Raw genomic sequence first — 230,686 nt, forward strand, 5'->3', positions numbered from 1 at the left:
ACCGCCGCGATACGATTGGAGTGGGGACCTCGTTCCCCCCTTGGGGGGAAACGCCGCTCGCGTTTTCGGCGAAATCCGCGGTCGCGCTGTGCTCCAGCGTAGATGCGATCAAGGCGGTGGACGCCGATCCGCGCGACGTCGCCGCCACGCTCGCGCGGCGTGCCGTGTTCGACCACCGCGCGGTGCTGCTCGGCGACGAGCTGATCACCGGACGGGCGCGGCCGGGGCGCGTTGTGTTCGTGTTCCCCGGCCAGGGGGCGCAGTGGGCGGGGATGGCGACGGACCTGATGGCCGTGCCCGCGTTCGCCCGCCGGCTGACCGAGTGCGCCGAGGCGCTGAAGCCCTACGTCGAACTCGACCTGACCGAGATCCTCCGCGTCGACGTCGTCCAGCCGGCGCTGTGGGCGGTCATGGTGTCGCTCGCCGAGCTGTGGCGGTCGTGCGGCGTCGAGCCGGACGCCGTGATCGGCCACTCCCAGGGTGAGATCGCCGCAGCGGTGGTGGCGGGCGCGCTGTCGCTCGAAGACGGCGCCAGGATCGTGGCGTTGCGCAGCCGTGCGCTCACGAAGATCAGCGGCAAGGGTGGCATGATCGCCGTTCAGCGCGTGCCGGACGGCCTGCCCGGCACGGTGTCCGTCGCCGCCGTCAACGGCCCCGGCTCGTTCGTTCTCTCCGGCGAGGTCGAGGACCTCGACGGCAAGCTGATCCCCGTCGACTACGCCTCGCACTCCGCGCAGGTCGAGCCGCTGCGCGACGAACTGCTGGACCTCCTCATGGTCACTCCGGCCGCGTCACGCGTGCCGATGTACTCCACGGTCGAAAACCGCTGGCTCGACACGGCCCGGCTCGACGCCGACTACTGGTACCGCAACCTGCGGCACACCGTGCGGTTCGCGGACGCGGTCCGCGCCGTCCACGAACAGGGCCACGGCGTCTTCCTCGAGATCAGCCCGCATCCGGTGCTCACCTACGGCGTCGAGGAGACCGCACCCGACGCGGCCGTCCTGCACACGCTCCACCGCGATCACGGCGCCCCATCTGACTTCCTGCGCGCGTTGGCGCGGGCACACGTCGGTGGCGCGCGCGTCGACTGGTCGCGGTTCGTCACCGGCGGCCGGTTGGTCGACCTGCCCACGTATCCCTTCGAGCGGGCACGGTTCTGGGTCGACGCACCGCCGAGCGCGGGCGACCCGGCCGCGCTCGGACTCGGCGCCACCGGGCACGCCCTGCTGCCGGTGTCCGCCGAACTCCCGGACGGCCTGCTGTGCACCGGCAGCCTCTCCGGCCGGACCCATCCGTGGTTGATGGACCACGAGATCAACGGCACCGTGCTCGTCCCCGGCACCGCGATGCTCGAGCTCGCCGCCGAAGCCGGTCGCCGGGTCGGCTGCGGACGGGTCGAGGAGCTCGTCCTGCACACACCGCTGGCGGTCGAGGGCACGGTGCCGATCCAGGTCGTCGTCAGTGCGGCGGACGAACACGGGCGCCGTCCGGTGACCGTCCGTTCCTGCACCACGGAGTGGATCACGAACGCGAGCGGTGTTCTTGCGGCGCCTCTCCCGGAACCGGACGCCGACATCCCGCCGCACGGTGAACCGGTCGACGTCGACGACCTGTACGCGCGGCTCGACTTCGCCGGATACCGCTACGGCCCGGCGTTCCGCGGGCTGCGCGCGGCCTGGCGCACCGCCACCGGCGTCATCGCCGACGTGCGCCTGCCGGAGGGGTTCGGCAGCGACGGCTTCGGCGTGCATCCGGCGTTGCTGGACGCCGCACTGCACGCGGTGCTGCCGGCATCGGGGCAGGGGCGGATGCCGTTCGCCTGGTCCGGTGTGCAGATCCATGCCCCCGGTGCCGCGGAGCTGCGGGTTGTGCTGGTGCAGCGGGAAACCGACGAGGTTTCGCTGGTCGCGACGGATCCGTCCGGCAGGCTCGTGCTGGTCGTCGACAAGCTCGTGACCCGTCCCGCCGGCCGCGATCTCCACCACGTCAGCTGGCACCCGGTCAACGGCGACGGACTCACCGACTACGACGTCGACTACGACGTTGTGTGGTGCGACGACACCGATGTCCGTGCCGCTCTGTCCACTGTGCTCACCGCACTGCGCGACGAGCGCGAACGCCCGCTCGTCGTCGTGACCCGCGGTGCCGTCGCCACGACCGGCGGCGAGGACGTGCCGAACCTGGCCGGCGCGGCGGTGTGGGGACTGGTGCGGTCCGCCCAGACCGAACATCCCGGCAGGTACGTGCTCGTCGACGCCGATTCCGGCTCCGGCGAGATCGGCCCGCTTCCCGCGGACGAACCACAGCTCGCCTTGCGCGGCAACGGATTCCTGGTGCCGCGCTTGACACGTGTACCGCCACTGCCGTCTTCGTGGCGGATGGGCGTGACCACGCCTGGCACGCTCGACAACGTCACCGTGGTCGCGGCCCCGCGTGCGCCGCTGGCACCGCACGAGGTGCGGATCGCGGTGCGGGCGGCGGGCGTGAACTTCCGCGACGTGCTGATCGCACTCGGCATGTACCCGGAGCCGACCACCACGCTCGGCAGCGAAGGCGCCGGTGTCGTCGTCGAGCTCGGGTCCGAAGTGGACGATCTGACGATCGGTGACCGCGTGCTGGGACTCCTGCCTGGCGCGTTCGGACCGTTCGCCGTGACCGAACGACGCTGGCTGGCGCGGATGCCGGAAGGGTGGACGTTCGAGCAGGCGGCCGCCGTGCCGACCGCGTTCCTCACCGCCGCCTACGCGCTGCGAGACCTCGCGGAGGTACGTGCGGGCGAGTCGGTGCTCGTGCACGCCGCGGCGGGTGGCGTCGGCATGGCGGCCGTGCAGCTCGCCCGGCACTGGGGCGCCCGTGTTCTCGCCACGGCGTCGCCGGAGAAGTGGGAAGTCGTGCGCGGGCTGGGCGTCGAGGACGTCGCCTCGTCGCGCACGCTCGAGTTCGCCGACCTCTTTCCGCGGGTCGACGTGGTGCTCAACGCGCTGGCCGGTGAGTTCGTGGACGCCTCGCTGCGGTTGGTGCGGCCTGGTGGCCGCTTCGTCGAGCTGGGCAGGCGGGACCTGCGCGAGGTGTCCGATGTGGACTATCACGCCTTCGAGCTCACCGACGCCGGTGACCGGCTGACGGCGCTCCTGACGGAAGTGCTCGGCCTCTTCGAACGCGGTGTGCTGCGACCGTTGCCGATCACGACCTGGGATGTGCGCGACGCGCGGCAGGCGTTGCGGCACATGAGTCAGGCCAAGCATGTCGGCAAGATCGTGCTCACGGTGCCGGACGACCCGGACCGCGACGGCACCGTGCTCGTCACCGGCGGCACCGGTGTGCTGGGACGAGCCATCGCGCGGCATCTGGTGGGGCGCGGTTTCACTGACGTGCTGCTGCTTGGCCGCACCGAGACGAGCGAGAACTTCGGACCTGGCATCCGGACGGCCGTGTGCGACGTGGCCGATCGTGCGGCGCTGGCCGACGTGGTCGCGCGCCACCACGTCACCGGTGTCATACACGCGGCCGGTGTGCTGGACGACGCGACGGTCGACGCGCTCACCGGGGACCAGCTCGACGCGGTGCTGCGGCCGAAGGTGGACGGCGCGCGGAACCTGCACGAGCTGTGCGGTGATGCTGAAATGTTCGTGCTGTTCTCCTCGGCGGCGGGAGTCCTCGGCGCTCCCGGCCAGGCGAACTACGCCGCGGCCAACGCCTATCTCGACGGACTCGCGCACCACCGCCGGGCCCAGGGCCTGCCCGCCGTGTCGCTCGCTTGGGGGCTGTGGGAGCGCCGCAGCGCGATGACCGGCGCTCTGGACGACGCCGACCTCACCAGGATGGCCCGCCACGGCGTGGCACCACTGTCCGAGGACGAGTGCCTGGCTTTGTTCGACGAGGCGTTGACCGCGTCCGCGCCGGTCCTCGTGCCCGCGCGCCTGACCGGGTCCGGTGACGCGGCCGTGCTGCGGCCGCTCACGTCGCGACCCGTCCCGCGATCGTCCGATGTGGACACGCTCGAGCTGGTGCGCGCCGAAGCTGCGGTCGTCATCGGCCATGCGTCCGGCGCCGCGATCGATCCCCGCGCCACCTTCCGCTCGCTCGGGTTCGACTCGCTCACGGCGGTCGAACTGCGCAACCGGCTGAGCGCCGCGACCGGGCTCAGGCTGCCGCCCACGCTGGTGTTCGACCACCCGACACCGCTGGCGTTGAGCGACTTCCTGCGTGCCGCGCCGACGCGCGCTGAGGTGGCGCGGCCGGTGCCGACCGGCGACCCGGTGGTGATCGTCGGCATGAGCTGCCGTTATCCCGGCGACGTGACCTCGCCGGACGACCTGTGGCGGCTCCTCGTGGAAGCGCGCGAGGTGGCGCCCGCACCGGTCACCGGCCGCGGCTGGACGCAACAGCCACTGGGCCGGTTCCTGGACCGGGCAGGGGAGTTCGACGCCGCCTTCTTCGGCATCTCACCGCACGAGGCGACCGCCATGGACCCGCAGCAGAGGCTGCTGCTGGAGCTGTCCTGGGAGGCGCTGGAACGCGCCGGAATCGACCCGCACTCGTTGCGCGGCACACCCACCGGCGTGTTCGTGGGTTTGGCCGACCAGCATTACGTGCCGGCTCGGGTGGACGAACCGGCCGAGCTCGAGGGGTTCCTGCTCACCGGCAACACCAGCAGCGTCGCCTCCGGTCGCGTCGCCTACGCGTTCGGGTTCGAGGGGCCGGTCCTGACGGTGGACACGGCGTGTTCGTCGTCGTTGGTGGCGTTGCACCTGGCGGTGTCGGCGTTGCGGTCGGGGGAGTGCTCGCTGGCTCTGGCGGGCGGGGTGTCGGTGATGCCGACACCGCACCTCTTCGGAGAGTTCGCCCGCCAAGGGGTGCTCGCGTCCGACGGCCGGTGCAAGGCGTTCTCGGCCTCCGCGGACGGTGCGGGTTTCGCCGAAGGTGCCGGCGTGCTCGTGGTCGAACGCCTGTCCGACGCTCGCCGGCTCGGGCACGAGGTGCTGGCCGTCGTGCGGGGGTCGGCGGTCAACTCGGATGGTGCGTCGAACGGGCTGACCGCGCCGAACGGGCCGTCCCAGCAACGGGTGATCCGGGCGGCTTTGTCGGCGGCCGGTGTATCGACTTCGGACGTTGACGTGGTGGAGGCGCACGGCACGGGGACCCGGCTGGGTGATCCGATCGAGGCGTCGGCGCTGCTGGCGACCTACGGTCAGGACCGGCCGGACGCTCTGCTGCTTGGCTCGATCAAGTCGAACATCGGTCACACGCAGGCGGCCGCGGGTGTGGCCGGTGTGATCAAGATGGTGCTGGCGATGCGGCATGGTGTGGTACCCGCGTCGTTGCATGTCTCCGAGCCGTCGCCGCATGTGGAGTGGTCGGCGGGTGCGGTCGAGCTGGTGACGTCGGCGCGTTCCTGGCCTTCGAAGGGGCGGCCGCGTCGTGCGGCGGTGTCGTCGTTCGGCATCTCGGGCACGAACGCGCATGTGATCTTGGAATCCTCCGGCACGGGGATCCCCCCGTTTTCCAGCGTATCGAGTTCTGACAAGGATTCCGGTGCTGCTGGGGAAGCTGTGGACAACTCTGCGCCTGTGGACAACTCGCCTGTTGTTGATCTTCGCGGCGTGGAATTGTCGGTCTCCCGTGCGACGATTGGAGTGGGGACCTCGCTCCCCCCTTGGGGGGAAACGCCGTTTGTCGTTTCGGCGAAGTCCGAGTTCGCGCTGCGCGCGCAAGCCCGCCGGCTGCTCCAGGTCGAAGCGCGACCGCTCGACCTCGGCTATTCGCTGGCCACGACCCGAGCGGCGCTCGACCACCGCGCGGTCGTGCTGGGGCGCGACCGCGACGAGCTGACCGCGGGGCTGCGTGACCTCGCTGAGGGCACCCCGTCGGCCGCGGTGGTCACCGGCACGGCCGCGTTGCGGCGCACGGCGTTCGTCTTTCCGGGCCAGGGCGCGCAATGGGCGGGCATGGCCGAGGATCTGATGACGTTTCCCGCGTTCGCCGACTGCCTGCGCGAGTGCGAGGAGGCGCTGAGGCCACACGTTGAGCTCGACCTGCGCGACACGCACCGCGTCGAGGTCGCACAGCCCGCGCTGTGGGCGGTGATGGTGTCACTCGCGCGACTGTGGCGGTCGTTCGGCGTCGAGCCGGAGGCCGTGGTCGGCCACTCGCAGGGGGAGATCGCGGCGGCGGTGGTCTCGGGTGCGTTGTCGCTGGACGACGGCGCGAAGATCGTCGCGTTGCGCAGCCGGATGCTCGCCCGGCTCGCCGGCCGGGGAGCCATGCTGACGGTGGTGCTGCCGCCCGGCGACGTCGAGCCCTTGCTCGGTGCGGACCTCGCGATCGCCGCGGTCAACGGGCCCTCCACCGTCGTGGTGTCCGGTGATGTGGACGCGTTGAACCGCCTGCAGAAGATGCTGGGCGATCGTGGCGTGACCTGGTGGATGGTGCCCGGCAGCGTCGCGTCCCATTCCGCCCAGATCGACGACCTGCGCGACGAGCTGCTGACCGCGTTGCGCGACATCACGCCGCGCCGCGCGGACATCCCGTTCTGCTCCGGGCTGACCGGCGACTTCGTCGACAAACTGGACGCGCGGTACTGGTTCGACAGCCTGCGCGGAACCGTCCGGTTCGCCGACGCCACGACAGCACTGCGCCGCCGCGGGTTCGACGCGTTCGTCGAGGTGAGCCCGCATCCGGTGTTGATCGGGCCGCTGCACGACTCCGGCGCGGTCGTCGTGGAGACCCTGCGGCGCGAAGACAGCGGCCCGTCGCGAATGCTGAAGTCGCTCGCGCAGGCACACGTGCACGGCCTGCCGGTCGACTTCGCGCAGGTGCTGACGGGTGGCCGGCGCGTCGAGTTGCCCACGTACCCCTTCGAGCGAACGCACTACTGGATCCGCGGCGCGGACCCAGGCGCCTTCGACGACGCGGGCATCACCCGGCTCGCCGAACGGCTGGGGGTCGAGCGCGAACGGATCGTCGCCGCGCTGCGACAGGAGTCCGTTGTGGACGGATGGCGGCACGTGCTCACCTGGGTGCCGGTCAGTCCGGCGTCGCGTGCTCGCGGACGGTGGGTTGTGGTCGCGCCGGCCGGGCATCGGTTGTCGGCTGCCGTCGTCGCGGCGTTGCGTGACGCCGGGGCGCAGGTGCGGCTGGTGGAAGCCGGCACCGGCCGGCCCGAGTTCACCGCGATCGCCGAAGCGGACGCGGTGGTGTCACTGCTGTCCACAATGGAGGAACGGGTCGGGGCAGTTCCGCTGGGGCTGGCCATGACCCTGGATCTGCTCCAAGCCGTGGCCGGGATCCCGATCTGGTCCATCACCGAGGAAGGACGGACCGAGCAGGCTCCGGTGTGGGCACTGGGGTCGGTCGTGCGCAGAGAACACCCCCATCGATGGGGCGGCATGGTCGAACTGGCGCCCGACGCGGACATCTCCCTCCTGCCGTCCGTACTCGGCGGCGACGAGGACGAGGTCGCGATCCGCGGCACGGCCGTGTTCGCACGGCGCCTGCGCCGCGCCCCGCTGGCCGGACGCCCACCTTCGCGAGAGTGGCGGCCGACCGGAACGGTGCTGGTCACCGGCGGTACGGGTGCCCTCGGATCGCACGTGGCGCGGTGGCTCGCGGCTCGGGGCGCCGACGAGATCGTGCTGCTCAGCAGGCGCGGCGAGGCCGATCCCGCGCTGCTCGCCGAGCTCGGGGACCGGGCCGTGGTCGTCGCGTGCGACGTGTCTGACCGCGACGGGCTCGCCGAGGCGCTGAGCGGGCGACCGATCACGGCCGTCTTCCACACCGCGGCGGTGCTCGACGACGCGGTGCTCGACGACCTGACCGTCGAGCAGCTCGACCGCGCGCTCGCCGTCAAGGCGGTCGCCGCGCGCAACCTGCACGACCTGACGCGCCACCTCGACCTCAGCGCGTTCGTGCTGTTCTCGTCCCTCACCGCGGTGCTCGCCGACATCGGCCAGGGCGGATACGGCCCCGGCAACGCCTACCTCGATGCCCTCGCCCGCGAACGCCGCGCCCTCGGGCTGCCCGCCACATCGATCGGCTGGGGTCACTGGGACGGCGGCGGCATCGGCGACGGGCTCGTCGAGCAGCGGCTGCGCCGGTACGGGCTCGGCTCGATGCGTCCCGACGACGCGATCGAGGCGTTGCAGCAGGCGCTCGACCACGACGAGACCCACGTGCTCGTCGTCGACGCCGACTGGACGCGCTTCGACGACAACGGCTCGTTGTTGCGCGATCTCGTCCCGGCGCGGGCCGAGGACGACCCGGCGGATGCGTTGCGCCGCAGGCTGGACGGCGCCGACGCCGACAGTGCCCGTCGCGTGCTGCTCGACCTCGTGTGCGACCACCTCGCGGTCATCCTCGGGCACGCGTCCGGCAGGGAGATCGACGAGACACGCGCGTTCCGCGAGCTCGGCCTCGACTCGGTGACGGCAGTGGAACTCCGCAACCGGCTGTGCGCGGCGACCGGTCTGCGGCTGCCCGCCACGGTGATCTTCACCCACCCCAGTGCGCACGATCTCGCGGCGATGCTGTTCGACGAACTCGCGCCCGCCGTCGAGCCCGTCGACGAGCTGGACGTCGCCAGTCTGGTCCGCGCGGTGCGCGAGGACCTCGGTTCGCATGGAGGCCAGTCATGACCGACGTCCAGCTGGCCGAAGTGGCGCAGGCTCTGCGCGACTCCTACCGCGAGGTCAAGCGACTGCGCGAGGTGATCGCCTCGGCCGAGGAGCCGATCGCGATCGTCTCGATGAGCTGTCGTTTCCCAGGTGGAGTCACGACACCCGACGAGCTGTGGGCGTTGCTCGAAACCGGCGGCGACGCCGTGTCGACGGTCCCCGCCGACCGCGGGTGGGAGGTGACCGGCCATGGCGGGTTCCTCGACACCGCGGCCGACTTCGACCCCGACTTCTTCGGGATCTCACCGCGCGAGGCCCTTGCCATGGACCCGCAGCAGCGCCTGCTGCTCGAACTCGCCTGGGAGGCGCTGGAACGCGCCGGCGTCGAGGCGACATCGCTGCGCGGCAGCCGCACCGGCGTGTTCGTCGGCACCAACGGCCAGGACTACGCCGTGCTCGCCGAGCGGTCACCTGCCGCCGAGGGCTTCCTGGCGGTGGGCAACGCGGCCGCGGTGTTCAGCGGACGGATCGCGTACGCGTTCGGGCTGGAAGGGCCCGCGGTCACGATCGACACCGCGTGCTCGTCCTCGCTGGTCGCCCTGCATTCGGCGGTACGGGCACTGCGGGCGGGGGAGTGCTCGTCGGCGCTCGTCGGCGGCGTGACCGTGATGGCGACACCGCGCGCGTTCAGCGAGTTCCGGCGGCAGAACGGCCTCGCGTCCGACGGCCGCTGCAAGTCGTTCTCCGCCGCGGCGGACGGCGTGGGGCTCGCCGAAGGAGCCGGGATGCTCCTCGTCGAACGCCTTTCCGACGCTCGCCGGCTGGGCCACCCCGTGCTCGCCGTCCTGCGCGGGTCGGCGGTGAACTCCGACGGCGCCTCCAACGGCCTCACCGCGCCGAACGGGCTGGCGCAGGAGAAGGTGATCCGCGCCGCGCTCGCCGCCGCCCAGCTGTCCACTTCGGACGTTGACGTGGTGGAGGCGCACGGCACCGGCACGACCCTCGGTGACCCGATCGAGGCTGCGGCGTTGCTCGCCACCTACGGGCAGGACCGTTCGACGCCGGTGTTGCTGGGGTCGGTGAAGTCGAACATCGGTCACACGCAGGCGGCTGCGGGTGTGGCGGGTGTGATCAAGATGGTGCTGGCGATGCGGCATGGTGTGGTGCCCGCTTCGTTGCACGTCTCCGAGCCGTCGCCGCATGTCGATTGGTCGGCGGGTGCGGTCGAGTTGGCGACCTCGACCCAGGATTGGCCTTCGGCGGGTCGGCTGCGTCGTGCGGCGGTGTCGTCGTTCGGCATCAGTGGCACGAACGCGCACGTGATTCTTGAAGAGTGCCCTGTGGATAACTCCATTTCGGGCCCGGAACTGTCAGATCCTCGTGAGACGCTTAAGAAGGGGGCTTCGCGTCCCCTGGCGGGGGGCCAGGCGGAATCGATTCCGTGGTTGGTGTCGGCGAAGTCCGAGTTCGCGCTGCGCGAATACGTGGAGCTGATCAAGCGAGTCGACGGCGATCCGCGGGACATCGCGCACACGCTGGCCCGGCGCACCGCCTTCGACCACCGCGCCGTAGTCGTCGACGGCGAGGTCGTGAGCACGGGCCGTGCCGTCCGTGGACCGCTCGGCTTCCTGTTCGCGGGTCAGGGAACGCAACGCGCGGATATGGCCCGTGCGCTGTACGACGCGTTCCCGGCTTTCGCCCGCGCCTACGACGAAGTCCGTCGTCACGTCGACATCCCGGACCTCGACCCCGCCCAGACCGGTTACGCGCAGCCTGCGCTGTTCGCGTTGGAGGTCGCGCAGTTCCGGCTGCTCGAGTCCTGGGGCGTCCGGCCCGCCTACCTGATCGGGCACTCGCTCGGCGAGCTCGCCGCCGCACACTGCGCGGGAGTCTGGACCCTGTCCGACGCGGCGAAGATCGTCGCCGCACGCGCGGCGTTGATGCAGGCCTTGCCGCCGGGCGGCGCGATGGTCGCGGTGCGCGCGACGGAAACCGAGATCGAGCTCGTCGACGGAGTGTCGATCGCCGCCGTCAACGGACCCGGCTCGGTTGTGCTGTCCGGCGACGAGGACGCCGTGCTCGCCCTCGCGTCACGCTGGCAACACCGGCGCCTGAAGACCAGCCACGCCTTCCACTCCGCGCACATGGACCCGATTCTCGACCGGTTCCGCCAGGTCGTCGCCGAGGCCGAGTTCCACGAACCACGCATCCCCATCGTCGGCGCGGACCCGGCGAACCCCGAGTACTGGGTGCGGCAACTGCGCGACACGGTGCGGTTCGCCGACGCCGTCCGCTGGACCGCCGGCCACGGTGTGCGGACGTTCGTCGAGCTCGGCCCGGACGCGACGCTCTCCGCGCTGGCCCAGGAGTGCGGCGACGTCGCGACCGTGCCGATGCGGGACGACGCGATGGCGCGGCTGCCGGTCGACTGGCCCGCGCTCACCTCCGCGGGCCGCCTCGCCGACCTGCCGACCTACCCGTTCCAACGGCAGCGGTACTGGCTCGAGCCCACCGACACCGGTGACGTCCGCTGGGCCGGTCTGGACGCCATGAGCCATTCGCTGCTCTCCGCTTCGCTCGAGCTCGCCGAGGGCATCGTCATGACCGGGCGGCTCTCGGTGCGGACGCATCCCTGGCTCGCCGACCACGGCGTCTTCGGCACGATCGTCGTGCCGGGCACCGCGTTGCTCGAACTCGCACTGCGCGCCGCCGGTCAGATCGGCTGCGACACCGTCGACGAGCTGGTGCTGCACACCCCGCTCACACTGTCCGAAGAGGACGGTGTGGTCGTGAGGGTGACCCTGTCCGGGCACCGGATCTCGATCGACACGAGGCAGGACGGCCGGTGGACCCGCAACGCCGACGGCCTGGTGTCCACTTCCGCCGGCGAACCGGTCTCGTTCACCTGGCCGGACGACGCCGAGCCACTGCCCCTGGACGGCCTCTACGAACGCATGGCGGACAACGGCTTCCGCTACGGACCGGCCTTCCGCATGCTCCGCACGGCGGCTTGCTCGGGCGACGCGGTGTTCGCCGAGGCAGGACCTGTCGAGCCGGACGGAAGCGCGGTACACCCGGCCCTGCTCGACTGCGCCCTGCACCCGCTCGCCGTGGCCGGCCTGGTCACCCGAGGCAGCATGCCGTTCGAGTGGCGCGGCGTCACCGTGCACACCCCGCACGCCTCCGCGCTTCGCGTGCGGATCACCTCGATCGCCGACGACGCGGTCTCGCTCGTCGCGACCGACCAGCACGGGCGGCCGGTCGTCACCGTCCAATCCCTCACGCTGCGACCAGCGCAGGCTCCACGGATCCGCACGTCCGACGCGTTGTTCCGCCTGGACTGGCAAGCCGCGTCAGAACCGTTCACCGAACCACGACACGTCCTGCGCACGGACGACGTCCACGACGTCCTGTCCGCGTTGCGGGCGCACCTCGCCGAAGACACTCCGCTGGCAGTCGTCAGCTCGAACCCCTCCGTCCACGGCCTGATGCGCTCAGCGCAGTCCGAACACCCCGGCCGCTTCCAGCTCGTCGACACCGACGGACCGGTCCTCGTGCCCGCCGGAGAACCGGAGGCACGGGTCCGCGACGGCCACGTCACGGTGCCGCGACTGGTCCGCGCCACCGGGATCGACGGCGAACGACCCGTGCTCGACGGCACGGTCCTGATCACGGGCGGCACCGGCACTCTGGGCCGGCTCGTCGCGCATCACCTCGTCGCCGAGTACGGCGTGCCCCGGCTCGTGCTGCTCAGCCGCTCCGGCGGTGAGGCGCCCGACCTCGACGCGGACGTGCGGGTGGTTGCGTGCGACGCGGCCGACCGCGACGCGCTCGCCGCCGTGCTGGAGGACATCCCCGACCTCGTCGGAGTCGTGCACGCCGCTGGTGTGCTCGCCGACGCTACGATCGAGTCGCTGACCGCGGAGCAGTTGGACGAGGTCGCGCGCCCCAAGATCGACGCGGTACGCAACCTGCACGACCTCACGGCCGGGTTGCGGATGTTCGTGCTGTTCTCCTCCGCGGCCGGCGTCGTCGGCGCACCGGGGCAAGGCGCTTATGCCGCGGCGAACGCGTTCCTGGACGAGTTCGCGCGCGAGCGTCGCGCGCAGGGACTCCCGGCCATCTCGCTGTCGTGGGGCTGGTGGGCTCGGCGCAGCGGCATGACCGGTGGTCTCGGCGACACCGATCTCGCCCGTCTGCGCCGCACCGGCGCCGTGCCCATGTCGGACGAGGACGCGCTGGCGCTGTTCGACGCCGCCTTGCGCGCCGGCGAACCGCACCTCGTGCCCATGCGGCTCGACCTCGCGGCGCTGCGCACCCGGCCCGTACCACCGCTGCTGCGCGCGCTCGTGCGTCCTGGCCGGCAACCGGAAGCCCCGCCGGAGAACACCCTCGATCTCGTCCTCACCGAAGTCGCGACCGTTCTCGGGCACACCCGCGCGGTGGACGCCGACCGCACGTTCGCCGACCTCGGCTTCGACTCGCTCACCTCCGTCGAACTGCGCAACCGGCTGGGCGAGGCGACCGGAACCCGGCTCGCCGCTACCATCGTCTTCGACCACCCCACTCCTCGCTCCCTCGCGGAGTTCCTCGCCGGAGCGACACCGGAACGGTTCACAGTCGAGTCCGAAGTGGACGATCCGATCGCGATCGTCGGCATGGCGTGCCGCTACCCCGGCGGGGTGCGGTCGCCCGAGGACCTCTGGCGACTGGTGACGTCCGGGACCGACGCGGTGGGGGGCACCCCCACCGACCGGGGATGGGACGCCACCGCCCCGTACCAGGGCGGGTTCCTGCACGACGCCGCCGAGTTCGACCCCGCGTTCTTCGGTATCTCACCCCGCGAAGCCGTGGCGATGGATCCGCAGCAGCGGCTGCTGCTGGAGACGTCGTGGGAAGCGTTCGAACGCGCGGGAATCGTGCCCGCGTCGGTACGCGGCAGCCGCACCGGTGTGTTCGTGGGCCTGATGTATCACGACTACTTCTCGCGGCTTGACGAGATCCCGGACGAACTGGTCGGGCAGTGGGGCAACGGCAACGCGGGCAGCATCGCCTCCGGCCGCATCGCCTACACCTTCGGCCTGGAGGGGCCTGCCGTCACGCTCGACACGGCGTGCTCGTCCTCGCTCGTCGCGTTGCACTGGGCGGTGCGCGCACTGCGTTCCGGCGAGTGCACGATGGCCCTCGCCGGTGGCGTCGCGGTGATGGCCACGCCTTCCGCGTTCGAGGAGTTCGATCGCCAGGGCGGTCTCGCCGCGGACGGACGCTGCAAGTCGTTCGCCGCCGAGGCGGACGGCACCACGTGGTCCGAGGGCGTCGGCGTGCTGCTCGTCGAACGTCTCACCGACGCCGTCCGCAACGGGCATCCCGTCCTCGCGGTCGTGCGGGGCACCGCCATCAACTCCGACGGCGCGTCGAACGGCCTCACCGCACCCAACGGATCGGCGCAGCAGCGGGTGATCCAGGACGCGCTCGCCGCCGCCGGACTGTCCACATCGGACGTCGACGTGGTCGAGGCGCACGGCACGGGAACAACACTCGGTGACCCCATCGAGGCCTCCGCGCTGCTCGCCACCTACGGCCAGGACCGCGTCACACCACTGCTGCTGGGCTCGATCAAGTCCAACATCGGCCACACCCAGGCCGCGTCGGGTATCGCCGGTGTGATCAAGATGGTCGAGGCGATGCGGCACGGCGTCGTGCCCGCCTCGCTGCACATCGACGCGCCCTCCCCGCACGTCGAGTGGGATTCCGGTGCCGTCGAGCTCGTGCGCGACCAGGTCGGCTGGCCCGTCGTCGCGCGGCCGCGTCGCGCCGCTGTCTCGTCGTTCGGGGTGAGCGGCACGAACGCCCACGTGATCCTCGAACAGGCCCCGGACATCGCGCGCGAGGCCGCAGCCGCGACGGTGACTCCGCTGCCGTTCTTGCTGTCGGCGGCGAATGACGCGGCACTGCGCGACCAGGCCGCACAGCTGCTGTCTGTTGTGGACGATCATCCACTGACGGGCCTGTCGGCGGCGCTGGCGTACAACCGGGCGTCGCTCACCCACCGCGCCGCCGTGGTGGCCGAGACACGCGAGGACCTCGTCCGGGGGCTCACGGAGATCGCCGATGGCCACGGACTCGTCGGCACAGTGCGCGGTGGACCGGTGGCGTTCCTGTTCACCGGTCAGGGATCACGGCGGGACGGCATGGGACGCGAGCTGTACGAGGTGTTTCCCGTGTTCGCCGCCGCCCACGACGAGGTCGCCGCGGCGCTCGACGACGTCGAGCACACGCAGACCGCGCTGTTCGCGTTCCAGGTGGCGTTGTACCGGCTGGTCGAGTCGTGGGGTGTCGCACCGGACTTCCTGCTCGGGCACTCGATCGGCGAGGTCGCGGCCGCCCACGTCGCCGGACTGTGGTCGCTGGAGGACGCCGCACGGATCGTCTCGGCGCGGTCGCGGCTGATGGAGGCGATTGAGCTGCGCGGCGCGATGGTCGCGGTGCGCGCGACCGAAGCCGAGGTTCGCGCGGTCCTGCCGGACGGCGTGTCCGTGGCCGCGGTGAACGGACCGGAATCCGTGGTGATCTCCGGTGACCGCGACGCGGTGCTGGAGCTCGCGTCCCGCTGGGAGAACCGGCGACTCGACGTGTCCCACGCGTTCCACTCCCATCACATGGACGAGATCCTCGACGAGTTCGCCGCCGTTCTCGCCACGGTCGAGTTCCGCGAGCCCGTGCGTGACTTCGTGCCCGCCGCCAGTGGAGATCCGGCCACCCCGGAGTACTGGGTGCGGCAGGTGCGTGACACGGTCCGGTTCGCCGACGGCGTTCGCCACATCGCAGACCGCGGAGCGACCGTCTACCTGGAGATCGGCCCCTCCGCGGTGTTGACGGTGCTGGCACAGGACAGCGCGGGTGACGCCGAGCTCGTTCCGGCGCTGCGCCGGGACCGCCCCGAGGTGACGTCGGTGATCACGGCCCTGGCGAGGCTGCACCTCGCCGGCGTGGCGGTCGACTGGACTTCACTGGTGCGCGGCCGTCCGCATCTCGACTTGCCCACCTACCCGTTCCAACGGCAGCGGTACTGGGTCGACGCCGCCGGATGGCGCACGACCCCTGCTGGAAATGCGTCGGCACCGGGTGCACGGTCGGCGCTCGACCTCGTGCGCGGTGAGGTGGCCTCGGTCCTCGGTCACTCCACTGTGGACGAAGTTGATGTGACGACGGCGTTCCGCGACCTCGGGTTCGACTCGCTCACCGCGGTCGAGCTGCGCAACCGCCTGAACCGCGCCACGGGCCGCACGCTGCCGACCACGGTCGTGTTCGACCACCCCAACCCGCGTGCGCTCGCCGAGTTCCTGACTGACGGTGCGCACGTCGACGGCGCGACGGTCGCGGCGTCGGACGACGTGATCGCCATTGTCGGCATGGCGTGCCGTCTGCCCGGCGGCGTCGCCTCACCTGACGACCTGTGGCGCCTGGTGATCGAGGGCCGTGACGCCGTGTCGGCGTTCCCGGCAGATCGCGGCTGGTATGACTTGTACGACCCTGATCCCGCGAGTGTCGGCACCACCTACGTCACCGAGGGCGGGTTCCTCGCGGACGCGGCCGGATTCGACCCGGAGTTCTTCGGCATCTCGCCGCGCGAGGCGGTGGCGATGGACCCGCAGCAGCGCTTGCTGCTGGAAGTCGCATGGGAGGCGTTCGAGCACGCGGGCATCGACCCGGAGTCGTTGCGCGGCAGCAGGACCGGAGTGTTCGCGGGGGTGAGCGGCCAGGACTACGCGACCCTGACGCCGTCCGCGCCCGCCGACGCGCAGGGCTATCTCACCACCGGGAACGCGCTGAGCGTCCTCGCCGGGCGGGTCGCGTACGTCTTCGGCCTGGAAGGCCCGGCGGTCACCGTCGACACGGCCTGCTCCTCGTCGCTCGTCGCGTTGCACTGGGCGATTCAGGCTCTGCGCAACGGCGACTGCACCCTCGCGCTGGCCGGCGGCGTCACCGTCCTGTCCACCCCGGCCGCGTTCGTCGAGTTCTCCCGGCAACGCGCACTCGCCCCGGACGGCCGCTCGAAACCGTTCGCCGCCGCGGCCGACGGCGCCGGGTTCGCCGAGGGCATCGGCGTGCTGCTCGTCGAACGACTGTCCGACGCCGTCGCGGCCGGACATCCCGTGCTCGCGGTGGTCCGCGGATCCGCGGTGAACTCCGACGGCGCGTCGAACGGCCTGACCGCACCGTCCGGCACGTCGCAGCAGCGGGTGATCCGGACGGCGCTCGCGTCGGCCGGCCTGTCGGGTGCGGACGTCGACGTCGTCGAGGCGCACGGCACGGGCACTCGGCTCGGTGATCCGATCGAGGCGTCGGCACTGCTGGCGACCTACGGTCAGGATCGCGCGGAGCCGTTGCTGCTGGGCTCGATCAAATCGAACATCGGCCACACGCAGGCCGCCGCCGGTGTCGCGGGTGTGATCAAGATGGTGCAGGCGATGCGGCACGGTGTCGTGCCGGCGTCGTTGCACGTCGACGAGCCGACGCCGCACGTGGACTGGTCGACGGGATCGGTGTCGCTGCTCACCTCGGAGCGAGAGTGGCCGACGGTGGACCGACCGCGCCGCGCCGCCGTGTCGGCGTTCGGGATGAGCGGCACGAACGCGCACGTGATCTTGGAGGCGCCTGGCACGGGGATCCCCCCGTTTTCCAGCGTATCGAGTTCTGACACGGATTCCGGTGCTGCTGGGGAATCTGTGGACAACTCGGCGCCTGTGGACAACTCGCGCGTTGTTGATCTTCCCGGCCTGGAAGTGTCGGCCTCGCGTGCGACGATTGGAGTGGGGACCTCGGTCCCCCCATGGGGGGCCCAGTCGGAATCGATTCCGCCGTTGGTCGTTTCGGCGAAGTCCGAGCTTGCGCTGCGCGCGTACGTGGACGCGATCAAGACGGTGGACGCCGACCCGGCCGACGCCGGCTGGTCGCTGTTGCGGCGGACGAGCATGCCGCATCGCGCGGTCCTGCTGGGTGACACCCTCATCGAAGGCGTCGCCACCAGCCGACGGGCGGTGTTCGTCTTCCCAGGGCAGGGCTCGCAGTGGCCGGGCATGGCCGAGGAACTGCTGTCGCACCCGGTGTTCGCGGCTCGCATGGCCGAATGCGCGGAAGCCCTCGAGCCGTACGTGGAGCTCGACCTGCGCGAGACCGACCGTGTCGAGGTCGTGCAGCCGACGCTCTGGGCCGTCATGGTCTCGCTCGCCGCGCTGTGGCGGTCGTTCGGCGTCGAGCCCGAGGCGGTCGTCGGCCACTCGCAGGGCGAGATCGCCGCCGCCGTAGTCGCGGGAGCGTTGACGCTCCACGACGGCGCCAAGATCGTCGCGCTGCGCAGCCGGGTCCTCGCGCGCCTCGCCGGGCGTGGCGCGATGCTGTCGGTGTCGTTGCCCGCCGACGAAGTCCGTCCGCTGCTGGACGACCGCCTGGCGATCGCCGCGATCAACGGACCCGGAGCCGTCGTCGTCTCCGGTGACCTGGACGCCCTGCGCGAGTTCCAGGCGGACCTGGCCCGCCGCGGCGTCATGCGCTGGCCCCTCCCCGGAAGTGTGGCCTCGCACTCGACGCAGATCGACGAGCTGCGCGACGAACTCCTGGCGGCACTCGACGGCATCACGCCGCGCGCCGCGGACGTCCCGTTCTGCTCCACCCTCACCGGCGAGGTCATCGACACCACCGGGCTGGACGCGTCGTACTGGTTCGACAGCCTCCGCGGCACGGTCCGCTTCGACACCGCGACCCGAGCCCTGCTCAGCGCGGGGTTCGACACGTTCGTCGAGGTGAGCGCGCACCCCGTGCTGACCATGTGGATCGAGCAGACCGCCGACGACACCGGCGACGACGTCCTGACCCTCGGCACCGTTCGCCGCGACGACGGCGGACTGCCGCGGTTCGTCCGGTCACTCGCCGAAGCCCACGTGCGTGGTCTGACCGTCGACTGGTCGCCACTGTTCAACAACGCCAAGCGCATTCCGCTGCCGACCTACCCGTTCCAGCACCAGCACTACTGGCTCGACGCCGTCCCGGCAGCGGATCCGGCGGCGATGGGACTCACCGCGGCCCAGCATCCGTTGCTCGGCGCCGAGATGGAGCTCACCGACGGCACGACAGTCCACACAGGACGTATCGCGGCCCGTGGCTGGCTCGCGGAGCACACTTTGTTCGACCAGGTCCTGTTGCCCGGCAGCGCGATGCTCGACCTCGCACTGCACGCCGCCGGAGGCAGCCTCGACGAGCTGACGCTGCACGCCCCGTTGCCGCTGGGCAGCACGGCCATCCCGGTTCGCGTGACGACGACCGCCGACGGCGACGTGCGGTTCCACAGCCGATCCGGCGACTGGATCGCCCACGCCACCGGCACTCGCGGCACACCAGCGCCCACCGCTGATGCCCTGCGGACCTGGCCGCCCGACGCCGACGAGATCGATATCGACGGCCTCTACGACACGCTGGCCGAAGGCGGCTTCGGCTACGGCCCGGTGTTCCGGGGACTGCGCAGGCTGTGGCGCCGGGGCGACGACGTGTTCGCCGACGTCGAGCTCCCCGCGTCCGAACACGAGACCGCCGGACGGTTCGGTCTGCACCCCGCGCTGCTCGACGCCGCGCAACACGCCATCGCGGTCGGCGGCCTGACCGGCACGGATCGCGCTCTGGTGCCCTTCGCGTGGACGGGCGTCACCCTGCACGCCGTGGGCGCGACGGCTCTGCGGGTGCGGTGGAGCAAGATCGGTCCCGACTCGGTGTCGCTGCTCGCCACCGACGGGACCGGCGCACCCGTTCTCACCGCTTCCTCGTTCGTCATGCGGCCCGCCGCCAATGAACAGTCGCGCGACGACGCGACGCTGCACCGCGTCGAGTGGGTCGACGTTCCCGTTCCCGCGCAACCAGCGACGGACTGGGTGCTCGTCGACGACCTCGACGCACTGACCGTGGTTCCCGGCACCGTGGTCCTGCGCTGCCCGGACGTGCACGCGGCGCTGACCGCCGTGCGGCGGTGGCTGGGCGACAGCCGGTTCGCCGCGGCACGGCTCGCCTTCCTCACCGGCCCGGCGGGCGACCCGGACGCGGCGGCGACCTGGGGTCTGGTGCGGTCCGCGCAACTCGAGAACCCGGACACTTTCCTGCTGCTGCACGCGGTCCCCGAGCGGATCGGCATCGCGCTCGCGACCGGTGAACCGCAGGTGTCCGCGACCGCGGACGGCGTCGTGGTGCCGCGCATCGTGCGTGCGCCCGCGCCATTGGCGCCGCCCGACGCCGAAGCGTGGTGCCTGGACATCCCCGAGATGGGGACGTTCGACAACCTCGCGCTCGTGCCGTGCCCGTCGGCACTCGGCCCTCTCGGCCCGGAGGAGGTGCGGGTCGCGGTGCACGCCACCGGCGTGAACTTCCGCGACGTCGTCGTCACCCTCGGTGCGATTCCCGGCCAGACGGGGCTGGGCAGTGAAGCCGCGGGCATCGTCGTCGAGGCCGGCGCAGCGGTGACCGGACTGGCTCCCGGCGACCGGGTCATGGGCCTGTTCACGGGAGCGTTCGGGCCGGTGGCGGTGACCGACCACCGCGTGCTCACCCGCATCCCTGACGACTGGTCGTTCACACAGGCCGCGTCGGTTCCGATGGTGTTCCTCACCGCCTACTACGGCCTCGTCGAGATCGCCCGGCTGAGCGCGGGGCAGAAGATCCTCGTGCACGCCGCGGCGGGCGGCGTCGGCATGGCGGCCGTGCAGATCGCTCGATACGTGGGCGCAGAGGTGTTCGCCACCGCGAGTCCGGCGAAGCGAGAAGTCGTCCGCCAGTCCGGAGTGGACGAATCGCGCCTGGCGTCGTCACGCGATCACGAGTTCTCCCAACGGTTCCGTGACCTCGACGTCGTACTCAACTCGCTCGCGGGCGACTTCGTCGACAGCTCCATCTCCGTACTGCGCGACGGCGGCCTGTTCCTGGAGATGGGCAAGACGGACATCCGCGACGCCACCGACCATCCGAGGGTGGTCTACCGGCCGTTCGACGTCACCACCGCCGAACCCGCCCTCATCCAGCGGATGCTCACCGAGCTGGCCGACCTGTTCGAACGCGGCGTGCTGCGGCCGTTGCCCAGGCGCATGTGGGACGTGCGGCGCGCGGTCGAGGCGTTGCGGTTCGTGGGGCAGGCCCGGCACGTGGGCAAAGTGGTGCTCACGATCCCGCGACCGATCGACGGAACGGTTCTGGTCACGGGCGGCACGGGAACGCTGGGCGGCCTGATAGCGCGGCATCTGGTGGCCGCGCACGGTGTCCGCAAGCTGGTTTTGCTGGGACGCAAGCAGATTTCTGCGGACCTCGACGCGGACGTGCGCGTCGTGTCGTGTGACGTCACGGACCGCGAGGCGCTGGCTGCGGTGATCGAGGACATCCCCGACCTGGCCGGTGTCGTACACGCCGCGGGTGCGGTGGACGACGGCCTGGTCGAGTCGCTGACCGCCGAACGGCTCGACGCGGTACTCGCGCCCAAGGCCGGAGCGGCATGGCACCTGCACGAACTGACCCGAGACCGTGAGCTCGCGTTCTTCGTACTGCTCTCCTCGGTCGCGGGCGTGTTCGGGGGCGCCGGACAAGCCGGGTATGCGGCGGCGAACGCCTACCTCGACGGTCTCGCCCTGCACCGGCGAGCGCTCGGTCTGCCGGCGCAGTCGATCGCCTTCAGCCTGTGGGACACGCGCAGCGGTATGTCGGCGCACGTCGGCGAGGTCGACGTCGCCCGCATGCGCCGCAGCGGCATGGCCGCGCTGTCGGTGGAGAACGGCCTGGCGTTCTTCGACGCCGCGCTACGCGGCGACGAGCCGGCGTCCGTAGCGATGAAGCTGGACCTGGCCGCCGTCCGTGCCGGGGGCAACGCGCCGACGTTGCTGCACGGCCTCGTCCGCGCCCCGGCCCGACGTGCCGTGTCGGCAGCCGCCGACCTCGACCACGACACGCTGATCGAGCTCGTACGCACAGAAGCGGCAGCTGTCCTCGGCCACGGCTCGCAGGCGCGGATCGACGCGGACCGGGCGTTCAAGGAACTCGGCTTCGACTCGCTCACCTCGGTCGAGCTGCGCAACCGGCTCAACACCGCCACCGGCCTGCGGCTACCCGCGACCGTGGTGTTCGACCACCCCACCCCGGCCGCGCTCGCCGCGTTCGCCGCCGGTGTGGCCCGGCCCGCCGCCGAGCCCGTAACGGCACCGTCGGGGGAGGCGATCGCCGTGGTCGGGATCGCCTGCCGGTTCCCCGGAGGTGTACGAACGCCGGAAGATCTGTGGGACCTGCTGGTGTCCGAAAAGGACACGGTCTCGGGCGTGCCCGGCGACCGCGGCTGGGACATCACCGGTCGCGGTCACTTCCTCGCCGGCGCAGCGGACTTCGACGCCGAGTTCTTCGGCATCTCACCGCGTGAGGCGCTGGCGATGGATCCGCAGCAGCGCCTGCTGCTGGAGACGGCGTGGGAGGTCTTCGAACGCTCGGGCATCGCGCCGGAGTCCGTCCGCGGCAGTCAGACGGGTGTGTTCGCGGGCGTCAGTGGGCAGGACTACTCGGTCATGCTCGGACCTGACGCAGAGGGGCATCTGCTGACCGGCAACGCGGGCAGCGTCGCGTCGGGCCGGGTCGCCTACGCGTTCGGGCTGGAAGGTCCCGCGGTAACGGTCGACACGGCGTGCTCGTCGTCGCTCGTCGCGGTGCACCTGGCCGTGCAGGCCCTGCGGACGGGGGAGTGCTCGCTGGCTCTCGCCGGCGGCGTGACCGTGCTGTCGTCACCGGGGTTGTTCACCGAGTTCTCCAAGCAGGGCGGCCTCGCGCCCGACGGGCGGTGCAAGGCGTTCTCGGCCTCGGCGGACGGGATGGGGCCCGCCGAGGGCATCGGTCTCCTGCTGCTGGAGCGGTTGTCGGACGCGCGTCGGCTCGGGCACCCGGTACTCGCCGTCGTGCGGGGTTCGGCGGTGAACTCCGATGGTGCGTCGAACGGGTTGACCGCACCCAATGGGCCGTCCCAGCAACGGGTGATCCGCCGCGCACTCGCGACCGCTGGACTGTCCACTTCGGACGTAGACGTGGTGGAGGCGCACGGGACAGGTACGGCGCTGGGCGATCCGATCGAGGCTTCGGCGTTGCTGGAGACCTACGGCCAGGGCCGTTCGACTCCGGTGCTGCTGGGATCGGTGAAGTCGAACATCGGCCACACCCAGGCGGCGGCAGGTGTCGCCGGCCTGATCAAGATGGTGCTGGCGATGCGGCACGGTGTGGTCCCCGCGTCGTTGCACGTGGACTCGCCGTCACCCCACGTCGACTGGTCGGTGGGCGCGGTCGAGTTGGTGACATCGGCGCGGGATTGGCCTTCGATGGATCGGCCGCGTCGTGCGGCGGTGTCGTCGTTCGGGATCAGTGGCACGAACGCGCACGTGATTCTTGAACAGTCGCCTGTGGATAACTCCATTTCGGACCCGGAATTGTCAGACCCGCGTGAGACGATTGGAGTGGGGACCTCGCTCCCCCCTTGGGGGGAAACGCCGCTTGTCGTTTCGGCGAAGTCCGAGTTCGCGCTGCGCGAATACGTGGACGCGATCAAGGCCGTCGAGGCGGATCCGGTCGATGTGGCGCACACGCTGGCCCGACGCACGACGTTCGATCATCGCGCCGTGCTTCTCGGCGGTGCCGAGATCGCGCGGGGCCGGGCGGAAGCGGGCAAGCTGGCGTTCCTGTTCACCGGCCAGGGCTCGCAACGCCCCGGCATGGGGGACCGGCTCCGGGAGGCCTTCCCGGTGTTCGCCCAGGCCCACGACGAGGTGCTCGCCCACCTCGACCTCCGCGACGGCGCGCAGCCGGCGTTGTTCGCCCTGGAAGTGGCGCTGTTCCGGCTGGCGGAGTCGTGGGGAATCAAGCCCGACTTCCTGCTCGGGCACTCCCTCGGCCAGCTCGCCGCGGCGCATTGCGCGGGCGTGTGGTCGCTCGCCGACGCCGCGCGCGTCGTCACCGCCCGCGCCCGTCTGATGGCGTCGCTCCCGCCGGGCGTGATGGTGGCCGTCCAGGCGGCCGAAGACGAGATCGACGGCGTCGACATCGCGGCTGTCAACGGGCCGCGTTCCCTGGTGCTCTCCGGTGACGAGGCGGCCGTGATGGCCATCGCCCAGCGCTTCGAGCACCGCCGTCTCAACACCGGTCAGGCGTTCCACTCCGCACACCTGGACTCGATCCTGACGGAGTTCGCCGCGGTTCTCGACGGCGTCGAACACCGTCAGCCGCGGATCCCGATCCTCGCCGAAGTCCAGGACCCCGCGTACTGGGTGCGGCACGCCCGCGACACCGTGCGGTTCGCCGACGATGTCGAACGGCTCACGGCCGCGGGTGTCACGAGGTTCCTGGAACTCGGTCCCGACGCCGTTCTCACCTCGTTCGTGGACGGCGCGGTGCCGCTGCTGCGCCGGGACCTCGACGAGGCCACGAGCGCGGTCACCGCCGCCGCACGCCTGCACGTCGACGGCGTCGAGGTCGACTGGAAGTCCTTGGTGCCCAACGGCAAGCCCGTTGCTCTGCCCACGTATCCGTTCCAACGCGAACGCTTCTGGCCGACACCCGCTCCGGCGCTGCCGTCGTGCTACCGCGTGACGTGGGAGCCGATCACCCTGCCGGAAGCCGTGGGAGGAACGCTGCTCGTCGTCACCGACCGCGACGACGACCTCGCCGCGCGGCTCAGCCCGCACGTGATCCGCCTCGGTGACCCGCTTCCGGATCTGCCGGACCTCACCGCCGTGGTGGCGTTGGTCGGTCGCGGTGCCGACCTGCTCGAGCTGCGCGACCTGCCCGTCCCCGTGTGGTGCGTGACCCGCAACGCCGAAACGGATCCCGACCAGGCCCAGATCTGGGGAGCGGTGCGGGCCGCCGCGCTGGAGCACCCGGACCGGTGGGGTGGCGTCATCGACGTGACCGAACCGGTGGACTCCGCGGCCTTGCGTTCGGTGCTGGCGAGCAAGGAGGACCAGATCGCCATCCGGCCCGGCGGTGTGTTCGCCCGGCGCCTCGAACCCGTTGAACCGCAACACTCCGAGTGGCGGCCGCGGGGCACGGTGCTCGTCACCGGCGGCACGGGAGGACTCGGACAGCAGGTGACGAGGTGGCTACTTGCGTCGGGTGCCGACCGTGTCGTCCAGGTCAGCCGCACCGGCGCACCGCCGGACGACCCGGCGATCATCTCCGTTGCGTGCGACGTGACGGACCGCGACGCACTCGCCGCCGTGGTGTGCGAGTACGCGCCGACCGCGGTCGTGCACGCGGCGGGTGTCGAGCACGCGAAACCGTTCGCTCACATGACCGCCGCCGAGTTCGACGAGGTGCTCGCGGCCAAGGTGCGGGGCGCGCTCAACCTCGACGCGGTCACCGGAGAACTGGACGCCTTCGTGTTGTTCTCCTCGATCGCGGGCGTGTGGGGGAGCGCGGGACAAGCGGCATACGGCGCCGCCAACGCCGCACTCGACGCCATCGCCGCACGACGGCAGGACGCGATCTCCATCGCGTGGGGGCCGTGGGCCGGCGACGGCATGGCGGCTCGCGGCGACGCCGCGGTCCAGCTGGAAGCGCGAGGGCTGCGGCTGTTGCGGCCGAGTGACGCGCTGCACGCGTTGGGCCGCATCGTCGGTGCGGGGCGGAGCGGTGTGGTCGTCGCCGATGTCGACTGGAACCGGTTCGTCCCGGTGTTCACCTCCACCCGCCATAGCCCGTTGCTGGAACGCCTCGTCCCGCCGGCGGATCCTGAGCCCGTGGTGCCGTCACGGCCCGAGCCCGAGCTGCGCGAGGTCGTGCGGCAAGCCGTCGCCGGCGTCCTCGGACACTCCTCGCCCGACGCCATCGACATGACACGTGCGTTCCGCGACAGCGGCTTCGACTCGCTCACCGCGGTCGACCTGCGCGACCGGCTCCGCCGTGAGCTCGGTGTGCGCCTGCCCGCGACGATCACGTTCGATCACCCGACGCCGGACGCGCTCGTCGCGTTCCTGCACGGCCGCGGCACTGAACAGGTTGTCGTTGCGGAACGTACCGACGAGCCGGTCGCCATCGTCGCGATGGCGTGCCGTTTTCCCGGCGGTGTCAGCTCGCCGGAGGACTTGTGGACGCTGCTGCATGACGGCGAGGACGCGATCACGACGTTTCCCGTCGACCGCGGCTGGGACGACGACCAGCTGCGCACGGCCACGCGGCACGGCGGTTTCCTCCGCGACGCCACCCGGTTCGACGCCGAGTTCTTCGGCATCTCACCGCGTGAGGCCACCGCGATGGACCCGCAGCAGCGGCTGCTGCTGGAGACCACGTGGGAGGTGTTCGAACGCGCGGGCATCGACCCGGAGTCGTTGCGCGGCAGCCGGACCGGCGTGTTCATGGGCACGAACGGTCAGGACTACCTCATGCTCGCGCCTCGGGCCGGGGAGCAGACCGCGGGCTACCTCATGACCGGCAACGCGGGCAGTGTCGTGTCCGGCAGGCTCGCCTACGTCTTCGGCTTCGAGGGCACGGCGATGAGCGTCGACACGGCCTGCTCGTCATCGCTCGTGGCACTGCACCTCGCGGTGCAGGCGGTACGCGGCGGTGAGTGCTCCCTCGCCGTCGCCGGTGGCGCGACGGTGATGGCGACGCCCGCCGCGTTCGTCGAGTTCACCCGGCAGGGTGGCCTCGCGCCGGACGGGCGATGCAAGGCGTTCTCGTCGGCCGCCGACGGCACCGCCTGGAGCGAGGGAGCCGGAGTGCTGCTCGTGGAGCGGTTGTCGGACGCGGTCGCCAACGGCCATCCCGTGCTCGCCGTCGTGCGCGGAAGCGCCGTCAACTCCGACGGCGCCTCCAACGGCCTCACCGCGCCCAACGGCCCTTCCCAGCAACGCGTCATCCACACCGCGCTCGCCGCGGCGGGTCTGTCCACTTCGGACGTCGATGTCGTCGAGGCACATGGGACCGGTACGACGCTCGGTGACCCGATCGAGGCGCAGGCGCTGCTGGCGACCTACGGCCAGAACCGGTCCACGCCGGTGCTCGTCGGTTCGGTGAAGTCGAACATCGGCCACACGCAGGCGGCGGCCGGGGTCGCCGGCGTGATCAAGGTGGTGGAGGCGATGCGCCGCGGCATCGTGCCCGCGTCCTTGCACATCGATGAGCCGACCCCGCACGTGGACTGGTCGACCGGCGCGGTGGAACTCGTCGCCGACCGGGTCGCGTGGCCCGACCGTCCCGGTCCCCGCCGGGCGGCGGTGTCGTCGTTCGGGATCAGCGGCACGAACGCGCACGTGATCTTGGAGGCGCCCGGCACGGGGATCCCCCCATTTTCCAGCGTATCGAGTTTCGACGTGGATTCCGGTGCTGCTGGGGAATCTGTGGACAACTCGGCGCCTGTGGACAGCTCGCCTGTTGTTGATCTTCGCGGAGCGATGTTGTCGGATCGGCGTGGGACGATTGGAGTGGGGACCTCGCTCCCCCCTTGGGGGGAAACGCCGTTTGTCGTTTCGGCGAAGTCCGAGCTTGCGCTGCGCGAATACGTGGAGCTGATCAAGCTAGTCGACGGCGATCCGCGCGACATCGCGCACACGCTGGCCCGCCGCACGGCGTTCGACCACCGCGCCGTCATCCTCGGAGACGAGCTGATCACCGGGCACGCCCAGCCGGGCACGCTCGCCGTCGTCTTCTCCGGCCAGGGGTTCCACGACCTCGGCCAGGTGGAGCTGTTCGACCTCCAGGTGCGGCAGTACGAACAGCTGCGATCACTCGGCGTCCACCCGGACTTCCTCATCGGGCACTCCCTCGGCGAGCTCGTCGTCGCCCACCTCACCGGCGAACTCCCCAACGCACGCGAGCTCGTCGTCATCCGCGAGGAGCTCATGCGCCCACTGACCGGCGGCGCGATGTTCGCGGTCGAAGCGTCCGAGGAAGAGGTCCGGCCTCATCTCGGCGACCAGGTCGCGCTCGCCGCGGTGAACGGCCCGAAATCCGTTGTCTTGTCGGGTGACACGGAGGCGGTGCGAGATCTCGCGACACGCTGGAAGCACCGCAGGCTCACCACCCGCCACGCGTTCCACTCCCACCACATGGATCCGATGCTGGACGCGTTCCGCCAGGCGGGGGCGCCGGAGAAGTGGGTGCGGCACGTCCGCGACACCGTCCGGTTCCACGACCGGATGAGCCAGGCCGACCCTGCCCACGTCATCGAGATCGGCTCCGGCAAACCGCTCCTGGACCAGGTCGCCAAGGCATGGGTGCACGGCGCCCGCGTCGACTGGACCCTGCCCGGCAAGCGCGTCGACCTGCCCACGTACCCGTTCCAGCGCAACCGGTACTGGCTGGAACGCGACGAGCCGCTGCTCGGCGACCCGGTCGTACTGGCCGACCGGGACGAGGTCCTGTTCACGGGCTGCCTCGGCACACACAGTCAGCCGTGGCTGAAAGACCACGTTGTACACGGCGAGGTCGTCGCCCCCGGCACCGCGATCCTCGAGATGGCCCTCACGGCCGCACGCGGACGCGCCATCGACGAATTGACCCTCCACGCACCACTCGCCGTGTCCGGCTCCGTCGCCGTCCAAGTGGCGGTGAGCGGAGATCGCCTCACGATTCACTCCGAAGTGGACGGTGCGTGGCAACGCAACGCGGACGGCGTGATCACGACGCGCACCGCGGAACCCGTGAGCTGGACGCCGCGCGGCGAGCCGGTGGCGTTGACCGGCCTGTACGACCGCCTAGCGGATCTGGGTTTCGCCTACGGACCGGCGTTCCGCGGCCTTACCTCCGTGCGTCGCGACGGCGACACCGTCTACGCCGAAGTCACCCAGTACGCCGGATTCGCGGCGCTGCTGGACGCCGCGCTTCACGCCATCGGCGTGACAGGTCTCGGCAACGGCGTGCCGTTCGCATGGCGGGACGTCACACTCCACCGCAACGACGCGACGGCGTTGCGCGTCCGCCTGACGAGCACCGGCCAGGGCGTGGCGATCGACGCGACGGACGACATCGGCAGGCCCGTGCTCACGGTCGGCGAACTCGTCCTCCGGCCGCTCGCGGGCCGGCGCACCGACCTGTTCAAGGTCGAGTGGCTGGAGGACGACGCCACACCCGTCACCGGGACCGTCCTCGACGTCGACGACGACAACCCGCACACCGCCGCCGCGCACGTGCTCGCCTGGCTCCAGCACCACCTCGAGAGCGACGAGAACCTGGTCGTGATCACTCGCGACACCCCCGCGGGCGCGGCCGTGCGTGGTCTCGTCCGGGCCGCGCAGGCCGAGCATCCGGACCGGATCGTGCTCGCTCGCGACGGCAAGGCGCTCGTACCACGCGTCGTACCCGCCGAACCCGCACCCGCCACAATCGACCCGGACCACACCGTGCTGATCACGGGCGGCACGGGCGCCCTCGGCAGTGCGCTGGCGCGGCATCTGATGGAACGGCACGGCGTCCGCAAGGTCGTCCTGGCGAGCCGTAGCGGTACACCGTCACCACACCCGTCGATCATCTCGGTCGTGTGCGACGTCGCGGACCGTGACGCCGTCGCCGCCGTGCTGGCCGAGCACCGCCCGGAGGTCGTGATCCACGCGGCCGGGGTGCTCGACGACGGTCTCCTCGGATCCCTTACCCCCCAACGGCTCGCCGACGTGCTGCGACCCAAGATCGACGGCGCACGGCATCTTGACGAACTGTCCGAGGCGGGCACGTTCATCCTGTTCTCGTCCGCCTCGGCGACGCTCGGCAACGTCGGCCAGGCGAGCTACGCCGCCGCGAACGGCTTCCTCGACGGCCTCGCCCGTGCCCGCCGCGAACGCGGCCGGCACGCGTTGTCGCTGGCCTGGGGTCTGTGGGACACCGACGGCATGGGCGCGCACGTGCGCGACGTGCCGAAACTGTCCGTTGAGGACGGTCTGGCGCTGTTCGACGCGGCGCTGGGCTCGCCGGAAGCCCTGTTGCTGCCGATGAAACCGGCCCGTGTCAAGCACGAGCGCACCGATCGAGTCCCGGAGCAGGACCTGAAGCAACGTCTCGCGGCGCTCACCGGCGCCGAACGCGACCGGGCGCTGCTCGATCTGGTCAAGGCCGAGGTCGCCGCGGTGCTCGGGCAGCCCTCCGCCGCCGCGGTGCCCGCGGACCGCCGGTTCACCGATCTCGGGTTCGACTCACTGGCCTCCGTGGAGCTCCGCACGAGGCTCGGCGCGGGCACCGGGCTGAGGCTGCCCGCCACCCTCACGTTCGACCACCCGACCCCGCGCGACCTGGCCGCGCACCTGCGAGCGGAACTGGCCGTGCCCGACGAGGCCGACGCGCTGCTCGCCGCACTCGACCGGCTCGATGACACCGCACGCGAACGCGTCCGGCGGCTCGTGTCGAGCTGGACGGCCGCTCCCGGCACCGACGATCTCGACCACGCCACCGACGACGAGGTGTTCGACCTCATCAGCCGCGAGTTCGGCATCTCCTAGAAGGAACGACATGGACGGCGAAGAGAAGCTCCGGTACTTCCTCAAGCGCGTCACCGCCGATCTCCGCGACACCAGGCGGCGCCTGGAGGAGGTCGAGAACGGCGACCGGGAGCCCATCGCGATCATCGGGATGAGCTGCCGCTATCCCGGCGGCGTGCGGTCACCCGAAGACCTGTGGCGGCTCGTGGCCGAGGGACGTGACGCCATCGGCGCGTTTCCGGCCGACCGCGGCTGGGACGTCGACTTCAGCGACGACCTCGACGCGATCGGCACCTCCTACACCCGCGAAGGCGGATTCCTTTACGACGCCGCGGAGTTCGACCCCGGCCTGTTCGGCATGTCGCCCCGTGAGGCCACCGCGACCGACCCGCAGCACCGGTTGCTGCTGGAGACCGCCTGGGAGGCGTTCGAACGCGCGGGCATCGACCCGACCTCGGTGGGCGGCAGCCGCACCGGTGTGTTCGCCGGCCTGATGTACCACGACTACGCCGCCCGGCTGCACCGCGTGCCCGACGGTTACGAGGGCCAGCTGGGCAACGGCAACGCGGGCAGCATCGCCTCCGGCCGCATCTCCTACACCTTCGGCCTGGAAGGTCCCGCGGTCACCGTCGACACGGCCTGCTCGTCGTCGCTGGTCACGCTGCACCTCGCCGTTCAGGCGCTGCGGGCGGGGGAGTGCGACATGGCGCTCGCCGGCGGCGTCACCGTGATGGCCACGCCCGGCACGTTCATCGAGTTCTCCCGGCAACGCGGCCTCGCCGCGGACGGCCGGTGCAAGTCGTTCTCCGACAACGCCGACGGCACGGGCTGGTCGGAAGGCGCCGGAATGCTGCTGGTGGAACGACTTTCCGACGCGCGACGTCTCGGCCACCCCGTCCTCGCCGTGGTCCGCGGCACTGCCGTGAACCAGGACGGCGCCTCGAACGGTCTCACCGCACCCAACGGGCCGTCGCAGCAACGTGTGATCCGTGCCGCGCTCGACAGCAGTGGACTGTCCACTTCAGACGTTGATCTCGTCGAGGCGCACGGTACGGGAACGCGTCTGGGCGACCCGATCGAGGCGCAGGCCCTGCTCGCCACCTATGGCCAGGATCGCCCCCTCCGGGAGGGATCGAATCCGGAACCGCTGCGGCTCGGGTCGATCAAGTCGAACATCGGCCACACCCAGGCCGCCGCCGGTGCCGCCGGGGTGATCAAGGCCGTCATGGCGATGCGCGCGGGCGTCATGCCGAAGTCGCTGCACCTCACCGAGCCCAGCAGCCAGGTCGACTGGACGGTGGGCGAGGTCGCTCTGCTGCGTGAACCGGAACCGTGGCCCGACCTCGGCCGGCCTCGTCGCGCCGCGGTGTCGTCATTCGGTGTCAGTGGTACGAACGCGCACGTCGTCCTGGAACAGGTCACCGACGAGGAGGAGACGACACCGCGCACGACCGGCCCGCTGCCGTACGCCGTGTCGGGCAAGACCGCGGACGCGTTGCGGGCACAAGCGGAGCAGCTCGCCGGCGTCACGCACTGCGTCCGCACGGCGGCGACCCTGTCGCGACGTGCCCAGCTCGACCACCGTGCCGTCGTGGTCGCCGCGGACACCGACGAACTGCGTGCGGGGTTGCGTGCCATCGCTGGAGGAGCGGGTGCGCCGAACGTCGTCTCCGCGGCGCGCACCACCGTCGAACCGCGCCAGGTCGCGTTCGTGTTCCCCGGCCAGGGTGCGCAGTGGCCCGGTATGGGCACCGAGTTGCTGTCCGAACCGGTGTTCGCGGCACGGATGCGCGAATGTGACGACGCCCTTGGGTCCTTTGCGGACTTCTCCGTGCTCGATGTGCTGTCCGACGCGACCGCGTTGAACCGCGTCGACGTCGTGCAACCCGTGCTGTTCGCGATCATGGTGTCGGTCGCCGAGCTGTGGCGGGCACACGGTGTCGAACCGGCCGCCGTGATCGGTCACTCGCAGGGGGAGATCGCGGCGGCGGTGGTCGCGGGCGCGTTGTCGCTGGAAGATGGCGCGAAGATCGTCGCCTTGCGCAGCAAGGTACTCGCCGGACTCTCCGGTGAGGGAGCGATGTTGTCGGTGTCGTTGCCGCTCGCCGAGGTCGAACCGCTCATGCCCGGCGGCGTGTCGATCGCCGCCGTGAACGGTCCGCGGACCGTTGTCGTGTCCGGCGAGCCGGAGGCGTTGACCGAGCTGCAGGCCGAGCTCGCCCGGCGCGGCGTGCGGCGGTGGATGCTGCCGGGGGACGTCGCCTCGCACTCCGAGCAGGTGGACGCGCTGCGCGCCGAACTGCTCGACGCGCTCGCCGGCGTCGTACCGCGTCCGGCGCGCATCCCGTTCTGCTCGACCCTCACGGGAGGTCTGTTCGACACCGCCGGGCTCGACGCGGAGTACTGGTTCCGATCGCTGCGCGAGGCCGTGCGGTTCGACCTCGCCTCCGCCGCGTTGCTCGCGGACGGTTTCGACGCGTTCATCGAAGTCAGCGCGCATCCGGTACTGACGATGTGGGTCCAGGAGACCATCGACGACACCGAGGCCGACGCCGTCGCGTTCGGCACTTTGCGCCGCGAGGACGGCGGCCTTCGGCGGTTCCTTCAGTCCGTGGCGCACGCGCACGTCAACGGCGTGGGCGTGACGTGGCCGGAGCTCGACGCCGCCGGTACCGCAGACCTGCCGACCTACCCGTTCCAGCGACAGCGCTTCTGGCTCGACGTCCCGCCGGCACCGGGTGATGTCGCCGCGGCCGGGCTCACCGCCGCGGACCACCCACTGCTCGGTGCGGCCGTCACGCTCGCGAACGACGACAGCGTCCTGTTCACCGGGCGGATCTCCGCGCAGACGCACCCGTGGCTCCTCGACCACACCCTGCTCGGCTCGATCCTGCTGCCCGGAACGGCGCTGCTGGACCTGGCGTTGCGGGCCGGACGGCACGTCGGCCGCGAGCACGTCGACGACCTCGTGCTCGAAGCCCCGATCGTCCTGCCCGACGACGGCGACGTGCGCATCCAGGTCGCCGTCGGCCGGGGAACGCTGGCGGTTCACTCCACTGTGGACGGTGAGTCGTGGACGCGCAACGCCACCGGAACGCTGTCCGACACGGCGCTGCCGCCGACGCGTCTCGGCCAGTGGCCGCCCAGCGCCGAAGAAGTCGGCATCGACGGCCTCTACGACGCGCTCGCCGACGCCGGGTTCGGCTACGGCCCGGTGTTCCAAGGGCTGCGGCGGGTGTGGCGGCGTGACGGCGAGGTGTTCGCCGAGGTCGTGGTGCCCAACGCGGGCGGCTTCGCGCTGCACCCGGCGCTGCTGGACGCGGCACTGCACGCGATCGGCGCCGGCGGTCTGCTGCCCGACGACCAGCGCCGGGTCCCGTTCTCGTGGAGCGGTGTGCGCCTGCACGCGAGCGGTGCGTCGTCGTTGCGCGTGCGGATCGCCCGCGGCGACGGCGACGCCGTGTCGCTCACGGCGACCGACGACGCGGGCACGCCGGTGCTGTCCGTGGACGCTCTGGTGCTGCGGCCCGTGACGGCGGTGCCGATGCAGAACGTCCGGGACTCGCTGTTCCGCGTCGATTGGCTGCCGGGCTCGGGCGATCCCGTTACGGCACCGGAGATTCACTCCGCCGCGGACCTCACGGCGTTGACCGATGTGCCCGGCCATGTGGTCGTCGACGGTACCGGAAAAGAGGTGCGTCCGACGGTCCTCCGCGTGCTCCAAGTGCTGCGGACGTGGCTCGCAGACCCGCGTTTCGCCGCCTCCACGCTGATCGTGCGCACGGATGGCGCGGTCGCGGTGCACGCCGGTGAGGACGTCGACCTCGCCGGCGCGGCCGTGTGGGGTCTCGTACGCTCTGCGCAGTCCGAGCATCCGGACCGGTTCGTCCTCGCCGACGGCGGTCCGGTCGTCGGCGCGAGCCAGGTGGCGGTGCGCGGCGACGAGGTGTTCGTGCCCCGGCTCGTGCGCGCCACACCGCGCCTCACACCGCCGGAAGGCGCCTGGCGGCTGGACGTCCCGGAGTTCGGGCGACTGGACAACCTCGCGATGGTGCCGTGCCCGGACGTCGTCCAGCCGCTCACCGGAGACCAGGTGCGGGTCGGCATCCGAGCCGCGGGAGTGAACTTCCGCGACGTCGTGGTGTCGCTCGGCCTGCTCCCGGCGCAGCGCGTTCTCGGCAGTGAGGCCGCGGGTGTGGTGCTCGAGGTCGGTCCGGACGTCACCGACCTCGCGCCCGGCGACCGCGTGATGGGCGTGTTCAACGGCGCGTTCGGCCCGATCGGAGCGACGGGACGGGGGATGCTCGCCCGCATCCCGGACGGCTGGTCGTTCGCCGAAGCGGCCGCGGTGCCGTTGGTGTTCCTGACGGCGTACTACGGCCTGGTCGACCTCGCCCGGCTGCGTCGTGGCGAGAAGGTGCTCGTGCACGCGGCCGCCGGCGGCGTGGGCATGGCGGCGGTGCAGCTGGCTCGCCACCTGGGTGCGGAGGTGTACGCGACCGCCTCTCCCGGCAAGTGGTCCGTCCTGCGCGACATGGGCTTCGACGACGAGCACATCTCGTCGTCGCGTGACCACGACTTCGCGGACCGGTTCCGCGACCTCGACGTCGTGCTGAACTCGCTGGCGGGCGACTTCGTCGACGCCTCCATGCGGACGTTGCGCGACGGCGGCCGGTTCGTCGAGATGGGCAAGACCGACATCCGCGACGCCGCGGACTTCCCGCGCGTCGGCTACCAGGCGTACGACCTGTTCCCCAGCGCGGGCGTCGAGCGCGTCGCGGAGATGTTCGCCGAGATCATGGCGCTGTTCGAACGCGGCGTACTGCAGCGGTTGCCGGTGTCGTGCTGGGACGTTCGCGACGCCGTCGACGCCTTCCGCTTCGTCAGCCAAGCCCGGCACGTCGGCAAGGTCGTGCTCACGATGCCACGCCAGGTCGGGGGAACCGTCCTCGTCACCGGTGGCACCGGCGCCATCGGTTCCCAGGTAGCACGGCACCTCGTGCGTCACCACGGAATCTCCGACGTGCTCCTGCTCAGCCGTACCGGCCCGGACGCCGCGTCGTTCGCCGATCTGCGAGACGAACTGGGATCAGCCGTGCGTGCCGTGGCGTGCGACGTGTCCGATCGCGCGGCGCTGGCCTCGGCACTGTCCGGGGAACGGCTCGGCGCGGTGATCCACACAGCTGGTCTTCTGTCTGACGCGACCGTGGAAACGCTGACACCGCACCAGATCGACGCCGTGATGCGGCCGAAGGCCGACGCCGCGGTCCACTTGCACGAACTCGTCGGTGACGACGTCCCGCTCGTGCTGTTCTCGTCGGCGGCGGGTGTGATCGGAGCTCCTGGCCAGGCGAACTACGCCGCGGCGAACGCCGCTCTCGACGCGCTCGCCCAGCGCCGCAAGGCGCGCGGTGCGCCCGCGCTCTCGCTGGCCTGGGGCCTGTGGGCGCAGGACAGTGGCATGACCGGCCACCTGGGTGGCCGTCCACGCGGCACCGCTCTGTCCACAGAGGATGGTCTGGCGCTGCTCGACCTCGCGCTCACCGGCGGCGACGCGGTGGTCGTGCCGATGCGGCTCGACCGGGCCATGCCCGTGGTGCCCGAGTTGTTCCGCGAGCTCGTGCGTGCACCACGTGCGCCCATGAAGGTGGTCGCGGATCTCGATGGGCTGCTCGGCCTCGTGCGCACCGAGGCCGCCGCGGTGCTCGGCCACAGCTCGCCGGACGCCGTCGAGGTCGCGCGGGCGTTCCGCGAGCTGGGCTTCGACTCCCTCACCGCGGTCGAGCTGCGCAACCGGCTCGGCGCCCTGACCGGTCTTCGCCTGCCCACGACCCTGGTCTTCGACCATCCGACGCCGTCCGCGCTCGCCGCCCACCTGCTCGACACCCTGCGCGGCAGCGCGTCCGTCAGCGATGTCGAGCCGGCCCGTCCGGCGGACGAGCCGGTCGCGATCATCGGCATGGCGTGCCGGTTCCCCGGCGGAGTGTCCACACCGGACGAACTGTGGGAGCTGCTGCTCGCGGAGCGCGAGGCGATCACCGAGTTCCCCGCCGACCGCGGCTGGGACACCGGTGGCCTCGGTGGGTTCCTGACCGGTGCCGGTGACTTCGACGCCGCCTTCTTCGGCATCTCACCCCGTGAGGCGCTGGCGATGGACCCGCAGCAGCGCCTGCTGCTGGAAACCGCGTGGGAGGCGTTCGAACGGGCGGGCGTCGACCCGGCCTCGTTGCGCGGCACCGATACCGGTGTGTTCGTCGGCGGCGGCGCCCAGGACTATGTTCCGGACGACGTGCCCGCCGACCTGGAGGGATACCTGCTCACCGGCAACGCGGGCAGCGTCGCGTCCGGGCGGCTCGCCTACGTCTTCGGACTGGAGGGGCCGGCCGTCACCATCGACACCGCCTGCTCGTCCTCGCTGGTCGCGCTCCACCTCGCGGCATCGTCCCTGCGGTCGGGGGAGTGCTCGCTGGCCTTGGCGGGCGGCGTCACGGTCATGCCGACACCGCGCATGTTCGCCGAGTTCTCCCGGCAGGGCGGCCTCGCGTCCGATGGGCGATGCAAGGCGTTCTCGGCTGCCGCCGACGGCACCGTGTTCGCCGAGGGCGTCGGCGTGCTCGTGGTAGCGCGTCTCTCCGACGCACACCGTCTGGGACACCCCGTGCTCGCCGTCGTGCGTGGGTCGGCGGTCAACTCCGACGGCGCCTCCAACGGCCTCGCCGCCCCGAACGGCCCGTCCCAGCAGCGCGTGATCCGCCGGGCACTCGCCGCCGCCGGACTGTCCACTTCGGACGTCGATGTGGTGGAGGCGCACGGGACGGGTACGGCGTTGGGTGATCCGATCGAGGCGTCGGCGTTGCTCGCCACCTATGGGCAGGATCGTTCGACGCCGGTGTTGCTCGGGTCGGTGAAGTCGAACATCGGTCACACGCAGGCGGCGGCGGGTGTGGCCGGTGTGATCAAGATGGTGCTGGCGATGCGGCATGGTGTGGTGCCCGCGTCGTTGCACGTATCCGAGCCGTCGCCACACGTCGACTGGCAGGCGGGTGCATTGTCGCTCGCCACCGAAACCATCTCATGGCCTTCGACGGGGCGGCCGCGTCGTGCGGCGGTGTCGTCGTTCGGCATCTCCGGCACGAACGCGCACGTGATCTTGGAGGCGCCTGGCGCGGGGATCCCCCCGTTTTCCAGCGTATCGAGTTTCGACGTGGATTCCGGTGCTGCTGGGGAATCTGTGGACAACTCGGCGCCTGTGGACAACTCGCCGGTTGTTGATCTTCGCGGCGCGGAGTTGTCGGTCTCCCGTGCGACGATTGGAGTGGGGACCTCGCTCCCCCCTTGGGGGGAAACGCCGTTTGTCGTTTCGGCGAAGTCCGAGCTTGCGCTGCGCGAATACGTGGAGCTGATCAAGCGAGTCGACGGCGATCGGCGCGACATCGCGCACACGCTGGCCCGCCGCACGGTGTTCGACCACCGCGCCGTCATCCTCGCCGGAAAGGTGATCACCGGCCGACGCCACGACGGCACGCTGGCGGTGATCTTCTCCGGCCAGGGTGTGCACGACCTCACCCAGCTGGAACTCTTCGAGCTGCAGGTCGCCGAGTTCCAGCAGCTCGAACGGCTCGGCGTGCGGGCCGACCACCTCATCGGCCACTCGCTCGGCGAACTGGTTCTCGCCCACGTGTCCGGAGAGTGGACCGAGGAGCAGGCCCGCACGATCGTCAAGGCGCGCGAGCGCCTGATGGAGCCGCTCGCCGGCGGCGTGATGGTCGTGGTCGAGGCGTCGGAAGACGAGATCGAGCTCGTCGATGGCGTGTCGATCGCGGCGGTCAACGGCCCGAACACGGTCGTGTTGTCCGGTGACGAGGCCGCGGTGCTGGAGACCGCCCAGCGGTGGCGGCACAAGCGGCTGAACACGCGGCACGCGTTCCACTCGCATCACATGGAGCCGATGCTCGCCGAGTTTCGGCAAGTCCTGGAACGGGCGGGCGTGCCGAGGCCGGAGCACTGGGTGCGGCACGTACGCGACACGGTCCGATTCCACGATCGCCTCAGCGCGGCGAATCCGGATCACGTGATCGAGATCGGTTCGGGCAAGCCGTTGCTGGAGCAGGTGGCGAAGGCGTGGGTCAACGGCGCGCAAGTCGGCTGGCACCTGCCCGGCCGGCTCGTCGAGCTCCCCACCTACCCGTTCGAACGGGAGCGCTACTGGCTCCGGCACAGTGCCACCGCCCCTGCCGAGTACGAGATCACCTGGCAGCGCGTTGCCGAACGGCCGGCCGCCCGCCACCCGGACGTCGTGCTCGCCGAAGCACGCGACGGCGCCGAAGCACTCTCGATCATCCAGCGGCACACCGCTGCCGAACCGCTGTGGTTCGTCACGCGAGGAGCCGTTTCCGTCGACGGGGAACGCCTCGCCAGCCCAGAACAGGCCCAGGTCTGGGCGGTCGCCCGCGTCGCCGCCCTCGAACACCCCAGCCGCGTCGGCGGTGTCATCGACGCACTCGACGACCGCCACCTCGACGACGGACACCTCGGCACCGCGCTGGCGCTCGGCGAGGACCAGATCGCCATCCGCGACAACGGCCTCCACGTCCGCCGTCTGATCACGGCCTCACCATCGACCGACCGTTGGCGGCCACGCGGCACCGTCCTCGTCACGGGCGCCACCGGCGGACTCGGCCGCCACGTCACCCACTGGCTGCTCGACAACGGCGCGGACACCGTTCTCGCGCTGAGCCGCGGCGGCGGCGCCGACGGCCCACGTGTGATCGACATCCGGTGCGACGTCACCGACCGCGACGCACTCGCCGCCGTGCTCACCGCGCATCCGATCACCGCCGTGGTGCACGCGGCCGGTGCTGAACAAGCCACCGCGCTCGACACCATGACGACAGAGGAGTTCCACGACGTCCTGTCCGCGAAGGTGATCGGCGCCCAGAACCTGCACGAACTCACCGACCGCCTCGACGCGTTCGTCCTGTTCTCCTCGATCTCCGGCATCTGGGGCAGCGCGGGCCAGGCCGCGTACGCCGCCGCCAACGCCCACCTCGACGCCCTGGCCGAACAACGCCGGGCGGACGGACTGCCGGCCACGTCGCTCGCCTGGGGACCGTGGGCAGGCGGCGGAATGGGGTCAGCGCCCGGAGTCGCGGCACAGCTGACCCGTCGTGGCCTGCGTCTGCTCGCACCCGATGCCGCCGTGCGGGCACTGCGCACCACCGGCCGGAACGTCGTCGTCGCGGACGTCGACTGGGATCGCTTCACCACGATCTTCACCGCCGCGCGCCCCAGCCCGTTGCTCGAACACCTCGCGACCACCGTGGACGACGAACGCGGTAACACACCCGTGCGGGAAGTTCTGCGTGCCGCGATCGCGGACGTGCTCGGACATGCGTCCCCGGAAGCGGTCGACATGACGCTGGCGTTCCGCGACGCCGGTTTCGACTCCATCTCCGCGGTCGACCTGCGCACCCGCCTGTCCCGCGCGACCGGTCTGCGCCTGTCCGCCACCGTCGTGTTCGACCACGAGACACCCGAGGCGCTGGCAGCGCACCTCGAAAAGTCACACCAGGACAAGCCACACCGGCCGGGCGGCGTGTTCCACGACGCCTGTGCGCAAGGCAAGGTCGAGGAGTTCTTCGACGCCGCCCACGCGCTCGCACGGCTGCGACCCGAGTTCATCGACACCGGCGAGCCGGTGCGGGTGGACGCGTTGAGCGACGGCGACCTCGGTCTCGTCGGATTCCCCGCCTACTTCGGCCCCGCCGGAGCACACCAGTACGAGCGGTTCGCCGCGACCCTTGACGGTGTCGCCGTCTGTTCCCTGCCCGGTCGCGCCGACGGCGAACGCCTGCCCGCCACGGTCGAGGCGCTCTTCGGGACACTCGCCGCCGCGACCGCGGCGAAGTCCGTCCTCTTCGGACATTCCAGCGGAGGCTTCCTCGCTCATGGCGTCGCATCCGCGCTGGAACGTGCCGGCAGGGCGCCACGGGCCGTCGTTCTCATCGACCCCACGTGGCCCGGCGGTGACGTGTCGGCGTTCGCGGACGGCTGGCGCGCCGAGCTGCTCGACCGCATGGACCGCCTCGGCGTCGTAGACGAGTCGTGGGACGACCCGTGGATCACCGCGCTCGGGCGCTACCACCGCCTCCTCACCGCGTGGACCCCGCAGCCGATCGGCACGCCCACCCTGGTGCTGCGCGCGGCCGACCCGGTCACCGGTTCCGCACCGACCCCGGTGCTGTGGCGGTTGCCGCACACCGAGATCGAGGTGCGCGGCAACCACTTCACCGTGCTGGAGGACCACGCCGAGGAAACCGCGAAGGTGGTGCGTGACTGGCTGCTCAGCCTGTGACGAGCAGCGGCAACCGCTGCACCAGGATCATCCCGCGCGGATCGGTCAGCTCCACGTCGTCGCGCGCTACCGTCCACTTCGGATAGCGGTCCATCAGGAGGTTCAACGCGATCCTGCCTTCCAACCGGGCGAGCGGCGCACCCAGGCAGAAGTGGATCCCGTGCCCGAACGCCAGGTGACGGTTCTCCCGTCCCAGCACGAACCTGTCCGGCTCCGGGAACACGGAGCCGTCCCGGTTCGCCGACGCGATCCACGTCATCAGGATCTGCCCGGCCGGGATCGTCGCCCCACCCAGTTCGACCTCGCGCGTCGTGCGCCGCCCCACCTTGGAAATCGGTGGGAACAACCGCAGCGACTCCTCGATCACCGCGGGCACCAACGACCGATCGGCGCGCACGAGCGCCAGCACGTCCGGGTTGTCCTCGAGGCACAGCACCGTGCTGCCGATCAGAGCGGTGGTCGTGATGTGGCCGGCGATCAGCAACAACGCCACGAACCCGAAGAGCTCGTCGTCCGACAACCCCCGCCCGTCCACGGTCGTGGTGACGAGCTTGCTGATCAGATCGCCGCCCGGCGCGGCACGGCGGGCGCGCACGTGCCCCAGCAGATACTCGTTCATCTCCTTGAGCATCGGCACCAGCGCCGCCAGCTCTTCCTGCGTCGGCAACCGGTCGCGCCCGACGGTGTCGAGCAAACCGTCGGCCCAGGCCTGGAAGGCGTCGCGATCTTCGGCGGGGATGCCGAGCAGCTCGCAGATCACGATGATGGGCAAGGGATGACTGAGGCCGGCCACGAGGTCGATCCGCCCGGCACCGTCGACCTCGTCGAGCAATGCCGTCACGAGCTCGGTGATCCGCGGTTCCAGCTCGGCGACCAGCCGCGGCGTGAACACCTTGTTGACGAGCCCGCGCAACTGCCCGTGCCGGGGCGGGTCGATGCCGACGAAGTTGCCCTCCCGCAACATGTCGATCTCCGGCGGACCCGGCACCAGTGAGCTGAGATCACTCGAGAACCGCTCCGGATCAGCGAACATCTCGCTGATCTCCGCGTACCCGAACACCTCCCAGAATCCACCGTCTTTGTGGTGGCTCACGGGTTCGGTGGCACGCATGTGCGCCAGCCGATCGAAGAACTCCTGTGTGCTCGTCACACCGACCCAGCGTAGGCGGCCGGACGCCGAACATGTCCACGTGAGACAACTGAATCCACGCACCAGGCGTCATCACTATTATGTCAGTGTAGACTGAAATAAGCTGACAGTCATTGGGTGGCTGCGCTGACTGGGGCCGAGAAGCCGGATCGGGTGTTCTGGTGTTCGGTAGCTTTCGGTCTGCGACAACGATCACTCTTCCAGCAGGGCCCGTCGCGTCAATGAACACCTTGAGTCGACAAGAAGGCGAGAACCGTCATGGCGAGTCCACTGGCCGTCAGCGAGCGTTCGGACGGCTACTGGCGGGTCACGTTCGACAATCCGCCGCTCAACCTGATGAGTCCGGAGACCATGATCGGCCTGCGTGAGGTGATCGACCGCCTGGAGGCCGACCCGGCGGTCAAGGTCGTGGTGTTCGACAGTGCAGACGAGGAGTTCTTCCTGGCGCACTTCGACATCGTCCGGGGCGGTGAGGTGCCGGGTGAGCCAGGCCCGACCGGTCTGCCCTACTGGGCGGACATCGTCACCCGGCTGACCGGGGCGCCGTTCGTGAGCATCGCCGAGATCCGCGGCCGGGCCCGTGGCATCGGCAGCGAGTTCGCGCTGGCGTGCGACCTGCGGTTCGCCAGCCGGGAACGCGCCGTCTTCTGCCAGCCGGAGGTGGGAATCGGGCTCATCCCGGGCGGTGGCGCTCTCGAGGTGCTGCCCAGGATGATCGGCCGGTCCCGCGCGCTGGAGATCGCCCTGGGCGCCGAGGACTTCGACGCCGAGCTGGCCGAACGCTACGGCTGGATCAACCGGGCGCTACCGGACGCGGAGCTCGCGACGTTCGTCGACCGCTTCGCCCGCCGCGTCGCGAGCTTCGAACAGGCCGCTCTCGTCGCGACGAAGGCGCTGGTCGACAAGCGGGCCGGCGTGCCGTCGCACGACGAACGACGGGAGACCTCGACGCTCTTCCGCGAGTCCGGCACCTGGCCTGGGACGCGCAAGCGGATCGGCGAAGCCGTCGCGCGGGGTCTGCAGCAGCGCGGCGACTTCGAGCTCAACCTGGGCGCCCGGCTCGGCCCCGCCGAATGAGCATCGGCGGCAGCTCGCACATCGGTGTCTGATCCAGGTGCGTCCGGATGGAGTTCCGAGGTCCTCCCGCATGACATGCAGGGCGGAGTGCCTCTCGTAGGCTGGATGAGCTACCTCGCGGATCCCGGGCCCGTCAACGCGGTCGCAAAGGATGAGGCGATAGTCCGACCAGGCGTAACGGAAGATCGATCATGGTGTCGGACGCCAGACCGCGTCGGTTCCGCAGATCAGCTGGATTAGGACGATCACCAGCTCTTCGCACGCGCCCCCATCAAGGGCGGCTACGTGATGGCGGGCCGCGAGGAGCTCGCGACCGGCACGCTCACGGGTCATGAACTCGATGAAGTGGCGGCGACGCCGAGTTCCGCCGTGGACAACCGAGGAGGGTGACGGATGTTTGACCCTGACGCCGGAGGGTACGGCTGACGTATGACCCGAACTCGCTGCAGCGCTGAAGGTGCCGAAGTGACGCTGCGGTCCAAGACGATGGTCCTGGACTTCACCGGGGACTGCGACGGTGCGGCGGCCATCCGGTTGGTCGCCGAGCTGCCGGATGCGGGTGGAGCCGAGGACGGCGGGACCGTCGTGCTGGAGCAGGATGCCGCGACCGTCACCCAGCCAGGTGGTGAGATCCGCCTGACCGCACGGGAACCGCTGCGCTGGAACGGCGAACCGGTAGATGTCGAGTTCGTGCTGCCGGAGAGTCCTGACTCGACGGTGCTCGCCGTGCGCGGACTCGTCGTGCGGCTGGAGCCTGTCGCCGATTGAGACCCGGATGGCAGCTCATCGGACTTGCCGGGTGGATCGCCGCACCTCGAACGGGTACGCGTTGCCGTTGTGAGGCCGCAGAACGCGACCAACGGCCTTGAGCACGTTCGGGTCCACGAGATCGCCCTGCAGGTGGAACACCGAGCTCTGCTCCACGGCGGCAGCTCGAGGTGGAACGGCAGGTGCCGTAGTCGGTGGGGGGCACGAGCAGCATTCCCTGGCCTCGGGCTCGGCCTCGAACAGCTCACGTACCTCGTCCGCCGACCGGCAAACGCGGGTGAACACGTCACGTGAGCAGCTGGCCGCCGGTGACGCCGAGGACCTCGCCCGTGACGTAGCCGGACTCCTGCGATGCGAAGAAGACGAAGACAGGTGCCAGCTCAGCGGGTTGCGCGGCACGGCCCATCGGCGTCTGCGCACCGAAGTCGTCGACCTTCCCCGCGGGCATCGTCGCCGGGATCAGCGGTGTCCACACCGGACCGGGCGCGACGGAGTTGACCCTGATCCCCTTGCCGATGAGGTCGGCCGACAGCGCCTTGGTGAAGTTCACGATGGCGGCTTTGGTGGCCGCGTAGTCCATGAGCGGGGGAGAGGGCATGAACGCCTGGATCGACGAGGTGTTGATGATCGTGGAGCCGGGACGCATGAGCGGCACCGCCGCCTTGCACAGCCAGAACATCGCATAGATGTTGGTCTTGAACACCCGGTCGAACTGCTCGCTGCTGATGCCGAGCAGACCGTCGCTCTGCGCCATCTGGTAGGCCGCGTTGTTCACGAGCACGTCGATCCGCCCGAACTCCTCCTCGGCGCGCTTGACCAGCTCGCGGCACGCGTCCTCGGTGCGCAGATCGCCGGGCACCAGCACGGCCTGCCGACCGGCGTCGCGCACGAGCTCGGCGGTGCGCTCGGCATCGGCCTGTTCTTCTTCAAGGTACGAGAGCAGCACGTCCGCGCCTTCGCGGGCGAACGACAGTGCCACGGCGCGGCCGATGCCCGAGTCACCGCCGGTGATCACCGCCTTCGCGTCGGGCAGCCGGTCGCTGCCCCGGTAGGTGTGCTCACCGTGGTCGGGCTCAGGGCTCATCCGGCGGTCGGTGCCGGGATGCGGCTGTTCCTGGCCCTCCTGGTGACCGGGCCGCGGGTACTGCTCGCGCGGATCCTGCCGGGTGTACTGGTCTGCGGACATCTGAGGTCACCTCAAGACGAGTGAAACTTCGGAACCGCAGGTGTTCCCCTGCGGGTGATGTTCAACCGCGACCCCGTTGACCGTCATGCCCGCACGAGTACTCGGGTGTCGCGGACGGCGGCGAGGGAGAGCGTCTTGTAGCCGACGTCGTCGAACAGCACCATCAACCGGTCCGCCTCGTGGCGCACGACCGTGCCCCGGCCCCATTGTTCATGCCGCACAACGGAATTCGGCGGGTACGCGCCGGTCTCCGAGCCGTCGTCCGGCACGCCCTCGTCGCAGTTGTCGCAGTTGCCGCAAGGGTGGTCGAGCTCCTGACCGAAGTAGCCGAGGAGAAGTCGCCTGCGACAGTCACGTGTCTCGGCGTACTGGTGCATGACCTCCACACGCGAGCGGTCTCGTTTCTCCTGTCTCCCGGCCTCCTTGGCCGCGGCCGCGACGGCTTTCGCCGGTGGGGGAGCGTTTTCCTCGTACCGCACCCGGTCGTCGCTGGTGTGCACGACCTCCGCGCTCTCCAGCAGGTTCACCACAGTGGTGACCTTCCTGCGGGAGCGGTCCAGCCGTCGCGCCAGATCGGTGATCGTGATGCCGGATCGCCGGCGGCGCACGGCTGCGGCGACGTCACGCACGCACTCGCGGTCCAGCGTTCGGGTGGTCAGGAACCGTTGCAGGCCTTGGTCTTCCGGGCGGTGGAAGAGCACCACCTCCGCGGGCTCGCCATCGCGGCCGGCCCGGCCGATCTCCTGGTAGTACGCGTCCAGCGAGCCTGGCGTGGCGGCGTGCGCCACAAATCGCACGTCCGGTTTGTCGATGCCCATTCCGAACGCGGACGTGGCCGCGACGACGCCGAGGTCACCCCGCATGAAGCCGTCCTGCACCCGTCTTCGGTCCGCGGCCTTCATCCCGGCGTGGAAAGCCGCTGCGATCACGCCCCGCGCGGCCAGGTCCGCGGCGTACCTCTCGGCGTCCTTGCGGGTGGGCACGTACAGCAGGCCGGGCCCGGCGCGGTCCGCCACCCAGTCGACGACCGCCCGTCTGCGCTCGCCGTCGTCGGTGCAGAATCGCGCGGCGAGGTGCAGGTTGGGCCGGTCGAACCCGGCGACGATGACCACCGCGTCGCGCAGGCCGAGGTGCTCGACGATGTCGGCTCGGACCGGACCGCTCGCCGTGGCGGTGAGAGCCAGCACGGGTGGATGTCCCAGTCGCTCGATCACGTGCCGCAGTCGCAGGTAGTCGGGCCGGAAGTCGTGACCCCACGCCGAGACGCAGTGGGCCTCGTCCACCACGAACAACGAAGGCCTCGCCTGGTGCAGGCGGCGGAGCGTGTCGGCGTTCGCGAGTTGTTCGGGGGAGAGGAAGAGGTACTCGGTCCTTGTCTCGGTGAACGCCTGCCAGGCTTCCTCGTTGCACTTGGACGACTGCGCCGAGTTGATCGCGGCGGCCGCCGGCGCGTCGGCGGCGCGCAGGGACGTGACCTGGTCGCGTTGCAACGCGATCAGCGGAGACACGATCACGGTCGGGCCGTCGAGCAGGATCGCCGGCACCTGGTAGATGGCGGACTTCCCGGCGCCGGTCGGCATGACGACCACAACGTCGCGGCCGTCGAGGAGGTGCCGCATGCCGAGCAGCTGCTCCTGACGCAGTTCCGTCCAGCCGAAGACCTGTTCGGCTGTCCGGAGAAGTCGCTCGTCAGCCGGCATCGCGCAGGTCGAACCTTTCGGCGGCCCACCTCGCCAGGCGCGGCCGCAGCGCGAGGTACGCGTCCGGGTCGAGCCCCATACCGGTGTGCGTACAGTGCACCTCCACGCACTCGGCGGACGGGTCGAGGCACAGCTGCCACGGCACGATGCCGTCCGACTTGGAGTACACCGACACCGCGGACATTTCCAGCGGCGTGGTGGCCGCCGCGACGTTGTCCTCGAAGCAGGTGCCCGACAAGCAGTCGCTGTCCATCAGACCGGGCACGCCGATCGCCGACAGCCCCGCCAGCACCCTCGCGGCGAGCAGCACGTGCAGATGGGCGCCCATCGGATCGAGCACCGGGCTGCCCAGCATCACCAGCCCGCACACCAGGTCCGGACGGCGAGCGGCGGCCAGCCGGGCCAGTCCGCCGCCGCGGCTCTGTCCCAGCAGCACCACCGGCCCGCCGGTGGTCTCGGCGTGCTCCTCCAGGCGTTGTTCGATGCGGTCGACCAGCTCGGAGGTGCAGCCCACGTTGAAGCCGACGCCGGCACCGGTCGGCACGTAACCGCGGGCGCGCAGCCAGGTGGTGGCGAAGGTGAGGCTGAAGTCGCTCGTCCCGAAGCCGGGCACCAGGACCACGCCGAGGCCGGCGCCCTCGTGAGGGTCCGCGTCGCGCCAGACCGGATGGCGCAGCAGGCGAGGGATCGTGAGGGCGGCGACGGCGACGTGTTCGCGTGCCAGCGATCGCAGTTGTCCAACACCACTCATCGTCATCTCTCCGCTCCGTCCATCCAACCGCAGGGGAATTAGCCCGGCAGGGCGCGGGCAAACACGGAGCAGAGTCACGTTTGGCGTGCCGTCGCCGGGGTGAGCCGGAAACCGCTGCGCGGGCGCGCCGGAATCCTGCTCAGTGAGATCGTGAGGTCCTGGCCGGGCACCTCGTAATCCAGGTTCGCCAGGCGGGTGCACAGCTCGGCGAGCAGCGCGACGGTGAACGGTTCGCCGGGGCAGCGATGCCCGGTGTGCGGATCGCCGGCGCCCTGGGGCACGAGGTCCCAGGCACCGATCTCCCGGTCGAGGAACCGCTGTGGGTCGAACCGGTACGGATCCGTCCACAAGCGACCGTCGTGGTTCTGACCGTACAGGTCCAGCAGGACAAGGGAACCCTCTGGTACGTGCTCGCCCTGCCACGTCAGATCCCGGGCGGCGCGGCCACCGAGGAACGGCGCGAACGGGTAGAACCGGCGCAGCTCGTGCGCGAACGCGACAGCGAAGTCACCGCCGGCGCGAAGTGGTTCCCGGTGCTGCGGCCGGCGGTGCAGCGCGTGTCCGGCGTAGGCGACGAACCAGCACACCGCCACCGTCGGCCGGATCACGTTCAGCAGCTCCACCGCCGCGGTGTGCGGGTCGAGCAGCTCGCCGTCCGCGTCACGGTGCCGGGCGACGACCTCGAGGGCTGATCCCTGTGGTGCGTCGAACTCCTTGTCGCGCACCTGCTGCACGAGGGCTCCGAGCCACGCCTCACGGCGCTTGCGGGCTTTGCGGGCGCGCCAGTGCCGGGGGCCGGCCGTGGCGAACCCGTCGACCATGGCCACCAGATCGGCCGCCAGTTCGGCCACCTCGTGGGTCTGCACGGGTATGCCCGCCCAGCGGCGCACTCCCGCCGTCAGCGCCCGGCTCGCCTCGTCGAACAGCACGACCTCGCGGCCCGCGCGCCACCCGACGACGGTGTCCTCCCACGCGGCCGCCACGCAGGCGACCAGTGAGGCGACTGATTCCGGTGTCACCAATGACAGAAAGAAGCTCTTGCGTTGCCGGTGGGCGTCACCGTCCAGTGTGTGCACCGCGCCATGACCGAACAGCGTGCTCAGCACGGGGCTGGGGATCGCGCCGTGCCGCTGCACGTGCTTCTCGTCGTAGAAGAACTGCGCGGCTTCGGGTCCGCACAACCCGAGGGCGGGCCGGCCCATGACACGTGTCCGCACCACATCGCTACCGGTGCCGCGCCGGAGGCCGGGCAGCCACGCGTAGCCCTCGAGCAGGAGCCGCAGTGACTGGTCCCCACGGTGATCTCGCATTCCCATACGAAGCCTGTGCCCACTTCATTGAGCTTCAAACGCGAGTCGTGTGCGGGCACGCGTGCACTCGCTCGTTTGGCTGTTCGGCGCGCGGGTAAACCGCCCACGTCGGCGGCGCGTGGTGTGGAGGATCGTGCTCGAGTTCCTGGCTGATGCGAGCGGAAACCTGTATCCGGCGCGGATGCAGATGGCGCTGTCACTGGGCTGGCACATCGTGTTCGCCTGCTTCGGTATCGCGTTCCCGGCGATCGTGGTGTTCACCGAGTGGCGCGGCCACCGGCGCGGTGACGAAGTGCTGATCGCCTTGGCGCACAAGTGGGCCAAGGCGATGGGTGTGCTGTTCGCGGCCGGCGCGGTGTCGGGCACGTTGTTGTCGTTCGAGATGGGCATCCTCTGGCCGGGGCTGATGGGCCGGTTCGGTGAGGTGTTCGGGTTTCCGTTCGTGCTGGAGGGGTTCGCGTTCTTCGTCGAGGCGATCTTCGTCGGCGTGTACCTGTTCGGCTGGAACCGGTTGTCGCCGCGGGCGCACATGCTCAGTGCGCTGCCGATGGTGGCCGCGGGCATCGTGGGCGCGTTCTGCGTGGTGTCCGCCAACGCCTGGATGAACAACCCCACCGGGTTCCGCCTGGACGCGCAGGGCAACGTGGTCGACGCGCGGCCGTGGGCCGCCATGTTCGGCCCGTCGGCGTGGGCGCAGTTCGTGCACATGTGGCTGGCGGCGTTCATGGTGACGGGGTTCCTGATCGCCTCGGTCTACGCGGTGGGCATGTTGCGCGGCCACCGTGACCGCTACCACCGGGCCGGGCTGCTCATCCCGTTGACCGTCGCGGCGATCGCCACGCCCGTGCAGATCGGCGTCGGGGACTGGATCGCGAACGTGGTCGCGGACAACCAGCCCGCGAAGCTCGCCGCGATGGAGGGCCAGTACGAGACGACCGCCGGTGCCGGATTGTCGATCGGTGGCATCTACCGCGGCAACGAACTGCACTACGCCGTGGAGATCCCGTACGGGCTGTCGCTGCTGATCCACCACGATCCGGACGGTGTGGTGCCGGGCCTGGAGGAAGTGCCGGCCGACGAACGACCACCGGTCAATGTCGTGCACCTCGCCTACAACGCCATGGTCGGTATCGGAGTCGTACTGCTGTTGCTCATCGCTTGGTACGGCTTGGTGTGGTGGCGAAGGCGGCGTCTGCCGGACACGGCGTGGTTCCTGCGGGCTGTCGCGGTGTCGGGCGTCGCGGCGGTGATCGCGATGGAAGCGGGGTGGATCACCACCGAGGTCGGCAGGCAGCCGTGGATCGTCTACGGCATCCTGCGCACCGCCGCGGCCGTGAGTCCGGCGCCGGGACTCGGCTGGGGCCTGGTGGCGGTGGTGGCCGTCTACACCGCGCTCACCGTCTTCACCGTGGTCGTGCTGCGCAGGCTGGCGCGGGACCAGGACACACCGGCGCCGCAGGAGCAGCGGTGACCCTCGCGGAGTTGGTACTGGGAGCTGCGTTCGCGGGCCTGCTCGCCTACGCGTTGTTCGGCGGTGCGGACTTCGGCGGCGGGGTGTGGGACCTGCTGGCGGGCGGCACCGAACGCGGGCGCCGGATGCGGGACCGGATCGAGCGCTCGATCGGCCCGGTCTGGGAGGCCAACCACGTCTGGCTGATCTTCGTGCTGGTGGTGCTGTGGACCGGCTTCTCCCGTGCGTTCGCCGCGGCGGTGAGCACCCTGTACATCCCGCTCACGCTGGCCGGCTTCGGCATGATCGCCCGAGGAGCCGCGTTCGCCTACCGCAAGAGCGTCAGCACGCCGGGAATGCGCCGCTTCTTCGGCGCGGCCTTCGCGTTGTCCTCGTTGCTGACACCATTCTTCCTCGGCGGCGTGGTCGGTGGAGTGGCCTCCGGCCGGGTGCCGCCCGGCATCGCCGAGGGCGACGTGCTGAGCAGCTGGGTCAACCCCACCTCGCTGCTGGGCGGCACGCTCGCCGTGCTGGTCTGCGCCTACCTGGCGGCGGTGTTCCTGTGCGGCGACGCGAGGCGCGATGGGGAACACGACCTGGCCGACGCGTTCCGCTCGCGCGCCTTGGTGACCGCGTCCGTGACGGGGGCGGTCGGCCTGGCCGGGATCGCGGTGCTGCACGCCGACGCGCCGGTGCTGTTCAACGGCCTGATCGGACGCGGCCTGCCGATCGTGGTGTCGTCCGTCGCCGCCGGGCTCGGCGCGCTCGGCCTGCTGCTGACCCGTCGCTACATCGTCGCGAGGATCGCCTCCGCGCTCGCGGTCACCGCGATCCTGATCGGCTGGGCGGTCGGGCAGTACCCGTGCGTGCTGGTGCCATACCTGACCGTCGACCAGGCCGCGACGGGCCGCTCCACCCTCGTCGCCCTGCTCATCGCGCTCGGCGCGGGCACACTGATCCTGGTTCCTTCGCTGACATATCTCTATGCGCTGTTCCAGCGTCCCGTGGAGATCACCGGCCGACGCGAGCGCTGACCACTCGACGGGCTTTGCGTAACGGATGTTCTTGCGCCGCAATACCAATCCGCGCGTCAGGAGCCCCGGAGAGGCCATTCGCTTCTTCCTTTGTGGACAACCCGATTACATGCGGTCACGCCCGTTCGATGGTTGCCTTGTGCAACCTTCCGCTCAGTCTTATGGTGAGAACAGCAGCACAACCTCACAGTCCGTCGAGTTGAGCCACCAGCTCGGTGACCTCTATCCGAGGAGCCACCGACATGCAGGAACAGCTCAGCGGCTGCTCAGTCCGCACAGTGCACTGCGACGGGGTTCCCGTCGTCTCGGTGGCGGGTGAGGTGGACATCGGCACTGTCCGGCCGCTCGTCGCCGAACTCACGGCACAGTTGAACCGATCCCCGGCCGCATTGGTCGTGGACTTGCGCGCCGTGTCGTTCTTCGACTCGTCGGGCGTCAACGGCCTGCTGACCTCACACCACCTGGCGGTCGACCGTCGTGTTGAGCTGCACGTGGTGGTGGTCCGGCCGATCGTGCGACGAACGCTCCAAATCACCGGTCTGGACGAGCTGTTCCGGCTCCACGCGACTGTTCCGGAAGCGCTCCGGGCGATCAGGCCGCTGCCGGTGCCCGGTCTCACGCGACCGCAGCGGACTGGACGCGTTCGTTGAGAATGGCGATGGTGTCCGGGAATGCCGGCCCGCTGAACGAACGTAGTGAACAAGGCGAGCACGTCGCGGCGTTGTCCGGCGCGTTGTGCGGGCATGGCGTGCGGTGTTCCGGTCGTGACCACCGCAGTCGGAGCGTTGAACGACATCGTGGTGCATGGGGTGACCGGCTGGCACGTGCCGCCGAGCGAGTCGCGCGTGACCCGCTGTCGGTAGGGCCTCGCGCATCGACGAAGCGCCATTGGGTGAGCAGGACCGAGTACCCGCGAAGCGCCTGCGGGAAACCCGGCATCGGCGAATGTCTTCAGGTGGGCCTCCACCCGGTTTCGTGATCAGTCCGGCGCGGGTACGCAAGCACCGGTTGAGCCGGAAGCCATGGTGGAGGGACCGTGAGCGCGATCGACGACAGCACCTTCCGTGGACTCGCCGGCACGCTGAGCGGAGTCGCTCGCACGTTGCAGGCCGAACCGGACCTCGACACGACCCTCATGGCGATCGTCAAGGCGGCGGTCGACTACATCCCCGGTGCCGAGCACGCCGGGATCTCTCTTGTCGAGCGCGGCAAGGTCCGCACCGTCGCACCGACGTGCGACATCGTCGAGACCATCGATCAGTTGCAGTACGACATGCGCGAAGGACCCTGTGTCGACGCGATTGCCGAGCACCAGACCTACCGCAGCGGCGACATCGGCAAGGAAACGCGATGGCCTGTTTTCGGCCCGGCCGCCGCCGGGCACGGCATCCACTCGATGCTGTCCTACCGGCTGTTCGTGACCGATACGACCCTCGGCGCGCTGAACCTCTACTCCAGCCGTTTCGACGCCTTCGAGCCGCGAACCGAACCGGACGGCCGGCTGTTCGCCGACCACGCCGCGATCGCGCTGATCGGTGCGCAGAGGCACGCGCAGATGACCATCGCGGTCGAGCACCGCGACACCATCGCCACCGCCAAAGGCATCCTCATGGAACGTCACGATGTCGACGCCGCCCGTGCGTTCAGGATGCTGGTCGAGGCCTCTCAGAAGGCCAACATGAAACTGCACCAGGTCGCGGCGTGGCTGGCCGAAAATCGCCGGGAGGCCTTGGGAGTTCCTCCAGCGAACCGGCGGTGAGCAGCTGGATGGCGTTTCCAAACCCGCGGCGGACGACCGTGTGGGTTGAGAGGTCGTGCGGCGGGTATGCCCTGGACCACAACGCCAGCCGATGGACCTGAGGGGGGTGTGGTGGCGGTGACTTCTGATGTGTCGCTGACCCAGGAGCTGGCAACCGTGTTCGCCCGCATGTCCGGTCTGCTGCTGTCCTCCGAGACGGTGAACACGGCGTTGAAACTCATCACGTCGGTGGCCGCCCAGACGTTCCCCGGCACGGTGGGCGCGGGGATCACGTTGCTGGACGACCGCGGCGAGCGGATCACCGCCGCGGCCACCGACGCCATGGTGGACCGGGTCGACCGGCTGCAGTACCGACTCGGCGGGGGCCCTTGCCTGACGGCCTGGGAAGACCGCGTCGTGGTGCGCGTGCACGACCTCACCCAGGACACCCGTTGGCCGGACTGGGCGCGGCACGCGTGCGAGGCGGGGCTGCGGTCCTCCCTCAGCGCACCGCTCGTCGCGGGAGCGACGGCGCTGGGCGCGATGAAGGTCTACGCGGCCCAGCCGAACGCCTACGCGGAGCGGGAGGAACACCTGTTGATCTTGTTCGCGGCCCAGGCGGCGATGCTGCTGGCCAACACGCGCACCACGCAGGACGCTGAGAGAGTCGCCGAGCAGCTCAAGGACAACCTGCGCGGCCGGGAAGTGCTCGCGGTGGCGAAAGGCATCCTCATGGCCCGGAACGGCGTCGACGAGCGTGCGGCGTTCCTGACGCTGACCGACACCGCTCAACGACAGGGAACGACGCTGCGCCAGACCGCCGAGCAGATCGCCCGGTCCACTGTCCGACGTCGCCGCTGATCATGAATGACGACGCGACCGACCAGCAGCGCCGCAGCCTCGCGCTCGCTCTGCAGCACGCCGGACTGAGCGCCGGTCAGCTGTGGCTGCGCTACTTCGCGCTCGGCGGTGATGCCGGGCCCATCGAGGTAGACGCTTACGTGCACGGACTCAGCTCGCTGGATCCGCTGCAACGGGACATCCTGGCGCACGCGGTGAACGAACGCCTCGACGAGCTGACCTGGACCCATCGCGCGTCGTACACGCGTCCGTTCCGGGCGAGCGAACCCCGCAGCGAGCCGCTGGCGGCCCTGGTGACACTGCTGGACGGTGCCGAACTGGCCCCGCCGGACCGGCTGCCGGTCATCGCGGAGGCGGCCGGTCAAGCGCTCGGCCTGACGGTCGGCATCCACCTGATCGACTACGCGCAGCGCTGCCTGTATCCCCTGCCCGCGACACGGCTCCACACGGGTAACGGCAAGGCGCTGGACGTGGACACGACTCTCGCCGGACGCGCCTTCCGGCAGGTGCAGATGCTGCCCGCCGATGTCCCCGGCTCACCACGTCTTTGGGTGCCGCTGGTCGACGGTGCCGAACGGCTCGGCGTGCTCGAGGTCGGCGTCGCGAGCACGGACGATCTCTACGACCCAGGACTGCGCACGCAGTGCCGTTGGCTGGCCAGCCTGCTGGGACACGTCGTCACCGCGCAGAGCCAGTACGGGGACGGCATCGACCGCGTGCGCATTCGCGACCGGCGGACGGTGAACGGCGAGCTGGTCTGGTCGCTGCTGCCACCGCAGACCGCGGGCGTGGACAACTTCGTGGTGACCGCCCTGCTGGAACCCGGCCAGAACGTCAATGGGGACGCGTTCGATTACGCGCTGTCCGAGACCACCGCCGACCTCATCGTCGTCGACGCGGTCGGACACGACCTGCACAGCGGCCTGATCGCCGCGACCGCGCTGGCCGCCTACCGCAGCGCCCGGCACAGCGGACACCGCCTCTACGAACAGGCCAGGACGATCGACGAGGCCATCAACCAGCAGTTCGGCGGCACCGCGTTCGCCTCCGCGGTGCTCGTCGAACTCGACCTGGCCACCGGGCGTCTGCGCTACGTCAACGCCGGCCATCCGCATCCCCTGATCATGCGGTCGGGAAAGATCGTGCGGCCGCTGGCCGGCGGGCGCAGGCAGCCACTCGGCCTCGGCTGGACCGACCTGGTCATCGGCGAGGAGTCGCTGCAACCGGACGACTGGCTGGTGCTGCACACCGACGGCATCACCGAAGCCCGCGACGACACCGGCGACTTCTTCGGCGACGCCCGGCTGGCAGACTTCCTGCGCCGCGAGGCGGCCGCCGGACATCCGCCGCCCGAGACCGCGCGACGGCTCGTCCGGGCGGTCCTGACCCACCAGCACGGCGTCCTGCAGGACGACGCCACCGTCCTGCTCGCCCGCTGGACCACTCCGTCACAGATCGTCCCGTGATCCCTCGCGGTCGGCTGCGGCTGAACACCGATCTTCCCGGATTCCATCGCTTTTTCGGCGGACGAGGAGAATCGTGGACACCATGACCCCGCCCTTCCACGGCCGGTCGGACGACGCCACTGCCGCGCGTCGGATGCTCGACTCGGTGACGAGCCGGGCAGCGCTGCACGAAGCGGCCGGTGCGGTCCTCGCCTGGGGAGGCGGTGACCCGGCGCAGGCGCTGGAGATGCTGTGCGACCGGCACAGCGAAGCCGAGGTCGCGCGGGTGACAGCGCGCGTCGACGCCGAGGCGGACCGGCGCTCGGATCCGGACTGGGGCGACTAGCGCGAGTCCGCCGCCTGGAGAGCAGTTGGGTCGACGCTGCCGTCGGTGAGCCCGCGGGCGACGTCGCGGATGGAAATCCTCCGGATGCCCGCGTAGTCGAAGATCAGGCCGCGCGCCTCGTCCGTGCCGGTGCCGAGCGCACCGGCGACGATGCCGATGGCGTGCGCGATCACCACGCGGTCGTTCAGCGCGGTCAGCGTCTGCTCGGCCAACCGATGCAACCGCATCGGGTCGTGCTGCTGGGACAGACCGAGCGTCGCGAGATCGGCCAGCACGCGGCCCAGCCTGGCCTCCCAGTCATCCCACCGGACGACTTCGGCGTACAGCACGTTCAGGCCACCCACCGCCCGGCCGTCCAGCCGGAGCGGAACGGCGTGGATCGACCGGAAACCCGCGTCGAGCGCCGCCTGACCGAACATCGGCCAGCGATCTCGCTCGGCCGCGATGTCCGGACAGCCGACCTCTGTGTCCTCGCGGACGCAGTCCACACACGGGCCCTCGTCGATCTGGCTCTGCAGCAGTTCCACGAACCGCGCCTGCTCATCGGAGGCCGACACGACGCTGATGCCGCCCCGCGGATCGACCAGCATCACCCCGGTGGCCGTTGCGCCGAGAACCCTGCTGCACGCGGCTGTCACCAGGCGCAGTACCGAGTCCGCGTCGTGACGATCGACCAACGTCGCGGTCAGCTCGCTCAACGCGGTGGCGATCTGGTCCTGGACACCGGGCACCCGGCCAGCATAGGACTCGGCTTCGTACGGTGCCGCATGGGAGATCAGTCCGCCAGCTGATCGAGTGGGATGCGTCGCGCCAGGACGTCTCGGGCTACCTCCAGAACCGATCGGCCCGCGGAGAACGCGTGCGCGCGCAACCGCAGGAACGCGTCCTCGAGGCTGATCCGCAGCTGCGCGGCCAGCATTCCGGTCGCCATGTTCACGTCCTGGTACGACACTTCCACCCGCAGCCGTTCCTCCGCCCCGGTCTGCTCGTTCTGCGCGAGCAACGCGTGGGTGATGAGGTCGGCCAGCACAGCGGCATCAGCGATGGCGTCGGCGGACAGACCGCCGGGGCGGCGGCGGTACAGGTCGAGCGTGCCGAGCCGTATCCCACCGACCTGCAGCGGGAACGCGAACATGGCGGCCAAACCCTCCTTCTCGCTCGCCATCGCGAATCCCGGCCAGCGCACCTCGTCAGCGGTCAGATCCGCGACCAGCACGGGCCCGCCGGTGTCGAACGCCTCGACACCCGGTCCTTCCCCCAGCGTGTACTGGAGTTCCTCGATCGCGGCCGCCCACGCGTCGCCGGCACCGACCACCTCCAGGGCCCGCGCGTTGCCGCGCAAGGTCAACGCCGCGGCGTCGACACCCGGCAGGACGCGCACGCACACGTCACACAGCGCCTGCCCCAGTCCCGCACGGCCGGACGCGGTGCTGCACTCGATCACCATGCGCGTGAGCCGGTCCCGACGTTGCCCGTCCAACATCCGTCCTCAATGCCACTGGTCGTGCAGCCGCGGTTCGCCAGCCCACTCAACCCGTTGTCGTGCCAGCGTACGAACTACGACCGGTCATCCGCACGTCGGCAGGATGCGGAGCGCTCGGGTGAGCCGGTCAGCTCACCGCCGCAGGCCCGCGACGAACCGGTCCGCGATCCATGATCGCCCCCTTCGCCTGGTCGATCACCGCCCGCGACTCCAAAGCGGTACGAAGCTGCTCGGCCGGCCGGCGCGCGTGCAGGTAGCGGGCGTGGCTGCGGAGCACCGGCTGTTCGTCTCAGATTGGCATTGCCCATGGGGCCGCGCGACCAGCGGACACGGTGCTCATTCGGGTCGGCCACCCCTGTGTTCTCCGGACGAACCGGTCCGCGCCGCCGCCTCGGCGATGATCGAGGCCGTCACGCCCCCGTGCTGGTAGGGGAAGGTGTGCGCGCCCGGCGCCGTCGTGGACCGTCCCTTCGGCGCGGCATCGGTAAGCCGGTCGACCCACCACTGCGGAGCGAAGGCATCGTGCTCCCCGCGGGCGAGCAGCACGGGACACGCGATCTCGGTGATCAACTTCTCCGGCTGGTCCCGTTGCGCTGAGCGGATGAAGCGCAGCAGTTCTCCGGGCCCGCCACGCAGGTAGTACGGAACGATCGCGGGTTGCAGCCCCAGCGGCTCGTGCCGGGAATTGCGCACGTATGCGCGGAGCAGGGCCGGCATCCGCCGCTGCTCGGGCGGAAACGTCGGTCCCAGCAGAGCCAGCGCCCCGACCAGGTCCGGTCGAGCCGCAGCCACCCGCAACGCGGCCTGTGCACCCGTCGAATGTCCCACCAGCACAACAGGTTCCCGCGCGATCTCGTCGATCCACGCCGACACGACGTCCGCCACGGCCGGTACCTCGGCCGGGCACGGCCGAGGCTCCGGTGGCCGAAGCCGGGCACGTCCAGCAGGTACGACCTCGCCCAGCCGCCGCACCCGGCCAGCGCGTCAAGGAGGTACCCCAGTGCGCCGAGGCCTGGGATCATCACGACGGGCGGACCCATCAGGTGTTCGCCGCCCGCCTCGAGACTCCGCACGCGCCTGCCCGCCACCATGTCCCACCGGATCCGGCGCCGATGCCACTCCTGCTCCCGCACAGCCGTGATCCTTTCGTCGCTGCCCGTGGATTGCCGGTCGGGCATCGGCGAAACACCCACGTGCGGCCGCGCACGTCGTCTGCGCCGTCGCGGTTGGCCGACGGTGACGTGGGTATGCGATCCGCATGCGTCTTGGCGTGCTGGACATCTGGTCGAACTCCGCCCGGTTGCAGATCGTCGACGTGCGTCCTGGAGCGGACACCAGCGTCGCGCTACCGCTGCGGCCATTGGTGCGCATGGCGGAACAACTCGACACCGCGGTGACACAGCTGCGCAGCTTCTCGGATCAGGAGGTGCCGTGATGCGATCGACGGATGGCCGGGCGTTGGCTCGGGCGCACGGCGTGTTCAACATCCTGGGTGGACTGTGGCCCTTGGTTAGCGCCCGCACCTTCGAGGCGGTGTTCGGCCGGAAGACCGATCGATGGCTGCAACAGACCACCGCCGGCCTGCTGATCTCGGTGGGATGGACACAGACCCGTGCCGCGACGAACGCGCAGTGGACCCACGCACGCAGGATCGGAATGGCCACGGCGATCACGCTGTTCGTGATCGACCTCGTCTATGTCCCGAAAGGACGGATCAGCAAGACCTATCTGCTCGACGCGGCCATGGAGGCCGGGTGGCTCGCGGCCTGGGCGCGATCGTTCGACGCATCCTCTCGGCGTCGTTCGTCGGCCCATGCGGCCAAGCGCGGCTCGAGGGTCGCGTAGACGTCGGGATCACCAGCGGGCAGCGTCTCCGGTGTCGTCGGCGTGTTGGTCGAGGCGTCGCACGACTCGGTCCACGAGTGCGGTGGCGCACCCGACGTTCAGTCCTATGTGGGCACTCACAGGACGAGATCGGCGATCCCGTTCACCCGGCACCCCGCAGATCACCTTACGCCGCCCGGAACGCGAGAATGTGCCGATGAGAAACCCGCTCGGTCGCCCAGATCTGCGTCCCTACTCGCGTTACCAGGAGCGAGCCGTGCCCGACGCTGAAGTGACGGCGCGGTTCCTCGGCACCAGTTCGGTGTTGCTGCGCGACGAGGACACCGCGCTGCTCGTCGACGGCTTCGTCACCCGGCCGGGTCTGCTGCGGGTCGCGCTGGGGAAGATCGCACCCGACCCGAGGTCGGTCCGCGGTGCGATGGAGCGCCTGGGTACTCCACCGATCGCGGCGGTGATCTGTGCGCATTCCCACTACGACCACGCCCTCGACGCACCCGTGTGGGCGGCGCTGACGCGCGCGGAGCTGGTGGGTTCGGAGTCGACGGCGAACATCGGGCGCGGTCTGGGCGTGCCCTCGGAGAGGCTGCGGGTCGTCGGTGACGGCGATGTCACCGCGTTCGGCGCGTTCGAGGTGACGTTCGTCGAGACGGTGCACAGCCCGGACGACCGCTACCCCGGTGTCGTGGACCGCCCGCTCGTCCCGCCGGCGCGCAGCCGGGCGTGGCGGACGGGCAAGGTGTACTCGATCTTCGTGACGCACCCGCGTGGCACGGTGCTGGTGCACGCCAGCGCGAACTTCCGGTCCGGCGCGCTACGGGGTCGCACGGCAGACGTCGTGTACCTGGGCATCGGCACAGTGGGGAAGCAGCCGTCCGAGTTCATCGAGACCTACTGGGACGAGGTGGTCCGGGCGACCGGAGCGCGCCGGGTGGTCCTGATCCACTGGGACGACTTCTTCGTCGGCCTCGACCGGCCGTTGCGTCCGCTGCCACGGCTCGCCGACGATCTCGACCGGACGATGAGCCACATCCTGCCGATGGCGGCCCGCGACGGTGTCGAGGTCGCGTTGCCGGTGGCGTGGCAGCAAACCGATCCGTTCAGCCGGTGAGGGAGTGCGGAGGGGTCACCGGACCGACTTGATCGGCACGATGGCGAGGCCGCCGAGCAACGCGAACACGATGCCGACGGGGAACAACCCGGCATACCCGACGCCGGTGACGATCACCCCGGCCACCGCGGGTGCGATCACCTGGGGCAGCGTGCCCGCGATGTTCATGACGCCCAGGTCCCTGGCGAAGTCTCCCGTGGCCGGCAACACCTCCGAGATGAGGGCGGTGTCGACGGCCACGTAGAACCCGAACGCCACACCGGTCAACATCGCGTACGCCACCATGCCCGCTTTCGTCGGCGCCACAAGGGGCATCAGCAGGGCGGCCGCGAGCAGCACCGAACCGGCGAACACGAAGATCCGCCTGCGTCCGAGCCGGTCCGACAGCGGTCCGGAGAGGACAGTGGTCAGGATCGTGCCGCCCGCCGTCGCGATCCCCAGTGACGGCAGGAACCCGACCGCTTCGTCACCGAGCCCGACGTGGTCCTGGAGGATGTAGAGCTGGTAGCTGCCGACCGTGAAGTGCCCGGACAACAGGAACAGCCGCCCGAGAAACGCCCAGCCGAGGTCGGGATTCCTGCGCGGGTCGAACCAGAAACACGCCAGCACCGCACGCGCCGAGAGCGCGCCGCGCGGCCGCTTCCGGTTGTCGCGCTCGGGGTTGAACACGACGAACGACGTGAGCGCGACCACCGTGATCCCGCCGATCGTGAGATAGCCACCGGGCAGGTCACCGGCGAACCGCGTCGCCAGGATCTGCCCGCCGATCGCCCCGACCATGACCCCCGCGCCCGCGATCGAGGAGAACACACCCCTCCTCGCCGCGGGCACCCGATCGGGCAGGACCGCGGCGAAAGCGCCCTGCGCGGTGCTGTACGCGATCTGCACGCAGACCCACCAGGCGGCGATCTGCAGGGTCGTGCCGGCCGTCCCGAGCCCGATCAGCGCAAGCCCTTCGGCGAACGCTCCTCCGACGATCCATGGTCCCCGCGCACCGAACCGTGAACGTGTCCGGTCGCAGATCGCGCCGGCCACCGGCTGGGTGAGCATCGCGGCCACCGCGCCGAAGGCGGTGACGAGAGCGAGGTTCACCGCCTTCGTCCCGTCGTGGACCGCGGCGACCTGCAACGGCAGCAGGACCCCGGACAGCCCGACAACCTGCACGGACATGCCCAGGTTCGCGGGAAACGCCCAGATCAGCAGCCGCCGCAGCGGCCTGACGGCGAGCTCATCCGCCACCAACGTCGTCATGCGGTCCGTCCGCCCTCGCAGGTAAGGGGTTTCCCGGACCTTAGCGAAATCTTTCGTGGCCAAAAGTGGTCGAGCGAACGCGGCGGCTCTAGGAGGCGTCTCCGGTTCTCTGCCGGAGACCTCGTTCGCGTGGTCGGCACTTGCTTCTACGACCGGAACCAGCGTCGCGCGCTTGTCATCGGACGTCCATTTCCGGACGCCTGTGGTTTCCCGGTGTGTCCGCATGGCGGTGGATCTGTCGGTACGCCGACATGATGCCCCAAGGCGATGCCTGCGCTTGCTGGTGTCCAGGCGTGCCACCGGCCGCGCATTCTCCAACACCGCCTCGCGGGGTCGGCGGGCTCGTGAGCAGGTACTACCGCGGCCTCAGCCAGCGGTCGCAGGCGGCATGGTCTATGCCCGTCCGACGGCGGAGGCAGGGGCACGATGGTCTCTCTGCCGCCTTTGCCGTGCGCGAGCAGTGCGCGGCGCACGGTGGCGGGTTTCCCGCGATCGTGCGGGACCGTCGGCCGGTCACACCTGGCGTGCGCCGGTCACCCACGCGGCGATGTGCGCCCTGCTGCGCAGGTCGAGCTTGGTCCGGATGCTCTCCAGGTGACTGGCCACCGTGCGGGCCGAAACGCCGAGCCTGACGGCGATCGCCCGGTTGGTCAGCCCGTCGGCGACCAGGTTCGCGACCTCCTGCTCGCGTGCGCTGAGCACGGGGGAGTCGTGGTCGTCGAGCGCGTAGGCGATGGTTTGGTCGAGCGTCATCTTCGCGCCCTCGCTGAAGAAGGCGTCCGCGGTCGCCGGATCGAAGGCCGACCGCGCCACTGACAGGGCGGTGGCGCAAAGGGTGTTCCACCACGGAGAGCCGATGTCTCCGCCATCCCGTTGCGCGTTCTTCGCGGCACCGAACAGGCGTAGCGCGACGTCCGGTCTACCTCGGTGGGCCGCGACGGCAGCGGTGCTCTTCAACCCCACGACGATCCCGTGGGAGTCATCGAGCGAAAGCGCCACGCTGAACCATGCCGCCGCGCGGTCGTAGTCCTGCCGCTGCAAAGCGATGCTCCCGGCGGTGTTGACCAGATCGCACATGATGACGGTATCCGTGGACTGCGTGGCGATGGCGGCAAGTCCTTCGTCGATCGCGTCCTGCGCCTCGTCCAGCCGGCCGTGTTGTGCGTACTCCAACGCGATCAGCGAATGGGTCGCCGCGAGAAGGCGAGGCTCGTTCTGCGCACGCGCGTTCGCGAGTAACTCCGGGAGCAGTCGCGTCATCGCGTCTCTGTCACGAAGTCGTTCGAGGGTGATCGCCAGTGCGTGTAACGCGCGGTATTCCAGCCACCGGTTCCCGGCCTTCCTGGCATCAGCGACCGCGCGGCCGCCGGCTTCACGCGCGAGATCGTAGTCTCCGCTGCAGATCAGTTCGTTGCACAGTTCGATGTGGAGGATGGCGGTGCCCAGGATCGAACGTTGCCGAGCCAGTGCGTCCTCGATCAAGCGACGGCTGCCGTTGCGGGACAAGGTCAGCCTCCGCGCCGACACGAGTGCCGCGACGAGGTTCGCGTACCGTTCGTCGTCGGCCGGGGTGGCCAGTGTGATCGCGTACTCGAGGTTGTGCCGGTGGCCGCGGCGTTTGGTCCGTTGCTCCGGACGCGTCATACCTTCCGGCTTCGGTATCCCCGCGGACAGCTGAGCGAGCAGGTCGGCGAAGCGGCTCGCGGTGGCGTCCCATTCGCCGCGGCGTCGTGACTCGGCGCGGCCGAAGAGGCGCAACGACTCCAGAACGCGCAGCCGCTCGTTGTCCGCGACCACCAACGACTTCGCCACGAGAGCGGTGAGCCCGGTCCACAGTTCGGCGGCGCTCAGCCCGAGATCCGAGCACACCACGGCCGCGTCACTCCGGCCGAAACCGTCGGCGAACACGGAGATCCTGCGGAAGACGGCCTGCTCGGTCTCCGTTGCCAGGTCGTAGCTCCACTCGATCGTCGCGGCCAGACTCCGGTGCCGCTCCGGCGCGGTCCGGGGCCCTCCCGACAGCAGCGTCAGCCGTTCGTCGAGGCACGCGACGAGCTCGGCCGGAGGCAGCACGGCGACCTGCCGCGCCGCGAGTTCGATCGCCAGGGGCAGCCCGTCGAGCCGCCGGCACAGATCCGCGACCACGACCTCGAGCTCACCGGTCAGCTGGAAGTCCGGAGCGGCGCCGCGCGCACGGTCGGCGAACAGCGCCAACGCGGGATCACGAGGCAGCGAGGCGAGTGGGAGGACCTGCTCCCCGGCTGTGTTCATCCGTTCCCTGCTGGTCGCCAGGATCGCCAGCTCGCCGCCCGCCGCCCCGAGCCGGGTGACGAGCCGGCCGCACGCGTCGACGACGTGCTCACAGTTGTCGAGCACGAGCAGCAGGCGCCCGGATCCGCGCATGTCCGAGAGGACGTCGACCGGGTCCGTCCCGATAACGGCCGCCACGGCCTCGTCGACACCGGCGCCGGTGTCCAGCGCCGCCAGTTCGACCCACCACACCCGGCCGAACGCCGGGGCGCACTGCTGGACGTACTCCGCGGCGAGCCGGGTCTTGCCGATTCCGCCCGGACCGGTCACCGTGACGAGTTTCCGGTGGGGCAGGAGGCGCCGAAGCTCGGCGAGCTCACGCCGGCGACCGACGAACTGGTCGGGCACCTGCACCGGCAGAACGGTCGCATGGGACTGCTGGGTCGCGGGCGACCGCGGTTGCCGGCCGGAGGCGAACTGGTCGTGCAGCGTGGCGGTGGCGATGCGGAGCGCGGACGAGAGGGTCCGCCACGAGACGCCGCTCTCGCGTGCCCCGGACACCGCATCCCGGAGAGCCCCGGCGGTGGCGCGCTGCAACTCGGCCAGCGCCGCCGCACGCTCGGTCTCGTCCGCCGCTTCCGCCACCCGCGTGACCAATGCTCTGAGTGTGGCGACGTGATCGTTCGACATGTCTGCTCCCTCGAATGCGCAGAATCTGCCACGGATTCGTGACGCACTCCAAAATTGCGTCTCGTTAGGAAACCGGCGCTACCAGTGCAATTCGTAGTGACCGGGAAAGACCGACAGCTAATCGAGAGGTTGCCACTCGTCGTTCGGTTTTCGAACATGGTGTGCGGTCTCACTTGGCCGTAGGGCTGACCTGCATAAAGTGTGGACAATGCGCCTGTTGCACACCTTGCCGATGTCGTGGGAGCGTGTCCGTGGTCTTGTTGCCGACGAATTATGGACGTCATTCCAGTGGGGGTGTTGATGACGCACGCGAGCAGTCCGCCTGTCATGCCGGAGGCGAATGGGGACCGCAATGCCATGCTCGACTGGTTTCGCACGATGCGGGAGCGGTGGCCGATCAACTGGTTGCCCGAGCGTCGGCTGTGCCACCTGTTCCGCTATTCCGACATTCTCTCGGTGCTCGCGGATCCGGCTACCTTCTCGTCCAACCTGCGCATGGCGCCGGACCAGGACATCTTCCGGCCGTTCGCGAAGGGCAACTTCCTTTTCATGGACGCGCCGCGGCATCGTGAGCTGCGTGGCCTGGTGAACCAGGCGTTCACGGCACGGGCCATCGCGGACAAACGACCGCGAATCGCGGCGGCGGCGAACGATCTGCTCGACACGCTGCACGAGCAACCCGCGGACCTGGCCACCGGGTTCGCCTATCCGCTGCCGACGGCCATCATCTCCGACGTTCTCGGGATCCCGGCCGGCGAGCGCGCCCAGTTCCACCGGTGGACCGACACGTTCCTGACCGCCTCGCGGGACGCCGAGATCGACAACATGTTCGCGGACGCCTTCGTCGAGGCCGTCCGCGACTCCGTGGCCGAGATGAACGCGTACCTGAGCGACCAGGTCCGGCAGCGGCGCGCCGCCCAGCGAGAAGACCTGCTCGGGGCACTGGTGGCCGCGGAGGTCGACGGCATGCGGCTGGACGACGAGGAGATCGTCGGCGTCGTGGCGTTGTTGATGCAGGCCGGGCACTCGACCACCGCGATGCTGATCTGCAACACCCTGCTGGCGCTGGACGACAACCCGGACGCCTTCGCCGAGGTGCGCGCGAGGCCGGAGCGGCTGGCGGCGGTGGTCGACGAGGCGATGCGGTTCAGCGTGCCCACACCGGAGACGATGCGGATCACCACGCGTGAGGTGGAGCTCGGTGGTAACACCCTCCCCGCGGGCACCGTGGTGGTCCTCTGGCTGGCGTCGGCCAACCGCGACGAGACGGTGTTCACCGAACCCGACCGGTTCGACCCCCGCCGCACGCCGAACCCGCACATCGGCTTCGGGCAAGGAGTGCATTTCTGCCTCGGTTCGTCCCTGGCGCTGCAGGAGGCCACCGTCGCGCTGGAGACGCTGTTGTCGCGGTACTCGGAGATCGTCGTCGACCGCGACGCGGTGGAGGTCTACCAGACCGACTCGCTGCTGGCCGTCCGGAGGCTGCCGGTCTTCCTGCGACCCTGACGGCACGGGGGAGGACTGTCCAATGTGGTCGTGCGACGGTGGCCGGCGTTGAGCGCGGGGTGTGCGGAGTGCGACCGGATCCGGCGCGAGAACGCGGGCCGGCCGGTCCGGTACTGCTCGAACGCGTGCCGCCAGCGAGCGTATCGGCAGCGGACGAAGACTCCGGGGGCCGATGGATCCGCCGCGGTGGGCATGATCGCGCTGACGAGCTTCGTCGGGCGGGCCATCGAGCTGGGCGAGGTGGAGCGCCTGCTGCGGTCCAACCGCCTGGTCACCGTGGTCGGGCCCTTCGGTGTCGGCAAGACCCGGCTGGCGGCCGAGGTCGCGGGGCGGGCCTGCCGGGCCGGGCGGGCGGAGGTGGCCGTCGTGGAACTCGCCTCGGCGACGGGCCCCGATGGGCTGGCTCGCGCCATGGCCGCCACCTGGGGACTGCTGGAACCGCCGGGTGTGTCGGTGGTCGAGGCACTCGTCGCCAAGCTGAGCGGGCGGCAGGTCCAGCTCGTGCTGGATAACTGCGAGCACCTGCTCGGCGAATGCGCCTCGCTGCTGAGCGAGCTGCTTCCCCGGCTTGCGGGGCTCACCGTGCTGGCGACCAGCCGGGAGCCGCTGCGCCTTCCCGGCGAGGTGGTGTTCTCCCTCGCCGGGCTGCCGAGTCCGGCCGTCATCGGCGGTCTGTCGTTCGCCGACTCGCTCGGGTTCGACGCCGTACGTCTCTTCGTCGACCGCGCGCGGGCGGTGCGGCCGGAGCTCGGCTTCACCGACGCCGACGCCGAGAGCATCGTCACCGTGTGCGTGCGGCTCGACGGGGTTCCGCTGGCGATCGAGCTGGCCGCGCGGCTGATGCGGACGTACCGGCTCGTCGAGATCAGGGACCGCCTCGACGACCGGCTGAAGCTGTTCACCGGCGGCTGGCGGACGTCCGATCGACGGCACCACAGCCTCCGTGGCGCGATCCGGTGGAGTTACGACCTGCTCTCCCCGGACGAGCAGGCGTTGTTCCGCAGGTTGTCCTTCCTGCCGGGCCGGTTCGACGCCGAGGCCGCCGAGCTCGTCGCGGATTCCGTGTCCGGGCGGTCTTCGGCCCTGGAGACGCTGAGTTCACTCGAGGCCAAGTCACTGATCCGGGCCCGGCCCGACATCGGAGGGTTCGACATGCTCGAGTCGATCCGCTGCTTCGGGCGGGAGCGGCTCGCGGAACACGGGGAAGAAGACCAAGCGGCAGAGAGGTTGCTCGGCTGGCTGGTCAAGCTGGTGAGCCCGCTGATGGACAACGTCTCGGCGCCGGTCGGCCTGCTCACCCGCCTGCAGCAGCACCACGAGAATCTCGCGCACGTGTTCAGGTGGCTCGGCGACGGCGAGGACGAACGCCGGCTGCTCGTGGCCGTCGCGATGGTCGTGAGCCGGCTGAGCCTCGGCTATTCGGGGCTGCGTGGGCAGCAGCTGATCGACGCGATCGGCCGGGTCACACCGTCGTCGCGATACCGCAGTCTCGCGATCGGAAGCGCCGCGTGGCTGGCGCTCTGCGAGGGCGACAACGACCTGGCACCTCAGCTCATCCGGGTGGCGGTCGAGACCGAGCGGGCGGGCGAATGCCGCCCGGCGGTCCTCGGACGGTTGTTGCTGCAGCAGAGCCACATCGCGAGGCGCTCGGGCGATGCGGACACCACGGTCATCGCGCTGCGCGACGCCGCCGACTGCTGCCGCGAGATCGGCGACCGGCTGGGCCTCGCGTTGTGCGCCAACGACCTGGCGTGGGAGCTGCTGGACCGGGCCGACGTCGATCGGGCCAAAGCATTGTCCGACATGGCGCGTGCCTACATCGAGACCACCGAAGTGGCACCGGCGGACCTTCGCTCCGCGGTGTTCCATACCGCCGGGGTGATCGCGCTCGAGCTCGGCGACCTCAGCGGCGCCGAGGCGAGGTTCTCCACGGCCCTGCGCGCCGCGGTGACCGGGTTGGAGCACGCCGACGCGATCGAGGGGATCGCCATCGTCGCACTGCGCACCGGGAGGTTCGAGCGCGGGCTCCTGCTCGCCGGCGCCGTCACAGTGTTCACGGACCGGACTTCCTGGCGCGACACGTGGTGCGCCAAGCGGCTGACGCGGGCACTCGAGCTCGCGCGCGACGCGCTCCCCGAGCGGCGGCGGACCGCGCTCGTCGCGGAGGGCGCCCGTCTCGATCCCCGCAAAGCGGTGGACCACGCGCTGGAGTCCCAGAGCTCCCACCCGGCCGAGGAGCCCCAGGTGACCGCGCTCAACACCAGGGAGTGGGCGGTCGTCGACCTGGTCGCCAGAGGGCTGAACAACCACCAGATAGCGGGAAAGCTGCATCTGTCCGTGAGCACTGTGGAAAAACATGTCCGCAAGATCCGTGGCACCTTCGGGTTGCGGTCGCGCGCGCAGATCGCCGCGTGGGCGGTGCGGCACCGGCGGTTCGCCGATCACACCTGACCGTTCGCGTGGCCAGTGAAACCTCAGGCACCGTCCCAATTGGAACGGTGCCTGTTCGCGTCTACCAGGGAAATCGACTTCGATCCCTTGCGGCACAGTGAAAGAACCTCCGTAACGCTGGTGTTCCTCATTGCCGGTGACGGACTGATCCGGCGATTCTTGAGTGTGAAGAACACGCCGGCGACACACGGTCCATTGTGGAGCTGAGTCGTACTTTCCCGAACTCGGAGGTGTACCCATGACGAACAAGCCGCGCCGGATTTCCTTCTTCGACGCCACCTTGCGCGACGGCGAGCAGGCGCCGGGCAACGCGATGTCGCCCGAGCAGAAGGTGGACATCGCGCTGAAGATGGAAGCGCTCGGCGTCGACGTCATCGAGGCCGGGTTCCCCGGTTCTTCACCCGCGGACTTCAAGGCGACGCGGCTGATCGCCGAGACACTGACGAGGATACGGTTCGCCACGTTCAACCGGGCCAGCGTCCACGACGTCCGGCTGTCCATGGAGGCCGTCGGTGTGCGGCCGAACCACCAGATCCAGATCTGCGGCACCGGCAGCGACGTGCACCTGGTCCACAAGCGTGGGATCACGAGGGCCGAGGCGATCGCCGAGGTGGACGAGTCGTTGCGGCTGGCCGCGGAGCTCGGTGCCGAGGACATCTCGTTCGGTGTCGAGGACGCGAGCCGCGGTGAGTACGACTTCATCCACGCGCTCGTCGACACGGCACTGGAGGCCGGGGCGCGCACGATCATCCTCGCCGACACCACCGGATGCGCGACGCCGCAGGAGTACGGCGACCTGTGCGCCGCCGTGCGGTCGTGGATCCCGGACGACGTGGTGTTGTCCACGCACTGCCACGACGATCTCGGCCTGGCGCTGGCGAACGCGATCGCGGGTATCCAGGCCGGTGCCGACGAGGTTCAGGTGACGCTGGGCGGCATCGGTGAGCGCGCGGGCAACACCCCGCTGGAGGAGCTGGCCGCCGTGCTGTCGTACAAGAGCGACTGGCTCGGTGCCACCACCAGCCTGCGCACCGAGGGCCTGTACGACGCTTACCGGCTGCTGTCCGACTGCATCTCGCTGCCCGAGATCCGCAACAAGGCGATCGTCGGGCGCAACTCGTTCGCCACGGAGGCGGGCATCCATCAGGCCGGCATGCTGCGCAACCCGGTGACCTACGAGTACATCGAGCCCGAGCGGTTCGGCCGCGAGCGCGAGCTCGTCGTCGGCAGGCACTCCGGACGCGCGATCCTGCGTCACGTGCTCGGCGGGGACGCCGACGAGGTGCTCGTGAACCGCTTGTACGAGGAGCACATCGCCAACCGCGAGCACGGCGGCTTCGAGTCGCTCGAGATGCTTCGCGACCGGGTCCGCGGTGCGGTGACGGCGCAGTGAGCGGTCCCGTGACGCTGGTGGACAAGGTGTGGACCTCCCACGTGGTCCGCTCCGCGCAGGGCGAGCCCGACCTGCTGTACGTCGACATGCACCTGGTCCACGAGGCCACGTCGGCGCAGGCGTTCGACGGACTCGGCCAGCGGGGCCGCAAGGTGCGGCGCCCGGACCTGACGCTGGCCGTCGAGGACCACAACGTGCCGACCGACACCCTGCTGATCCGGGATCCGGTGAGCGCGCTGCAGGTGTCGACGTTGCGCCGCAACTGCGCCGACCACGGGATCCTCCTGTTCGAGCACGGACATCGCCGGCAGGGCATCGTGCACGTCGTCGGGCCGGAGCTGGGCCTGGTGCAGCCCGGCATGACGGTCGTGTGCGGGGACAGCCACACCTCGACGCACGGCGCGTTCGGCGCGCTGGCGTTCGGGGTCGGCACCAGCGACGTCGAGCACGTCCTGGCGACGCAGACCGTTGCGGTGCAACGACCTTCGACGATGGCGGTCGAGTTCACCGGCATGCCGGCCGCGTCGGTCACCGCCAAGGACCTGATGCTCGCGCTGATCGCGCGGATCGGCACCAACGGCGCGCGCGGGCACGTCATCGAGTACCGCGGCGAGGTCGTCTCCCGGCTCTCCATGGAGAGCCGGATGACCCTGTGCAACCTGAGCATCGAGGCGGGCGCCCGCGCGGGCCTGATCGCGCCGGACGACACCACCTTCGCCTACCTGGCCGGACGACCCGGCGCACCCGAGGCATGGGACGACGCCGTCGCACACTGGCGGGGTCTGCGCAGCGACCCCGGCGCGGTGTTCGACCGCACGGTCACGCTGGACTGTTCGGAGCTGAGCCCGTACGTGACCTGGGGCACGAACCCCGGCCAGGCGGTGCCGCTGTCCGGGCGGGTGCCGGAGCCCGAGTCCTTTGTGGACCCCGCGTCGGCGCGGCGCGCCCTGGAGTACATGTGTCTGCGTCCCGGAACGAGGATGCGGGACATCGAGATCGACATCGTGTTCATCGGTTCGTGCACCAACGGCCGCCTCGAGGACTTGCGCGCGGCGGCCGACGTGCTGCGCGGACGGCGTGTCACCACCAGGACCCTGGTGGTGCCCGGCTCGATGGCGGTGCGCGCCGCGGCCGAGGCGGAGGGACTGCACGAGGTCTTCCGCGCCGCGGGCGCCGAATGGCGGCTCCCCGGCTGCTCGATGTGCCTCGGGATGAACACCGACCGGGTGCGCGGCGCGCTGCGCACCGCGTCGACGTCGAACCGGAACTTCGAGGGCAGACAGGGGACGCGGGCGCGGACGCACCTGGTGTCGCCCGCCGTCGCCGCGGCCACCGCGGTCGCCGGCCGCCTCGCCCTGCCCGATGACATCTCATGAGGACGACTGTGCAGCCACTCATCGAACACACCGGCACCACGATGGTGCTCGCACGCAGCGACGTCGACACCGACCAGATCATCCCGGCGGACTACTGCCGCAAGGTGACCAGGACGGGCTACGCTGACGCGTTGTTCGCCCGCTGGCGCGCCGATCCCGGCTTCGTGCTGAACGACCCCGAACGCGCGGGCGCGACGGTGCTGGTGGCAGGACGGGACTTCGGTACCGGGAGCTCGCGGGAGCACGCCGTGTGGGCGTTGCGGGACTGGGGTTTCGTCGCGGTCATCGCTTCGAGCTTCGGTGACATCTTCCGCGGCAACGCGCCGAAGAACGGTCTGGTCCCGGTGATGCTGCCCGAGGACGCGGTGGGCGTGCTGGCCGCGGCGAGCACTGCGAACCCGCGGCTGCGGATCACCATCGACCTGGAGCGCATGGAGGTCCGAGGCCCGTCCCGCTGGCCGTTCGAACTGGAGCCGCGAGCGCGTGAGCTGCTGCTCAACGGGTTCGACGACGTCGACCTCACGCTGAGCCACGAGGCCGGGATCAGCGCCTACGAGGGCGACCGGCCTCGCCGGCTGCCGGCGATCGGCCCCGCGTTCCTGGAAGCGGACGCGTGAGCCGGACCTCGGCGCGGGCCGGGCTGCTGGGCGGAAGCGGACTGGTCGAGCTGCTGCGCCGGTCCGCCGGAATGGACGCCGTCGACCTCGCGCTCGGCGTGCCCGGCGTGCCCGCCCCGCCCGCGGGGCTGGTCGCCGCGGCCGGGTTCGCGTTGCTGCGCGGCGACCACCACCAGTACGCGGACCCGGCCGGGCATCCCTTGTTACGCCAACGCATCGCGGACTCGCTGGGCACCGAGGAGGACGAGATCACCGTCACCGTGGGGAGCACCGAGGGGCTCGCCGTCGCGCTGCTGTCCCTTGTGGACCCCGGCGACGAGGTCATCATGCTCGAGCCGTACTACGAGAACTTCGTCAACGCCGTTCTGCTGGCGGGTGGGGTGCCCCGGTTCGTCCGGCTGCACCGGCCGGGCTGGTGCTTCGACTCGGCGGAGCTCGCCGCCGCGTTCGGGCCACGCACCCGCGCGATGATCGTCAACTCGCCCGGCAACCCGACCGGCCGGGTGTTCTCCGGGGCGGAACTGGACGAGATCGCCGCGCTGTGCGAGAAGTGGGATGTCACGGTCGTGTCCGACGAGGTCTACTCGTCGTACGTGTTCGAGGGCGTGCACACCTCCGCCGCCGACGTACCCGCATTGCGGGACCGGTACGTGATCGTCGACTCGCTGTCCAAGAGTCACGCGGTGAGCGGCTGGCGGCTCGGCTACCTGCGCGCCCCGAAATCGTTGACGACCGTGCTGCGCCGGGTGCACGAGGCGACGACCGCGGGCGCCGCCGCGCCGCTGCAGCTGGCCGCCGCCCGTGCACTGCCGCGGGAGTGGTTCCCCGCGGAGGAGATGCGCCGCCGCCGGGACACGGTGGCCCGCCTCTTCGCCGAGTGCGGTCTGGCGGTGGATCCGGGGCAGGGCGGTGTCTTCCTCACGGCGGGCCTCGGGGGCGCGGACAGCCGTTCGTTCGCGCGGCAGCTGCTCGAACGGACGGGCGTGCTGGTCGCGCCGGGAAGCCTCTTCGTGTCGGAGGATCACCGGGGCGACTTCGTGCGCGTCGCGTTCAACCGCACGCGGGAAGTGCTCGACACGGCTGCGACACGGCTGCGGAAGGTGGCCGCGTGTCCCGGGTAGCGGTGATTCCGGGCGACGGCATCGGACCCGAGGTGACCGAGCAGGCGCTGGGCACGGTGGCGTCGCTGGGGCTCGACATCGAGTTCGACGTGCTCGACCACGTCAACGCCAGCACGTTCCTGCGCACCGGCAGCGCATTGTCCGATGCGGACTTCCGGCGCGTCGCGCGCGGTGACTCGGCGCTGCTCGGTGCCGTCGGCGATCCTCGGGTGACTTCCCCCGAGTACGCGCGCGGCGTCCTGCTGCGCCTGCGGTCCGGGCTCGACCTGTACGTGAACCAGCGCCCGGCGCGGCTGCCGCACGACGACCTGAGCCCGTTGCGGGATCCGGCGAAGCGCGGGATCGACTGCATCGTGGTGCGCGAGAACACCGAAGGGCTCTACAGCGGAGTCGGGGGCGCGCTGCACGTGGCGTCCGGCCACGAGGTCGCGATCGACACCGAGATCAGCACGGCCCGTGGCGTGAGCCGGATCATCGACCACGCGTTCGGCATCGCCCGCCGTTCGGTGTGCATGGTCGACAAGTCCAATGCCGTGCCGTCCGGTGGCGCCTTGTGGCAACGCACATGGCGTTCGATCGCCGACCGGCATCCGGATGTCGTCTCATGGCACCTGTACGCCGACGTCGCCGCGATGCGGCTGGTGAGCGACCCCGGCGAGTTCGACGTGATCGTCACGAACAACTCGTTCGGCGATGTGCTGAGCGATCTCGCCGCAGAGGTGGCCGGCGGGCTCGGCACGGCGGCGTCGATCAACCTCAACCCGGGGAGCGGATTCGCGCTGTGCGAACCGGTTCACGGCAGCGCGCCCGCCATCGTGGGTACCGGGACCGCCAACCCGATCGGCGCGATCCTCAGCGCCGCCCTGCTCGTCGGGCACCTCGGGCACCCGGCGGAGGCGGAGGCGATCCGGGCGGCGGTGGATCGGGCGATCGCCGCGGGCCGCAGAACACCGGACCTCGGTGGCTCGCTCTCGACCCAGCAGGCGGGCGACGCGGTGCGCGCCGAACTGTGACCCCTTTCGTGACAAGGACTTCAAGGGTGGAAGCAATGCAGGACGTCCGGTTGCCGCTCACGGCCGCGCAGGCGGGATTCTGGTTCGCGCAGCAGCTCGATCCCGGCAACCCGATCTATCGGGCGCAGGAGAGCGTCGAGATCCTCGGTCCGGTCGACGCGGGCCTGCTGGTGCGGGCGCTGCGGGCGGCGATCGCCGACGCGGAGCCCTATCAGGTGCGGATCGGGCACGATGGCGACCGGGTGTGGCAGCGCGTCGAGGAGTCGGCCGACTGGCCGCTGCCCGTGGTGGACGTCAGCGGCGCGCCGGATCCGTGGGCGGCCGCGGAGAAGTGGGTTCGCGACCGGCTCGACCGGCCGGTCGAGCTCGACGGCTTCCCACTGTTCGATCTCGCCGTGCTGGTGCTCGGAGCGCAGCGGCACCTGGTTCACTTCGCCGGCCATCACATCATCGGTGACGGTGTCTCCAGCTCGATGGTGCTGAACCGGGCCGCCGAGGTGTACACCGAACTGGCGGCGGGCCGGCCGTGGACGCCGAGCCCCATGGGGTCGTTGCGCGACGTTCTCGCCGACGAGGCGAATTACCGCGAGAGCGAGCAGTACACCGCCGACCGGGAGTACTGGCGACGCCTGCTCGCCGACCGGCCCGTCGCCGTGGGACTCGCCGGACGTCCCGGCCTGACCTCACATGCCTTCGTGCGGCGCAGTCACGTCGTGCCCGCGCCCGTCGCCGCGGAGCTGCGCACCCTCGCGCGTGCGTGCCGGGCCAGCCTGCCGTCGCTGATGATCGCCGCACTCGCCGTGTACGTGGAGCGGATGTGCGGGACCGGTGACGTGATGATCGGCATGCCGGTGACCGGGCGCCGGTCCGCAATCACGCGACAGACTCCGGTCACGCTCGCCAGTGAGGTACCCCTGCGGTTGCGGGTGGAGCGGGGGACGACGGTCGCCGGGCTGGTCCGGCAGGCCGCCGAGAGCGCCCGGCTCGCCTTGCGGCACCAGCGGTTCCCGCACGAGGAGATCGCCCGTGACGCGGGTGCGGTGGGTACCGGCGAACCGTTGTACGGTCCCTGTCTCAACTTCATGGCCGCCGAGCCGCCGCTCTCGTTCGCCGGCAACCCGACCGTGGCGCACAACTTCTCCAACGGACCGGTCGACGACCTGAACGTCAACGTGTACGACCGCGCGGGCGACGGCACCATCCAGGTCGACTTCAACACCAACGCCGCGCGATACACGCCCGAGGAGACCGAGCTGCATCTGCGCCGGTTCGTCGCGCTGCTGGAGACTTTCGCCGCACCGGACCAGCCGCTCGCCACGTTCGACGTGGTGCTGCCGGAGGAACGCGAGTGGCACGACACCACGCGCGAGGTGCCCCGGCACACCGTCGTGGACGTGTTCGCGGCGCAGGCTCGCCGGACCCCGGACGCGGTCGCGCTCGTGTGTGCGGACCGGCGGCTGTCGTTCCGCGAGCTCGACGAGCGGGCGAACCGGCTGGCGCACTCGCTGATCGCGCGGGGCGCGGGCCCGGAAACCGTGGTGGCGCTCAGGTTGCCGAGGTCGGCGGACTTCGTGGTGGCGCTGCTCGCGGTGCTCAAGTCCGGCGCGGCCTATCTGCCGATCGACCCCGGCGACCCGCGCGGGTCGTACGTCATCGAGGACGCGAACCCTGTCGTGGTCCTGGACGAGATCGGTGATCCGGACGGTTGTCCGGCGACCGATCCCGGTGTCGTGATCGACCCGGCGCACGCGGCGTACGTGATCTACACCTCGGGTTCGACCGGCCGGCCCAAGGGGGTCGTGACCGAGCACCGCGGCCTGACGAACCTCTTCCACGACCACAATGCCCGGCTGATCGAGCCCAGCGGCGCCGGGGCCGCCGCGCTGACCGCGGCGTTCACGTTCGACACGTCGTGGGAAGGGCTGCTGTGGCTGATCGCGGGCCACGAACTGCACGTGATCACCGACGACGTGCGGCGTGACCCGTTCGCACTCGTCGAGTACGTCCGCGAGCACCGGATCGACATGCTCGACCTCACCCCGGCGCACGCTGCCCAGCTCGTGGACGCGGGCCTGCTGGACGCCCGCCCGCGGGTCCTGTTGCTCGGCGGTGAGGCCGTGGACGAACGGCTGTGGCGGGTCCTGCGCGCGCGAGCGGCGATGAGGGTCGTCAACTACTACGGCCCGACCGAGGCCACAGTGGACACTCTGGTGGCGGACCTGGCCCGGCACGAGCGACCCGTCATCGGCACCCCGATGTGGAACACGGGCGCGCACGTGCTCGACGCCGGGCTGCGACTGGTGCCACCGGGCGTGACCGGTGAGCTCTACCTGACCGGTGTGCAGCTCGCCCGCGGGTACCTGGGCCGGCCGGGTCTCACCGCGACGCGGTTCGTCGCGAACCCGTTCGGTCCCGGCCGCATGTACCGCACGGGAGACCTGGTCCGCCGGGACGCGACCGGGACCCTGGAGTTCGTCGGCCGCGCCGACGACCAGCTCAAGATCCGCGGCTTCCGGATCGAGCCCGCCGAGGTCGAGGAGGTGCTGCGGCGCTGGGCGGACCAGGCCGTGGTCGTGGTCCGCGAGGACGCGCCGGGTGACCGCAGGCTCGTCGGGTACGTCACCGGCGCCACCGATCCGGCCGTCCTGCGGGTGCGGGCCGCCGAGTTCCTGCCGCCGTACATGGTGCCGTCCGCGATCGTGGCTCTCGACGCGTTTCCGTTGACCGGCAACGGGAAGATCGACCGCGCCGCCCTGCCCGCGCCGACCGCGGCACTGCCCGTCACCGACGGTCCGCGCAGCCCGGCGGAGCTCGTGCTGTGCGGGTTGTTCGCCGAGCTGCTGGGAGTCGGCGCGGTCGGTGTCGACACCGGCTTCTTCGACCTGGGCGGCGACAGCATCCTCGCGATGCAGCTGGTGAGCAGAGCCCGTCGTGCCGGGATGGTGCTGTCCACCCGGGATGTGTTCACGCACCGGACGGTCGCCGCGCTGGCTGCCGTAGCGGGTACGACAGTGTCGGGAACGAAGGTGGCCGCCCCCGTCCGGGTGACCGGTGCCGGCACGGTCGGTCCGACCCCCATCACCGAATGGCTCCGGGAGCTCGGCGGGCCGTTCGCGCGGTACAGCCAGTCGCTGGTACTGCGCGTGCCCGCCGGCCTCGGGCTCGATCGGTTGACCCGGTCGGCGCGGGCGCTCGTGGATCACCACGACGCGTTCCGGATGCGCCTGGAACCGGGACACTGGTCCTTCGTCGTCGCCGAGCCCCGCACCGTGGATGCGGATCTCGTGGAACGCGTCGACGCGGCGGACGCCGATCTCGACGCGATGGTCGCGGCGTACACCCCGGCCGTGCGGGCGAAGCTCGACCCCGTGTCGGGCGCGGTCCTGCGGCTCGTGTGGTTCGACGCGGGACCCGGCCGCGAGGGAAGGCTGCTGATCGTCGCGCACCACCTCGTGATCGACGGCGTGTCGTGGCGGGTGGTCGTGCCCGACCTGATCGCTGCCTGGCGGGGGGAAGCTCTCGAACCGGTCGGCACGTCGCTGCGCGAGTGGGCCGGGATACTCGCCCTGCAGTCCACCGAGGACGAGCGCGTGGCCGAACTCCCGTGGTGGCGCAAGGTCCTGGAGGCCGGCGACCCGCCACTGACCGAGCGGTCGCTCGAACCGGAGACGGACGTGGTCGCAACGGCACGCACCCTGCGTGTCGACGTCCCGGCGGCGGAGCTGCTGACGACCGTGCCGGCCAGATTCCGGTGTGGTGTCGACGAAGTCCTGCTGACCGCGCTCGCCCTCGCGGTGGCGCGGTGGCGCGGCACCGGTGAGACGGCGGTGCTCGTCGACCTGGAAGGGCACGGCCGCGAGCACGGCACCGCCGACCTCTCCCGGACGGTCGGCTGGTTCACCAGCGTGTTCCCGGTGCGGCTGGACCCCGGCCAGGACGTCGGACGTGCGCTCCAGCGGGTCAAGGAGCAGCTGCGGGCGTTGCCGGACAAGGGGATCGGGTTCGGTCTGCTGCGCTACCTGAACCGCGACACCGCGCCCGAGCTGTCCGGACGGACGCCGCAGATCGCCTTCAACTATCTCGGCCGCTTCGACACCGGGGAGTGGGCGGTCGCGGGTTCGCCGCTGGACGGTGCGGGTGCGGACGACCGCATGCCGCTGGCCTACCCGCTGGAGGTCGACGCGGTCGCGGACGGCGACCGGCTGACCGTCTCGTGGACGTGGCCGTCGGCGCTGTTCACCGAAGACCGGATCCGCGAACTGAGCGAGGGGTTCGTCGCGGCACTGCGTCAGGTGATCCGTCACGCGGTCCCCGGCCTGACCCCGTCGGACGTGCGGCTCGCGCGGCTGGACCAGCAGCAGATCGATCGGCTGGAGGCGGCCCGTCCCGGAGTCACGGACATCTGGCCGCTGTCACGGCTGCAGGAGGGCATGCTTTTCCACGCCCGCTACGAAGCAGAGGACCCGTACACCCCGCAGCTGTGCGTCGACTTCGAGGCCGATCTCGACCCGGGGCGGCTACGGGCCGCGGCGACAGCGTTGCTGCACCGGCACCCGACGCTACGGGCGGGCTTCTGGGACACCGAGCTGGATCATCCGGTGCAGTTCATCGCCGGCGATGTGGAACCGAGCTGGCGGGAGATCGACCTCTCCGGCGCCGGTGACCGGTCCGCGGCGCTGGCCGGCGTCCTGGCCGAGGACCGGGAGCGGCGGTTCGACCTCTCCCGGCCACCCCTGCTGCGCTTCGCGCTGATCTCACTGGGCGGCAACACCTATCGCCTCCTGCTGACCCATCACCACATCCTGCTGGACGGGTGGTCGACGCCGACTCTGATCCGTGAGCTGTTCCAGCTGTACGCGGGCATGGCACTCCCGCCGGTCGCGTCCTATCGCGACTACCTGGCGTGGCTCGCCGGCCAGGACCGCGCGGCCGCCGAACGAGCCTGGGGTGCCGCCCTCCACGGTGTCACCGGCTCGACGTCGCTGGCGCCCGTCGACGGCCCGCGGACCGCCGCGCGGCCCGAGCAGATCACCGTGCCCCTCGATCGCGCCCTCTACCGCGCCCTCTCGGGCCGGGCACGGGCGCACGGTCTCACGCTCAACACCGTCTTCCAGGGCGCATGGGCGATTCTGCTGAGCCACCTCACCGGCCGCGACGACGTCGTGTTCGGGGCGACGGCCGCGGGACGCCCACCGGAGCTCGCGGGCGTGGAGCGGATGGTGGGCCTGTTCATCAACACGCTGCCGCTGCGGGCGCATGTCGACCCGGCGCGGCCGGTCACCGACCTCCTGCGCGGGGTGCAGGACCACCAGGCAGGCCTCTCCGCGTTCGTGCACGTGAACCTGGCGGACGTCAGGCAACTGGCCGGGGCGGGCGAGCTGTTCGACACGATCATGGTGTTCGAGAACTACCCGTTCGACGACGAGGAGATGCGCGAGCCCGTGCCGGGCGTCCGGCTCACGAGCATCGAGGCGCACGACGCCACGCACTACGCGCTGAGTGTGGCGGTCATTCCCGGCCCCGAGCCGTACATGCACCTCGGCTACCAGCCGGACCTGTTCACCCGCGACGCTGTCGCGGCTGTCGGCGAGCAGTTCCTGCAGGTGCTCCACGAGGTGGCGCGTGACCCCTCGATGCGGGCCGGGCAGGTCGGTGTCCTGCCCGCCGGGCAACGCGCCGATGTGCTCACCCGGTGGCAGGGGACGACCACCTCCCTGCCCGAGATCGCGTTGCCGCGCGCGTTCCGCGCCGTCGTGGAGGCGACTCCGGACGCGGTCGCGCTGGTGTGCGGTGACGTGGAACTGACCTACCGCGAGCTCGACGCGAGGGCGAACCGGCTGGCACACCGCCTGATCCGCGACGGGGTGCGGCCCGAGGACCGGGTCGCGGTGCTGGTGCCGCGTTCGCCGGAGTTGTCGGTGGCGGTGCTCGCGGTGGTCAAGGCGGGTGCGGCGTACGTGCCGCTGGACGACGACGTGCGCGCCGAGCGGCTGATCGAGTTGAGCGGCGCGCGGCTTGTGCTGCGGGACGTGGACGTCTCCGCGGACCTGCCGGACACGGATCCGGGTGTGCCCGTGCACCCGGACCAACTGGCGTACGTCATGTTCACGTCCGGATCGACGGGCACGCCCAAGGCGGTCGGTGTACGGCATCGCGACGTCGTGGCACTCGCACACGACCGGAGGCTGCGCGGCCCGAACCACGAACGCGTGCTCGTGCACTCCACGCCGGCGTTCGACGCGAGCACCTACGAGCTGTGGGTGCCGTTGCTGCGCGGCGGCCGGCTCGTCTTCGCGCCGCCCGGCCGGCTCGACCCGGCGACGCTCGCGCGGCTGGTGCGGACGCACGGCGTGACCGGCGCCTGGGTCGCGGCCGGGCTGTTCCGGGTGATCGCCGAGGAGGCGCCCGAGAGCTTCGCGGGCATGCGCGAGGTCTGGGCGGGCGGGGACGTCGTGCCCGCCGAGGCGGTGCGCCGCATGCTGCGGGCCTGCCCAGGGCTGGTCGTCGTCGACGGCTACGGACCGACCGAGGCGACCTCGGTCGCGACGCACTTCGTCATGTCCGATCCGGACGCGGTACCCGGCGTCGTGCCGATCGGCAGGCCCATCGACAACCGCCGCGCCTACGTCCTCGACCGAGACCTGCGTCCTGTCGCGCCAGGCAGGCTCGGTGAGCTGTACCTCGCCGGTGCGGGCGTCGGCCGTGGCTACCTCGGTCAGCCGGGCCTGACCGCACAGCGGTTCGTCGCCGATCCGTTCGGGACCGGCCGCATGTACCGCACCGGGGATCTCGCGCGGTGGACGGCATCCGGTGAGCTGCTGTTCGGCGGACGTGCCGACGACCAGGTGAAGGTGCGCGGATTCCGGGTCGAGCTCGGGGAGGTCGAGGCGGTTCTCGCCGGGCATCCCGAGGTCGCGCAGGCCGCCGTGGTGGCCCGCGACGATCGTCTGGTCGCCTACGTCGTCTCCGGCGCGCGGGACCTTCCCCAGTTCGTGGCGGGCCTGCTGCCCGAGTACCTCGTACCGTCGGTGTTCGTCGAGCTGGACACGCTTCCGCTGACCCCCAACGGAAAGGTGGACCGGGCCGCCTTGCCGGATCCCGGGGGGAGCCGGGAGCCCGCGGTGACGGGCTCGCGAACGCCGCGAGAGAAACGGCTCTGCGGGTTGTTCGCCGAGGTGCTCTCCCTGCCGGACGTGGGCGCCGGGGACAACTTCTTCCAGCTCGGCGGCCATTCCCTGCTCGCGACCAGGCTGGTCAGCCGGATCAGGTCGACGTTCGGTGCCGAGCTGCCGATCCGGGCCGTGTTCGAGTCACCCAGCCCACGGGACCTGCTCGGCAGGATCGACGAGGCGGTGGAGGCACGCAGCCGGGTACGGCCCTTCGAGCGGCCCGCGCGGATGCCGTTGTCCCACACCCAGCGCAGGCTGTGGTTCCTGAACCGGCTCGAGGACGCGGGTGCCGCCTACAACATCACCTTCGGTCTGCGCATGACGGGGACGCTGGACCGGGCCGCGTTGCGCGCGGCACTCGCGGACGTGGTCGCCAGGCACGAGATCCTGCGCACCATCTTCCCGGAGGCCGGCGGCGAACCGTCCCAGGTGGTGCTCTCCCGCGCGGAGGTCGACCTGGTCTCGGATGAGGAACCGGAGGCGTTCGCCGCCCTCGGGTTCGACCTCACCACCGAGCCGCCGGTCCGGGCGTTGTTGCGCGAGGTCACTCCGGACGAGCACCTCCTCGTGTTGTCCCTGCACCACATCGCCGCGGACGGAGCGTCAGGCCGGCCACTCGCACGCGACCTGTCCACCGCCTATGCGGCCCGCTGTGCCGGTGACGCTCCACAATGGACCCCGCTGGAGGTGCAGTACGCGGACTTCACGCTGTGGCAGCGGGAGGTGCTCGGCGACGAGGACGACCCGGAGTCGGAGATCGCCAGGCAGATCGCGTTCTGGACCGAGGCCCTCGCCGGACTGCCGCTCGAGATCGCACTGCCGTCGAGCCGCCCACGGCCGGCGGTCGCCGGCCACCGTGGCGGCAGCGTGTCGTTCCGCATCGGCCGCGACGTGCACGAACGCCTGCTCGGGCTGGCCAGGAGCGACGACGCGAGCCTGTTCATGACACTGCAGGCGGGCGTGGCCGTGCTGCTCACCGCATTGGGCGGGGGCACCGACATCCCGCTCGGCGCACCGGTCGCCGGTCGCACCGACGACGCGCTCGACGACCTGGTCGGGTTCTTCGTCAACACCCTGGTACTGCGCACCGACACCTCCGGCCGGCCGACCTTCCGCGAGCTGCTGGCCAGGGTGCGCGACCGTGGCCTGGCGGCGTTCGCGCACCAGGACCTGCCGTTCGAGCGACTGGTGGAGATCGTCAACCCGGAGCGGTCGCGCGGCAGGCACCCGCTGTTCCAGACGATGATCACGCTGCAGAACACCGATCGGACCGAGATCGACCTGCCGGGGCTTGTCGTCGGGCTCGAAGAGGTCGCGACGCACCGCACGAAGTTCGACCTCTCGTTCGAGTTCGCGGAGACCGAGGACGGCATCACCGGTCAGCTCGACTACAGCCGCGACCTGTTCGACCACGCCGATGCCGAGGCGATCGCGGCCCGGCTGGTCCGGGTGCTGGCGCGGCTCGCCGCCGAACCGGACCGTTCCATCGGCGAGGTCGACGTCCTGACGCCGGGGGAGCACGGCGCGCTCGCCGCCTGGAACGACACGGACCGGCCGGTGCCGGACGTGACGCTGCCCGAACTGTTCGCGGCGCAGGTCGCTCGCACGCCGACCGCGACCGCACTCGTATTCGGGAACACGCGACTGTCCTATGTGGACCTCGATGCCAGGGTGAATCACCTGGCGGCGTGGCTGGTCGAACGGGGTGCGGGGCCGGAGCGGATCGTCGCCGTCGCCCTCCCGCGCTCGATCGAGCTGGTCGTGGCGCTGCTGGCGGTGCTCAGGTCCGGGGCCGCCTACCTGCCGATCGATCCGGAGCTCCCCGCCGAGCGGATCGCGTTCATGCGCGACGACGCCCGGCCTCTCCTCGTCCTCGACGACGTCGCATCGGCTCCGTTCGCCGAGGAACCCCGGCACAGGGTCGAGGGGACGCGATGCGGGAGCCGGCATCCGGCTTACGTGATCTACACGTCGGGCTCGACGGGCCGGCCCAAGGGGGTGGTGGTGCCGCACGAGGGCATCGTGAACCGGTTGGCGTGGATGCAGGACCGGTTCGGACTCACGACGGTCGACCGGGTGCTGCAGAAGACGCCCGCCGCCTTCGACGTGTCGGTGTGGGAGTTCTTCTGGCCACTGATCACCGGTGCCACCCTGGTCGTCGCGCCACCCGGAGCGCACCGCGATCCGGTGCGGCTGGTCCGGCTGATCGACCGGCATCGCATCACGACCGTCCACTTCGTTCCCTCGATGCTGCGGGCCTTCCTCGCCGAGCCGGTGCTGCCGACGTGCCTGCGCCGCGTGATCGCGAGCGGGGAGGCGTTGACGCCCGCGATCGCCGCCAGGTTCCGCGAACGCCTCGGCGCCGGGTTGTACAACCTCTACGGTCCAACGGAGGCCTCCGTCGACGTCACGTGTTCGGAGTCGACCACCATCGGCCGCCCGATCTGGAACACCCGCACGTACGTGCTGGACCACGAACTCCGGCCCGTTCCTCCGGGTGTGCCGGGAGACCTCTACCTGGCGGGTGTCCAGCTGGCCCGCGGTTATCTGAACCGGCCGGGCCTCACGGCCGAACGGTTCGTGGCCAACCCGTTCGGTCCGGGCCGTCTCTACCGCACCGGGGACTGTGCCAGGTGGACACGCGACGGTGAGCTCGACTTCCTCGGCCGCACCGACGACCAGGTCAAGATCCGGGGTGTGCGCATCGAGCTCGGCGAGATCGAGGCCGCGCTGACGAAACACCCGGACGTCGTCCAGGCGGCGGTGGTCGCCAGGGACGACCGGCTCGTCGCCTACCTGGCACCCCGGGTCGACGCGGCACGGGTCCGGGAGCACCTCGCCACGGTGCTTCCCCAGTACATGGTGCCGGGCGTGTTCGTGGTCCTCGACGAGCTTCCGTTGAGCCACAGCGGAAAACTCGACCGCAAGGCGTTGCCGGATCCGGTCGTGGAGGCGTCCGCGGCGGAAGGGCGGACACCTCACGAGAAGATCCTGTGCGCGATCTTCGGCGAGCTCCTCGAGGTGGACGGCGTCGGCCCGGATCACGGCTTCTTCGAGCTCGGCGGGCATTCGCTGCTGGTGACCGGTCTGATCAGCCGGATCCAGACGGTGTTCGGCGTGCGACTGGAGATCGGCGCGGTGTTCGACGCGCCGACGCCCGCCGGGCTCGCGAAGCTGGTGGACGGCGGGGTGCGGGCGGACGTCGAGCTGCGCCGCATGCCGCGGCCGGAGCGGCTGCCGCTGTCCTACGCCCAGCGGCGGCTGTGGTTCCTCAACCGGCTCGAAGGTCCGACCGCCACCTACAACGTCGCGTTGCCGCTGCGGTTGTCCGGTGATCTCGACCCCAGCGCGCTCCAGGCCGCGATCGACGACGTGGTCGGCAGGCACGAGATCCTGCGGACGGTGTACCAGGAGGCGGACGGCACGCCGTACCAGGTGATCATCGAGAACGCCGGTGTCGACATGTCCGTTGTGGACACTACCGAGGAGGAACTGCAGTCCGCGCTGAGGAGTGCGGGCCGGTACGGGTTCGACCTGGCCACCGAGGTACCACTGCGTGCGACGCTGTTCGTGCTCGGACAGGGCGAGCACGTCCTGCTGTTGCTGCTGCACGAGATCGCGGCCGACGGCTCGGCGCTGGCGGCACTCGCGGGCGACCTGTCGGCCGCCTACGCCGCCCGCGTAGCCGGTCGCGAGCCGGACTGGGCACCGCTGCCCCTGCAGTACGCCGACTTCACGCTCTGGCAGCGGGAAGCGCTCGGCGAGGAGGACGACGCCACCAGCCGGATTGCGCGGCAGGCCGCGTACTGGTCCGAGGCGCTGGCCGGTCTGCCCGACGAGCTGCGCCTGCCGGTCGACCGGCCGCGTCCCGCACAGCCGAGCAACCGGGGCGAGCGGTTCGGCGTCGCCATCGGGGCGGGCCTGCACACCAGGCTCGCCGAACTGGCCGACCGGACGAGCACCACGTTGTTCATGGTGCTGCACGCCGGGCTCGCCGCCGTGCTGAGCCGGCTCGGCGCGGGCCCGGACATCCCGATCGGCGCGCCGATCGCCGGCCGGTCCGACGAGGCGTTGCGCGACCAGCTGGGCTTCTTCGTGAACAGCCTGGTACTCCGTACGGACGTCTCCGGCGACCCGTCGTTCCGCGAGCTGCTGGCCAGGGTCCGCAGGACCGACCTGGCCGCGTATGAGAACTCCGACCTGCCGTTCGAGCGGCTGGTGGAGATCGTCAACCCGGACCGCGTGCCGTCACGGCACCCGTTGTTCCAGACCGTGCTGAGCCTCGGCACCAACGTGGACACCACGGTCGCACTGGCGGATCTCGTGATCAGCCCCGAGCCGACCGGCCTCGGCGTCGCGAAGTTCGACCTCGTGCTCAACCTCGTCGAGACCCGCGACGGGCGGACCTGCCGGGGCGTCGACGGCATCCTGGAGTACAGCACCGACCTGTTCGACCACGTCACCGCGGCGGCGATCTTCGACCGGCTGGTCCGGCTGCTCGAGAACGTCACCGCGGATCCGGACCTGCCGATCGGCCGGATCGAGCTGCTGTCGCCCGCGGAGCGGTACCAGCTCGCGGCCTGGAACAAGACGGCGCGACCGGTGGCGCCACGGACGCTCGCCGAGCTGTTCGAGGCGCAGGTGCTGCGAACGCCGGACGCCATCGCCCTCGTGGGCGACCGTGAACTGTCCTATGTGGAGCTCGACGGCATGGCGAACCGGCTCGCACTGACGTTGTGCGAACGGGGAGCCGGGCCGGAGACCGTGGTGGCGCTGGTCCTGCCGCGCTCGGTGCATGCCGTCGTCGCGATGCTCGCGGTGGCGAAGGCGGGTGCCGCCTTCCTGCCGATCGACCCCGGCTACCCGGCGGAGCGGATCGCGTTCCTGCTCGGCGACGCCGGGCCGGCGTTGGTCCTCACCGGCGCCGACCTCGAGGAGCTGGACCTCGCGCCGTGCGCGGGCACGGACCGGCCGGTCGACGTGCGCAACCCGGCGTACCTGATCTACACCTCCGGTTCCACCGGCGTGCCCAAGGGCGTGGTGGTCACGCACGAGGGGCTGGCGAGCATGGTGGCGGCACTGGGGTTCGGGCCGGGCGACCGGGTGCTCCAGTTCGCGTCGCCGAGCTTCGACGCGGCGGTGCTGGAGACGTGCGGCGCACTGCTGACGGGCGCCACGCTGGTCCTCGCGCCCGCCGAGGGCCTGCTGTCCGGTGCCGCGCTCGCGTCGTTCGTCGACCGGCACTCCGTGACGCATGCGTTGATCCCGCCCGCCGTGCTCGCCGTCATGCCGGAGGAGCACACGTTGCCGACGCTCACCACGTTGCTGGTGGGTGGTGACGCGTGTCCGCCCGAGGTGGCGCTCCGGTGGTCGCGGGACCGGCGGATGATCAACGCCTACGGGCCGACCGAGGCGACGGTGTTCGGCACGCTCAGCGATCCGCTGTCCGGCAGCGAGACACCGATCGGCCGGCCGATCGTCAACACCCGGGTGCACGTGCTCGACGCGGGACTGCGCCCGGTGCCGGTCGGCGTGGCGGGGGAGCTGTACCTCGCGGGTCCGGGCGTCGCCCGCGGGTATCTCGGCCGGCCGGCGCTGACGGCCACGCGGTTCGTCGCCTCGCCGCGGGGTCGGATGTACCGCACCGGTGACCTCGCGAGGTGGGACTCGGCTGGACAACTGCATTTCATCGGCCGCGCGGACGACCAGATCAAGCTGCGCGGGTTCCGGATCGAACCCGGCGAGATCGAGGCGGTGCTCGGCGCCTGTCCGGGTGTCACACGGGCGATCGTCGTCGTGCGCGACGAGCGGCTGATCGCCTACGTCGTCGGAACGGCGACCGATCCGGAGGTGGTCCGCGCCCACGCGGCGACCATGCTGCCCGAGTACATGGTGCCGTCCGCGGTGGTGCCGCTCGACGAACTGCCGGTGACCGCGCACGGGAAGGTCGATCGCAAGGCGTTGCCGGATGTCGAGGCGGTGTCGGCCGGGGAACCCGCGTCCGAACCGGTGCGGCGGATCTGCCGCCTGTTCGCCGAGGTACTCGGCAAGCAGGCCGGACCGGACGACAACTTCTTCCGGCTCGGCGGGCACTCACTGCTCGCGCCGCGGTTGATCGACCGGATCAAGGCGGAGTTCGCGGTGGAACTGCCGGTGCGCAGCGTATTCGAAGCCCCGACCCCGGCCGGCCTCGCTTTGATCCTGACCACCGGGGCGTCCTCCGGGTTCGAGGTGCTGCACCCGTTGCGGGCGGAAGGGGACCGGCCGCCGTTGTTCGCCGTGGCCCCGATGCTCGGCCTGAGCTGGTGCTACCACGGTCTGCTCGCACACCTGCACCCCGACCGGCCGCTGTACGGCCTGCAGTCACCCGCCCTGACCGGACCGCTATCCACAATGGACTCGATGGTGGACTCCTTGGTGCGGCGGATCCGTTCGGTGCAGCCGCACGGCCCCTACCACCTGCTCGGCTGGTCGTTCGGCGGCAACGTCGCACACGCGCTCGCGGTGCGGCTGCGCGCGTCGGGGGAGGAGGTGGCGCTGCTCGCGATCATGGACGCTTACCCCCTGCGGTATTCCGTCGATACCGCGGCGGTGCCCGGCGAGGAGGAGCTGCTGGGCCTGATCGACCAGATGGGCATCACTCCCGACGAGCGGATGATCACCGCCGTCCGCCGGGCGTACGCCGCACACATCGAGGTGATGCGCTCGGCGACCGAGGGCGTCTTCGACGGCTCGATGCTGCATTTCCTCGCCACACAAGGACGTCCAGCCGGCGCACCGGACGGCACGGCGTGGTCGCCGCACGTGACGGGTGGGATCGAGCGGCACCACGTGGACACCACGCACAACGCCATGACATCGGCTCTGGCGGAGATCGCCGGGGTGGTCGAAGGGAACGCATCGTGACTCGGGCCTACCCGTTCGGACCGCAGCACCGCCTGGACGTCGATCCACTGTTCGCCGAGTTGCGTTCGTCCGAGCCGGTGACGCGGGTCCGCATGCCGCACGGCGGCGACGCCTGGCTGGTCACCACGTACGCGGAGGCGAAAGCGGTCTTCGGAGACGACCGCCGCTTCGGCCGGGCGATGACCGTCGGCGCGGACGTGCCGCGGGCGCGGCCCGTCATCCAGGCCAGCCGGTCGATCCACACCATGGACCCGCCCGAGCACACCTCGTTGCGCCGCATGGTGTCCAAGGCGTTCACCGTGCGCCGGGTGGCGGAGCTCGAATCGCGGACGCAGCGGATCGTCGACGACCTGCTGGACCGGATGACCACGCCCGCGGACCTGGTGAAGGAGCTGGCCGAGCCGTTGCCCATCACGGTGATCTGCGAGCTGCTCGGCGTGCCCTACGCGGACCGGGAGGAGTTCCACGCCTGGTCGGACGCCGCGGTCGCGTTGACCGCCTATACCCCCGACCAGGTGCTGGATGCCCGCATCAACCTGGTGACCTACCTCTGCCGGCTGACCGAGCAACGGCGTGAACACCCCTCGGACGACCTGCTCACCGGGCTCGTACAGGCGGGTGGGCACCTGTCCGAGTTCGAGATCGCGAGCTTCGGGGTGGCGCTGCTCGTCGCGGGACACGCCACGACGGTGAACCAGATCGGCAACTTCACCTGCGTGCTGCTCGAACACCCCGGCGAGCTCGCCCGCCTGCGAGCCGATCCGTCGTTGCTACCCACGGCGATCGAAGAGCTGCTGCGCTTCACCCCGCTCGCCGCAGTCGCCGAATTCCCCCAGATGGCCTTGGCGGACCTCGAACTCGGCGGCGTGCACATCAAGGCCGGCGACACCGTGCTCGTCGAGCTCGCCTCGGTCAACCGCGACCCGAAGGTCTTCACCGACCCGGACGTGCTCGACCTCGGCCGCACCCCGAACCCGCACCTCGCGTTCGCGCACGGCGCCCACCACTGTCTCGGCGCTCAGCTCGCCCGGATGGAGCTGCGGGTGGCGATCGGCTCACTGGTCCGGCGGTTCCCCGCCCTGCGCCTCGCGGTGCCGCCGGACCAGCTCGAGTTCATCGACGGGCAACTGATCCGCGGACTGAGGTCGTTACCTGTCAGCTGGTGACGATCGCGCGCCGGCCGCCGGTACCGGGTGGCCGAGGAGGATGCCGGTGCGCGAGAGGCGGAGCACGATCTCGCCGAGGGTGCCGGCCGGCTTCTCGGCGATCACCAGCAATGCCTCGACGCGGGCGGAGAGACGTGCGTCGCTCAGACGGCTGACCAACCAGCCGAGAGACGTCGCGCAAGGCGTGAAAGCGGCGAGATCGCTTTTTCGAGTCAGGTCGTAATAGGCGTGCAGATCCTGTTGCGGCGCGGAGGTCTCCCGCAGATCGAGCCACGCGAGGTAGGTGCCCTGCGGCGCGATGAACCGGACATCGGGCGCCCAGCTCGCGAGCCAGTGCCGCAGCAACCGCAGATTGCCGGGCGGATGGCGGGGCAGGAACCTCAGCCAGCCTGCTTCGGAACGGATGCCGAGCAGGGCCTGGGCGACGGCGAGGGTAAGTGCGGTAGAAGGGTGTTCAGGTCGGTCGTCACAAACTGATCTTGAACACCCTTCGTCTGTCTCCAGACACCGCCCGGACTCAGGGCTTACTCGTCCAGGTGGCCGGCTACCCGCGTCGCGGCTGAACCCACTGCTCGATGAGTTCCGCTGGCACGCCGGTGTTCCGCGACGTCGCGTGGACTCGTTCGGGTTCGGTGTCACCCGCCGCGTGGCGTAGCTGGTTCAGGACGAAGTTGGGGAGCACGGCCGGATAGGTCGTGGCGTCGTGCGGGTCGATCCGGTGACCGCCGCGGTTGAGGTGGTCGAGCAGGGTGATGCCGGTGTGGCCGCGCGACCACGTGTTGATCGCGTTCGCGGTGTCCTGGGCCGTCACCCGGAGGTTGCGCACGTCGGTCACGTGTACGACGCGGTGGCCGTTGGGTCCTGTGTGGACGTTCAACACCCGGTACCGCGCGTCGGGGTCGAGCACGGCGTGGCCGGGCCTCGGTGTCCGCGCGTTGTGCGGATCGATGACGAACTCCACGGTGTGCCGCCCGGTCGGCGCCGGCGGGGCTGGGAGGACGTCCAGGCCGGTGGGGAGGCCGGTGACGGCGCCGGGGGTATAGGTGGCGAGCGCGCTCGGTGGGAGGTTCGCGGTGCTGTAGAGCCGGCCGCGGTGCAGGGTGTGGCCGGCGCCCGAGGAGACGGTGGGGTCCCGGCGGATCGGCTCCTCGGTCCGGTTGACGAGCTGGTCGTGGGTCGTGATGGGGACGGCGGCGTGTGAATTGATCACCTGCTGCAGCTGCCAGGCGTAGCGCGGCACGAATCGGGCGCCCTTGCTGTGCATGCCCTGGCTCATCAGCGCGTTGTCGAGCACGGCGCGGCCGTGGCCGGCCTTGCGGCCGAAATCGTTGCGCGGTGTGGCCAACGGCTTCGGGCGCAGGAAGACCGGCCCGGCCGGGTCCGGCTCGACGTACTCGTCGAACAGGCCGATGCGGTGCCCGACGAGCTCGTGCGCCCACGTGACCGCGGGGGACAGCACACCGATGTTCTCGACGTTCGCGCGGGCGTCGCCGCGATGGAGGGTGACCGGCGCGTGGTGGGCGTCGGCCGGATCGTCGACGAACTCCAGCTTGACCCGTAGCACGCCGCCGTCCGGCAGACGGAAACCCGTGTTGTAGAAGCGTTCGACCGAGTCGGTCGCGAACCGCTTGGTCGCCTCGTACTTGGCGGCCCTCATCCAGTCCGGCTTCGGCATGTGCTGGCGGACCGTGACGTGGTGGATCTTCTGGCCGTGCGCGTCGAACACGGCGCGGTAGTCGAAGCCGATGTCGGAGCTGTACGTCGTGACGTCGAGGTGCGGCGGACCGTCGGGCCGCGGGCTGATCGTGCTGCTGCCCGCGAGCTGCACGTCGGCCGACCGGACGGTGGTCACGTGGGCGTTGCCGATGTACTGGTCGATCTCGGTGAAGTCGATCGGTGGGCCGGTGTGGGTGAACTCGGGCGTCGGCCGGTGGCTGGGGTCGCCGGGTTCGCTGGAGGCGTGCCGCCGCGCCTCGTCGTCCATGATCGCCCGGTGAGCGGGTGTGAGCTTGTCGAGTACCTGCTCGCTGACCGGGTCGAGATCCCCGGGTGCGTAGCGGACGACGGGGCCGAGCGTCCAGTCGACGTCGATGGTGATCTCGGTGCGTTGACCGGTGGTGATCTTGAACGTGGGTGGCTGCGCGCCGCGGCCGCGGGTCGTCTGCTCCAGGTGCTCGCGGACCGCCGCGGCCTGCTGCTCGAAGCCTTCCGGCACGGCGATGTGCACGGTGGGCGGCTGGTAGCTCCGCTGGGCGCGCATGAGGGCGGTGTCGGCCAGGCGGTTCGCCAACCGGGTCAGGGTCCCTTTGTGGGTGGGGGACAGCGCCGTCGTGCCGGGAACCACAGGCAGCGACTCCTCGGGCCGCAGGTTGTGCCAGACCCGCTGGTCGAACGCGCTGGCGGGCGGTGCCGGTGGGAACGGGCCACGCGGCTGGGTGGTCGTCGCGATGGTGACCTGGCCGGGCCTGGCGCCTGCCTCGGTCGTCACGCGCAGGTCGATCAGCGCGTCGAGGCTCTGCCGCGAGCGGGCGGGGAGGTCGCGCTGCAGGTCGGCGAGATGGCTGCGCACCAGCGCGTCCAGCGCCGCCTCGACGGCCGCGGCCCGGTTCCCGGCGAGTGCGCCCTCGCCGGACACCCGCACGTCCACGACCGGCTTGGTGCGTCCCGCCCGGTGTTCCAGCAGCGCGGTCGCGGCGATCCGGGAGGCCGCGTCGCCGAGTGCCTGAAGGTCCTTTGTGGACATGGTGTCCTCGTCGCCGGTGAACTCGGCCACCGGACGAGGCCCGGTCGGGCTCGCGTCGGTCGTGCGCAGCTCGATGTCGACCTCGGCAACGTCCCCGCTGCCTTCGGTGGCGTCTCCGACGAGGTCGAGCACATCGTCCACGGTGGCCCGCTGGTTGACGGGAACGTCTTGCTGCAGCTGGGAAAGGTGATGCTCGACCTGCGCGTACAGCTCGTCGGCCACAACCATGAACCGGCCGGCGGCGGCCGTGCGGCCCGCCGCACTGCGCGCGTCGACGGCGAGCTCCAGCTTCGGCGCGCCCGCGAGGTGGTTGTCGAGCGCCCGCTCGGCGATCTTCTCGGCGAGTGCGTCCAGACCCTGCCGCTGCCGGTCGGTGAGCTCGGTGTCCTCGTCGAGCTCCATCGTGACGGCGAGCAGCGGCGGTGCCATCAGGTCGAGATCGAACCGGCCGGGCGTGCCGTTCTCGTCGACGTCCCAGCCGAACGGCGTCACGTCGTTGACGGTGACCCGCTGCTCGACCGGCACGTCGGGCTGCAGGGCGGCGAGGTGGTGTTCGATCCGGTCCTTGAGCTCGGCGTCGACCAGCTCCGCCTGATCCAGTGCGGACCGCGAGCCGACCTCGGTGTGCACGGTGATGGCGAGCTTCGGTCCGTCCTGTCCGGTGTGGACGTTGGTCAGCGTCTGTTCGGCGATCTTCGCGGCGAGTCCGTCGAGCTTGTCCAGCTGCGGCGGGGTGAGCGCATTCGCGTCGTTCAGGAACCACAGGTGCTGACCGGCTTTGGCGTTCGGCGGCGACCCGTCGCCGTACTCCTCGCTGTCGTGGTCGTCGGATTCGGGGGTGTAGTCCGGCATCTGGCCGCGCCGGACGGGGGGTTCCGTGCCGTTGACCAACTGGTCGTAGCCGGTCTGCGGGGTGGCGGCGTGCGACATCAGCAGGTGCTTGAGGTGCCAGGCGTTGCGCGGGGTCAGGCGGGCGCCGGGCACCAGCATGCCGTCGCTCATCAGGCCGAGGTCGAAGACGGCCCGGCCCTGACCGCCCTTCGCGCCGGTGGGGTTCTGCTCGGTGGTCAGTGGCGGGTACTTGAGGAACACCGGCCTGCCGTCGGCATCGCGTTCGGTGTACTCGTCGAACAGGCCGAGCGGGTGGCCTGCCAGCTCGTGCGCCAGCACCACGGACGGCTTGTCGACCGCGAGGTTCCGCGCGTTCGCGCGGGCATCGCCCGCCGGGTGGATGGCGACCGGCGGATGGTGGGCGTCGGCGGGGTCGTCGACGATCTCGAGGTCGACGTATATCCGCTTGCCGTCGGGTGTGCCGTAACCGTTGAAGTGGTCGCGGACGGCCTGCCTGGCGTTGGCGACGAACTGCTCGCGCTGGTCCCGAGTGATCGAGGGGTCGAAGTCGAGGTACTGCTTGATCAGGAAGTAGTCGACCGCCGTGTGGTTCTCGTCGACCAGCGAGTAGTGGTCGAACCCGATGGTGCCCCGGATCGGGTCCATGTCGCTCAGCGTCGCGGTCTGGGTTGGCTCGGCGTACTCGCCCACGACGGTGGTGACGTGCGCGTTGTCCAGGTTCTGTGTCAGGGCGTCGATGTCGACCTGTGGTCCGGTGCGCTCGAACCAGGGCGAGTCCTTGTACGTGGGATCGTCCGGGTCGTCGGAGGCGTGCCGGTACGACTCGTCGTCGAGGATCCGGCGGGCCTCGGCGGTGAGGACGTCCCGCGGCGGACCGACCTGGTCGGGGCCGCCCGGCGAGGACGGCGTGAAGTCCGGGCCGTGCGCGACGGACCAGTCGACGTCGATGCGGACCGTGCGCAGGCGGCTGGGACCCGTGCCCACGGTGACCGTCGGGAGGGTCGCCGGGGCCAGGTCGCTGAGCTCGTCGCGGAGGGCGGCCTTGAGGTGGTCGAGGACGATGTCGCGCTGCGCGACGGTGCCCGGCAGCGAGCTGACCGTGACCTTGGGCGGCAGGTGGCCGAGCTCCGCGTGCCGGCGGACGGCCTCGGCGATGTCGAAGACGAGGGCGTCGAGCGTATCAACCTGCTCCTCGGACAGATCCTGCCGGCCGGGAGCGAACGTCAGGAACTCCTCCGGCCGCAACCCTTTCAGGATGGCGCTGTCGACGTAAGGCAGCTTCACCGACGCAGCCGGCGAGGCGGTGTCGCGCACCGGCATCGTGATGTCGACCTGACCCGACACGCCGCCGTTGACACCGCGGTACTTCACGTCGGCCACCTTGGCGAACTTCGCGCGGAACCGCGGTGGGACGTTCTGCTGCAGCCCGTCGAGGTGCGCGTCGAACCGCGCCCGCAGCGCCGTCTCGATCGCCTGCGCTCTCGGCCGCCCCTGCGGGGTGTCGAAGCCCTGCAGGACCACGAGCAACTCCGGCTTGGACCGCCCGGCGCGGAACTCCAGCAATGCCTTCTTCGCGGCCGCGGCCACACCGCGGTCGAGCTCCGCTGCCTGCTCCTCGCTGAGCACAGTGGACTCCGGCGCGAACTGGAACGACGCCACCGCGGGCAGCCCGGCGTGCACCGGAGAGGGCGACCGCCGCACGTCGCTCTCGCTCGACGTGCTGTCCTCGGTCGTCTCGACGAGCTCCAGGTCGACGTCGCCGGGCGTACCGGTCCCGGCGACCTCGGTGCGGGTGGTGACCACGTCGGTCACCGTGAGGACGCGGTCCGGCGCGACATCCGGCTGCAGGTCGTCGAGATGCGCCTCGATCAGGGCTTTCACGGTGGCCTCGACGCGCCACGCCCGGTCCTCGGCGAGGTCCGCGTCCTGGCCGCCGGGTGCGGTGACGACGAGCTCCGCCCGGTAGGCGCCGGGCTCGTACTTTTCCAGCGTCCGCTTGGCGATCCGCGCGGCGGCGGTGTCCAGCACCCGGATCTGGTCGTCGGTCAGCGTCGTCGCGTCGCCGGTGAACCGCACGGTCGTCGGGCCGAGCGGCTCGGCGCCCTTCGCGTTCGGCGCCTGCTCGCTGGTGACCGCGTCCGAGTCGTCGCTGTCGGAGTCGCTGTCGGAGTTGGAGTCGGACTCGGACTCGGTATCGCTGTCCTCGGTGAAGTCGGGCATCGTGCCGCGTTGGACGGGCGGTTGCGTGCCGTTGACCAACTGGTCGAACGTGGTGAGCGGGGTGGCCGCGGACGCGTTGAGAATGTGCTTGAGCTGCCACGCGTTGCGCGGGGTGAAGCGCGCTCCCGCACGGGCCGCGCCCTGGCTCATCAGGCCCTCGTCGAACACCACGTGGCCCCGTCCGCCCTTGACGCCGTCCGGGTCGGTGTCGGTCGTCATCGGTGGGAACTGGTTGAAGACCGGCCTGTTGTCCGCGTCCTGTTCGGCGTACTCGTCGTGCAGACCCAGCGGATGACCGGCGAGCTCGTGCGCGAGTACGACGGGTTCGCTGTCCAGCGGGATGTTCCGCACGTTCGCCCGGCCGCTCCCCGGCGGGAGCAGCTCGACCGGCGGGTGGTGTGCGTCGGCCGGGTCGTCGACGAACTCGATGTCGACGTAGGTCTTCCTGCCGTCGGGGGTGCCGTAGCCGTTGAAGTGGTCGCGCACCGCCTGCCGGGCGTCTGACTTGAACTCCTCCACCTGCTCGGGACGCAGCGAGGGATCCACGAGGAGGTGGTGCTTCACCACGTAGTAGTCGACCGCGGTGCCGTTCTGGTCCACGACGGCGTAGTGATCGAACCCGATCTGCTTGTGGATGGTGTCGAGGACCATCGGTGCGCGCTCACCCTCGCGCTTGAAGATCTTGGATGCCTGGCTCGGCATCTCCGACTCGCCGGAAACCGTGGTGACGTGGGCGTTGTGCAGGTATGGCCGGATCGCGTCGATGTCGACAGGTCGGCCGGAGCGCTCGAACCACGGCGTCGCACCCTCGTCCCTGGCGTGCTGCCACGTCCGGTCGTCGAGGATCTCCCGAGCCTGCTTGGTGAGCGTGTCCCCGGCCGGACCGGGCTCGCGGGAGGAACCGGGGTCCGGCGGCTGGTAGTCCGCCGTGCGCTCGAGGTCCCAGTCCACATCCAGGCGGACGTAGCCGGGCTCGCTCACCACGTTGCCCGCGACCACCGTCGGCACCGCCGACTCGGGCAGGTCGAAGAGTCGCCCGTGGAGGTGCAGGTTGAGGTACTCGAGCACGGCGGTGCGCCGGTCCGTGTCACCGTCCAGCGCGCTGACCGTGATCTTCGGCGGCCGGTGGTGGCGGTCGATGCGTTGCCTGGCTTCCTGCTCGACCGTGGTGATGAGCTCGTCGAGCTCGTCCAGCTGGTCGTCGGACAGTGCCCTCGCACCGTCCTCGAAGTGGATGAACTCCTCCGGCTTGAGGCCATTGAGCACGTACTCGTCGATCTCGGGCGCAGCAGGCGGATCGGTGTCGACGTTCAGGTCCACAGAGGACTGAAGTCCGATCGTGACGTCGCCCGTCGCGCCGGTCGAGCGCACCTCGACGGCGATCACGTCGCCGACCGGTGCCCGGAACGACTCGGGGATGTTGCGCTGCAGCGCGTCCAGCTTCTCGGTGAACTTCTCGACGACCGCGTGCACGGTCGCGTTGTAGCGAACACCGTGCGGCTTGTCGCCCACGGCGATGAGCAACCGCGGCGCGGGCTTGCCCGCGCGGTAGTCCCTGAGCGCCTGCTTCGCCGCCGCGGCCACTCCGGCGTCGAGCCTCGCCTGCTGGTCGCCGGTCAGCACGGTGGAGTCCGGCTCGTACTCGAAGGTGGCCACATCCAGAAGACCGGTGGTGCCCGGGAGGTCCGCACTCCTGGCGTTCGGCGGTCGAGTGGCACCACCCGGCAGGTACGTGCCGTAGCCGCGGCGCATCGGCTGCTCGGTGCGGTGCACGAGCTGGTCGTAGCTGGTTACCGGGGTGGCGGCGGACGAGTTGACGGTGTGCTGAAGCCGCCACAGGTAACGGGCCGCCAGCCCCGCTCCCTGCTCGTACATGCCCTCGCTCATCAGTGCGTCGTCCTTGACGACCCGGCCGCGGCCCGCCTTGCGGCCGAAGTCGTTCTCCGGCGTGGAGAGGGGCAGCGGGCGAAGGAAGACCGGTCCGCCCTCGGCGCTCTCCGTGTACTCGTCGGTGAGCCCGAGTGGATGGCCTGCGAGCTCGTGCGCCAGCGTGACCGGTGGCGTGTGCACGCTGATGTTCCCGGTGTTGGCGCGGACGTCGTCGCGGTGCAAGGTGATCGTCTTGTGGTGCGCGTCGGCCGCGCGATCCGTGAACTCGACCTTCACCCGCAGCAGACTGCCGTCGGGGAACCGGTAACCCGCGTTGAAGTAGGAGTCGACCGCGTCGGTCGCGTTCTGCTTGACCGTCTCGTACTCGTCGACTCCCATCCATCCCGGCTTCGGCATGTGATGTTTGATCACGAAGTACTGGATCTTGCGGCCTTCGGCGTCGGACACCACGTGGTGATCGAACGCGATGTCGCCGCCGTAGGTGTTGAGCTTGAGGTGGGCCTGTTCGCCGGGCCTGGGGGTGATCGTGCTCTTGCCCGCGAGCTGCATCTCGGTGGACCGCACGGTGGTCTTGTGGGCGTTGCCGATGTTCGCGTCGACCTGGGCGTAGTCGATCTGCTCGCCGGTCGGTGCGAACCCGTCCCACGGCTGCTTGTAGGTGGGGTCATCGGGGTTGGCCGAGGCGTGGCGATAGTCCTCGTCGTCGAGAATCGCCCGGACGTCCGAGGTGAGCACGTCGCTCGGCGGGCCGATCTCGTCGGGCCTGCCCGGCGACGACGGCACGTGTGCCTGCGTGTGTGCCAGGGACCAGTCGACGTCGATACCGACTCGGTCGGCGGTGTGCGCCGTGGCAATGGCGAGGTCGAACACCGGCATCGCGGACCGCGACAGCCGATTGCCGCGATCGGCCAGCACCTGCGTCATCATCTGCTCGACGGCGGCCTTGGCGGCCAGTGCCTGTCCTTCGGACGCCGCGGTGATCTTCACCTTGGGCGGGAAGTAGTTCCGCGCGACGCGCGTGAGCGCGGTTTCGGTGAGGTGGACCGCCAACGGGAGCAGTGCGGCCTGCTCGGTCGCGGTGATGGCCGTGGTGCCGGACGCGAACCGCACCTCGTGCTCCGGCCGGGAGTTTTTCCACACCGCTTCCTGCTCGGGCGTGACCGACGGCGCAGGCCTCGGCGTGGCCACGGGCGCCGGGTCCTGGACCCGCAGCGACACGTCTACCCGCCCGGCACTGCCCGCGGTGTCGACGAGCCGGTTGATCTCGACGAGATCCGACGCCTCCTGCTGGTGATCGTCCGGCAGGTTCTGCTGCAGTTCGATCAGTGCGGCGTCGACCTCCGCCAGCAGCGCCTCCTCGACGGCCTCCCGCTGTGCGGAGCCGGCCTCCGAGCCGTTGTCACCGAAGACCGTGATGTCCAGCACCGGCTTCGCGTGCCCGGCCCGGTTCTCCAGCAACACCTTCTTCGCGATCATCGACGCGACGTCGTTCAGCACCGAGGCCTGGTCCGCGGCCAGACCGGCCGACCCGTGTTCGAAATGGACGGTTGCCGTGGTGCCGGAACCGGTCGTGCGGACCGGCGGGGCGGTGACGGGTGCCGAGCCCGCGGCGTTGGACGGCGTGACGGGGCCGGTGTGCTGTACCCAGTCGCGCACGACCGTGGGCGGCAGGCCGAGGTTGGTCGCGGTGGCGATGATGTCGTTGATCTGGTCGCCACTGGTACGCGAGGCGTAGTCGCGCAGCGCGATGTCGCGCAGTGCGGGCGGGAACGTCGCGGGGTTGTTCGCGTCGATCCCGCCGCCGTGCCGGTTGAGGTGATCGACCAGCGGCATACCGGTGTGGCCCTCGCCCCAGGTGTGGACGAGCCTGGCGAAGTCGGCTTCGGTGAATCCGATCGTGCGGGTGTCGGCGAGGTGGACGACGCGGCGTCCCCACTCGTCGGTGTGCACGTTCTCGACCCGGTAGACCGCGTCGGGGTCGAGGATGGCCGGGTCGTCCGGCAGCAGACCGGCCAGCGAGCGGGCGTCGGCCGCGTCGATGACGAACAGCACGTTGTCGTCCACGTAGGGCGAAGTTCCCTGTTGGTAACCGAGGAGGTCGACCGGCAGAGTCTCGATGAACGCGCCAGGGACGAACGCCGCCACGTCCCCGGCGTCGAGGCTCGTCGCGCCGAAGAGACGTCCGGACAGCGGCGGCAGCACCTTCGCGCCCGTGACGAACTCGGTGCGGTACAACAGGTGCGCCGGGTCCTCGAGCAGGTCGATCACGTGCTTCTCGCCGTGGGCGACCGCGAGCATGGTGCGCAGCCCCGCCTGGGCGGCGTTGTGGCTCATCGTGCTCGCGACCTGCGCGGAGTTTACCGCGAGGAACCGCGCCGCCTGGTCGCCGTACGCGTGCCATGTCTCGCTGCCCGGCCCGGTGATCCGGCTGCGCAGGAACTCCGCGGACACCGCTTCGGGGCGCTGCGGCCGGGGCCGGGCGGCCGGGTCGCCCAGTTCGAACAGCACGGCTCCGTCGGGGCCGGGCGTTGCGGCGACGCGGAACTCGGTGCCGACCTTGGGCATGAGCTCGCCGGGGGTGCGGCCGGGAAGCATGGACACGTCGTGTCCGGTGAGGGTGCCGGAGAACAGCGCGTTGGTGTTCGGCGGTGGGGTGACGGTGTGGTTGTGCATGGTCAGGCCGGGCAGGCGGACCGGTCCGGTCGAGACCATGAGGCCGCTGATCGCCTCCGGCGGCAGCGCGACGGCGGCCGTGGCCGGCCCGGTGTAGCGGGGCAGGCGGTCCAGGCCGCCGTTGACCGCGTCCACGATCGTGGCGGCCTCGGGGTCGTCGAGTCGTTGCCGCAGCGCGGGTTCGCCGAGGACGGCCATGACCGCGGCGATCTGGTCGCGCACGACGAGCGGTGCCTCGCCCTGCCGCACCAGCGCGGGGTTGGCGTTGAGGAAGTCCTCCGCGCCCGACTGGTACTGCTGCCACGCCGGTTCGCCGAGCACGTCGGAGGGCACCAGCGTCTCCGTTGATCCCGAGCTCGTGTCGCTCGGGCTGGATCCGCTCGTGGTGCTGCCACCCACGGGCAGCTCGGACTCGACACGGATGTCCAGTCCGTGCCTGCTGGCGGGCGTCGGCGGATCGATGATCACCAGCGGCAGGGTGATGTCGGCGCCACCGCCCAGCGCGGTCACGTGGTGGTCGATCCGCGCGGTGAGCAGCGTGTGCGTGGCCGCCGCGGACTTGACCTCGGTGGCGTGGAAGCCGTCGATCGTGACGAGCGGTGGTTCGACGCCGAGCTGGTGGCTCGTGATCGTGTCGCGGGCGATGGTCTCGGCCAGCGCGTCGACGAGGTCCTGCTGGCCCTCGGTGATCATGTCCTGGCCGGGCTGGAAGTCGAGCGAGAGCACGGGCTGTGGGCGCGGGACGGCCGGCGTGACCGGGCTGCCGACGTTGGTCGGCACGACGAAGTTCGGCACCGGGCCGTTCTTCTCGAACGTCCAGAGCGTGCGCGGGAGGATCTGGGTGGTCGGCACATCCGCGTTGGTGCCCATCATGGTCGGGTCGTCCGGCTCGTGTACCAGACCTTTGCCGACGACCTCGGTCGATCCGTCGATGTGTTTGATCGTCCGGCCTTCGCTCTGCTGCAGAACGCGAGGCTGGTCCTTCTCACCCTCGAAGTACTCGTCCAGCAGCCCGCCGTGGTGTCCGGCGATCTCGTGCGCGAAGTGGACCGGCATCCCGTCGATCGGGATCGAGTGCATGGTCGGATGCTTACCCGGCGGGGCGATCTCGATCGCCGAGGTCGCCTCGGCGCGGTCACGGGTGAACTTGATCTTGTGGTTGAGCTGGATCCCGCTCGGCAGCGCGAAACCACGGTTCAGGTACTGGTCGAGACCGATCTCCGCGTTCTCCTCGAACTCGGCGAGCTGCTCGGCGGTGAACTGGTCGGCGTTGGTGAGGTACAGCACGTAGGTGCGGTCCTCGACGATCGTGCTCGGCTGCCCGTTCTGGCCGGGGAACTCGATGAGCCTGCTCTGGTAGCCGCCGTCGCCGTGCGCGGCGTGCTTGAACGGCATCGGGGTGCCCGCGCTGTTGCGCACCTCGCCATCGGGGTTGAGCGGCATGTTGATCTCGTTGGTCACCACGCGGAACGGCACGAGGTCACGCACCGCGTCGATGTCAGACGTGCTCGCCGGGTTCGGGTGAGTGGCCCATGCCGCGTCGGGGTGGTCGAAGTTCTTGGTGCTGTGCCGCCACTGCTCGTTGTCCAGCACCGGGTGCGGGCCCTGTGGGCGGGGTGAGGTGATGAGCGTGTGCATGGCCTGCTGCGTGCGGCCGGGGTCACTCGGCGAATGTGTGACGGTGTGCTTCAACGTCCAGTCGACCCGCACATCGAGCCCATCACGTCCGGCCACAACGGATGGTTGGACAGTGATCGAGGGACGGGCGTTCTCGGCGAGCCGGACTCCGGCGGACGCGAGGTGCTGGCCGATCCGCTGGTCGAGGAACTGTCCGACCACGTTCGCCCAGCCGGTCGCCTGGTCGGCGTGCCCGCTGATGGTGATCTTCGGCGGGTGGTTCTTCGACACGCGTCGCGCCGCGGTCTCCGCGAGGTCGCGGGCGAGCGCGTCCAGTTCGGTTGCCTGCTGTTCGGTGAGGTGCGGCTGACCGTACGCGAACTCCAGCGCCAGTTCCGGCTTCGTCGCGGGAATCGGTGGCACGGTGACCTGTGGCGTCCCGGTCGACGTGCGACGCACGTGGTACGGGTCGATGCCGCGACGGTGCTGCCTGCCGCCGCGCGACGAGCTCTCGCTGGCCGGGAAGCCGAACGTGGTGTCGAGGTGGCTCACGTCCACGACGGGCGGGTTGTTCGACAGTGCGATGAAGGTGTGGTTGAGCCGCCACGCGTTGCGGGGCGTCAGCTCGGAGCCGGGGAGCAGCCCGTGGTTCGCCATCAGGCCGTGGTCGTTCACCACGCGGCCACGGCGTGCCTTGCGGCCGAAGTCGTTCGCCGGTGTCGGCAGCGGCGGCTCCGAGAGGAACACACCGCCGTCGGGATCATGTTCGTCGTACTCGTCGGGCAGGCCGAGCGGGTGGCCGACGAGCTCGTGGGCGAGCACCACGTCCGCGGCGTCGATCGGGACGTTCAGCGAGTTGGCCCGCATTCCGGTGTTCGCCGGGTGCAGGGTGACCGGAGGAACGGTGGCCGCGTAAGGGTTGTCGACGAACTCGACCCGGACGGCGAGCTGCTGACCGTTGGGGAGGCGGTTGCCCTGGTTGAAGATGTGGTCGACCGACCGCGTGACCCGGTCGAGGAACGCCTCGTAGTCCGCGGCGCTGATGTTCGCCGGGCGGGGGATGTGGTGTTTGACGGTGGCGAGCGCGACTTCCTGACCGGACGCCGTCTTCAGCACCGTCAGGTCGTAGCCGATGTTCGAACCGACCGAACTCATGGCGACGAACGGCGGCTGGCCGGGCCGCGGCGCGACCGTGCTCGCTCCGCGCGGCTGTACCTCCTCCGAGCTGACCCAGGTGGCGGGCAGCGGGCCGGGGAGCCGCGCGAGCAGTGCCTTGACGTCGACCGGGTTCTGGGGCGCGAACCACGGCGCGGGACGGTAACCGGGCAGGTCCGGGTCGTTGGGGACCGAGGCCCAGGTGGGGTCGTCGAGGATCGGGTGCTTGACGACGTCCTGGTCCAGGTTGACCGGCACGTTGTGGATGGCCGGCTGGACGGCCGGTCCGGACGGCCAGTCGTAGTCCACCGGCCGCTGCAGCGACCAGTCGACGACCACACCCGCCTGGACACCCGCGGTGCCAGGCGTCGTCGTGACGATCGGCATCTGCCACTCGGGCAATGCCGTGTGGTTCACCGCTGTCACGTGTCCGACTGCCTGTGCCAGATAGGCCGCGACGGCGTCTGCTTCGCGTTGTGCGGCCGGGTCGTAGCCCGTGATCGTCACTCCCGGCGGCAGGAAGTCCCGGTGCGAACGCATGATCGTGGTCTCTGCCAGGTCGTGCGCGAGCCGGTTCAGGCCGGCGAGGTTCTCCGCCGTGAAGGGGTTCACGCCGGGCGTGAGCGCGAGCGTCGCCTCGGGGTTGGCGCCCGTCCACACGGCCGTGGTGTGGGCGGACGGCGGCGGTGCGCTGGGCGTCGCCGGTGGCGCCGGGTCCGGTCGCCGCAAGGCGACGTCCAGCTGTCCGGGGGCGCCGGTGCCCTGCGGGTTGACCGTGAGACCGACGATGTCCGCGCCGAACCGGTAGCCGGCGGGTTGCATGGCCTGCAGCCGGTCGAGCTCGGTCTGGACGTGGCCGTTGAGCACCGAGGCGACGTCGTGGACCCGCTGTTGCGAGTTGCCCGAGCCGTCATCGGTGATGGTGATCTCGATGAGCGGCGCCGGCCTACCGGCGCGTTTGTCGCGCAGCGCCGTCCTGGCCATGTCCTCGGCCAGCGGGCGTAGCGACTCCACCTGGGCGGGGGTGAGCAGCGTGCTGTCTTGTCCGAAGTGGACAGACGAGACGAACTGTTCGCTCAGCTCGATGTCGATCGAGTTGGCGACGCCGCCGGGGTTGTTGCCGAACGCGAGGTCGACGACATCCTGGCCGCGCAGTCCGTGCGCCCGCGGTCCGAGCTGACCGAGGTGATGGTCGATGCGCTGGAACAGCAGCGTCGCGCCGAGCCGCACCTGCTGACCGGCGACGGTCACGTCCGGCACGTTGCTGGTGACGGTCAGCTTCGGCTTCGGGCGGCCATCGCGCCGGGCGGCGATCGCCTTCTCCACGACGGAGAACGCCAACCGGTCGACGTCACGCTGAGCCGCCGGCCGCAGCGAGCCGTCGGCCTCGAAACGGAACGTTCCCTTTGTGAGCGCCGGAGGAGCCTGCGAGGACTCCGAGGAGACGTCGTCGCTGAGCGAGTCGTCGGAGTCGCCCCGGCCCCACGGCGTCAGAGGGGTGGCAGGGGTTGTCGGCTTGTGGTCGGACAGGACCAGTGCGGGCGGCCGGCCGGGGTTGAACCGGATGAGCGGTTCCTGGTCGCCGTGGCGTTCGACGATGTCGTCGAAGATCTTCTGCTGGAAGCCACCGACTGGCGTCCAGTACATGTGCGCACCGTGCTGGACCCCGACGTTGCGGTGGACGAGCAGGTCCACCACGGAGTCGTAGTCGTCGAGGGCGAGGTAGCCGCCGTCGTCGATGCCACGGATGTGGAACACGTCGTGGTCGCCGGTGACGGGCACGTAGTCGCCGGTCGGCGACTTGCCCACGACGATGCCGTCGCGCACCTGGAAGCGACCTTGCTGGGCCAGTGCCGCCATCTCCCCGGCCAGCTCGGTGTGCTCGGTGACGCGGTCGTTGAACCGCTTGGTCACCTGGGCTCGCGTCGCGTCGTCGAGGTCGGCGAGGTTCGCGGGCATGGTGGGGACGAAGTAGCCGACCAGTCCGATCGATCCGCGATCGGCACCGAGCAGCACGTCGATCTCGCTGATCGTCTTGGCCTTGATGTCCTTCGGCTTGGGCAGCGCACCCCGCTCGAGCCACGTGACCGAGGCGGGGTTGGTCGGCCGGACGTCGAGCACCACGTTGAAGCGGTCGGCCAGTTTCTGGAACCGCTGCTGGTTGATCTCGGGAATGCCGAACTCGGTCACCAGCCGCTGCGGGGTCAGCGGCCGGTCGTCCCGCGGACGTGGCGAGTCCCAGTCCCGCTCGCGCAGTTCCATCGGCCGGGGTGCGGTGTCCACAGTGGAGTCGAGCGTGTCGAAGAGGTCCTCGGTGAACGGCTTGCCCAGGTCGGGCCGGTCCAGCCTCGGCGCGTCGAGTGCGTCGAACACGTTGTCGGTGAACGACTTTCCGAAGTCGAGGTCGTCCAGCTGGGGGCCGAACTCCGTGACGGTGCCGTCCTCGCCGATGACGAACCCGCCGCCGGGAGGCTTCGGTGGCAGCGTTGCGGTCACGTCCGCGCCGCGCGGGGCCCACGGGCCGTCACCGGCGAACGCTTCGTCGCGCATCCACATGCGGAGTGTGCGGATCTGGCTCGAGTGCATGTTGTGGTGCGCTGCGACGAACTCGTCGCTGTGACCGTCGAGCACCAGGTCGCTCAGCTCGCCGATGGTGGTCGTGTGGTCGGTCAGCCCCATCCACCGGGCCAGTTCCTCGAGCATGCCGTCGTCGGGCCGATGCAGCCCGGTGGGCGGGACGGGATGCTCGACCGGCAGGGTCAGCTGGAACCAGTGCTGCACGACTCCGACGGGGAGGCCGACCTTCCCCGCGATGTCCTCGATGCGGGGGCCCGGTGCGCCACGGGAGCCGTTGACCTTGTCGACGACGAAGTGGCGGACCAGGTCGGGATAGCTGTCGGGGTCGTCCGCGGTGATCCGGTGACCGCCGTCGTTGAGCACCTCGACCAGGTCCGCGCGGCCGGTGTGGAGCCAGGAGTTGAACTGCTCCAAGGTTTCCGCCGGGCTCGGGCCGTCGAGTCGTTGCCTGGTCGCCGGTGTGTCCGGGCTGTGCTCCCGCGGGCGCTTGAGACCGGAAGGCTCCACCTCCATCCGCGAGCCGCGTGGGTCCGGGGTGGGCGGTGTGTACGGGGTGACGTCCGTCTGCGGTGCGAGCGCGTTGATGATGTGGTTGAGCTGCCACGCGTTGCGCGGGGCGAACTCGGCGCCCGGCAGGTTCATGCCCGAGCTCATGAGGCCCTTGTCGAACACGACCCGCCCGACCGGCCGCTGCCCTGGATCGTCGATGTCGTCGTTCTTCGTCAGCGGTGGGTAGTTCAGGAAGATCTGCCGATGCCCACTGTCCTCTGTGTACTCGTCGAACAGTCCCAGGAGATGCCCGGCCAGCTCGTGAGCGATGGTCGCGCTGGGAATGTCGTCGAGGTAGAGGTTGCCGGTGTCCGCGCGGCCAAGGCCCTGATGAATGGTGACCGGGGTGTTGTGGGCTTGCGCGGGCGTGTCGACGAGCTCGATCTCGACGACGAGCCTGCGGCCGTTGGGCAGGCGGTCACCCCGGTTGAATTGTTCGGACATCGCGCCCGGCAACGTTTCCCCGGTGAACGTCTCGTAGTCCTCGTCCGACATCCAGTCGGGCTGCGGGATGTACTGCTTGACGGTGAGGTGTTCGATCTCGTTGCCATGCTCGTCGGTGAGGATGCGGTGATCGAATCCGACGGGGCTGTTGTACCGGATGAGCTTGACGTGCGGTCCGCGGCCGTCCGAGCGGGGGTTGATCGTGCTCGCGGAACTGACGTCCACGCCTTCGGTGTGGACGTGCGTGACGTGCGCCGTCGGGATCAGGTGCCGCAGGGCCGCCATGTCGACCGGACCATCGGCGGACTTGAACCAGGGCGCCGGTCGGTAGCTCGGGTCGTCCGGGTCGATCGACGCGTGAGCCCAGCTGGGGTCGTCGAGAATCGGGTGCTTGACGGTCTTCTGCTCGAGCGCCGTGGTGTCGACGACGGTGGGGTCCGGTCGCGGCCCGTAGCCGTTCTTCGGCTGCCAGCCTGCTGGGCGCTGGAGGTCCCAGTCGACGTCGACGTGGAAGCTGTTCTCGTCGACGTCGGAGACCTCCGTCGTCACCACCGGAAGGGCCGTCGCCGGGAGCTGGATGCCGCGCTCGCCGAGCCGCTGGGTGATGCCGTCGAGGACGAGATCGCGGATGACGGCCGCCCGCGCCTGGTCGCCGGATGGCGTCAGCACCGTGATGCCCGGCGGCCGGTAGTCAAGGCCGTGCCGGGTGATCACGGCTTCGGTGAGCGCGTCGACCGTCGCGTCGAGCATCTGGGCGTAGCCGTCGGCGACCGTGGTCGTGCCCAGGTCGAAGTAGCCGCTGGTCTCCACGAGCGCGTTGTCCCAGATCGCCTTCTGGTCGTCCGTCGCCAGCGGCGCGGGGGACGGCTTCGGCCTGGTCGGCCCGCCATCCACCCGTTCCCGCAAGGTGATGTCGAGCTTGCCTGGAAGGCCATCCGTATCGGTGCGCACGACCGTCTTCATCAACTTCGCGAGCCTTGGCCGGTACTCGGCAGGCACGTTGCGCTGCAGGTCGGCGAGGTGCTTCCTGATCTCCCCCCGCAGCACGCCGGTGAGAGGCGCGAGCCGGACGAAGCCGTCCGCATTCTCGTCGTCGAGCGTGAGCGTGATCTCGGCCTCGACCTTGCCCTGGCCTTCGCGGTGGTTCAGCAACGCCCGTTCGGCGATCCGGCGGGCGATGTCGCTGATGTCCTGCCGCTGTCGCGGCGTGAGCTCGTCGCTGTCCAGGTCCGTCCGCACCGTCGCGGCGATACCGGTGGGCCTGGTCTGCGGCCTGCCGTCGTCGATCTTGAGGGTGATGGTGCCGAGGTCGCCGTCGGTCTCGGGGACGACCTCGAACTCGACCACGGAGTCGACGTCCACCTCGTACGGGTATCGGTACAGATGGGACTCGATCTGCGCGGTGAGCTTGCTCCGGACGGCTTCGGCCTGGCTGTCGGTGAGCTCGGAGTCGACGAACCCAGGGTCCGTGATGATCTTGACCTGGACCGGGCCGAGCTTGTTCAGGTCGTTGGTGTAGGCCTTCGCGGCCACGTCGGCCGCGACCGCGTCGAGCTGTTCGACCTGTTCGGCGGACAGCTCGTCGTCATCGAGCTCGAACTCGATGGAGGTGTCGCTGTCGAGTGACGCCGGCTGGTGCGGCCGCGGCGCGTTCGCCACGCCGCCGGGCGTCCCGGTGTCGTCGGCGAACGGCATCCGGCCACGCCGGACCGGTTGCTCGATGCGGTCGATCAGCTGGTCGTGGCTGGTGACGGGGACGGAGGCGAGCGAGTGGACCAGGCGTTGCAGCTGCCACGCGTAGCGGGGCGCGAACCGCGCGCCCGGCTGGTAGGTGCCGTCGCTCATGATGGCCTCGTCGAACACCGCCCTGCCCTGTCCGGCCTTGCGCCCGAAGTCGTTCTCCGGCGTGGTCAACGGCTTGGGCTTGAGCAGCACACCTCCGGTGGGGCCCGGTTCGACGTACTCGTCGAACAGCCCGAGGCGGTGGCCGACGAGCTCGTGGGCCCACGTGACCGCGGGTGCGTCCACACCGAGGTTCTCGGTGTTGGCCCGGTCGTCGCCGGGGTGCAGGGTGACCGGCGGGTGGTGCGCGTCCGCCTGGTTGTCCACGAGCTCCAGCACGACGTGCAGCTGGCCGCCGTCCGGGAATCGGTAGCCCTGGTTGTAGAACTGCTCGACCGCGGCCACCGCCTTCGCGCGGGCCGTCTCGTACTCGGTGTCCGTCATCCAGTCCGGCTGGGGCATGAGGTGCTTGACGGTGAAGTGGTGGACCTTGCGGCCGTCCTCGGTGAACAGCGCGCGGTAGTCGAACCCGATGCCGCTGCCGTAGGGGCCGAACCTCAGGTGGGCGGGTGCGTCCTCCCGGCCGCTGATGGTGCTGTCCGCCGACAGCTGGACGTCCTCGGACTCGACGGTCACGGTGTGGGCGTTGTCGAGGTGCGGCGTCATCGCGGCGACGTCGACCGGCTCGTCGACGGGCTCGAACCAGGGAGACTCTTTGTAGGACTCGTCATCCGGGTCGTCCGAGGCGTGGCGGTACGACTCGTCGTCGATGATCGCGAGGGCCTCCTGGGTCAGCACGTCGAGCGGTGCGTGCACCAGGTCGGGTTCGATCTGCGGCGCGACGCGCGGGGCGATCGGCGTGAGCGTCCAGTCGACGCCGATGTCGACCCGGTCGTCGATCTCCTGGTCGACGTGCACGATCTGGAAGCTCGGCATGGCCGGCCGCGGGACCATGGTGCCTAGGCGGTGCTCCAGATGGGCCTGGATGAGCCGGGCGTTGCCGTCCAGGGCGGGCACCGAGGTCAGTGTGACGACCGGCGGCTGGTAGCCCTGGCCCTGCCGGGCGCGGGTGGCGTCGGCGAGCCGGTCGGCCAACCGGTCCAGTGCTGCCCGCTGTCCCTCGTCGAGGTGCTGCTGGCCGGGGTCGAAGCCCAGCATCTCCTCGGAGAGGCGGTTCTCCCAGATGTTCTGCTGGAAGTCGGTGACCGGCGGGGCGACCGGGTGCTGCGGGCGCGGGTGCGTGAGCAGTGCGACGTCGACGTGGCCGTCGGTGCCGCCGGGATCCGTCAGAACGGTGAGCCCGATGACCTCTCTGAGGTCGGGCCGTCCATGGGGCGGCACGTTCTGCTGCAGGTCGTCCAGCCTGTCGTTGATCATGGGCAGTAGTGCCCAGGTGACCGCGTCGAGCCGGCGCTGAGCCAGGTCACCGGTGCCGTGGACCACGATCTCGACCACCGGGACGTCCTGGCCCGCGCGGCGCTCCAACAGTGCCGTCCTGGCGATGCGCGACGCCTCGGCTTCGAGGTAGGCGAGCTGTTCCCCGGTCAGGGTGTCCGAGTCCTCCGCGAACTCGAACGAGGGCTCGAACTCCTCGTCGGAGGGGACCTCGCTCGGCGTCGAGTCCACGTCGTCGTCGAGGGGAGGCAGCTGCGGGGCGCTGGTCCGCGGCAACCGGATCCCGTCCGGATGGGTGTCCACATCGGACTCGGCGTCCTGGGGGAACGAGACGGTGACCTCACCGTCTGTCCCGGCTCTGTTCGTACCCCACGTCGGATCGACGAGGTCGAACAACGGCGCGGTGATGCCCAGCCGCGCGAAGTGCGACCCGAGCTGTTGCAGCAGCAGGTTGGTCACGGTTTCGGAGCGGACGGCGGCGAGATCCGCGTTGGCGGTCGCGCCGTGGCTGATGATCTCGACCTCGAGCGGGGGCAGGCCCTGCTGGTGACGCTGGGCGACGTCGGCGATCTTCGCCGCGAGGATGTCCAGCTTGTCGATCTCGTCCGGGGTCAGCATGCCGGCACCCGGTTCGAAGTGGATGGCCGAGCTCCCCGAGGAGGATGCGATCGGGGCGACCTCGACCGGTCCGAGGACGTTCAGGTTCGGCCCGCGCTTCTCCAGGTTCCACAGGTCGCGCGGCATCACCTGGGGATTCGGCCCGTGGACGCCCTGCCCCATCAGACCGGGGTCACCGGGGCGCGCCAGCATGCCGGTGCCGACGATCTCCAGCGTGCCGTCCGTGTGCCTGACCGTCGTGCCGGGGGAGTTCTGGAACACGAGACCGGCGGCCGGGTACTGGTCCTCCAGCCCGGCGGAGTGACCGAACTCGTGGGCCGCGGCCACGGCCTTCGTGTTGATGGGAAAGACGAACTGGTTCGTCCGCGCGCCTTCCGGCGCGATCTCCAGCCGCTGCGTGGCCTTCTTCGGGTCGGTGGTGAACTCGACGTTGAAGTTCACCAGGTCACCGGAAGGCAGGGCGCTGCCGTTGTTCCAGTACTGCGCCACGCCTCCGCTGACGGTGGACTTGAACTCCTCGACCTGCGCGGGGGTGTATTCCTCCGTGTTCTCCAGAAACACGCGGAACGTGTAGTCCATGACCACGGTGCCGTTGGGGAACTTCATGCGCCTGGCCTCGTAGCCGATCTGGCCACGTGCCCCGAGCTGGAAATCGATCGTCGGACGGCCGGCGCCGTCCTTGACGATCCGGCTCGCGGTGCTGAGCGTGCTGTACTCCCCCCGGTGGACGAGCGGCGTGACCAGATCGCGGACGGCGGCGATCTCCTCGGCGCTGACCGGGTTGGGGTGCTTCGACCACGAGGCGTCGGGGTGGTCCGAGGTCTTGTCGCTGTGCCGCCACGCCTCGTTGTCGAGCACGGGGTGCGGCACGGTGACCTGGTGGACGACGGGGGCCTTGCCGGGGACGTGGCCGCTGTTCGTCGCGGGTGTGATGTCCCAGTCGACCGTCACGGCAGCGGTGTTCGAGTCCACAGTGGATCCGGTGCCCACCCGGATGTCGCGGAAGTCGGTGACGGTGAGCTGGCTCCCGGTGGGCACGCCCCGCTGCGCACGGGACAGCTCGAGGCCGAGCCGGTCGAGCAGCAGCTTCTTGACCGCCCCGGCCGACACCGCACCGCCCGTGATGGTGACGGGGAGTGCGCCGGAGCGCCGCACGGCCGCGGCGGCGAGGTCCCTCGCCAGGCTTACGATCTTGCTGCGCTCGTAGGCGTTCGCCTTGCCCGCCGGGGAGAACTCGACGGTCGTGTCCGGGCCCTGCCGGCCGTGCGGCCGGAGGAGCCCGCCGTCGACGACGAGCTCGACGCGACCCGGCCTGCCGTTCGGGTCGAGGGTCAGTGTCAGTGCGAGGTCGTCGACGGAGACCGCGGTGTCACCGCGCAGGGCGGTGAGCTGCTGCTCGACCAACCCGAGCAGCGTGTTCGCGACCTGCGGTACCTGCGCTCCGGCCGCGTCGTCGATGCTGCCGCGTGCCGCGATCTCCAGCGAGGGCAACGGCTTTCCGGCACGGGTGCGGTCGATCATCGTCTGGGCCAACTGGCCGGCGAGCTCGTCGAGCGTCGCGGTGTGGCCGGCGGTGAGCTCCACGGAGTCGCCGGTGAATTGCACGACACCGCCGAGCTCGACCCCGGAGAAGTCGAGCGTCGTGAGCGCGCTGCCGGTCGTCGCAGGTGCGGATGGGCGTGGGGAGTCCTGGTCGGTCCCTGGCGCGGGCAGGCCGCGGCGCAGCGGTTCCTCGGTACGGTGGACCAGCTGGTCGAAGCTGGTCGGCGGCACGGTGGACTGGGCGTTGAGCAGGTGCTGCAGCTGCCACGCGTACCGGGGCGCGAGCGTCGCACCGGGTTCCAGCACGCCGTCGGTCATCAGTGAGTCGTCGTGCACGACCCGGCCTTGGCCCGCCTTGCGGCCGAAGTCGTTCGCCGGCGTGGGCAGCGGCTTGTCCGCGAGCCACAGGCCGGCCTGCTCGTCGGTGTCGGTGTACTCGTCGAAGAAGCCCAGCCGGTGCCCGACGAGCTCGTGCACGTAGATCAGCGGGTGGGACTCGACCCCGATGTTGGTGGCATCGGCGCGGTTGTCACCCGGCCACAGCGTCACGGTCGGGTGGTGCGCGTCCGCGGCGTTGTCGACGAACTCGAGCTCGACGTGCAGCTGACCACCGTCCGGCAGGCGGTAGCCGGGATTGACGAAGTCGTCGACCGCGTTGAGGATCTTGTTCTTCAGCGTCTTGTACGCCGCGAGCGTCATGCCCTCCGGTTTGGGCATGTGGTGCCGGATGGTGAGGTGGTGGACCTTGCGGCCGTCCGCGGTGACCAGGACGCGGTGGTCGAAGCCGATCCCCGACCGGAAGGACTCGAGCCGCACCTCGCCGGGCGCGATCTCGCTGTCCTTGGCCACCTGGACCTCTTCGGACCAGATCTCGCCGACGTGGGCGTTGCCGAGGAACGGCGCGAGGTCGTCGACGTCGACCGGATCCTCGGTGGGCTCGAACCACGGCGCCGGCCGGTAGGACGGGTCGGTGGGGTCGCTGGAGGCGTGCCGGTAGGACGGGTCGTCCATGATCTCGCGCGCCTGCTGGGTCAGCGTGTCGACGGGGGTGGTGCTCACCTCGTCGGGGGTGCCGGGCGACGAGGGCACGTGGCCGCCGGACCGGACGAGGTCCCAGTCCGTCTCGACGTGTACCGCGTCGGACTCGTGGCGCGGGTCGAGCTCGAACTCCACCACGGGCATGGCGTCCTCGGTCAGGTGGACGCCGCGGCCCGCCAGGTTGTCCGTGATCGCCTGCTGGATGCCGTGCCACGCGGCGCGTGCCTGATCGATGGCGCCGGGCGCGACGCCGAGGGTCACCTTCGGCGGCAGGTATCCGCGTTCGGCGCGCATGATCGAGGTGTCGACGAGCTCGTTCGCCAGGAACGTGAGGCCGGTGGTCGTCTCGTCGATCGGTGTGGTGCCGGCATCGCCGGGCGAAACGGTGGCCGGCCGGTCCGATGCCGTGCGGTCGTTGGGCGGGGCTTGCGGGGTGCGCGGAGCGTTCTTGAGCTGCTGTGCCAGCTCGAACGCCTCCGCCATCGAGCTGCCTGCCCCGTTGTTCGTCCACTGTGGAGCGCCCATCCGCGCGATCTCGGTCAGCACGGTGCTCTGCGACTGGTCCGGCACGCTGTCGTGGTCGGAGTCGCTGCTCTCCTCGGAGATGACGTCCGTGACGATGCCGGCCTTCGGCGCGGGCGGGCGCTCCCGTGCGGTGAGGGACTCGAACGTCATCCCGTCCTCGGTGACGATCTCGGAGCTGGTGACCTCGATGGACGCGCCGGGCAGGAAGACGATCTCCTGTTCGGTCGGCATCGTGGTGAGCGCGCTGATGTCGACGGCGTGGCTGCCGTTGAGCTCGATCGTGGTGAACACCTTGTGGCCGAGCCCGTCGTCGGGAGCCGACTCGAGGAAGCCCTTCGCCCACTCGGGATCGAGGCTGGCGCTGCTGAAGTCGTTGAAGGTGATGGACTGCTCGCCGTAGGTCGACGAGAACTTCGACAGCACACTCGCCGGACCGGTGAGCGTGCCGAGCTTCCAGTCACCGCGGTAGACGGTGTGGCCGCTGAGCTTCGGCAGCCGGTGCATCGCGTCGATGAGCATGTCGGCGTGCAGCCGCATCTCCGCGACGATCTGGGGCGTCAGTGCGGCCAGGCGCTGGTAGGCCTCCTCGCGCACCGCGGCGATCGCGGGGTCGATCACCTCGATGGCGTTCACGACCTCCTTGAGCTCCTCGGTGAGCTCTGCCTTGCGCTGCTGGATCTCGGCGGTCTTCGCGGCGTCCTTCTCGTGCACGATGAGCTCGACGTCGGCCTCCGCCAGCAGCAGCTCGATGCCGGTCTTGCGGTCGCGGTTGTACTTCAGCTCCTTCGCGAAGGACCGGTGCTCCTGCACGATCTTGGCCAGCACGGGGTCCGAGTCGGCCGCGGGGAGGCTGAGCTTGCCCGCTTTGAGCACCCGGTCCAGCTTGTCCTTCAGCTTGACGAAGAACAGCTGATGGGTGGCGAGCGAGGCGAAGCCCGAGCGGGTCTGCATGGCGAGGTTGATCAGGTCGTGCTCGGTGCTCGTGGCGTAGGTGTTGATCGCCACGAGATGCGCTACGCCGAGCTTTGTCAGCACGTCGGCCGGCGTGAGATCGTTGCGCGCCATCCACTCGCGCAGGTTGTTCACGATCCTGGCCAGCCGGGTCGACGGTGGCTTGTAGTCCGGGTCGTCCCGCATGGCTGTGATCAACTTGTGCAGGTTCCTGGCGAACAGGACCTTGTTCATCGGCGGGTGGAGGAACCCGCCATCCTCGAAGTCCTTGTGCACCAGCTCCAGGTAGAGCTCCTCGTGCGGCGGCACCACCGGGGCGGCCGGATGCGTGCGCAGCCCGTCGAGCAGACCGGGGTCGAGGTCGTCGATGCTCTTGTACATCTCGACCGCATTGTTCAGCGACATCTCGTTGCCACTGCGCGGCGCGGGCGAAGACGCCATCTGGCCGCCGCGGACGATCTCGTAGAACGAGTGGTCCTCGTGCAACATCCAGGCGAGGTTGGCCTTGAAGAAGTCCACCTCGTGCACGTGGGGCACGTTGAGCCACTTGAATGCGGTCTGCATGCGGATCGTCGTGCCGGACACGCCTGCGATCAGCGGCATGCCCTGCACAGCGTTCTTCGCCCGGTACCACGAGGCGTTCTCGTCGAGCTTGAACGTCGCCTTGCCCGACTCCCATGGCAGCGGCACCTCCGGACCCTTGACCGGCTCGTGGCCCGGTGGCACGACGGGCAGGTCGGTGTGCCGGATGTTCTCGATGCGGCCGGGGCCGCTGCTGATCTTGATGATCTTCGAGAACGGCAGCACGCTGTCGATGGGCCGAGTCCGCAGGTCGGCGCTGCCCGGCGTACCCGGCGCGTGGTCGATCACCGCGGGCGTGACGACGGCGGACACCGCGTCGCCGTTGTCGCCGAACACCAGGTTCTCGACCTTGTTGCCCTCCTTGTCGAGCACGACGAGCTCGAGCAGGTCCGGGTCCTCCTCGCGCAGCGCCGGCTTGCCGTTGTCGTCGAACTCGATGTCTTCGCTCGTCAGCTCCGTCTCGTGCAGCGCGCCCGGCACCTCCAGGTACGGCTGCGGCAGCTCGGGGCCCTTCGGCATGACCCCCTCGATCGGCTCCAGGTCGCCCGCCCGGATATCGGTGACGAACACCGGTCCCGTCGTGTACTTGACCGCCTTCGACACCGGCAGCGCCTGCTCGACCGGCTTGGTGACCGGACCGTCCGGGGTGAACACGGTGACCTCGCTGAAGCCCCACAGCTCCCGGTGCACCTGGTCGATCGGGTGGCCTTCCGCGTCGAACGCGACGACCGAGAGCAGACCGTCCTCTTCGGACCGCAGCGTCGGCTTGCCGTCGTCGTCGAACGTGACGTCGTCCGGCGAGATCTCCTTCTCCACCATGCCGGTGAGTTCCAGCGTGTTCGTGGTGAGCTGGTACTCGGGCCTGTCGAGCCACATGCCCTCGCGGGCGAGCTCCAGCAGGCCGCGCTTGTGCTCGCTGATCTTGCGGGCCTCGTCGATGCGCGGCGCGCGGTTGGACTGGCTGGTCGCGATCTCGATCGCGTCGTTGCCCTGCGCCGCCAGGTTTCCCAGCGCGAAGGGATCGTCACTGAACAGGTAGGCCTTCTCCGGGTAGAGGGTGCCGAGCACGAGCTCGGCCCAGTACCGGGCCTTGCCGTTCATGAACGCCTTGTGCTTGTCCAGCGTCTTCGTGTCGAGGCCGAGCTCCTTTGCCTGCTTCTTCGAGAGCTTGCCGTGGGTGTAGTCGTGCACGATCCGCTTGAGCGAGACCTCGCCGTTGTTGAAGTACAGCGCGTTGTAGAGCGTCGTCATCAGCACCCGGACGTTGCCGTGGGCGATGACGTTGTCGAGCACCTCCAGCGACGCGATGTTGCCGATCTGGCCCGCGCTGGTCACCTTGATGCCGCCGAACGCGGCCGCGACCTTCTCCGGCTGGTTCGGATACCGCGCGAGCAGCACGTCGCGGAGCTTGATCAGCGACTGCTGCGCGGCGTGCCGCACCTCGGGCGCCGCGAACAGGTAGTTGCGCAGCGTCTTCTCGAAGTTCTCCGCTTTCGCCGCCCAGCCCTGGTCCCGCACGAGCACGTCGTACCCGAACGGCGACTCGGTCTCCGGGCTGAAGGGGATCTTGACGCCGGGCATGACCTCGAAGCCGCCGGCCGATGGCGTGTCCGATGTGGACACCTGTGGGCCGGCGATCTCCAGCTTCTCGTTCACCTGAATCGGTGCCATGGTGCGCGTGTCCGGTCCGCGCTTCTCCGCGAGCCACAGGTCGCGCGGCGTCAGCGCGGCGTGCCCGCTCGTCGCCAGGGGGCCCATGATGCTCAGGTCCTCGGCGAGCCTGCCGGTGCCGACGGTCTCCAGCGAACCGTCGGTGTGCTTGACCACCTTGCCCTTGGAGTGCTGGAAGATGCTCGGGTTCTCGTCTCGGCCCTCGAAGTAGGTGTCGTCGAGTCCCGCCCAGTGCATGATCTCGTGCCCGAACACCTCGGGGCCGGCGTCGATCGGGATCGACAGCTGGTTCGGCCGCGAGCCCGCCGGGCCGATCCAGATCCGCCCCGTCGCCGCGGCGGGATCGTCGGTGAGCCGCACCGACTGGCTGAACTGGTCGCCCGTGGGCAGCGCCAGGCCCTTGTTGAGCGCGTTCACGCCGCTGGTGAGGTTCTGCTCGAACCGCGCGACCTGGTCTTCGGAGTACTTCGAGAGGTTCTCGACGTACAGCACGTACTCGCGGTGCTGCACGACGGTGCCCGGCCTGCCGTCCGTGCCGGGGAACTGGACGCGCTGGTAGTGGTAGCCGATCGGGCTGCGCCACGCGGTGAGCCCGAAAGAGGGCTTCCGCTTGCCCTTCTGCCGGACGATCTTGCTGTTGTCGGTGAGGCCGCCGGTCTCGCTGACGTAGCGCCGGAAGGGCACCTTGCCGGTGACCGCGGCGATGTCCTGCTGGCTCACCGGGTTCGGGTGCTTGGCCCACGCCGAGTCGGGGTGGCCGAAGTCCTTGGTGCTGTGCCGCCATCCCTCGTCGTCGAGGATCGGGTGCTTCGCCTGTGCCGCGGGGGAGGTGATGACCTGCCCGGCAGGTGCCGGGAGCGGTGGTGCGGTCGTGGTCATCGGGCTCGGCGGCGGCGTCTTGCGCAGCTGGTAGTCGACCTTGACGGAACCGCTGCGAGACCGCTTGTGCCCCGGCTTGACCTCGGAGCTCTCTCCGAGTGAGACCGTCGGCCGGTGGGCCGTGTTGCCCGGCTTCGTCTCGTTGAGGTGGAAGTCGATGCGCTCGTCGAGGTACGCCCGCACCGCCTCGGCTTGTGGCCGGACGTCGCTGCTGAAGTTCGTGATGGACACCGACAGCGGCAGATAGGCCATGCCCTCGCGCCGGTTGGCGGTGTCGGCCAGCTCCCTGGCCAGCTGGTCGAGCTCGGTCTCGAGCTGAACGGACAGCTTGGACTCGCCCGGCTGGAGGTTGAGCTCGTGCTCGGTGGGGGTGCTCGACAGCACGGAGTCGGTGTCGGACGCCGAGTTGTCCGAGGTGTCCTCGGACAGCTGGTCGACATGAACCTCGGTGAGTCCCGGCGTGCCCGGTGCGATCGCGATGTCGACGTCGACGCCGTCGTAGGCGCCGGGCCGGTCGCCGAGCTGCTTCAGCACGGTCGTCCACACCTCGAGCGAATGGGCCTCGGCGAGCGTCGGGTCCGTACCCCGGCTGATGATCTTGATGATCGGCGCGGCCTCGCCGTTCGCCTTGGCCCGGACCGCGGCGGCGACCGCTTCGTCCGTGATGCGGCCCAGCCGGGCGACCTCGTCCGGCGACAGGGTCAGCGAGTCACTGTCGAACCGGATGAGGTTCTCGTTGAGCGCCGGGTCCCGCGACAGCTCCCACAGCAGCGCGTTCACCTGCTGGTAGCTGTCGACGAGGGCGTTGGTGTCCGGATTCGTGGCGTGGTCGTCGAGCGCGGTCGCGTACGTGTTGATCGCGGGCTGCCACCGGGCGATGTAGTCGGCGCGGCGGGCGAGCGCGTCCCGGTCGCCGGTGCGGGCGAGGTCGTCCATCGCCTGCCGGAACACGCGGTCCTCGGCGATGTCCGTCGACACTCCGGTGACGGGAGCCTGCGGACGGGTGGCGGTTCCCGGCGCGGCGCCGGTGAGCTGTGGTCCGTGGTGACGGGGCGGGACGACGGGCGCGCCCGAGGGCGGGTTCAGCTGGCCGTGGTCGCTCTCCTGGAGATGGGCCAGACCGCGAACGTGGTTCTCGATCCGCCACAGGTGCCGCGGCTTGACGGTGGCATCGGTGGTGATCTGGTTGGACATGATGCCCGTGTCGGTGCCCGGCATGAGGTAACCGCGCCCCTGCTTCTGCTGGAAGACGTTGCCGCTCGAGTCCTGGTACTCGTCGACCAGTCCCACGTTGTGCAGCAGCTCGTGCACGGCGAGCTCGGGGGTGATGTCGGTCGGCCACTGCCCGGTGTCCGCGCGCTGGCCGGCGGTCGTGATGCCGACCGTGCTGTGGGCGTCTTCCGGACGTGCGACGCGGACCAGGTTGACGCTCAGCTGGGCGCCGCTGGGCAGGCCGAACCCCTGGTCGTTGACGATCCGGTCCATCCCCTGCTGTGCCCTGGCCCAGATCTTGTCGACGGTCGAGTCCTTGCGGCCCTTCGGGTCCAGATAGACCTTGTGCGTGACCTCGAGAACCCACCGGGAGGGTTCGACTTCCATCAGTGCGACGTCGAAGTTCGACGACGTGTCGAGCGGGTCGATCTCGATCTTCGGCCGGCCCGCGCCGAGGGTGATCTTGGAGGTGGCGAGCGCCTGTGCGTCGGTCGTCCGCACGGTGGTCGTGTGCGCGAGGGGGCGGGCGGCGGCGATGCGGTCGCGGCCGATCGGGTTCGGGACCCGTGACCACGGCGCGGGCCTGCTGTCCGGCGCGGTGGCCCAGGTGCGGTCGTCGAGGACGGTCTTGACAGGCTGGTGGACCGGGCCGTCCAGAGTGATCTCCGCCGACTCGGGCGCGGTGTACTCGGTGGTCTCGCTCAGGTCCCAGTTGACGTGGATGTCGGTGGTGTTCGCCGCGCCACGCGGGTTGGTGGCCGTGACGATCGGCAGATCGTCGAGCGTGAGGGCGCCGTTGAGATGGTGGGCGATGCGGTCGAACAGGTCGCGGCGGGCGACCGCCGCCTGCTTCGCGGACGTGGTGGGGTTGACGCCGTTGCCGGTCACGGTGATCGTCGGCATGCGGTAGCCGCGCTGGGCCCTGGTGATCGCGCTCTCGGCGATCTGGGTGGCCAGGTCGTCGATGTTCTGCTGGTTCTCCGGGCCGAGCACGACGTCCTCCGGGTCGAACTCGACGACGATCTCGTGCGAGCCCAGTGCCGGGGCGGTCGGTTCGACGGACTGCATCGAGTCCGGGGAACCGGGGCCTGCGGTGTCCCAGTCGACGACGACCCGTGCTCCCGTGCCCCCGATGTCGCTGCCCAGCGTGAAGTCGATGTCACCGCTGAGCAACTGTTCACTGTGGACGGTGCCCTGCTGCAGCTGGGCGAGATGGTGCGAGACCCGGTTGAAGATGAGGTGCTGGAAGACGGAGTGGGCCCGGTTGTTCGCAAGGTCCGCGGCGTTCGGCTCGGTGGCCGCCGCGAACCCGGTGATTGTGATCTTCGGCAGCTCGGCGCCGGACCGGTGCGCGGTGACCGCTTCCCCGGCGATCTTCCGCGCGAGGTCGTCGAGCCGCTGCTGGTCGTCGGGACCGAGCGCGTCGGAGCCCTGGTCGAACGCGACGTCGGTGTCGGGCCCGGCGGGCGGCAGCGCCCGCATCGCCGGCTCGAGGATGTCCGGGCTGACCCCGACGATCTTGTGCAGGCCGTGTTCGGTGATGACCAGTCCGGTGCGCGGGTCGATCGTGCCGATCAGTTGCCGCGCGACGGTCACCAGCTGGATGAGTGCCTCCGGGAGGTACTTTCCCTTGGTGTCGTAGAGCTCCTGTCCCTGGTTGAGCAGGTGCTGCCGCAGTGTGGCCTTGTCCGCCGCGGTCCACCCCTGGTAGGTGAAGGCGGCGGCCGGAGCCGGTGCCGTGAACGGGTTCGACCGTTCCGCCAGCCACGGCTTGAGGGTCTTGGAGCTGATGCCGAGCGCGGAGTGCACGTCGTCGATCGTGTGGCTGCCCGAGGTGATCAGCTTGGTGGCCTCGGTGGTGAACAGCGTGATCGCTTGGTCGTTGTACTTGCCGTTCGTGTAGAGCTCGACGCCCAGCGTGTTGATCAGGTAGTTGCGGAAGGTGATCGGGCCCGGTCGCCAGTCGGTCTCCGGTCCGCGCACCCGCTTCGTGTCCCCGGTCTCCGGGCTGGGGTCGCGCGGCCGCTTGGCACCCGCGCTGTGGCGGTTCTCGTGCCACTCCTGGACGAACGCCGGGGTGAGTCCCGTCGCTTGTACCAGTTGCGGGCCGTTGAAACCGCGGTTGGTCAGCTCCGCCAGTACTTCGTGCAGCACCGGCGTCAGCTCGGGGCCCTGGTGCGTGCCGAGTGCGTCTTCGAGGGTGCGGCCGCCGGGGTTCTGCAACCAGGTCCGGGCGATGTCGCGCGGTGCCGGGTTGGCTGCTCGTTCGAACTCCTGCTTCCAGGAGTAGAAGAAGCTGTTGGAGACCCCGACCAGGTTCATGAGATCGAGGTTGGTGTAGCTGTGCGGCGCGAGCGCGGCGAGCGTGTCCTTGGCCAGCTGCGCCACCTCGGGACGCAGCGGCGACGACTTCGACGGCCCGGTGCGCAACCCGAAGCCCTGCAGTTCGAGCACCGCGAAGAGGGACGGACCACCGACGATCGGGTGCCAGCTGCCCGCCGCGGCCCGCAGCTGTGCCTCGAGCTGGGCCACGTCCTGCGCCGTGTCCTGCGGCAGCCAGCGCCGCAACGTCTTGGGGTCGACACCGATCGCCGTCGCCAGCGTCTTGACCATGCTGGGGCGTTGCTGCGGCGGGATGCTCGACCAGACCCTGGTGGCCATGGTCTGCAGGATGTTGTTCGCGAAGTCGCTGTACGTGTGGTGCGTGCGGTGCAGCGGCAGGCCGAGGTCGTTCAGGGTGTTCGTGAGCGACACCGGGCCGTTCGGCGTCCACTGCGAGGCCAGGTGCCATACCTGCTGCTCGGTGAGCGCCGCGGAGACGGCGGCGGGGTTGGGCGCCCATGGTGGTGAGGTGACCGCGGCGACGCCCAGCTTCTGTGTCAGTGCGTAGGGCGTCATGCTCGCGGTCGGCCACAGCTGGTGCGCCTTGGCACCGATCATGGTCGCCAGCTGTTCGTTGTGGTGCAGGGAGAAACCCAGCTGTTCGAGGTGGCCGACGAGGGTGGTGTCGCTGTCGAGGGTCCACGTGTCGACCGCCTGCCGCACCTGCGCCCAGTCGGGGGCCGGGGGTGCTTGGCGCTTGCGCTGTTTGCCCGCGGCGGCCTGGGGGGTAGCGGAGGTTTCCTTCGGCGCCTTGGTGTCGGAGGCCGGTGAGGTGGTCGCCTTCGGTGGAGTGCTGGACTTCCCGGTCGGCGGCCGCCGGCCGGCTTTGGTGCTCTGTTGGTTGGTGGGCGTGACCGGGGTTGCCGGGGTGGTGGGCGTTTTGGTGGTGGGCGTCTTGGGGTTGCCGGGTGTGGTCTTGGGTTGTTGGCCGGGGGGCGTGGCTGGGGTCGCGGGGATGCTGGTGCTGGGGGACTTGGTGGTGGGCGTCTTGGGGTTGCCGGGTGCGGTCTTGGGTTGCTGACCGGGGGGCGTGACTGGGGCCGCTGGGGTGGTGGGCGTTTTGGTGGTGGGGGTGGTCTTGGGTTGCTGGCCGGCGGGCGTGACCGGGGTCGCCGGGATGCTGGTGCTGGGGGACTTGGTGGTGGGCGTCTTGGGGTTGCCGGGTGCGGTCTTGGGTTGTTGGCCGGGGGGCGTTACTGGGGTCGCCGGGTTGCTGGTGCTGGGGGACTTGGTGGTGGGCGTCTTGGGGTTGCCGGGTGTGGTCTTGGGTTGCTGACCGGGGGGCGTGACTGGGGCCGCTGGGGTAGTGGGCGTTTTGGTGGTGGGGGTGGTCTTCGGTTGCTGACCGGCGGGCGTGACCGGGGTCGCCGGGATGCTGGTGCTGGGCGACTTGGCCGCGGGCGACTTGGGGTTCGAGGGCGCGGTGTTCGGCTGCTGACCGACCGGCCTGCCGGGACCCACGGGCGCGGTGGCGTTCGGCGTCTTGGCCGTCGGTGCGGTGGGCGCGGTCGCGCTCGGGTTCTTGCCCGCGGCGGTCGTGGGCGCGTCGGTTGGGGAGCCGGGCCGTTGAACGGCCGGGTTCGCGGACTTCGGATCCGCCGTGTTCACCGGCGCACCGATGCCGGGCACGGCTCCGCCGAGCCTGCCCGCGATCGAGCCCGGACCGGCGGTGCCGGGCACCTTGCCCGTGCCAGGCGGGGGGGTGGATGGCCGGGCGTTCGACGCGTTGTCCCCATTGGGCTTCGGCGTGGCGGTGCCGGGGGCGCCCGGCCGCGCCGCGGGACCGTTGCCCGGCTGGGGCGAGGCACCGGTGAAGTTCGGCGGCGGGGCGACCTTCGGCCCGGTCGGCGCGGTCACACCGGGTGCCTGTGGCGGCGTGATCGGGGTCGGGCGCTTGAGGTCGGGCGGGGGTGTGGCGATCCGCTTGAACCGGTCGGCCGCCCGTTGCTCCTGCTCCTGGTAGAGCTGCTTGGTCTGGTTGATCTTGTCCTTGATCTTGTCGTAGACGCCGGTCGCCACACCGAGGTGCTCGGCGACCTTGTCGCTCGACTGGTTGAGCTGCTGCGACGCCAGGGAACCGATGGGGCCGAGGTCACCGTTGCTCAGCCTCAGATTCCTGTGGTAGTCCTCGATCTCTTTGATCTTCGCCTGGAGCTCTCCGGCCGAGAGGTTCGTGAGGTCCATGTAGTTGACATTGGCCTCGTACGAGCTATTGGTGTTGACGCCCTTCTTGGCCATGGCGAAGGCTCCTGAGGTCGGTAGTCAGATCGGGAACGGTCAGACGGTGCGTTCCTCCTCGGGAGGCTGGTACTGCTTGAAGTTCTCGTAGGCCGCCTCGGCCGCCTCGCCGGAGGCCTTCGACTTGTTCGCGGCATCCTCGACCTGTTGTCCGGCGGCGTCGGCCTCGGCGCTCGCCTTCTCGGCGGCCGCGATGTCCCGCTCGTCCCCGGTTTCCATTGCTTTCGCGTTGGCCTCGGTGGCCGCCGCGTTCTTCGCGGCGAAGTCGCGGTTGGCCGTTTCGAAGGCTTCCTGGTCGGCACGCGCGGCGTCGTTCTTGGCGTCGAGGTCCTCGGCGGCCTGCTTCGCCGCGCGGTACTCCGCCTGCTCCTCCGGCGGCACGTCGGCCTCGTTCTGGCCGTACTTCTCCTGGAAGTCCTTGGACGCCTGCTCGGCCTCCTCCAGTGGGGCCTTCGTGTCCTGGAACGCGTCGTAGCTCTTCGCCGCTGCCTCGGAGAGCTCACCGGTCTCGGTCGCGAGGTCCTTCGCCGCCGCGGTGACGTCCGCGGACTCCTTCTTCGCCACGGCCTCGGCGTCCTCGAACTCCGCCAGCGTGTCGTCGTAGTCGGACTTCGCCCGCTCGTACTTGGCCTTGGCCTCGTCGAACGCCTTCTGGTCGCCCCGCTCCGCGGCCCTGTCGGCCTCCTTGGCGTAGCGTTCGGCGTCGCCGGCGTGCTTCTCGGCCTCGTCGGCCAGTCGCTGGGCCCGGTCGGCCGCAGCCTTGGCCTGCTTGGCCTCCGCGTCGACCTTCTCGCCCGCGGCCTTCACGTCCTCCGCCTCGGCGGCTTCGTTGTCCTTGGCCTGCTTGTACTTCTCCTGGGAGGCCTTCGCGGCGTCGGACTTCTTCTCGACCTCGTCGGTGGCCGCGTCGGTCTCGTTGTCCTTCTTCTTCGCCTCGTCGATGGTCTTGTCGATGTCGTGCGCGACCTTGTACGCCTCGAAGAGGATCTCGCCCGCGTCGGCGAGGTTGTCGAAGCGGCCCCAGCCCTTCTTGATCATCTTCAGTGCGTCGTCGAGCTTCCCGCTGAGCTTCGCGAGCTTGGCGAGCGCCATGCCGATCTTGGCGATCTTCGACATCAGCTTGGCCACCCACGCCGCGACCTCGGCCACGATCTTCACGACGAACATCGCGGTGCCCGCACCCATGGTGAAAATGCCGGAGATCGCCGCCGCGAGCGCGTTGGCGATGAAGTTGCCGATGATCACCGCGATCATGTCGCGCAGGATGTCCCGGCCGACCTGGATGAGCATGCCCGCGATGCCGACGATCTTGGCCTCGGTCTCCATCGCGTCCGCGGTCTTGTCGAGCTCGAGGGCGAACTGGTCCATGTTGGCGGTGTAGTTGTCCCGCGCCCCGCCGCTCCAGGCGCTGTCCTTCTGCATGTCCTTCTTGTGATCCTCTGCGATGACCCGCATCATCGCCGCCAGCTGCTTGGTCTCCTCGGACTTGCGCTGGATCTCCTTGGGATCGCCGGTGATGAAGTCGAGGCACTTCTTGAGCGGCTCGACGTGTTCCATCAGCCAGCCGACGCCCATGCCGAACAGCTGACCGAAGGGGTTGGCGATGAACTCCACTGTGGACGCCACGGCACCGATCGCGTTGAACGTGATGCCGAGGGCATACATCGTCTGGTTCTCGGCCTCTTCGTTGATCGAGTCGATCAGGCCGTCGTAGGCCTCGATGATCAACGTGCCCTTGAACTTGTCGTTCTCGGTGAACTTGACGCCGTTGACGGTCGAGACGTTGGCGTCGTCCGGATTGTGGTTGATGTTGAGGGCCATCGGTGTCTACCAGGGTCGCTCGGTGAGGTCGGTGTCGTCGTTTCCGGCCGCCTGCTTGGGCTGGGCAGCCGCAGCACGCCGGGCGGCCATGGACATGACGGGAGCGGGTTCCGGCTCCGGCTCGAGCTCGGGCTCTCCGCGCCAGACCGGTCCGTCGTCGGCTTCGTCATCGAGGTCGTAGGGGATGTCGCCCAGGATGACTTCCATGGTCTCGACGGCGTCCGGAGCGAACTCGCCGAAGGCGGCGACGACGTGCCTGGACACCTCGCGTTGCGCCTTGTGCAGGGTGGACATGACGACGCCGCTCAGCTTCGCGGGGCCGAGGTCGCACGCGCGGGGCCCGAACGAGATGTTCGCCAGGCCACCGTTGGGGTTCACCGTGAGCGTCACCGCACCGTCCGAACTGGACAGAGTGGTTGTCGCGGCGGCGAGCTGCTGCTCGAACATCGCGGCCTTGCGGGTCTGCTCGTCCATGCTCGCCCGCATGTCCGCGAGCCACTGCTCCATGTCCATCGGGGACTCCTCGCAATGCTGACACCGAATTGGTCGCTGCACCGTGTTACGCCACGGGAAGCGGGATGGTTCGGTCCCCGGGAGACGACACTCCCGGGGAACGGCCACGCGGGCTCAGGCCCAGGAACCCGCGTTCTTGCGCTCGGTCTGCTCGTACTCCTCCGCGGTCGCCAGGAGCTCCTTGGCGATGTCGTCGAGGATGCCCTGGGCCTCCTCCGCGGAGACGTTCCACTTCGCCTGGGCCGCGGTGTAGTTGCCGCTGGCCGCGCCGTCCCACTGGTCGATGGTCGGCTTGATCTGGTTCTTCAGGTCTTCCAGCAGGGACTCCAGCTGGCCGGCCAGGCTCTTGATCGTCTCGCCGTCCGAGCGCAGCTGCGCGGGGTCGATCTTGACGTAGTCGGAGTCGTCGAAGTTCACGGGATTGTTGGCCATGTCGTTTCCTCAGTCGTCAGGTGTCGTGGAAAGGGAGTGCTCAGCCGAGGCGGGCGGAGATCCTGGAGAAGGTCGCCTTGCCCGTCTCCTCCTGCCGTGCGTAGTTGACGGCGGTGCCGGAGATCTGGGCGGCGATCTCCTCCAGCGCCTCGAGCACGTTCTTGCAGAGGTCGTCGAACCGGGTGTTGACCTTGGCGAAGTCCTCCTTGGCCTGGCCCTTCCAGTAGCCCGCCATGCCGTCGACGATGCTGTTCAGCTGCCGCTGCAGGTTGTCGGCCTCGACCTTCTTGTCCCGGATCAGCTCGGCGGTCTGCTGCAGGACCGCTACTCCGGTCGCGTACTTAGACATTCCTCACGCCTTCCTTGTGCGCCGCCGAAACGATCTCGTCGATCCGGCTGGTGATGTGGGTGTTGCCCGCCGGCGTGACCTTGAGCCAGCCGTCGTCGGAGACCACGAGGTATCGCCCGCTGCGCGTGTCGAACCACGTGATCACCTCCGGCGAACGCACGGCTCCACAGGTGACGCCGAGCTGCCCGCCGGCAGTTCTGTTGTTGATCAGGTCGCTGAGGACCGCCGCGTCCGATGGCGCCACCCCGGCTCGGGCGAGCACCTCCCGTTCGGCGGCGTGCGGTTCCCGGCCCCAGGGGCGGTCGTCCTCGTAGTCGTCCTCGTCGCACTGCTCGGCCGCGCGCATCGTCGTGACCCGGACGGACACCGGGTTTCCCTTGCCCGCCTTGGTGTTCTGCAGAACGCCGAGCACCTCGGGCACTACCGCGGCCGGGTCGATCGCGGTCAGCTCGACCGCGTCGTGCCTGATCACCGCGAGCACACCCGCGGTGCCGTCGGTCGCGGAAAGCCCGCGCACCAGGCCCTGCTGGTCGGCGACGACGTCGACGGCCAGGACGTGGTCGCCGAGCAGTCGCAGCAACCCTTCGAGGCGGTCACCGGCGTCGCCGAGCTCCGACCACAGGTCGTCGGCCCGCAGCGACGTGGCGGTGCCGGGCACGTCGAGCGGGTACGGCATACCGCCGAGACCGAGGTCCGTCCACAGGATCCGGTACTGCTCCGGCGTCAGCCGGAACGCGGCGCTCATGACTCGTCGCATTCGTCGCGGCCGCCGCGTTTCGGCGGCGCCTCACCGATCACGGGCGGCGGCACGTCGTCGCCGGGCACGACGAACAGGCCTTCGCTGCCCTGCAGATAGCGGGAACTGCGTTCCTGGTCCTGACCACCCTGCCCCTGGGCGCCGCTCATCGGTCCCATCGGCGCACCACCCATAGGCGTGCCGCCGGGTCCGTTGCCCGTGGGCATGCCGGGACCACCGGGTGTGGACGACGGCGCCGTCAGGTGGGTTTCCGGCACCACGGTCGTCGTGGCGGGGCGCAGGTTCTGCGGCGGAGGCTGGCCGCCTTCGGCCATCCGGCTCGGACCACCGAGGTCCGGGCCGCCACCGGATCCGCTGAAGGCCGGCATGCCTCCTGGCCCGCCGAATCCGGGCATGCCCCGGCCGGGAACACCCCGGCCTGGTCCCCCGGAAGGCACGGCGCCGTCCGCCGGGCCGCGGTTCTCCGGGCTGAACGGGACCGGGCCGGTGGGCCCGTACAGGGGACGGCCATCCGGTCCGACGGCGTTGGGCGGGTAGAGGGGACGTCCGTCGGGACCGTAGAGCGGGCGGCCGTCCGGCCCGTACAGCGGCTGGCCGTTCGGCCCGTAGAGTGGACGTCCGTCCGGTCCGTAGAGCGGCTGGCCGTCGGGGCCGTACATCGGCCGACCGTCCGGACCGTAGAGCGGCTGGCCGTTCGGCCCGTAGAGGGGGCGGCCGTCCGGTCCGTAGAGCGGCTGGCCGTCGGGGCCGTACATCGGCCGACCGTCCGGACCGGTGAGGTACGGGTCCATTCCGTTGGGCCCGTAGCCGGAGGTGGTGCGACCGTCGGGGGACTGCCCCATGGGGTATGGCCGGTAACCATTGGGGCCCATGGGGTTCGGCCCGTAGCCGTTCGGGCCCGCGCCGAACGACGTCTGCCCGTTCGGGCCGGTGCGGCACGGGCTCGTGCGGTGCGGCGCCTGGCCGGGGCTGCGCGGACCGGCGTTCGCCCGGCCGTCGGACGGCGGCATCCCGCCGGGCATCCTCGGTGTCGGCATGGCCGGGGTACCCGGCATCTCGCCGGACCGGGGCTGGCTCCGGCTCACGGTCTCCTCGGTGCGCGGCTGCACGCCGGTACCGGACGTCGTCGTGTCGTCGGAAGGAGTCCGCGCGGTGCTCGTCGTGGTTCCGTCGTAGCTCCTCGGCGCGGGCGTCTCCTCCTTGCGTGGCTGCGGGGACGGCTCGCGCTCACCGTCCGACCTCGGCACGGTGTCCGCGGGTGGGTCCATCGCGGTCTTGGTGGTGCGGGACTCGTGCCGGTCGGTCTCCCCGGACTCCGCTTCGCGGCGGCTCGTCTCCTCGGACTTGCGCGGCTCCTCGTCCTGGTCCCGCGGAGCCTGCCTGGGAGTGGTCTCGTCGTCGCCCGATCCGGGATACCGTTCGGTCTCGCCACGCGTCCTGGGAACGTCCTCAGTGGACGAATCGGGGTTGCCGTAGGTCGCGGTCGACCTGGTCGTCGCGCCGGTACCACCGGTGACCGGGTTGTCGGGCACGGTGAAGCTCGGAGTGACCTCGTCGATCGCCTTCGAGGCGCGCTCCATGTTCTCCATGACGTCGACGGCCTGCAGACGCGCCTGCTCGGCCTTCTGCTGAGCGGCGTACATGTCCTGTGTCGTCTCGACGGAGGCCGTGACAGGGTCGTTGGAGTAGGCCTGAACCGCGGCGTTGTAGTCGAACACGACGGGCTCGGGCATGATGTCGCGGGTCATCGACATCACCCGGCCCTGCTCGTCGATCTGCTCGGCGAACGTCGCGACGGACGCCGCGGTCGCCGTCATCCACTCGGTGAGGGTGCGAATGCCCTGACGCGCGGCCTCCGCCGCCGGCCCGGACCAGCCGCTCTCGCTCGCGGTGAGGCCGTTGACGATGGTCTGCGCGACGTCCTTGAGGTTGACGCCCCACTGCTTCCACTCCGCGCTGATCTCACCGTTCACACCGGGGTCGTTGTTCACGTGCACGGAGTCGTACAGCGCCCGGTGCGAGTACCCCGTCCAGTCGTACTCCCCCTGAAGCACCCGACTGGTGACGCCAGTGCCTTGCTCGGCCATGTCCTTACCTCTCGACGAATCCGGTCAGTAGACGCGGCGGAACGACTCGCCACGCCGCCGGTCGGTGCTCTGGGTCGCACGCATCGCGTCGGACACGGTGTCGCGCGTCTGCTGGAGTACGCCACGGAACGCGGTGATCACCGTGTGGTAGGAGTCCTGGTCGCCCTTGGCGCGCTTGAGAAACTTGTTGGACATCGCCGTCGCGACGTCGTTGCTGCCGAACCGCGGGGGCCTGCTGCCCATGAGATCGATCTTGCCGAGCCAGGCGTCGACCTCGTCGAGCTGGGCGTCGAGCAGCTTGAGCAGGTCGTCGCCGACCGCCTTGTCCAGTACGACGTTCCCGGACTCGACGGACTCGCGCAGTGGCGTGGCGGGGGTCCGGCCGGTCTCCGGTTCGACGTGCCGGACCGGCGTGGAGTTGTAGTGCCGTTCGGTGGCGGTCTCCCTGGTCTGGGGTTCCTGTACTTCCGCCTCGCGTTCGACGTCGTTGTAGCGCGTGCTGCTCTCTTCCTCGCGCGTGTACTCGGGCGTGCTGACGGTGTGGCCGTCCGGTGTGGCCGCCTCGTGCTGGTTTTCTTCGGGCACAGCTCCGTCCTCGCTTTCGAGTACTGCGTGGTTGCGTTGGCTCTCATGGCAGAAAACGTCGCCGTGGCGACGTTGGGTCGGACCACGGTCGAATTAGGACACGAGCGACGCCGTGAGCGGCGTGCGATCCGTCTTCCAGGCGACGCAAAGGATTTCCTGGTGTCCTGGCGACATCGGGTCGTTCCATGCCGCCCATTCCCGGTCGGTGGGCACCAGCACGGCGACGCCGAAACTCTCCCGCTCGGCCGCCTTCGCGGCGGGGAACTGGTCGGCGCAGTACTTCGTCCCGAAGTCCGAGAGCCACTGCGTGCCGGGGTAGTCGATCGACTTCGGTTTGTCGAACAACGGAGTCGCGGCGGCGTAGAGCTGGATGTCGTGCGGTGCGTCGCAGGGCGAGCTCGTCGCGACCTGCCTGCCCTTGGTCAGGAAACCCTGTGCGCAGGCCGTTCCGCTGAGGTTCAGCCCCGGCACGTCACCGTCGCGGCCGAACGTCGAGGTCTGGTTCGCGGGGATCGGTTCACCCGGCGACTCCGGCGGGGAGGCGACACCGCCGGAGTCGGGTTCGGTGGGCGATGCCGCCTGACCCAGGCCGAAAGCGTTGCGGGGCAAGAGCTGGTACCCCACGACGCCGCTGACCGCGAGCACGGCGACACCTGCGACGACCGCGGCGACACGGGCGAGTGCCGGGGTCCTGCGTGGTGGACGGGAGACGCTGACCGGGCCCGTGCCGTGGACGATCGCGGTCAGCATCTCCCTGGCCCGTGCCGCCGTCAGCCGCTGACTCGGATCGTCGGCGAGCAGACCCAGAATCACCTCGGCCATGGCGGCGCTCGCCCTGGTCGGCACGGGAGGTTCGTTCATGATCGCGTGCAGCGTCGCCGCGGTGGTCGGGCGTTCGAACGGGGCGACGCCCTCGACCGCGTACGCGATGCTGGCGCCCAGCGCCCACAAATCGGATGCGGGGGAGGCCTCCCAGCCGCTCAGCCGCTCCGGGGACATGTAGGCGGGTGAACCGATCAGGCCGCCGTTAGAGGTGAGCCGGGGGTCGTCCATCGTCTGCGCGATGCCGAAGTCCGTGAGCTTCACCATGCCGTCCGGGCGCACCATGATGTTGCTGGGCTTGACGTCTCGGTGCACCACGCCGGCCGCGTGCGCGCATTCGAGCGCGCCCAGTGCCTGCAACGCGATGTTCGCGACCGCCACGCTGTCGAGCGGGCCGTGCCTGGCGACGAGCGCCCCGAGGTTCGCCGCGTCGACCAGCTCCATCGCGAGGTAGGTGCGGCCGTGCTCGACGATCACATCGTGCACGGTGACCACCGCGGAGTCGTTGAGCTTGCCCGCGGTCCGTGCCTCGCGCAGCATCCGCTCCTGCATGACCGCGCGCTCGTCAGCCCGCAGGCCCTCGGGCGGGAGCAGCTCCTTGATCGCGAGCGCGCGGCCAAGCACCTGGTCGTGCGCGCGCCAGACCACGCCCATGGCGCCACGCCCCAGTTCGACGACCAGGGTGTAGCGACCGGCGATGACGCGTTGTTCCACGGCTCTTTCCTCTCCTGCGCCTGCGGCGGGTCACGCCGCCGCGAGGATCTCCTCGATCCGGCTTGCGATGCGGGAACTGTCGGCGGGAGCGACGCTCAGCCAGCCGCCGGCGGACACCACGAGGTAGCGCCCAAGAGTGGTGTCGAACCACGTGATCACCGTCTTCGCCCGGACGCCTCGGTGCGTCGCGCCGAACTGGCCGCCCGCCGTGCGGCCGGTGGCCAGCTCGCTGAGCAGCACCGCGTCGTCACGGGACAGGCCCGCCTCGAGCAACGCCTGGCGCACGTCGTGGCCCCGGCTCCGGCCTGCGCCGCGCACCACGTCGAGCGGTGCCGACAGGGCCCGGCCCGATCCGGCGCGCACCGGCGGCAGCACGGACAGCAGCGACGTCGTCAGCGCGGTCGGCCGGATCGGTTGCAGGAGCACCTCGTCATCCCTGACCACTGCCAGTCCGGCGTGGCGGCCGTCGGTTACCGCGACCGCGCGCAGCGGCCCGTTGAGGTCGCCGACCACGTCGACAGCGGAGACGTGGTCGGCGAGCAGCCGGAGTAGCCCGGCGGTGTCCGCGTCCGGCGGTGTCCGCCGCCCGGTGTGCGGCACATCGAGGGGGTAGGGCTTGCGGCCGAGGCCGAGCGCCGCCCAGTGTGCGTCGAACTGCCCGGTGGACAGCGAGATCGTGGCGGTCACGACGCCTCCTGCTCGTCACCGATCACCGGGGGCGCGAGCTCGCCGCCAGGGGCGGCGAAGAAGTCCTCGGCGAGAACGAACCGCGCCTGGCGGCGGGCCTCGGGCGGCTGGTGTCCGCCTGTCACGGGAGTCGCGGGAGTCATCGGCATCATCGGCATCGCGGGCTCGGCCACGAACGGCGGTACTCCGCCACCGTGGGACGGTCCGGAAGTCGTGCGCGGGACCGGTCCCTGCTGCTCGACCGCCGCGCTGACCACCCGTTCGCCGCTCGGGTTCGCCGGCGGGAGACCGAGGTCGCCGCTCATGGCGGCGAACGCCTTGACCGGCACCGGAGCGGGCCCCGCTGGTACCGGATGCGGCCCAGGCCGGGTCAGCCGCGGCCGCGAGGTTCGGTCGCCCGTCACCACCAGCGCCACCGGCTCCTGTTCCCGACCGGTCAACGGGTTGCGCGGCAGGGAGAACTCGGGTCGCACCCGGTCGAGCGCACGGGACTTCTCCTCCATCTCCCGCATCACCGCGACCGCCTGTTCGTGGCAGGACAACGACTGGTCGCGCACGAGCCGAATGTCCTCAGTGGACTCGGTGAGCTCCTGGATCGCACCGCTGGAGAACGGCTTGGTCATCTCCGCGTAGCTGAAGTCGACCGGCTCCGGCATCGCCGCACGAGCCTCGGCCATGATCCGGCCCTGCTCGTCGACCTGGTGTGCCACCACGGTCACGGTCTCGGCGAGCTCGGTCGTCCACTCCGAGAGCTCCCGCATCGCGAGTCGCGCCACGTCGGCGACTCGGCCCTCCCAGCCCGACTCGGCGGCGGTCACGGCCTCGCGGATCAGCCGCGCGGCCTCGACCAGCTCGCCGGACAGCACCGTCCACTCGGCACTGATCTGGCCGACCTCGCCGGGATCATTGCGCTCGTGCACTGCCCGGTAGAGGTCGTGGTGCGACACGGCCGCCCAGTCGTAGCTCACGTCGCGCATCGTCAGCGCCCTTCCGCGTGGATCCGGGCGAACGCGTGAGCACTGCGCGCGTCGGCCTCGCGGAAGTTGCGCATCGCGGTCGTGATCGCGTCGCACGTCTGCGTCAGCACCTCGCGGTAGGCGGAGATCACCGCGGGCAGCGACTGCTCGTCCTCGGAGCCCGCGAAGCGCTGGAACCTCGCCGACGCCGCGTCGGCGACCGGGTGGGCGCCGAGGGGCAGTGGCCGGGCCAGCCGGTTTACCTTGCGCAGCCACGTGTCCGCGTCGTCCACACGGTCCTGCAGTGCCTTGATCAGTGCGCGCCCGGACTCCGGGCACAACGAGATCTGGTCCTTCGTGGTCATGCCCTCGCCTCCACACGAGCCGGGTCGCCTTCGCTGTCGGGAGGTCTGTACGCCGCCGGGTGGCCTTCAGTTCGGGGTGTGGTGAGGGAAACTCACGACCGCCCTTCCGGCGGATCAGACCACCCGTTCGCCGCTGCGCGATTGGCGCATTCGGCGGATGCCGGGGTCATTTGGCACGAAAACCACATGATTCGCTGCGCCGATTGAGTGAAGTCGCCCGCCAGGGGCTACTTTCCGTGGTCGAAGCGTGTCCATCGGTCTTGATCATCGGATTCGCCCGCTGGTTAGGCTCCCGCCCATGCCGAGTGTCCTTCGGGTTTCCGACAGCATGCCCGGCCTCGTCGGCCGGCATGCGGAGCTCGCCGCGCTGCACACACAGCTGCACGCTCTCACTCGCGGCCACGGCGGCGTCGTGCTCACGATCGGCGACGCGGGCCAGGGCAAGTCGGCGTTGCTGCGTGAGGTGTTCGGGACGCGAGATCGCGACCACCGGCTGATCTGGACCTCCGGTGACGAGCTGAGCCAGGTGTTCCCGCTGCTGCCGTTCGTGGAGGTGACGAGCGGCGAGCACCGCGCGGAGATCACCGCGGTGCTCCGCGGCGGCGCGGGCATCTCCGATCCGGCGGTCGTGGCGTCGGAGATCCTGGTCGGCTGGATCGACGACCTGTGCTCGGCGACGCCACTGGTGCTGGTGCTCGACGACCTGCACTGGGCGGACGAGGCGTCGGTGCGGCTGTGGAACCGGCTCACCCGGATCGCCGAGCAGCAGCCGCTGCTCGTGGCCGGGTCGATGCGCCCCGGCCAGGACCGGGCCGACCTCGATGCGCTGGTGCGGCGGGTGGCGCAGCTCGCGGCGGCGGGCCGGGGAGTGCTCGCGGAGCTCACCCCGCTGTCGGCGGCCGAGTCCGCCGAGCTGGCGGAGTCGATGGTGGGAGGCCCACCGGGGGACAGGCTGACCGGACTCATCGCCGCCGCGGGCGGAAACCCGTTGTATGTGACCGAGTTGGTCGGCGCGATGATGCGCGACGACGTGCTCTCCACGAACTCGGCCGGCGTGGTGGAGGCGGCCCCAGGCGAGCGGTCGCCGTCGCTGAGTGCCGTGATCTCGAGCCACCTGGACGCGGTCGCGCCCGACGTGCGCGACCTGTTGCGGATGGCGGCGCTGTTCGGGGTGGAGTTCGACGTCGCCGACCTGGGGGTCGCGGCGGGACGGCCGATCGCCGAGCTCGTCGGCATGCTCGGCCGGGCGCGGGCGGCGGGCCTGCTCACGACCACCGGCACGGGTATGGCGTTCCGGCATCCGCTGATCCGCGACGTGCTGTGCGATCAGGTGGCGGGCAGCGTGCGCGCCGCGTGGCACCAGGAGGTCGGGCGCACCCTGGCCCTGGCCGGACAGCCGAGGACCGCCGTGACCCGGCAGCTGCTCGCCGCCATCGACGTGGGGGGCGACCTGCCCGCGCCGGACTGGCTCATCGACTGGTTGATGGCGCAGGGCGAGGGGCTGGCGAACGAACCCGCCGTGGTGGCACGCACACTGTTCAAGCACGCGTTGCCGCGGTTGCCGCTCACCGACCCGCGGCGCGTGGAGATCGTGGCGCCACTGGCGTCGGCGCTGCTGCGCGGAGGTGATCCCGCCGAGGCCGAACGGCTCGCCCGGCAGACCCTGGACACCACGGACACGCGAGCCGTCAGCGCCGACACCGTGCTGAAGCTCGGCCTGATCGCCGTGGACTGCGTTCTGCTGCTCGCCCGGCACGGTGATGCGCTGACCCTGCTCGACCGGCTGGAGTCCGAAGTGGACTGGCAGCCGCGGCAACTGCTGCGGCTGCGGGTGATGCGGGCCATCGCGTGCATTGCCTTCGTGGATCGGCGCGACGAGTCCGCAGCGCTGGCGGAGCGAGTGCTGGCCGAGGCCCGCGGGCTCGGCGACCCGTGGGTCGCGGCGCACGCGTGTCACTCGCTGGCGGTGCTGAACATCATGCTGTCACGCCCCGACCTCGCACTCGGCCACGCCGATCGTGGCCTCGCGGTGGTCGAGGACGATCCCGAACAGCTCGACGTCTACATGTCCCTGCTCGCCGACCAAGCGTTCGCTCAGCTGGAGCTGTACCGGTGGGAGGACGCTCGCGTGAGCACCGCCCGGTTGCGGCGACTGGCGGAGCGGACCGGCAACGAGCGCAGGCTGCAACAGGGCGTCATCTGCGACGCGCTGCGGCTGTACCGCACCGGCGGCTGGGATGACCTGTTGTCCGAAGTGGCCGCCGTCGGCGCGGAGGTTCCGCTGCTCGTCTGCTACGAGCGGGCGGTGCTCGTGGCTCTGCACCGCGACGACACCGTCACCGCGCGGCACTACCTGGACGTGATCGACGAGATCCTGGCGAAGTCGCGGTGGACCTCGCAGATGCGGGGCCGGACGGAGTGGCTGGTGGTGGTACGGGCGCTCGTGCTGGAACACGCAGGCGACCTGACCGGCGCGCTCGACCTGCAACGGGAGGCGGTCGAGAACCTCTGGACCGCGGCCGACCTGCCGACCGCGAACGTGGTGCGGCTGGCGATGGCGTGCGACCGGCGCGCGGACGCCGAGTACGTCGTCGCGTTCGCCGAGGAGAAGGCGAACCCCGCCGTGCGGCCCGGCCTGGTCGCACATTGCCGGGGCCTGCTGGACCACGACCCCGAACTGCTCGAGCAGGCCGCCCGGTGCTACGTCGGGTCCGGCCTGGTCCTGGGTGCCGCGCAGGCCTGGGAGGCGGCCGGGCTGGCGTGGGCGCGGCGCGGGGAGACCAGCAACGCCCGGCGGGCGATGACCAGGTCGCTGAAGGACTACGACTCCCTTGGTGCCGTCTGGGACGTGGCGCGGGTGCGGGCCGCGTTCCGGGAGCACGGTGTGCGTACCGGGGCGCGGGAGCCGCGCAACCGGCCGGTCAGCGGCTGGGAGAGCCTGACGGTGACCGAGACGAGAGTCGCGCACCTGGTGGCTGAGGGGCTGTCGAACCGGCTGATTGCCGAACAACTGTTCCTGTCCCGGCGCACCGTCGACACTCACGTGTCCCACATCCTCGCGAAGCTCGGACTGCGCAGCCGGGTCGAGGTCGCGACGCTCGCGCTGGCACAGCCTCGGTGACATCACCGATGTTCGGGTCCTGCTGACCAGGGATCGTGGCGGGCGTGAAGCCTTCCGCGTTCGAGCTCCTCCTGCACCTTGCCGGGCAGTTCCCCGACGAACTGCTGGAGCTCGCCCGTGACCGGCTCGCGGCGGGTGACGAGCCCGAGGTGGGCAGGCTGGTCCGGTTCGGGCAGCTGGCCTACCGGAGCACCGCGCCACCGGACTACTACGACGCCGCGCGAGCGCTCTTCGCCGCGGCGGGGGTGGCCGAGGAGAACGCGGCGACCCTCGTCTTCCCCCGCACGCCCGTGCCTCCGTACGAGTTCTGGCCGGTCCCGCCGGGCGGGTGCGACAGCGGACGGCTCGATCACGCGATCACCGCGCGGTGCGGGCAGGTGCCGGGACTGCTGGCGGTGCGGCGGGCGTGGCGCACGTCTGTGGGCGACTCGTCGTGGCCGGGCCACGCCAGAGTGATCATCGCCGAGGTGGCCGCCGGCGCCGATCCGCTGGCGGCGCGGGAACTGCTGCGTGCCGCGGCCGGGCCGGCGGCGCTCGTGGAGGTGCTTCCCGCGGGGACTCGGGTGCCCGGTTACCACGAACGTGCCCGGACGGCGTCGGCGTTGCTGTGGTCGAAGTAGGTGAGCTCGGTAAACACACCGATGTTCGGGTGGCGCCGCCAAGCGATGGTCGACAGCATGGACAACTGCGATCCCACGTTCGCCGTGGCGTTGCGCACGGCGATGAAGGACAGCGGCCTGAGCCTGGAAGGTGTGGCCCGGAGGCTGCGGGTCCGCGGCAGCGCGGTGAGCGTCGGCACGCTCAGCCACTGGCAGTCCGGCCGCAGCGAGCCGTCACGACGCGAGTCCCTGCGGGCCGTCGAGCACCTCGAAACCGTGCTGGGACTGCACTCGGGCGCGCTGCGTGGTTTGGTCAGACCGCCGCACCTGCGGGGCAGACCGACGCTGGAGTCACGTATGCGGCCCGTCGCGGCCGCGGATCCGCGGGGTGACCGCGTCCGCGAGCTGCTGGGGCGGGTCGACATGAGCTCGGACGAGCGGCTCATGCGCGTCAGCCAGCACGACCGCTGCCGCGTCGGTGCCGACCGGTCGAAGGAGTCGCTTGTGGTGCGGCAGGTGCTGCGGGCGACACACGACGGGCCGGACCGGTTCGTCGTCGCGTTCTGGCAGCCGCCGGGCCGTGAGCTGCCGCGACTGCGGGCGCTGCGCGGCTGCCGCGTCGGCACCGTGGTGACGGATCCCGAGTGGGGAATCTTCATCGCCGAGCTGCTCTTCCCCCGGACGCTCGCGCGCGGCGAGACGGTGGTGACCGAGCACGAGCTCCTCGGGCTCAGCCCGGCGCCAGACGGCGGCGACGACGCCTATGGGCGGGTGCTGAGGCATCCAGCGCGCGAGTACCTCGTGGAGATCGACTTCGACCCCGGCGTGCTGCCGGAGCACTGCGCGGAGGTGACCGAACCGGAGGAGGGCGCGCCCGTCCGCAGGCCGCTACCGGTCGGCCCCGACGGGCGGACGCACGCGCTGGCGCTCGGATTCGGGCCGGGCCTGTTCGAGGTCCGGTGGCATTGGGACGCGGTCGCGTGAGCTCAGGCCGGTCTGGCCGCGCGGCGGGCCGAGTCGAGCAGCTCCGCCCACGAACGGACGTCGGGCCGAGTGCGCAGAACCTGCCTGCGTTCGCGTTCCGTCATACCTCCCCAAACGCCGAACTCGATGCGGTGGTCGAGCGCGTGCGCCAGGCATTCGGTGCGCACCGGGCACGGGAGGCAGGTCCTGCGCTGCACGCGCTGATCGGCCCCGGCTACGAACATGGAGTCGGCCTGCTGCCGGCAGCGTGCGGACAGGCGCCAGTCGAGTTGGTCCACTTCGGATTCCTTTCGGGCCGCAGGTCTGGGTGCCGGTGCCACTCTCGTCCCGCGAACACGCCGAAACATCGGGAAACACACGTATCTGCGATGTGAGCAGCGGGAGGTAGAAAGGCCGCTACTTTTAAGTTGTGCGCGGATTTCTGTGAGCAGCCCGTTGATACAAGGGTTTCTGTTGTTACTTTGGGTTTCCGCCACTCGCCGACCGATGGGAACGGCCATGACGCTTCCACGCCTCGCGCACTCCGTGCTGGTTCCGTTCCACTCACTGCGCCGCCACGAACCGGAACGGCCCCTGTTCACGTTCGTCGACGACCGGGGGCGCGACGAGGAGACGCTCACCGCGGGTGCGCTGGCCGGGAGCGCGGAAGCTGTCGCCGAGTCGCTGCGCGGATGGGGGTTCGAGCCAGGGGACCGGGCGCTGCTGGTCTACCCGCCGGGCGCGGACTTCGTCCGCGCCCTGATCGGCTGCCTGGTCGCCGGGGTGGTACCGGTGCCGGTGTATCCGCCGAACCCGTTGCGCCTCAAGCATGATCTGCCTGGGTTCAACGCCATTGTGGACAGCTGTCGTCCTAAGGCGATCCTGACCAACGGTGCCTACAGCCGGGCGAAGACCGTGGGTGCGGTCGGCGGTTTGTTCGACGCGAACCGGCCGAAGTGGCCGGAGCTGCGCTGGCACCACACCGACCGTTGCGCCCGCACGCCCGGCGCGCCCGTAGGCTGGCACACGCCCGCCGATCCGTCGGAAACCGCGCTGCTGCAGTACACCTCGGGGTCGACGTCGGCGCCCAAGGGTGTCGAGATCACCCACGGCAACCTCGCTCACGAGGTGTGGGCGAACGCGGTCGACCTGAGCCTCGGCGAGGACGCGCGCGGCGTGTTCTGGTTGCCGCAGTACCACGACTTCGGGCTGATCAGTGTCATCCTCAGCACCATCGCGGGAAACTCGCACACCCACCTGCTTTCGCCGATGACCTTCCTGGAGCGGCCGTCGGTCTGGTTCGACGTCATGTCCAGGGTCCGGGCCACCCACACCGCGGCACCGAACTTCGCCTTCGAGGTCGCCGTGCGTCGCACCACGCCGGAACAACGTGCGACATGGGACCTCAGCTCGGTCTACGCGTTCATGTCGGCCGCCGAGCCGATTCGGATGTCCACAGTGGACAAGTTCTTCACCGCGTTCGATGCCTCAGGGTTGCGCCGTGACGCCTTCTACCCGGCCTACGGGCTCGCCGAGCACACTGTCAGCGTGTCGATGGGTGGCCGGGCGATGTTGGAGTGCAGCAGGTCGTTGCTGGAGAAGGGCGTTGTGCGTTCGGCGTCGGCGAACGGCGACCGGGCGCGGCTGGTCGGGTGCGGGCGGCTGACGAAGGCGGAGATGGTCGTGCGCATCGTCGATCCGGGGACGCGTGCGCTGTGTGCGCCGGGTGTGGTCGGGGAGATCTGGGTGGACTCGCCGACCAAGGCCAAGGGCTACTTCGGTCTTGCCGAGGAGACCACACTGACGTTCCACGCCGAGCTCGCCGAACCCGACGGCCGCGGCTACCTGCGTACCGGTGACCTCGGATTTCTTCGTGAGGGCGAGCTGTTCGTCACCGGGCGCCTCAAGGACCTGATCATTCTCAACGGTCGCAACCTCTACCCCGAGGACGTCGAGTCGGCCGTGCGGGACTGTCACGCCGGCATCCGGCCGGGTGGGCTGGCCGCGTTCGCCGTGCCGTCGGGCAACGGAAGCGAACGTCTGGTGATCTTCGTGGAGACCAGGGACAAGGGCGTGGGCGAGGAGATCACCGCCGAGGTGCGCGTGGCGGTGGCGGAGCGGTTCCAGCTCGCGTGTGAGGTCGTCGTGGGCCCACCGGGACTGGTGCGCAAGACGACCAGCGGCAAGGTCCGGCGCGGCGCCTGTCGTGCGGCCCACCTGGAGGCCTCAGCGGATGCCGCAGCGTGAGTGCGGCACCGCGGTCATGCCGGTGCCTCCCGATCCCGCACGGCGCACGCCGCCGACATGTCGAGCCTGATCCGCAGCATCCGCCGGTACTTCGACGGTGCGGCGAGCGCGGCCGGCAGCCGCCGAGCGCCTCCGTGCAGGGGCATCACCCGCTGCCGATAACCCTCGAACGCGGCCGGCTCGCGCAGCAGTGCCCGCAGCGCGGCCCTTGCGTCGAGGTCCGTCCGCGTCGCCGCGCGCAGCCCGAGTGCCCGCGCGGTGTGGTGGCCCGACTCGATCGCGTGTGCCTGCAGCAATGTCGGCGTGCCGTTCGCGAGGTCGTGGTCGTCCTGGGCACCGGTGGCCGCGTTGTCGTTGTGCAGCTGGTGCAGCACCCGTACGCGGCACCGGTCTTGCGGACGTAGGTCGCCATCACCCGTCTCCACGTGATGGCCTGGGGTTCGCGGGCGACGTCCTGGCGCCGGCCTTCCGCGGCTTCGAGCTGGCAGCGCGTGAACGCCTCCAGCCAGTACCCGCGCAGTTCCTCCGGGGCGCGGTGGACGACCGCGAGCGGCAGGACACCGCGACCGCGTCGACGCCGATCGCCGCCCGCGGCACCGAGCACCGCCATGGCGAGGAAGCGGGCATCGCAGCGCTCTTCGGCAGGGCTGTCGCCGGTGAGCACCGAAGTCAGCACGTCGAGGAGTGGAAGCGGCAGACAGGTCTCGTCGATGATGTCCTGCATCAGTGTCGAGACCTGCCGGTTCCATTCGGCCAACACCGGCGCCCTGACGAGGTGGAGTGTGGGAGTCGGGTTGTTCATCGTGGACGGTGTCAGGCGGCGACGAGGAGTTCCTCGTCGGCGACCGGCGACTCGGCCGCGGCGAGGTGGCGGCGCAACGCGACCAGCGCGGAGTGCGCGCGGGACTTGACTGTGCCCAGCGGGATGCCGAGCTCCGCCGCGGTCTCCGGATGCGTGCGCTCCATGATGAAGATCTGGCCGATGATCTCGCGCTGGTACGGCGTCAGCTGCGACATCGCCTGATGCAACGCCATCCTGGTCACGGAGCGGTCGGCGACGCACCAGCCCATCGGGATGTCGGTGAGCATGGCGTCCGACGTCTCCTGGGGCCTGCGTGAGCGGCGGCGCAGTGAGTCGATGAGCAGGTTGCGCGCGACGGTCACGAGCCACGCACGGCACGCCTCCGGGGGAGCACTGAGCACCTCGGGCGTCCGCCACGCTCGCAGGAACGTCTCCTGCAGGATGTCCTCCGCGGTGTGTGGGTCGACGTGGACGCGGGTGCGCAGGTACCACATCAACGTCCGCCGGTGCAGGCGGTAGAGCTCCTCCAGGCTGCCTGTGTCGGCAGTGCGGTTCATGGTGGTCATCGGCCCGGCCTCCGCCTCAGGTGAGCGTGGTGCGACGACCCATACGGTCTTCCGGAGCCGATCTCGAAACATCGGTATACACACGTAGTTCAGGCACATACGTACTTCGTGCGGCCGCGGCGCCTTCCCGGCTCGGTGAACATACCGATGTTCCGCACGCTGCTTCCCGTGATGGTCGACGCATCACCTCGACACCGGGAGCCGACCATGAACACCACAGAACTGCTCACCAAGTCCGGTAGCTACAGCGGCAACTTCAGCGCATGATCGACCCGGATCCGATGGAGGCGTTGCGGATCTGCCCCGTGCGTGCCGCGGGGGAGGAGATCGACGGCGCCATCGAGTACGTGCGTTCGCTTGTGGACATGGCGCTGGACCTCGGTGACCTGGAGTGGGCGGCACAGGCGAGCCGGACGCACCGGGTGCTGTTGGCCGCGCGCGATCTGGGCATCGGCCGGAGACTTCGCCAGGAACCGGGAGAAGAGCGCGCGGCCGCGTGAGGACGATGCGCTCGGTCCACTATGGATGGATCCACCGATCGTCGCCCTGAGCTCGGCACGCCGGGCAGCCCGCTGGTCCGGGTGCCCGGCGTGCCCGTTCCTCACGGCAACCAGCTGAGCGGATCGACTTTCCTTCCGCCCTGCCACACTTCGAAATGAAGATGTGGCCCGGTGGACTGCCCCCGATTGCCCATCTTGGCGATTTCTTCGCCGGCGCGGACACGTTTACCCGTGGGCACCGTGAACCGGTCCACGTGGCCGTATACGGTGACGGTGCCGTCGTCATGCCGCACCCGGATCCACAGCCCGAAGCCCTGTGCCGGGCCTGCCTCGACCACCACGCCGTCGGCGGCCGACCGGATGGGCGTTCCGATCGCGTTCGCGATGTCGATTCCCTGATGCATTACGCCCCAGCGTGCGCCGAATCCCGAGGTCAGCACCCCCGTCGTCGGGTAGACACGCTTGGGCCTGCGGGCCTCGGCCTCCTCGGCCGCGTGTCTTGCCGCCTCGGCCTGCCGTGCCTCATGGGCGCGATGTGCCTGTGCGGCCGCGTCCGTGAGCCGCACCGTGAGCACGTCCTGCAGCTCTTCGATCAGCCGTAGTGCGGTGTGGGCAGGCTCGAACTCGGTGTCGGCATTTCCAGTTGCCGTGTTTGTCGCCAGCATCAATGCGGCGATCGTGGGCAGCACAATTTTCCGGGACATGTCGTCGCCCTCTCGATGGATTGCATCGAAGGTAAGGCAACAATGTCGGACAGGTAAGGCCGTTGTTTTAAGTACGAGAATCTGCGACCTAACCGGGGCGGCTGCTTCCTGATCTAGGTGACGATCGTCGGCGAGGTTCCATGCGGACTGGACTTCCAGCTACGTCCCATGCTCGCAACTCTCCGTCCGTAATTGAGACGGATTTGATTCTATTAACGGTCTGACGGGTGTAACTATAGATCAAACGAATTGATGCGAAGCGGCTGCCTTCTTCGCTGTCGGGCCTCCTGTTGAAGTTCGTAACGTGGTGGTCTGAATTGGGAGGAGGTGCCACTATGTGGGAAGAAGCGATCTACGTGACGCCGTCCCTGGATGAGGCAAGCCGGACAAGGTCGCAAAGCTCTACCAGGACCTCGGGATCGAGCTGGAGTACGACAAAGCAAAAGAGGCCGTCTATGCGACGACCTCTCCGCGTGTGTTTAGCGAGTGTGTCCGAGGAGGAAGTCGCACACTATCCACCCACGTAGCCCTCCGCGGCTCTGCGTAGACGAACCTAGCTCGGCAGGGATGTTTGGCCCGTCCTGCGGTGAGCACGAAGCTTCGCAGCCTGAGGTTGAACGCGGGCCTATCGCCTGCGAACTCGGTTTCGAGGTGCTCTGCAGCCTTCCCTGCGTATCGGCCTTGTACAGGTGATGGGTGGACAAGTAGCCGCGTATGAGGGCTCTGATCGACAGCGCAGTTGCCACAGCGAGCGCGGCTTCGATCTGCACTGCCAGGTCTTAGCGGTCTCCACTGAGCTCAAGGCGTCCGCAGTGGACATGCCGCGCGATGAGTTCGCCGTGATGCCCTGACAACGGCGTGGACTAGCCTAAGGACACAACGATGGGTTTGTTCCAGCTCGTGTTCGAATATACGAAGTTGTTGGTGTTGGCTGTGCGGTCCAACCCGCGAACATCCTCCGCCGGAACTATGACGGCGACCAGTTCTCCATCCATGGCCTTGGGATCAACGGTCGCAGCGCACCTCCACTTCACGTGTCTTTCATCTGCGGCCAAGCAGGACATCTGTGGATAGTAGAGTTGGGGCTGGCGCTTGATTCGGACGAACCCGTAGACCTGCTGCCCCTCGGCAGGTGCGGAATTCAGGCTCGCGGTACCTGCAATGGGCTGGGGAGCGATCGGCGGAGGCTGTGCTGGTGCGGCGGTCGCGGGTGTGGTCGTAGGTTGCTGTGGCGACTCAGGTTGGCCGGTCGCGAGGCCGAACCAGAACCCTGAGCCGAGCAGTCCGAGCACGGCCACCGCGATCCCGACGGACAGGATCCACGTTCTAAGTACGCGCTTCAGCGTTCGCCGTGGTCGTCTCAGCTTGATCCGACGGGGTGGACGGCCACCGTCCGCCCACCTCTTGACGACCGATGTGGAGATGTCCCTGCCCCGGTCCCAGGCGCTCACCGTCATCATCATCGCGAGGTGCTCGGACCGGGTGCCGTTGACCAGGTCCTCGGCGTGTTTCAGTGCGCCGTCGGCCTGATGGAGGTCCTCGAGTCCTCGTCCGTAGAGCGCGAGAAGCAGGCCTTGCAACATCTCGCCCGTGGCACGAACCTCCACGATGTCGGCGATCTTGTCCAGCGCGCGAACGTCCATGGCTGCGCGCAGCTGCTGGCGCTCCGCGGCGCTCACCTTCGCCAGCTCGGCCAGGTAGCCGAGCAGCTCGTCGACCGAGCCGGCGCTGAGCAGCTTGTTCACCCACGCGGATCCGAGGTCGGGTGCCGCGTACCCGCCCTTGTCATCCCTCGCCGCCATCACGTGCTGTGTCGCGGGGACGATGGGCTGCGGCCGGGGTGCTGGCGCGACCGGATGTTGTCGCCGCGTGGGCGTGGAGTCGAAGTTGGGAGCAGGCCCGCCCCTGAGCACGGTGTCGACGAGCTGGCAGGCGAGTGGCCTGGACGGGCTGTCCTCCGGTTCCCGGCGGAGATCGACGACCGTGCGACTCGCGACTCCACGTCCTGGAATGCCCGACAGAAACACGATTTCCGGCAGGCTGCGAACGCTGTCGTCGTGCCGGTCCTCGTAGGTGGAGAAGGACCAGCGCAGGTTTCTGCCCGCGCGGCGAAGATATCCGTCTGCTGCCTCGCGGAGGCCCCACACCATCGCGAGCCGGTGGGAGTCCGGACAGCCGATGACGCTCAGCGGCATGGCTGGGTTGTCGAGCAGACGCGCCAGCACCTCGACGAGCTGGTCCTCCACCTCCGAGATCAGCGATGGCCAGTTCGGCTGGACGGTGGCTCCGGCGAGATACCGAGCGCTGATCGTGCCCATCCCCACTCCTGTGGAGGGAGGGGTGACCCGCCACTCGGACCAGGTGTCCAGAGCGAGTGCGAGCGTCACGTCGAGCGCGGCGGGGGAGCCGATGAGCACGTGTGCGTTGCCACGCCCTGCGGAGTGACCGACGTTGACCCGGCGCACGATCGCCACGGATCTGTCGTCGCCTTCGTTCTCGAAGGTGAGGTAGGACATCGCGGAGGGCGGCACTGTGCCCGCTCCGTCAGGTTGAAGACGGGTGAGGTCGCTCAACCTCGCTCGCCATCGGTTCACCGCTGGCCCTTCGAACGAGTAGGCGATCAAGGTGTGCTTGTTCTCGTGGGAGACGCCGAAGAAGGCTTGCTCGACGACATCATCACGCCGAGGGTCGGTCATGGCAGTCCTACCTTCTCAGCCTCGGCTCCGGTGATCACGCCAGTCATCGCGAGGATCGACACCAGCGGTTCGAGCACTCTGATCGAACGGAATCCACGCGGATAGTGGTTCTTCGTCGGGTCGTCCGGGTTGGGGACCGCGTCGGCTCCACTGGCTGAGACGAAGTGCAGCGTGCACCGGGTGAACTCGTCGAACGGGCGGGATGACGCCCCCGCGCCGGAATGCTGCAGATAGGCGTACACGTCCCTGCTCTCTGCATGCATCCTCGCCGCGTTCAGGTCGTGCTCGTCCCCTCGGTGCAGCCAGTGGTCGGCCGGGGGCGCGTGCCGCAACCTGTCCGACTTGGTGACTGCGATCGCGACGGGCAGTCGACTGTCGGGCAACTGGCCTAGGGCCATCTGGAACGCTCTGTTCTCGGTCGCGGTCGACGACTGCCCTGTCTCCAGAGGATCTTCTGGTGCGTGCACGAAGATCACGGCGTTCGTCGCGATCAGGAACCTGTTCGCACGGGGGGCGATGCTCTCCAGGTCCTCGCCCGCGACGTCGAAGAACGTCACCGGGCGCAGGCCACCGGGGCCGCGCAGCAGCAGGATGTCGGCTGCCTCGATCAGGCCGGTACCCGTACCAGGGAGGGCCTCTCCTCGCTCGAGCGGCACGATGAACTGGTCGTGGAAGTGCTTGTGTCGCTGAAAGTCCAAGGCAGTCGCAGTGACCCCGTACCTTGAGAGCCCGTTGAGGTAGACCTGGCGGATCATCGCCGTCAACAGGTGTGTCTTGCCTGAGATCGGTGCGCCGACGAGGCCGATCACCAGAGGGTTGCGGTAGTCGGCGTACGTCGCGGGCAGGTAATGCGCCGCCGTGTCACGGGACGGGTTCGGGCACTTCCGGTAACCCTTGCGCAGACGGTTGATGGCCTTCGCCGGAGGAAGCTTGGAGAGATCATCGACCTCGTAACGGTCGTTCATCTCGTCGTACAGCGAGATGAACGGGTCCTCCGGCCACACGAACTCGTCGGCGCAGACGGGACAGCGGACATAGCGGGGAGGTTGACCGCTTCCGGGAGGCGTCATCGGAACATCACCACGACGCCCGCGACCACCGCGTTGATCAGGAGGACCATCCTGGTCATGAACCGGAAGAACGACCGCTTGGCCGGTTTGCCTTGTTCCGGTGGTGGCGCGGCGTTCCCGGTCACCGGCCCTCGCTTGCGCAGACAGACCTGGTCGAACAGCCTGCGGCCTTGCTCGAAGGCGGCGTCGGGGTTGGCGACGATGGGCAGGTGGTTGTCCGCCCGCACCACGGCGAGCAGCTGAGCCGCGGTCGGCTGTTGCTCGACGGGATTGTCGAAGACGGGGTCGAGCAACGTGCGCAACCGTTGTGGGTCCTGACTTCGATCGGATGAGGTCTCACCGAGGTGCAGTCGGCGGATGACCTGACCGGCGCCCCACAAGTCGTCGCGTTGGTCCACGATGCCGCCGCAGCGTCGCGACTCGCCGACCCGTTCGGCGAACTCGAAGTCGACGAGCTGCACTTGCCCGTCGTGACAGCGCACTGCGTCCATGCTCACTGCGCCGTGCACCACGTCCGCCACCGATGTCAGGTACACGGCGCGCAACAGGCCGTGTTCGAACCGCCTGCGCTGGGTGTCGTCGAACCGGTGGACCTTGCTCGACGCTGGTGTCCCGATGTACTCACGCAGCAGCACAAACGGCTCCTCGGCGTCCAAGTTGTACGCGACGAGGTGAGCCAGTTCCGCCGGGTACCTCCCGGGGAACACCTGCGCGAGGCGTGCGCCCGCGCGGACCTCGTTGTACAGCAGGTCGTAGAGGCGCTGGTTGGCGCTGCCGGCCGTGCGCGAGACGAACTTTCGCACATACACCCGGCCGTTGACCCTCACCAGGCGTTGCTCGAGCACCGAGCCCGGCGTGACGAACTCGTTGAGGTCTTCGATCTCGATCTCCTGCAGCACACCGGTCACGTACCGGCAGCGCACCACCTCCGCCATCTACCGCCCACCACCCAGCACCTGACGCACTGACTCCGGTCGCAACGGCAGCAGTCGCAGCGCTCCGATGAGCTCCCCGCGCTCACTCCAGGCAACACCAGGGTCTGCTGTGAGTCCTCTGTGGACACCCTCGCGTTCGAGGACGTCGCGCAGCCGTTGTGGTGCGAAGCGGACGAGGCCGGGCTCGGCAGCGGTGCTGAGGAAGCCGAGCTGGCCGCCGCGGCACAACTGCGTCATGTCTCCGTTCACCCCGGTGCGCATTACCGCGAGGGCCGCAGGCGACTCCGACCAGACCCGAGCCATCAGCGCGTCCCGCGGACCCTGGTCGCGGCTGAACCTGGTGGCCGTCAAGAGCCCGTTGCGCCGGACGTCCGTGCCGTATTCGTCGAGCAACCGGTCCAGCCGTTGTGCGTACACGCCTTCCCTCGTGTGCATGACTCGTTCCGCGGGAGGCCATGCAGGCTTCAGCGCGTCGCGGCACACGTTGACGAGATCGCCACGGATCACCGCATACAGCTCCTGCGGTACCGGCCTGGCCATCCGCACATGACCGTCCTCCGCAGACTCAGGCGCGTTGAAGAGCCGCTCCCCGGAGACCTTGAGGGTCGCGGTGACCTCCTCCAGCCCGGCCGCCACCTCGGTAGCCGCCGCGGCGAGGGTCTGTCTGCGCAGCAAGGGCAACCACTCGTGCGCTGTCACCTCCTCGGCGATCCGCGAGAGGTCGCTCACGATGCCGCGCAGCGCCTCCACCCGCAGCCGGCCGCGCCAGTCACGCACGGCCGAACGCCAGCTCAGCAGGACGGTCGCGGCGCAGAGCACCACCATCAGCACTGCGACCGCGGGGCCTGCCCACGGTGGGATGTCAGCGATGATCTGGAGGAGTCGCACTGCGAACAGTTCCCCGACGAGGCCACCGGCCAGCGCTCCCGACATCGCGGCGAGCCCGTAGGTCAGCGCAGCACGCGGGAGTGCGGCTTCGAGTCCGTACTCGGCCTCCGGCCCAGGTCGTCGCCCGAGCAGCAGCCAGCCCGATCCCCACCACGCCAAGGCGAGAAGTCCGCCGGCGAGCCAGCCCGGCCCCGCAGGCCCGAACACCAGGGTGAGCAGTGCGCAGCTCAGGAAGATCAGCGGGAGCGTGACGAGCGGCAGCGGCCAAGGGCGAAACGGTGGCATCGCAAGGGTCACCGGACCTCGCCGGTCGACCTCCTCCAGTGCGGCCGCGCATCCCTGCGGGCCGGTGTTGGCGGCGACCAACCTCAGGTCATGCGCCAGCCTCGAGAGCGCAGCGCCGTCGTCGAGCCGGGCGTCGACTGCCTGCTGCAGATCCGCCGCGATCTCGCCACCGTCCGCCTCCCTGGGACGGGGCACACCAAGCTCCACCACGTCCTCAATGGACGGACGTCCGACCTGCAGGTGGCCGTCCACGCGGTTGAGCAGTTCGGCGAGCAGGCGGCGGTAGTTCTCCACCGCCTGGCCCGCCCAGCTCACCTGGCTGCCGAGCGTCGCCGTCGGCCGAGGTGACGCGAGCAGCGCCTTCACCGTCCCCAGTGCGCGAGCGAGTTGGCTGACGTGGTCGAGCCGCCGCAACGCTTCCGTTCGCGCCTCCTGTGTGGGCCCGGACAGCACCGCGCCGTCGTGGGCGCGGGGCAGGTACGAACGGCGGATCGACGCGTCGAGATCGTGCGGCGCCGAATGGTCCGATGCGCACAACGACCGGACCGCCGCCGCACTGGCCTCGGCCAGCTCGACCGGGTCGGCCGAGCCGACCACCAGCCGGATCCCGGGGTTGGCTGCGGCGCCGGACAGCCCCTCGGCGGCCGCCACGACCTCGTCGAACAACTTCGGAACCCGTAACGCGGCGATCAGGCTGTCGAGTGCGTTCCCCGGCTGCTCCACCGGGCGTGGGACCGAGCTCTCCGGCGCCCAGTCGACGCCTCGTGGATCACCGACCCACAGCACGGTGGCGTGCCGCAGCGCGGGTGGCACGGAGAGAACCACCCCGTCGTTGGGGTTGTCCGACCCCGGCTCGCCGACCGCGACGCACACGACGGCCGTGACCATGTCCCCTCCGACGAGCGACAGGTAGGTTTCCGCGTGCTCGACCAGCGCGCTCGCGTGGTCGATGACCACCACGCCGCCGGCGATCTCGGCAGGCGGCTCGGCACCGGCGCCGCGCAGGTCGACCAGAACGATCTTCGACGTGTTCATACGCGTTGGTCACCACCGAGTCCGTTTGCGAAGTCCACTTGCTCGCGCAGGTCGACGAGGCTCTTGGTGGTGGCGCCGACCTGCTGGTGCAGTGCGGCGGGCAGTGTGTGCGTCCAGAACTCGCGGAAGGCCGCGAGCTGGGCGTCCTTGCTGAGCACTCGGTTCTGTTCCGCTTGCTTGACCTTGAGCAGTTCGGGTGTCGCGAGGTCGACGATGGTCGTGAACTCCGGTGCGGGTGGCGACGGCGACCGGTCCGCCTGTGCGGGGATCGACGACATCAGCCTGGCCGCGAGGGCGCGCCGCTCGGGCTTGTCATCGGCGAGCACCCACTGTTCGTAGGCCTGCAACATGCTGGCCCACGACGACAGGGCGCCGAGCGGCGTCAGTTCCAGCTGCATCTTCACCGCTTCCCGGCCGCCGAGCTGCACCGTGATGCGGTCGGGGCTGACCGGGTCTCCCTCGACGACGAATTTGCCGTCCCACGCCGCACAGAGCAGGCGGTGCAACACCTGCTGCCGATCTCCCTCGCTCATCAAGAGGTAGTTGCTGTCCTGGCTCAGTCGCCGTCGCCAGGGGAGGGTGTCCTCGCGCTCCGGTTTGCGCTGGGCGCTCGCCCAGAGCCAGATGGCCTGGCGCAGTTCAGGCACCTCGGTGATGCCCATTGAGCTGCGGGTCAGCACGACGACCATCGCGTCGGCCTGCACCGCGCGGAACTCCGGCTCACCGGCCAGGTCCACCGGCAGCGCCACCTCGCGGCGCAAGAACCGCTCGATGTCCTCGTCCTGCTGTACGGCGGGGTAGGTGAACAGAGCCTGGAGCGGCGCGCGGCCGTCCGGGGCGAAGCCTCCCGGCACCAGTTCGGCCAGCTTCATCCGGAACCTGTTCAGGTCGCTCTCGGTGACGCTGTTGTCCCTGCGCTGCACCGCGTTCGCGAGCAGGTCCTCCATTCTCGGGACCAGCGCCGGCCGGGTGCGGTCGCCGGGACGCACCACTTCCGCGACGGCTTCCTTGACCTGCTGCCGGACGCAGGCGACAGCGGCCTCCGGATCCTTCATCCCCGCGCTGAAGGCGTCGGCCCAGCCGTCCTGTCCCAGCAACAGGTTCAGCACGTGCCCCTCGTGGGAACCAGGGCTGAGGTGCTCGGACAGATCTTCCTTCAGGCGCTGGAGAACTGCCTGGTAGAAACCTTCGAGGCCGTCATCCTCCGGTGGCAGCAGGTAGGCGACGCCGACGCGGGGTTTGTACAGGTCCTTCGTTCGCTGGTCGAACTGCGTCGCGTCGTCGCGGGCATGAGTGAGGAACGCTTCGTGGATGGCGCGGAACTTCTCCACGAACGCCTGCCACGGCCTGTTCCACAGTCGATGGCTGTCGTTCCACGCCGCGTTCCAGATCCGCCGCGACTGCCACCTGTGCCACTCGTCCTGCTGCCTGATCACCGCCTGCGCGGCGTCGTCCGCGATCCGCAGCCGATGCAGAAGCTTCTTCGGCAGATTGCTCGGCAGCGGAGCAGCCGCGGGATTGAGTCCGGGTGGCGCTGCGGGCGGCACCCGCCACGTCTCGAGCATCGCCCGAAACCCGTCCCTGTCCAACTGCTCCGTGAGGTCGCGATGGCCGAAAACGGTGCGGTGCAACCGGAACAGGTCGAGCTCACGCAGCAGGACCGTGGCAGCCGCGGACGGGTCGAACTTCTGCGCCAGCGTGGCGACCGGACCGCCGAGCTTGCCCTTGTCGGTGTCGATCCCGGCGCCCATCATGTTCGCGCGCTCGGTCAGGGCCGCGACAACCGGTCCGTATCCGACCGGGTTCCCCTGTGGTGGTATCCGTGACGGAGCTGCCTCCAGCACCCGGTCGAGGCCCGCGGCGTTGATGAACTTCCGGATGTGCGCCTTGTTGGTCTCGGCCGCTCCCGGCGGGACACGCAGCTCCTTGATCGCGTTGGCGAGCAGGTGCGAGCTGACCACGTCGGTGAGCTCGAGCAGCGGCGTGGTCAACGCGGCGACGGCACTCGTGGTGACACCGCGTCTGCCGACGCCGGTGTCCGCGACGGCGTGGCGGTTTACCTTGCTGTTGATGAAACCGTCCGCAAAGGACTGATACGGTCGGTTCGGTCCGTTGTCATCATCGTCCTGCTCGGTCGGGCCGGCGCCGATGAGCGACATCATCAGCGACACCATGGACCGGTTGAGGTCGTCCCTGCGCACACCACCGACTGGACGCCCGAACAGGAACGCGGTCTGTACCGTGTTCGGCGGCAGTTGCACCTGTCCAAGGGTCGAGTGCGGGTAATGAACCGAAACCGCGCCGTGCGTACCCTTGTGGTCCAATGCCTCCAGCGAACCCTGTGCGTTCTGGTCGTCGATCAGACGGAACAGGTCGACGAGCGCGGAGCCCGCGTTGAGCTCGGCGGCGCGGCCGCCACCCTGACCGTTGTCGAACGCCGACGGCATGAGGACGAGCGGGTAGATCTCGGCCTCCTTGTTGCCCCTCCGGATCTGCTCGCCGATCAGGTGCAGGTAGTCGTAGTAGATCCCGCTGCCGGTGCCCCCGGCCACGGAGAACACCACGAACACGGTCACCGGGTCGACCCGATGGGTGCGTTTGCCGCTGACCACGTGCAGGTCGCCGCCGGACTCGTTGATGTCCGACAACGCGTTCTTGATCCCGAGCAACGCGGTGTCCGGGTTGCGTCTGAGCGTCTCGAACAGCACGCCGCGGCCGACGGTCGGCAGCTGGCCGGCCCCGCGGAGCAGCGGACCGATCCGCGGGTCGCTTTCCCTGGAGGGCAACCAGCCGATGGTGTCCTCGTCGGCGTTGATCCGAAGACTCTGTGCGACATCCGCGGAGCTTCCCAGTCTGGCGGGCACCAGGTCGGCGATCTGGTGCATCGTCTTCTGGGCTGCCTGCTCGTGTTCGCGTCCCGGCACTACCTCCCGGCGGACCCGTTGCAGCTCGTTCGTGCTGAGGTCTGCGTAGACGAACTGAAGGCACGACGGCAGTTGGTACGGCAGGAAGTTCGGGTCCTGGATGTCCGTCAGCAGCCTGGTGCCGTCAGGGCCGCAGAGTTCCTCGCGGAGTCGCTTCTCGAGCTCGGCGCCGACCTTGCAGCCGGTCCCGCCAAGACCGATGAACAGCATCGGTTGATAGATCCTCATTGGTGCGTCGTCCTCACGGTCACGGCGGGCAGATGGTCACGCGAAAGGGTTGTTGGGGTCCACATAGGAGTCGCGGTCGGTTGCGTGTCGGCCCTCGCCGGTAGGACCGCTGTCGAACGGGTTCGTGGGCGGCGACTGCGTTGGCACGGCAGAAGACCTGTGGTACAAGTCGCCGGACTGGTCTGCTGTGGACAGTACGAACGGATCTGCCGGAGGTCCGGCCGCTAGGCCGCCCGTCGCCCCTCGTTCGTCGGCGAAGGCGATCGCCAGATCCTGGCCGATGTCGTGTCGTTCGCCTATGGCCAGCTGGACCGGCTGCTGTCCGGGTGGGACGAGAGTGACCCTCCCTGCAAGCCGGCGCACTTCGTACGCGGTCGTCTCGTCCGGGCCGGCGTGCTGCAGCTGAAGTCCGGTGAAGTCGTTGTGCAGGATGAATCGGAACAACTTGCTGTCAGGGTCGCGGGGCATCAGTTCGGAGGTGGGGAACCCGCCCTGCCACAGCTGGGCCAGTAGTCCGCGCGTCTTGGCAGCCTCGCGGCGTGCACGCAGGCGGGCCAGCAACCAGAGCACACCGACGAGCAGCAGCACAGCCAGCGTGATCCACACCCAGTAGAACTTCTGCCAGATTCCCGGCTCGGGAGCGACCTCGATGGCGAGCAGGCGGTTGTCGACGACGGCGTTCGAGCTGTCGATCAGCTGGACCGTCGCCGCGCTCGGACCGATCCGGGCATCCAGGCCGACCTTCACCGAGAAGGTTGTCTTGCTGGTTCCAGGCGCCGCCTGCACCGTGGCAGGTTCCACGGTCATGGTCGTCCCATCGGTCAGACCGTCCAGGTTCAGCCGCAGCTGCGCCGATTGACCCGAGTTGTTGGCGACCGTGACCGACCCGGTCACCGTGCCCCCCGGCGCCACCGGCCCGCTGTTGGCGTCGAACAGGATCTGAGCCTGGACCGGTGCGGCACCCTTCAGCACCTTGGTCGGATAGGTGCGCGTGTCTCCGCCGACTCCGATACCGGTGACCTGGCCGGTGAACAACAGGTCTCCCGACGCGTTGTCCGGCAGGGTGAACTTGCCCGCGAAGGTTCCGTCCCCGTCGGGATCGCTGAGCGTTGCTTTCTGCTCAGGGAGATTGCCGGTCATGGTGGTGACGAACGTCAGCCCCTTCAGCGTGCCCGGATCGATAACGGCCCGGCCGCGCGCTCTGATCTGCATGCTGACCTCGACCGTCTGTCCCGCCTCGGGCTGCGGAGGGCTGGCCGTGATGGTCGCCTTGACAGCGGCCTGGTAGATCACGGTGGCCGCTACCTGCTGCGCGGGTATGCCCGACGCGGACAGCCGGACTTTCCAACGGCCCGGCTCCGGGTCGCTGATTCGCACCGACTCCGTCTCGGTCGACGACCCCGCGATCTCGAAGCGCGACCCACCAGCGGCCGGTGCGGGCTTGTCGCTGTTGGGTGCCTGGTACTCGACCCGCACACCCTGGTGGCGTTTGTAGACAACGATGGAGGCATCGCTCGCGACGGCGGGGATGTCGACGTCCAGCACGACCGAGCTGTTCTCCCCGAGGGTATCGATCACCGGTGGTTTGATCTCGGCGCAACTGGCCGAGCTGAAGGCCCTCGCGACGGCCGTGGTCAGCTCCTCGAGGTTCGGAACGACCTGTTCCTTCGGGTCGGGAGCCGACGGCGTGCAGCTCTTGCCTTTCGCGAAACCGCGTAATGCGGCGACGTCGACATCGCCGAATCCGAGCGGCCACACCTGGGCCCCAGCTCTGTCCAGGTCACCGAGTAGTTGCTGGGCCCTGGCCGCTGCGGCGGCGTTACGTCGCTCAGGTGTGTCGCCCCACGAGTCGCTGGCCGAGACATCGAGTTTTCCGTCGGTCAGCAGGAATACGATCTTCTTTTCCTGTTTGGCCGACGATGCATAGGTGAGTGCCTGCTCCAGGGCGGCAGCGTGGTCTGTTCCGTCGCCTTCTTCGTCTTTGCGCTTGCGCAGGTCGCCAATGCATTTGGCGAGCCTGTCGCGCTGTTGCGGCGCGTCGAGCTGGATGGACTGGCACACCGCGTCGACCGCTGACTGTCCCGGCTTCTCGGCACTGGCAAAACCGACGACGGACACCTCCGAGCCGGAGCCCAGCACACTGGCAGCGATGGTCCTAGCTGCCTCTTTCTCGGCGACGACAGCACTGTCGGACAGGCTGCCCGACTGGTCGACCAACAGGACGACCTGGAGCGCGGGGAGCGTGGCCGGCTGGTCCTGGGTGGCGCCGCCGACCGCCGTGAACGGCAGAATCAATGACCCGGCGCCCAGCGTGGAAGCCAATAGGAACGCCTTGACCCGGCGATATTCCATGCGATCCGCCAATCCACTCTCGTGTGCTCCACGACATCGACCCTGATCGGCGATCGAGGACGTACTGTTACGCCGTGGAAAGGCCGATGAGTGCGTGTCAACGTTCTGACCGGATTTTGTCAGGTTCCTGCCGTTCGACATTCTCTCTTGTGTCGTCACAATTACTGCGTGTGATAGTTCGCCGGTGTGTCCTCTCCCGCAATCCGATCCTTCTGCCTGGTGTGGGCAGAAGGATCGGACTCGTCGTTCTGAGGGGTCGTCGATCGTGGATCGCTCGCTTGGAATTGCAGACGGCCGGTCCAGGTCGACCCGGACGGCGGGTTCGGGCGATCGTCAGTAGCGGTACCGGACCAGGTTGTAGAGCGACCCGGCGAGGCTGCCGAAATACGGGCTGTAGATACTGCCCGGCAGCCAGGAGTACTTGTAGCTGTTGACCCCGTTGACGTAGCCGAATGTGCCGTTGAAATACGCGAGCCACGGGCCACCGCTGGCGCCGGGTGTCATGTCGCAGTCGAGACCGAGGTTCGCCCATCCCGACCACGGGTCGGAGTAGGTGTAGCCCTCGCAGTACTTCAGTTGTTGCCCGTCGTACGGAGGGTCCGCAGGGTAGCCGAAGACGTGCACGTACAGCCCGTGCGGTTGGTTCCACGCGATACCTTGCCCGCCAACGGTGTTGACCAACTTGCCGCCGTTGTCGTACATGACGGCCGCGCCGATGTCGTAGCGGAAGTCCGATCCGCTGAACCACGCGCCGAGCGTGCCCAGCTCGCGGGCGACCCACATGCCGAACGGCTGGTAGCCGTAGTAGTAGTCGGGTACGAACACCCAGTTGGTGTGCCAGTGCCCCTGGCCGTCGCTCACGCAGTGGCCGGCCGTGAACACCGTGTTCTTGGCTTCGCTGTTGACCGCACTGCCCGAGCAGGAGCGGTAGGTGCCGTCCGCGTGGGTGAAGAAGACCCTGCCGGTGGTCGTGGCGGGTGGGCTCCAGAACGAGCCGTACCAGTTGGATGCCGTGTTGACAGCACTGGGGTTCACGGTGGAGGCATCAGCGCTCGATACGGTGCCCGCCGGCATGGCCGGTGCCACGGTGACGGGAGCACCGGCGGCTTCGGTCACCGCTGTGGCCGAGGCCTTGCTGTCCGGCGTGGCGTCCGCGGGCTTGGCCGACTTCATGCGCTCTTCGGTCCAGAAGGAGCGAATCGACGCCTCTGTGCTGTTGGCCGCCGTGGTGGCGTCGCCTGACGCGAGCGCTGTCGACATGACCGGGCCTGTGTCCGGCCGGTCGGTCTGAGCGGTGGCCGGAACGCCGGTGAACGAGCCGGCTGCGACGAGGCCGGCGATGACCAGCGACGTGCGTAATCGGGATCTTGTCCTCATCGACTGCTCCCCTTCAAGTTCGGTACGGACCATCTGCACCAGTGAAATTGGTTGAGGAGTTTCGCGAAATCAGGAAATGTGCGTACGTCGAGGCTCTGGTAACGGACAGTCGGGAATTGCGACTATTCAAGTGGTCGCGCTCGTGTCGTGGGTGCCGGTATTGATCTGGAAGGTCTTGATCGCAATGGGGTCCAGCAGGATTCATCATTGTTCGATTGATGTCCGGCGTCGATCCGTCGGCGCGGTGCTGCTGAGTGTTCTCCTCGCCGGTTGCGGGACGACCACCACGACGGGCCGTCCCGTGGCCGGTCCGCACACGGTGGTGATGGAGTCGACCTCCGCTCCGCCGCCTGCTCCGTCCTCGGCCGAGATCGCGGCCGTGCCGCGCGAGCTGATCGGCACCTGGGAGAGCCAGGCTCAGGGGGATGCGCTCGATGTGATCGTCTTCGTCGATCCTGCGCGGTTCAAGCGGGCGGAAGTGCTGACCCAGCAACGTGATTCCGGCCTGTTCGAGTACAGCATCGCGTCACGCGGCACGGTGCGTGTGACCGGCAACGAGCTGGTGCTCGCGCCGGACTGGGGGACCCAGACGCTGAAGGATCCGGACGGCCCCGGATGGGAGCGGCCTATCGAACTCGTCCCTGTGCGATTCCGGTGGTCGGTCAACGGAAACGAGCTACGGCTGGAGGGATCGACGGGCGAGGTCGTCTACGCCCGCGGTTGATGGTGGCGCGAACTGAGGGGTACCGAGTTGAGCCAGCTGATTCCCGCGCCGGGCGGGAAAGCCCTGTGGAGGAACCGTTTCGGACGCGCAGTCGGCGTGCTCGTCGGAGCGACTCCCGCCGGTGTGGTCATGCGTCAGGCCGTGGTGACGGTGGCGACTGCGGCGACCATATCGGGGGCGACCCTGTTGTCCGCTCAGGCCGCGGACGAGTGGCATGAGGCGTTGCGTCAAGAGATCAAGTGGTCGGCGGCGGTGCAGAGCGACGTGCACCGCGTCTACCTGGACGAGGCGCCGCTCGCGTGGAGGATGGAGATCGCGGACGTGCTCGCGAGGCCGGGTGCGGTGGTGCACGCACCTGGGCTCACGGGCGACCTGGCGAGGATCGACGCCGGCGCGCATGCGGCGGTGGTGGCGCAATACCGTGCCACCTACGTCGGCAGCGACACGCTGCTCGGTTCTGATCGCTACCGCATGCCGCAAGGAGGCCAGGACCTGCCCCGCAGGCTCGCGGACGTCCGGCGCTCGAACGGCGGTGCCTCGCTGGACGGGCCGGCGGACGGCGATCAGCGCTTCCTGGTGGCGTCCTTGCTGGCTGGAGCGTCGATTCCGTTGGTAGGACTGCATCTTCTGCTGATCGTGGTGGCGCGGGGCCGTCGGCGCCGCGCAGACTCGCATGGCATCGAACCGATGGTCGGCGACTCGGTGGTGGTGCGATCTCGTGGACCTGCGGCAGTCGCACGACGAGCCGCGGCGGTGGTTCCGCTGCTCGCCTGGGCTGCGGTCACGACGTTGCCCGCTGTCCAGCTGCACCAGGCGAAGCTCGAGATCCGTGCGCAGCAGGTCGCCGCCATTCAATCTGTCCGCACGTCCACCGCGATCGCGTGCAGCACGACCCGCACGACGTTCTCCACGGAGGCCAAGCAAACTCTGCTCGTGATGTCGGCGACGTCGTTGGGTGCTCAGCTCGCGTCGCTCGACGCGGACGACGCCGCGGCAGCAGCAGCCGCGACGGCGCTCAGCTCCGCGCACGAGGCCGTGTGGCCGCGGTTGGAACAGCTGGAACAGGCGATGAGCCGGCCTCCCGCCCTCGCTGACGGCGTGGACCGGCCTACAGCGGAGGTCGTGAACGCATCACCCGCGGACTGGGAACGGCTCTCCGCTGTCCAGCGGCAGTCGGCGGATCTCGCTCACGAGCTCGGACAGCGAGCCGGCCTGCTGAGCCTCGCCATCTTCCTCGCAGCCCTCGTCGGGGTCGCGCGGCGACCAGGAGCCGGATCGTGGTCGCCCACCGTGAACCTCTTGTTGATGGCCGCGTCCGCAACGGTGACCGCGTGGGCGTTCGCTGGCTGATGTCATTGGGAGTCAAGGATAGTTCGCCAGCACTGTCCGGCGCGCCCACTGCAGGCGGACGACCGTCGAGTGTGGACTCTCTCCGTATGCGCCACCCATCTTCGCGGCACAACCGCGAATCCCGTGATGCGCGCGGGTGGCGTCGCGGATGGCGCGGTCGGTGGCTTCGCGGTTGAGCGTTGCCCCGGTCTCGACGGTACTCGCGAACAAGGCCTCGGTACGAGCGCGGGTCAGCAGATCGAATTTGTCCGGCATGGTGTGCTCCCTTCCTCGGAAAGAGTGGTGCACCAGGGGAAAGCGAGCATCGGGACAATTGCCTAGGTCTGCCCCCGCAGTTACCTCAGAACGCGCTGTGCCCGGCGAGTACCCTGCTCACCTCGCCGTGGCGGCCGAGCGGAGCGCCCGCCCACAGGTACCTGCGGAGCAGTTCCGCCACCTCGAGCCCGGTCCGGCGTTCGAACTTGGCCTGCAATGCCAGACCGAGATGCAGACTGCAGCGGGGATCGTCGGGCGCCAGCTCGTGGGCCCTGCGCAGCACGGACACGGCTTCGTCGAGGTCGGCTGGCTCGGCCGGTTGCTCGTACAGCAGCTGGCTCAAGTGGTACGAGGCCTCACGAAGCCCTTCGGTGAAGCCGGCGCCGGTGGGGTCGTCGTTGTAGAGGTTGCGCGCCGCGCGCAAGAACCGGATCGCGTCGGGGATCCGGCCGAGTGCACGGCAGGCCAGCCCCATCGCCAGGTTCGCGAAAGGTGATCTCGTGCGCTGTTCTTCCGCCCTATCGGCCTGTATCGCGGCGAGCCGGTACGCGACGGCCGCACCCGCGGTGTCGAGCGTCGTGACCTCGGCCCGCACCGCGGCGAGTCTGGTGTGGTGCCAGAACACGCCGTCGTCGGCCGACGGGCCGCTTGCGACGATCTTCACGTCGGCCGAGGTCGAAGCCAGTTCCGCCCAGCGGTGATAGGTGATCCCGTCCAGGCCGCCGGCAGCCGCCCGGATCAGGTGGTCTGTGAGCAGGCCGCCCGGTACTCCCGGAGTCACCGGCTGCAGGGTGGCGGCACCCGACGGCCGTCCAGGGTTGGGCTGATCGAGGATCGTGACGAGGTTGGGTGCGTCCCCGGCCGGCTGGAAGGACGGATCGCAGAGATGCAGCACACCGAGCTGATCCACGCTGTGGTCGAGCAGACGACGGTGCTCGGCGGCGACCACGTCGGCGGGCAGACCTTCGGCGACAACGATCTCGTCGGCCGCGAACCCTTGGCGCATCAGGAATTGGCGCATGGAGTCGACCTGTGCGCCCTGCCCGGTTCCGATGAGCAGGGCGCGAGGTCTGCTCGATGCCGACGTTTCGGCCGCTGCCCGTGCCGGCGCGTAGTCGCGGGGCCATGGACCGGGGTCGGCGACCGAGGCGGCCGCGGTGAGCGCCTCCGCCACCACCGGGATTCGGTTCGCGGCCGCCGCCAGCACCGCGACGTCGAGCCACGCCCGCACGTCACCGCGATCGGCAGCCCTCGCACGCAACAGGTCCAGTGCCCCGGTCGCATCGCCGACGGCTTCGAGATGACGGGCGAGCAGACGGCGGCCGTTGGGCCAGCCACCGGCCTGGCATGCCGTCACGGTCAGTGGTCCGGGCGGCAACGGACGCCGGACCCGATCCGCCCGCCACAGCACCGCCGCGGGGAACGAGCCCCGCGGCAGGGCTCTCGCGGAGTCACCGAGGAGAAGCGCCGTCTGGGTGTCGTTCCGTCCGAAACTGGCCGTTATCTCCGCTAGTCGCCAGACCTGCGTGGCGAGCTGGGTCATGACAGTCGCGTCGTTGCGTGAGCCCGCGGCCAGCACAGATCCGTGATCTCTGATGCTCACGGCGATCAGCAACACGCGGATCGTGCCGTCGGCGCGAAGTGATGCCGCGTAGTCCGGCGCCCAACCGGCATCGGGGAGCGGCGGAGTCGTGTCGGCGAAGGTGGTCAGCTCGCGCGCAGCGGCGCCGGAGTCGCCCATCGCAGCGAGTGCAAGGCCTCGATGGAGGTGTTGATCAGGGCCGGGCTCGAAGACGGCGTCGAGGACGTCCAGCGCGGACGCGAACTCACCTGCGGCGAGCAATGCTTCGCCCGCGAGCGCCGCGCTCCCGCCGTCCGGGACGTCAGCAGCCGCGGCGAGCGTGATGGCCTCATGTGCCTCACGGACCGTGACGAGGAACGGTGCTGGATCGTCGAGCAGCCAGCCGACCTCGAGAAAGGCCCGCGCCATCTCGTCGTGCCGATGGAAGTCCAGCTCATCGACCACAGCCATCGGGAGTGTGCGTGGGAAGTCGCCACCGCCCAGCTCCGGTTCCTGGCCCATGCGCGTCTCGCGTCGCACCTGGTCCGTGACGTACTCCGCGAGCTCGTCGAGGGTGACCAGGCCGTCCTTGACGCGGCCGCTGCCGTATCCGTCGGCGGCTTCCCGCATTCCTTCCAGGAGGAACCAGGTGAACACGCCGTGGCCACCTCCCCACTTGACGTCCTCCAGCGACTGCTGTTCACGGCGTGCCGAGGTGAAGTACCCGATCCCGGGAGCCGACTCGCTGAGTACGCTCAGGTACCGGTTGAGAACTCTGGCGGAAAGCGGCGTCGTTGCCGGTGCCGGTCCGTCACACACCGGGCCCCCATACCGCAGACCCGCGCTGTGGCACGCGTCGGCGAGGATCACGACGCGCTTCGCCTGCACGTAGTGGCCTATGCACCGGGCGACTTCGTCCATCGGCAGGGCGGTGCCCCCGAGGTCGCGGAGATCGGTGTCGTGGGTCAGCAGGTACAGGGGCTGGGTAGCGCCTGCCAGGGTCCGGTGCGCCGTGGCAGGCGAAGTAGAGGAGCACGAGGTCCTCCGGTTTGGTGGCGGCGAGGAACACCCTGATCGCCCGTGTCACCTCATGGGTCGTCGCGTCCCCGTCAACCAGCAACCGGACCCGCTCGGCCGCGAAGCCGCCACCCGCCGGGGTCAGCAGGAAGTCGTACAAGGCCTGGGCGTCCTGATGAGCGAACTTGAGGGTGAGGTTGTCGTCCCGGTAGTCGGAGATCCCGACGATCACGGCCCACCGGTTCCCCAGAAGCCCGGCCACGTCGGCGTCGATGCGCATGGCGACGGCGTCGCGTGGAGCAGATAAGTCTGGCATCTCCGGCTCCCCCTACGAAAAAATGCGTATACGGGCACTAAGTCCCTCGACCAGCGTGTGCGCTGAAGCGCAAGATAATTGCCGCTGTGATCGGCGACAGAGGGGTGCCAGCGATGTCGAACGTGTATGCCTTGCTGGTCGGGATAGATAAATACCGGTCAAATGTGGGACATCTGCGCGGCTGCGTCAACGACGTCACCCGAATGCAGGAGTTCCTGACCGCCAGGGTGGGAGCTCGGCTCAAGATAAAAACTCTGCACAACGAGCAGGCCACCCGCGATGCGGTGATCGAACAGTGGCGAAGACACCTCGGCAAAGCCGGACCTGGCGATGTGGCGATATTCCATATTGCCTGTCACGGTTCGCACGAGGACGTGCCGGACCGGTTCCGCCACCTTGAGCCGACCGGCCAGATGCAGACCCTGGTGTGCGCCGACAGCCGTGTGCCCGGTGTGCCTGACCTCGCCGACAAGGAGCTGTCGGTCCTGATCGACGAGGTGGCGGAACGGGGAGCGCACACCGTGGCGTTCGTCGACTCCTGTCACTCCGGGGGTGTGACCCGGGGGCCGGAGCCGTCCGTCAGCGTCAGGTCTGTTGATCCTGGTCCGAGCCGCACTGTTGGGTATCTGACCCGTGAGGGCGTGCGTGACACCGCCGGCGGGGCGGCTGAGCCGGTTCACGTCGTGTTGTCGGCATGTCAGGGTGAGGAGACCGCCAAGGAACAGCTCGTTGACGGGCAGGTCCGCGGGGTGTTCAGCACGGCGCTGCTCAAGGCGTTGCAGAGCCTCGGTGCCGGTGCCACCTACCGCGAGTTGCTGACAGCGGCGCAGTGCGCTGTCGAGCAGCAGACCAGCGGCCAGGTACCCGTGCTGTACCCGGTGACGCTCGGCGGCATCGCGGACCAGCCGTTCCTGGGAGGAGCGGCGGCCAGGCCCCCGGCGGGATTCGTACTGCGCAACGTCGGGCACGACTGGGAGGTGGATGCCGGGCGCTACCACGGCATTCCCGCACCCGCCGACCACGGCGCCGTGGTGTTCGCCGCGGTCACGGGTGAGCATGAGGCGCGGCTGGCCGAGGTCACGGCGGTCGGTGGGGCCTCGTCGACGGTGAAGCCGGTGGGCTGGAGCCCCGATCCCGCCAAGCAGTATCCGGCGGTCATCGCCGATGTGCCGCTGCCCGCGGTGCGCGTGGTGATCGGTGGCCGTCGCGATGACGACCCCGACGCCCTGCGGAAGGTCGAGCAGGCGGTGCTGCATTCCGGACCTGGTGAGCGGCCGTCGGCCTACCTCCGCACGGTCCCGTCAGATGACCTGTCGGAAGGGCTCCGCCTTCGCGTGGTCGCGACGGATGGGGCCTTCCGCATCCTGAAGGGCGACGGGACCACTCCGGTCACCGCGGACGTGCCAGGGCTCACGGAGGCGAGCGCCCGCATCGTCGTCGCCCAGCTCGAGCACATCGCCCGCTGGCACTCGATCATGGATCTCGGCAACCCGGCCACCTCGCTCGTCGGCGCGGTCAAGATCGAGATCATCGCCGCGCGGCCGGGAGAGCAGGTGGCGCCGCTGGACGCGATGGCGATGACTCCGGACGAGCACGGCGAACTCCGCCTCGCCTATCGCCGGGGCGAGCACAGGTGGGAACCGCCGGCGGTGTTCGTGCGCCTGCGCAACACCTGGCACCGGCCGCTGTGGTGCGTGTTGCTGAACCTCACTGACAGGTTCCGCGTGCACCCCAACCTCTTCCCCGGCGGTCTCGTCGGGGACGGGCAGTCCGGTTTCGCGCTGCAGGGGAAGCGCATCACCGTCTCGCTGCCGCGTGGCCGGGACAGCCGGCCCGGCGCGGAGGTGAAGGACTGGCTGAAGCTGCTCGTCGCCGAGGAACGGTTCGGCTCGCTCACGTTCGAGCTGCCGCCGCTGGGCGAGCCGGTGCGTGACGGTCTCCCTCACGACGTGCGCGGAGTGCTGGGCAGACTCGGTTTCCGGGCCACCAGCAGGGACTTCGACACCGAGATCTCCTCGGCGGGTGGTGGTGACTGGGCGACGGAAGTACTGCCATTGATCACGGATATCCCGACTGATTCATGATGAATGCAGTTGTGGCGCGACCGAACGGGTGAGTTCTGCTCGGTGGGTTAACAGCCAATCCGTTGTCGGCGATTCAATGGGCGCCGCTCTGCGGAGTATCACGCCGCGCGGCGTACGCAGTTCTGCTCATTTTGACGGGCTTTCACCTGTGTCACGGTCGTATCGCACAGAACCGCGAGAACGAGGTCAGGGATGAGTGAGATCGCCAGCAGGATTGCCGCCGTCGTGCAGGCGCGCCAAAGTCGTTTGCCCGAGATTACGGCGGAGATGGCGACCTGGCGCAACGCGGATGAGGCAGTCGTCGCGCTGGACCGCGCCGTGACCGAACTCCGGCGCTACCCGGCGACGCCCGCTGAGGTGGCCGACCAGTTCGGTCTGGTGCGGGTGAAGGACGTGCGGCCCGCCATCAGCACGACCGTCGAGCACCTTCAGCGGGTGGAGGGCAGGTTCGGCAGGACCACGGTCAACATCGGGGTGAGCGGCAGCGCGCGGGTCGGCAAGAGCACGCTGCTGCAGACGATCTCCGGTCTGGCCGACGATCAGATCCCCACCGGGTCAGGCATCCCGGTGACGGCCGTGCGCAGCCGCATCTATCACACGCCCGGCCGGCGCCGGGCGGTGCTGGAGATGCACGACTTCGACAGCTTCCGCAGCGCCTACCTACAGCCGCGGCACGAGGAACTGGGTCTGCCCCCTGCACCGACGACCATGGCGGAGTACCGAGAGTGGCAATACCCGAGCGCGGGCGAGCTCGAGATCAAGAACGCGTACGCGTCGTTGCTCGAGGACCTCCGCGACATGCAGGCGTCTTTGCCTTCCTACGAAGCACTCCTGGAACGGGCCGGCCGTCCCGTCGAGCTCCTCGGCGACGACTTCGACCGGCTGCGCGAGTACGTGGCCTACCCGAAGGTCGAGGAAAAGCGCGCGCCGGACGTGGCGCGCAAGTACCTCGCCGTGCGGGATGCCCGGATCGAATGCCCCTTTCCGCACGCCGACGTCGGTGAGATCGCCTTCTGCGACATGAAGGGGTTCGGTGAGGTCACGGTCGACGCGGACAAGCACCACGTCGCGGGACTTCAGCACGAGGTGGACGCCGTTGTGCTGGTGAAACGGGCAGCGGAGGGGGAGGCGTACTGGAAGGAGTCCGACGTGGCCACGGTCCGCGTCCTCGACGAGGCGCGCGGGTTCGTGAGCCGGCGGCGCGACTTCGTGCTCATCGCGTTGAACATCGGCGCAGCCTCGGACGCGCTGGCCGAGAGCCTCCGCGACGACGTGCTGCGGCGGGTCAACGAACGGAAGGACGGGCTGCACCACCGGGTGCTCGAGGTGGACGCGAAAGACCGGGCGGACGTCTCGGCCCGGCTGCTCGGCCCGGTGCTCGGACATCTCGCCGACCGGCTTCCGGTGATGGACGGGGAGGTGCTCGCCGGCACGAGGAGGCGGGCCGCGGTAGTACGCGAAGACCTCGTCGGACTGGCCACCGAAGTGCGGGCGATGCTCAAACAGGTACGCGGACTGACGGTCGGCGCCGCGGAGGACGTGTACGGGCGCGCTCGCGAGATGCACAAGAGCCTCGCGGTCGCGCTGCACTCGCTGCTCGCCGAGCTGCGGGAGCGCTCGGTGCGGCAGGACCCCGACTACGCGGCCGCTGTGGAGGCCGTCTACGAGGACGTTCTCTCCTGGGTACGCGACGGGTTCGGGTATGGCGAGGCCGAGTGGTGCGAGGAGGCCGTGCGAAGCATGATCCGCGACGGGGGAGCGGGCCTGTTCGCGACCACGGAGCTCAGCCGGATCCGAGTGGAGATCAGCAGGCGCTTCGCCCAGCTCGACCTGTTCTTCCACGCACGGGTGGAGGAGGTCTGGCGACAGGTGGCCGATGGGCTCGCCGGCGAGTTGCACGGTGTGCTCGGCGGAAGTATCGCCGAGGAAGCGTTGGAACGACTGATGAAGCTCGCAGCCGACGCGGCGGAGCCGTGCGAGGTCATGGAGACGTCGCTCGGCGAACTGCTGGGTCTGCGGCTCGACTACCGCACGCAGGTGCATCCACGGGTGCGGCCGGAGCTCGACTCGCTGAACCTCCAGGTGCGTGATCCTGTCACCGGGCACGAGTCCTTCCAATTCACGGTGGCGCCAACGCGGGACGGCGCCGAGGAGCTCCTGCAGATCATCTGCGAGCTCGCCGAGCAGTCCGCCTTCCGCATCCGCGTCGCACTGCTGAAGGAATCGGTGCTACCGGGCCAGGTGTTGTTCGCGGCCGTCGAGCACTTCACCGACGTGCTGATCCGTTCCGGCGCCGCGGAACGGGAGATCCGGCAGTTCGCGCGGTCCTACCGGGACGAGCTGTGGCCCGGCGTGTTCCAGGGCCTCGACGGTGCCGACGCCCGTGTCGCCCGTGTCGCGCGGGCAGCCGACGCGCTGCTGGCGGTCACCGAGGAGCTGGAAGGGTACAGATCATGACCGCTCCCGCCGAGGGAACGTCACTGCGGATCGGCATCATCGGGCCGACCAGGATCGGCAAGACCACGCTCGTCAACACATTGCTGCGCGCTGGGGAGACCGCGTTCGAGCAGACGGACGTCCGGATGCGGTGGGCCGACCACATGACGGAGCGGAAGATCCTGGAGCAGCGCGCCGAGCTGGAGGGCTGGCGGCTGAGCAAGCAGTTCAACCCCGGCGCGCTCCGCGGCACAGATGACGCGTTCGTGTTCCGCTTCGTGCTGGAGACCGGCTTCGGAGGACTGTCCATGCGGCTGGACGCGATGGACTACCCAGGCGGACTGGTGAACCCCGCACATCGGCTGGGCCGCGAGGCGGAGTGGGAGGAGTGCCGTGCGTTCATCGCGAACTCCACTGTCCTCGTGGTCCCCGCCGATGCCGCGATGCTGATGGAGACCGCGGGCGACGAGAACCGGCATCACCTGCCCGCCATCCTGACCACTCCCGAGATCGAGGATGTCGCACGGGACTGGGCACGCAACCGGCATCAGCACCGCCACGAGCCCGCGCTCGCGATCGTGTGCCCCGTCCGCACCGAGTCGTACTTCGCTGACAACGGTGGCCGGAGAGATCGTTCGGACGAACTGCTCGAGCACGTGCGCGAGGTCTATCGGGACGTGCTCAAGGTGATCAGGGCGGAGGCCCCGGCGACCCGGATCCACTACTGCCCAGTCGATACCGTGGGCCCGGTGGAGTTCCTCTCCGCCCGGTGGTTGCCCGATGTCGCGGGCGGACACCCGCACTTCTCGGCGAAGTACCGGGTGCGCAGGCGGCCCGACGGGCATCCGCCGGAGATCAGCACGGCGGGGATCGACGACGTACTCGTGCTGCTCGCCCGCCATCTGATCGACCTCCGTCATCGTGAACTCGACGTCACGGCTCGGCACCACCGCACGAGCGCGAACGACTGGGCCGCGCAAGCCGTTCAGGACCTCGGCGCCATGCGCAACGTCTGGAACACGGTCTCGGGCAAACGGCGAAAGGCGCGGCGGATGGCGGAAGCGAAGCGGCTGGAGGCAGTGTCGGCCGAGGAACAGGTGAGTGGTCTGGCCGGCCAGCTCCTGCGGCTTGCGGAGCTCGGACTCGGCCCACGGCACCGCGAACTGTGAGGGCGGCGCCATGCGAACCCATGTGCTGACCCGCGGCGTCGGTGCCGACTACCGGTTCCTCGGCAGCGTGCCCGCTACTCGCTGGTGGCAGGAGTTCCGCCAGCTCACTTCGTTCGAGCGGCCGACTCTGCTGGTGCACCGGCACGCCGAGGGCTGGGAGCTGTACGCCAGTGCGGTCCCGACCGAGCGCAAGGACCGGATGGAGACCGTGATCAGGATGAGCCTTGTGTTGTCCGCCTCCGAATTCGTGGAGGAGGACGCCGATCTCGTGCTCGCACTCGTCGGCGAGTGGCTCGCCGGCGCGGAGCCGTCGCCGGGCCGGTTGGGGACACTGCTGGACGAGCGTTTTCCCGCTGAGGACACCGAGGAACTGCTCGCCGGCTCGGGGCCGGACAACGACGAGGAGGTCGCCGGCCGGGTGCGCGCGGCCTTGGCGCAGCTCAGGGACGAGTCACCCGCTGACGACGGCGAGGCCGAGACGATCCTCGCGGAATCCTGGGCCGGTGCCGTCACCGATGCCGTGGTGCGGTCCTCGTTCGTCCGCAGGGTACGGTCGATGCTCAACGCGGACGCGTGCGGGTGGGCCGTGCAGCTCACCCTTGCCGGAGCCGAGGACGTTGGCGCTCACCACGCGCAGCAGGACGAACCGTTGGTGGCGCTGGTCAACGAACGGATTCCGGGCGGGTGGATCGAGCTCGCCCCAAAAGCCGTGCGACGGCGTCGCCCAGGGACGGTGGTGATCTGGACGATAGCGGTGGCCACCGCGATCGTCATCGGACTGATCACCTGGGTGGTGCACGTCTGGCAGCCCGTCGTGCCGGCGGGCTCCAGATGAGTCTCGGGTGGTCGTGGTGAGTGCGGGGACAGCGGTTCCGTTCATCGGCAGGAGCGCCGAGCTCGCGCAACTGGACCGGATGCTCGGCCTGGCCGCGAAAGGCCAGCCCCGCACGGTGTTCGTGTGGGGTGAGGCAGGGGTCGGCAAGAGCAGGTTGCTGGCCGAGTTCGCGGACCGCGCTCGCACGGCGGGTGCGTGCGTGCTCAGCGGGTCGTGTGTCCCGCTCGGCAGGGGCGAGTTCCCGTACGCGCCGCTCATCGACGCGCTCCGGCGGCTCGTCAGGGAGACCGGCGAGGAGGCGCTGCGAGAACTCGGCGGACAGGCGTTCGTCGACCTGGCCAACCTGGTGTCCGACTCCGCCGCCGTGGTGCCGCCTGCCAGTGAGCCGACGTCGCAGCAGAGGGTTTTCGGCGCGGTGTTGCGGTTGCTCGACCGGCTCGGCGCCGACGGCCCGGTGCTGGTCGTGTTCGAGGATCTGCAGTGGGCTGATTCGTCCACATTGGATCTGCTCGCGTATCTGGCGACCGCGCAGTCCGACGAGCGGGTGCTGCTCGTGTGCACCTACCGCTCGAACGATCTCCAGCCACGGCACCCGCTACGTGCCCTGGTCGCCGAGCTGGGCCTGGCCAGGAAGATTCAGCGCATCGAACTTTCCCGGTTCACCCGCACCGAACTACGACTGTTCCTCATAGCAGCCACGAGGACGGATGCCGGGCACGACCTCGTCGAGCGTGCCTTCGAGCTCTCCGACGGCAACGCGTTGTTCGCCGAGGAGCTCGTCATCGCGGACGCGCTCGGCTCGCCGGACGGCACGTTGCCGCGGTCGTTGCGGGAGCTCATGCTGACCAGGTTCGAGATGCTCGGCGACAGCGCCTGCGACGTCGTCAGGGTGGCCGCGACAGCGGGCAGACGGGTGAGCCATCGCCTCCTGTCCGCGGTGAGCGAGCTGGACGAGCGGCAGCTGACCGCCGCGTTGCGCGAATGCGTGGCGCATCACGTGCTGGTGGCTGACCTGAGTGATCAGACCTACGTCTTCCGGCACGCGTTGCTGCGCGAAGCGGTGCACGACGACCTCCTGCCGGGTGAGCGCGTGCACCTGCACCGGTGTGTGGCAGGGGCGCTCGCCGCCGACCCAGGCCTGAGCTACGCCGAGGATCTGACCGTCGCCGCGGAACTGGCCTATCACTGGTACGAGGCCGGTGTGTTCGCCGAAGCTCTAGCCGCGGCTGTCCCCGCCGGGGACACCGCGATGCGGGTGCGCGCTTTTCAGGAAGCCGAACAGCAGTACCAGCGCGCACTCGTCCTGTGGTCCAAAGTGGACGAGCCGGAGCTGGTGGCGCGAGTGACGAGGGAGCGCCTGCTGGGCTCGGCCGCGGATGCCGCGCGGTGGTCCGGTCGTGTCGACCTGGCGGTGGAGCTGGTGCGCAAGGCGCTGGCCGAGCCCGGCGTCGCGAGCAGGCCGCTGCGGGCGGGCGAACTGCAGGAGCGTCTCGCCAACTGCCTGTGGGAGGCAGGGGACAGCCGCAGCGCTCAGCGCGTGTACGCCGAGGCGGGCCTGCTGCTGGCGAATGAGCCGCCCTCCGCTGTCGCCGCGAGAGTGCTGGCCGGTAGTGCCACCGCGGACCTGCGCACCGGCCGTTACACACAGGCGCTGCGGCTCGGGAACGAGGCCGTCGAGATGGCCCGTATGGTCGGCGCCAAGCCAGAAGAGGGAAGGGCGCTCAACACCGTCGGCGTGGCTCTCACGTTGAGCGGGCACGCTGACGACGGAGTGCGGGCGTTGCAGGAGGCGATGCGCATCGCGGACGCGGCGGACCAGCTGGAAGACCTGTTGCGCGCCTATGGGAACCTGGCTTTGGTGCTAGAGAACTCCGGTCGGCTGACGGAGGCCGTGTCGGTCGCGCTGACAGGCCTCGAACGCGCCCGCGGCTACGGTGTCGAGCACACCCGCAACGGCGCCCTGCTCGCCAACAACGCCAGCGCGGCGCTGGTGCCGCTGGGGCGCTGGGACGAAGCCGCCGAGATCATCGGGAACGTGCTGCTCGACCGTCCGTCGAGAGAAAGCCTCTACCCGCGTCTCACACTCGCCGAGATCTACGTGGCACGCGGCCGGTTCGACGAGGCGGATCGCCTGCTCGCCGCCGTCCGTGCCGCGGGAGGCAGCATCACGGAGCCGCAGTTCGTCGGTTCGCTGCGGTGCTGCGAGGCCGAGCGGGCGCTCTGGCTCGGCGAGCACGTCGCCGCGCACGATGCGGTGGCCGCAGGGCTACGGGTCGTGCGTGAGGTCGAGAACGTCGTCGTCCTCTTGCGGCTCTACGTGCTGGGACTGCGGGCCGAGGCCGACGATTCGGTGCGCCGGCGCGCACTGCGCAGGGGAGCGCACGCCGGCGAGGCCGCGGTGACATCGTTTGTGGACGAGTTCGGTGCGCTGGCCGTCGCCGACACCCTGCCCGAGGTCGCGGCCCTGCGACTGCAGTGCTCGGCGGAGATCCTCAGGATCGGCGGAGACGTGGATCCCTCGCGGTGGGCTGAGGTCGCGCAGGCGTGGGAGTCGCTCGACCGACCTTACCCTGCGGCGTACGCGCACTGGCGCGAGGCGGAATGCGCGGCCGCGGGCAAGGATCGGGATCGGGCGGCGCTGGCGGCCCGGCAGGCGCGTCGCGTCGCCGCCGTCCTGGACGCGCGTCCGTTGCGCACCGAGGTCGAGGCACTGGCGCGGCACGCGCGGCTCGATCTCGACGAGCCCGGCGTCGTGGTTCGCGCGCCGGAGCGGGCGCCCGACCCGTTCGGGCTCACCGCCCGCGAACGGGAAGTGCTGCGCCACCTCGGCCGAGGACATTCGAACCGGAAGATCGCTCGTGCGCTCTTCATCACGGAGAAGACGGTCAGCGTGCACGTCTCCCACCTTCTGATGAAGCTCGCCGTCCCCAGTCGCGGTGAGGCGGCCGCTGTCGCCCACCGGTTCCACCTGCTAGATGACGACGAAGACAGGAGTTGACCATGGCAGGCAAGGCGACGCAGCTGATCGGTGTCGGTGGCGACAGGTGGGTGCTCGATTTCGAGGGTCTCACCGAGGATCAAGTCTCCACGATCGTCCTTGACATCAGGAACGCCGTCGAGAACGGGACCTTCATCGAGATCAAGGTCCTGGATCTGAATGGCCGGCCGAAGACGTTGTGGCTCAACGGTGCGAATGTCGACTACGTGGAATATGACTCGGGTTTGTGTCCGCGCCCGAGCGAGATCGGCCGTTGATCAGTTCAGGGTGATGACGATGCCGAGTCGTTGGGCGCGCAGGACAGTGGTGAGCCGGTCCGAGGTGCCGAGCTTGCGGTACAGGCGCTCCTGGTGCTTGGTGACCGTGCGGGCGGAGACGTCGAGCCTGCGCGCTATCGCGTCGGCGGTGAGGCCTTCGCACAGCAGCTGGAGCACGTCGAGCTCACGCGGGGTGATGCCGAGATCGGCGGGGCGCGACCCGCCCCGCCGGATCCTGGTGACGACCAGGTGCGGTTCGCCGATCGACCGGGTCAAGGTTTCCCACGCGTCGAGCTGAGCCTCGTCCTCGCCCTGGACGTGGGACTCGACCAGCCGGGCCAGCTGTGCGGACACCGAGTGCGACGCGCCGCCCCAATGCCACTCGCCGAGGCGGAAGGTGAGCACGCCTAGCGCTTGGCCGACCAGGACGAGCGCGCGGAGCAGGGTGGGGTCGCCGCGCGTCGCGGTGCACAGCAGGCCGAGGGTCGTACGGGTGACGGGACCGCCCAGCATTTCGGCGAGGTTGCCGTTGACGGCCGTGCGCAGATGAGGTTCCACGGTGTGACTCCGGTTCGACGACTGACGGGTTCGTCAGCGTTGCGAAGCACCGGTTCGGGGTCATGGGGAGAACTTCGTATTTCGCAGGGGCAGATGCCTTAGGGGGAGTGGTGACTCGGAGAGCTTTGATCATCGGGCCGGTGTCGGACGGCCTCAACGGCGTGGTCAACGACGTCGAGATGATGAGCGAGGTGTTGGAGGAACGCGGTTTCGAGGTACGCCGATGTGTGAATGACGAGGCGACCAGGATCGGGATCCTTTCCGCCTACGACAGGCTGATCGCGGACACCTCCGCCGGTGACGCGGCGTTCGTCGGCATCAGCTGTCACGGCGGTCTCGCCGCCGCGCCGGACGGCGTTCCCGGCGACCGCGACTACCTGCAGTTCCTGTCGCCGACCGACATCGAGGCATCGACGCCGGACGACTTCCGCGGCCTGATGAGCATCGAGTGGTCCGACCGGCTCGCTCAGCTCACCGCCAAAACTCCCAACTGCACGGCGCTGATCGACGCTTGTCACTCGGCCCATATGTTCCGCGACGCGGGGCTGCGCACGAAGTCCCTGTCGCACATCACATATGTCGACCTGGTCGCACATGAAGCCCGGCTGCGGGCCGAAGGGCTGCGGGTGCGGCTGTTGGACCCCGAGAGCAACCCCAACGCGGTTCGCCTGGTCGCCTGTGGTGCCCGGCAGCGTGCATTCGAACGCATCAACCAGCAGGGGAAGGCCGTCGGGATCATGACCGAGGCGTTCTACCTCGCGTTGCGGGAGGCGAAGGGACTGCCGGTCAGCTGGACCACGCTCGTGCAACGCATGCGCACCAGGACCATGGCGCTCGGGTCGGGACAGCGCGCGGAGGCCGAGGGGCCGGCGGACCGGCTCCTCTTCGACACCGTGCCGGGTTCGCCGATGCTGACGCTCGAGGTCGCCGTGGCCGGGTCGAAGAGGGTTCGGCTACCGGGTGCTCCGCTGCTCGGCTTCGGACCGGGGGACGAGTTCGCGATCATGCCGGCGACGGAGGCCGAGGTGGTGGACTCGAAGACGATCGGCATCGCGACGGTGGACCGCAGTGGCGGTGTCGCAGCCGAGGCCGTCGTGGTGTTCCAGAACGGGCACACCGCAATCCCCGCAGGGGCGCGGGCACACCCGATCAGCATGTCGGCCCGTCGCTGGCCGGTGCTGGTGCGCGGCGACGGTGCGGTCGCCGATCGACTCCGGGCTGCCACGGCCTTGTCGCCAGTGCTGCGCGAGCCCGGCCCGGATGACGCGGAACCGCTGGCGGTTGTCGACGTCAACGGCATCCTGTCGCTGCACGACGCCGTTGGAGACGTGGTTCCGCCCGTCAACGCCGACCATGCGGGAGAAGTCCGAACGCTCGCCAACCTCACACAGCTGGCCCGAGCCGCGACATTGCGGGTGTTGTCGCCCGCCGAGAACGAGGCGTTGCCCGATGAGTTCACGATCACCTGGGGACTGGTCGAGAACGGCGTCGCCCGGCCCTTGCCCAGATCGGGTGCGTTAGTGCACACCGGTGAGCTGGCATTTGTGAAGGTGCGCAACGACCGTCCCCAGATCGTCTACTGCCACCTGATGGACCTCGGCGTGGCCGGTGCGGTGCGCCAGCTCCTGGCAGCGGATCCCTCCGGCGTCGCGCTGTCCCCAGGCGAGGAGTACGTGTTCGGTGCGAACGCGGACCACGAACTGGTTGGCAAGTCGTTGACGTGGCCGGCCGGGACGGCGAACGCCGTACCTCGTCCGGAGACCATCCTCGTGCTGCTGGCAACGCAACCCGAAGACCTCTCGGTGCTCCAGCAGCCAGGAGCGCGCGGACGCGGATCGTCGCTCATGCGGTTGCTGACCCAGGCGGCGCACGGCGGAGCCCGCACCCTGCTCGCGGGCCGGGCCTGGGCGAACATGCGTTTCGCGGCGCACCGCATCGACTTCCAGCTGAGCCCCTTGCCCGCGGCACCGGTGGAACGGTCGGCCTTCCTGTTCACGGACCGGCTCGACAGGTCCGTGCGGCTGACCACTAGCGGCGGGAGCGGACACGTCGTCGTGCGACTGCACGAGTTCGAAGGATCTGACGGTGAAGCTCTACGGCTGGACACACTGGTGATTACCGGTGACGGCGTCCGCGCGAAGACCGTGACGCTGCCGTCACAGGACCGCGTGATCTACGAGGGACCGGTCCGGGATCACCTCGACATCGCGTTCTGGGCAGGGCCGGTCGCAACGGATGACCGCGGTCTCGCCCAGTTGCTCACGCTCCCGGACGTCGATGTGGCACGGCCTGCGGGCCGGCATGCCGCAGAGGTGGCGGAACTCCGCTTGGTCGCGCGCACGATCGACGCCGCGCACGACGAACTGTCCACTGTGGTGCCTCCCAGAGTCGCGCTCTGCCGAGCGACCTTCCTGGCCGAGGACGACTTCGGTGCCGGCCGCCATCCGGCGACCGGGCGGATCAGCGTGGGCGGTTACTCGTTCTCGTTCTCCATCGACTGATTTGCGGAGGTGTTGGGATGGCTGGTACATCGGTCGAAACCCTGCCCGGTGGCCTGATCGACCGCATCACGTCGGGGGGCAGGGTGGCCGTGACGACACAGGCCTGGCGCCGGTTCGCCTGGGACACCAACTGGATGGCCCTGCCCGACGGCACCGCGCGCCCCCTGACGGAGGTGGGCGAACAGGTGCTGGACCGGCCGGGTCTGGACGGCATCGACTCCGCAGGCGTTGAAGAGTGGATCATCGGCTGCCTCGTGTCAGAACTCCGCGGATGGCGAGCCACGCTGCCCCAGTACGCCTTCGTGCAGACGCCGGAGCTCGGGGGGATGGCGCTCGACATGGCGTCGGAAGTGTTGGTGGAGGCGCAGCGGCGAACCGCTGAGCGGCCGGACCTGTCGGGGTTCGTGCATCTGCTCGCGGCAGATCTGGGGAAGAGGGCGTGGCGCCACGACGTCGCCGAGGAGCAGTGGGAGCTCGCTCGCCGCAGGCTCGCGGGAGACGCAGTGGGGCAGGCGGTAGCGTGGCTCGTGCGGGGCGACTGGCATGCGGCTCCGTTCACCTCGCCGCTCAACTGGAACTGTGCGCTCGAGCAGATGAGCGCGTCCGTCGGCAACGAGCTCCCGGACGTCGTCGAGGCGGCCGAGTTCGATGGCACGAAGGCGGACGTGGCGGTGGCCGAGGTCGCGTACGGTGAGGCCGCTCTGCTGTACGAGAGGGCAGGAGATCGCGCCGGACTGGCCGCCGTCGAACTCCGCCGCAGCTATCTTGCTCTGCAGGCCGGTGACGTCGCTCAGGCGTTGAAGATGGCAGAACACGCTCGAGTCGTGTTCGAACAGGAAGGCCGGTGGCTGGACGCCACGGTGGCCGCGACACACGTGGCGTTGGCCGCGATCACGAACGACCGGGCTCCCAAGGACTTCGAGCCTGGCCCGGTGCATGAGTCGGTGGGCCACGCTGCGATGTTCGGGCGAGGGCTGCTCTGTGTGCGCATGGCACGGCACTGGGCAGGAAAGGGACAGCAACCGGAACGCGCTCAGGCCGTGTTGGGGCTGGCGCGGCGGCTCTGGAAGAGCCTCAACGAGCGAGACCTGCACCTGCGCACGATCGTCGACAATGGCGAGATCGCCGCCTCGCTCGGTCGAGTGGCCGCTGCGCGGGTCGCACTGCAGGAAGCTCTGGAGGCCAGCGCACAGCCATCGGACGCCCCGAAGGGAGTCTTCGACCCGCAGCGAACTCGGAAAGCGTTTCTGGCCGCACGCATGCACATGCTGGCCAACATGATCGGCGACGAGACGGGCATGGAACGAGCGAGCCGGATCCTGCGCGACACAGTCGAGCCGTTGCGCACGGAAATGGACGGCATGTCCGACGGCCAGCGCACGATCGCCGAGTGGTTGCTGAGCCTTGCCGATACCTTGACCACGACCGTCGCTGGTCTGCTCTACCGGGCTCGCGCGGCTCAGATGCGGGGTGATGCCTCGGCTGCCGCCGAACTGTTCGCAGAGGCTCGTGCCAGAGCGCGGCAAATGCCGATCGAGCAACGAGACCAGAACGAAGCCATGGTCATGGCGTACGAGGGTGACAACGCGGGTGCCTCGGACGTGTTCGAGCGCCACGTGACGCGGGCCTTGCGGGGTGTCCCGGCCGCCAGCACGGAGGCGAGGATGCTGCATGTGCAGGCAATGGATTTTCAAGTCGTGGTTGAGAACTCGCAGCGTGCACGGTTCCACCGAGACGCTCTCACTGGAGTGCATCCGTGGTGGGCAGGGTTGGGGCCGGCTTGGAAGCATCTCGGGCTGGAGGGCAGGCTCCTCGCTCTGGAGAACCGCCTTCCCGAGGCGAAGAACACCATGGACCTGGCGCTGGCGGACGTCGAACTCGTGCGTGCCAGGCTACGACCGGACGACGCGAAGAGTTCATTGTTCGCACTGAAAGACGTGCAGGACCTTTACCTCGACGGGATCCGGCTCGCGTTGCGGATGGGCGACGAGCAGGCCGCGTTCTCGTACGCCGAGCGCGCCAGGGCCCGCGCGTTGCTGGACCTGATGACCGCCAACGAAGAGCTGGACACCACCGGCCTGCCGGGAGACCTCGTGACGCGGTGGAGAGCCGCGAGCGCCGAAGTGGCGCTGGCCCAGTCACGGCTGGGAAAGGCAGGTGAAGAAGGCCTGCCCGAGCACCGCCTGGGCACGTTGAGACAGCTTCTCACCACGGCGCTCGACTCCTTGGACGCGGTCGAAACCGAGCTGCGGCAGGTAGATCCGGGGTACTGGCGGGCGGTGAACCCGCAGGCGGATGTCACCGGTCTGGACATGGTATCCGGCGCGCTGCCGGCGGATGCCGCGCTGATCCAGTACGTGATGGGAAGCACGGATGTCATGTGCTGGGCCGTGACAGACGGCGGAATGGTCGCGTCGAAGCAGTTCACTGTGGACCGTGGACTGGTTGATCGGCTCGTGGACGAGGTCCTGGCCGCCTGCACGACGGGAGGTGACTACCTGCCCGCGGCCCAGCGTCTGGCCAAGCTGCTGGTGGAGCCGTTCGACGAGGTGATCGAGCAGTGTGGCTCTTTGTTCGTCGTACCTGGTGGCGCGACCATGCGACTTCCGTTCGCCGTACTGCCTTGGCGCGGTGAGCCGCTCGGTGCGGCACAGCCGATCTCGGTGTTGCCGAGCGCGAGCATGCTTTGCCTGCCACAGCGGGCTCGGACCGGGAACGGCCACGCACTGGTCGTCGGCAACCCGCAGGCGATGTCCTGGAGACCAGGCCCGGACCAGCCTGCCGTGGCGCTCTCGTCACTGCCTGGCGCCGAGAGCGAAGCTGTTGCCGTGGCGCGAGTGTTGGGTGACGTGGAGCCGTTGATCGGGCCGGACGCCACGCTTGATCGGGTGTTGCCACGGCTGCCGGAGGCGTCCGTGGTCCACCTGGCCACCCACGGCATCCTGGCCGCGGACGCTCCTCTGGCGTCGGCGATCGCGTTGGCGGGTGGTGCGCAGCTGACGGTCGGTGCCCTTGTCGGGCAACAGTTGTCCGCTGATCTCGTCGTGCTGAGCGCCTGCCACACCGGCACCGGTGCTGCAGTGCGCGGCGATGAACTGCTGGGCTTCGGCAGGGCCCTGCTCGCCGCGGGAGCACGGGCGGCTGTCGTCACCTCTTGGGCGGTGAACGACACGTCTGCGGCTCTCTTGATGACGGAGTTCCATCGTCGCCGAGTGGCCGGTGCGTCCGATCTGAAAGCGTTGTGGCAGGCCTGTAGGTTTCTCAGGACGTTCGATGGAGAGGATGCCGCGGCGTCACAACGCGTCCGTGACCTAGGTGCGACGGAACACGAAGGTACTCTGTACAACCATCCCCACCACTGGGCCCCGTTCACGATCGTCTCGATTGGACAGTGACCGGCGGGCTGCCGCTACGTGGTTCTCCGTATTTCCCTCGCAACCGGGCTCACGGATGCTGGCAGCTCAAGGGATTGCCCGAGGGGAGACGTGATGGCGCTCGACGACCTGATTGTTCCGGTGGTGGCGGAGAAGCTCGCGAAGTTTGGTCCCGGCGAAGGCGGCAAGGCCGCACAGATCAACTACAGCGTGCCGCAGCCGGGCGCTCACTCCTGCGATCGAATCGTGGAGCTGGACTTCGACCAGGGCTGGTTGTCCGATGAGGCGCGCGTGGCCGGCAAGTCGCTGCGGGAACTCGGCGTGATCGAAGGCGACGAGCGTCGCGTGGTGGTAAACACGGAGAAGCAGACCAAGTTCTACCGACAGACGTTGCCGGCGACGGCACGGCCATCGCTGCGGCTTGTGATCCGCGAGTAGCCCGACGCCATGACCAGCACCGGCGGCCGCCCGGCCTGCTCGAACCCGATGGACATTGCTTCTGTTACAGCATTGGCCCGGACAGCAAACCGTGCTCGGCCAGCTACTGGCCGGCACGGGGTGAGAGACAAGGGCTTGATCTCGCGCTCGGCCAACTCCGGCGAATCCGAGCCGTGCACGAGGTCGAACTGGACCTCGAGGCCGAAGTCGCCGCGTATGGTGCGTGGCGTCGTCTTCTCGACGGGTCCGTGCCACCGGCGAACTGACGGAACGCGGCGATGGCGCGCGTGCCCTCGACGACCGCGATGCCCCGCGGGCCACCGGTGATGAACTCACCGCGAAGTTGCACATCAGCTCGCGCCGGTGGCGCGCGGATCGTCTGCCTCGATGATCTCCGCTTCGAGCACGGGGCCAAGTTTGTCGACGGCACCGCTCGTCATTAATGACGCGTGGTCGAGCAGTTCGGTGACCGCGTCGTGCGACTGGGGTTCGGCGGGGTCTACGTTTCGCTCCTCCAGCTCTGCTTCCGCGTGACGCCGCATCAACGCACGGCGCTCCTCAAGGTAGAGCCGGTGCCGCTGGTACGCCATAAGCATGACGAGCAGTCGTTGAAGGCTATAAAGTCCAGCCAGTGAGTACGCGATCGGCGTCGACTTCTCGGCCACCGAACCCAGCACGGTTACCCATGGGCTTGACAGATGAGTTCGGATCACCCGCATACCGGAAGTTCTTTCCCATCTGGGTGGACGGAATGTGCCGGGCGACGTGCTTGTGGCACGTTCATCGGCGAGTCTCGTGGCTGTGTCCACTACCTTGATCGCGTGTTCGGAGATTCTCGTCAATGCTTCGACTTGCTCGCCCAATTTCGGTAGAGGTGGTCGCTCGCCGAGGTCGATCGCGATATGCAACAGCTGAGGGGATACGCGCAGTTCGGACTGGGTCACCATCGCCATGACTGACCATCGAACCAGGCCGCCACCGGCATGTCGCCTGAGTCGACCCATCTAGACCGGTAGGTCGAAGCGGAGCGCAACATCTTGGTGACCCGCGCTGAGCCACCTGCCGAGTCGGCGCCGTCCAGGCGGAGGCGTTGAGTTGAGTACCTCCCCAGAGTGCCCGAACAACTTCTGGCGTAGTCGGTCGGTGTACCGCTCTCGTGGTTGTCTACCTGTGGCGCGTAGTGGTGGAGCTCTATTTGGCACCTCGCGGCAGTCGCGGTCGAGTGGCGGACGCGTATGTGATCAACGTCGGGGGTGTGTGGCTGTACTTCGCGAGGTACGGCTCGGTATGTGCCGATCATCCGCCGGCCGCGTCGTCCGCTGCTGTGGTGTCCAGCCTGCGTTATAAAAGGGTCCGCTAGAGCTAGTGCCCTTCGACGAGTCGAACGCCTCCCGGCGTTGGTCCGCTGATGGCTGTGATGCCGTCGTCGCCTCTCATCGCAATGATCAAACTCTCCGCGTGCAGATGCTCTAGGCACCGCCGGACCAGTGCTTCGTCCAGCCCTAGTTCCTGGGGCAGCAGAGGGACATCGATGGGTGTGTCGCTGCGCTTGCGGTCCACGATCAGGCTGAGAAGTTGGAACCTGATGTCGTGCTCCGTCGGAGCCGCGGATGCTTGGCTCTCGTGCGGCGCGTACCCCAAGGTGGAGCTCACGCGTTCTGGCGTGTCATCGTTGGTTCGCCGCCACCGTTGCCCGCTGCCATCGGTGAAGCTGAAGACGATGTCGTAGCGGTTACCCACCATGCGTTTCATCTCGCCCGTCGGTGACACGAATTCGACGGGCCAACGCTTCTCCTCGCCTGGGTAGAGAGCTGGCGCGACTTCACGCAGACCGAAGACGCGCGAGTTGAAGCGCCATTGATGACTCGGATCCTCAACGGGCACGACGCTGTTCAGAACCAGGTCGAACACCTGGGAGGTCGAGTGGTTCGTGATGTTGATCCAGAGACCTCCACCCCCAGTCCGTTCCACTCTGATCTTGCGCGCCTCGGCGACTTCCGCTGCGTCGCGCTCGGCCCGCTCGCGCGCGTCCTTCTCTCGCATGAACTCGTTCGCCTTGCGGGCCTCGGCCGCACTCTCCTCGGCGGCGACGCGTGCTTTCTCCGCTTCGGCGGCTTGCTTCATCGCTGAGCCAGCCTGGGATCTCGCTGAGTTCGCGTTGTGCATCGCGATCCAGGCAGCGCCGATCGCGACGAGCGCCGCGACCCAGGCGGCCACCTCTCCCTTATCCACCTATGTCTTCCTGTCTCACGAAGTCGGCGAGAACGTCGTGCCGGGAGGCTACTTGGATGTCCGCGCGCGTGCGCGGGATTACTACTGCGCCAACGGAGAATCAACTCCATGACCAGCACGTTCACGCCTGGGCACCGCGGATCCCGATGACGACGGCACCGTTGAGGCGTTCGTCGCCGTCACTGGCGTGGTGGACGACGTCGGCGACGTGATCGTGCCGGGCGCGTTCACGCGCACCCTCGCGCGGCTCAAGCCGAAGGGTGCGGACGCCCACGACTGGAGGACACCGATCCCTCGGACACTGGGCGTCCGCGAGCTGCCGCCTGGCGACCGGCGTCTGTCTCAGTGCACGGCCGACGGTCAGCCTGCCCGACGCGATCACCACCGTCTGGCCCGCAGACGATCACCCAGACCTGCATCGTGCACCTGCTGCGCAACAGTTTCCGCTACGCCGGACGTCAGCACTGGGACGCCATCGCCAAAGCCTTCAAACCTGTCTACACCGCACAGACCGAGGCCGCCCAGCTCGACACCAACTCCAACGCTTGGTCTGGAAGCCGGACGCGGACCGACAACCGAAGGGGGTGTTCGACGTGGCCGCATGTTGCTCCCGTCGCAGGACAGCCGTCGGACGCCTTTCGGGCTTAACACCCGCACCGCCACGTCCGGTCCGACGACTTCTCGGCGAATCGTCGGGACCCACTCGAGCCGCCATGTCCCACACGCACGGCCCATTCGGGAGAGGTGATCAATCTCAGTTGCCAGTCTCAAACCTCGTGGTATTTCCAAAGTGCATGACCGATTGGTCAGACCACCTGATCGGCGGAGCCCTCACGACGCTGGTCTCGACGTAGGCTGCCCGTTTGTGTCCGAAGAATTATCCGACTGTATTCGCACCGGAGAACGTTAATCGAACGGTGGCGCTGTTCGTCGCCGCGCAGGATCGTGGACCAGTTCAGCCGGACGGGCGTGAGGCTGCGAGGAATCGGCCTTGCCAAGGCGGAAACACAACTGACTCGGCTGCAGGACGCGATCAAGGCGGGCGTGGACCCGGCGGCGCTCGTCGAGGCCATCAACGAGGCCCAGGCAGTACGGGCGGCCGCGCGCGCTGAACTGGAGGGAACGCCCGCGCCCAACACGATCACGGACGCTGACATCTACGCCATGATCGACGGACTCGGCGACGTCGGCGCGAAGCTGGCGGAAGCGAAGGACGAGAGCCTGGCAGCGTTGTACGAAGACCTTGACCTGCACGTCCGCTTCACGCACACGAGCCGCGAGGCTGATGTGTCCATCAATCTCGCGGCTCGTGTGAATAGTGCGAATGTCCGAGGGGGGACTTGAGCTCTCACAGTGGGGATGCAACCCCGGATTGGGGAAGATCCGCCCGCTGTGAATCTCTTGTGGACACCGAACCGACTGGGGACATCTCCCCGCTTTGGGGGAATGTTGCACACCGGAAGACGTTACCAGGACCGGTGCCGCGGCGGGAGATGGGGCCTCGTGAACCTTCTGACTCGCGGGTACGGACGTGGGCTTGCGCAACGATCTGGCGTGAACTGATGCACGTCGGGGCTCAGGTGGTGTACGTGTCCGGTGGACGTGTCGTCGTGGCGTATGTCCAATGTGGATGGTCATGCGATTCTGTAGTGGCGTGGTGAGCACACGCGGATCGCTTCCTGGTTGCAGTTTCCTATGGCCGGGGGGTGGTTGATGAGGTGAGCGGCCAGTATCGTTCCCAGTGTTGTGGCTGGGAATGCGATCAGGACGTCGTTGTCGGGAGCGGCGGCGAGGAGCTTGTCACCGGTGTGGATCCGGAACTGTGTTTGTGCGCCGGCCGGTATGAGGATCTGGCGTCGACAGTCGATTTTGGCGTTTCCCTCGGTTGATCGGCGAATTGTGATCGCTGAGGCGTTGAGGGATGCGATTGTTGTGTCGCCGATTCTCCAGTCGAGCGCGGTGATCTGGTCGATGGCGGCGACGCGGCCGGAGTGATCGATTCTCGCGATGCTGATGACGGCTGTCGTGGGCGTTGGCGGAATGATCAGCTGGGGCAGGGGAGGTTGGTTCGTGCCGTCGCTCACCGGGGTGGCGGCGTGCGGCGGCACGAAGAGGGGAACGGTTTGCTCGTTCATGGCGTCACGCCTGGTTCAAAGGGTTTCTCGGCGAGTGGGTGTGTTTCGCTGACCAGGGCGGCGAGTGCGGCGGCGATTTCGGGGAGTTGGGCGCGGGTGTAGACGCTGGTGCTGTCGTGGTGGTGGTGGTGGTTGTCGGTGTGGCCGGCGTAGGCGTGGGCGATGGCGTGTCCGAAGTGGCGTTCGACCCAGGTGAGCGTGGTGTGGCGCAGCCAGTGGGTGGAGATGTTGCGGGTGGCGACCCAGGGGAGGTGGGTGCCGATGCGTTCCCAGAGGTGGTCGTAGCGGCGACTCGAGATCGGGGTGCCCTCGCGGTAGCGCAACAGCGGCTCAGGTGCGCATGGTCGACGCTGCCGAGTCTCCCGCCCGCTGATCGCCGAGTCGGACACCGTGCGCTGGTAGTGGCTGTGCACCCGGCTCGACATGGCGCCACAACCTGGGCATCCGACATGCGGCGCGGTGCTGCTCGCGTGGTCGTGCGCAGGGGCCTTTCATTGGTATTTGTCGGCGGTCGAGATGGTGCTCGGAGCTACCTGCAACCGAGTTGCACCCGATCTGCACCCGAAACCAAGTGCGGGCTTCCGCGAGTTGGTCGAGCCTGGAATCGCCGCAGGAGTTGGTGTCACAGGGGAGATCGACGATGTTCGCTTCACGTGTTGGCACGACGTTGGCCGTCGCAGTGGTCGGACTGACCGGTGTGGTAGGTGTGGCTGACGCCACCGGGGACGATCCGGTCTTGCCGGTGCACGGAATGCCTGTTCGTGACCAGTACATCGTGGTGCTTGAGGACAATGTCGACGAGCCCTCGTCGGAGATCGGCGAGGAGTTGGCGCGTCGGCACGGTGGCAGGCTCCGTCACACGTGGTCGGCGGCGCTGAAGGGCTTCTCGGTGCAGATGACCGAGGAAAAGGCTCGGCGCCTCGCCGCGGATGACCGCGTCGCATATGTCGAGCAGGTTGTCGAGGTGGAGCTGGCCGACACCCAGACTGATGCGGTGTGGGGTTTGGACCGTCTCGATCAGCGCGCTCTTCCGCTGGATACCAAGTATGACTTCGCGACCACAGCCGACAACGTCACCGCGTACATTTTGGACACCGGTATCCGGACCACGCACGCCGAGTTCGGTGGCCGTGCCAGCGTTGGGTATGACGCGGTCGGTGACGGGTACGACGGCCAGGACTGCCAGGGGCACGGAACGCACGTGGCGGGTACGGTCGGCGGCACCACGTACGGGGTGGCGAAGCAGGTCAAGCTGGTCGCCGTGCGGGTGCTGAACTGTCTCGGCTCGGGCACCAGCGAATGGATCGTCAACGGCATCAACTGGGTTGCCGCGAACGCGGTGAAGCCCGCCGTGGTCAACATGAGTCTGGGTGGCGGCGCGAACTCGGCGATCGACCAGGCGGTACGCAACTCGATCGCCTCGGGCATCACGTATGCCGTGGCTGCTGGCAACGGAAACGCCGAGGGTGTCGCCCAGGACGCCTGTACAGTATCGCCGGCTCGCGTGGCCGAGGCGATCACCGTGGGGGCGGTGGACAAGACCGACACGAAGGCTTCGTTCTCCAACTACGGCACCTGTGTGGACATTTTCGCCCCCGGTGTGGGTATCACCTCGTCCACGTTCTCCAGCAACCTCTCGGCCGGGCTGATGAGCGGGACCTCGATGGCGACGCCACACGTGGCGGGTGCCGCCGCGCTCTACCTGGCGGTCAACCCGACGGCTACCCCGGCGGAGGTCGGTGACGCATTGGTGAACAGCGCCACGGCCGACATCGTCAAGAACGCCATGACCGGCTCGCCGAACCGGCTGCTGCACACCGGTGGCGTGGCGGTCGAGCAACCGCCGTCGGCGTTCAGCACGGCGACCGATGTCGCGATTCCCGGCATTGGAACGGTGTTCAGCCCGATCACGGTGGTGGGTCGGCCGGGCAATGCTTCCACTGATCTCAGGGTGAGCGTCGACATCAAGCACACCGCCCGCGGTGACCTCATCCTGGACCTGGTCGCGCCGGACGGCAGCGCCTATCGCCTGAAGAACTCGGTGAAGACCGACACCACGAACAACGTGGCCGTCACCTACGTCCTCAACGCTTCCACCGAGGTAGCGAACGGCGTCTGGAGGCTGAAAGTGCAGGACATATACCGCTATCGGGACCGTGGCTACGTGGACTTCTGGCAGCTCACCTTCTGAACGTGGACCCCACCTGCGGAAGGCGCAGGTTGGGCCGGAACCAAGGCGTACGGCTCAGAAGGTGAGCTGCCAGAAGTCGAGGTATCCCCTTCCGTGGAGCGGATGGCACCGGCCGCACCTTGCGAACTGCTGACGATATGTTGCAATCGTTAATTGCAGAGAGCAACTATTGTGTTGTGCGCACATCTGACCGAGTGGTCGCGAGCAGGGTCGGTGTCGTCAACTTCCTGGCCGGCATCTGGCTGACGATCGCTCCCCTGCTCATCGACTTCTCCGCCGCGGCAAGCGGGTTCAGACCGTATCGGACCGCGATCCTGCTCGCGGTACTGGTGATGGTGCTCGGCGTGATCGGCGCGGTTGCTCCGCTGGTCGTGCCCTGGCTCAGCATCGCCACTGGGGTGCTGGGGATGTGCCTGCTCTTTGCGCCGTTCGTGTCGGCCGGCGACAAGGCGGATGACGTCGTGCGGGTCAACCAGCTGGTGTTCGGTGGCGTGGTCGTCGTCGCCAGTCTGGCGGATGTCCTGTTCAGAGGGATGCGGAGGGTCTGAACGCAGGCAGATACGAACACTTGTGCCATACAACACTTGCATTATGCAAATGAATGGGCGTAGCTTGGGTACGTGCCCAAGTCGAGTGCCTGGGTGGCCGGCGGTTCGGCGGAACGCGGCGAGCGAACGCGGGAACGATTGCTCGACGCCGCGGTCGTGCTGGTCGGTGAGGTGGGCTGGGGAGCTGTGACGACGCGGCTGGTCACCCAACGCGCGGGAGTCAATCCCGCGCTCGTGCACTACCACTTCGCGTCGGTCGCCGACCTGCTGACGACCGCGACCGTCCGGTTCGCGCGGCAGGTGCTGGCGGAGTTCGGTGTGGTGCTGAGGGCCGCGCCGAGTGCGGCCGAGGGAGTCGGGTCGATGCTCGCCGAGCTCGGCCGGTACTCCGGGACCGACCCGGCCTCGCTGCTGATGGCCGAGGCGTTCCTCGCGGCGAACCGGTTGCCCGTGTTGCGCGAGTCGATGGCGGAACTGGTCGCCGAGTTCCGTGCGGCGGTCAGTGAGTGGTTGCGAGTGCATGGTCACGGTGACGACTCCGACGCGCTGGCGATGCTGCTCGCCGCCTCGTTGGACGGCCTGTTGCTGCATAGCGCACTCGATCCGGCGCTCGACTTGGGGGCGGCCGCCGCACCACTGCGGCGACTACTGGCTGAACAGGGGAGGGCTCGATGAGAACTGTGATCGTCGGAGCGGGGATCGCGGGTGTGTCGTTGGCCTGGTGGCTGGAACGCGCGGGATGGGATGTCCTCGTGCTGGAGCAGGCGCCCGCCTTCCGCGAAGGCGGCTACATGATCGACTTCTTCGGGCCCGGCTACCGGGTTGCGGACCGAATGGGTCTGCTGGACGAGCTGAAACGACTCCGCGCGCCGATCTCCAGTGTCACCTATGTCGATCACGAGGGGCGGCGCAGGAGCGAGCTCGACGAGTCCTCGTACGACATGATCGCGGACGACGTGATCAGTCTGCCGCGCGGTGACCTCGCGCGAACGGTGTACGAGCACCTGCGGTCTCAGGTGCGGTTCGGCGTCACGGTCGACCAGATCGAGGAGATCGGTGGGGGAGTGCGTGTGACACTGACCGACGGCAGCGTGGAACACGCGGATCTGCTGGTCGGCGCGGACGGCGTGCACTCACGTGTACGCGAGCTCGTGTTCGGGCGGGAGGAGCGGTTCGTGCGCTATCTCGGCTACCACACGGCGGCGTTCACCACGGACAACGCCGAGCTGAGCGCGCGGATCGGTCCCCGCTACCAGATGCTGACCGTGCCCGGCCGGATGATGGGCTGCTACGCCATGCGTGACAGCGTGCTGGCGGCGCTGTTCCTGTACCGCAGCAACGAGTGGGACCTGCCACGCGATGCGGGCGCGGCGCTGCGCGAGGAGTTCGCCGGTTTCGGCTGGGTGACGCCCGAGGTGCTGCGCGCTCTGCCGGACGATCTCTATTTCGACCAGGTGTGCCAGGTCGAACTCGACTCGTGGCACGAAGGCCGGGTCGTGCTGCTGGGCGACTCGTGCCAGGCCGTGTCGCTGTTCGCCGGTCACGGCGCTTCGCTCGCGGTGACCGCGGCCTTCGTCCTGGCCGAGGAACTCCAGGCCGATGCGGAGGTGGAGACCGCACTCGGGCGCTACCAGGACCGAATGCGGCCGGTCGCCACGAAGACCCAGGAGTTCGGTCGCCGGTTCATCGAGTGGATGGCGCCGTCGACCCGGTGGCGGATCCTCGCCCGCGACATGTTCCTGAAGCTCGCACGTGTACCGGTCATCAAGGGGATGCTGCGGAAGTCGGTCAGCCCGGACACGGGCGACGTGCTCGTCCGGCCCGGCGTCAGCCCTGTGCGCTGAATCATGCACAGAGCAAAGATTGCCCCCAGTATGGCTGGTGTCAGATCCAGCCGAGGTCTCCCGCCGAGGCGTTGACCAGAGGTTCGCCGCCCGCCTCGCTGAACGCGTTGAGCGCCTCGATGAGACCGCGGCGCTTGTCTTCCGGCATGCGGGCGATTATCCGGCCGATCGCGACGCGCCGGCGGCGGGTGACTCCGCGAACGAGCTTGCGGCCCTCCAGGGTGAGTTCGACGACCACCTCGCGGCGCGAGGCCGGGTTGGGCTGGCGTGCGAGCAGCCCGGTCATCAGCAGCCGGTCGACCATGCGCGTGGCCGTGGACGGGTTCACATCGAGCAGATCGGCGAGGGTGGTGAGTTTCATCGGTCCACGGCTGTCCAGGACGACGAGCACGCGGAACTGCGGGAGCGTGATCGTGTCGTCGGCGGCCGCGATGGATTGCGCGGACACGGCGACGAGCAGGCGGGAGGCGGTGAGCACCGCGTCGGTGAGCGCGTCGACGTCGCTCGTGTCGAGCTTGGACCGAGTCATGCCACTGTTGTACCCCAGTGGCACCGGTTTCAGTGCCCCGCGGCCGGGCGACTTGGCGGACGCGGTTCGGCGGCGATCACCGTTTCCAGTGCGCCGAGGGCTTCCTCGACCCAGGCCTCGACACGGCAGCGCGGCACGCCTTCGGCGCCGGTGATCTCGACCGTGACCGTGACCGCGCTGCGGTCCGGTGCCAGGCGCAGGACCTGCAGCGAGCCCGAGTAGCTGGTGGTCGAGTCGATGCCCCAGTCGATGCGGAGTCGTTCCCAGTCGATCGAGACCTGCCGTTCGAGATCGATATCGTGATCCGCGCCCGGCAACCACAACCGGACGAGGTTCGGGCCGGACAGCTCGACCTCGATCGACCTGGGCAGCCATGTCGTCATGTACTCGAGGTCGGTGACGACGTCGAAGACGACTTCCGCGTCGGCTGGCATGGATCGGCTTCGGGGCAAGACGAAGTCCTCACGTGGTTCGGCGGATTTGTCTCATCGTCGCTGAGGCCGCGCTGCAGCGACCTGACGAGTCGCTGACGATCGGTCACGGCGACGATGGCGCAGTCGTCGACGGGGCTGGTGAGCTGCTCGGCGTCGACGTCGAGGTGGGGTCTGGCCGCTCGTTCACCGTTGGTGTGGGCGCGTTGGCGGTCGGCACCGGGGTCAGGCGCTCTGGCTGGTCCTGTGTGGACACTCCGCATGAGGTCAGCGCCACACAAAGGATCACCGCCGCTGTGGTCCTCATGGCTGGGCCTCCGGAATCTCGACGACGAAGCGCGCTCCACCCCCAGGACGATCCTCGACCCACACCTTGCCGTGGTGCCGCTGGACGTGTTCCGCGACCAGGGCCAGGCCGAGCCCGCTGCCGGTGTCGCTGCCGCGGCGACCCGCCCTCGAGCCGCGTGTGAAGCGCTCGAACACCTGTGTCCGCAGGTCTTCCGGCACGCCGGGGCCCGCGTCGTCGACCTCCACCCTGACCTTCCCGTCCCGATGCAGTACCGCGACCCGGACCGGACCCCCGGCGTGCCGTTCGGCGTTCTCCAGGAGGTTGCCGACCACGCGGTCCATCCGGCGCCGGTCGCCGAGCACGACTGGTGAGGGAGAATCGACGACCACCTCGGTGGAGTCGGTGAGCCTCAGCGCGGCGATGTTGCGGACGATATCCCCCACGTCGAGCTGCTCGAATGCGTCACCGTCACCGTACTGGTCGTCTCTCGTGATCTCCATGAGATCGACCACCATGCGGGCGAATCTGTCCACTTCGGACGTGAGAAGTTCGAGTGCCTTGCCAGACGTGCCGGGGAGTTCGGCCTGCCTGCGGCGCAGCACGGCGGCGGCGTTGACCATGGTCGTCAGCGGGGAACGCAGCTCGTGGCTGACGTCGCCGGCGAATCGCGCGTCCCGCATTACACGTCGCTCGAGTGCGTCGGCGGTTGCGTTGAAGGTCGCCGCGAGAGGGGCGAGGTCCGGGTCGGCGTGCATCGGCAGGCGCGACTTGAGGTCGCCGCCGGCGATCCGTGAGGCGGCGCCGGTGAGCTCGGTCAGCGGCCGCAGGGCCCGTCTGCTCGCCCACCAGCCGAGCGCGACGCCGAGCAGTCCGCTCAGCACGGTGCCCGCGATCAGGAGCCCGCTGAGGAACCGGAAGGTTCGATCGATCTGCACCAGTGGGAACAGCTCGACGTAGACGCCGTCGGCGGTGTCGATGGGCTGGGTGACCGCGAGCACCGGAATCCCGTCGGCACGGATCCGCTGCCTGGCGGGCACGCCGTCGCGACCGAGCGTCAGCAACTGGGCGGGAAGCACGTCCGGATGGATCTGGCGCCCGCTGGTGACGACCTGACCGGATTGGAAAAGCAGGATCGTCGAGTCGGGATCGGTGGTGAGGCCGGTGAGCAACTCGGTGAGTCCGTCCGAGCCGGAGCGCAGGGACTCGTCGACGAGCCGGACGTTGACCTCGGCCTGCCGGGTTGCGCCCTGCAGGCGTTGCCGCAGCATGTAGTCCGACGCGAGATTCCATGTGGCGACGGCAAGCACACTGGTGATGAGGAACGATCCGAGCCCCAGTGCCGCCGCGACCCGCCAGCGCAGGGACAGGCGTAACACCGGTCGGATCATCGAGGTGGGCCGATCTTGTAACCGGCGCCGCGCACCGTCAGCACGACGGCGGGCTGGTCGGGGTTGCGCTCGACCTTCATCCGCAGGCGCCGGACGTGGACGTCGAGCAGGCGGGTGTCGCCGTAGTAGTCGTATCCCCACACTCGTTGCAGTAGCTGCTCCCTGGTGACGATGCGGCCTTCGGCCGCGGCGAGCTCGACCAGCAACCGGAACTCGGTGCGGGTCAGGTAGAGCTCCTCGCCCGCGCGATGTACTACGCCCTCGTCAGGCCAGATCTCGAGGTCCTCGATCGTCAGCGACGTGTTCTGCCTGCCGCCTCCCCGGCGGCGGAGCAGGGCCCGGATGCGTGCGGCGAGCTCGCTGGCGATCAGTGGTTTCGTGACGTAGTCGTCGGCACCGGCCTCCAGCCCCGCGATCACGTCGGGCGTGTCGGTCCGCGCGGTCACGATGATGATCGGAAGGTCCCCGCGTGAGCGCAGCATGCGGCACACGTCGAGCCCGTCCACGCCGGGCAGCATGAGATCGAGCAGCACGACGTCGAACCCGGCTGAATCGAGCTGCCGCAGCGCATCCTCGCCGGACTCCGCCTCCTCGACTGTGAATCCCTCGTCGGTCAGTGCGAGACCGAGCGCCTGCCGGATGCGCTCGTCGTCATCCACAAGCAGCACGGAGACGTTCATGTCCTGCCGATCCTCGTTGGTTTCCAGTGCTGCTTCTATCACGCTGCCATGGTCTCCGCACGTGAGCGTCTTGGCGTGCCTTCGGAAGGAGTTCGTAAGGTTGCCCTGTGCATCAATGAAGGCGTTGTCAGGCAAGCTTTCGCTGCGGGCTTGTCACCACGGTGGCGTGGCCCTAGCGCAAGCGATGCCGGGGAAGACCAGGCGCCGGCCGCCGAGGAACGGCCGGTGCCTGCTCCGGTCGACCGAAAGGGCAGCAACCTCCTGTGACGGGCATGCCGAGTGCCAGCGACACCGCGGAGACCGTTCTGGTCTGCGACGGCTGCGGCCGGTCGCGCAGGATCGACGATGGCCCCAGTGCGTGGGGCCTGCTGTGGATGCAGGCGACGAAGGATGGCTGGAAGGGGTCGGATCGCGCCCTGGGCCCGCACTACTGCACAGTCTGCGTTGGGTAACGAAAAGATAACGTTTGCACTGGGCAATAATCTGCCCTGACCGATTCGTCCGTATTCCTTCCCGTTGGCATCCGTGTTCCGCAGGGCCACGAAAGGAGACGAACCGGTGATCATTCGCCTCTGTCGGGTGGTGCTCGCACTGTTGGCTACCTGTTTGGTCTTGGTTCCGGCCGCAGGCGCCCAGCCGCAGTTCGGTCCCGGCTACACGCAGACGCCGTTCGGGCCGTTGGGGCCGGCGGGTCGCGACATGCTGGTGAAGGTGCGGCTGGCTGGTCTGTGGGAGGGGCCGGGCGGTCGCCTGGGCATGGAGAAGTCGGCCAATCCGCGAGTGCGGGAGGCGGGCCGGCATCTGGTCGGCGGGCACGAGGAACTGGATCGCAAGGTGCTCGAGCTCGGTCGCGCGCTGGGAGTCGAACTGCCGACGGAACCCAACGCCGACCAGCGGGGCTGGATTGCCGAGATGACCGCGGCGCCCGCGCGGAGCGTCGAGTTCGACCGGGTCTTCGCCAACCGGCTGCGTGCCGCGCACGGCGGCGTCTACAAGTTCCTGGCCGTGGTCCGCACCGGTACCCGTAACACGCTCATCCGTGATTTCGCCAAGCGCTGCATGGAAGTCGTGCTGGACCACATCCAGGTACTGGAGGCGACCGGCATGGTCGACTTCACCGACACGCAGGCCATCCCGCTCGCCACGGTGGCCGCTTCCCCGCCGGGATCGGCGCGGCCAACAGCTGGGCAAGTCGCACCGGATGGACGCGGGTCCCAGAACGTCGCGCAGAACGCCCCGTCTCGGGACTTCGAAGGTTCAGGTTCCGATGCTCTGCTGGGCCTGGGTGTTGTCGCGGCGGTCGTCGTCGGCATCTACCTGTGGACGGGTGGAGGGTGGAGAAGGAGCTCGAAGCGGAAGAGAACTGTCCACTGAGGATCAGTTCGGCCGCCAAGGGTGCAGGCGCGGCAGCCAGCCGGGAACGGCTTGCGGTATTCGGTGTACTGGTCGCCGAAGTTGCGGCTCAGCTCGGGTTCCTCGTGCCAGTGCACCATCGCGGCGAACGCGGCGGTCACCACAGCGGCGTAGGCGACGAGAACCCACTGTCCGAACAGGAGCGCCTGGCCGACGATCGTGGACAGCACCGCCAGATACATCGGGTTGCGCACATATCGATACAAGCCGCCGATCACCAGGCGGTCCGGTGGCGCGACGGGCGCGGGTGTGCCGAAGCCCTCGCGCACGAATCGCACGAACGCGGACACCAGCACGGCCAGCGCCACCAGGACGACAACCGTGCCGAGGAGTTGGAACGGGAGCCACCACGACACCGGTCGCTCGACCCGCCAGCGGGTCAGCAGCCAGGGGATCAGGCCGGCCACGGTGCCCGGAGCGATGACGAAGAACGCCGCGGAGCCCAGTGCCGCAGTCCGGGATTGCACGCCGCAATCCTTGCTCGGTGGCACCCACTACGGGTAGTGGTCCGCCCCGGTTCGAATAGTTACTTCACCCGAACGGTCTACAAGCTCTGGTCAATGGGAGCTGGCTTGGTCGGCATTCCGCCACCAGGCCACGGTGGTGAGCACGCCGCCGAGGCCCACCACTGCCACCGACGCGTAACCAATGACCCCCGGCGCGTCGCGGCCGGGCCCGGCGAGGCCGCTGAACAGTGCGGGCACGGACCATGGGAAGTAGTGGCCGTAGCCGAGCGCGGCGACGATCTGCGCCAGGAACGTCGCCGTGATCATCATGCCGATGCCGGGCAGGTAGCCGCGGCCGGCGCTGGCCGCCAGTGCGATGGGAGTCGTCAGCAGGATGGTCATCAGTGCGGTCGCCAGGAGCTTCGTCAGTCCCGCGGCCGCGACGGCCGCGGACCAGCCGGGCAGTCGCAGTATCGCGCCCGCCACCAGGCCGAGCCCGTAGACGTAGACCGACAACGCCGAGCACCAGACCGCGGCCACGGCGAACTTCGCGGTGACGATCGCGGTCCGCGTCGTCGGCAACGCCAGGAGGTCCTTGACCGTGTTCTGGCTGAACTCTCGGCCGAAGATCCAGGTCAGCACGAGCCCGAAGACGATGAAGCCGCCGACGGCCGTGGTCTGCGCCAGCAACGCGAAGTAGGTGGGCCAGGTGGCGTCGCCTCCGACGAGTGAGGCCTTCGTCCCGAGCAGTCCGAGGTCTCGGGCGCGGTCCTGGTCCTGCAGGATGAACATGAACAACGCGCCCACGAACGCGATGACCGTGAACGCCGACAGCGTCACCCACGGCACGTGCGAGCGGCGTGCCTTCAGCCACTCCGTCCAGGCCGCGTTCATCGCCCGCCGACCAGGCGGAGAAAGCAGGTCTCCAGATCGTCCTGCTCGACCGCGAGGCGCGTGGGAGGGCATCCCGCCGCCACCAACGCGGTCGCGACCAGTTCCGGATGCCGTACGGCGCTGTCGTCGGTGAGCCGGAAGCCCGAGTCGCCGTCCGGCTCGGGAGAGAAGCCCGCGCAACGCAGGACGACGCCGGCGGTGTGCTGGTCCAGGGTGGTCACGCTCAGCCGGGGACGCGTCTGGGTGGCGATGTCGTGTGGGGTGAGCTCGTGCACGAGACGTCCGTTGTGGATGACGCCGATGCGGGTGGCGAGCCGGGCGACCTCGGTGAGTATGTGGCTGGACAGCAGCACGGTGACGCCGTGCTCGTGGCTGAGGTCGAGCAGCAGCGTGCGGATCTCGGCGACCCCGGCGGGATCCAGGCCGTTGGCGGGCTCGTCGAGGATCAGTAGATCGGGCTTGTGCAGCAACGCCTTCGCCAGGCCCAGGCGTTGCGCGTTGCCCAGCGAGAGCGTGCCCGCCCGCCGGTCGGCGTAGGGGGTCAGGCCGAGCAGGGTGATCACGTCAGTGACGGCTTGCGGAGCGGTCCGGCCGCGCAGTCGTTGCGCGACAAGGAGATTCTCGGTGACGGTGAGCTCCGGGTAGGCCGCCGGGGTCTCCACGAGATAGCCGACGCGGGACCAGACCGCGTGCTCGCCTGGACATACCTCGGTACCCAGCACCGACACGGTGCCGCGGGTGGGGCGGACCATGCCGAGCAGCATCCGGATGGTGGTCGTCTTGCCCGCGCCGTTGAGGCCGAGCAGGGCGTAGATCTCGCCGGGCTCGATGCGCAGCGACACCCGGTCCACCGCGACGACGTCGCCATAGTGCTTGGTCAGGCCCGATGTCTCGATCACGGCCGGCTCCTGTTCGCGCGTCGACGACGCCGACCAGGCTTCCCGGCACTCCGGACATCAGCGTACGCCCCATCGACCGGTTCGGTCGGCCGTGGGAACAGGTCGAGCAGCGGGAAGGCCCGACCTCGGGTTAGTCTTCTCCCTGGTGTGCCGGGAAGCCTGGTCGGCGAGTGGTACCTGTCGTTCCCGAGACCAGGAGGGCCTCGATGGCCGCGCACACCTCGCCGAGTCAGGCGACCGTGTGGTCAGCGGCGCTCGATCGCGCGCAACGTCAGCGCGACGAGCACGAAGCCCCGATGAGCAGGAACGCCACTGCCAGGCCGGACATGCACGCCATCGTAGCGCCGATCGTGACGGCGATCACATCGACTTGGTCGAAGGGTTTCATCATGCGTGCTCGTGATCTCGCCGAGGACTATCCGCTGGTCCATCTCACAGACGACGCGCTGACCGCGGCCCGGCTGATCGCCGAGCAGCGGCGGCCCGGTGTCGTGGTGGTCGACGCGGACGGCCGTCCGGTGACCGTGCTGCCCGGCTCGCAGGTGCTGCGCTTCATCATCCCCGGCTACGTACAGGAGGACCCGTCCCTGGCGCGCGTGTACGACGAGCGCGGCGGCGCCGAGGCGTGCGTGAGCAAGCTGGAAGGACGGACGGTCAAGGAGTTGTTGCCGTCCAAGGAGAAACGCTACGAGCTGCCGAACGTCTCAGGCGACGCGACGCTGATCGAGTGCGCCGCGATGATGGCCCGGCTGCACTCACCGCTGCTGCTGGTCAGTGACGGCGACACGGTCCACGGTGTCGTCACCACCTCGCACCTGCTCGAGGTCATCCTCGCCACGCCGGGGAAGACGCCATGAGCGCGAGCCAGATCCTGTCGGTCGCCGTCTTCGTCGGCGCCTACATCCTGATCGCGACCGAACGCGTGCACCGCGTCGCCGCCGCGCTCGGCGGGGCCGCGCTCATGCTGGCGCTCGGGCTGACCAACGGTGAGACCGCGTTCCACTCGATCGAGGCAGGCATCGACTGGAACGTCGTGTTCCTGCTGCTCGGCATGATGATCATCGTCGGGGTCATCAAACAGACCGGCCTGTTCGAGTTCCTGGCCATCGCGGCGGCCAAGCGCGCCAGGGGAAAGCCGTTCGCGGTGCTGGCGATGTTCGTGGTCATCACGGCAGTCGCCTCGGCCGCGCTGGACAACGTCACCACCGTGCTGCTGATCGCCCCGGTCACCTTCCTGGTGTGCGACCGGCTGGGGCTCAACCCGATCCCGTTCCTGATCGCGGAGGTGCTCGCCTCGAACATCGGCGGCACGGCGACGCTGATCGGTGACCCGCCGAACATCATCATCGCCAGCCGCGGCGGCCTGTCGTTCAACGACTTCCTGGTGCACCTGGCGCCGTTCATCGTGGTGCTGATGGTCGTGTTCGTCGTGGTGTGCCGGTGGCTGTTCCGGGACGCGTTCCAGTATGACGAGAAGCGCGTCGCCGAGGTCATGGCGCTGTCGGAACGCGAAGCCATCCGCGACAAGACCCTGCTGTGGCAGAGCCTCCTCGTGCTCTTCCTCGTGCTCACGGCGTTCGTCCTGCACGGCGTGCTGCACCTGGAACCGTCGGTCGTCGCCCTGCTCGGCGCCGGGCTGCTGGTGCTGATCTCCAAGGTCACCACCGAGGACGCCATCGCCGACGTCGAGTGGGAGACGCTCATCTTCTTCATGGGTCTCTTCGTGATGGTCGGTGCACTGGTGCGCACTGGCGTGATCGACCAGGTCTCCCACGCGCTCGCGAACGCGGTGGGCGGCGACCCGCTGCTGGCCGTCATGGCATTGCTGCTCATCTCCGCGGTGCTGTCGGCCATCGTGGACAACATTCCGTATGTGGCGACGATGGCGCCGATCGTGGCGGAGCTCGTTGCCGCGCAGGGTTCGACACCGCAGGCGCATTCGATGTGGTGGTCGCTCGCGCTGGGCGCGGATCTCGGCGGCAACGCCACCGCCGTGGGCGCGAGCGCGAACGTGGTCGTGCTCGGGCTGGCCGCGCGCAACGGCACACCGATCAGCTTCTGGCAGTTCACCCGGTACGGCGTGGTGGTCGCGGGACTGTCGATCCTGCTCGCCGCGCCCTACCTGTGGCTGCGGTACTTCGTGCTGGCTTGAGGAGGTGATGATGGCGGACAGGGCGGCCGGAACGGCAGTCGGTCCCATGGTGATCACAGCGGTGGAGCAGCATTACCCGCTCGACCGCCGGCTGCTCCACGACGACCTCGCGATCGAGATGCTTCCGCCGAGCATGCGTTGGGTTGTCCGCCTGACCCGATGGGGTGCGCTCCGCGGGTTTCTGGTGAAGGCGTCCGAGAAGAGCGCGCCGGGCATCTGGGGTTCGATCACGGGCCGCAAGCGCTACATCGACGACGAACTGCTCGCCGCGTTGCGGGCAGGCACCGAGGCCGTGGTGATTCTGGGAGCCGGGCTGGACACGCGTGGTCGTCGGCTCGTTCCTGCCGTGTTCCCCGTGTTCGAGGTGGACCCGCCGGTGAACATCGACGGGAAGCGCAAGCGGATCTCGTTGCCGGACAACGTGAAACTGGTGCCGATCGACTTCGAGCGAGAAGATCTCGCGGTGGTGCTGGAGGAACACGGGTACGACGTCGGCACCCGGACGGTGTTCGTCTGGGAAGGCGTGACGCAGTACCTCACCGAGCCCGCCGTCCGATCGACCTTCGAGTTCCTCGCCAAGGCGAGCAGAGAGAGCCGTTTTGGTGTTCACGTACGTGCGCAAGGACTTCCTCGAGGGCGTCACCATGTACGGCTCGGAGGTGCTGTACCGCAGGTTCGTGGAGAAGGAACGGCTCTGGCGCTTCGGCATGGATCCTGACGAGGTCGGTGACTTTCTCGCCGACTACGGATGGCGGGTGCTCGAGCAGGCGGGAGCGGAGGAGTTGATCGAGAAGTACGTGCGCCCCACCGGACGCGCGATGCCGGTGTCCGAGATCGAACGAACGGTTCTTGCCGAGAAAGTCTGAACGTCTGTAACTGGCTGGCGTGCTCGTCGCAACTGCCATCGGATTGCTGGTTATGGCGTGGTGTAGCGCGTGGCGCGACAATGGATGGCGATCGCGTCTGCGGACGTGGAGGTGACACGAGCATGGGCTTGGCCGAATACGAACGGCGGCAGCTCGATGAACTCGAGCAACGACTCACCGAAGATGATCCCCGCCTGGCGGCCAGACTCACCAACGCGGCTCCGGCGGTCTTCCTCTCCCGCCGGACACGCGCGGTCGTTGTGCTTCTTGCGAGCTATGTGATCGGCCTGGTCCTCGTCATCATGGGGGTGACGATCTCGTCGGTCGTGGTGATCGTGCTCGGCGCGGCCATCACGACGAGCTTGCCTGTGGCGACGTTCTGGAGGGCGTGGCGACGGCGGCGTCAGTCGCGTTGACCTTGCGGCTGCGCGATTATGGCCAGCCACAGCAGGCTCAGCCCTGTCACGGACGTCCCCAGCGAATCGGTCCAGTGGCCGGTGAACTGTCCGTCGATCCACACGAGCACCCAGCCCAGCACCGCAGGCAACTGGATATACCAGTAGCGGCGCGGGATGAACGCGAGCGCGACCATGAACAGCGCGGCCAGCACCAGCCATCCTGAGAACTCGAACATCAATTTTTCCCGTGCGTCTCGACTTCGGGTTTCCCCGTGGGCAGGTTGTCCGGCGGTTCGACGCGCAGTGCCTTGGCCACCGGAACGTCGGTCGACGAGTGCAGCACGATCGACAACGCGATGGTGACGGCGACGAGGTCGAAGACGTGGTCTCCGGCCGGAATCCCGGCCTGTAGCGCGAGCAACCCGTAGACGACCGAGGCGAATCCCTTGGGGCCGAACCACGCCGCGACCGACCGTTCCCGCGGCGGCAAGGGCGTGCGCAGCAGCGACAGCATCATCGCCGCGGGGCGGACGAGCAGGATCGCGATGACCGCCACCGCCCAGTCGCCGAACGAGAGGTGGGAGATCCGGTCGGGTGTGATGAGGGCGCCGAACACGAGCAGCGCGGCGAACTTCGTGGTCTCCGAGAGCAGGTCGCCGAAGTGCTCGAAGTGTTCTGCCGCAACACGATCCAGGGTCGCGATCGTGGAACCGGCGGCGAACGCGGCGAGGTAGGGGTTGGCGTGGGTGAGGTGGCACGTCGCGTAGAGGATCACCGCGATGGCCAGCGGTCCGAGCGCCTGCAGGCGTGGTTCCGCGGTGAGGATCTTGAGCCGCCACGCCAAAACGATCACCGCGGGGATCACGATGCCGATCACGAGACCGCTGACCAGTTCGATGCCGATGGTGGCGAAGTCGGTGCCCCGGTTGGCCGCGGTGGCCAGGAAGATCAGCACGAACGGCAGGGCGAGGCCGTCGTTGAGGCCGGACTCGACGTTGAGCAGGCGCCGCAACCGCAGTGGCACGTCGGTGCGGCCGACGATGGCGGCGGCGAAGACCGGGTCGGTAGGGGAGAGGATTGCGCCGATCAGGAACGAGGTGGTCCAGTCGAGCCCGGTGAGGAAGTGGGTGGGCACGGCGATGCCGACCATGGTCAGCGGCATCGCCAGACCGAGCGCCCGGCCCGACAACCGCCAGCCTTCCTTCAGGTCGGGCAGGCCGGCGCGCTGGCCGTCGGTGAACAACACCGTGAACAGCGCGAGGTCGGCCAGGCCGGTGACGAACGAGCCGTTGGAGGGGATGTCGACGAGGCCGAGACCGCCCTGCCCGATCAGCGCACCGGCGAGCAGGAACATCAACGCCGTCGACAGGATCGTGCGCGCCGCGACCCCGGACAGCGACACGCTGATCAGCAACACCAGGCCGAACGCCAGCACCAGCGCCATCGAGAACCCCGTCCACGTCGAACACCCCACCACCGTGGGTGGGTGTGCCGACCAGACTTCCCGGCGCTCCGCGCGCAAAGATGCCGTAAAGGGGCAGACTGCGCAACTCAGCTCATTCAGCGATGGGCAGCGGGCTCAGATGTACCAGCAGGTCGCGGTAGAGCTGCCTCTCCCGTTCGACGACCGCGTTGATCCGGCTGTCCCACAAGGCCTTCCGGCGGGTGAGTAGCTCGTACAGCAAGACCGGGTCGGTGCTGGGCACGGTCCACCGTCCGGAGGCCGTGCGCAAGACCACCGCGTGCCCGACCGCCGAGATCTCGACTATGTGGGAGAACGCCACGTTCGAGTCTGTGCGGGAGCCGTTGATCCACGTGGTCCACTCGATGACGTCGGAGCCGATCCCGACGCGGACCGCCCCTCCTGCGGGTAGCTGTTCGTCGAGCACGAGATCGAGCGGCGTCGAACCCAACTCGGCGATCACCGGCCGTAGCAACGTCAGATGCGCCTGATGAGCGATGGTGCAGGCCACTGCCAGGCCGACTGGAGCCAGCGCGAGCAAAGCTCCGGCCACCGTGCGGCCAACTCCGCTCGAGGAGCTGACAGCGAGGCAGAAGCCGGGCACCACGCCGAGCAGGAACTGTGCGCCGGTCATCATTCCGGTTGCCGGAAGCCACGACTGCGGCTCGGCACTACCGTCGCGGCGCAGCCAGACCGCGAGGGCGATGGCGTGCGCTGCGGCGGCGAACACCGTGATGAACGCCCACCACGCCAGGTCACGGTCGGCTGCCACAGTAAGCGCGGCGAGCGATACGCACATCAGCACCAGTGTGAATGGCAGAACCACCATGGAGGTCAGCAACAGCGAGCGAGTGCGGTGCCAGCGCGATCGGAGAGCCCGTGCGGTCTCGGGATCGCTGATCATCGGGAGAGCGCGTGGAACCAGTGTCATGGAGACTCCGTCCGCATCGATCCGCCTTGCCACGGTCGTGACAAGCGTGCCGACCAGACTTCCCGGCGCTCCACACATCAAGATGCCGTAAAGGGGCTGCTGGCGCAATCGTCCAGTGGCCTCATCCACTGACGCTCAGCAGTACTCAACGTCCCTGCCAGGTCCGGCAGCGATGCGCGTCTTGTGCACTGTGGACGGCCGCGACCTGGCAACTGTCAGCGATGTGTCAGCGCCCGCTGACAGCCTCGGCCCCGTACCGGCGACCGATTCGCCGGAAATGCCGATTGAAGGGATCTCGGATGAAGCACGATCTGCGTCGAGCAGCGCGGGTTGTCTCCGTGCTCGGCACGGCGATCGCCCTCGCTTTGCTCCCCGTTGCCGTCGCCGAAGCCGCGACGAAGATCGAAGTCGGGCCGCACAACGCACTGGGCACCGGAATCGCCGGTGACTTCTGGTGGGGCGACTACGGCCAGTACACGATGAACTGGGACATCGCGGTCATCGACACCAGCGCGAACGGCTTCTGCGCGCAGGCGAAGATCATCGCTGACCTGCCCGCCTTCCCGGACCGCCAGTACTCCAGCCCACGCGTGTGCGGCCACCAGCAGGGCACGACCTGGCGAGCCGGCCAGAACGAGTCCTCCACGATCAGGGGCGTCAAAGTCCAGGTCTGCCGGGTGCACTCCGACGGCAGCGACCAGCACTGCGAGACGAAGCAGTACATCTCGAAGGGCTGACGCGTGCAGCGCCGCTGCTTTCCAGCGCGAGGGGAACCTTCATCCACGTCGGGTGGGTGAGGGTTCCCCTCACTGGAGGTTGCGCTGGTCCAGCTGGCGTTCCAGGGCTCACCCCTCCGCGGCTCGTCGATGTTCAGGAGTTCTGCCGCATACCGTCAACGGCTCTCGAACACCGCGGCGAGGTCTGCTTCGCGGCCACGTAGCTCGCCAGCCGCGACCGCCTGCTCGACAGACAACATGCCTGAAGCCAGGCCCAGCACAATGGCGGGCTCGCCCCGGAACACGGTGTTGGGCTGGTTGTCGCCGCAGAGTTCGACGCGTGTGCCGGTCTTGTCGGCGTGGACGGCGACCATCGCGTCGTCGGCGGACAGTCCGATGGTCATCGGTTTCTTCGATCTTCGGTCGCGTAGCAGCGCGTCCAGAGCGACTACTAGCCAGCGTCCATGGAAGATGTCACCCTGAGGGCCGGAGATCATCAGCGGAGTGCTCCACGTGACCAGCGATGCGACCGTGTCACGGAGCTCCCTGCCCCACGGCGTGAGGACGTAGGCGACGCCGTTGCGGCCGGTGTCGAGCGTGCGCTGAACGACGCCCACTTCTTCGAGCTCTTTGAGGCGGGCGGCGAGGAGGTTGGTTGCGATGCCCGGCAGACCGGCCAGCAGTTCGCCGTAGCGGGCCGGGCCGACCAGCAGCTCCCTGACGATGAGCAGGCTCCACCGCGCTCCGACGACGTCGAGCGCCCGCGCCAGGCCGCAGTACTGACCGTAGGACCGCTTCGGCATTTGCCGTCCGCACCTCCTCGTGCTTGACTTTCACTAGTCAACTTTAAATTAGTATAGTCCCCGGACCGGGAGGCGCAGCAGATGTCGTCCCAGCACACCGCAGGCACCCGACCGTCCTGGGTGGATGCCGACCTGTTTCCCTTCGAGAGCCACTTCGTCGAGCTGGGCGGGCACGTCGTCCACTACGTCGACGAGGGCTCAGGGCCGATTCTGCTGATGCTGCATGGCAATCCGACCTGGTCCTTTGTGTACCGGGACGTCATCAGGTCTCTGCGTGACCAGTTCCGGTGCGTCGCCCTCGACTACCCGGGGTTCGGGCTGTCCGTCGCCGCACCGGGTTATCGGTATCAGCCCGCCGACCACGCCGGTGTGGTCGTGGAGTTCCTCGACCGCATGGACCTCTCGGACGTCACGCTCGTGGCCCACGACTGGGGCGGGCCGATCGGGCTCTTCACGGCCGAACGGCGATCGAACCGGTTCCAGCGAATCGTCCTGGCGAACACCTGGGCGTGGCCGACAAACGGCGAACTGCGCGCTGAGATCGCTTCCCGCGTCATGGGCGGCCCGATCGGACGCGAGTTGATCAGGCGGTTCAACCTGTTCGTGAACGCGCTGATCCCCGCCGGACACCGCCGCCGCAAGGTCTCCCAGACCGAGATGAACCACTACCGCGAGGCACTCGACACCTGGGAGCGCCGCAACGCGTGCGCGATCCTGCCGGGTGCCATCACCGGAAGCCGCGAGTTTCTCGCCGGCATCGAAGGCAACCTGCAGCTGCTCGACAACCTCCCCACACTGATCGTATGGGCGGACCGCGACGTGGCTTTCAGCGACAAGGATCGCGAGCGCTTGGAGGAGAAGTTCCCGGACCACACCACCGTGGTCGTCAAGGGGGCTGGTCACTTCGTGCAGTCCGATGCGGCAGATGAGATGAGCGAGGCAATCCGTTCGTGGTGGAGCGGATCGGTGGCTGACAAGGCGCCCGACCGGGGAGCCGACCGCTGACTCGACATCGCCGACACGTCACGCGCCAGTTGATTCTCGTCGACCGACGACCGCGGTCGATTGCCGCGTGACCGTTCTGCGCGTCGCATTCCGGCGACTGGTCGCCGAGCCAGCGAAAACACCGGGACAGTCTTCGCTGACAACGGACAGGGCGGTCAAAACCCGACCGACATTGATCATGATAGTGATCAACTTGTGGGGTCACCCGTTCGATCGGGCAAGCCGCCGCGACACCGACGCCGATTCGTGACTCAGGGATGGGCGAGAGGGTGTGGTTGTCCGGTCAGCGCGGCCAGGGCGGTGGCGACGGCGTGGAGGTCGGCTTTGATGTAGGTGGTGGTGGCGGGGCCGGTGCTGTCGGTGTGGCCGGCGTAGGCGCGGGCGATGCCGTAGCCGAAGTGGCGTTCGACCCAGGTCAGGGTGGTGTGGCGTAGCCAGTGGGTGGAGATGCCCTGGGTGGCGATCCAGGGCAGTTGGTGGCCGAGGCGTTTCCACAGGTGGTCGTAGCGGCGGCTGGTGAGCGGATTCCCGTTGCGGTATCGCAGAAGTGGGTCGGTGGGCAGGGCCGCGCCGCGGGCGGTGGCGTGGTCGGCCAGGCTCAGTGCCAGGGTGGGACTGATCGGTTGCCACCGGACGGTGCCGCCCTTCTCCCGGAGCCGCACCAGGCACTGGTCGGGGTCGAGGTCGGCCACCCGCAAGGCGAGTGCTCCGCCGCGTCGGCAGGCCGTCTCGGTGTGCAGCCGCAGCAGCAGCGCGTCGAGGATGACGTCGTTGCCGCTGGCGCGGGCGGCGGTGTTGATCTGGTCGAGTTCACCGGGCGTGAGCGCCCGGCGGGTGCTCGGCAGCCGCCGGGGCTTGGCGACCCGATGTGCGGGGCTGGCGGTGGGCGCGATCAGGCCGTCCGCGATCGCCCGGTTGTAGATCGCGCGGGCGGCGGCGATGACGTGCTCGCCGGCGTGGCGGCCGTCCCGGCCGTTGCGCCGGGACCGGGCGGCAGCGGTCATCTCCCGCTGGAGCGCCTCGATGTCGCTGGCGGCGATCTGGTCCAGACGGCGGGTGCCCCACGCGGTGAGCATCCTGCTCCAGTAGCTGCCGTAGGTCCGGTTCGCGCCGTGGCCTGCTGCCGCGATGGCGCGGGGCAGGTAGTCGGCCAGGGTGGGGACATCGGATGCCGCGACGTCCCCGCGCTGCAGATCGGTGAGGGTGACGCCGATCCGCGCCAGCAGGCGGCGTGCCTGGGCGATCGCGGCCGGGTCAGCGGTCATCGGGGTCGATCAGGTCGCGGTAGTGCGCGGCGAGCAGGGCAGCGACGGTCGCCGCGGGGTGGACCACGAGTACCTGCTGCCGCACCGCGGCGGCGAGCGTGAGCGGCGGGCCGAGCTCGACGCCGCACATGCGGCGGGCCGCGGCGGGCAGGGTGATGGCACCCCGGTGGTCGACACTGTGCCGACCGGCCGGATCGGGCGTGATCACGATCAAGCCGTGGATCGTGTCCAACTCGAGTCTCCGGCCGGGCTCCCAGCCCAGCGCGCGCAGCACCGCGCGTTCGTGGACGCGGCCGGTCCGGTCGATCCGCGCCGTGCCGATCAGCAGCGTGCCGGGATCGGTGAGCGTGGGCAGGCGCAACGCGGGCAGCGTCGGCATGGGCGCGGCCGGCGGCCGCGGTTCGGCCGTGGTCGGGATGAGCGCCGCGATCAACCGTTCCCGCGGACGAGTGGGTGGTGTTGCCCGGACGAACTGACGCATGCCGTCATGGTCGCGCCGGGCCGCCACCCCGCAACCGGGGGCTCGCGGCGCGCGGCTCCGCGTGATGACACCAGGTGAGCGTGAACAACCCGGCCGGAACGTGCTTACACTCCGCTGGGTTGAGTGAGGAACCACGCATTGCGTGGTGTTCCACTGAAACTGGTGTCCGAGGGGGGATGAACCCCCACAGCGGGGCTACCACACCGCGGCGGGAGAACTTCCCCACATCGCCGACGAGTGCATCGAACAACCTCCACTGGTGATAGCTCCCCCAAGGGGGGAGCCTTCTCCATGATCGGGACCGTACATGATCGGGTCGGGGCGATCAACTCGTCTCGGTGTGACTGGATGGTCGCGTTCTGGCGTCGAGCTGGTCAAGAAATGCCACGTGAGTCATGCGCGATCTCGGTGCTTGTAGGCATACGGAACGAGGTTCGACTGTGGCGAGTTGGGCGGTGGCTTGTACACCTCGGTCGTCAGATCGACCTCATGGTAGGAATTTTCGTGGCGCCAGTGGCGTTTTCCGTCAGGCTTGGTGCTGTGTGGGCTGAGCTCCCGCACGATCAACGTGCACCACGATGCCAGTTCACCGACCACGTGCGGCGTGCCACCTCGCACGCCGTTCCGCAGCGTCCTTTGTCACCTTCGCGGGCCACTCGGGCATTTGCTCGTACAGGTATACGGAACTGTGCTTCTCCGCATCGAACTCTTCCCAGTCAGGCGCGCACCAGGCTGGCTCGTTGTGTCCTGTGTGGAGCCAGCATCGCTGTCGGAGCCAGCGGTCCAGGTCTTCAAGATCGGTTGCTATCTCGATGCCGACGGCCCAGCCGGCGTACGTCTCGATGGCCTTCATCTCGGGCCGGGGCAATGTGCGATCGCTATGCCAGTCGCCGACCCTGTGTCCGCACCTTTGGCCCACATCAGACATTGCGGTGCAGTAGGCAAGGCTTGCGTCGATGGATGGACTGACGACTGGCGACCTGGTTCGCCAGTCCGTATCGCTGGTCTCGCGTCCGGCGGCCAGGTAAGTGATCAACAGGCCGTTGAGGCTCATCACTGTCGGGAATCGCTTCACGCGCTTCACGCCGTCAACGGTGCCGATCTCCCAGAGTTCGGCGGCTGCGGTTGTCACGGCCGTGACGGCATCGGTATCGCCGAACTCGAACCACTCGAGTTCTCGCCGCTCTGCAGCGAACCGCCCATGGAGAGCACGCTCAAGGCGAAGGCCGCCGCCATGCTTCCATAGAACCTTCATCCTGTAGGGAAACCCGGTCTTGAACTCACTCAGCCGGTGTTCAGGGGCCTTCGAATGCCCGATCTTCACCCTGGGGCACTCGTTACCGCCGATCACGTACACGTAGTCCGGTTGCACCTGTTCGTTACCCATCGTCAGAGTCGACTACTTCAGGTGCGGAAGGTAGCGGCCGGCACCGACAGTGACGGAAGCACCGAAGTCAGCCCCGCCTGCTGACGGGCCCGTCGCAGGCCCCTCGGGTGCGGGCCTGTCCTCGACGTATTCGGAGATTTGGAGTGCGGGTTGCCTTGATGCCGTTCGGCCAGATCGTCCCGGTCCACGACCTTGAGTTCGTCGGGTGTGCTGCATAGCTGTCCGAGTGCGACGAACCATGCCCTCAGACGTCAGAGTCAGGCTCATGCCGTTGCCGGCCGTCGCGTTGGCAGGAGGACAGGCGAGGTACCGACCGAGTCGAGATGACCTGAGCAACATAGCGAACACGACACCGGGGCAACCGCAATGAACTCTATAGCTTCAGTGTCGACTGAATCTAGTCACCAGCAAACTCGTCGCGTCGCTCAGAAAACAAGACAAAGAATCAGCTCCCACTGCAAAGAAATCAGCAATCGGAATGTAAGTGGGCGTTGATTGCACGAGTGTGAGGTCGGGAAGATTCTGGCAGTTTTCCTTGCGTTTCATCGCTTGGCGAGATGTATTAGTCATCTTGCTTCCATCCTTATGCGTCCGGAGTGTTTGTCTGCTTCGGGTGACAAAGCAGGCAGTGCATGACCTGGTCATCGGACAGTTGGATCAGTCGGCGGTGTGGTTCTGGTCCGTCGCACCTGCCGCACCACTCTGGCCACCTGTTGCTACCTTCTTCAGGCTCCGCCGAGTTGGAAAGTTCGCTGAGACGCGAGGTGAGTACGGCGAATGGTGAACGCGCGCCCTCATTGTTTTCGGAGAGATAAGCGATGAGTCGGCTGACTTGATGTCCGGCTGAGAGCGCCGCGGTCAACCTCGGGCGTAGCCGGTTTCGATCAGCGGCAGAGAGTCTCCAGTGGCGGCTGATTCGGCGCAGGACTTCGTCGGCTGCTTTCTCGCTCTGGTCGGCTTCGCCTTCTCCTTCGTCGTGGGTCTCGGGTGGCGAGACGGTGACGGAGGTGGGGGAGAGGACGGTATAGGACGGAACGGGTGACACAGCTGTGCCGGGGCTGGGGCGGCGCAGCTGTGTCACCCCAGAGGCGGCGTCTGTGCCACCGGTGGCGTTTTGCCGGGGGTGGTGTTCTGCCGGGGGTGCCGCCCGGTTATCCACAGGCGGTGCAGGGTCGTTCGTGGTGCTCGACATGATGATCGTGTAGCGGTTTCGCAGTCGTCCACCGCCCGCTTCGACGGTGATGTGGCTGCCTGCTTGGAGTCGCTGGATGACGCGTTGCACGGTGCGTTCGTTGAGCCTGGTTCTGCGGGCGAGGTCGTGAATGGACGGCCAGGCGTCGGTGCCGCGGTCGTTGGCTTGGTCGGCGATGGCGAGCATCAGCAGCAATTCTGTGCCAGACACATGGGCGTGATCCCACACCCATGTCATCACCTTGATGCTCATGTTTCCTCGTGTTGACGTTGCTGCGTGGGCATCTAATGGATTGCTTTGCTCGTCACAGGAGCATTTGGCCGCCTGTGCGGTTCACCCAGTCGGCAGCGTTCACTGTTGTGCGGAGACTCATCGCCGCGTCGCTCATTTCAACCACAGCGCGAGCCGGCACGACGAATCGCCCGCGAATCTGAACGGCCGGGAACTGGCCTTCGTGGATGGCGCGATAGATTGTCATCGGTGATACGCCAAAGGCTTTGGCAACCTCCCGCACTTGGCGGAATTCAGGTAGGCCTTCGGCACCGGTGCGGTTTTCGCTGGGTGGGCGAGTCATGCTGTTCTCGCGTGAGTGCTGTGATTCATGAGAACTATGGTTGCCTCGTGACCCGCTGCTCGAACAACTGTCACGGCGCAAGTCATGCATTCCGCCACGTCCAGTGACGGGGCTGTCGACCCACTGTTGTCAGTCATGGCACCGACGATTCGGCACCGCTGGTCAAGGCGAGCTTGTGAGGACTCGTCGGTATCGGCATCCCCTCCGACGGCGATGCGGCACCGGTTTGGTGGGGTTCTGCTGGACGGGCACGGGTACCACATCGATGACTAGGGCCAGGCTGGTCAGTGGCCGGGCGGGGAGCGGGCCGTGCTACCTCGGCAGGGGGCGCGCAGGCCACCCGTTGGTGCGACAGTCCCGACGAGTCGCCCACGTGTGACCGCCACGGTAGTGAGAATGGCACCGTGACCGACGGTGAGGGTCATGCAGACCTCGGAGCGGGCGGATCGTGAACGCCGACGATCGAGTCCTGTTGCTGGACCTGGAAAACCTCGGCAGCGCGCGACTACGGCCGCGCCCGCTGCGGGCCCGGCTGGAGACCCTGCTGGACGCCGCAGGTGAGACCCACCACGTGGTCGCCGCCTACGCCGTGCCCGAGTGCAACGGCGTCGACCCGGTCGCATCGGTGCTGGCCGAGCTGCGGATCGCGCCGCTGCGCGTGCCAACCGGTCCGGACGCTGCCGAGCTCGCGCTGCTTGCGCGCGCCCGTCACGTCCACGCGGAAGGCGGCCGGATCTTCATCGTCGGCAGCGCGGACGGCCGCTTCGCCGAGCTCGCCACGTTCGGTCGCGCCGAACTGCTCGTGTGGGATGGGCAACCGGTAGCCACCAAACTCGCCGAGGTCGTGCACGACGTCCGCCGCCTGACGCGCCCCACCGGCACCCCAGCTGAGGACACGACCGAACATGTCCAGCACCATCCCGACGCGCAGGCGGCCGCAACCAACCCGGCCACGATGTCGCGCCGCGACGTGGGAGACCTGATCGGCCGACTGCTCATCGCCGTGATCACCGGCATCGGCATCGCCGTGGGCCAACGGCTGTTCGACGCTGTCGTGCCTCGCCGTCAATCACGTCGCCGCTCACGCGGTGAAAGCTGACGATCACCGGCCACATCGCTGCTCGCGCCAGTGGTATCCGCCCGATTGCGCCGACCAGTCGGAGACCTCAACAGGTCGCACGCTTCCGCAGCCACGGCCACGAGGCTGGGACAGCGCTCACCGTGTAAGCCGGTGGCGCCCGCTGGCCCGCGACACCTGCCAACCAGGTTCTGTCCGTAGATCGCGTCGGAACTGTGCGAGCCGGACACCGCGGATGCGTCAGGAATGTCGTTCCCGACATTGTGTACCGGCACGCGAGGCCTGTGGGTGAATCGGAGCGGTATGAGGCATACCTGTCCCCGAGCCCAAGCAGAGAATCCCCAACGCTCGTCAACGGTCCATCGGGCGCACCCGGAGCGACGGCTTGGCCCCACTGCGGAGGAACGCGGCGAATTCGGTCCGAAGCGCCTGAAGATCGACAGGGTGACCGGCGAGCGTGTGCAGGAGCTGCGAGACATCCCAGGTCGCGATGTGTCCGTAGCGAGCGTTGAACAGCATGAGTTCTCGAATCGCGAAGCGGTCCGAGAAGTCCAGGAGCACGTAGCCGAGCATCTGGAACAACGTAGGCCCGTCGAGTGTGGCGTAGCGGGTGCCGTCCTTGCGCTTGCCGCCCAACAGCGTCTTGATCTCCACCAGGGTGGCTGCCGCGATCAGGTCCGCGTCGGCGTTCATGAGCGCCGATCCCTCGAACGTTGGACCGATCGCCCACCGGCCCACGCGGGATGCCAGAGCGGGTAGCAGCACGGACTCGGCCTGCTGCCGCAGTGCGGTGAGCTGGTCCAGGGCGGCATCCGATGCCATGCCGAGCAGATCACGGCCGGTCACAATTGCCGGATTGAGCTCGGCCAGCGGGGAACGCTCGGGCGGTACACCGCGCCCCAGCTCGGTCAGCAGCGACAACGCCCAGCAACCTCGGGCGAGCAGCTCCGGATCGACCGTGGTGCCGCTGCACGGGCCGTCGAACTCGCTGACCGCGCCCTGACCGGCGCGACCGTCCTCGACCGGCTCCCGTGTCTGCAGCAGCGCGGCGAGTTCGACCAGGGCGGCTGGCATGCGAGCGCCGTAGCGGCGCGCGCCGACAGCCGGGAGGTGCATGTCCGGCGCTGGATGCACCAGGAAGTCCACCAGCCAGTCGAACGCCCCGCCCACTGTTCCCGTGCCAACACCTGCCGTTCCCGGGCCAGCGGGCACCACCAGCGGACCGACCGAGTCCTTGTAGTGCTGGAACACAGGTTTGGTGTGTGGGAACCGCTCCGCGAGAAACACTCTGAGCGAGGAACCCGCCGGTTTGAGCGCCTCGGTCAAGGCGGGCCACTCGCTGTGCAGTCGGAGCTCAATCCTCGGCGCAGCACCAGAAACACCAGCGCGGTTGCTATGCATGCCCGTCATGGTCCGGAACGTAACAGTCAGCACCGACAATTCCGGACGATCTCCGGGTCCACCTGCCTCGAGGAGATCGGCCACGCGTCTACGGACCACCCGAAACGACCAACGGCTAGCGCGCAACACCAGGCCCGCTGGATGGAGAACCGAGCGTGCCTCGAACCCACTGAGCTGGAGCGTTCGCGATCTCACCGGTAGTGGGTGGTCGCTGCGAGCACTGTGCTCCGGCTGGAGGCAGCGCCACATCCCATCACCCACCGGAGAGACGGCCGCACAATGATCACCATTATGGGCGATCGCATGCGACCAGGATGACCCGAACGGACGCGCGGTGTGCGACGCTCCGCAACTCGAACACCCGTTTGACCTGCGATTCTGTCGGTGTCCATGCTTAGCGTGAAGCGCGTGGAGAACAACCCGCCGCACATCGCCCACACCAGCACGACTCGCACGTCCACGCGTGCCGTCACCCCGTATCGCGGTGATGCCCGATGAGCGCCACCGACGTCCGCGGCAACGCGCGTGAGTCGTCCAAGTTGCGCCTGTGGGAGTTGGCGGGTTTCCCCGGCCGCGTCGACATCGCCAACTATCTGACCGCGCAGGAACATGCCGCCCAGTACCGGTTGATCGTCGACGTGCTGTTCGACGCACAGGAGGTCGCGCTGACCGGAGTGGGGCGCGACGAACTGCTGACCGCTGTGCGTGAGCGGATCGAATCGGTGGTCGACGTGCCGCGCGCCCGCGAGCTGACCAGCCTGCCGGTGTTGGACCTGGACGCGCGGATGCAGCAGCTCGATCAGTGGGGAGTGGTGCACAGCTGGCAGGACCGGGCACGCACCGAGGCCGACTTCGTCCGGTCGCGCGACCGCTACCAGCTGACCACCGAGGCGGCGGACCTGCACGCGTGGCTGCGGCAACGAGGAGATGATCACTCGGCGATGACGTCGGCGGCGGCGTTCGCGCCCGCCGTGATCGCCGACCGGCTGCGCGAAGTGCTCGCTGCGGTCGCGGCGAAGGACTTTCCGGCAGCGGCGCACGCGTGGTCGCAGGTGCGCACCACGCTGAAGAATATGGCCGACGCCGCGCGCATGTGGCAGTCCCGGATGGCCTCGGCCCTGGCCGGCACACCGGACGACGACAAGATCACGCGGTTGCGGGACACCGTGATGGCTTACATCACCGTGTGGGGCGCCGGCATCGACACCTACAGCGCCCGGATCCGCGACGCCGTCGACGAGCTGGATGCGCGAGGCGCGCAGGTGTGGAGGGACATCGCCCTGGTCGGCCTCGATCCGGAGGCCAGCGACGAGACGATCTCGGCCATGGCGCTGGTGCACCACGCCGGTCTGGACACGCTGCGCGCGTGGTTCGCCGGACCGGACAACCAGGCGACGCGGTTGCGCCGCCAGGTCCGTGACGCCGTGTCGCCGTTGTTGCGGGGAACCCGCGCGCTGCTGTCGACCGGTGGACACATCACCCGGCAGGCAGAGCTATTCCGTGTCGCGGCGGCGATCGACCAGGCCGCTGATGATCACGAGGCGTGGCGGGTGTGGTGCCAGGCGACCGGGCAATGGACGGCCCGCCACCTGCCGGGTGAGTCCGCCGACCCCGCGGTCGGGGCATCGAGGACCTCGTTCTGGGAGGCACCGCCGGTGCCGATCGACGCCGTGGCACGGCAACGTTCTCGCAGCAGCACTGGTGGCCCGCCGGCACAGGTGCCCGACCGGCGCAAGGCTCGAGACCACGCACGGTGGCTGCTGCAGACGCAGCGCCGTGAGCAGTCCGCGGCCGAACACCAGCTGGCCGCGCGATCGGGCAGCGCCCTGTCGTCGTGGGCGCCGCTCGGGGCGGGGGAGGCCGAGCTGTTCTGGGGCATCCTGGCCGCGGTCAGCTCCGCCCGCGCCGACCATGGTGCTGAACCCCGGCAGGTGAGCACCGCCGACGGGCGGTGGCTGGTGATCGCGCATCCGCCAGCCAGGCCTACCGCGTCGGCCCTGGTCCGCACTCCGGCGGGCGACATCGTCTGCACGGACTGGACGCTGGAGCTGATCCCCGCATGACTGTCCGCGTCTACGACGAGTTGTCCGACTCGGTCAGGAAACACACCGCCCAGCGAGCGTTCCTCGGACTGCTCACGTGCCCCGTGCTCACCCACCAGACCAATCCCCAGCTCTACCGCGGCGTGCTGGACAACCGAGGCACACTCACCCGGTGGGTCGCCCGCATCGGCTACCGGCTCACCACCTCCGTGGGGGTCGTCCGCCTGCACCGCGACCCGGCCGGCCCCGACCTGACCGCCGCCCCCGCGCTGGCTCACCCGCCGCCACGCCGCGAGCTGGTCCTGCGGATCCTGCTCGCCGCGGCCTGCGAAGAGGTCACCGGAAGCACCACGGTGCAGTACCTGTCCGATGCGGTGCGCGCCGCGTCGGTCAACCCCGCGTGCGCGGTCACGCCCTACAACCCCCACCCGGACAAGGACGAAGGCCGACGCCGGGCGCGAGCCGAGCGGCACACCTTCCTACGGGCCGTCGAGCACCTCGTGCACTGCGGCGTGCTCGTGCGGCGCACCTCCGACGACGGATTGCTGCGCCAATGGGAAGACGACGGCGAGGGGATCGGCGGCGGCTTCGAGGTCAACTCGGATGCCCTGCTGCAGTTCATCGATCCGCACACCGTCCATCGAGTGTTCACAGTGGACGGACGCGATGTCGACGAGGTGCGGACCGCGACACGACGCCAGCGCATGCTCCGGCGCCTGCTTGAGGATACCGCCCTGCTCTACGGCGATCTGCACGTCGACGACGCCGACTATGCCCGCACACAACGATCCTCACTGGCCGCCGCCGCGGCGGAGATGAGCGGTGGCACCGTGGAGATCCGGGCGGAAGGCCTGGTGCTACGTCTGCCGCAGGACGCCCCGACAGGCATGGTCATCGCGTTTCCCGGCAGCAAGCGCGCGTCCTGGTTCGCCCTGAGCATCCTCGACGGCGCGCTCGCCGCAGGCCCCGCACCAGACGCCGCCGGGCGCGTCGCGGTGCCCTCCACGCTGGTCGACCAGGTCACCGCCGAGGTCGGCGAACGCTACGCCGAGGCACTGACCGACGACCTGCGCGGCGGCATCAGCCGACTGCGGGCCGCCGTCGAACCGATCCTGGAGGACCTCGCTGTCGTGCGCGTCGGACCCGCACAAGACTGGACCGTCCTGCCCACCGCCGCGCGATTCCGCAATCCCCGTGTCAGCTTCCAGCCCCTGCTGACCGCCGCCGACCCCGCCGATGCCGTTAATGGCGCCGATCCCGTTGATGCCGACGGTCGCGTTGACGCTGACGACGGTCCCGGTCCGATCAACCCGCCGACGACGATATTCGAGACGGAAGATCCCCGATGACCGAGTCCTCGCCCCCCGACCTCGCCCAGCGGCAGGAAGTGATGTTGCACTGGCGGGAGCAGGCCGAGCGCGGTGGGCTGCCGATGCCGCAACGGCAACGGTGGCAACCGCTGCGGGTCGGTGTGGTCAACCTCTGGGAGTTCGACCGCGCCGAAGCCTGGTTCGCCGACGGCCGTCTCCAGCTGGCCGGAGCCAACGAATCCGGCAAGTCCACCCTGATGACGCTGACAACACTGCTGCTGTTCGCCGGCGACGTCTCCTCCCACAACATCGACACCCTGGGGTCGTCGACCAAACGGTTCCGCTTCTACATCGAGCCCTCAGAGCATCCGATGGACCGGCGGGAGAACACAGCCAAGAAGTACCGCGGGTGGGCCTGGGCTGAGTATGGGCGCCTGACCGATGACGGCCCGGAGTTCTTCACCACCCTGCTGTACGCGCAGGCTCGCGTCGGCGACAACGACATCGCCCCCACCTGGTGCACCCTGATCGGACGGTATCGGGTCCGGGCCGGGCTGACACTGGTCGAGTCCGGCTACCCGGTCGATCCCGCACAGATCAAGACAGTCACCGGCTTCGACCAACACGCCTCGGGCGAGAAGTACCGGGCGGCCATCGCGCGCACCATGTTCGACGGCGACGGCACCGTGCTCGCCCAGCTCATCCGGGTACTGCGCGTGCTGCGCACACCCAAGATCGGCGCCCGGTTCGAGGTGGACGATCTGGCAACCGCCTTCCGGCATGCGCTGCCCGCCATCGACGACAGCGAAATCGAGCAGCTCTCGCAGGACTGGGACGAACTCGAGCGGATGCGCACCGAGAAGGACAACGCCGAACAGGCGCTGGCCGCGATCACCCAGTTCACGACCAAGTACTGGCTGCCCTGGGCACACAGCGAAATCCGCCAAGCGTGCGACCCCGTGATCGCCACCGACGCGCAGTTGACGAAGGCCCGCACAGACCAGGAACGCGAACAGTCCACACTGGACAAACTCGCGACCGAGCTGGCCGCAGCCGACAGCGAGATCACCACCACCGAGGACAAACAACGGCAAGCACAGACCCAGTCCGATCAGCTCAAGGAAACCGAGGCCTACACCACCGCCGCCAGCGCGACGGCCAACGCGCGCTCGCTGGCCGAGCAGGCCGCCAAGGCCGACGAGCGCGTACGGCGCGCCACCCACCGAGTGGAGGCCGCCAGCGCACGCCTCGCCCAGGTACGCGAGCATCACGACACGGTGCAGCGCGACACCCACCAAGCCGCGGAGGAACTCGAGCACGCCGGCCGTGCGGTCGGGAAGGCCGGCCGAGAGGCGGGATGCGGCGTCATCGTGGAGGAACTGGTCGCGCGCCAGGACATCTCCCGGTTGAACCACCTCACCTCACACCGCCAGCAGCGGGTCGACCACCTCCGTGGCCTGTTCACCCGGCAGGGGCAGGCCGAACACCGAGCCGAGGTCGCCCACGAGCAGCTCCGGCGCGCCGAAACCCAGTACCGGCACACCCAGGACGCGTCCACACAGGCTGATACCGAGGTCGAGCAGGCCATCGCCACGCTCGCCCACGACCTGTCCGCGTGGACGTCCCAGCTGCCGGACAACCCGCCGCCGCCCGCCCTCGTCGAGACCTGGATGGCACAAGTCGCCTCGATCGTCGACGCCCCGGCACCAGGCCCAGTACTGGGCGAACTCCTTCGCCGCCAACACCTGCAGCCTGCGCAGGAGGAGATCACCGGACAGCTCGCACGGCAGCAGCAGCAACTCACGGCAGCCGAGTCGGAGCGAACCCGCCTGTCCACCGAGGTCGACCGGCTCTCCTCCGAGACCGAGCCCACCCCACCCGAACCCACGCTGTGGTCGCGGCGGCCACGACCGACCGGTGTCACCAACGCCGGTGCACCGCTGTGGCGCCTGGTCGACCCCGCGGCCACGACCAGCCCAGTGCACGTCGCCGCACTCGAATCCGCCCTGGACGCAGCAGGACTGCTGCAAGCGTGGATCACCCCAGACGGACAGTTCGAACTCAGCCGCGACGGCCACGACATCGTCTGGCAGCTTGGCAGCCCCGCCGGCAACACAAGCGGCTCCGCCGCCGACAGCTCCTCACTGAGCCCAGGTGCGCGCGACACGCTGCGCACGGTCCTGGAACCGGCCGCAGGCATCCCCGCCGACCTGAGCCGCGTCGTCGACAGACTGCTGTCCAGCGTCGCCTACACCGACACCCCCATCGACCCCGCGAGCCCGGATACCGGTGTCGCCGGACACGACGCGGTCATCAGCAGCGACGGCAGCTGGCGGCTAACGAGCCTGACCGGTCGAGCGGCACCGGCGAGTGAGGGAGCGCAGCTGCTCGGCACGGCCGCGCGCGAGCAGGCACGACAACGCCGACTGGAACACCTACGGCACGACCTGGACCTCGCACAGGCCACAGTGGACACGCTGTCCGCTGCGGTCGAGACCCTCACTCGACGTGGCGCGGCGCTGGCCGAGGCCTATCGCAACGCCCCGTCCGACACCGCGGTGGTCACCGCCGTGCACGCCGCTCGCCACGCCGCCGCTCTCCTCGACACCAAGGCCAGCGAACTACAGCACGCCCAGGACACGATGCGTGACGCCCGCGAAGCGGCGGAGACCGCGACACGAGACGTCATCGCCTTCGCAGGTGAGCACGACCTGCCCCGCCACTCTGACGGACTCGACGCCGTGGCCTCCGCGGTGGCGAGCCTGCGCACCGCCATCGGCGAGCTCAACACGGCCATCGGGCGGTCGAACTCCCTCGTCGCGGCGCTGACCCGGTCACAGCAGGACCTGCAGCTGCGCGAGGCCGACCTCGCCAAGGACGCCGAGGACGCAGACACAGAACAACAAGAGTCCCGGCGACTGCACACCGCCGCAGAGGAAGCGCGCACAGCCCTATCGCTGGACGGGCAGGAGGTGCTCGACCGCGTCGCCGCGCTGGCCGCCGCCATCAACGGTTACAGCGACACGCTGCGCACGCTACGAGACACCCAACGCGGACTGCTCGAACAGCGCATGGCCGCACAGAACCGCGTCGACACCGCCGCGCAACACCATCGCAACGCGCAGACCAGACACGCCGAGGCGCTGACACTCTGGTCACAGCACCTCGACAGCGGGCTACCCACGCTGTGCGGCATCGCCGTCACACCTGAGCCCACACCAGAGTCCGCAGTGGACAATGCGACCTCTGTCGCGCACGCGCTGCCCATCGATGGATGGGAACCGTGCACCGCACAATCGGCCAACCACACGCGGCGCCGCTGGGAAGCACTCACCGCGCAACTACCCGTGCTGCGATCCCAACTCGAAGCACTGTCCAGCCGGACCGCCAACCTGTCCGAACCCTCCGACAGCAACCCAGCACAACAGCCGTCGGTCGACCTGATCGTGGACGGCTCCGGTCGCCACTACGCGCCACCGCTGGCCGTCCGCACGCTGCAGGAGCAGCTCGACCAGCTGCGCGCCAACTACGATGCCGAGTTCGATCACGCCATCAACGAACTACTCGGCAGCACCTTCGTCGAGCACCTGCGCGACCGCCTGGTCGAAGTCGAAACACTCCGGCAGCGCATCAACGTCAAACTCAAAGCCAGTCCCACGACCACCTCGGCGCTCACCCTGCGACTGGTGCGCGTGCCGGTGTCGGAAGAACGCGACGCCAACGCGGTCCTCAAGTCCCTCGAGGACGAGAGCGTCAGCTTCCTGCCCGCGGCCACCCAGAAGACCATCAAGGAGTTTCTCGCCGGACGCGTCACCGAAGCGCAGGAAGCCGCCAAGGCGCATGGGGAAACCGACTGGCGCAAGCGGCTCGAGCTCACCCTCGACTACCGGCGCTGGTTCGACCTCAAACTGGAGTACCGCACGACATCCAGCGGCGACAAGTGGATCGCTCTCGAACGGGCCCAGCACGACACGTTCTCCGGCGGAGCCCGAGTCGTCACCCTGCTCGCCCCGTTCATCGCCGCGCTCCAGGCCATGTACGACCAGCATCCCTCCGCACCTCGCCTGATGTGGCTCGACGAGGCCTTCGACGGCGTCGACCCGCCCAACAAGACCGCCCTGTTCCGGCTGCTCCGCGCCTGCGACCTCGACTGGATGATGGCCGGCCCCGGACTCCTGGCCAACAACCCCGAAGTCCCGTTCGCGGCCATCGTCACCACCTGCCGCGCACCCCGGCCGCTGCCCGGTGTCTTCTTCGAAACGATGCTGTGGAACGGGAAAACCACCAGCCAGATCACCACACCCGACCCCGCCGATCTTCCCGAACTGACCCAGCCGCTCCCACCCGGCATCCAGGCCATCGCACTCGACGAAGGGCTGTTCGACCAACCCGGCTAGACAACCCACATCCCCGACGAGCCGACCAACCCCCAGGACGACATGCCCGCCGACACCACCCCCGCCGACCCGCAGGACCAGTTCGCCCAGTGGGCCGCCAAGGACGGCCCAGCCAAGATCATCACGGCGCTGTGCGCACACCTCGAGGCCGGCCACAGCTGGGGACACACCGAGCTGCCCGCCGACCTCACACCCCAGCAACGCCGACAGGTTCGCGACCTGCTCGGCACAAAGTGGGACGCATCCGGCCGCGGCGTCACACCGCACATGCTCAAAACCCGCCTGATCAAACAAGGCCTCGACGCCGACACCGCACTGCGCCAACTCATCGGACGCGACCTGACCAACCGGCGCACCCAGCTCCGCGAACACCGCGCCCGCGCCGCAGCCGAACGCCAGGACGCACTCGACACACTGATCGAGGCGGGAGTCCCCCGCACCGAGGCGGAGACCTGGCTGGGCCGCCGAGGACTGCCACCCGCCGGACACGGCCAACTTCTCGCCCACGTCCAGAAGATCGCCACGGTATGGCGGCACCTGCCCCACGGCGGCGACACGATCATGCTCAGCGTCCTGGCCGACGCCGCATGCGACGACCCCCACGCACTCGACCGCCGCGCGGGCCGGCTCGGACTCGACATCCTGCGCCTGGCCAACAGCAACGCTCCCGACGCCGACGACAACGCCTACGACATCGAGGGCTGGCGGACCGCATGGGACACCCTCGGCGTCGTCTGCGATCCACTGTCCTCCCGCGTCCTCGTCCTCAACCTTCCCCTCACCGGCACCGCCGCGGCATGCGCCATCACCGCGGCCGGCTGCCAGACCGGCGAACCGGTCTGGCTCACCTGGCGCAGCCTCAACGGCGACTTCGCCCTCGACCACAACCAATGCGGACAAGACCGGCGCGTGGACGTCTACGTCTGCGAGAACCCCACCGTCGTGGCCGCGGCGGCGGATGCCCTCGGCGCCAGGACCCACCCGTTGGTGTGCACCAACGGCGTACCCAGCGGCGCCGTTCGCAAGCTCCTGGCCGGTCTCGCGACCACAGGTGCTCGCCTGATCATTCGCGCCGATGACGACCCCGCGGGCCAGGCCATCGTGCAGCAGCTACTGAGCCTCGTTCCGCACGCCATGTTGTGGCGATACACACGACGAGCCCCCGACACAGCGACACCAGCACGGCAGTACGAGGAACGAGTACTCGCGACCCTGCTGACCGACCTCTCTCGCGACTAACCGGACCGCAACGAGTGGACGACCAGCGGTCCACCAGACAACGACATGCACGAACACCCCGAGGTAGAGGTGCTGGTCTCCGCTAGTGCTGCATCGCGGCCTCGATGGTGACCAAGACGGTGTGGAGCGACCGCGGACGTTCGCGTGCCGTGCCCGTGCTCGCTGATCAAGGTCGTGATCAATTTCGGTGAGTAGTGGCCGGACCGGCGGAACGCCGTCGCCGAGATCCAGTCGCAACGCTGGCTCGATGGCCATCTCGCAGGCCATGTCCACATTGGACGCGATGCGGGGTCGGCGGTCGCACACCACCGCCCGTGGTGTTGACTGGACGTCGTGCGTCAACCGGAAAAAGGGCAGCTGGGTATACAGGGCGAAGCGGCAGTGAAACACCAGTTCACCAAACTGGGATGGGCGGTCGGCAAGCCAGAGCCCGACCTCGCCACCGACTTGTTGATGCTGCCTCGCGACAACCGGCTGTTTGATCTCGGATTGATCGTCGGCGCCCAGGTCAAGGCCGGCGACCACTACTTCAGGGAGCCAGTCCGAGACGACACCGGTGCGATCACCGGATGGTGGTTTCGCGACGACGACCGTGAGTACGTCGACTCGTGGCAGGCGCACGCCGTACCGCACATCGTCGTACTGCACGACCATCACACCGAGACGTCCTATTGGGCGCACGTCACCGCGAAGTCGATCGTGTCCACCGGCAAGGGCGCCAAGGTATTCGTCCCCCGCGAGAACACGATCGACGTCCACCACCGCGACGCGCTGCTCTCGGTGGCCGCCACGGTGCGCCCGGCATCGACCTGGGAGGGGACCGCCTGGACCGGCGCCGGCGACCTCGCGCCGGTAGATCTGCTACGACATGCACTCCTCGTGCCACGTCTGGTCGCCCCGCACCGCAACACGGGATTCGACCCTGTGATCGGCCAGGACCAAGCCGTGGCCCTGCTCGTCGAAGCGCGATTGGACGAAATCGACCAGTTCGCCCGCAGACACTCCCAAGTCCCGGCTCTCGCAGAGGCAGCGCACTCGCCGGACTGGGCGTGGCGTTTCGTGGGCGCGTTCGGCGCCCGCATCACCACCGGCTCGATCGACCAACTCCTCGCCGTCGTCGTGGACGCCCCCAGCCCGCCGGCCCGAGCCGCCGCCACCGTGGTCGCCGCGACGGCGCTGCTGGAGCGGGCACGACCGGACGAGGCCCTCGACCTGCTCCAGACAACCCTCGAGCGCAACGACAACACCCCAGTCGACCAGGCGTGGCTGACCCTGCAGCACGCTCGGGCATGCCTGGAGATCGGCAGGATCGACGACGCGCGCTCGGACACGGTGCAGGTACAGCGGATCCGGCTCAGCCACGCCAACGACGTGACGGCCACCGCGATCGCGGGCACCGCCGCACGGCTGCTGTTCACCCTGTCGGACTGGGGCACACAAGACGTGCAGGAGGCGATCAGTGGACTGGACACCACCGCCGTGTGGTGGCGTTCCCAGCGCGTCGCAGCAGGTTCCACCGCGGTGATCGAACGGGAGTTCACGACGTGGACCCATCGTTCCGCGGTGGTGTTCCACGCGGAGGACACGCCCAACAACCGGTTGCTCACTGCAAGCCTCCTCGCCAGCCATCTCGGTGACCACAGCGCCTGGCGCACGCTCGACAGCCTCAACGCCAAGCAGGCGCTGCTGCGCGTTGGCCGTGCCAGCGACCCGGATCAGGTACGCGAGCTGTTGACCACCCTCCGCACAAGTGGTGACGACAAGGGGCTGGACCTCGCTGTGCGCCGACTCGTGGCCAACGGTCCCGCAGCCGCCGTCACAGCTGCCGCGGCCGAGATCGACCTCGAGCGGTGGACCCACACCACCAGCAGCACCAACCTGACCCTGCTACGCCGCGGCGGCGACGTCCTGGATCAGCCCACCGCGAGTGCCGCTGTTCGCTGGCTGCTGGCCACCCTGGTGGCCCCCGGAGACTTTCTGAGCCGAACGAGGCCGGCCTTCAAGACCAGCCACCGGCTGATCGACACGCTCGCTGGCGTTCTGCAGGCTGCGCCGCCTCACGACAGATTTGCTGTCACCGAGTTTGTTCTGGCACTGCCCGCGCAGGACAGCCAGACGATTGCGGCATCGTGGGCCGGGGTGATCCGCGCCCTGCCAGCCAGAACCTGGACCAGCGAACTCGCGTCCCGCGCAGCGCGAGCAGCCGGTGCGCACCACGATGACCTCCGGCTGGCTCTGCTCGGCGCAGCGGCGCCGACCGATGACGGTGCGCGGCAACAACTTCTGAGCGAGATCTGCGGAAGCAACGCGCTGGACGCTCTCGCAGCGTTCGGGGATGTGAGCGCGCTCCCCGACGATGTCGCCGGTGATCTGATCGCGGTGGTCGAGTCTCGGATCACCAAGCAGATCATCGAGGCGAGGCAAGGAAGCTGGGGGTCCGGGCCGCATGATGTCGGCCGGGCGCTCTTGGTGCTGAACAGCACGCACCCTAACGTCGCGCAGTGGGGAACCGCTCTATGCCCTGCTGGACGAACCTCAGGTGGCCGCGAGCGACAAGCGAGGCGCCTGCGACGTGCTCGCCCGCAGCGTCGATCGGCTGGGAGCCGACGTGCAGACACGACTCGCGGAGAGCGCGTCCGCCATGGTCAGTCATCCCACCGCACTGATCGATCGTCTCGAAGGCCGTCCCGGCCCGCTCGGCCCAGCCGCCGAACTCGCCGCCAGTCTCGGCACCGATGTCGACGCCACACAGGCTCTGCTGGCCAGGCTGCTCACCGGCGACCGGGACCAGCGGGCCTGGGCCACCCAACTCGCCCTGCACCTCGCTCCACCGGTCACGGCAGCAGTGCTCAGCCCCCTGACGCAGGACCCGGAACCGTCGGTCCGCGCCGCCGCCGCGTCTGGCCTTGCACAGCTTGTCGCCGCCGGGATCGACGACACCCTCGCCATCGCCATGCTGCGCCTGTGTATCCAGGACACGGGAACACAGGTCCCCCGAAGCGTGGTCGCGACTCTGGCGAGTCAGCCAGCACTTGCGAGCACAGCCGAGGACATTCTGCGCACACTGGCATCGCATCGGTCGGCAGCCGTGCGAACAATGGCCGCCGAGCATAAGCAACAACCCCCAGCGAGCTAGCCGGGGCTCGGCTCCAGCAGCGGACACGGCCGGCAGTCCTCGGGCCGCCGAGTCGGCATGGCTGTGCCCGGCCGTTCAGCGGCCGGGCACACCCATGTGGAGATCGCTCAGAGCAGGTACTCGTCGGCGAGGCCGGCCTGGTGCAGCGGCAACGGCATCTGGGTCGCGATGGTGGTGTGCAGGTGCGCTCGCCGCAGCAGTTGCACGTACTCGGCGATGTGCAGCGGCTCGTCGTGCGGCTGGAGGAACGCGGGGATGATCTCCAGCGGGTTGGGGTTCCAGCCGGCCTTGGTGGCGTTGCGTGGCTTGCCCGGATCCAGCTTGGTCAGGTTGATCGGCGTCTGGGCCTGGTCGGATCGCGGCGCGATGCCGTAGAACACCCAGTCGCTGAACGGGAAAACGCCGCTGATCCGGGCGAGCTTGCGGACCTCGACCGATTCGGCATCCCCGTCGGTCTCGCTGACCACGGTCTCCATGTACGACACGAACGCGCGCGGAACCTCGCTGCCGGTGGTGCGTTCGCGCAGTCGAACGATCCGCAGGCCCGGCAGGTCCCCAGGCTTGAACGGGATGGCGGTGGCGTCGGCCGGGTCGACGCCGGGCAGCAGCAGCTCGTCGCGGGCGATGTGCTGGTCCTGCAGCCACCCCCAGCCGCGGTTGCGTAGGTTGGCCGAGCGCACCAGGACGATCCGGTCGTGTGTGGCGCGGGGATTGATGGCGCCGACGAGGAACTGTGCCAGTTGCTCGCAGCTCGTGGCGTAGTCCCTGTCCAGGCGGCCGTGCCCGGCCACCAGCGCGGCCGGCAGATCGGCATAGGGAATGTCGCCGACGTCGACCAGCTGGGCCCGGATCTCACCGGTCGTGGTGGCACGCACGATCATCGGGACCCACAGCCCGGCGTGTCGTTCGAGCCACACCCCGGTCAGCTCGCACGGACCGGCGATGCCGGGAGGCGGGGGCAGCATCGTGCTGCGGCCGACCTGGCGGAGGCTGTCCAGGACCGCCGCCGCGGCGCGTTTGACGTCTCCCTTGAGGAACGACGTTCCGTCCGCGAGCTTGCGTGCCTGCTCGTCGTCGGCGGCTGGTGGCTGCGCCTGGATCGGATGCAGGCATTGCGGAAGCCGGCCGGCCTTGGCGTACCCGGTCTTGATGGTCGGATACGGGTCGTGCTGGTTGAGCCGGGCGAACATGACCGGCTCGTCGATCTCGACGATCGCCGCGACCCTCTGCGAGCGCGCGGGCAGGGTGTCGAGGATGTCGCCGAGGCGTTCCTCGCGGGCGGCACGGACCGCCGCCTCGCTGCGGGGATCGTCGTCGCTGGGTTGCGGGGCCCGGATACCGGAGGCCAGAGCTCCGACCGTGTGGCTGGTGACCGTCAGGGTGTAGTCACCGGTGAACCGCAGCGTGTTCTCGTCCTCGCTCGGCACGGGGGTGAGGCCGAGTCCGTACGGGTGAGTGAGGGCGGTCAGGATGCCCTGCTGGGTGGCGCCGGGCTGGTGCCACAGCTCGAGACGGTAGTCCTGATCGGGCGGCTGGTGGCGGGGGAGTCGCCGGGTGACCGTCTTGCTGGTGGCGCGCGCCAGTGTGGGTGTGGTGCGCAGCCCGGTCGGGGCGAGCAGCGTCTCGAGTTGCTCGTGGACGTCCATGTGGTCGATGGGCTGGAAGCCGACCCCGGCGGCGTGCGTGACGGTCTTGGACTTCCGCTTGTCTTCGCCGTCTTTGGCGGGCGTGTCCGGCTCGGGCCGCTGCATCTTCATGCCGGTGCGGTACAGCACCAGCGTCGTGATCGGGTCCTGCTCGCGACGCTTGTCGCGCGGATCTTCGTACCGGGCCGGGTCGGCCAGCACGTGGTCGGTGTCTGGGAACGTCCGCGTCGTCAGGTGCGCCAGTGCCCGCGACAACCCGGCGTCCCACGCCCAGCGCCACTGGCCGTCGACGTGGCGGCGCATCGCGGTCGCCGCCAGCAGTGTCGGGCGCTCCCGCGACCGCAGGAACCCGGTCCCGGCGTGCATCCACAGTGTGACCCGCTTGGGTTTGCCCGGTACGTAGCGCACCGGAAGATAGGCGAAGCGGACCACGCTGAGCTCGGCGTGAATACGAGGGACCGGGTGGCCGGGGATCGTCTCGACCTGGAAGGTGATCTTGTAGGACCACAGGGCGTCGCCGGTGGCCTTGTCCGGCATCCGCTCCGGCGGCCAGGACACCGCGCTGCGCTCGCCGTTGGAGTCCAGCGGCCCGAGGACGAACGTGCGGTGCTTGCCCTGGATGGTCAGCCCGTGGTCGACGACGAGCCCAGCGAGGTAGGCGGGCAGCAGCTGGTAGGTGTGGGCGGCGAGTTTGGCCGTGCCGTTGCGATGGGTGTCCCACTCGGCGAGCGTGATGTCGTCGTTGTCCCACTCCAGCGGAGTGCCGGCGAGCAGGGCTTCCCAGTCCAAGCCGGGCTGCTTGGGGGTGATCGCGGTCGCCGCCCAGGCCGCGACCGCGGCCAGCAGCACGTCGTCGTCGACGTCGTGGTGCGCGCAGATCCACCGCGGCGCCTCGAGGTCACGTCCGATGGCGAGAATGTCGGCGTCCAAACTGGACACCATCTCGATCAGCGAGTAGGTCGGCAGCTTCCTGTTGCGGCGTGCTGGATCGGCGTACCACTGCTCACGCAGGATCCGCAGCCACCGGGCCGGGAACGGTGCCGTGCGCAGCCGCAGCACCGGGCCGGGTGCACAGAACTCCATGGCAGTGAAGGTGATCGAGGTCTTGTCGTCGTCGTTGTTGTCGGGCTGCGGGGTGGTGGGGGTCACGGGTTCCGCCTGTTGTCGGGCCACCTGATGCTGCAGAACAGGTGGTGGGCCAGTTCGTAGAGAGTGGTGTCGATGACGTGGTCACGCTGCCGCGTCAGCGGCGCGTCGGGCGCGGGATCGGTGAGCATCTCCTCCAGTTGCGCGGCGATGGCGACGAGCAGGCTGGTGTGGACGGTGTCGCGGGCGGTGGCGCCGCGCTCGGCGTTGCGGGGTGAGAACGCCGCGTCGCAGAAGTACACCTGGGTGGTGGTGCCGCCGCGGATGGTGCGTCCCATGGTCTGGTAGATCGAGGCGAACGCGTTGGCGACGAAGGCCCGGTGGGCGTGACCACGCAGCCGCCGGAAGATGACCTGTTCGCCGAGCAGCTCGTGCCAGTGGCGGCGCAGCACGTGGCGAAGTTCCCGTCCGGCGCGTGCCACCGACTCCGGATCGGCGACCGGGGCCAACAAGGCGCGCATCGCGTCGCGGTTGACCAGCGACAGGGGGAACGACAGGTCGGATGCCGGTGGGTGGGGCCGGGCGAGATAGAACAACGCGCCCAGTGCGGCGATGCGGTCGGCGTTGAGGATGTTGTGCCCTCGCTGGATCGCGAGTTCTGCTGCGGTCAGCACGTCGATGTCCAGCTCGCCGAAGGTGTGCACCTGCCGCAGGTGCAACCCGTACTCGCCCGGCTGCAGGTCGTTGGGGATCACATGTCGCGCCGTGTAGTTGGTGTGGCGGTTGGCGTACAAGGCGGAGGACTCGGCGTCATCGCCGCTGAGCGTGGTGAACAGCACCTGCTGGCGGTTGGGGTCCAGGCCCTGGCGGATCTGGTCGAGCAGCGGCGCCTGCCCGGGACGCTCCCGCAGCAGGTGCGCGGTGACTCGGCGCAGTGCTTCCTCGCGGTCGTCTCCGAGGCGGCCGGACACGAACACCGGCCTGCCTGCGGCGTCGTGCGCCGGCAGGTACTCCATCGTGGAGCGTCGCAGCGCGACCCTGTCCTCCTCCGGTTCCCGCAGCACGCTGGTGGGCCGGATGTCGATGTTGTACAGCGAGGAGTCCCGCATCCAGCTGGTGGCTGAGGTGAGCAGCACGTGCGGGCCCTGGATGCCTTCGGGTTCCAGCAGATCGTGCAGGTGGTGAATGAGCCAGCGTCCGACGCCCCGGACCCACATCAGGCGCAGGTCACCGGTGAGGCCGGTGCGCTTGCGGGTCCACTGCAACGCCATCAGGTTGCCCATCAGGGCCTCGGGCACGAGTGGCTGATAGTCGGCCGGTGGCTGGTCCTTCCAGAAGCTCTCCGCGTCCGGCAGGTCCAGCAGGTCGGCGACCGCAGGGTAGAGGTTGGACATCTGCAGGAACAGGGTGGTGATGCGGCTGCTCCACAGCGCGGACTGGAACAGCAGCCGCAGATGGCCGAGATCGTTCTTCACCGCCGGTTGGTTGTCCGGCGGCGCGTTGTCCAACAGCCAGGCGTCCAGGGCGTCGAGGTCGTCGCTGCCCCGGTAGCGGCCGATGACGGCCTCGGTGACCGCCGTCAGATCCTCGGCGGGGCGGTCGAGCGGACGCAGCGCGAGGTCTTCCAGGTGGTCGCGGAAGAAGTCCTCGGCGGCCTGCTCCTGCTTTGCCTCCACGCTTTCGCCGTAAGGCAGGCCGTACAGCGCCCAGGTCAGCCGCCGCAGCAGGCTGTAGCCGGTGAACGGGTTCTTGTCCAGCGTCGCGCGCAGCCGCTCGTGCCCGGCGTCCTCGTCGCTGACCAGCAGGCTGTACAGCTCGTCGACCGCCTCCAGCAGTTCGCGACCGAGCCTGCAGAACCGCCGGACTTCCTTGTGCCGCATGGGAAGCCGGTCCTGGCGGTTGAGGCCCTGCAGCGAGCGGATCAGGGTGTTGTCGGCCCAGCCGCGGTCGGCTGCGACGAGCAGCTCGGTCTGCACGAAGTGGTCGTCGAAGATCTTCTGGACGCGGTCGGCCTCGTCGACGATGATCAAATCGGTGTGGTGCTGGCAGGCTTCCAGCCACCGCATGTTCTCCGTTGCCGGGGACGCCTTGCTGCGCAACAACCCCTGCGGGGTGGTGACCCAGACCTGGGCGTCGGCGATGTTGCGTTCGGCGAGCTGGTGCGGGCACACCGAGATCAGCGGACAGTCCGCGGGCTTGTCCGCCCGGTCCTCGGCTGCCGGGCGCAGGCGCGACCGGCAGGGGAAGTCCTCCGGCTCGAGCGGCGCGTAGTCCGGATCGACGACCTGCCGGTGCGGGTCGAGCAAGCAGACTGAGTTGACGAACGCCGCCGCCGGGTCCGGCGCGGCGGGGAAGGTGGTCGGTGAGGTGGACAGCGTGGACTGCCAGTAGGTGCCCGCGTGATGGGACCGTCCTGATCGTCCGACCAGCGGCACCGCGTTGATGCCGAGGTGCCGCAGCAGCGACACCATCTCGTAGGTCTTCATCACCGACTCCAGCACCAGCGTGACGTGCCATCCGGCGTGGACGCGGTTGACGGTGAGGATGAGCGCCTTGGTGGACTTGCCGCTGTTCATCAGGCCGACCTCGTGGGTCACGCCGTCCAGCAGGATCTGTGGGGGCTTGGTGACCAGCTCGGCGCTGCCGGGCTCGAACACACAGTCGGTGATCTTGGTGTCCCACCGGTGGGTGTAGTTGCCGTCCCGGGGTGCGCCTGGCGTCGAGGCGAGTGTCTCGTCGATCCACACCGCGGTCGCGCGGAGCTCGTCGCGGTCGATCCGGGTCGCCTGCCGCACACGGGAGCCGGCCGCGACCAGCGGCGCGGGTGGGGGAGGGGCGTCGATGTCGGGGATCGTCACCGTCTCCGTGCGGCCGTCGCGCCGCACGAAGGTGTAGCTGTGGCCGGGCTCGGCGGGATCCCGCGTCACCACGGCCGCGTACGGCACCGGTTCGGCGAGCGCGTCGCGGTAGGCGTCCCATCGGTCCCGGCACAGGCTCACGTCCTGGCGGCGGAACGCGCTGGTGTCGGTGACTCGCCGGACCGGATCGTCGGTGCGCTCGAACCCGCGGATCCGCTCGGGTGCGCGCTGGTACTTGTCCAGGCATAGCGGGAAGAAGTTGCTGCGGCCGGTGTCGCCCATCAAGATCCGCAGCCTGCGCAGCACGGGCTCCAGGCCCGGTGTGCAGGCGACGTAGCCCGACAGCAGCGGCCACAGAGCGCCGATCGGCTCGTCCGGGTAGTGCTCGTCGAGGAAGAACAAACCGAGTTCGACGGAGAAGAACTCCTTCGGCGTGATGTCCTCGGGCAGCAGCCCAGTGTCGCGGAGCTCGGTGGCGATCTTGCCGTACCAGCTGGACGTGTCCCTCATGCGCCGCCGCCGATCTGCTGTGCGCGGGCGATGACCAAGCGCACGAACTCCTCCTCGTTGATCACCTTCACGCCGCGGTCGCGGCCCTCCAGTTCGGTCTCCAGATCACGGACGTAGCCGAGTTGCCGGGCCCGGTGCATGGGCAGGACCAGAAACCGCCGGTCGCACCGCGGGTGGTGCTTCCACCGGAACCCGATCGCGAGCAGGCTCGGGCTGGCGTGGTCCTTGCCGTCCGCGCCCCACACCTCGACCGGCCGCCGCGGGTCGGGATCGGCGGGGTCGAGAAACGCGACGAGCAGGTCGAAGGCGTCCCGACCCGGCCACGGCTGCAGGAACACGACGTGCTCGGGCAGGGCGGCGCGCAGCGTGTCGTGCAGCCGCACCTCGAGCAGACCGGCGTCGTGGATGTAGCGGCGCACGCCGCGGTGCTGCGCGAAGTAGGCGTCGAAGACCCGCAGCTCGCGCGTCGCCGGGGCGCCCGCGCAGCCGGCGGTGCCGCACCGCGCGCCGTCGACGGGCAGCGGATTGCCGCAGCCGTCGCAGCAGCGCACGGTCACCGTCGGGGTGGGGGAGTGGTGGCGCTCGTAGGCGGTGTCGATCAACGACTGCACGTACGGCTGGCCGTTGGCTCCCGGCGCCGGGAATCGGCGCATCAACTCGCGCACCTGCTTGTCGGAGATCACCGTGTGATCGATCAGGAACCGGCGCAGCAGCTCGTAGTTGGCCTGCACCTGATCATCGGTGGTCGCGTTCATCGCGGCCACTGCCTTGAGCACCGCGAAGCTCTGCTCCTCGACGAAATCGGCTTCGACGTCGCGGACGCCGAGCTTCGCGGCCTCACGTGCCAGCTCGCTGAGCTCGTCGCCGTCCAGCAGGCTCGCCTCGCGGTCGGTGGCGGACAGCTCGAGTTGCACATCCCACTCGACGAACGGCGTGCGGCACAGCTCGAACAGCGTCAGGTCGTCTTCGGGTGCCGTGAGTCCGGCCTGTTGAAAACGCCACCACAAGCGCGCGAATCCCGCCCGCCATGGCGCTGGGAGCAGGTCAGAGCGCGACAGTCGGCGGGTGCTGATCACGCCGCGGTCGGCGTCGCGCTGAACCTGGTTCGCCTTGATCGCGGCCAGCCCGGTCGCCAGCAGCGTGACGATCAGGTAGTCGCTGGTGGTGTTGGTGATCTCTGAGGACGGGAACGTCTCCTGCAGAGAGCCGGCACCGCTGAGATCGTCGGCGTCCGGCGACACATTCGAATGGATCACGGTCGGCGACCCGCCTCAGCTGGCCGCGACGCGAGGGACACCCCGCGCAGGCGCCCCGGCGAGCAGCGGCCGCACTCACAGGAAAGACCCCCTGATCGGGTGACGCACCCCGCTGCCTTCACGACCCGGCGACGGGGCACGTCCGGCATGCTGGCAGGCGGCCGACGACGACTGATTCGAGCGATGTACGGGCTGCCCTGGACTGGCCACTCGGCGCCATGACGCCCTTCTGAACTGCGAATACGGACCTTGGGCGTGCGTGTGCACGTGTGCACCCAGCCTGCGGTGGCACGGGTTGTAGTGAACATGGCACGCACCGTAGAGGTACCCACCGACAATTTCGGGGCCGTATCACCGAAGTCTGGACATGTCTGGCAAACACGGGCACTATCTGCGGCATGCAGGAGAACGCAGGACGCCGGGATGTCGCCGAGCTCCTGAAGCAGCTGGAGAGCCTCGCCGCACAGGTCGCCGAGGCCGGAACCGAGCTGGACGAGGACTCCGCCGCCCAGCTCAAGAGCGCCTTGGGCAAGGTCAACCGGGCAGTTACCAAAGCCGGTGGCGGAAAGCCCGCCGCCGCGGCGGTGTCGGCGCGCCAGCAGGTCATCGACGCCCTCACCGAACTCGGTGTGCCCGCCTCCCCGCAACTCGTCGCCGGCTTCCACCAGGCCCGCTTCGGCTCCGACCTCAACCCGCGTGTCATGGCGAGTCTGCGCCGCGACGAACTGCGCGCCCTGCAGGCCAAGAGCAGTCAACGATCGGTCCTGGTCGTACCGGCACTCACGCCTCGGCTCGCGCCGGCGCGTGGCATGTTCGCCCTGTCAACGTGGCCCGACTGGCTGCGGATCGTCGGCCCGCTGTCGACCAGGGTCGACAACCTGCGGGTCCTGCTCACCATCCTCAACCTGCTCGACACCCTGCACGAGCAAGCCACCCAAGCGCACGTGCTGCGCGACGAACACCAGCAGCGCAGCGAACGCCTCGAGGCTCTGCTCTGGCGCTACGGGGCGAGCCTGCCCGGCATCGATCGGGCCGGGCTCGACCTCACGCTCGCCCGTGCTGCGGCCACCGAAGAGCTCCAGATGATTGAGGCGCAGGACCGTCGCGAGCGCGACGAAGCCGCCGCGCGCCTGGGCGCACTCGACACGCAACACCGCCTGTTCGGTGCCGCGCTCGGGATCGCGGGCGGCCAGTGATGACGCGCGACCCGCGAGCCCCCAAGGAGGATCCGCGCCTGGCCAGGATCCGCGGAGACCACGAGAAGCGCCGCCCCGGCGCACGACAGATCGCCGGCCTGCTCGACAACCCCGGCTGTGTCCGGCGCCAGGTCGTCGAGCTCAGCCGGACCGACCCGCGGGAGCTGTCCCGCAAGGCGGGCGTGCCGCCGAAGTTCGGCCAGTCACCGTTCGCGATCTCGACCGGCAACCGGATCGAGGAGCTCGCCAAGCGCGGTTCCAACTACGACAAGCTCCTCGCCGTGCTCCGCGCCGAGTGCGATCTTCCGGTGTCAGCCTCGCGAATCGAGGACCTCAACGACATCGGTGTGTCCGGAATGGACGCCGACACGCGGCTGCGGCTGCGGGTCCGTCGGACCGAGCACCTGCTTCAGGCCATCGTCGAGCGCCGTCCCGACGCTCCCACCATCATCGACCACCCAGTGCTGACCTTGTCGGTCGCGGGCGTGACCGTGTACCTGGAGCCCGACGCGCTCGTCGCGCTGGTCATCGAAGACCGGTTGCTCCTGCTCGAGATCAAGAGCTTCCCCGTGGTCGACGGGCAGGCCGACACCGACAAGACCACCGACGCCGCCCGCCAGCTCGCCGTGTACGTCCTCGCGGCCAGAGAGCTCATCGCGCGGCTCGGCGGCGATCCCGGCATGGTCAGTGACGGCCCGTTGCTGGTCACGCCGCGCAACACGTCGCTGAGCGACCTGACCGCCAACCCGATCCCGGTCCGCAGGTTGGTCGCCCATCTGTCCCGCGCCCTGCGCCGGGTGGAGAAGGTCGACGAGATCCTGGCGAGCCTGCCCGTCGGCTTCACGCTCGATCCCGTGACCGACGCACACAACTCCGGGGCAGACGCGACGCAGGCAACGGCGGCCGCGCTGATGCGCATTGACGCCAACTACCTGCCTGAGTGCAGGTCACGCTGCGACCTCGGCGAGTTCTGCCACCGGCAGCACCGCGACCAACAGTCTCCCGCGGTG

The 230,686-nt window shown here is 69.3% G+C and carries 125 protein-coding genes and 4 pseudogenes (2 of these 129 running past the window's edge); 64 read left to right on the plus strand and 65 right to left on the minus strand.

The annotated features are described in order from the left end of the window. The 3 genes in view from QSK35_RS00700 to QSK35_RS00710 are tightly spaced (at most 10 nt apart) and all read left to right on the plus strand, a layout consistent with a single transcriptional unit that may run on beyond the window. Positions 1–8,636, plus strand: the 3' portion of a protein-coding gene (locus tag QSK35_RS00700; RefSeq protein WP_285741204.1) for a type I polyketide synthase. The gene continues 1,360 nt to the left of window position 1, outside the view; only the last 8,636 of its 9,996 coding nucleotides appear in the window; its start codon lies off the left edge, out of view; its stop codon occupies positions 8,634–8,636. Then, the gene (locus tag QSK35_RS00705) at positions 8,633–30,088 is read left to right on the plus strand and encodes a type I polyketide synthase (RefSeq protein ID WP_285741205.1); all 21,456 of its coding nucleotides are present in this window, start codon (positions 8,633–8,635) and stop codon (positions 30,086–30,088) included. Before QSK35_RS00700 ends, QSK35_RS00705 begins: the two co-directional genes overlap by 4 nt. Positions 30,089–30,098: 10 nt before the next feature. Then, positions 30,099–40,421, plus strand: a complete 10,323-nt coding sequence (locus tag QSK35_RS00710; RefSeq protein WP_285741206.1) for a type I polyketide synthase — start codon at positions 30,099–30,101, stop codon at positions 40,419–40,421. On the opposite strand, the gene QSK35_RS00715 is transcribed toward QSK35_RS00710, so the two are convergent. Next, positions 40,411–41,571 carry a cytochrome P450 gene (locus QSK35_RS00715; RefSeq protein WP_285741207.1) on the minus strand — a complete coding sequence of 387 codons (1,161 nt, stop codon included), beginning with the start codon at positions 41,569–41,571 and terminating at the stop codon, positions 40,411–40,413. The two genes, QSK35_RS00710 and QSK35_RS00715, sit on opposite strands and share 11 nt — an antisense overlap. A gap of 258 nt (positions 41,572–41,829) precedes the next feature. Here QSK35_RS00715 and QSK35_RS00720 point away from each other — a divergent pair, with 258 nt between their 5' ends. Together QSK35_RS00720 and QSK35_RS00725 are read left to right on the plus strand one after the other, a co-directional pair. Continuing rightward, complete coding sequence (locus QSK35_RS00720) at positions 41,830–42,648, plus strand: enoyl-CoA hydratase/isomerase family protein (RefSeq protein WP_285741208.1); 819 nt, start codon at positions 41,830–41,832, stop codon at positions 42,646–42,648. A 465-nt stretch (positions 42,649–43,113) separates the two neighbouring features. After that, entirely contained in the window at positions 43,114–43,416 is a 303-nt protein-coding gene (locus QSK35_RS00725; protein WP_285741209.1) for a hypothetical protein, read from the plus strand. A 286-nt stretch (positions 43,417–43,702) separates the two neighbouring features. Here QSK35_RS00725 and QSK35_RS00730 read toward each other — a convergent pair whose 3' ends face one another. The 4 genes from QSK35_RS00730 to QSK35_RS00745 form a co-directional block, all read right to left on the minus strand. Beyond that, positions 43,703–44,602: an SDR family oxidoreductase gene (locus QSK35_RS00730; RefSeq protein WP_285741210.1), complete on the minus strand. Its 900-nt coding sequence runs from the start codon at positions 44,600–44,602 to the stop codon at positions 43,703–43,705. An 83-nt stretch (positions 44,603–44,685) separates the two neighbouring features. Continuing rightward, positions 44,686–46,302: a RecQ family ATP-dependent DNA helicase gene (locus QSK35_RS00735; RefSeq protein WP_285741211.1), complete on the minus strand. Its 1,617-nt coding sequence runs from the start codon at positions 46,300–46,302 to the stop codon at positions 44,686–44,688. Further along, a complete protein-coding gene (locus tag QSK35_RS00740; RefSeq protein WP_285741212.1) occupies positions 46,292–47,053 on the minus strand; it encodes an alpha/beta hydrolase in 762 nt (253 codons plus the stop codon). Before QSK35_RS00740 ends, QSK35_RS00735 begins: the two co-directional genes overlap by 11 nt. Before the next feature lie 74 nt (positions 47,054–47,127). Further along, positions 47,128–48,363, minus strand: coding sequence for a cytochrome P450 (locus tag QSK35_RS00745; protein ID WP_285741213.1), 1,236 nt, complete (start codon positions 48,361–48,363; stop codon positions 47,128–47,130). Positions 48,364–48,496: 133 nt separating this feature from the next. On the opposite strand from QSK35_RS00745, the gene QSK35_RS00750 reads away from it, so the two are divergent. From QSK35_RS00750 to QSK35_RS00785, 8 genes are all read left to right on the plus strand, one after another. Then, a complete protein-coding gene (locus tag QSK35_RS00750) occupies positions 48,497–49,834 on the plus strand; it encodes a cytochrome ubiquinol oxidase subunit I (RefSeq protein ID WP_285741214.1) in 1,338 nt (445 codons plus the stop codon). Beyond that, positions 49,831–50,847, plus strand: a complete 1,017-nt coding sequence (locus QSK35_RS00755) for a cytochrome d ubiquinol oxidase subunit II (protein WP_285741215.1) — start codon at positions 49,831–49,833, stop codon at positions 50,845–50,847. The genes QSK35_RS00750 and QSK35_RS00755 overlap by 4 nt, the downstream gene beginning before the upstream one ends. Positions 50,848–51,089: 242 nt before the next feature. After that, positions 51,090–51,497 carry an STAS domain-containing protein gene (locus QSK35_RS00760; protein WP_285741216.1) on the plus strand — a complete coding sequence of 136 codons (408 nt, stop codon included), beginning with the start codon at positions 51,090–51,092 and terminating at the stop codon, positions 51,495–51,497. A gap of 93 nt (positions 51,498–51,590) precedes the next feature. Further along, positions 51,591–51,710, plus strand: a complete 120-nt coding sequence (locus QSK35_RS00765) for a glycosyltransferase (RefSeq protein WP_285741217.1) — start codon at positions 51,591–51,593, stop codon at positions 51,708–51,710. A 239-nt stretch (positions 51,711–51,949) separates the two neighbouring features. Then, entirely contained in the window at positions 51,950–52,606 is a 657-nt protein-coding gene (locus tag QSK35_RS00770; RefSeq protein WP_285741218.1) for a GAF and ANTAR domain-containing protein, read from the plus strand. Between the two features lie 117 nt (positions 52,607–52,723). Beyond that, positions 52,724–53,446 (plus strand): GAF and ANTAR domain-containing protein, encoded by a 723-nt coding sequence (locus QSK35_RS00775; protein WP_285741219.1) that lies wholly within the window; start codon positions 52,724–52,726, stop codon positions 53,444–53,446. Between the two features lie 2 nt (positions 53,447–53,448). Then, entirely contained in the window at positions 53,449–54,912 is a 1,464-nt protein-coding gene (locus tag QSK35_RS00780; RefSeq protein ID WP_285741220.1) for a PP2C family protein-serine/threonine phosphatase, read from the plus strand. A 73-nt stretch (positions 54,913–54,985) separates the two neighbouring features. Next, positions 54,986–55,237 (plus strand): hypothetical protein, encoded by a 252-nt coding sequence (locus tag QSK35_RS00785; RefSeq protein ID WP_285741221.1) that lies wholly within the window; start codon positions 54,986–54,988, stop codon positions 55,235–55,237. Here the strand turns inward: QSK35_RS00785 and QSK35_RS00790 are convergent. The 4 genes and pseudogenes from QSK35_RS00790 to QSK35_RS00805 all read right to left on the minus strand — a co-directional run bounded on the left by QSK35_RS00790 (position 55,234) and on the right by QSK35_RS00805 (position 57,692). Then, complete coding sequence (locus tag QSK35_RS00790) at positions 55,234–55,968, minus strand: GAF and ANTAR domain-containing protein (protein WP_285741222.1); 735 nt, start codon at positions 55,966–55,968, stop codon at positions 55,234–55,236. The two genes, QSK35_RS00785 and QSK35_RS00790, sit on opposite strands and share 4 nt — an antisense overlap. A 44-nt stretch (positions 55,969–56,012) precedes the next feature. Continuing rightward, positions 56,013–56,720 carry a GAF and ANTAR domain-containing protein gene (locus QSK35_RS00795; RefSeq protein ID WP_285741223.1) on the minus strand — a complete coding sequence of 236 codons (708 nt, stop codon included), beginning with the start codon at positions 56,718–56,720 and terminating at the stop codon, positions 56,013–56,015. 169 nt (positions 56,721–56,889) lie between these two features. Further along, positions 56,890–56,994 (minus strand): annotated as a pseudogene (locus tag QSK35_RS00800) (ANTAR domain-containing protein); the annotation flags it as partial. A 62-nt stretch (positions 56,995–57,056) separates the two neighbouring features. Further along, positions 57,057–57,692 (minus strand): alpha/beta fold hydrolase, encoded by a 636-nt coding sequence (locus QSK35_RS00805; RefSeq protein ID WP_285741225.1) that lies wholly within the window; start codon positions 57,690–57,692, stop codon positions 57,057–57,059. 286 nt (positions 57,693–57,978) lie between these two features. On the opposite strand from QSK35_RS00805, the gene QSK35_RS00810 reads away from it, so the two are divergent. The 3 genes from QSK35_RS00810 (at position 57,979) to QSK35_RS00820 (ending at position 59,673) form a co-directional block, all read left to right on the plus strand. Continuing rightward, positions 57,979–58,155: a hypothetical protein gene (locus tag QSK35_RS00810; RefSeq protein WP_285741226.1), complete on the plus strand. Its 177-nt coding sequence runs from the start codon at positions 57,979–57,981 to the stop codon at positions 58,153–58,155. Beyond that, positions 58,152–58,565, plus strand: coding sequence for a hypothetical protein (locus QSK35_RS00815; protein WP_285741227.1), 414 nt, complete (start codon positions 58,152–58,154; stop codon positions 58,563–58,565). Before QSK35_RS00810 ends, QSK35_RS00815 begins: the two co-directional genes overlap by 4 nt. A 256-nt stretch (positions 58,566–58,821) precedes the next feature. Next, on the plus strand, positions 58,822–59,673 hold the full coding sequence (locus QSK35_RS00820; protein WP_285741228.1) for an MBL fold metallo-hydrolase: 852 nt from the start codon (positions 58,822–58,824) through the stop codon (positions 59,671–59,673). Between the two features lie 15 nt (positions 59,674–59,688). On the opposite strand, the gene QSK35_RS00825 is transcribed toward QSK35_RS00820, so the two are convergent. After that, positions 59,689–60,924 (minus strand): MFS transporter, encoded by a 1,236-nt coding sequence (locus tag QSK35_RS00825; protein WP_285741229.1) that lies wholly within the window; start codon positions 60,922–60,924, stop codon positions 59,689–59,691. Positions 60,925–61,437: 513 nt separating this feature from the next. Continuing rightward, a complete protein-coding gene (locus tag QSK35_RS00830; RefSeq protein WP_285741230.1) occupies positions 61,438–63,864 on the minus strand; it encodes an ATP-binding protein in 2,427 nt (808 codons plus the stop codon). A 357-nt stretch (positions 63,865–64,221) separates the two neighbouring features. Between QSK35_RS00830 and QSK35_RS00835 the strand changes: the two genes are divergently transcribed. The 9 genes from QSK35_RS00835 (at position 64,222) to QSK35_RS00875 (ending at position 88,582) form a co-directional block, all read left to right on the plus strand. Beyond that, positions 64,222–65,370: a cytochrome P450 gene (locus QSK35_RS00835; protein WP_285741231.1), complete on the plus strand. Its 1,149-nt coding sequence runs from the start codon at positions 64,222–64,224 to the stop codon at positions 65,368–65,370. Between the two features lie 30 nt (positions 65,371–65,400). Next, a complete protein-coding gene (locus QSK35_RS00840; protein WP_285741232.1) occupies positions 65,401–67,821 on the plus strand; it encodes an ATP-binding protein in 2,421 nt (806 codons plus the stop codon). Between the two features lie 238 nt (positions 67,822–68,059). Then, positions 68,060–69,214 carry a LeuA family protein gene (locus QSK35_RS00845; protein ID WP_285741233.1) on the plus strand — a complete coding sequence of 385 codons (1,155 nt, stop codon included), beginning with the start codon at positions 68,060–68,062 and terminating at the stop codon, positions 69,212–69,214. Continuing rightward, positions 69,211–70,590, plus strand: coding sequence for a 3-isopropylmalate dehydratase large subunit (gene leuC / locus QSK35_RS00850; protein ID WP_285741234.1), 1,380 nt, complete (start codon positions 69,211–69,213; stop codon positions 70,588–70,590). Before QSK35_RS00845 ends, leuC begins: the two co-directional genes overlap by 4 nt. Before the next feature lie 8 nt (positions 70,591–70,598). After that, positions 70,599–71,207, plus strand: coding sequence for a 3-isopropylmalate dehydratase small subunit (gene leuD, locus QSK35_RS00855; RefSeq protein WP_502881619.1), 609 nt, complete (start codon positions 70,599–70,601; stop codon positions 71,205–71,207). Next, positions 71,204–72,328, plus strand: a complete 1,125-nt coding sequence (locus QSK35_RS00860; protein WP_285741236.1) for a pyridoxal phosphate-dependent aminotransferase — start codon at positions 71,204–71,206, stop codon at positions 72,326–72,328. Before leuD ends, QSK35_RS00860 begins: the two co-directional genes overlap by 4 nt. After that, positions 72,316–73,341 carry an isocitrate/isopropylmalate dehydrogenase family protein gene (locus tag QSK35_RS00865; protein ID WP_285741237.1) on the plus strand — a complete coding sequence of 342 codons (1,026 nt, stop codon included), beginning with the start codon at positions 72,316–72,318 and terminating at the stop codon, positions 73,339–73,341. The genes QSK35_RS00860 and QSK35_RS00865 overlap by 13 nt, the downstream gene beginning before the upstream one ends. A 35-nt stretch (positions 73,342–73,376) precedes the next feature. Continuing rightward, positions 73,377–87,416: a non-ribosomal peptide synthetase gene (locus QSK35_RS00870; RefSeq protein ID WP_285742432.1), complete on the plus strand. Its 14,040-nt coding sequence runs from the start codon at positions 73,377–73,379 to the stop codon at positions 87,414–87,416. Then, the gene (locus tag QSK35_RS00875; protein ID WP_285741238.1) at positions 87,413–88,582 is read left to right on the plus strand and encodes a cytochrome P450; all 1,170 of its coding nucleotides are present in this window, start codon (positions 87,413–87,415) and stop codon (positions 88,580–88,582) included. The genes QSK35_RS00870 and QSK35_RS00875 overlap by 4 nt, the downstream gene beginning before the upstream one ends. On the opposite strand, the gene QSK35_RS00880 is transcribed toward QSK35_RS00875, so the two are convergent. The 13 genes from QSK35_RS00880 to QSK35_RS00940 all read right to left on the minus strand — a co-directional run bounded on the left by QSK35_RS00880 (position 88,565) and on the right by QSK35_RS00940 (position 132,205). Beyond that, on the minus strand, positions 88,565–88,927 hold the full coding sequence (locus QSK35_RS00880) for a hypothetical protein (protein WP_285741239.1): 363 nt from the start codon (positions 88,925–88,927) through the stop codon (positions 88,565–88,567). The two genes, QSK35_RS00875 and QSK35_RS00880, sit on opposite strands and share 18 nt — an antisense overlap. A 199-nt stretch (positions 88,928–89,126) precedes the next feature. Continuing rightward, positions 89,127–122,117: a hypothetical protein gene (locus tag QSK35_RS00885; protein ID WP_285741240.1), complete on the minus strand. Its 32,991-nt coding sequence runs from the start codon at positions 122,115–122,117 to the stop codon at positions 89,127–89,129. A 39-nt stretch (positions 122,118–122,156) separates the two neighbouring features. After that, positions 122,157–123,938, minus strand: coding sequence for a 6TM ABC transporter family protein (locus tag QSK35_RS00890; protein ID WP_285741241.1), 1,782 nt, complete (start codon positions 123,936–123,938; stop codon positions 122,157–122,159). A 6-nt stretch (positions 123,939–123,944) separates the two neighbouring features. Further along, positions 123,945–124,451 (minus strand): YbaB/EbfC family nucleoid-associated protein, encoded by a 507-nt coding sequence (locus QSK35_RS00895; protein ID WP_285741242.1) that lies wholly within the window; start codon positions 124,449–124,451, stop codon positions 123,945–123,947. Positions 124,452–124,565: 114 nt separating this feature from the next. After that, positions 124,566–124,883 (minus strand): WXG100 family type VII secretion target, encoded by a 318-nt coding sequence (locus QSK35_RS00900; protein ID WP_285741243.1) that lies wholly within the window; start codon positions 124,881–124,883, stop codon positions 124,566–124,568. Between the two features lie 40 nt (positions 124,884–124,923). After that, on the minus strand, positions 124,924–125,232 hold the full coding sequence (locus QSK35_RS00905) for a WXG100 family type VII secretion target (RefSeq protein ID WP_285741244.1): 309 nt from the start codon (positions 125,230–125,232) through the stop codon (positions 124,924–124,926). Beyond that, positions 125,225–125,977, minus strand: coding sequence for an ESX secretion-associated protein EspG (locus QSK35_RS00910; protein WP_285741245.1), 753 nt, complete (start codon positions 125,975–125,977; stop codon positions 125,225–125,227). The genes QSK35_RS00905 and QSK35_RS00910 overlap by 8 nt, the downstream gene beginning before the upstream one ends. Then, a complete protein-coding gene (locus QSK35_RS00915) occupies positions 125,974–128,076 on the minus strand; it encodes a PPE domain-containing protein (RefSeq protein WP_285741246.1) in 2,103 nt (700 codons plus the stop codon). The genes QSK35_RS00910 and QSK35_RS00915 overlap by 4 nt, the downstream gene beginning before the upstream one ends. 24 nt (positions 128,077–128,100) lie before the next feature. Next, complete coding sequence (locus QSK35_RS00920; protein ID WP_285741247.1) at positions 128,101–128,661, minus strand: hypothetical protein; 561 nt, start codon at positions 128,659–128,661, stop codon at positions 128,101–128,103. 93 nt (positions 128,662–128,754) lie between these two features. After that, a complete protein-coding gene (locus tag QSK35_RS00925) occupies positions 128,755–130,197 on the minus strand; it encodes a serine/threonine-protein kinase (RefSeq protein WP_285741248.1) in 1,443 nt (480 codons plus the stop codon). Positions 130,198–130,227: 30 nt separating this feature from the next. Beyond that, positions 130,228–130,884 (minus strand): ESX secretion-associated protein EspG, encoded by a 657-nt coding sequence (locus QSK35_RS00930; RefSeq protein WP_285741249.1) that lies wholly within the window; start codon positions 130,882–130,884, stop codon positions 130,228–130,230. Then, positions 130,881–131,852, minus strand: a complete 972-nt coding sequence (locus QSK35_RS00935; RefSeq protein ID WP_285741250.1) for a PPE domain-containing protein — start codon at positions 131,850–131,852, stop codon at positions 130,881–130,883. The genes QSK35_RS00930 and QSK35_RS00935 overlap by 4 nt, the downstream gene beginning before the upstream one ends. Before the next feature lie 11 nt (positions 131,853–131,863). Then, entirely contained in the window at positions 131,864–132,205 is a 342-nt protein-coding gene (locus tag QSK35_RS00940; RefSeq protein WP_285741251.1) for a hypothetical protein, read from the minus strand. A gap of 298 nt (positions 132,206–132,503) precedes the next feature. Here QSK35_RS00940 and QSK35_RS00945 point away from each other — a divergent pair, with 298 nt between their 5' ends. The 3 genes from QSK35_RS00945 to QSK35_RS00955 are packed head-to-tail and all read left to right on the plus strand — an operon-like array spanning position 132,504 to position 136,909. Beyond that, positions 132,504–135,326, plus strand: coding sequence for an ATP-binding protein (locus QSK35_RS00945; protein ID WP_285741252.1), 2,823 nt, complete (start codon positions 132,504–132,506; stop codon positions 135,324–135,326). A gap of 44 nt (positions 135,327–135,370) precedes the next feature. Beyond that, positions 135,371–135,946, plus strand: a complete 576-nt coding sequence (locus QSK35_RS00950) for a hypothetical protein (RefSeq protein WP_285741253.1) — start codon at positions 135,371–135,373, stop codon at positions 135,944–135,946. 57 nt (positions 135,947–136,003) lie between these two features. Continuing rightward, positions 136,004–136,909 (plus strand): helix-turn-helix domain-containing protein, encoded by a 906-nt coding sequence (locus QSK35_RS00955; protein ID WP_285741254.1) that lies wholly within the window; start codon positions 136,004–136,006, stop codon positions 136,907–136,909. A 2-nt stretch (positions 136,910–136,911) separates the two neighbouring features. On the opposite strand, the gene QSK35_RS00960 is transcribed toward QSK35_RS00955, so the two are convergent. Further along, positions 136,912–137,187 (minus strand): WhiB family transcriptional regulator, encoded by a 276-nt coding sequence (locus QSK35_RS00960; RefSeq protein ID WP_285741255.1) that lies wholly within the window; start codon positions 137,185–137,187, stop codon positions 136,912–136,914. A 220-nt stretch (positions 137,188–137,407) separates the two neighbouring features. On the opposite strand from QSK35_RS00960, the gene QSK35_RS00965 reads away from it, so the two are divergent. Beyond that, complete coding sequence (locus QSK35_RS00965) at positions 137,408–139,135, plus strand: fatty acyl-AMP ligase (RefSeq protein WP_285741256.1); 1,728 nt, start codon at positions 137,408–137,410, stop codon at positions 139,133–139,135. A gap of 14 nt (positions 139,136–139,149) precedes the next feature. Here the strand turns inward: QSK35_RS00965 and QSK35_RS00970 are convergent, their stop codons facing one another. Continuing rightward, entirely contained in the window at positions 139,150–139,509 is a 360-nt protein-coding gene (locus QSK35_RS00970; protein ID WP_285741257.1) for a hypothetical protein, read from the minus strand. Positions 139,510–139,948: 439 nt separating this feature from the next. Next, positions 139,949–140,494, minus strand: coding sequence for a sigma-70 family RNA polymerase sigma factor (locus QSK35_RS00975; protein ID WP_285741258.1), 546 nt, complete (start codon positions 140,492–140,494; stop codon positions 139,949–139,951). 272 nt (positions 140,495–140,766) lie between these two features. Here QSK35_RS00975 and QSK35_RS00980 point away from each other — a divergent pair, with 272 nt between their 5' ends. Beyond that, positions 140,767–141,003 (plus strand): hypothetical protein, encoded by a 237-nt coding sequence (locus tag QSK35_RS00980; protein WP_285741259.1) that lies wholly within the window; start codon positions 140,767–140,769, stop codon positions 141,001–141,003. A 101-nt stretch (positions 141,004–141,104) separates the two neighbouring features. Here the strand turns inward: QSK35_RS00980 and QSK35_RS00985 are convergent, their stop codons facing one another. The 8 genes from QSK35_RS00985 to QSK35_RS01020 all read right to left on the minus strand — a co-directional run bounded on the left by QSK35_RS00985 (position 141,105) and on the right by QSK35_RS01020 (position 155,497). Then, on the minus strand, positions 141,105–141,707 hold the full coding sequence (locus tag QSK35_RS00985) for a M23 family metallopeptidase (protein ID WP_285741260.1): 603 nt from the start codon (positions 141,705–141,707) through the stop codon (positions 141,105–141,107). A gap of 863 nt (positions 141,708–142,570) precedes the next feature. Next, positions 142,571–144,403, minus strand: a complete 1,833-nt coding sequence (locus QSK35_RS00990; protein ID WP_285741261.1) for a hypothetical protein — start codon at positions 144,401–144,403, stop codon at positions 142,571–142,573. Beyond that, positions 144,400–145,473, minus strand: coding sequence for a hypothetical protein (locus QSK35_RS00995; protein WP_285741262.1), 1,074 nt, complete (start codon positions 145,471–145,473; stop codon positions 144,400–144,402). The genes QSK35_RS00990 and QSK35_RS00995 overlap by 4 nt, the downstream gene beginning before the upstream one ends. Next, complete coding sequence (locus QSK35_RS01000; protein WP_285741263.1) at positions 145,470–146,408, minus strand: hypothetical protein; 939 nt, start codon at positions 146,406–146,408, stop codon at positions 145,470–145,472. Before QSK35_RS01000 ends, QSK35_RS00995 begins: the two co-directional genes overlap by 4 nt. Next, the gene (locus tag QSK35_RS01005; protein ID WP_285741264.1) at positions 146,409–148,616 is read right to left on the minus strand and encodes a hypothetical protein; all 2,208 of its coding nucleotides are present in this window, start codon (positions 148,614–148,616) and stop codon (positions 146,409–146,411) included. Then, a complete protein-coding gene (locus tag QSK35_RS01010) occupies positions 148,613–151,768 on the minus strand; it encodes a tubulin-like doman-containing protein (protein WP_285741265.1) in 3,156 nt (1,051 codons plus the stop codon). The genes QSK35_RS01005 and QSK35_RS01010 overlap by 4 nt, the downstream gene beginning before the upstream one ends. 36 nt (positions 151,769–151,804) lie before the next feature. Next, positions 151,805–154,120 carry a vWA domain-containing protein gene (locus QSK35_RS01015; protein ID WP_285741266.1) on the minus strand — a complete coding sequence of 772 codons (2,316 nt, stop codon included), beginning with the start codon at positions 154,118–154,120 and terminating at the stop codon, positions 151,805–151,807. 333 nt (positions 154,121–154,453) lie between these two features. Continuing rightward, entirely contained in the window at positions 154,454–155,497 is a 1,044-nt protein-coding gene (locus QSK35_RS01020; RefSeq protein WP_285741267.1) for a peptidase, read from the minus strand. A gap of 130 nt (positions 155,498–155,627) precedes the next feature. Between QSK35_RS01020 and QSK35_RS01025 the strand changes: the two genes are divergently transcribed. Together QSK35_RS01025 and QSK35_RS01030 are read left to right on the plus strand one after the other, a co-directional pair. Continuing rightward, positions 155,628–156,221 carry a hypothetical protein gene (locus tag QSK35_RS01025; protein ID WP_285741268.1) on the plus strand — a complete coding sequence of 198 codons (594 nt, stop codon included), beginning with the start codon at positions 155,628–155,630 and terminating at the stop codon, positions 156,219–156,221. A gap of 129 nt (positions 156,222–156,350) precedes the next feature. Next, positions 156,351–157,571 carry a hypothetical protein gene (locus QSK35_RS01030; RefSeq protein WP_285741269.1) on the plus strand — a complete coding sequence of 407 codons (1,221 nt, stop codon included), beginning with the start codon at positions 156,351–156,353 and terminating at the stop codon, positions 157,569–157,571. 12 nt (positions 157,572–157,583) lie between these two features. Here QSK35_RS01030 and QSK35_RS01035 read toward each other — a convergent pair whose 3' ends face one another. The 3 genes from QSK35_RS01035 to QSK35_RS42630 form a co-directional block, all read right to left on the minus strand. After that, complete coding sequence (locus QSK35_RS01035) at positions 157,584–157,826, minus strand: hypothetical protein (RefSeq protein ID WP_285741270.1); 243 nt, start codon at positions 157,824–157,826, stop codon at positions 157,584–157,586. 85 nt (positions 157,827–157,911) lie between these two features. Continuing rightward, positions 157,912–160,308 (minus strand): hypothetical protein, encoded by a 2,397-nt coding sequence (locus QSK35_RS01040; RefSeq protein WP_285741271.1) that lies wholly within the window; start codon positions 160,306–160,308, stop codon positions 157,912–157,914. Beyond that, positions 160,199–160,720 (minus strand): caspase family protein, encoded by a 522-nt coding sequence (locus tag QSK35_RS42630; RefSeq protein ID WP_352242992.1) that lies wholly within the window; start codon positions 160,718–160,720, stop codon positions 160,199–160,201. Before QSK35_RS42630 ends, QSK35_RS01040 begins: the two co-directional genes overlap by 110 nt. Positions 160,721–160,833: 113 nt before the next feature. Between QSK35_RS42630 and QSK35_RS01045 the strand changes: the two genes are divergently transcribed. The 6 genes from QSK35_RS01045 (at position 160,834) to QSK35_RS01070 (ending at position 170,499) form a co-directional block, all read left to right on the plus strand. Beyond that, positions 160,834–162,804, plus strand: coding sequence for a caspase family protein (locus tag QSK35_RS01045; protein WP_285741272.1), 1,971 nt, complete (start codon positions 160,834–160,836; stop codon positions 162,802–162,804). 192 nt (positions 162,805–162,996) lie between these two features. Further along, on the plus strand, positions 162,997–165,261 hold the full coding sequence (locus tag QSK35_RS01050; RefSeq protein ID WP_285741274.1) for a hypothetical protein: 2,265 nt from the start codon (positions 162,997–162,999) through the stop codon (positions 165,259–165,261). Next, a complete protein-coding gene (locus QSK35_RS01055; protein WP_285741276.1) occupies positions 165,258–166,409 on the plus strand; it encodes a hypothetical protein in 1,152 nt (383 codons plus the stop codon). The genes QSK35_RS01050 and QSK35_RS01055 overlap by 4 nt, the downstream gene beginning before the upstream one ends. A 10-nt stretch (positions 166,410–166,419) precedes the next feature. Then, the gene (locus tag QSK35_RS01060; protein WP_285741278.1) at positions 166,420–167,244 is read left to right on the plus strand and encodes a hypothetical protein; all 825 of its coding nucleotides are present in this window, start codon (positions 166,420–166,422) and stop codon (positions 167,242–167,244) included. A gap of 16 nt (positions 167,245–167,260) precedes the next feature. After that, positions 167,261–170,242 (plus strand): ATP-binding protein, encoded by a 2,982-nt coding sequence (locus QSK35_RS01065; RefSeq protein ID WP_285741280.1) that lies wholly within the window; start codon positions 167,261–167,263, stop codon positions 170,240–170,242. 2 nt (positions 170,243–170,244) lie between these two features. Then, on the plus strand, positions 170,245–170,499 hold the full coding sequence (locus QSK35_RS01070; RefSeq protein ID WP_285741283.1) for a hypothetical protein: 255 nt from the start codon (positions 170,245–170,247) through the stop codon (positions 170,497–170,499). Here QSK35_RS01070 and QSK35_RS01075 read toward each other — a convergent pair whose 3' ends face one another. After that, positions 170,500–171,057: a response regulator transcription factor gene (locus QSK35_RS01075; protein WP_285741285.1), complete on the minus strand. Its 558-nt coding sequence runs from the start codon at positions 171,055–171,057 to the stop codon at positions 170,500–170,502. A gap of 110 nt (positions 171,058–171,167) precedes the next feature. On the opposite strand from QSK35_RS01075, the gene QSK35_RS01080 reads away from it, so the two are divergent. The 3 genes from QSK35_RS01080 (at position 171,168) to QSK35_RS01090 (ending at position 177,370) form a co-directional block, all read left to right on the plus strand. Further along, entirely contained in the window at positions 171,168–173,558 is a 2,391-nt protein-coding gene (locus QSK35_RS01080) for a caspase family protein (protein WP_285741287.1), read from the plus strand. A 17-nt stretch (positions 173,559–173,575) separates the two neighbouring features. After that, positions 173,576–176,953 carry a CHAT domain-containing protein gene (locus QSK35_RS01085; RefSeq protein WP_285741290.1) on the plus strand — a complete coding sequence of 1,126 codons (3,378 nt, stop codon included), beginning with the start codon at positions 173,576–173,578 and terminating at the stop codon, positions 176,951–176,953. Positions 176,954–177,046: 93 nt separating this feature from the next. Next, entirely contained in the window at positions 177,047–177,370 is a 324-nt protein-coding gene (locus QSK35_RS01090; RefSeq protein ID WP_285741291.1) for a hypothetical protein, read from the plus strand. A 134-nt stretch (positions 177,371–177,504) separates the two neighbouring features. Here QSK35_RS01090 and QSK35_RS01095 read toward each other — a convergent pair. The 4 genes and pseudogenes from QSK35_RS01095 to QSK35_RS01110 form a co-directional block, all read right to left on the minus strand. Further along, a pseudogene (locus QSK35_RS01095) lies at positions 177,505–177,704 on the minus strand (nucleoside-diphosphate kinase); the annotation flags it as partial. A 16-nt stretch (positions 177,705–177,720) separates the two neighbouring features. Further along, positions 177,721–178,323, minus strand: coding sequence for a hypothetical protein (locus QSK35_RS01100; RefSeq protein ID WP_285741293.1), 603 nt, complete (start codon positions 178,321–178,323; stop codon positions 177,721–177,723). A gap of 409 nt (positions 178,324–178,732) precedes the next feature. Further along, a complete protein-coding gene (locus tag QSK35_RS01105) occupies positions 178,733–179,587 on the minus strand; it encodes a hypothetical protein (protein WP_285741295.1) in 855 nt (284 codons plus the stop codon). A gap of 136 nt (positions 179,588–179,723) precedes the next feature. Further along, positions 179,724–179,876: a hypothetical protein gene (locus QSK35_RS01110; RefSeq protein ID WP_285741297.1), complete on the minus strand. Its 153-nt coding sequence runs from the start codon at positions 179,874–179,876 to the stop codon at positions 179,724–179,726. 91 nt (positions 179,877–179,967) lie between these two features. Between QSK35_RS01110 and QSK35_RS01115 the strand changes: the two are divergent. Both QSK35_RS01115 and QSK35_RS01120 read left to right on the plus strand, forming a co-directional pair. After that, positions 179,968–180,124, plus strand: a pseudogene (locus QSK35_RS01115) (transposase); the annotation flags it as partial. A gap of 423 nt (positions 180,125–180,547) precedes the next feature. Then, entirely contained in the window at positions 180,548–180,946 is a 399-nt protein-coding gene (locus QSK35_RS01120; protein ID WP_285741299.1) for a hypothetical protein, read from the plus strand. 290 nt (positions 180,947–181,236) lie between these two features. On the opposite strand, the gene QSK35_RS01125 is transcribed toward QSK35_RS01120, so the two are convergent. Both QSK35_RS01125 and QSK35_RS01130 read right to left on the minus strand, forming a co-directional pair. After that, positions 181,237–181,737, minus strand: coding sequence for a hypothetical protein (locus QSK35_RS01125; protein WP_285741301.1), 501 nt, complete (start codon positions 181,735–181,737; stop codon positions 181,237–181,239). Then, positions 181,734–182,162, minus strand: coding sequence for a hypothetical protein (locus QSK35_RS01130; RefSeq protein ID WP_352242998.1), 429 nt, complete (start codon positions 182,160–182,162; stop codon positions 181,734–181,736). Before QSK35_RS01130 ends, QSK35_RS01125 begins: the two co-directional genes overlap by 4 nt. Positions 182,163–182,488: 326 nt before the next feature. Between QSK35_RS01130 and QSK35_RS01135 the strand changes: the two genes are divergently transcribed. The 4 genes from QSK35_RS01135 to QSK35_RS01150 all read left to right on the plus strand — a co-directional run bounded on the left by QSK35_RS01135 (position 182,489) and on the right by QSK35_RS01150 (position 186,320). Further along, on the plus strand, positions 182,489–183,928 hold the full coding sequence (locus tag QSK35_RS01135) for a S8 family peptidase (RefSeq protein WP_285741302.1): 1,440 nt from the start codon (positions 182,489–182,491) through the stop codon (positions 183,926–183,928). Positions 183,929–184,104: 176 nt separating this feature from the next. After that, positions 184,105–184,476, plus strand: a complete 372-nt coding sequence (locus QSK35_RS01140) for an SPW repeat domain-containing protein (RefSeq protein ID WP_285741304.1) — start codon at positions 184,105–184,107, stop codon at positions 184,474–184,476. 72 nt (positions 184,477–184,548) lie between these two features. Further along, complete coding sequence (locus QSK35_RS01145; protein WP_285741306.1) at positions 184,549–185,151, plus strand: TetR/AcrR family transcriptional regulator; 603 nt, start codon at positions 184,549–184,551, stop codon at positions 185,149–185,151. Continuing rightward, positions 185,148–186,320 carry an FAD-dependent oxidoreductase gene (locus tag QSK35_RS01150; RefSeq protein WP_285741308.1) on the plus strand — a complete coding sequence of 391 codons (1,173 nt, stop codon included), beginning with the start codon at positions 185,148–185,150 and terminating at the stop codon, positions 186,318–186,320. The genes QSK35_RS01145 and QSK35_RS01150 overlap by 4 nt, the downstream gene beginning before the upstream one ends. A gap of 40 nt (positions 186,321–186,360) precedes the next feature. Here QSK35_RS01150 and QSK35_RS01155 read toward each other — a convergent pair whose 3' ends face one another. The 4 genes from QSK35_RS01155 to QSK35_RS01170 all read right to left on the minus strand — a co-directional run bounded on the left by QSK35_RS01155 (position 186,361) and on the right by QSK35_RS01170 (position 189,637). After that, a complete protein-coding gene (locus QSK35_RS01155) occupies positions 186,361–186,849 on the minus strand; it encodes a MarR family winged helix-turn-helix transcriptional regulator (protein ID WP_285741310.1) in 489 nt (162 codons plus the stop codon). A 29-nt stretch (positions 186,850–186,878) separates the two neighbouring features. Continuing rightward, positions 186,879–187,283, minus strand: a complete 405-nt coding sequence (locus QSK35_RS01160) for an SRPBCC family protein (RefSeq protein WP_285741312.1) — start codon at positions 187,281–187,283, stop codon at positions 186,879–186,881. A 300-nt stretch (positions 187,284–187,583) separates the two neighbouring features. After that, positions 187,584–188,957, minus strand: coding sequence for a HAMP domain-containing sensor histidine kinase (locus QSK35_RS01165; RefSeq protein WP_285741314.1), 1,374 nt, complete (start codon positions 188,955–188,957; stop codon positions 187,584–187,586). Beyond that, the gene (locus QSK35_RS01170; RefSeq protein WP_285742434.1) at positions 188,954–189,637 is read right to left on the minus strand and encodes a response regulator; all 684 of its coding nucleotides are present in this window, start codon (positions 189,635–189,637) and stop codon (positions 188,954–188,956) included. The genes QSK35_RS01165 and QSK35_RS01170 overlap by 4 nt, the downstream gene beginning before the upstream one ends. Before the next feature lie 558 nt (positions 189,638–190,195). Here QSK35_RS01170 and QSK35_RS01175 point away from each other — a divergent pair. Next, positions 190,196–191,011: a DUF4142 domain-containing protein gene (locus QSK35_RS01175; RefSeq protein ID WP_285741315.1), complete on the plus strand. Its 816-nt coding sequence runs from the start codon at positions 190,196–190,198 to the stop codon at positions 191,009–191,011. Here QSK35_RS01175 and QSK35_RS01180 read toward each other — a convergent pair. From QSK35_RS01180 to QSK35_RS01190, 3 genes are all read right to left on the minus strand, one after another. Continuing rightward, a complete protein-coding gene (locus tag QSK35_RS01180) occupies positions 190,951–191,517 on the minus strand; it encodes a methyltransferase family protein (RefSeq protein ID WP_285741317.1) in 567 nt (188 codons plus the stop codon). The genes QSK35_RS01175 and QSK35_RS01180 overlap by 61 nt on opposite strands. 90 nt (positions 191,518–191,607) lie before the next feature. Beyond that, the gene (locus QSK35_RS01185) at positions 191,608–192,390 is read right to left on the minus strand and encodes an ABC transporter permease (protein WP_285741319.1); all 783 of its coding nucleotides are present in this window, start codon (positions 192,388–192,390) and stop codon (positions 191,608–191,610) included. Next, on the minus strand, positions 192,387–193,289 hold the full coding sequence (locus QSK35_RS01190; protein WP_285741321.1) for an ABC transporter ATP-binding protein: 903 nt from the start codon (positions 193,287–193,289) through the stop codon (positions 192,387–192,389). Before QSK35_RS01190 ends, QSK35_RS01185 begins: the two co-directional genes overlap by 4 nt. A 206-nt stretch (positions 193,290–193,495) precedes the next feature. Between QSK35_RS01190 and QSK35_RS01195 the strand changes: the two genes are divergently transcribed. The 5 genes from QSK35_RS01195 to QSK35_RS01215 all read left to right on the plus strand — a co-directional run bounded on the left by QSK35_RS01195 (position 193,496) and on the right by QSK35_RS01215 (position 196,723). Beyond that, positions 193,496–194,146: a CBS domain-containing protein gene (locus tag QSK35_RS01195; RefSeq protein ID WP_285741323.1), complete on the plus strand. Its 651-nt coding sequence runs from the start codon at positions 193,496–193,498 to the stop codon at positions 194,144–194,146. Beyond that, positions 194,143–195,441: an ArsB/NhaD family transporter gene (locus QSK35_RS01200; RefSeq protein WP_285741325.1), complete on the plus strand. Its 1,299-nt coding sequence runs from the start codon at positions 194,143–194,145 to the stop codon at positions 195,439–195,441. The genes QSK35_RS01195 and QSK35_RS01200 overlap by 4 nt, the downstream gene beginning before the upstream one ends. Positions 195,442–195,487: 46 nt before the next feature. After that, on the plus strand, positions 195,488–196,159 hold the full coding sequence (locus tag QSK35_RS01205) for an SAM-dependent methyltransferase (RefSeq protein ID WP_285741327.1): 672 nt from the start codon (positions 195,488–195,490) through the stop codon (positions 196,157–196,159). Beyond that, positions 196,119–196,307, plus strand: coding sequence for a hypothetical protein (locus tag QSK35_RS01210; RefSeq protein ID WP_285741329.1), 189 nt, complete (start codon positions 196,119–196,121; stop codon positions 196,305–196,307). Before QSK35_RS01205 ends, QSK35_RS01210 begins: the two co-directional genes overlap by 41 nt. A gap of 122 nt (positions 196,308–196,429) precedes the next feature. Further along, a complete protein-coding gene (locus tag QSK35_RS01215; protein WP_285741331.1) occupies positions 196,430–196,723 on the plus strand; it encodes a DUF3040 domain-containing protein in 294 nt (97 codons plus the stop codon). Here the strand turns inward: QSK35_RS01215 and QSK35_RS01220 are convergent. From QSK35_RS01220 to QSK35_RS01230, 3 genes are all read right to left on the minus strand, one after another. Beyond that, a complete protein-coding gene (locus QSK35_RS01220) occupies positions 196,711–196,941 on the minus strand; it encodes a hypothetical protein (RefSeq protein ID WP_285741333.1) in 231 nt (76 codons plus the stop codon). The genes QSK35_RS01215 and QSK35_RS01220 overlap by 13 nt on opposite strands. Then, on the minus strand, positions 196,941–198,149 hold the full coding sequence (locus tag QSK35_RS01225) for a cation:proton antiporter (protein ID WP_285741335.1): 1,209 nt from the start codon (positions 198,147–198,149) through the stop codon (positions 196,941–196,943). The genes QSK35_RS01220 and QSK35_RS01225 overlap by 1 nt, the downstream gene beginning before the upstream one ends. A 112-nt stretch (positions 198,150–198,261) precedes the next feature. Then, positions 198,262–199,098: a hypothetical protein gene (locus QSK35_RS01230; RefSeq protein ID WP_285741337.1), complete on the minus strand. Its 837-nt coding sequence runs from the start codon at positions 199,096–199,098 to the stop codon at positions 198,262–198,264. Positions 199,099–199,397: 299 nt separating this feature from the next. On the opposite strand from QSK35_RS01230, the gene QSK35_RS01235 reads away from it, so the two are divergent. Beyond that, positions 199,398–199,835, plus strand: coding sequence for a hypothetical protein (locus QSK35_RS01235; protein WP_285741338.1), 438 nt, complete (start codon positions 199,398–199,400; stop codon positions 199,833–199,835). A gap of 155 nt (positions 199,836–199,990) precedes the next feature. Here the strand turns inward: QSK35_RS01235 and QSK35_RS01240 are convergent, their stop codons facing one another. After that, positions 199,991–200,617 carry a winged helix-turn-helix transcriptional regulator gene (locus QSK35_RS01240; RefSeq protein ID WP_285741340.1) on the minus strand — a complete coding sequence of 209 codons (627 nt, stop codon included), beginning with the start codon at positions 200,615–200,617 and terminating at the stop codon, positions 199,991–199,993. A gap of 81 nt (positions 200,618–200,698) precedes the next feature. Here QSK35_RS01240 and QSK35_RS01245 point away from each other — a divergent pair, with 81 nt between their 5' ends. Then, positions 200,699–201,622 (plus strand): alpha/beta fold hydrolase, encoded by a 924-nt coding sequence (locus QSK35_RS01245; RefSeq protein ID WP_285741347.1) that lies wholly within the window; start codon positions 200,699–200,701, stop codon positions 201,620–201,622. A gap of 251 nt (positions 201,623–201,873) precedes the next feature. Here the strand turns inward: QSK35_RS01245 and QSK35_RS01250 are convergent, their stop codons facing one another. The 5 genes from QSK35_RS01250 to QSK35_RS01270 all read right to left on the minus strand — a co-directional run bounded on the left by QSK35_RS01250 (position 201,874) and on the right by QSK35_RS01270 (position 206,521). Then, positions 201,874–202,887 carry a tyrosine-type recombinase/integrase gene (locus QSK35_RS01250; RefSeq protein ID WP_285741349.1) on the minus strand — a complete coding sequence of 338 codons (1,014 nt, stop codon included), beginning with the start codon at positions 202,885–202,887 and terminating at the stop codon, positions 201,874–201,876. After that, positions 202,877–203,368: a hypothetical protein gene (locus tag QSK35_RS01255; protein WP_285741351.1), complete on the minus strand. Its 492-nt coding sequence runs from the start codon at positions 203,366–203,368 to the stop codon at positions 202,877–202,879. Before QSK35_RS01255 ends, QSK35_RS01250 begins: the two co-directional genes overlap by 11 nt. Before the next feature lie 586 nt (positions 203,369–203,954). Further along, the gene (locus QSK35_RS01260; protein ID WP_285741352.1) at positions 203,955–204,755 is read right to left on the minus strand and encodes a GIY-YIG nuclease family protein; all 801 of its coding nucleotides are present in this window, start codon (positions 204,753–204,755) and stop codon (positions 203,955–203,957) included. 583 nt (positions 204,756–205,338) lie between these two features. After that, the gene (locus tag QSK35_RS01265; protein WP_285741354.1) at positions 205,339–206,199 is read right to left on the minus strand and encodes a helix-turn-helix domain-containing protein; all 861 of its coding nucleotides are present in this window, start codon (positions 206,197–206,199) and stop codon (positions 205,339–205,341) included. Between the two features lie 52 nt (positions 206,200–206,251). After that, positions 206,252–206,521 (minus strand): helix-turn-helix domain-containing protein, encoded by a 270-nt coding sequence (locus tag QSK35_RS01270; RefSeq protein WP_285741356.1) that lies wholly within the window; start codon positions 206,519–206,521, stop codon positions 206,252–206,254. A 448-nt stretch (positions 206,522–206,969) separates the two neighbouring features. On the opposite strand from QSK35_RS01270, the gene QSK35_RS01275 reads away from it, so the two are divergent. Next, the gene (locus QSK35_RS01275; protein ID WP_285741358.1) at positions 206,970–207,620 is read left to right on the plus strand and encodes a hypothetical protein; all 651 of its coding nucleotides are present in this window, start codon (positions 206,970–206,972) and stop codon (positions 207,618–207,620) included. A gap of 330 nt (positions 207,621–207,950) precedes the next feature. Here the strand turns inward: QSK35_RS01275 and QSK35_RS01280 are convergent, their stop codons facing one another. Further along, the gene (locus tag QSK35_RS01280) at positions 207,951–209,084 is read right to left on the minus strand and encodes a hypothetical protein (protein ID WP_285741360.1); all 1,134 of its coding nucleotides are present in this window, start codon (positions 209,082–209,084) and stop codon (positions 207,951–207,953) included. 410 nt (positions 209,085–209,494) lie between these two features. On the opposite strand from QSK35_RS01280, the gene QSK35_RS01285 reads away from it, so the two are divergent. The 6 genes and pseudogenes from QSK35_RS01285 to QSK35_RS42640 all read left to right on the plus strand — a co-directional run bounded on the left by QSK35_RS01285 (position 209,495) and on the right by QSK35_RS42640 (position 221,124). Further along, positions 209,495–211,063: a DUF2397 domain-containing protein gene (locus QSK35_RS01285; RefSeq protein ID WP_285741362.1), complete on the plus strand. Its 1,569-nt coding sequence runs from the start codon at positions 209,495–209,497 to the stop codon at positions 211,061–211,063. Further along, positions 211,060–212,391: a DUF2398 family protein gene (locus tag QSK35_RS01290; RefSeq protein ID WP_285741364.1), complete on the plus strand. Its 1,332-nt coding sequence runs from the start codon at positions 211,060–211,062 to the stop codon at positions 212,389–212,391. Before QSK35_RS01285 ends, QSK35_RS01290 begins: the two co-directional genes overlap by 4 nt. Further along, a complete protein-coding gene (locus QSK35_RS01295) occupies positions 212,388–216,749 on the plus strand; it encodes a TIGR02680 family protein (RefSeq protein ID WP_285741366.1) in 4,362 nt (1,453 codons plus the stop codon). Before QSK35_RS01290 ends, QSK35_RS01295 begins: the two co-directional genes overlap by 4 nt. Positions 216,750–216,791: 42 nt before the next feature. Continuing rightward, complete coding sequence (locus QSK35_RS01300) at positions 216,792–217,988, plus strand: TIGR02679 domain-containing protein (RefSeq protein WP_285741368.1); 1,197 nt, start codon at positions 216,792–216,794, stop codon at positions 217,986–217,988. Positions 217,989–218,321: 333 nt separating this feature from the next. Beyond that, positions 218,322–218,756: pseudogene (locus tag QSK35_RS42635) on the plus strand (DUF4365 domain-containing protein); the annotation flags it as partial. A 1,873-nt stretch (positions 218,757–220,629) separates the two neighbouring features. Then, complete coding sequence (locus QSK35_RS42640; protein ID WP_352243194.1) at positions 220,630–221,124, plus strand: HEAT repeat domain-containing protein; 495 nt, start codon at positions 220,630–220,632, stop codon at positions 221,122–221,124. A 107-nt stretch (positions 221,125–221,231) separates the two neighbouring features. On the opposite strand, the gene QSK35_RS01310 is transcribed toward QSK35_RS42640, so the two are convergent. The 3 genes from QSK35_RS01310 to QSK35_RS01320 are packed head-to-tail and all read right to left on the minus strand — an operon-like array spanning position 221,232 to position 228,480. Continuing rightward, positions 221,232–223,919, minus strand: coding sequence for a pPIWI_RE module domain-containing protein (locus QSK35_RS01310; protein ID WP_285741371.1), 2,688 nt, complete (start codon positions 223,917–223,919; stop codon positions 221,232–221,234). Continuing rightward, on the minus strand, positions 223,916–227,224 hold the full coding sequence (locus tag QSK35_RS01315) for a pPIWI_RE_Z domain-containing protein (RefSeq protein ID WP_285741373.1): 3,309 nt from the start codon (positions 227,222–227,224) through the stop codon (positions 223,916–223,918). Before QSK35_RS01315 ends, QSK35_RS01310 begins: the two co-directional genes overlap by 4 nt. After that, entirely contained in the window at positions 227,221–228,480 is a 1,260-nt protein-coding gene (locus QSK35_RS01320) for a restriction endonuclease-related protein (RefSeq protein WP_285741375.1), read from the minus strand. Before QSK35_RS01320 ends, QSK35_RS01315 begins: the two co-directional genes overlap by 4 nt. A 398-nt stretch (positions 228,481–228,878) precedes the next feature. On the opposite strand from QSK35_RS01320, the gene QSK35_RS01325 reads away from it, so the two are divergent. Then, the gene (locus QSK35_RS01325) at positions 228,879–229,676 is read left to right on the plus strand and encodes a hypothetical protein (RefSeq protein ID WP_285741376.1); all 798 of its coding nucleotides are present in this window, start codon (positions 228,879–228,881) and stop codon (positions 229,674–229,676) included. After that, positions 229,676–230,686, plus strand: the 5' portion of a protein-coding gene (locus QSK35_RS01330; RefSeq protein ID WP_285741378.1) for a hypothetical protein. Its footprint extends 180 nt past the window's final position; the window shows 1,011 of its 1,191 coding nt (coding positions 1–1,011); its start codon is at positions 229,676–229,678; its stop codon lies beyond the right edge, outside the window. Before QSK35_RS01325 ends, QSK35_RS01330 begins: the two co-directional genes overlap by 1 nt.

The organism is Lentzea sp. NBRC 105346, from assembly GCF_030269605.1.
GTDB lineage: Bacteria > Actinomycetota > Actinomycetes > Mycobacteriales > Pseudonocardiaceae > Lentzea.

What these genes read in the sequence shown, in the direction of transcription:
- QSK35_RS00705 (WP_285741205.1), top strand. Translation starts at nt 8,633, where the DNA reads ATGACCGACGTCCAGCTGGCCGAAGTGGCGCAGGCTCTGCGCGACTCC.
- QSK35_RS00710 (WP_285741206.1), top strand. Translation starts at nt 30,099, where the DNA reads ATGGACGGCGAAGAGAAGCTCCGGTACTTCCTCAAGCGCGTCACCGCC.
- QSK35_RS00720 (WP_285741208.1), top strand. Translation starts at nt 41,830, where the DNA reads ATGGCGAGTCCACTGGCCGTCAGCGAGCGTTCGGACGGCTACTGGCGG.
- QSK35_RS00730 (WP_285741210.1), bottom strand. Translation starts at nt 44,602, where the DNA reads ATGTCCGCAGACCAGTACACCCGGCAGGATCCGCGCGAGCAGTACCCG.
- QSK35_RS00735 (WP_285741211.1), bottom strand. Translation starts at nt 46,302, where the DNA reads ATGCCGGCTGACGAGCGACTTCTCCGGACAGCCGAACAGGTCTTCGGC.
- QSK35_RS00740 (WP_285741212.1), bottom strand. Translation starts at nt 47,053, where the DNA reads ATGAGTGGTGTTGGACAACTGCGATCGCTGGCACGCGAACACGTCGCC.
- QSK35_RS00745 (WP_285741213.1), bottom strand. Translation starts at nt 48,363, where the DNA reads ATGCGAGATCACCGTGGGGACCAGTCACTGCGGCTCCTGCTCGAGGGC.
- QSK35_RS00760 (WP_285741216.1), top strand. Translation starts at nt 51,090, where the DNA reads ATGCAGGAACAGCTCAGCGGCTGCTCAGTCCGCACAGTGCACTGCGAC.
- QSK35_RS00765 (WP_285741217.1), top strand. Translation starts at nt 51,591, where the DNA reads ATGGCGTGCGGTGTTCCGGTCGTGACCACCGCAGTCGGAGCGTTGAAC.
- QSK35_RS00780 (WP_285741220.1), top strand. Translation starts at nt 53,449, where the DNA reads ATGAATGACGACGCGACCGACCAGCAGCGCCGCAGCCTCGCGCTCGCT.
- QSK35_RS00795 (WP_285741223.1), bottom strand. Translation starts at nt 56,720, where the DNA reads ATGTTGGACGGGCAACGTCGGGACCGGCTCACGCGCATGGTGATCGAG.
- QSK35_RS00810 (WP_285741226.1), top strand. Translation starts at nt 57,979, where the DNA reads ATGCGTCTTGGCGTGCTGGACATCTGGTCGAACTCCGCCCGGTTGCAG.
- QSK35_RS00825 (WP_285741229.1), bottom strand. Translation starts at nt 60,924, where the DNA reads ATGACGACGTTGGTGGCGGATGAGCTCGCCGTCAGGCCGCTGCGGCGG.
- QSK35_RS00830 (WP_285741230.1), bottom strand. Translation starts at nt 63,864, where the DNA reads ATGTCGAACGATCACGTCGCCACACTCAGAGCATTGGTCACGCGGGTG.
- QSK35_RS00835 (WP_285741231.1), top strand. Translation starts at nt 64,222, where the DNA reads ATGCTCGACTGGTTTCGCACGATGCGGGAGCGGTGGCCGATCAACTGG.
- QSK35_RS00845 (WP_285741233.1), top strand. Translation starts at nt 68,060, where the DNA reads ATGACGAACAAGCCGCGCCGGATTTCCTTCTTCGACGCCACCTTGCGC.
- QSK35_RS00870 (WP_285742432.1), top strand. Translation starts at nt 73,377, where the DNA reads ATGCAGGACGTCCGGTTGCCGCTCACGGCCGCGCAGGCGGGATTCTGG.
- QSK35_RS00885 (WP_285741240.1), bottom strand. Translation starts at nt 122,117, where the DNA reads ATGGCCAAGAAGGGCGTCAACACCAATAGCTCGTACGAGGCCAATGTC.
- QSK35_RS00890 (WP_285741241.1), bottom strand. Translation starts at nt 123,938, where the DNA reads ATGGCCCTCAACATCAACCACAATCCGGACGACGCCAACGTCTCGACC.
- QSK35_RS00895 (WP_285741242.1), bottom strand. Translation starts at nt 124,451, where the DNA reads ATGGACATGGAGCAGTGGCTCGCGGACATGCGGGCGAGCATGGACGAG.
- QSK35_RS00900 (WP_285741243.1), bottom strand. Translation starts at nt 124,883, where the DNA reads ATGGCCAACAATCCCGTGAACTTCGACGACTCCGACTACGTCAAGATC.
- QSK35_RS00905 (WP_285741244.1), bottom strand. Translation starts at nt 125,232, where the DNA reads ATGTCTAAGTACGCGACCGGAGTAGCGGTCCTGCAGCAGACCGCCGAG.
- QSK35_RS00910 (WP_285741245.1), bottom strand. Translation starts at nt 125,977, where the DNA reads ATGAGCGCCGCGTTCCGGCTGACGCCGGAGCAGTACCGGATCCTGTGG.
- QSK35_RS00915 (WP_285741246.1), bottom strand. Translation starts at nt 128,076, where the DNA reads ATGGCCGAGCAAGGCACTGGCGTCACCAGTCGGGTGCTTCAGGGGGAG.
- QSK35_RS00940 (WP_285741251.1), bottom strand. Translation starts at nt 132,205, where the DNA reads ATGACCACGAAGGACCAGATCTCGTTGTGCCCGGAGTCCGGGCGCGCA.
- QSK35_RS00945 (WP_285741252.1), top strand. Translation starts at nt 132,504, where the DNA reads ATGCCGAGTGTCCTTCGGGTTTCCGACAGCATGCCCGGCCTCGTCGGC.
- QSK35_RS00955 (WP_285741254.1), top strand. Translation starts at nt 136,004, where the DNA reads ATGGACAACTGCGATCCCACGTTCGCCGTGGCGTTGCGCACGGCGATG.
- QSK35_RS00965 (WP_285741256.1), top strand. Translation starts at nt 137,408, where the DNA reads ATGACGCTTCCACGCCTCGCGCACTCCGTGCTGGTTCCGTTCCACTCA.
- QSK35_RS00975 (WP_285741258.1), bottom strand. Translation starts at nt 140,494, where the DNA reads ATGAACCGCACTGCCGACACAGGCAGCCTGGAGGAGCTCTACCGCCTG.
- QSK35_RS00980 (WP_285741259.1), top strand. Translation starts at nt 140,767, where the DNA reads ATGATCGACCCGGATCCGATGGAGGCGTTGCGGATCTGCCCCGTGCGT.
- QSK35_RS00985 (WP_285741260.1), bottom strand. Translation starts at nt 141,707, where the DNA reads ATGTCCCGGAAAATTGTGCTGCCCACGATCGCCGCATTGATGCTGGCG.
- QSK35_RS00990 (WP_285741261.1), bottom strand. Translation starts at nt 144,403, where the DNA reads ATGACCGACCCTCGGCGTGATGATGTCGTCGAGCAAGCCTTCTTCGGC.
- QSK35_RS00995 (WP_285741262.1), bottom strand. Translation starts at nt 145,473, where the DNA reads ATGACGCCTCCCGGAAGCGGTCAACCTCCCCGCTATGTCCGCTGTCCC.
- QSK35_RS01000 (WP_285741263.1), bottom strand. Translation starts at nt 146,408, where the DNA reads ATGGCGGAGGTGGTGCGCTGCCGGTACGTGACCGGTGTGCTGCAGGAG.
- QSK35_RS01005 (WP_285741264.1), bottom strand. Translation starts at nt 148,616, where the DNA reads ATGAACACGTCGAAGATCGTTCTGGTCGACCTGCGCGGCGCCGGTGCC.
- QSK35_RS01010 (WP_285741265.1), bottom strand. Translation starts at nt 151,768, where the DNA reads ATGAGGATCTATCAACCGATGCTGTTCATCGGTCTTGGCGGGACCGGC.
- QSK35_RS01015 (WP_285741266.1), bottom strand. Translation starts at nt 154,120, where the DNA reads ATGGAATATCGCCGGGTCAAGGCGTTCCTATTGGCTTCCACGCTGGGC.
- QSK35_RS01020 (WP_285741267.1), bottom strand. Translation starts at nt 155,497, where the DNA reads ATGAGGACAAGATCCCGATTACGCACGTCGCTGGTCATCGCCGGCCTC.
- QSK35_RS01030 (WP_285741269.1), top strand. Translation starts at nt 156,351, where the DNA reads ATGCGTCAGGCCGTGGTGACGGTGGCGACTGCGGCGACCATATCGGGG.
- QSK35_RS01035 (WP_285741270.1), bottom strand. Translation starts at nt 157,826, where the DNA reads ATGCCGGACAAATTCGATCTGCTGACCCGCGCTCGTACCGAGGCCTTG.
- QSK35_RS01040 (WP_285741271.1), bottom strand. Translation starts at nt 160,308, where the DNA reads ATGGACGAAGTCGCCCGGTGCATAGGCCACTACGTGCAGGCGAAGCGC.
- QSK35_RS42630 (WP_352242992.1), bottom strand. Translation starts at nt 160,720, where the DNA reads ATGCCAGACTTATCTGCTCCACGCGACGCCGTCGCCATGCGCATCGAC.
- QSK35_RS01045 (WP_285741272.1), top strand. Translation starts at nt 160,834, where the DNA reads ATGTCGAACGTGTATGCCTTGCTGGTCGGGATAGATAAATACCGGTCA.
- QSK35_RS01050 (WP_285741274.1), top strand. Translation starts at nt 162,997, where the DNA reads ATGAGTGAGATCGCCAGCAGGATTGCCGCCGTCGTGCAGGCGCGCCAA.
- QSK35_RS01055 (WP_285741276.1), top strand. Translation starts at nt 165,258, where the DNA reads ATGACCGCTCCCGCCGAGGGAACGTCACTGCGGATCGGCATCATCGGG.
- QSK35_RS01060 (WP_285741278.1), top strand. Translation starts at nt 166,420, where the DNA reads ATGCGAACCCATGTGCTGACCCGCGGCGTCGGTGCCGACTACCGGTTC.
- QSK35_RS01070 (WP_285741283.1), top strand. Translation starts at nt 170,245, where the DNA reads ATGGCAGGCAAGGCGACGCAGCTGATCGGTGTCGGTGGCGACAGGTGG.
- QSK35_RS01085 (WP_285741290.1), top strand. Translation starts at nt 173,576, where the DNA reads ATGGCTGGTACATCGGTCGAAACCCTGCCCGGTGGCCTGATCGACCGC.
- QSK35_RS01090 (WP_285741291.1), top strand. Translation starts at nt 177,047, where the DNA reads ATGGCGCTCGACGACCTGATTGTTCCGGTGGTGGCGGAGAAGCTCGCG.
- QSK35_RS01100 (WP_285741293.1), bottom strand. Translation starts at nt 178,323, where the DNA reads ATGGCGATGGTGACCCAGTCCGAACTGCGCGTATCCCCTCAGCTGTTG.
- QSK35_RS01125 (WP_285741301.1), bottom strand. Translation starts at nt 181,737, where the DNA reads ATGAACGAGCAAACCGTTCCCCTCTTCGTGCCGCCGCACGCCGCCACC.
- QSK35_RS01130 (WP_352242998.1), bottom strand. Translation starts at nt 182,162, where the DNA reads ATGTCGAGCCGGGTGCACAGCCACTACCAGCGCACGGTGTCCGACTCG.
- QSK35_RS01135 (WP_285741302.1), top strand. Translation starts at nt 182,489, where the DNA reads ATGCCTGTTCGTGACCAGTACATCGTGGTGCTTGAGGACAATGTCGAC.
- QSK35_RS01150 (WP_285741308.1), top strand. Translation starts at nt 185,148, where the DNA reads ATGAGAACTGTGATCGTCGGAGCGGGGATCGCGGGTGTGTCGTTGGCC.
- QSK35_RS01155 (WP_285741310.1), bottom strand. Translation starts at nt 186,849, where the DNA reads ATGACTCGGTCCAAGCTCGACACGAGCGACGTCGACGCGCTCACCGAC.
- QSK35_RS01160 (WP_285741312.1), bottom strand. Translation starts at nt 187,283, where the DNA reads ATGCCAGCCGACGCGGAAGTCGTCTTCGACGTCGTCACCGACCTCGAG.
- QSK35_RS01165 (WP_285741314.1), bottom strand. Translation starts at nt 188,957, where the DNA reads ATGATCCGACCGGTGTTACGCCTGTCCCTGCGCTGGCGGGTCGCGGCG.
- QSK35_RS01170 (WP_285742434.1), bottom strand. Translation starts at nt 189,637, where the DNA reads ATGAACGTCTCCGTGCTGCTTGTGGATGACGACGAGCGCATCCGGCAG.
- QSK35_RS01185 (WP_285741319.1), bottom strand. Translation starts at nt 192,390, where the DNA reads ATGAACGCGGCCTGGACGGAGTGGCTGAAGGCACGCCGCTCGCACGTG.
- QSK35_RS01195 (WP_285741323.1), top strand. Translation starts at nt 193,496, where the DNA reads ATGGCCGCGCACACCTCGCCGAGTCAGGCGACCGTGTGGTCAGCGGCG.
- QSK35_RS01200 (WP_285741325.1), top strand. Translation starts at nt 194,143, where the DNA reads ATGAGCGCGAGCCAGATCCTGTCGGTCGCCGTCTTCGTCGGCGCCTAC.
- QSK35_RS01205 (WP_285741327.1), top strand. Translation starts at nt 195,488, where the DNA reads ATGGTGATCACAGCGGTGGAGCAGCATTACCCGCTCGACCGCCGGCTG.
- QSK35_RS01215 (WP_285741331.1), top strand. Translation starts at nt 196,430, where the DNA reads ATGGGCTTGGCCGAATACGAACGGCGGCAGCTCGATGAACTCGAGCAA.
- QSK35_RS01220 (WP_285741333.1), bottom strand. Translation starts at nt 196,941, where the DNA reads ATGTTCGAGTTCTCAGGATGGCTGGTGCTGGCCGCGCTGTTCATGGTC.
- QSK35_RS01225 (WP_285741335.1), bottom strand. Translation starts at nt 198,149, where the DNA reads ATGGCGCTGGTGCTGGCGTTCGGCCTGGTGTTGCTGATCAGCGTGTCG.
- QSK35_RS01230 (WP_285741337.1), bottom strand. Translation starts at nt 199,098, where the DNA reads ATGACACTGGTTCCACGCGCTCTCCCGATGATCAGCGATCCCGAGACC.
- QSK35_RS01235 (WP_285741338.1), top strand. Translation starts at nt 199,398, where the DNA reads ATGAAGCACGATCTGCGTCGAGCAGCGCGGGTTGTCTCCGTGCTCGGC.
- QSK35_RS01240 (WP_285741340.1), bottom strand. Translation starts at nt 200,617, where the DNA reads ATGCCGAAGCGGTCCTACGGTCAGTACTGCGGCCTGGCGCGGGCGCTC.
- QSK35_RS01245 (WP_285741347.1), top strand. Translation starts at nt 200,699, where the DNA reads ATGTCGTCCCAGCACACCGCAGGCACCCGACCGTCCTGGGTGGATGCC.
- QSK35_RS01250 (WP_285741349.1), bottom strand. Translation starts at nt 202,887, where the DNA reads ATGACCGCTGACCCGGCCGCGATCGCCCAGGCACGCCGCCTGCTGGCG.
- QSK35_RS01255 (WP_285741351.1), bottom strand. Translation starts at nt 203,368, where the DNA reads ATGCGTCAGTTCGTCCGGGCAACACCACCCACTCGTCCGCGGGAACGG.
- QSK35_RS01260 (WP_285741352.1), bottom strand. Translation starts at nt 204,755, where the DNA reads ATGGGTAACGAACAGGTGCAACCGGACTACGTGTACGTGATCGGCGGT.
- QSK35_RS01265 (WP_285741354.1), bottom strand. Translation starts at nt 206,199, where the DNA reads ATGAGCATCAAGGTGATGACATGGGTGTGGGATCACGCCCATGTGTCT.
- QSK35_RS01270 (WP_285741356.1), bottom strand. Translation starts at nt 206,521, where the DNA reads ATGACTCGCCCACCCAGCGAAAACCGCACCGGTGCCGAAGGCCTACCT.
- QSK35_RS01285 (WP_285741362.1), top strand. Translation starts at nt 209,495, where the DNA reads ATGAGCGCCACCGACGTCCGCGGCAACGCGCGTGAGTCGTCCAAGTTG.
- QSK35_RS01290 (WP_285741364.1), top strand. Translation starts at nt 211,060, where the DNA reads ATGACTGTCCGCGTCTACGACGAGTTGTCCGACTCGGTCAGGAAACAC.
- QSK35_RS01295 (WP_285741366.1), top strand. Translation starts at nt 212,388, where the DNA reads ATGACCGAGTCCTCGCCCCCCGACCTCGCCCAGCGGCAGGAAGTGATG.
- QSK35_RS01300 (WP_285741368.1), top strand. Translation starts at nt 216,792, where the DNA reads ATGCCCGCCGACACCACCCCCGCCGACCCGCAGGACCAGTTCGCCCAG.
- QSK35_RS42640 (WP_352243194.1), top strand. Translation starts at nt 220,630, where the DNA reads ATGGTCAGTCATCCCACCGCACTGATCGATCGTCTCGAAGGCCGTCCC.
- QSK35_RS01315 (WP_285741373.1), bottom strand. Translation starts at nt 227,224, where the DNA reads ATGAGGGACACGTCCAGCTGGTACGGCAAGATCGCCACCGAGCTCCGC.
- QSK35_RS01325 (WP_285741376.1), top strand. Translation starts at nt 228,879, where the DNA reads ATGCAGGAGAACGCAGGACGCCGGGATGTCGCCGAGCTCCTGAAGCAG.